Source organism: Streptomyces sp. NPDC021012 (assembly GCF_044333355.1).
Taxonomy (GTDB): Bacteria; Actinomycetota; Actinomycetes; order Streptomycetales; family Streptomycetaceae; genus Streptomyces.
This window is the reverse complement of record NZ_JBIRQU010000002.1, coordinates 225,216-450,935: the sequence shown is the minus strand read 5'-3', so window position 1 is coordinate 450,935 and position 225,720 is coordinate 225,216. Positions and strand designations below refer to the sequence as shown.

At 72.1% G+C, this 225,720-nt stretch carries 203 protein-coding genes, 11 pseudogenes and 1 riboswitch (2 of these 215 running past the window's edge); of the genes and pseudogenes, 105 read left to right on the top strand and 109 right to left on the bottom strand.

The annotated features are described in order from the left end of the window. The 8 genes from ACH4TP_RS07410 to hypE form a co-directional block, all read left to right on the top strand. Positions 1-143, top strand: the 3' portion of a protein-coding gene (locus ACH4TP_RS07410; RefSeq protein WP_398436298.1) for a hydrogenase maturation protease. Its footprint begins 388 nt before the window's first position; only the last 143 of its 531 coding nucleotides appear in the window; its start codon lies beyond the left edge, outside the window; its stop codon occupies positions 141-143. Continuing rightward, on the top strand, positions 140-280 hold the full coding sequence (locus ACH4TP_RS07405; protein ID WP_398179554.1) for a DUF6893 family small protein: 141 nt from the start codon (positions 140-142) through the stop codon (positions 278-280). Before ACH4TP_RS07410 ends, ACH4TP_RS07405 begins: the two co-directional genes overlap by 4 nt. Positions 281-416: 136 nt before the next feature. Further along, entirely contained in the window at positions 417-812 is a 396-nt protein-coding gene (locus ACH4TP_RS07400; RefSeq protein WP_398436296.1) for a hydrogenase maturation nickel metallochaperone HypA, read from the top strand. A 2-nt stretch (positions 813-814) separates the two neighbouring features. Further along, positions 815-1,510, top strand: coding sequence for a hydrogenase nickel incorporation protein HypB (gene hypB, locus ACH4TP_RS07395; RefSeq protein ID WP_389237093.1), 696 nt, complete (start codon positions 815-817; stop codon positions 1,508-1,510). After that, positions 1,507-3,945 (top strand): carbamoyltransferase HypF, encoded by a 2,439-nt coding sequence (hypF, locus tag ACH4TP_RS07390; RefSeq protein WP_398436294.1) that lies wholly within the window; start codon positions 1,507-1,509, stop codon positions 3,943-3,945. The genes hypB and hypF overlap by 4 nt, the downstream gene beginning before the upstream one ends. Positions 3,946-3,955: 10 nt before the next feature. After that, positions 3,956-4,273: a HypC/HybG/HupF family hydrogenase formation chaperone gene (locus ACH4TP_RS07385; RefSeq protein ID WP_398436292.1), complete on the top strand. Its 318-nt coding sequence runs from the start codon at positions 3,956-3,958 to the stop codon at positions 4,271-4,273. Further along, positions 4,270-5,454, top strand: a complete 1,185-nt coding sequence (gene hypD, locus ACH4TP_RS07380; RefSeq protein ID WP_398436291.1) for a hydrogenase formation protein HypD — start codon at positions 4,270-4,272, stop codon at positions 5,452-5,454. Before ACH4TP_RS07385 ends, hypD begins: the two co-directional genes overlap by 4 nt. Positions 5,455-5,503: 49 nt before the next feature. Then, positions 5,504-6,544: a hydrogenase expression/formation protein HypE gene (hypE, locus tag ACH4TP_RS07375; protein ID WP_389237222.1), complete on the top strand. Its 1,041-nt coding sequence runs from the start codon at positions 5,504-5,506 to the stop codon at positions 6,542-6,544. A gap of 2 nt (positions 6,545-6,546) precedes the next feature. Here the strand turns inward: hypE and ACH4TP_RS07370 are convergent, their stop codons facing one another. From ACH4TP_RS07370 to ACH4TP_RS07340, 7 genes are all read right to left on the bottom strand, one after another. Further along, positions 6,547-6,777 carry a hypothetical protein gene (locus tag ACH4TP_RS07370; RefSeq protein ID WP_389237087.1) on the bottom strand — a complete coding sequence of 77 codons (231 nt, stop codon included), beginning with the start codon at positions 6,775-6,777 and terminating at the stop codon, positions 6,547-6,549. Beyond that, positions 6,761-7,018 carry a DUF6400 family protein gene (locus tag ACH4TP_RS07365; RefSeq protein WP_398436289.1) on the bottom strand — a complete coding sequence of 86 codons (258 nt, stop codon included), beginning with the start codon at positions 7,016-7,018 and terminating at the stop codon, positions 6,761-6,763. The genes ACH4TP_RS07370 and ACH4TP_RS07365 overlap by 17 nt, the downstream gene beginning before the upstream one ends. 955 nt (positions 7,019-7,973) lie before the next feature. Then, complete coding sequence (locus tag ACH4TP_RS07360) at positions 7,974-9,008, bottom strand: MASE1 domain-containing protein (protein ID WP_389237081.1); 1,035 nt, start codon at positions 9,006-9,008, stop codon at positions 7,974-7,976. 164 nt (positions 9,009-9,172) lie between these two features. Further along, positions 9,173-10,015, bottom strand: a complete 843-nt coding sequence (locus ACH4TP_RS07355; RefSeq protein WP_389237079.1) for a PP2C family protein-serine/threonine phosphatase — start codon at positions 10,013-10,015, stop codon at positions 9,173-9,175. Between the two features lie 299 nt (positions 10,016-10,314). After that, the gene (locus ACH4TP_RS07350; RefSeq protein ID WP_398436286.1) at positions 10,315-12,438 is read right to left on the bottom strand and encodes a xanthine dehydrogenase family protein molybdopterin-binding subunit; all 2,124 of its coding nucleotides are present in this window, start codon (positions 12,436-12,438) and stop codon (positions 10,315-10,317) included. Positions 12,439-12,579: 141 nt separating this feature from the next. Further along, the gene (locus tag ACH4TP_RS07345) at positions 12,580-13,581 is read right to left on the bottom strand and encodes an FAD binding domain-containing protein (protein ID WP_398436285.1); all 1,002 of its coding nucleotides are present in this window, start codon (positions 13,579-13,581) and stop codon (positions 12,580-12,582) included. After that, positions 13,578-14,111 (bottom strand): 2Fe-2S iron-sulfur cluster-binding protein, encoded by a 534-nt coding sequence (locus ACH4TP_RS07340; RefSeq protein WP_389237073.1) that lies wholly within the window; start codon positions 14,109-14,111, stop codon positions 13,578-13,580. The genes ACH4TP_RS07345 and ACH4TP_RS07340 overlap by 4 nt, the downstream gene beginning before the upstream one ends. Before the next feature lie 441 nt (positions 14,112-14,552). Here ACH4TP_RS07340 and ACH4TP_RS07335 point away from each other — a divergent pair, with 441 nt between their 5' ends. Further along, positions 14,553-15,137: a DUF1345 domain-containing protein gene (locus ACH4TP_RS07335; protein ID WP_398436284.1), complete on the top strand. Its 585-nt coding sequence runs from the start codon at positions 14,553-14,555 to the stop codon at positions 15,135-15,137. 488 nt (positions 15,138-15,625) lie between these two features. Then, positions 15,626-17,425 (top strand): SpoIIE family protein phosphatase, encoded by a 1,800-nt coding sequence (locus tag ACH4TP_RS07330; RefSeq protein ID WP_398436283.1) that lies wholly within the window; start codon positions 15,626-15,628, stop codon positions 17,423-17,425. 147 nt (positions 17,426-17,572) lie between these two features. Here ACH4TP_RS07330 and ACH4TP_RS07325 read toward each other — a convergent pair whose 3' ends face one another. Continuing rightward, positions 17,573-17,914 (bottom strand): YkvA family protein, encoded by a 342-nt coding sequence (locus tag ACH4TP_RS07325; protein WP_398179585.1) that lies wholly within the window; start codon positions 17,912-17,914, stop codon positions 17,573-17,575. A gap of 333 nt (positions 17,915-18,247) precedes the next feature. On the opposite strand from ACH4TP_RS07325, the gene ACH4TP_RS07320 reads away from it, so the two are divergent. Beyond that, positions 18,248-20,644: a SpoIIE family protein phosphatase gene (locus ACH4TP_RS07320; protein ID WP_398436281.1), complete on the top strand. Its 2,397-nt coding sequence runs from the start codon at positions 18,248-18,250 to the stop codon at positions 20,642-20,644. Here the strand turns inward: ACH4TP_RS07320 and ACH4TP_RS07315 are convergent. The 15 genes and pseudogenes from ACH4TP_RS07315 to ACH4TP_RS07245 all read right to left on the bottom strand — a co-directional run bounded on the left by ACH4TP_RS07315 (position 20,590) and on the right by ACH4TP_RS07245 (position 37,921). Continuing rightward, on the bottom strand, positions 20,590-21,159 hold the full coding sequence (locus tag ACH4TP_RS07315; protein ID WP_398436279.1) for a hypothetical protein: 570 nt from the start codon (positions 21,157-21,159) through the stop codon (positions 20,590-20,592). The two genes, ACH4TP_RS07320 and ACH4TP_RS07315, sit on opposite strands and share 55 nt — an antisense overlap. Positions 21,160-21,852: 693 nt before the next feature. Then, positions 21,853-22,821: pseudogene (locus tag ACH4TP_RS07310) on the bottom strand (extracellular solute-binding protein); the annotation flags it as partial. Continuing rightward, positions 22,818-24,237, bottom strand: a pseudogene (locus tag ACH4TP_RS07305) (glycoside hydrolase); the annotation flags it as partial. The pseudogenes ACH4TP_RS07310 and ACH4TP_RS07305, both read right to left, overlap by 4 nt. A gap of 564 nt (positions 24,238-24,801) precedes the next feature. Then, positions 24,802-25,108 (bottom strand): annotated as a pseudogene (locus tag ACH4TP_RS07300) (sugar ABC transporter substrate-binding protein); the annotation flags it as partial. A 428-nt stretch (positions 25,109-25,536) separates the two neighbouring features. Then, the gene (locus ACH4TP_RS07295; protein ID WP_398436278.1) at positions 25,537-28,743 is read right to left on the bottom strand and encodes a glycosyl hydrolase family 95 catalytic domain-containing protein; all 3,207 of its coding nucleotides are present in this window, start codon (positions 28,741-28,743) and stop codon (positions 25,537-25,539) included. Between the two features lie 450 nt (positions 28,744-29,193). Beyond that, the gene (locus tag ACH4TP_RS07290) at positions 29,194-29,889 is read right to left on the bottom strand and encodes a FadR/GntR family transcriptional regulator (protein ID WP_398436276.1); all 696 of its coding nucleotides are present in this window, start codon (positions 29,887-29,889) and stop codon (positions 29,194-29,196) included. Between the two features lie 39 nt (positions 29,890-29,928). Continuing rightward, the gene (locus ACH4TP_RS07285; RefSeq protein ID WP_398436274.1) at positions 29,929-30,798 is read right to left on the bottom strand and encodes an amidohydrolase family protein; all 870 of its coding nucleotides are present in this window, start codon (positions 30,796-30,798) and stop codon (positions 29,929-29,931) included. After that, complete coding sequence (locus tag ACH4TP_RS07280; protein ID WP_398436272.1) at positions 30,795-31,106, bottom strand: L-rhamnose mutarotase; 312 nt, start codon at positions 31,104-31,106, stop codon at positions 30,795-30,797. Before ACH4TP_RS07280 ends, ACH4TP_RS07285 begins: the two co-directional genes overlap by 4 nt. Then, positions 31,103-31,756 (bottom strand): lactate utilization protein C, encoded by a 654-nt coding sequence (locus ACH4TP_RS07275; protein WP_398436271.1) that lies wholly within the window; start codon positions 31,754-31,756, stop codon positions 31,103-31,105. Before ACH4TP_RS07275 ends, ACH4TP_RS07280 begins: the two co-directional genes overlap by 4 nt. Continuing rightward, entirely contained in the window at positions 31,753-33,231 is a 1,479-nt protein-coding gene (locus ACH4TP_RS07270) for a LutB/LldF family L-lactate oxidation iron-sulfur protein (RefSeq protein WP_398436269.1), read from the bottom strand. Before ACH4TP_RS07270 ends, ACH4TP_RS07275 begins: the two co-directional genes overlap by 4 nt. Next, entirely contained in the window at positions 33,228-33,968 is a 741-nt protein-coding gene (locus ACH4TP_RS07265; protein WP_398436267.1) for a (Fe-S)-binding protein, read from the bottom strand. The genes ACH4TP_RS07270 and ACH4TP_RS07265 overlap by 4 nt, the downstream gene beginning before the upstream one ends. Beyond that, positions 33,968-34,966, bottom strand: coding sequence for an aldo/keto reductase (locus ACH4TP_RS07260; RefSeq protein WP_398436265.1), 999 nt, complete (start codon positions 34,964-34,966; stop codon positions 33,968-33,970). Before ACH4TP_RS07260 ends, ACH4TP_RS07265 begins: the two co-directional genes overlap by 1 nt. Continuing rightward, a complete protein-coding gene (locus tag ACH4TP_RS07255) occupies positions 34,963-35,724 on the bottom strand; it encodes an SDR family NAD(P)-dependent oxidoreductase (RefSeq protein WP_398436263.1) in 762 nt (253 codons plus the stop codon). Before ACH4TP_RS07255 ends, ACH4TP_RS07260 begins: the two co-directional genes overlap by 4 nt. Beyond that, a complete protein-coding gene (locus tag ACH4TP_RS07250) occupies positions 35,721-37,058 on the bottom strand; it encodes an L-fuconate dehydratase (RefSeq protein WP_398179644.1) in 1,338 nt (445 codons plus the stop codon). Before ACH4TP_RS07250 ends, ACH4TP_RS07255 begins: the two co-directional genes overlap by 4 nt. Positions 37,059-37,069: 11 nt before the next feature. Further along, positions 37,070-37,921, bottom strand: coding sequence for a fumarylacetoacetate hydrolase family protein (locus ACH4TP_RS07245; protein ID WP_398179647.1), 852 nt, complete (start codon positions 37,919-37,921; stop codon positions 37,070-37,072). Positions 37,922-38,305: 384 nt separating this feature from the next. On the opposite strand from ACH4TP_RS07245, the gene ACH4TP_RS07240 reads away from it, so the two are divergent. The 5 genes from ACH4TP_RS07240 to ACH4TP_RS07220 all read left to right on the top strand — a co-directional run bounded on the left by ACH4TP_RS07240 (position 38,306) and on the right by ACH4TP_RS07220 (position 43,363). Further along, entirely contained in the window at positions 38,306-39,349 is a 1,044-nt protein-coding gene (locus tag ACH4TP_RS07240) for a sugar ABC transporter substrate-binding protein (RefSeq protein WP_398179650.1), read from the top strand. Between the two features lie 98 nt (positions 39,350-39,447). Beyond that, a complete protein-coding gene (locus ACH4TP_RS07235; protein WP_398436259.1) occupies positions 39,448-41,004 on the top strand; it encodes a sugar ABC transporter ATP-binding protein in 1,557 nt (518 codons plus the stop codon). Then, on the top strand, positions 40,988-42,019 hold the full coding sequence (locus ACH4TP_RS07230; RefSeq protein WP_398436257.1) for an ABC transporter permease: 1,032 nt from the start codon (positions 40,988-40,990) through the stop codon (positions 42,017-42,019). The genes ACH4TP_RS07235 and ACH4TP_RS07230 overlap by 17 nt, the downstream gene beginning before the upstream one ends. A gap of 87 nt (positions 42,020-42,106) precedes the next feature. After that, entirely contained in the window at positions 42,107-42,790 is a 684-nt protein-coding gene (locus tag ACH4TP_RS07225) for a FadR/GntR family transcriptional regulator (RefSeq protein WP_398436255.1), read from the top strand. A 120-nt stretch (positions 42,791-42,910) separates the two neighbouring features. Beyond that, positions 42,911-43,363 carry a YbhB/YbcL family Raf kinase inhibitor-like protein gene (locus ACH4TP_RS07220; RefSeq protein WP_398179662.1) on the top strand — a complete coding sequence of 151 codons (453 nt, stop codon included), beginning with the start codon at positions 42,911-42,913 and terminating at the stop codon, positions 43,361-43,363. Between the two features lie 297 nt (positions 43,364-43,660). Here the strand turns inward: ACH4TP_RS07220 and ACH4TP_RS07215 are convergent, their stop codons facing one another. The 4 genes from ACH4TP_RS07215 to ACH4TP_RS07200 all read right to left on the bottom strand — a co-directional run bounded on the left by ACH4TP_RS07215 (position 43,661) and on the right by ACH4TP_RS07200 (position 50,558). Then, positions 43,661-44,758, bottom strand: a complete 1,098-nt coding sequence (locus ACH4TP_RS07215) for a hypothetical protein (protein WP_398436253.1) — start codon at positions 44,756-44,758, stop codon at positions 43,661-43,663. A 712-nt stretch (positions 44,759-45,470) separates the two neighbouring features. Beyond that, positions 45,471-47,309, bottom strand: a complete 1,839-nt coding sequence (locus tag ACH4TP_RS07210) for a hypothetical protein (RefSeq protein WP_398436252.1) — start codon at positions 47,307-47,309, stop codon at positions 45,471-45,473. A 16-nt stretch (positions 47,310-47,325) separates the two neighbouring features. Further along, entirely contained in the window at positions 47,326-48,873 is a 1,548-nt protein-coding gene (locus ACH4TP_RS07205; RefSeq protein WP_398179671.1) for a patatin-like phospholipase family protein, read from the bottom strand. Then, positions 48,870-50,558 carry a GMC oxidoreductase gene (locus ACH4TP_RS07200; protein ID WP_398436250.1) on the bottom strand — a complete coding sequence of 563 codons (1,689 nt, stop codon included), beginning with the start codon at positions 50,556-50,558 and terminating at the stop codon, positions 48,870-48,872. The genes ACH4TP_RS07205 and ACH4TP_RS07200 overlap by 4 nt, the downstream gene beginning before the upstream one ends. A gap of 306 nt (positions 50,559-50,864) precedes the next feature. Between ACH4TP_RS07200 and ACH4TP_RS07195 the strand changes: the two are divergent. Continuing rightward, positions 50,865-51,182: pseudogene (locus tag ACH4TP_RS07195) on the top strand (integrase core domain-containing protein); the annotation flags it as partial. Here the strand turns inward: ACH4TP_RS07195 and ACH4TP_RS07190 are convergent. From ACH4TP_RS07190 to ACH4TP_RS07180, 3 genes are read right to left on the bottom strand one after another with little or no spacing between them, the layout of a single operon-like run. Next, positions 51,176-51,373, bottom strand: a complete 198-nt coding sequence (locus ACH4TP_RS07190; protein ID WP_398436248.1) for a transposase — start codon at positions 51,371-51,373, stop codon at positions 51,176-51,178. The pseudogene ACH4TP_RS07195 and the gene ACH4TP_RS07190 overlap by 7 nt on opposite strands. Before the next feature lie 30 nt (positions 51,374-51,403). Then, complete coding sequence (locus ACH4TP_RS07185; protein WP_398436246.1) at positions 51,404-51,766, bottom strand: transposase; 363 nt, start codon at positions 51,764-51,766, stop codon at positions 51,404-51,406. Next, entirely contained in the window at positions 51,763-52,263 is a 501-nt protein-coding gene (locus ACH4TP_RS07180) for a winged helix-turn-helix domain-containing protein (protein WP_398436244.1), read from the bottom strand. Before ACH4TP_RS07180 ends, ACH4TP_RS07185 begins: the two co-directional genes overlap by 4 nt. A gap of 132 nt (positions 52,264-52,395) precedes the next feature. Between ACH4TP_RS07180 and ACH4TP_RS07175 the strand changes: the two genes are divergently transcribed. Then, complete coding sequence (locus ACH4TP_RS07175) at positions 52,396-52,731, top strand: hypothetical protein (RefSeq protein ID WP_398436242.1); 336 nt, start codon at positions 52,396-52,398, stop codon at positions 52,729-52,731. Here ACH4TP_RS07175 and ACH4TP_RS07170 read toward each other — a convergent pair. Together ACH4TP_RS07170 and ACH4TP_RS07165 are read right to left on the bottom strand one after the other, a co-directional pair. Then, complete coding sequence (locus ACH4TP_RS07170; protein WP_398436241.1) at positions 52,726-53,523, bottom strand: hypothetical protein; 798 nt, start codon at positions 53,521-53,523, stop codon at positions 52,726-52,728. The genes ACH4TP_RS07175 and ACH4TP_RS07170 overlap by 6 nt on opposite strands. A 53-nt stretch (positions 53,524-53,576) precedes the next feature. Continuing rightward, on the bottom strand, positions 53,577-54,599 hold the full coding sequence (locus tag ACH4TP_RS07165; RefSeq protein WP_398179688.1) for an Lrp/AsnC family transcriptional regulator: 1,023 nt from the start codon (positions 54,597-54,599) through the stop codon (positions 53,577-53,579). A gap of 127 nt (positions 54,600-54,726) precedes the next feature. Here ACH4TP_RS07165 and ACH4TP_RS07160 point away from each other — a divergent pair, with 127 nt between their 5' ends. From ACH4TP_RS07160 to ACH4TP_RS07125, 8 genes are all read left to right on the top strand, one after another. After that, complete coding sequence (locus ACH4TP_RS07160; RefSeq protein WP_398436239.1) at positions 54,727-55,962, top strand: M20 family metallopeptidase; 1,236 nt, start codon at positions 54,727-54,729, stop codon at positions 55,960-55,962. A 112-nt stretch (positions 55,963-56,074) separates the two neighbouring features. Next, complete coding sequence (locus ACH4TP_RS07155; protein WP_398179694.1) at positions 56,075-57,499, top strand: purine-cytosine permease family protein; 1,425 nt, start codon at positions 56,075-56,077, stop codon at positions 57,497-57,499. Between the two features lie 997 nt (positions 57,500-58,496). Further along, positions 58,497-59,021, top strand: coding sequence for a hypothetical protein (locus ACH4TP_RS07150; RefSeq protein WP_398436238.1), 525 nt, complete (start codon positions 58,497-58,499; stop codon positions 59,019-59,021). Between the two features lie 116 nt (positions 59,022-59,137). Continuing rightward, entirely contained in the window at positions 59,138-59,299 is a 162-nt protein-coding gene (locus ACH4TP_RS07145) for a hypothetical protein (protein WP_398179700.1), read from the top strand. A gap of 546 nt (positions 59,300-59,845) precedes the next feature. Continuing rightward, positions 59,846-60,784, top strand: a complete 939-nt coding sequence (locus ACH4TP_RS07140; protein ID WP_398179703.1) for a MurR/RpiR family transcriptional regulator — start codon at positions 59,846-59,848, stop codon at positions 60,782-60,784. Between the two features lie 551 nt (positions 60,785-61,335). Continuing rightward, complete coding sequence (locus tag ACH4TP_RS07135; protein WP_398179706.1) at positions 61,336-62,001, top strand: glyoxalase; 666 nt, start codon at positions 61,336-61,338, stop codon at positions 61,999-62,001. Positions 62,002-62,081: 80 nt separating this feature from the next. Then, positions 62,082-62,516, top strand: coding sequence for a YdeI/OmpD-associated family protein (locus tag ACH4TP_RS07130; protein ID WP_398179709.1), 435 nt, complete (start codon positions 62,082-62,084; stop codon positions 62,514-62,516). Positions 62,517-62,596: 80 nt separating this feature from the next. Then, positions 62,597-63,058 carry a DoxX family protein gene (locus tag ACH4TP_RS07125; RefSeq protein ID WP_398179712.1) on the top strand — a complete coding sequence of 154 codons (462 nt, stop codon included), beginning with the start codon at positions 62,597-62,599 and terminating at the stop codon, positions 63,056-63,058. A 257-nt stretch (positions 63,059-63,315) separates the two neighbouring features. On the opposite strand, the pseudogene ACH4TP_RS07120 reads toward ACH4TP_RS07125, so the two are convergent. Beyond that, a pseudogene (locus ACH4TP_RS07120) lies at positions 63,316-63,423 on the bottom strand (IS5/IS1182 family transposase); the annotation flags it as partial. Between the two features lie 253 nt (positions 63,424-63,676). Continuing rightward, positions 63,677-64,174, bottom strand: coding sequence for a hypothetical protein (locus ACH4TP_RS07115; protein ID WP_398436235.1), 498 nt, complete (start codon positions 64,172-64,174; stop codon positions 63,677-63,679). Positions 64,175-64,444: 270 nt separating this feature from the next. Between ACH4TP_RS07115 and ACH4TP_RS07110 the strand changes: the two genes are divergently transcribed. After that, the gene (locus tag ACH4TP_RS07110; RefSeq protein WP_398436234.1) at positions 64,445-65,404 is read left to right on the top strand and encodes a peptidoglycan-binding protein; all 960 of its coding nucleotides are present in this window, start codon (positions 64,445-64,447) and stop codon (positions 65,402-65,404) included. A gap of 1,291 nt (positions 65,405-66,695) precedes the next feature. Next, positions 66,696-67,184, top strand: coding sequence for a hypothetical protein (locus tag ACH4TP_RS07105; RefSeq protein WP_398436233.1), 489 nt, complete (start codon positions 66,696-66,698; stop codon positions 67,182-67,184). A gap of 113 nt (positions 67,185-67,297) precedes the next feature. On the opposite strand, the pseudogene ACH4TP_RS07100 reads toward ACH4TP_RS07105, so the two are convergent. Next, positions 67,298-67,510: pseudogene (locus ACH4TP_RS07100) on the bottom strand (helix-turn-helix domain-containing protein); the annotation flags it as partial. A 259-nt stretch (positions 67,511-67,769) separates the two neighbouring features. On the opposite strand from ACH4TP_RS07100, the gene ACH4TP_RS07095 reads away from it, so the two are divergent. The 5 genes from ACH4TP_RS07095 to ACH4TP_RS07075 all read left to right on the top strand — a co-directional run bounded on the left by ACH4TP_RS07095 (position 67,770) and on the right by ACH4TP_RS07075 (position 72,794). Then, the gene (locus ACH4TP_RS07095) at positions 67,770-68,021 is read left to right on the top strand and encodes a hypothetical protein (protein WP_398436231.1); all 252 of its coding nucleotides are present in this window, start codon (positions 67,770-67,772) and stop codon (positions 68,019-68,021) included. Positions 68,022-68,297: 276 nt separating this feature from the next. Beyond that, positions 68,298-69,632, top strand: a complete 1,335-nt coding sequence (locus ACH4TP_RS07090) for a geranylgeranyl reductase family protein (protein WP_398436230.1) — start codon at positions 68,298-68,300, stop codon at positions 69,630-69,632. A gap of 866 nt (positions 69,633-70,498) precedes the next feature. After that, on the top strand, positions 70,499-71,593 hold the full coding sequence (locus tag ACH4TP_RS07085) for a chemotaxis protein (RefSeq protein ID WP_398436228.1): 1,095 nt from the start codon (positions 70,499-70,501) through the stop codon (positions 71,591-71,593). A gap of 51 nt (positions 71,594-71,644) precedes the next feature. Continuing rightward, positions 71,645-72,286, top strand: a complete 642-nt coding sequence (locus tag ACH4TP_RS07080; RefSeq protein WP_398436226.1) for an FxLYD domain-containing protein — start codon at positions 71,645-71,647, stop codon at positions 72,284-72,286. A gap of 13 nt (positions 72,287-72,299) precedes the next feature. Next, positions 72,300-72,794 (top strand): DUF1269 domain-containing protein, encoded by a 495-nt coding sequence (locus ACH4TP_RS07075; RefSeq protein ID WP_398436224.1) that lies wholly within the window; start codon positions 72,300-72,302, stop codon positions 72,792-72,794. 129 nt (positions 72,795-72,923) lie between these two features. Here ACH4TP_RS07075 and ACH4TP_RS07070 read toward each other — a convergent pair whose 3' ends face one another. The 3 genes from ACH4TP_RS07070 to ACH4TP_RS07060 form a co-directional block, all read right to left on the bottom strand. Then, on the bottom strand, positions 72,924-74,189 hold the full coding sequence (locus ACH4TP_RS07070; RefSeq protein ID WP_398436222.1) for an arginine deiminase: 1,266 nt from the start codon (positions 74,187-74,189) through the stop codon (positions 72,924-72,926). Between the two features lie 43 nt (positions 74,190-74,232). Beyond that, entirely contained in the window at positions 74,233-75,693 is a 1,461-nt protein-coding gene (locus ACH4TP_RS07065) for a basic amino acid/polyamine antiporter (protein ID WP_398436220.1), read from the bottom strand. 516 nt (positions 75,694-76,209) lie between these two features. Further along, complete coding sequence (locus ACH4TP_RS07060) at positions 76,210-76,446, bottom strand: hypothetical protein (RefSeq protein ID WP_398436875.1); 237 nt, start codon at positions 76,444-76,446, stop codon at positions 76,210-76,212. Between ACH4TP_RS07060 and ACH4TP_RS07055 the strand changes: the two are divergent. Then, a pseudogene (locus ACH4TP_RS07055) lies at positions 76,423-76,698 on the top strand (transposase); the annotation flags it as partial. The gene ACH4TP_RS07060 and the pseudogene ACH4TP_RS07055 sit on opposite strands and share 24 nt — an antisense overlap. A gap of 67 nt (positions 76,699-76,765) precedes the next feature. Continuing rightward, on the top strand, positions 76,766-77,416 hold the full coding sequence (locus tag ACH4TP_RS07050) for a transposase (RefSeq protein WP_398436218.1): 651 nt from the start codon (positions 76,766-76,768) through the stop codon (positions 77,414-77,416). 16 nt (positions 77,417-77,432) lie between these two features. Here ACH4TP_RS07050 and ACH4TP_RS07045 read toward each other — a convergent pair whose 3' ends face one another. From ACH4TP_RS07045 to ACH4TP_RS07025, 5 genes are all read right to left on the bottom strand, one after another. Continuing rightward, on the bottom strand, positions 77,433-78,236 hold the full coding sequence (locus ACH4TP_RS07045) for an SGNH/GDSL hydrolase family protein (protein WP_398436217.1): 804 nt from the start codon (positions 78,234-78,236) through the stop codon (positions 77,433-77,435). A 62-nt stretch (positions 78,237-78,298) separates the two neighbouring features. Next, positions 78,299-79,138 (bottom strand): formylglycine-generating enzyme family protein, encoded by an 840-nt coding sequence (locus tag ACH4TP_RS07040; protein WP_398436856.1) that lies wholly within the window; start codon positions 79,136-79,138, stop codon positions 78,299-78,301. A 176-nt stretch (positions 79,139-79,314) separates the two neighbouring features. Next, on the bottom strand, positions 79,315-80,655 hold the full coding sequence (locus ACH4TP_RS07035; protein ID WP_398436216.1) for an MFS transporter: 1,341 nt from the start codon (positions 80,653-80,655) through the stop codon (positions 79,315-79,317). A gap of 113 nt (positions 80,656-80,768) precedes the next feature. Further along, on the bottom strand, positions 80,769-82,535 hold the full coding sequence (locus tag ACH4TP_RS07030; RefSeq protein WP_398436214.1) for a sulfatase-like hydrolase/transferase: 1,767 nt from the start codon (positions 82,533-82,535) through the stop codon (positions 80,769-80,771). Continuing rightward, a complete protein-coding gene (locus ACH4TP_RS07025) occupies positions 82,532-83,128 on the bottom strand; it encodes a PadR family transcriptional regulator (protein WP_398436213.1) in 597 nt (198 codons plus the stop codon). The genes ACH4TP_RS07030 and ACH4TP_RS07025 overlap by 4 nt, the downstream gene beginning before the upstream one ends. A gap of 677 nt (positions 83,129-83,805) precedes the next feature. On the opposite strand from ACH4TP_RS07025, the gene ACH4TP_RS07020 reads away from it, so the two are divergent. Beyond that, positions 83,806-84,915, top strand: coding sequence for a hypothetical protein (locus ACH4TP_RS07020; RefSeq protein ID WP_398436211.1), 1,110 nt, complete (start codon positions 83,806-83,808; stop codon positions 84,913-84,915). An 89-nt stretch (positions 84,916-85,004) separates the two neighbouring features. On the opposite strand, the gene ACH4TP_RS07015 is transcribed toward ACH4TP_RS07020, so the two are convergent. Together ACH4TP_RS07015 and ACH4TP_RS07010 are read right to left on the bottom strand one after the other, a co-directional pair. After that, positions 85,005-85,241, bottom strand: a complete 237-nt coding sequence (locus tag ACH4TP_RS07015; protein WP_398436209.1) for a hypothetical protein — start codon at positions 85,239-85,241, stop codon at positions 85,005-85,007. Positions 85,242-85,676: 435 nt separating this feature from the next. Further along, a complete protein-coding gene (locus ACH4TP_RS07010; RefSeq protein WP_398436207.1) occupies positions 85,677-87,194 on the bottom strand; it encodes an ISL3 family transposase in 1,518 nt (505 codons plus the stop codon). Positions 87,195-87,542: 348 nt separating this feature from the next. Here ACH4TP_RS07010 and ACH4TP_RS07005 point away from each other — a divergent pair, with 348 nt between their 5' ends. Both ACH4TP_RS07005 and ACH4TP_RS07000 read left to right on the top strand, forming a co-directional pair. Beyond that, positions 87,543-88,142, top strand: coding sequence for a hypothetical protein (locus tag ACH4TP_RS07005; protein ID WP_398436205.1), 600 nt, complete (start codon positions 87,543-87,545; stop codon positions 88,140-88,142). Positions 88,143-88,444: 302 nt separating this feature from the next. Then, entirely contained in the window at positions 88,445-89,650 is a 1,206-nt protein-coding gene (locus ACH4TP_RS07000; RefSeq protein ID WP_398436203.1) for an IS110 family transposase, read from the top strand. A 44-nt stretch (positions 89,651-89,694) separates the two neighbouring features. On the opposite strand, the gene ACH4TP_RS06995 is transcribed toward ACH4TP_RS07000, so the two are convergent. Next, positions 89,695-90,219 (bottom strand): hypothetical protein, encoded by a 525-nt coding sequence (locus ACH4TP_RS06995; RefSeq protein WP_398436202.1) that lies wholly within the window; start codon positions 90,217-90,219, stop codon positions 89,695-89,697. A gap of 136 nt (positions 90,220-90,355) precedes the next feature. On the opposite strand from ACH4TP_RS06995, the pseudogene ACH4TP_RS06990 reads away from it, so the two are divergent. Further along, a pseudogene (locus ACH4TP_RS06990) lies at positions 90,356-91,111 on the top strand (transposase family protein); the annotation flags it as partial. Positions 91,112-91,997: 886 nt separating this feature from the next. Here ACH4TP_RS06990 and ACH4TP_RS06985 read toward each other — a convergent pair. From ACH4TP_RS06985 to ACH4TP_RS06975, 3 genes are all read right to left on the bottom strand, one after another. After that, a complete protein-coding gene (locus tag ACH4TP_RS06985) occupies positions 91,998-92,285 on the bottom strand; it encodes an aldehyde dehydrogenase family protein (RefSeq protein ID WP_398436200.1) in 288 nt (95 codons plus the stop codon). Between the two features lie 174 nt (positions 92,286-92,459). Beyond that, on the bottom strand, positions 92,460-92,912 hold the full coding sequence (locus tag ACH4TP_RS06980) for an SRPBCC family protein (RefSeq protein ID WP_398436198.1): 453 nt from the start codon (positions 92,910-92,912) through the stop codon (positions 92,460-92,462). A 451-nt stretch (positions 92,913-93,363) separates the two neighbouring features. Further along, entirely contained in the window at positions 93,364-94,317 is a 954-nt protein-coding gene (locus ACH4TP_RS06975) for a helix-turn-helix domain-containing protein (protein WP_229842445.1), read from the bottom strand. A gap of 91 nt (positions 94,318-94,408) precedes the next feature. Between ACH4TP_RS06975 and ACH4TP_RS06970 the strand changes: the two genes are divergently transcribed. Both ACH4TP_RS06970 and ACH4TP_RS06965 read left to right on the top strand, forming a co-directional pair. Beyond that, complete coding sequence (locus ACH4TP_RS06970; protein WP_398436196.1) at positions 94,409-98,632, top strand: S8 family serine peptidase; 4,224 nt, start codon at positions 94,409-94,411, stop codon at positions 98,630-98,632. A gap of 247 nt (positions 98,633-98,879) precedes the next feature. Beyond that, on the top strand, positions 98,880-99,209 hold the full coding sequence (locus ACH4TP_RS06965; RefSeq protein WP_398436872.1) for a hypothetical protein: 330 nt from the start codon (positions 98,880-98,882) through the stop codon (positions 99,207-99,209). Here the strand turns inward: ACH4TP_RS06965 and ACH4TP_RS06960 are convergent. Then, a complete protein-coding gene (locus tag ACH4TP_RS06960) occupies positions 99,173-99,460 on the bottom strand; it encodes a WhiB family transcriptional regulator (protein ID WP_398436194.1) in 288 nt (95 codons plus the stop codon). The two genes, ACH4TP_RS06965 and ACH4TP_RS06960, sit on opposite strands and share 37 nt — an antisense overlap. A gap of 125 nt (positions 99,461-99,585) precedes the next feature. Next, a complete protein-coding gene (locus ACH4TP_RS06955) occupies positions 99,586-100,302 on the bottom strand; it encodes a GvpL/GvpF family gas vesicle protein (RefSeq protein WP_398436192.1) in 717 nt (238 codons plus the stop codon). Positions 100,303-100,655: 353 nt separating this feature from the next. Here ACH4TP_RS06955 and ACH4TP_RS06950 point away from each other — a divergent pair, with 353 nt between their 5' ends. The 8 genes and pseudogenes from ACH4TP_RS06950 (at position 100,656) to ACH4TP_RS06915 (ending at position 108,717) form a co-directional block, all read left to right on the top strand. Then, entirely contained in the window at positions 100,656-101,669 is a 1,014-nt protein-coding gene (locus ACH4TP_RS06950; RefSeq protein ID WP_398436190.1) for a PI-PLC domain-containing protein, read from the top strand. A gap of 347 nt (positions 101,670-102,016) precedes the next feature. Next, positions 102,017-102,490, top strand: a complete 474-nt coding sequence (locus ACH4TP_RS06945; protein WP_398436189.1) for an SRPBCC family protein — start codon at positions 102,017-102,019, stop codon at positions 102,488-102,490. A gap of 751 nt (positions 102,491-103,241) precedes the next feature. Next, positions 103,242-104,195 carry an ABC transporter substrate-binding protein gene (locus ACH4TP_RS06940; RefSeq protein WP_398436187.1) on the top strand — a complete coding sequence of 318 codons (954 nt, stop codon included), beginning with the start codon at positions 103,242-103,244 and terminating at the stop codon, positions 104,193-104,195. A gap of 2 nt (positions 104,196-104,197) precedes the next feature. Further along, a pseudogene (locus ACH4TP_RS06935) lies at positions 104,198-104,998 on the top strand (amino acid ABC transporter permease); the annotation flags it as partial. A 172-nt stretch (positions 104,999-105,170) separates the two neighbouring features. Then, positions 105,171-105,923, top strand: coding sequence for an amino acid ABC transporter ATP-binding protein (locus ACH4TP_RS06930; RefSeq protein WP_398436854.1), 753 nt, complete (start codon positions 105,171-105,173; stop codon positions 105,921-105,923). Beyond that, positions 105,920-107,134, top strand: coding sequence for a M20 family metallopeptidase (locus ACH4TP_RS06925; protein ID WP_398436185.1), 1,215 nt, complete (start codon positions 105,920-105,922; stop codon positions 107,132-107,134). The genes ACH4TP_RS06930 and ACH4TP_RS06925 overlap by 4 nt, the downstream gene beginning before the upstream one ends. A 160-nt stretch (positions 107,135-107,294) precedes the next feature. Next, complete coding sequence (locus ACH4TP_RS06920) at positions 107,295-108,167, top strand: MurR/RpiR family transcriptional regulator (protein WP_398436184.1); 873 nt, start codon at positions 107,295-107,297, stop codon at positions 108,165-108,167. A 283-nt stretch (positions 108,168-108,450) separates the two neighbouring features. After that, positions 108,451-108,717, top strand: a complete 267-nt coding sequence (locus tag ACH4TP_RS06915; RefSeq protein ID WP_398436870.1) for a hypothetical protein — start codon at positions 108,451-108,453, stop codon at positions 108,715-108,717. On the opposite strand, the pseudogene ACH4TP_RS06910 reads toward ACH4TP_RS06915, so the two are convergent. Next, positions 108,695-108,850 (bottom strand): annotated as a pseudogene (locus tag ACH4TP_RS06910) (diacylglycerol kinase family lipid kinase); the annotation flags it as partial. The gene ACH4TP_RS06915 and the pseudogene ACH4TP_RS06910 overlap by 23 nt on opposite strands. 276 nt (positions 108,851-109,126) lie before the next feature. Here ACH4TP_RS06910 and ACH4TP_RS06905 point away from each other — a divergent pair. Continuing rightward, on the top strand, positions 109,127-109,978 hold the full coding sequence (locus tag ACH4TP_RS06905) for a universal stress protein (protein ID WP_398436182.1): 852 nt from the start codon (positions 109,127-109,129) through the stop codon (positions 109,976-109,978). Positions 109,979-109,991: 13 nt separating this feature from the next. Continuing rightward, positions 109,992-110,294: a hypothetical protein gene (locus tag ACH4TP_RS06900; RefSeq protein ID WP_398436180.1), complete on the top strand. Its 303-nt coding sequence runs from the start codon at positions 109,992-109,994 to the stop codon at positions 110,292-110,294. Between the two features lie 52 nt (positions 110,295-110,346). Here ACH4TP_RS06900 and ACH4TP_RS06895 read toward each other — a convergent pair whose 3' ends face one another. From ACH4TP_RS06895 to ACH4TP_RS06880, 4 genes and pseudogenes are all read right to left on the bottom strand, one after another. Then, positions 110,347-111,033, bottom strand: coding sequence for a hypothetical protein (locus ACH4TP_RS06895; protein ID WP_398436178.1), 687 nt, complete (start codon positions 111,031-111,033; stop codon positions 110,347-110,349). Positions 111,034-111,279: 246 nt separating this feature from the next. After that, the gene (locus tag ACH4TP_RS06890; protein ID WP_398436176.1) at positions 111,280-111,924 is read right to left on the bottom strand and encodes a GAP family protein; all 645 of its coding nucleotides are present in this window, start codon (positions 111,922-111,924) and stop codon (positions 111,280-111,282) included. Between the two features lie 1,186 nt (positions 111,925-113,110). Next, the gene (locus tag ACH4TP_RS06885) at positions 113,111-113,557 is read right to left on the bottom strand and encodes a hypothetical protein (RefSeq protein ID WP_398436175.1); all 447 of its coding nucleotides are present in this window, start codon (positions 113,555-113,557) and stop codon (positions 113,111-113,113) included. A 152-nt stretch (positions 113,558-113,709) separates the two neighbouring features. Further along, positions 113,710-114,531: pseudogene (locus ACH4TP_RS06880) on the bottom strand (IS5 family transposase). Between the two features lie 255 nt (positions 114,532-114,786). Between ACH4TP_RS06880 and ACH4TP_RS06875 the strand changes: the two are divergent. Together ACH4TP_RS06875 and ACH4TP_RS06870 are read left to right on the top strand one after the other, a co-directional pair. After that, positions 114,787-115,626: an IS5 family transposase gene (locus ACH4TP_RS06875; protein WP_398436173.1), complete on the top strand. Its 840-nt coding sequence runs from the start codon at positions 114,787-114,789 to the stop codon at positions 115,624-115,626. Continuing rightward, positions 115,616-115,939: a hypothetical protein gene (locus ACH4TP_RS06870; RefSeq protein WP_398436171.1), complete on the top strand. Its 324-nt coding sequence runs from the start codon at positions 115,616-115,618 to the stop codon at positions 115,937-115,939. The genes ACH4TP_RS06875 and ACH4TP_RS06870 overlap by 11 nt, the downstream gene beginning before the upstream one ends. A gap of 172 nt (positions 115,940-116,111) precedes the next feature. On the opposite strand, the gene adh is transcribed toward ACH4TP_RS06870, so the two are convergent. Both adh and ACH4TP_RS06860 read right to left on the bottom strand, forming a co-directional pair. After that, positions 116,112-117,635 carry an aldehyde dehydrogenase gene (adh, locus tag ACH4TP_RS06865; RefSeq protein WP_398179765.1) on the bottom strand — a complete coding sequence of 508 codons (1,524 nt, stop codon included), beginning with the start codon at positions 117,633-117,635 and terminating at the stop codon, positions 116,112-116,114. A 44-nt stretch (positions 117,636-117,679) separates the two neighbouring features. Continuing rightward, positions 117,680-119,143 carry a GAF domain-containing protein gene (locus ACH4TP_RS06860; protein ID WP_398436169.1) on the bottom strand — a complete coding sequence of 488 codons (1,464 nt, stop codon included), beginning with the start codon at positions 119,141-119,143 and terminating at the stop codon, positions 117,680-117,682. Positions 119,144-119,371: 228 nt separating this feature from the next. Between ACH4TP_RS06860 and ACH4TP_RS06855 the strand changes: the two genes are divergently transcribed. Both ACH4TP_RS06855 and ACH4TP_RS06850 read left to right on the top strand, forming a co-directional pair. Further along, positions 119,372-120,226, top strand: a complete 855-nt coding sequence (locus ACH4TP_RS06855) for a bifunctional 5,10-methylenetetrahydrofolate dehydrogenase/5,10-methenyltetrahydrofolate cyclohydrolase (protein ID WP_041133111.1) — start codon at positions 119,372-119,374, stop codon at positions 120,224-120,226. Positions 120,227-120,516: 290 nt separating this feature from the next. Next, positions 120,517-121,461 (top strand): hypothetical protein, encoded by a 945-nt coding sequence (locus ACH4TP_RS06850; RefSeq protein WP_398436167.1) that lies wholly within the window; start codon positions 120,517-120,519, stop codon positions 121,459-121,461. Here ACH4TP_RS06850 and ACH4TP_RS06845 read toward each other — a convergent pair. Next, positions 121,442-122,860 carry an SWF or SNF family helicase gene (locus ACH4TP_RS06845; protein WP_398436165.1) on the bottom strand — a complete coding sequence of 473 codons (1,419 nt, stop codon included), beginning with the start codon at positions 122,858-122,860 and terminating at the stop codon, positions 121,442-121,444. The two genes, ACH4TP_RS06850 and ACH4TP_RS06845, sit on opposite strands and share 20 nt — an antisense overlap. Further along, positions 122,857-125,847 carry a DEAD/DEAH box helicase gene (locus ACH4TP_RS06840; protein ID WP_398436163.1) on the bottom strand — a complete coding sequence of 997 codons (2,991 nt, stop codon included), beginning with the start codon at positions 125,845-125,847 and terminating at the stop codon, positions 122,857-122,859. Before ACH4TP_RS06840 ends, ACH4TP_RS06845 begins: the two co-directional genes overlap by 4 nt. Before the next feature lie 259 nt (positions 125,848-126,106). Here ACH4TP_RS06840 and ACH4TP_RS06835 point away from each other — a divergent pair, with 259 nt between their 5' ends. Further along, entirely contained in the window at positions 126,107-127,195 is a 1,089-nt protein-coding gene (locus ACH4TP_RS06835) for a fatty acid desaturase family protein (RefSeq protein ID WP_398436161.1), read from the top strand. 85 nt (positions 127,196-127,280) lie between these two features. Beyond that, entirely contained in the window at positions 127,281-127,826 is a 546-nt protein-coding gene (locus tag ACH4TP_RS06830) for an MOSC domain-containing protein (RefSeq protein ID WP_398436159.1), read from the top strand. Positions 127,827-127,839: 13 nt separating this feature from the next. On the opposite strand, the gene ACH4TP_RS06825 is transcribed toward ACH4TP_RS06830, so the two are convergent. From ACH4TP_RS06825 to ACH4TP_RS06805, 5 genes are all read right to left on the bottom strand, one after another. Continuing rightward, entirely contained in the window at positions 127,840-129,210 is a 1,371-nt protein-coding gene (locus tag ACH4TP_RS06825; RefSeq protein WP_398436157.1) for a tannase/feruloyl esterase family alpha/beta hydrolase, read from the bottom strand. Between the two features lie 139 nt (positions 129,211-129,349). Further along, entirely contained in the window at positions 129,350-130,198 is an 849-nt protein-coding gene (locus ACH4TP_RS06820; protein WP_389234004.1) for a hypothetical protein, read from the bottom strand. Positions 130,199-130,297: 99 nt separating this feature from the next. Continuing rightward, positions 130,298-130,633, bottom strand: coding sequence for a hypothetical protein (locus ACH4TP_RS06815; protein ID WP_398436155.1), 336 nt, complete (start codon positions 130,631-130,633; stop codon positions 130,298-130,300). Between the two features lie 117 nt (positions 130,634-130,750). Next, positions 130,751-132,547, bottom strand: coding sequence for a bifunctional serine/threonine-protein kinase/glutamate ABC transporter substrate-binding protein (locus ACH4TP_RS06810; RefSeq protein ID WP_398436852.1), 1,797 nt, complete (start codon positions 132,545-132,547; stop codon positions 130,751-130,753). Between the two features lie 179 nt (positions 132,548-132,726). After that, positions 132,727-133,332: a class I SAM-dependent methyltransferase gene (locus ACH4TP_RS06805; RefSeq protein WP_398436154.1), complete on the bottom strand. Its 606-nt coding sequence runs from the start codon at positions 133,330-133,332 to the stop codon at positions 132,727-132,729. A 161-nt stretch (positions 133,333-133,493) separates the two neighbouring features. On the opposite strand from ACH4TP_RS06805, the gene ACH4TP_RS06800 reads away from it, so the two are divergent. The 9 genes from ACH4TP_RS06800 (at position 133,494) to ACH4TP_RS06760 (ending at position 142,138) form a co-directional block, all read left to right on the top strand. Continuing rightward, the gene (locus ACH4TP_RS06800; protein ID WP_398179799.1) at positions 133,494-134,327 is read left to right on the top strand and encodes an MHYT domain-containing protein; all 834 of its coding nucleotides are present in this window, start codon (positions 133,494-133,496) and stop codon (positions 134,325-134,327) included. A gap of 58 nt (positions 134,328-134,385) precedes the next feature. Next, positions 134,386-137,388, top strand: a complete 3,003-nt coding sequence (locus ACH4TP_RS06795; protein WP_398436151.1) for a nitrate- and nitrite sensing domain-containing protein — start codon at positions 134,386-134,388, stop codon at positions 137,386-137,388. Continuing rightward, positions 137,385-137,819, top strand: coding sequence for a roadblock/LC7 domain-containing protein (locus ACH4TP_RS06790; RefSeq protein WP_389234019.1), 435 nt, complete (start codon positions 137,385-137,387; stop codon positions 137,817-137,819). The genes ACH4TP_RS06795 and ACH4TP_RS06790 overlap by 4 nt, the downstream gene beginning before the upstream one ends. A 13-nt stretch (positions 137,820-137,832) precedes the next feature. After that, a complete protein-coding gene (locus ACH4TP_RS06785; protein WP_398179805.1) occupies positions 137,833-138,249 on the top strand; it encodes a DUF742 domain-containing protein in 417 nt (138 codons plus the stop codon). Next, positions 138,230-138,847 carry a GTP-binding protein gene (locus tag ACH4TP_RS06780; RefSeq protein WP_398436148.1) on the top strand — a complete coding sequence of 206 codons (618 nt, stop codon included), beginning with the start codon at positions 138,230-138,232 and terminating at the stop codon, positions 138,845-138,847. The genes ACH4TP_RS06785 and ACH4TP_RS06780 overlap by 20 nt, the downstream gene beginning before the upstream one ends. 173 nt (positions 138,848-139,020) lie before the next feature. Beyond that, on the top strand, positions 139,021-139,434 hold the full coding sequence (locus ACH4TP_RS06775; RefSeq protein ID WP_388862042.1) for a roadblock/LC7 domain-containing protein: 414 nt from the start codon (positions 139,021-139,023) through the stop codon (positions 139,432-139,434). 135 nt (positions 139,435-139,569) lie between these two features. Continuing rightward, on the top strand, positions 139,570-140,625 hold the full coding sequence (locus tag ACH4TP_RS06770; protein WP_398436145.1) for a DUF6397 family protein: 1,056 nt from the start codon (positions 139,570-139,572) through the stop codon (positions 140,623-140,625). An 86-nt stretch (positions 140,626-140,711) separates the two neighbouring features. Next, complete coding sequence (locus tag ACH4TP_RS06765) at positions 140,712-141,155, top strand: hypothetical protein (protein ID WP_389234031.1); 444 nt, start codon at positions 140,712-140,714, stop codon at positions 141,153-141,155. A 197-nt stretch (positions 141,156-141,352) separates the two neighbouring features. Beyond that, the gene (locus tag ACH4TP_RS06760; protein ID WP_389234034.1) at positions 141,353-142,138 is read left to right on the top strand and encodes a polysaccharide deacetylase family protein; all 786 of its coding nucleotides are present in this window, start codon (positions 141,353-141,355) and stop codon (positions 142,136-142,138) included. A 371-nt stretch (positions 142,139-142,509) separates the two neighbouring features. Here the strand turns inward: ACH4TP_RS06760 and ACH4TP_RS06755 are convergent, their stop codons facing one another. The 4 genes from ACH4TP_RS06755 to ACH4TP_RS06740 form a co-directional block, all read right to left on the bottom strand. Beyond that, positions 142,510-143,697, bottom strand: coding sequence for a globin domain-containing protein (locus tag ACH4TP_RS06755; protein ID WP_398436143.1), 1,188 nt, complete (start codon positions 143,695-143,697; stop codon positions 142,510-142,512). 71 nt (positions 143,698-143,768) lie between these two features. Then, positions 143,769-144,218, bottom strand: a complete 450-nt coding sequence (locus tag ACH4TP_RS06750; RefSeq protein ID WP_398179819.1) for an RrF2 family transcriptional regulator — start codon at positions 144,216-144,218, stop codon at positions 143,769-143,771. 36 nt (positions 144,219-144,254) lie between these two features. Beyond that, positions 144,255-145,133 carry a hypothetical protein gene (locus ACH4TP_RS06745; protein ID WP_398436142.1) on the bottom strand — a complete coding sequence of 293 codons (879 nt, stop codon included), beginning with the start codon at positions 145,131-145,133 and terminating at the stop codon, positions 144,255-144,257. A 92-nt stretch (positions 145,134-145,225) separates the two neighbouring features. Next, the gene (locus ACH4TP_RS06740) at positions 145,226-145,627 is read right to left on the bottom strand and encodes an SHOCT domain-containing protein (protein WP_389234048.1); all 402 of its coding nucleotides are present in this window, start codon (positions 145,625-145,627) and stop codon (positions 145,226-145,228) included. 158 nt (positions 145,628-145,785) lie between these two features. Here ACH4TP_RS06740 and ACH4TP_RS06735 point away from each other — a divergent pair, with 158 nt between their 5' ends. After that, positions 145,786-146,226, top strand: coding sequence for a DUF6325 family protein (locus tag ACH4TP_RS06735; protein ID WP_398436141.1), 441 nt, complete (start codon positions 145,786-145,788; stop codon positions 146,224-146,226). Between the two features lie 2 nt (positions 146,227-146,228). Then, positions 146,229-146,582 carry an SHOCT domain-containing protein gene (locus tag ACH4TP_RS06730; RefSeq protein ID WP_398179828.1) on the top strand — a complete coding sequence of 118 codons (354 nt, stop codon included), beginning with the start codon at positions 146,229-146,231 and terminating at the stop codon, positions 146,580-146,582. Positions 146,583-146,592: 10 nt separating this feature from the next. Here ACH4TP_RS06730 and ACH4TP_RS06725 read toward each other — a convergent pair whose 3' ends face one another. Continuing rightward, positions 146,593-147,042 carry a peroxiredoxin gene (locus ACH4TP_RS06725; protein WP_398179831.1) on the bottom strand — a complete coding sequence of 150 codons (450 nt, stop codon included), beginning with the start codon at positions 147,040-147,042 and terminating at the stop codon, positions 146,593-146,595. Positions 147,043-147,127: 85 nt separating this feature from the next. Beyond that, positions 147,128-147,739, bottom strand: coding sequence for a PadR family transcriptional regulator (locus ACH4TP_RS06720; protein ID WP_398436140.1), 612 nt, complete (start codon positions 147,737-147,739; stop codon positions 147,128-147,130). A gap of 161 nt (positions 147,740-147,900) precedes the next feature. Here ACH4TP_RS06720 and ACH4TP_RS06715 point away from each other — a divergent pair, with 161 nt between their 5' ends. From ACH4TP_RS06715 to ACH4TP_RS06705, 3 genes are all read left to right on the top strand, one after another. After that, complete coding sequence (locus tag ACH4TP_RS06715) at positions 147,901-148,386, top strand: SRPBCC family protein (protein ID WP_389234062.1); 486 nt, start codon at positions 147,901-147,903, stop codon at positions 148,384-148,386. Between the two features lie 200 nt (positions 148,387-148,586). Then, a complete protein-coding gene (locus tag ACH4TP_RS06710) occupies positions 148,587-149,942 on the top strand; it encodes an Ig-like domain-containing protein (RefSeq protein ID WP_398436139.1) in 1,356 nt (451 codons plus the stop codon). Between the two features lie 22 nt (positions 149,943-149,964). Further along, positions 149,965-150,273: a CU044_2847 family protein gene (locus tag ACH4TP_RS06705; protein WP_389234068.1), complete on the top strand. Its 309-nt coding sequence runs from the start codon at positions 149,965-149,967 to the stop codon at positions 150,271-150,273. Positions 150,274-150,277: 4 nt separating this feature from the next. On the opposite strand, the gene ACH4TP_RS06700 is transcribed toward ACH4TP_RS06705, so the two are convergent. From ACH4TP_RS06700 to ACH4TP_RS06680, 5 genes are all read right to left on the bottom strand, one after another. After that, a complete protein-coding gene (locus ACH4TP_RS06700) occupies positions 150,278-151,672 on the bottom strand; it encodes a threonine/serine exporter ThrE family protein (RefSeq protein ID WP_398436137.1) in 1,395 nt (464 codons plus the stop codon). A gap of 78 nt (positions 151,673-151,750) precedes the next feature. Beyond that, positions 151,751-152,566, bottom strand: a complete 816-nt coding sequence (locus ACH4TP_RS06695; protein ID WP_389234074.1) for an ABC transporter permease — start codon at positions 152,564-152,566, stop codon at positions 151,751-151,753. 22 nt (positions 152,567-152,588) lie between these two features. Next, complete coding sequence (locus ACH4TP_RS06690) at positions 152,589-153,512, bottom strand: ABC transporter permease (protein ID WP_398179845.1); 924 nt, start codon at positions 153,510-153,512, stop codon at positions 152,589-152,591. A 10-nt stretch (positions 153,513-153,522) separates the two neighbouring features. Continuing rightward, entirely contained in the window at positions 153,523-154,722 is a 1,200-nt protein-coding gene (locus ACH4TP_RS06685) for an ABC transporter substrate-binding protein (protein WP_389234079.1), read from the bottom strand. 52 nt (positions 154,723-154,774) lie between these two features. Continuing rightward, the gene (locus ACH4TP_RS06680; protein ID WP_389234081.1) at positions 154,775-155,812 is read right to left on the bottom strand and encodes an ABC transporter ATP-binding protein; all 1,038 of its coding nucleotides are present in this window, start codon (positions 155,810-155,812) and stop codon (positions 154,775-154,777) included. Between the two features lie 131 nt (positions 155,813-155,943). On the opposite strand from ACH4TP_RS06680, the gene ACH4TP_RS06675 reads away from it, so the two are divergent. Continuing rightward, positions 155,944-156,795, top strand: coding sequence for a FadR/GntR family transcriptional regulator (locus tag ACH4TP_RS06675; protein ID WP_398436134.1), 852 nt, complete (start codon positions 155,944-155,946; stop codon positions 156,793-156,795). Then, positions 156,749-157,612, top strand: coding sequence for a cache domain-containing protein (locus tag ACH4TP_RS06670; RefSeq protein WP_398436132.1), 864 nt, complete (start codon positions 156,749-156,751; stop codon positions 157,610-157,612). The genes ACH4TP_RS06675 and ACH4TP_RS06670 overlap by 47 nt, the downstream gene beginning before the upstream one ends. Before the next feature lie 48 nt (positions 157,613-157,660). Here the strand turns inward: ACH4TP_RS06670 and ACH4TP_RS06665 are convergent, their stop codons facing one another. From ACH4TP_RS06665 to ACH4TP_RS06655, 3 genes are read right to left on the bottom strand one after another with little or no spacing between them, the layout of a single operon-like run. Beyond that, entirely contained in the window at positions 157,661-158,281 is a 621-nt protein-coding gene (locus tag ACH4TP_RS06665) for a TOPRIM nucleotidyl transferase/hydrolase domain-containing protein (RefSeq protein WP_398436130.1), read from the bottom strand. Positions 158,282-158,332: 51 nt separating this feature from the next. Next, complete coding sequence (locus ACH4TP_RS06660; protein WP_398180756.1) at positions 158,333-158,650, bottom strand: cupin; 318 nt, start codon at positions 158,648-158,650, stop codon at positions 158,333-158,335. Then, entirely contained in the window at positions 158,650-159,909 is a 1,260-nt protein-coding gene (locus ACH4TP_RS06655; protein ID WP_398179865.1) for an MFS transporter, read from the bottom strand. Before ACH4TP_RS06655 ends, ACH4TP_RS06660 begins: the two co-directional genes overlap by 1 nt. Positions 159,910-160,041: 132 nt before the next feature. Here ACH4TP_RS06655 and ACH4TP_RS06650 point away from each other — a divergent pair, with 132 nt between their 5' ends. Continuing rightward, positions 160,042-160,989 carry a LysR family transcriptional regulator gene (locus ACH4TP_RS06650; protein WP_398179868.1) on the top strand — a complete coding sequence of 316 codons (948 nt, stop codon included), beginning with the start codon at positions 160,042-160,044 and terminating at the stop codon, positions 160,987-160,989. Here the strand turns inward: ACH4TP_RS06650 and ACH4TP_RS06645 are convergent. From ACH4TP_RS06645 to ACH4TP_RS06620, 6 genes are all read right to left on the bottom strand, one after another. Continuing rightward, entirely contained in the window at positions 160,922-162,211 is a 1,290-nt protein-coding gene (locus ACH4TP_RS06645; protein WP_398436127.1) for a M20 family metallopeptidase, read from the bottom strand. The two genes, ACH4TP_RS06650 and ACH4TP_RS06645, sit on opposite strands and share 68 nt — an antisense overlap. 91 nt (positions 162,212-162,302) lie before the next feature. Next, complete coding sequence (locus ACH4TP_RS06640; protein ID WP_398436125.1) at positions 162,303-162,836, bottom strand: VOC family protein; 534 nt, start codon at positions 162,834-162,836, stop codon at positions 162,303-162,305. An 88-nt stretch (positions 162,837-162,924) separates the two neighbouring features. After that, on the bottom strand, positions 162,925-164,583 hold the full coding sequence (locus ACH4TP_RS06635; RefSeq protein ID WP_398436123.1) for an acyl-CoA dehydrogenase family protein: 1,659 nt from the start codon (positions 164,581-164,583) through the stop codon (positions 162,925-162,927). Continuing rightward, entirely contained in the window at positions 164,567-165,184 is a 618-nt protein-coding gene (locus ACH4TP_RS06630) for a TetR/AcrR family transcriptional regulator (RefSeq protein WP_389234108.1), read from the bottom strand. The genes ACH4TP_RS06635 and ACH4TP_RS06630 overlap by 17 nt, the downstream gene beginning before the upstream one ends. 179 nt (positions 165,185-165,363) lie before the next feature. Beyond that, on the bottom strand, positions 165,364-165,879 hold the full coding sequence (locus tag ACH4TP_RS06625; RefSeq protein WP_398436122.1) for a hemerythrin domain-containing protein: 516 nt from the start codon (positions 165,877-165,879) through the stop codon (positions 165,364-165,366). Between the two features lie 111 nt (positions 165,880-165,990). Continuing rightward, positions 165,991-166,575, bottom strand: a complete 585-nt coding sequence (locus ACH4TP_RS06620) for a TMEM165/GDT1 family protein (protein ID WP_389234114.1) — start codon at positions 166,573-166,575, stop codon at positions 165,991-165,993. Positions 166,576-166,873: 298 nt separating this feature from the next. Between ACH4TP_RS06620 and ACH4TP_RS06615 the strand changes: the two genes are divergently transcribed. From ACH4TP_RS06615 to ACH4TP_RS06605, 3 genes are read left to right on the top strand one after another with little or no spacing between them, the layout of a single operon-like run. Next, positions 166,874-167,503 (top strand): TetR/AcrR family transcriptional regulator, encoded by a 630-nt coding sequence (locus ACH4TP_RS06615; protein WP_389234117.1) that lies wholly within the window; start codon positions 166,874-166,876, stop codon positions 167,501-167,503. Then, positions 167,500-168,951: an MFS transporter gene (locus tag ACH4TP_RS06610; RefSeq protein WP_398436119.1), complete on the top strand. Its 1,452-nt coding sequence runs from the start codon at positions 167,500-167,502 to the stop codon at positions 168,949-168,951. The genes ACH4TP_RS06615 and ACH4TP_RS06610 overlap by 4 nt, the downstream gene beginning before the upstream one ends. Before the next feature lies 1 nt (position 168,952). Then, positions 168,953-170,065: a PP2C family protein-serine/threonine phosphatase gene (locus tag ACH4TP_RS06605; protein ID WP_398436117.1), complete on the top strand. Its 1,113-nt coding sequence runs from the start codon at positions 168,953-168,955 to the stop codon at positions 170,063-170,065. Between the two features lie 24 nt (positions 170,066-170,089). On the opposite strand, the gene ACH4TP_RS06600 is transcribed toward ACH4TP_RS06605, so the two are convergent. Then, complete coding sequence (locus ACH4TP_RS06600) at positions 170,090-171,583, bottom strand: APC family permease (RefSeq protein ID WP_398179893.1); 1,494 nt, start codon at positions 171,581-171,583, stop codon at positions 170,090-170,092. A gap of 317 nt (positions 171,584-171,900) precedes the next feature. Between ACH4TP_RS06600 and ACH4TP_RS06595 the strand changes: the two genes are divergently transcribed. Beyond that, positions 171,901-173,784, top strand: a complete 1,884-nt coding sequence (locus tag ACH4TP_RS06595; protein ID WP_398179896.1) for a CocE/NonD family hydrolase — start codon at positions 171,901-171,903, stop codon at positions 173,782-173,784. 56 nt (positions 173,785-173,840) lie between these two features. Here ACH4TP_RS06595 and ACH4TP_RS06590 read toward each other — a convergent pair whose 3' ends face one another. The 3 genes from ACH4TP_RS06590 to ACH4TP_RS06580 form a co-directional block, all read right to left on the bottom strand. Beyond that, positions 173,841-175,205 carry an NtaA/DmoA family FMN-dependent monooxygenase gene (locus ACH4TP_RS06590; protein ID WP_398179899.1) on the bottom strand — a complete coding sequence of 455 codons (1,365 nt, stop codon included), beginning with the start codon at positions 175,203-175,205 and terminating at the stop codon, positions 173,841-173,843. After that, positions 175,202-176,317, bottom strand: coding sequence for an LLM class flavin-dependent oxidoreductase (locus tag ACH4TP_RS06585; protein WP_398436115.1), 1,116 nt, complete (start codon positions 176,315-176,317; stop codon positions 175,202-175,204). Before ACH4TP_RS06585 ends, ACH4TP_RS06590 begins: the two co-directional genes overlap by 4 nt. A gap of 117 nt (positions 176,318-176,434) precedes the next feature. Beyond that, complete coding sequence (locus ACH4TP_RS06580) at positions 176,435-176,554, bottom strand: putative leader peptide (protein ID WP_389234138.1); 120 nt, start codon at positions 176,552-176,554, stop codon at positions 176,435-176,437. Positions 176,555-176,905: 351 nt separating this feature from the next. On the opposite strand from ACH4TP_RS06580, the gene ACH4TP_RS06575 reads away from it, so the two are divergent. Then, the gene (locus ACH4TP_RS06575; protein WP_398436113.1) at positions 176,906-178,078 is read left to right on the top strand and encodes an alpha/beta hydrolase family protein; all 1,173 of its coding nucleotides are present in this window, start codon (positions 176,906-176,908) and stop codon (positions 178,076-178,078) included. An 18-nt stretch (positions 178,079-178,096) separates the two neighbouring features. Here the strand turns inward: ACH4TP_RS06575 and ACH4TP_RS06570 are convergent, their stop codons facing one another. The 3 genes from ACH4TP_RS06570 to ACH4TP_RS06560 are packed head-to-tail and all read right to left on the bottom strand — an operon-like array spanning position 178,097 to position 181,000. Beyond that, a complete protein-coding gene (locus ACH4TP_RS06570) occupies positions 178,097-178,681 on the bottom strand; it encodes a nucleosidase (RefSeq protein ID WP_389234144.1) in 585 nt (194 codons plus the stop codon). A gap of 49 nt (positions 178,682-178,730) precedes the next feature. After that, complete coding sequence (locus tag ACH4TP_RS06565) at positions 178,731-180,107, bottom strand: VWA domain-containing protein (RefSeq protein ID WP_398436848.1); 1,377 nt, start codon at positions 180,105-180,107, stop codon at positions 178,731-178,733. 5 nt (positions 180,108-180,112) lie between these two features. Beyond that, positions 180,113-181,000, bottom strand: coding sequence for an AAA family ATPase (locus ACH4TP_RS06560; RefSeq protein ID WP_398436111.1), 888 nt, complete (start codon positions 180,998-181,000; stop codon positions 180,113-180,115). Between the two features lie 170 nt (positions 181,001-181,170). Between ACH4TP_RS06560 and ACH4TP_RS06555 the strand changes: the two genes are divergently transcribed. Together ACH4TP_RS06555 and ACH4TP_RS06550 are read left to right on the top strand one after the other, a co-directional pair. Then, on the top strand, positions 181,171-182,280 hold the full coding sequence (locus ACH4TP_RS06555; protein WP_398436109.1) for a PP2C family protein-serine/threonine phosphatase: 1,110 nt from the start codon (positions 181,171-181,173) through the stop codon (positions 182,278-182,280). Positions 182,281-182,415: 135 nt separating this feature from the next. After that, a complete protein-coding gene (locus tag ACH4TP_RS06550) occupies positions 182,416-182,781 on the top strand; it encodes a luciferase family protein (RefSeq protein ID WP_389234153.1) in 366 nt (121 codons plus the stop codon). Positions 182,782-182,790: 9 nt separating this feature from the next. On the opposite strand, the gene ACH4TP_RS06545 is transcribed toward ACH4TP_RS06550, so the two are convergent. Further along, positions 182,791-183,282 (bottom strand): PaaI family thioesterase, encoded by a 492-nt coding sequence (locus tag ACH4TP_RS06545; RefSeq protein WP_398179913.1) that lies wholly within the window; start codon positions 183,280-183,282, stop codon positions 182,791-182,793. Between the two features lie 98 nt (positions 183,283-183,380). On the opposite strand from ACH4TP_RS06545, the gene ACH4TP_RS06540 reads away from it, so the two are divergent. Both ACH4TP_RS06540 and ACH4TP_RS06535 read left to right on the top strand, forming a co-directional pair. Beyond that, entirely contained in the window at positions 183,381-183,857 is a 477-nt protein-coding gene (locus ACH4TP_RS06540) for a winged helix-turn-helix transcriptional regulator (protein ID WP_398436107.1), read from the top strand. Positions 183,858-183,936: 79 nt separating this feature from the next. Then, positions 183,937-184,794, top strand: coding sequence for a YhjD/YihY/BrkB family envelope integrity protein (locus ACH4TP_RS06535; protein ID WP_398436105.1), 858 nt, complete (start codon positions 183,937-183,939; stop codon positions 184,792-184,794). 3 nt (positions 184,795-184,797) lie between these two features. Here ACH4TP_RS06535 and ACH4TP_RS06530 read toward each other — a convergent pair whose 3' ends face one another. Next, a complete protein-coding gene (locus ACH4TP_RS06530) occupies positions 184,798-185,658 on the bottom strand; it encodes an ABC transporter permease (RefSeq protein WP_398436104.1) in 861 nt (286 codons plus the stop codon). After that, positions 185,655-186,563: an ABC transporter ATP-binding protein gene (locus ACH4TP_RS06525; protein ID WP_398179925.1), complete on the bottom strand. Its 909-nt coding sequence runs from the start codon at positions 186,561-186,563 to the stop codon at positions 185,655-185,657. Before ACH4TP_RS06525 ends, ACH4TP_RS06530 begins: the two co-directional genes overlap by 4 nt. Before the next feature lie 134 nt (positions 186,564-186,697). Between ACH4TP_RS06525 and ACH4TP_RS06520 the strand changes: the two genes are divergently transcribed. The 3 genes from ACH4TP_RS06520 to ACH4TP_RS06510 all read left to right on the top strand — a co-directional run bounded on the left by ACH4TP_RS06520 (position 186,698) and on the right by ACH4TP_RS06510 (position 189,239). After that, positions 186,698-187,945: a sensor histidine kinase gene (locus ACH4TP_RS06520; protein ID WP_398179928.1), complete on the top strand. Its 1,248-nt coding sequence runs from the start codon at positions 186,698-186,700 to the stop codon at positions 187,943-187,945. Continuing rightward, positions 187,942-188,622, top strand: a complete 681-nt coding sequence (locus ACH4TP_RS06515; protein WP_398436102.1) for a response regulator — start codon at positions 187,942-187,944, stop codon at positions 188,620-188,622. Before ACH4TP_RS06520 ends, ACH4TP_RS06515 begins: the two co-directional genes overlap by 4 nt. Positions 188,623-188,735: 113 nt before the next feature. Further along, positions 188,736-189,239 carry an NUDIX domain-containing protein gene (locus ACH4TP_RS06510; protein ID WP_389234175.1) on the top strand — a complete coding sequence of 168 codons (504 nt, stop codon included), beginning with the start codon at positions 188,736-188,738 and terminating at the stop codon, positions 189,237-189,239. A gap of 44 nt (positions 189,240-189,283) precedes the next feature. Here ACH4TP_RS06510 and ACH4TP_RS06505 read toward each other — a convergent pair whose 3' ends face one another. Continuing rightward, positions 189,284-189,808, bottom strand: a complete 525-nt coding sequence (locus ACH4TP_RS06505) for a hypothetical protein (protein WP_389234178.1) — start codon at positions 189,806-189,808, stop codon at positions 189,284-189,286. A gap of 109 nt (positions 189,809-189,917) precedes the next feature. Here ACH4TP_RS06505 and ACH4TP_RS06500 point away from each other — a divergent pair, with 109 nt between their 5' ends. From ACH4TP_RS06500 to ACH4TP_RS06490, 3 genes are all read left to right on the top strand, one after another. Next, positions 189,918-190,571 (top strand): DUF6629 family protein, encoded by a 654-nt coding sequence (locus tag ACH4TP_RS06500; protein WP_398436100.1) that lies wholly within the window; start codon positions 189,918-189,920, stop codon positions 190,569-190,571. 7 nt (positions 190,572-190,578) lie between these two features. Continuing rightward, a complete protein-coding gene (locus ACH4TP_RS06495; RefSeq protein ID WP_389234183.1) occupies positions 190,579-190,791 on the top strand; it encodes a hypothetical protein in 213 nt (70 codons plus the stop codon). Between the two features lie 125 nt (positions 190,792-190,916). Next, positions 190,917-191,411 (top strand): peptidylprolyl isomerase, encoded by a 495-nt coding sequence (locus tag ACH4TP_RS06490; protein ID WP_389234186.1) that lies wholly within the window; start codon positions 190,917-190,919, stop codon positions 191,409-191,411. Positions 191,412-191,765: 354 nt separating this feature from the next. Here ACH4TP_RS06490 and ACH4TP_RS06485 read toward each other — a convergent pair whose 3' ends face one another. Continuing rightward, the gene (locus ACH4TP_RS06485) at positions 191,766-192,014 is read right to left on the bottom strand and encodes a type B 50S ribosomal protein L31 (RefSeq protein WP_041133175.1); all 249 of its coding nucleotides are present in this window, start codon (positions 192,012-192,014) and stop codon (positions 191,766-191,768) included. 124 nt (positions 192,015-192,138) lie between these two features. Beyond that, positions 192,139-194,670: a SpoIIE family protein phosphatase gene (locus tag ACH4TP_RS06480; RefSeq protein ID WP_398436098.1), complete on the bottom strand. Its 2,532-nt coding sequence runs from the start codon at positions 194,668-194,670 to the stop codon at positions 192,139-192,141. 188 nt (positions 194,671-194,858) lie between these two features. Between ACH4TP_RS06480 and ACH4TP_RS06475 the strand changes: the two genes are divergently transcribed. The 3 genes from ACH4TP_RS06475 to ACH4TP_RS06465 all read left to right on the top strand — a co-directional run bounded on the left by ACH4TP_RS06475 (position 194,859) and on the right by ACH4TP_RS06465 (position 197,816). Beyond that, positions 194,859-195,623, top strand: coding sequence for an alpha/beta fold hydrolase (locus ACH4TP_RS06475; protein ID WP_389234192.1), 765 nt, complete (start codon positions 194,859-194,861; stop codon positions 195,621-195,623). Positions 195,624-195,772: 149 nt separating this feature from the next. After that, complete coding sequence (locus ACH4TP_RS06470; protein ID WP_398436096.1) at positions 195,773-196,366, top strand: hypothetical protein; 594 nt, start codon at positions 195,773-195,775, stop codon at positions 196,364-196,366. A 145-nt stretch (positions 196,367-196,511) separates the two neighbouring features. Further along, a complete protein-coding gene (locus tag ACH4TP_RS06465; protein WP_398436094.1) occupies positions 196,512-197,816 on the top strand; it encodes a phosphoribosyltransferase family protein in 1,305 nt (434 codons plus the stop codon). Here ACH4TP_RS06465 and ACH4TP_RS06460 read toward each other — a convergent pair. Further along, positions 197,800-198,681, bottom strand: coding sequence for a transglycosylase SLT domain-containing protein (locus ACH4TP_RS06460; protein WP_398436092.1), 882 nt, complete (start codon positions 198,679-198,681; stop codon positions 197,800-197,802). The two genes, ACH4TP_RS06465 and ACH4TP_RS06460, sit on opposite strands and share 17 nt — an antisense overlap. 5 nt (positions 198,682-198,686) lie before the next feature. After that, a riboswitch (cyclic di-AMP (ydaO/yuaA leader) is annotated at positions 198,687-198,870 on the bottom strand. 353 nt (positions 198,871-199,223) lie between these two features. Between ACH4TP_RS06460 and ACH4TP_RS06455 the strand changes: the two genes are divergently transcribed. Further along, positions 199,224-199,850, top strand: coding sequence for a hypothetical protein (locus tag ACH4TP_RS06455; RefSeq protein WP_398179953.1), 627 nt, complete (start codon positions 199,224-199,226; stop codon positions 199,848-199,850). A 60-nt stretch (positions 199,851-199,910) separates the two neighbouring features. On the opposite strand, the gene ACH4TP_RS06450 is transcribed toward ACH4TP_RS06455, so the two are convergent. Together ACH4TP_RS06450 and ACH4TP_RS06445 are read right to left on the bottom strand one after the other, a co-directional pair. Then, entirely contained in the window at positions 199,911-201,935 is a 2,025-nt protein-coding gene (locus ACH4TP_RS06450) for a phosphocholine-specific phospholipase C (protein ID WP_398179956.1), read from the bottom strand. Positions 201,936-202,104: 169 nt separating this feature from the next. Beyond that, on the bottom strand, positions 202,105-202,911 hold the full coding sequence (locus ACH4TP_RS06445; protein ID WP_398436090.1) for a DeoR/GlpR family DNA-binding transcription regulator: 807 nt from the start codon (positions 202,909-202,911) through the stop codon (positions 202,105-202,107). Positions 202,912-203,086: 175 nt separating this feature from the next. Between ACH4TP_RS06445 and ACH4TP_RS06440 the strand changes: the two genes are divergently transcribed. Together ACH4TP_RS06440 and ACH4TP_RS06435 are read left to right on the top strand one after the other, a co-directional pair. Beyond that, positions 203,087-204,010 carry an SIS domain-containing protein gene (locus ACH4TP_RS06440; protein WP_398436088.1) on the top strand — a complete coding sequence of 308 codons (924 nt, stop codon included), beginning with the start codon at positions 203,087-203,089 and terminating at the stop codon, positions 204,008-204,010. Positions 204,011-204,049: 39 nt separating this feature from the next. Continuing rightward, complete coding sequence (locus ACH4TP_RS06435; RefSeq protein WP_389234216.1) at positions 204,050-204,883, top strand: ketose-bisphosphate aldolase; 834 nt, start codon at positions 204,050-204,052, stop codon at positions 204,881-204,883. 56 nt (positions 204,884-204,939) lie between these two features. Here the strand turns inward: ACH4TP_RS06435 and ACH4TP_RS06430 are convergent, their stop codons facing one another. Beyond that, positions 204,940-205,386: a nitroreductase family deazaflavin-dependent oxidoreductase gene (locus ACH4TP_RS06430; protein ID WP_389234219.1), complete on the bottom strand. Its 447-nt coding sequence runs from the start codon at positions 205,384-205,386 to the stop codon at positions 204,940-204,942. Between the two features lie 172 nt (positions 205,387-205,558). On the opposite strand from ACH4TP_RS06430, the gene ACH4TP_RS06425 reads away from it, so the two are divergent. From ACH4TP_RS06425 to ACH4TP_RS06415, 3 genes are all read left to right on the top strand, one after another. Beyond that, a complete protein-coding gene (locus ACH4TP_RS06425) occupies positions 205,559-206,353 on the top strand; it encodes an alpha/beta fold hydrolase (RefSeq protein WP_398436085.1) in 795 nt (264 codons plus the stop codon). Positions 206,354-206,581: 228 nt separating this feature from the next. Then, the gene (locus tag ACH4TP_RS06420; protein ID WP_398179969.1) at positions 206,582-207,796 is read left to right on the top strand and encodes a S8 family peptidase; all 1,215 of its coding nucleotides are present in this window, start codon (positions 206,582-206,584) and stop codon (positions 207,794-207,796) included. Between the two features lie 150 nt (positions 207,797-207,946). Beyond that, a complete protein-coding gene (locus ACH4TP_RS06415) occupies positions 207,947-208,480 on the top strand; it encodes a GNAT family N-acetyltransferase (RefSeq protein WP_389234228.1) in 534 nt (177 codons plus the stop codon). Positions 208,481-208,505: 25 nt separating this feature from the next. Here ACH4TP_RS06415 and ACH4TP_RS06410 read toward each other — a convergent pair whose 3' ends face one another. Then, entirely contained in the window at positions 208,506-209,768 is a 1,263-nt protein-coding gene (locus ACH4TP_RS06410; protein ID WP_398436083.1) for a serine hydrolase domain-containing protein, read from the bottom strand. A 237-nt stretch (positions 209,769-210,005) separates the two neighbouring features. On the opposite strand from ACH4TP_RS06410, the gene ACH4TP_RS06405 reads away from it, so the two are divergent. The 3 genes from ACH4TP_RS06405 (at position 210,006) to ACH4TP_RS06395 (ending at position 212,861) form a co-directional block, all read left to right on the top strand. Beyond that, positions 210,006-210,962 carry a GlxA family transcriptional regulator gene (locus ACH4TP_RS06405; protein ID WP_389234234.1) on the top strand — a complete coding sequence of 319 codons (957 nt, stop codon included), beginning with the start codon at positions 210,006-210,008 and terminating at the stop codon, positions 210,960-210,962. 133 nt (positions 210,963-211,095) lie between these two features. Continuing rightward, the gene (gene gap, locus ACH4TP_RS06400; protein ID WP_398436081.1) at positions 211,096-212,091 is read left to right on the top strand and encodes a type I glyceraldehyde-3-phosphate dehydrogenase; all 996 of its coding nucleotides are present in this window, start codon (positions 211,096-211,098) and stop codon (positions 212,089-212,091) included. Between the two features lie 200 nt (positions 212,092-212,291). Then, positions 212,292-212,861, top strand: coding sequence for a DUF4291 domain-containing protein (locus tag ACH4TP_RS06395; RefSeq protein WP_398436079.1), 570 nt, complete (start codon positions 212,292-212,294; stop codon positions 212,859-212,861). A gap of 50 nt (positions 212,862-212,911) precedes the next feature. Here ACH4TP_RS06395 and ACH4TP_RS06390 read toward each other — a convergent pair whose 3' ends face one another. The 3 genes from ACH4TP_RS06390 to ACH4TP_RS06380 all read right to left on the bottom strand — a co-directional run bounded on the left by ACH4TP_RS06390 (position 212,912) and on the right by ACH4TP_RS06380 (position 216,975). Next, entirely contained in the window at positions 212,912-213,742 is an 831-nt protein-coding gene (locus ACH4TP_RS06390; RefSeq protein ID WP_389234243.1) for an aldo/keto reductase, read from the bottom strand. Positions 213,743-214,139: 397 nt separating this feature from the next. Then, the gene (locus tag ACH4TP_RS06385; protein WP_389234249.1) at positions 214,140-215,354 is read right to left on the bottom strand and encodes an MFS transporter; all 1,215 of its coding nucleotides are present in this window, start codon (positions 215,352-215,354) and stop codon (positions 214,140-214,142) included. A 217-nt stretch (positions 215,355-215,571) separates the two neighbouring features. After that, positions 215,572-216,975 (bottom strand): hypothetical protein, encoded by a 1,404-nt coding sequence (locus ACH4TP_RS06380; protein WP_398436077.1) that lies wholly within the window; start codon positions 216,973-216,975, stop codon positions 215,572-215,574. 474 nt (positions 216,976-217,449) lie between these two features. Here ACH4TP_RS06380 and ACH4TP_RS06375 point away from each other — a divergent pair, with 474 nt between their 5' ends. Next, positions 217,450-218,280 (top strand): DUF4232 domain-containing protein, encoded by an 831-nt coding sequence (locus ACH4TP_RS06375; RefSeq protein WP_398436075.1) that lies wholly within the window; start codon positions 217,450-217,452, stop codon positions 218,278-218,280. Positions 218,281-218,426: 146 nt separating this feature from the next. Next, entirely contained in the window at positions 218,427-218,789 is a 363-nt protein-coding gene (locus ACH4TP_RS06370; RefSeq protein ID WP_398179992.1) for a DUF1304 domain-containing protein, read from the top strand. Between the two features lie 39 nt (positions 218,790-218,828). Here ACH4TP_RS06370 and mmsB read toward each other — a convergent pair whose 3' ends face one another. The 3 genes from mmsB to chvE form a co-directional block, all read right to left on the bottom strand. Next, positions 218,829-220,064: a multiple monosaccharide ABC transporter permease gene (gene mmsB / locus ACH4TP_RS06365; protein ID WP_389234258.1), complete on the bottom strand. Its 1,236-nt coding sequence runs from the start codon at positions 220,062-220,064 to the stop codon at positions 218,829-218,831. Positions 220,065-220,067: 3 nt separating this feature from the next. Continuing rightward, a complete protein-coding gene (mmsA, locus tag ACH4TP_RS06360; RefSeq protein WP_389234261.1) occupies positions 220,068-221,615 on the bottom strand; it encodes a multiple monosaccharide ABC transporter ATP-binding protein in 1,548 nt (515 codons plus the stop codon). A gap of 149 nt (positions 221,616-221,764) precedes the next feature. Then, positions 221,765-222,859 carry a multiple monosaccharide ABC transporter substrate-binding protein gene (chvE, locus tag ACH4TP_RS06355; RefSeq protein ID WP_389234264.1) on the bottom strand — a complete coding sequence of 365 codons (1,095 nt, stop codon included), beginning with the start codon at positions 222,857-222,859 and terminating at the stop codon, positions 221,765-221,767. A 285-nt stretch (positions 222,860-223,144) separates the two neighbouring features. Between chvE and ACH4TP_RS06350 the strand changes: the two genes are divergently transcribed. Together ACH4TP_RS06350 and ACH4TP_RS06345 are read left to right on the top strand one after the other, a co-directional pair. Then, positions 223,145-224,137: a LacI family DNA-binding transcriptional regulator gene (locus ACH4TP_RS06350; protein ID WP_398436847.1), complete on the top strand. Its 993-nt coding sequence runs from the start codon at positions 223,145-223,147 to the stop codon at positions 224,135-224,137. A gap of 123 nt (positions 224,138-224,260) precedes the next feature. Beyond that, positions 224,261-225,720, top strand: partial view of a ribulokinase gene (locus ACH4TP_RS06345; protein WP_398436073.1) — the 5' portion only. Its footprint extends 238 nt past the window's final position; 1,460 of the gene's 1,698 nt are visible here — the first part of the coding sequence; its start codon is at positions 224,261-224,263; its stop codon lies off the right edge, out of view.

The following is a 225,720-nucleotide window of genomic DNA, read 5'->3' as shown; positions in this document are numbered from 1 at the left end:
CGCCGCCACGGCGGATCCTCGTCGTCGGCTGCGAACCGGCCTGCCTCGACGAGGGCATCGGGCTCAGCCCGCAGGTCGCCGCGGCCGTGCCCGAGGCGGTGCGCATGGTGACCGAACTGGTCCGCCAGGAAGCCGTCGTATGAAGAGCGAAACGGAGAGCACCATGCGCAAGAACGTCCTCGGCGCCGCAGTCGCCGCCACCGCCGCCCTGGCCGTCGCGGCCGTCGTCGTCGGAGTCCTCCCCGACCTCCGGCGCTATCTGCGCATCAGCAGGATGTGACGCCCCCGCGGGTCGGTGGCGGCGGCTGCACCGAACGGACGACACCGCCGTGCGGTCCCGGCGTGCCGGGCGGGACTCCGCCGCCGCCCGGCCTCTAATGGCGCCCGAGACCCACCCGCGCCCAGGACGGAGACCGATGCACGAGATGTCCCTCGCGGTCGCCGTCGTCGACCAGGTCGAGGCCGCGGCGAAGTCCCGCGGGGCCGTCGGCGTCAGCAGCATCGAGCTGGACGTGGGCGAGCTGGCCGGCGTCGTCGCCGACGCCCTCGCCTTCTGCTTCGAACTCGCCTGCGCCGGAACCGTCGTCGAGGGCGCCGAGCTGATCACCCGTACCGTCCCGGGCACCGCGCGCTGCGAACCCTGCGCCGACGTCTGGGCGGTCGGCATGCCGCCGCGACTGCTCTGCCCCGGCTGCGGCGCCGCAGCCGGGGAACTCGTCTCCGGCCGCGAACTGCGGATCCGCGAGGTCCGCTGGGCCGGCCCCGAGGCTGCGCGCGGAGAACGCCGTCACCCGATCACCGAGGAGAGCTGAGCATGTGCCGAGCAGTCGATCTCCAGCGTGCCGTCCTCGCCAAGAACGAGGCCGCGGCACAGATCCTGCGTACCGAACTGACCTCCCGCGGCACCACGGTGGTCAACCTGCTCTCCAGCCCCGGAAGCGGCAAGACCGCCCTGCTGGAGCGTGAACTGCGCCTCGCCGGCGAACGGGGCGTCGCCGCCGCCGCGCTCACCGCCGACCTGGCCACGGAGAACGACGCCCGTCGCCTGGCCCGCTCGGGCGCCCCCGTCAAGCAGGTGCTCACCGACGGCCTCTGCCATCTGGAGGCCGACATGGTCGCCCGGCACCTGCACGACTGGCTGCCCGAGTCCACCCGGCTGCTGTTCGTCGAGAACGTCGGCAACCTCGTCTGCCCCGCCGGCTACGACCTGGGCGAGTCGCTCCGCGTCGTACTCGCCTCGGTGACCGAGGGGGAGGACAAGCCGCTCAAGTACCCCACCGCGTTCGGCCTCGCCCAGTTGGTGATCGTCACCAAGACCGACATGGCCGACGCGGCGGAGTTCGACGAGACGGCCTTCCGCGCCCACGTGGAGCAGGTCAACCCCGGAGTCGAGGTCGTCCTCAGCTCGGCGCGTGACGGCCGGGGCGCCGGAGTGCTCCTCGACCGGGCCCTCGCCGCGACCGAGGGGAACCACGTCCATACCCCGGTGATGGCCCGGGCCGGCGCGTGAGCACGGCGCGACCCGGACCCGCACCCGCCACGGCCCCGCTGCGCAGCCGTGTCGTCGTCCGCGGCGTCGTGCAGGGCGTGGGCTTCCGGCCCTTCGTCTACGCCCTCGCCACCGGGCTGCGTCTGTCCGGTCACGTCACCAACACGGCGGACGGCGTCGTCGCGGAGGTCGAGGGAGACCCCGCGGACGTCGCCTCCTTCTGTGCCCGCCTCGCGCCCGACGCCCCGCCCCTGGCCCGGGTGGAGTCGGTCGAGACGGCCGAGGTGACCGCGAGCGGCGGCAGCGGATTCACGATCGTGCCCTCCCGCCAGGGCGGCGCCGTCCGCACCCTCGTCCCGCCGGACACGGCCACCTGCGACGACTGCCTCGCGGAGCTCGCCGACCCGGCCGACCGGCGGTATCTGCACCCCTTCATCACCTGCACCAACTGCGGCCCGCGGTTCACGATCGTCACGGGACTGCCCTACGACCGGGCCCACACCACCATGGCCGGCTTCCCGATGTGTCCGGACTGCGCCCGGGAGTACGCGGACCCGGCCGACCGGCGCTTCCACGCGCAGCCCGTCGCCTGCCCCCGCTGTGGCCCCCGGCTGCGGCTGGTCACGGCGCCGGACGGTCCGGCCCCCTCCGGCCCCGATCCGGACGCCTGCCCCACCTCCGACCCCCGCGACGCCCCGGTCGCCACCGCGCGCAGGATGCTCACATCCGGCGCGATCCTCGCCGTCAAAGGCCTCGGCGGCTACCACCTGGCCTGCGACGCGACGAACCCCGACGCGGTGGCCGAACTGCGCCGCCGCAAGGCGCGCGGTGACAAACCGTTCGCGATGATGGCCGCGGACCTCGCCGACATCGAGCCCCTCGTCCACCTCGGCACGCTCGAACGCGAACTCCTCACCGGCTGCGTCCGGCCCGTCGTCCTGCTGCGCCGCCGCGACGACGCCCGGCCGCGCCACGGGGCCGCGCCGGCGCGGGCGGTGGCACCGGGCAGCCCGGACCTCGGCTTCATGCTCCCCTACACCCCGGTGCACCACCTCCTCCTCGGCCTCGGCGCGGCGGACCGGGAAGGGCCCCGCCTGCTGGTGATGACCAGCGGCAACCTCGCCGGCGAACCCATCGTCACGGACGACGCGGAGGCGCTGACCAGGCTCGCCGGTCTCGCGGACGCCTGGCTGCTGCACGACCGACCGATCCACGTGCCCTGCGACGACTCCGTCGTCCGCGTCTGCGACGGCGAACAGCTGACGCTGCGCCGCTCCCGGGGCTACGTACCGCTGCCGGTCACGCTGCCCGTCGACGTCGCCCCCGCCCTCGCCGCCGGAGGCGACCTGAAGAACACCTTCTGTCTCGGGGCCGGACGTCAGGCATGGCTCTCCGCCCACATCGGGGACATGGACGACCTCGCCACCCGGCTCGCCCTCGCCTCCGCCGAGCGCCGGCTCGAGTCCGTGACGGGCGTACGGCCCGGACTGCTCGCCGTCGACCGCCACCCCGCCTACCGGTCCACCCGCTGGGCCCGCGAACACGCGGCGGGACGGCCCGTCGTCCCCGTACAACACCACCACGCGCACGTCGCGGCGGCGATGGCCGAGAACGGTCTCGACGGTACGCGTCCCGTGATCGGCGTTGCCTTCGACGGCACCGGCTACGGCCTCGACGGCGCCGTGTGGGGCGGCGAGTTCCTCCTCGCGGACTACGCCGGGTTCCGACGGTTCGCGCACCTGGCCTGCGTACCCCTGCCGGGCGGTGACGCGGCCGTACGACGGCCGTACCGCATGGCTCTGTCCCACCTGCGGGCCGCGGGCCTCGCCGCCGACCGGGCACTGCCCTGCGCGCGAGCCTGTGCGCCGGGAGAACTGCCCCTACTGGAAAGGCAGTTGGAGCGCGAGCTGAACTGCGTGCCCACGTCCAGCATGGGGCGCCTCTTCGACGCCGTCTCCTCGATCGCGGGGGTCTGCCAGCACGCGGGATACGAGGCGCAGGCCGCGATCGAACTGGAGGCCGCGGCACTGCGCGCACCCGCCGTGGCCGAGGACGCACGCTACGCCTTCCGGCTCGGTTCGCCGCGGACCGGTGCCCCGCTCACCGCCGACCCCGCCCCCCTTCTGGAGGCGGTGGTCGCCGACGTGCTGGACGGGACCCCCGCAGCCGTCGTCGCGGCCCGGTTCCACCGGGCCGTGGCCCGACTGGTGCGTGTGATCTGCGCCGCGGCCCGCGGCGAGACCGGCGTGGGGACCGTCGCCCTGACCGGGGGAGTGTTCGCCAACACGGTGCTCTCCTCGGCCTGCGCCGAAGGACTGCGGGAGGACGGCTTCACCGTCCTGCGTCACCGTCGGATCCCCCCGAACGACGGCGGGCTGGCTCTGGGCCAGCTCGTCGTGGCCGCCCGGATCGCGGACGGGGCGGCCGCCGGCACACCACGACGAGAGCGAATGTGAGGAGGCACCCATGTGCCTGGCGGTACCCGGAAAAGTACTGGACGTCGAGGTCCGGGACGGCACCCGGATGGCCACGGTCGACTTCGGCGGCGTGGTCAAGGAGGTGTGCCTGGAGTACCTGCCGGACCTGAAGCCCGGTGAGTACGCCATCGTGCACGTGGGCTTCGCCCTCCAGAAGCTCGACGAGGAGTCGGCCCGGCGGACGCTGGAGCTGTTCGAGACCCTCGGCCTGCTCCAGGAGGAGTTCGGAGACCCGTGGGAGGCCGCCGAGGCCGCGGGCGGCGAGTGGCGGGCGCAGGACGGCGTCGGCGGGGAGGTACGGCCGTGAAGTACATCGACGAGTTCCAGAACCCGGACCTGGCGGGCCGACTGCTCGACGAGATCCGCGCGACGGTGACGCGCCCCTGGGCCCTGATGGAAGTCTGCGGCGGCCAGACCCACAGCATCATCCGGCACGGCATCGACCAGCTCCTGCCGCCCGAGATCGAGCTGATCCACGGCCCGGGCTGTCCGGTCTGCGTCACTCCGCTGGAGATGATCGACAAGGCCCTGGAGATCGCTTCACGGCCAGGGGTGGTCTTCTGCTCCTTCGGCGACATGCTCCGCGTCCCCGGCACGGGCCGCGACCTCTTCCAGGTCCGCGGGCAGGGCGGCGACGTCAGGGTGGTCTACTCCCCTCTGGACGCGCTGCGGATCGCCGAGCAGAACCCCGACCGGGAGGTGGTCTTCTTCGGCATCGGCTTCGAGACCACGGCGCCGCCCAACGCGATGACGGTCCATCAGGCGCGCAAGCGGAACATCCGCAACTTCAGCCTGCTCGTGTCCCACGTCCGCGTTCCCCCGGCGATCGACGCGATCATGCGGTCCCCGGACTGCCGCGTCCAGGGTTTTCTCGCCGCCGGCCACGTCTGCAGCGTGATGGGCACGGCCGAGTACCCGGAGCTCGCGCGACGCCACCAGGTGCCGATCGTGGTCACCGGCTTCGAGCCGCTGGACATCCTGGAAGGCGTACGCAGGACCCTGCTCCAGCTGGAGCGGGGCGAGCACAGGGTCGAGAACGCCTATCAGCGCGCCGTGACGGCCGAGGGCAATCCGGCGGCACAGGCGATGCTGAGCGATGTCTTCGAGGTCACCGACCGGGCCTGGCGCGGCATCGGCGTCATCCCGGACAGCGGCTGGCGCCTGTCCGAACGCTACCGTGACCACGATGCCGAACACCGCTTCTCCGTCGAGGGGATCGACACCCGCGAGCCCGCCGAGTGCCGCAGCGGCGAAGTCCTCCAGGGCCTGCTGAAACCGAACGAGTGCGAGGCGTTCGGCACCACCTGCACGCCCCGCTCCCCGCTCGGCGCCACGATGGTGTCCAGCGAGGGCGCCTGCGCCGCCTATTACCTCTACCGGCGGCTCGACGCGGGAACTCCGGGACAGCGGCCTCCCGCGTCGGCCCCCACGGCCTCCGGCACCCCGTCCCTGCTCACCCCTTCCCTGGAGGGCAGCCCCCTTGCCTGACACCGTCAGCACCACCCCGGAGCTCGACGCCGCGCAGCCGGCCCCCGACATGCTCGCCTGGACCTGCCCGGCGCCACTGCGCGACCGACCACGCATCGTCATGGGCCACGGTGGCGGAGGGACACTGTCCGCCGAACTGATCGAGCACGTCTTCGCGCCCGCCTACGGCGGACCGGCCCTCGCCCACACCGCGGACGCGGCCGAGATCCGGATCGGCGGCGCCCGCCTGGCGTTCTCCACGGACTCCTTCGTGGTGCGCCCCCTGTTCTTCCCCGGCGGCAGCATCGGCGACCTCGCCGTCAACGGCACCGTGAACGACCTCGCCATGAGCGGTGCCCGGGCGAGCCACCTCTCCTGCGGGTTCATCCTGGAGGAAGGCGTCGAGACCGACGTGGTCGCCCGCGTCGCGCAAGCCCTCGGCGAGGCGGCGCGCGTGGCCGGCGTCCAGGTCGTCACCGGTGACACCAAGGTCGTGGAGGCCGGTCACGGCGACGGCGTCTACATCAACACCTCGGGGCTCGGGCTGATCCCCGACGGAGTCGACCTGCGCCCGCAACGGGTGGTGCCCGGAGACGTGGTGATCGTGAGCGGCCCGATCGGTATGCACGGCGTGGCGATCATGAGCGTGCGGGAGGGCCTCGAATTCGGTGTCGAGATCAACAGCGACTGCGCACCGCTCGGCGGCCTCGTCGAGGCGATGCTCGCCGTCACGCGGGACCTGCACGTGCTGCGCGACCCCACGCGAGGCGGCCTGGCCGCCTCGCTGAACGAGATCGCGGCGGCGTCGGGCACGGGCGTCGTCGTCCAGGAGCGCGCCGTCCCGGTCCCCGAAGCGGTCGGCAACGCCTGCGCGGTGCTCGGCCTCGACCCCATGTACGTGGCGAACGAGGGCAAGCTCGTCGCCTTCGTCCCGCGTGACCAGGCCGACGCCGTGCTGGCCGCGATGCGTGCCCACCCCATGGGCGCCGGAGCGGCGGTGATCGGCGAGGCGGTCGAGACCCACCCGGGCATGGTGGTGGCGCGTACCGGACTCGGCGGCACCCGCGTCGTGGACATGCCGCTCGGAGAGCAGTTGCCGCGGATCTGCTGAGCTCAGGCCCGGCGGCCGCGTCGCTCACGGGAGGTGTCGAGGGTCCACGTGTGGGTGCAGTTCGGGCACTGCAGGTGGACCCGGAGCCCGTTGTTCCCGATCAGATAGCGCCAGTGGCTCCGGCAGTTCCGGCGGTCCAGACAGGTCGCGCAGTCACGGGCGTCGTCGCAGCCGGGACACGCGACCCAGGCCCGCCGAGCCGGGTCGGCGTGGGGGTCAAGCGGAAGACGCACGGCCCGGCACCTCCCCGGGCAGCACACCGGCCTCGACCAGCATCGCGTGAATCCTCTGCTGCTCCTCGTCCAAGCCCGAGTACAGCAGGGCGTGCGCCGCCTCCTCCTCACGCAGAACGGCCACGGGGTCCCAGTCGGGCCCCAGGGCCGCCACGACTTCGGCACGCCGACGTGCCTCCTCGACGGTGAGGTCGATGCCGAAGCCGACCAGGTCGGAACGAGGACCGGGGTCGTGGTTCATGGGGGTGCTTTCGGGATGAATCGAACAAGTACGCCACCACGTCTACCAGAGCGCACGGCGCCCGCGGAAGCACCCGAGCCGCCTTCGACGGTCCCTGTGGCGCACCTCATGCCGTATGCCACGTGCTGGGCCCTGTTCGCGGCTGCCGCCTGGTCCCCGCGCAGGCTGCCCGCCCGGCACGCCACCGCCCTGGTCCTCCTCGGCGGCATCGCGGTCGCCGCCACGGGCCTGGCGGCCGCGCCCCGCACCAGCACCGATTCGTACCGCTGCGCCCGGGACGGCCGAGTACAGGCGGCGGGCATCCCCCGTACGACCGCGCCCCGGCCGATACCGCCCTCGTGCCGTACCGGGACGTCTGGCTGTTCCCCACCGGGCCGGAGTGCGGCAAGCCCGGCCCGGCGGCCGTCTCCGAGGGCGTCTGCACGCGGATCAACCGCCCCCAGCCGCACGCGATCCACCCTCCGGCCGGCGAGCCGTCCTCCTCCTCGTCCACGTCCTCTCTCCGGGAGGCGTCCGCCACAAAGCCCTCCAGGTGGGCGGCGCCCTCCTCTCCGCGGCCACCACGCCGGTGCTGCTGCGGATCCCGCGGCGCGGAAGGGACCCGCGGACGGCCGCCCACCGGGCCTGCTGCCCGGCCGTTCCCGTCGAGGCGGTCGACGACGCCCACGCCGACGTCCTCGGCCGTCCTGCTGCCCGCCGCCGCTGTCCTTGCGGCCCCGTACGTGCCGTACATCCTGCTCTCCCGCCCCTCCGTCCTGGGCCACCCGGGCGGATGCGCCGACGGGTAGGGTTTCGCTGCTACACCAGGAACAAGACGTACGGCGGTGACGGCGGCGGCAGACATGGCCCAGGGCGAAGCGGTCCCCCTGCCCGCGTCCGCCGGCCCCCCCGGACCAACGGCCGGACCGTGAGCGCCGCAGCAACCGTCGAGCGGATCCGTCGCGGACGCGGAGGGTCACGGATCCCGGTGTCCGCCGGGTGGGGCTGCCCGGCTCTCGGTGGGCTCGGGCGGAGACCCGGCGGGCGGACCCGGCGAGGGCTCGCCCGCCGCTAGGTGCTCCAGGACCTCCGCCAGTTCCTCGCAGGCGCGGCGCACCGAACGGCGGGTCGCACGCTGCTCGGTGATGACGGAGGCGAGGAGGAGGGCGGTCAGGGCGGCGGAACCGTTGAACGTCTGGAGCTTGACCATGATCTCGACGTCCGACAGGTGGAAGAACGCGCCCCGGTCGGAGATCGCCTGGATGGTGGCGAATACGGACGCGAAGAGCGCGCACAGCATGCTGCCGGCGAGCTGGAAGCTGAGCGCTGCCCAGACGAGCAGGGGGAAGACGAGGAAGAGCAGGCTCATCGGGCTGAGCACGGCCAGGGGGACGACAACCAGGGTCGTCAGCCCCAGCAGGGCCGCCTCCTTCCAGCGCCGTACCCGGAACCGTCCGGCCGACCCCGCGAGTACGAGCAGGAGCGGAGCGACGAGCAGGACCCCCATCGTGTCGCCCGCCCACCAGGCCAGCCACACGGCCCAGAACTCGCTCCTGGCCAGGGAACCTGTCACCACCTGTAGTCCGACCCCCGCGGTCGCGCTGACCAACATGGCGCCGAACCCGCCGAGGAAGACCAGCGAGAGTCCGTCCCGCAGTCGCGCCATGTCGAGCCGGAAGCCGACCCGTCCGAGGAGCAGGAAGGCGCAGAGCGGCGCGACGGTGTTGCTCATCACGGTGACCACCGTGGTGGGCCCTGGGGTGGTGAGGGAGGCGATGACAAGGAAGGAGCCGAGGGCGATCCCTGGCCAGACCCGCGCCCCGAACAGCAGCAGGGCGGCGACGGCGACGCCGGTGGGCGGCCAGATGGGGGTGGCCACCACGTCTTCGACGACGAGGCGGCCCAGCAGGCCGAGGCGTCCGGCCGCGTAGTAGCAGAGCGCCACGGCCAGCGAAATCAGCGCCGCCTCGGTAAGGGGCCGGAACTGCCGAATAACCAACACGCCAGCCATCAGACACCGGCCGGGCCGTCAGGACCGCACAAGGACCCCTGCGTGTCGGGCGCCGCCGTACGGCACGAGTCCGGACCGGCTGGAGACCGGACCGGCCGGTGGAGTCCGGACCGGCCCGAGGCCTGGCCCGAACCGGACCGGCCCGACCCGGGGCGAGCCCCCCTTCACCCCTCGACCGTCGACCGGGCCGGGCCGCCGTCATGGCCGACGACCAGGACGGCCGCGTCGTCCTCGTGCCCCACCGTGGCCGCCAGCTTCATGACGGCGGTGGCGAGCGCGTCGACGTCCATCCCGGCGACGGCGGTGATCCCGGCGAGCCGCGTCACCCGGTCCAGACCCTCCTCGACGTGGAGCGAGGGCCCCTCCACCACCCCGTCGGTCAGGAGGACGAAGACGCCGTCGGCCGTGAGCCGGTGGCGCGTGGCCGGGTAGTCGACGCCGCGGAGCACACCGAGCGGAGGCCCGCCCTCGCTGTCGTCGATGCCGGAGCGACCGTCGGCGGTGGCCCAGATGTAGGGGATGTGACCGGCCCGGGCGCACTCCAGGGTGCCGGCAGCCGGGTCGAGCCGCAGGAAGGTGCAGGTGGCGAAGAGGTCGGCGCCCAGAGAGATCAGCAGGTCGTTGGTACGACCGAGCAGCTCTCCCGGGTCTCCGGTGACGGAGGCCAGCGCGCGCAGTGCCACTCGGACCTGTCCCATGAAGGCCGCGGCCTCGATGTTGTGCCCCTGCACGTCACCGATGGACATGCCGATCCGCCCGCCCGGCAGGGAGAAGGCGTCGTACCAGTCACCGCCGACGTTGAGCCCGTGGTTGGCGGGCTCATAGCGGACGGCCAGCCGGGCGCCCGGAAAACCGGGCAGGTCGGAGGGCAGCATGCCGCGCTGCAGGGCCACGGCGAGCTCGACACGGGAACGCTGCGTCTCGGCCAACTCCCGAGCCCTGGCGGTCAGCGACCCGAGCCGGACCAGAAGGTCCTCGCTGTTGTCGGCCGGCCGTCTGCGGAACATCGATCACTCCGACGTCACGACAATCCTCGCATCACTCTGTCCCGTCTCCAGCACGCGGGACCACAGGGGACCACCTCGGTACGAACAGGTCCTTCCCCACTCTGCCCGGAGGAGACGACGCCCGCATCTCATCGCCCCCGCACCCCGGCCCGAAGGCCGGTCGGCTCGCGCCCTTCGGTGTGCGGGCCAAGACGGTCGGGCCGGGCGCCGGCCTGACGACGAACTTCGCGATCGACACGACGAAGGGCGCCTTGCCGGACGAACCGGTCCCGGCGCCCTGCGCACCATACGGACACGGTCTAGGGGGCGGGCGCCCGGGCGGTGAGCAGCGGGAGGAGGTGGTCGGGGGTCAGGGGGAGGGCGCGGAGGCGGACGCCGCATGCGTGGTGGACGGCGTTGGCGATCGCCGCCGCTGTGCCGACGATGCCGATCTCCCCGATGCCCTTGCTGCCCATCGGGTTGAGGTGGGGATCGTGCTCGTCCACCCAGTGCGCCTCGATGTCCGGCACGTCGGCGCAGACAGGGACGTGGTAGGAGGCCAGGTCGTGTTCGCGGAAGTCGCCGAAGACGAGGTCCATGGTGCTGTGTTCGGTGAGCGCCATCCCGAGCCCCATCGTCATGCCGCCGATGAACTGGGAGCGGGCGGTGCGCGCGTTGAGGACCCGGCCCACGGCATAGACGCCGAGCAGCCGGCTCACCCTGACCTCGCCGGTGACGGTGTCGACGCGGACCTCCGCGAAGTGGGCGCCGAAGGCGTGGCGGGTGTACGGGGACGTCCGCTTCGCCTCCTCCTCCGTGTCCGCCTCGACCGTGACGCCCTCGGGCGGCAGCGGACGACCTGGGTCGGTGGCCAGGGTCGCGCGCAGCGCGGCACAGGCCTTGTGCACGGCCCAGCCCCAGGACGCGGTCCCGGAGGAACCGCCGGCGACAGGGGCGTCGGGCAGTCGGCTGCTGCCGAGTTCGACGCGTACGGAGTCGAGCGGGGCGCCGAGGGCCTCGGCGGCGATCTGGGCGAGGACGGTCCGCGCCCCGGTGCCGATGTCGGTGGCGTCGACGCGGACGACGAAGCGGCCGTCCGGGGCGGCGTGGGCGGAGGCGCGGGACGGGCTCAGGAGTACGGGGTAGGTGGCGGCGGCGACCCCCGTACCGGCCAGCACGTCCCCGTCCCGCCGGACGCCGGGGCGCGGGTCCCGGTCCGCCCAGCCGAACCGGCGCGCGCCGTCCCGCAGGCAGGCGGCGAGGCCCCGGCTGCTGAACGGCTTGCCGCTGTCGGGCTCGGTGTCGGGTTCGTTGCGCAGCCGGAGCTCCACCGGGTCGACGCCGACCGCCTGGGCGAGTTCGTCCATGGCCGCTTCGAGGGCGTACATCCCGGAGGCCTCGCCGGGGGCGCGCATCCACGACGGGGTGGGCACGTCCAGGGCGACCACCCGGTGGGTGGTGCGGCTGTGGGGAGAGGTGTACATGGTGCGGGCCGGGACGGCGGCCTGTTCGACGAACTCCTTCACCGTGGACGTCTGGGTGACCACGTCGTGGGCGAGGGCCGCGATCGTTCCGTCGGCGGCGGCGCCGATGCGGACGCGTTGGATGGTGGGTGCGCGGTGCCCCACGGTGGCGGGCAGGTCACGGCGGGGCAGGGCGAGCCTGACGGGCCGGCCGGTGTGCCGGGCGGCCATCGCCGCGAGGACGGCCGGCGGCCGGGGGGTGCCCTTGGAGCCGAAGCCGCCGCCCACGTAGGCGGAGACGACCGTGACCTTCTGCCGGGGCAGCCGGAACAGGCGCGCGAGGACGTCCCGTACGGTCGTCGCGCCCTGGCTGGAGTCGTACACGGTCAGGCCCTCGTCGTCCCACCAGGCCGTGGCGGCGTGCGGTTCCATCGGGTGGTTGTGCAGGGCGCCCATGGTGTAGGTGGCGTCGAGGCGGACCGGGGACGCGGCGAAGGCGGTGTCGAAGTCGCCCCGCTCGCGTACGGCAGGGTGGCCGCCGTTGGCCTTCTCGGGCGTGTAGAGACGCGGATGGTCGGCGCTCAGCCGGACGTCGTGCTCGCTCGGTGCGTAGTCGATCCGCAGCACGTCGGCTGCGGCGCGGGCGTTCTCGGGGGTGTCGGCGACCACGACGGCGACGAGCCAGCCCCGGTGGGGGACCCGGTCCTCCTGGAGCAGCGCGAGCGTCGGGTCGTCGGCGTCCCCGAGGCGCGGGGCGTTCTCGTGGGTGAGGACGGCGTGTACGCCGGGGCGCCGCAGGATCTCGTCGGAGTGGACGGCGGTGACCCGCCCGCGGGCGACGGCGGCGGGCACCGCGCAGGCGTGGAGGCAGCCGGGCGGCGTCCGGTCGACGGCGTAGCGGGCCTCGCCCGTCACCTTCTGGCGGGCGTCACGCCGGACGGCCGCCGGGGGCGGCGCGGTCGCGGGCTCGTGGCGGGTCATGGCGTGGTGCCTCCTCCGGTCGGCGTACGGCGGGGTGTGCGCGGTCGGACGTTCGGCGGCGGACGGATGCCGGGCGAGCGGGGCGACGCCGGGCAGGTCCTCAGGGGGGCGGGGCAGACGGTTGCGGTCGAGTCGCGGTCGTCACGGGGCGGCCGCGGCGGCGCGGGACGAGAGGTCACCCAGGAGGCTCACGGCGAGGTTGCGGGCCAGCGGCACCTTGAAGCCGTTGTCGCGGAGGGGCTCGGCGGCGGCGAGTTCGGCGTCGGCGGCCCGCCGGAAGGTCTCGTCGGTGGCCGGCGCGCCCCGCAACACCTCCTCCGCCGCCCGCGCCCGCCAGGGCTTGTGGGCGAGACCGCCGAAAGCGAGGGCGGCGTGCCCTACCTGGCCGTCCTCGACGGTCAGGACGAGGGCTACGGAGACGAGCGCGAAGGCGTACGAGGTGCGGTCGCGGGCCTTGCGGTAGGCGCTGAGCGCGCCGGGCGGCGGCGGGGGGAGCGTCACGCCCGTGATGAGTTCGCCGGGCGCGACGACGGTGTCCAGGTCCGGGCGGTCGCCGGGCAGCCGGTGGAACGCGGCGACGGGCACCGTCCGCTCGCCGTCCGCCCCGCGCAGCCGGACCTCTGCGTCGAGGGCGGCGAGGGCGACGGCCATGTCCGAGGGGTGTGTGGCGACACAGTGGGCGGAGTGGCCGAGGACCGCGAGGTCCCGGTGGACGCCCTCCCGGGCGGGACAGCCGGAACCGGGCAGACGCTTGTTGCACGGCGTGGACGTGTCCTGGAAGTAGGGGCAGCGGGTGCGCTGGAGGAGGTTTCCTCCGGTGGTGGCCGCGTTGCGGAGCTGGGGCGAGGCGCCGGCCAGCAGGGCCTGGGACAGCACGGGGTAGCGGGTGCGCACGTCGGGGTGGGCGGCGACGTCGCTGTTGCGCGCGGTCGCGCCGATCAGCAGGCCGCCGTCGGGGGTCTCCGCGACGCCGTCGAGGGGCAGGGCGCCGAGGTCGACGAGCAGCGGCGGACCAGTGACGCCCAGCTTCATCAGGTCGACCAGGTTGGTGCCGCCCGCCAGGAAGCGGGCGCCGGGGTGGGCCGCGAGGTGCGCGATGGCCTCCTCGGTGCGTTCGGGGCGCACGTACGCGAAGGGCTTCACCGTGTGACCTCCTCGATCGCGGCCACGATGTTCGGGTAGGCCCCGCAGCGGCAGATGTTCCCGCTCATGCGTTCCCGGATCTCGTCCGGTGTGAGGGCGACGGGCTCACCCGGCAGTCGTTCCGGCGGTGTCACGTGCGAGGGTTCGCCGCGCGCCGCCTCGTCCAGCAGGGCCACGGCCGAGCAGATCTGGCCCGGTGTGCAGTAGCCGCACTGCAGGGCGTCCCGGGCGACGAAGGCCTCCTGGACCGGATGGAGGCGCTCGCCGTCCGCGAGGCCCTCGACGGTGGTGACGGAACGGCCCGCGCATGCGACGGCGAACAGCAGACAGCTGTTCACGCGCCGGTCGTCGAGGAGGACGGTGCAGGCACCGCACTGCCCGTGGTCGCAGCCCTTCTTGGTGCCGGTGAGGTCGAGGTGGTCGCGCAGCGCGTCGAGCAGGGTCGTGCGGTGGTCCAGGGTGAGCGAGCGGTCCGTTCCGTTGACGCGCAGCGCCACCGTGGACGCGCGCTCCGGCAGGGTCTCGTTCACCGGTCTTCCTCCTCACCTCGGGGTCTTTGCCGACGCGCGCTCGAACGTCCGCCGCGTGGCGGTACGTGGGCGGGCCCGACCGACCGGGCCGCCGCTCGACACGCCCGCCGACCGGTCCCCGCGCGGGTGCGGAATCGTGTCGGTCGGCGTGTCCATCCGTACGCGCCTGCGTCGACGCTATGCGACGACCGCCTCCCCCGCCTCCCGCGAGCCGAGCGTCCGATCAGGGGGTGTCCGGAAGCCATGGCAGCCGGAACCGGAGGCAGGCGGGAGTGACCATGGCCTGGTAGTGCCGGGCGCGTTTGTCGTGGCGGGGCCTGGACCGCGGAGCGGGCACTCCACCGGCTGAAGAACCTCCATGCTTTCGCGACCGGCCACCAGGCGTTGCGCGAGCTGGGCATGCTGGAGGACGCCGAGCCCTCGAAGACGACGAAGAGGTCCGTGACGGACTCACCCGCCGCGTGGGCAGGGACGCCCCGGCTTCTTGGACCTCGGCAGCGGCCCTTCGACGGGATCGGTTCGGCCGCCTTCTCGACCGCGTCCCCGGAGCGGGTACGGGCCCGGGCCCGGCGCGCCGAGCGCGGGACCATGCTCCAGCGGTACGTCCTCGGCACGGCACCGGGGCCGGGAGTCTCCCCCTTCATCGCGGCCGGCGCCCTCGTGGTGGCGGTGGTGTGGTTCCCCGGACACATCGGGTCGGCGCTGCCCACGGTGGCACGCCGAGCGACGGCGCTCGTCCTGGTGGTCGTCGCATGGATCTGCGTGGTGGTGGCCTTCGCGGTGGCCTTCCACGCGGACGATCTCGTAGAGGACGAACAGGCGTTGGAGTTTCCCGGCAGTGAGGAACCCGTCCGGGGCGACTACCTGTACTTCGCCCTGTCGGTCATGACGACGTTCGGGACCACCGACGTCACCGTGTTGTCCAGGGAGATGCGTCGGACAGTGGCGGCCGACGCCGTCATCGCGTTCGTCTTCAACACGATCACGGTGGCCAGTGTCGTCTCCGCGCTGAACACGGCCGGTTGATCCTCGCCGCCCGACCGCTGACCGCGCCACCGACCGTGTGGGGAATGTGCACCACGCGCCGGGGGCGGTGCACGCCGTGCTCGCTCGTCGCGCATGGCGCCGACCACCGTTGACCAGGCCGTTCCAGCGAGCGACCGTCCAGATCATGCGTGCGCCCGGTCGTCCCGGCAGAGGCTTCGTCGCCATCGAGATCGAGGGAGGGAACCCCCTTCTCGACACATGTCTCCATGACCGGCTCCGCCGTGCGGATGTACGGCCAGGCACCCCGCACGACGAGTGCGGCCCCCTCGATCGCCACGCGGAGGGCGACGCCGTCGAACAGGTCGGAGGCCCCGGAGCTCGCCGACTCCGGGGGCACGCCTCGTCGAAGACGCTCAGATCTCCGCGCCGTCCTGGACAAGCTCTCGGCCCGGAGCCAGCCGATCGGCCGGAAAAAGGTGCATGCTGGGCACGAGCAGCGACCGAGTACCTGCCTGGAGGTCGAAAGAGTGAACGGCGGCGAGGGGAGACGACGCGTGCCCGGCCGCGCCTCGGCCGGCAAGGGCGCTGCGGCGCACGGCCCGGCCGGTGCCCGCAGGCGGCTCGCCCGGAGCGGCGGCGAGGTCCCCCTCGACCGGCTCACCACACGCGATCGGCTCGCCTGGTTGAACTCCGCCGGTTCCAGGATCGGCACCACCCTCGACCTGGAGCGTACTGCCCAGGAGCTGGCCGAGTTCACCGTGCCACGCTTCGCCGACGGTGCCGCCGTCGACATCCTGGAGAGCGTCCTGCGGGGCGAGGAGGGCGCACGGTGGACGGGTACGGGCGCCCCGCTCATGCGGGCCACCGCGCTGTGCGCCGTCGAGGAGCTGTCCTCCCTCGAGCCGACCCCGGTGGGCGAGACCACCGCTCGCGCCGAAGAGACGCACGAGACGCTGCTCCACCGCTACTGTCTGCGACAGGGCAGGCCGGTGCTGGTGAGCCGCATGAGGAGGGACGACTTCCTCAAGGTCGCGCCGACGGAGAGCGCCGCGGCGAAGATGCGAGCCGCCGGAGTGCACAGCTACCTCGCCGTACCGTTGATCGCCCGCGGGCTGCTGCTCGGCAGCGCGGACTTCGTCCGCGGCCCCGGAACACCACCGTTCTCCTCCACCGACCTCGCACTGGCGGAACAGCTGGCCTCCCAGGCCGCCGTCTACATCGACAACGCCCGGCTGTACGGACGCGAGCGCGAGCACGTCGTCTCGTTGCAACGCGCTTTGCTGCCGCGCGTGACCCCGGTGACGCCCGGGCTGCGCGTCCAGGCGGAGTACGCGCCCTCGACGGCCCACCACGGCGTGGGCGGGGACTGGTACGACGTCATGGCCCTGCCCGGCGGACGTACGGCCCTCATGGTGGGCGACGTCATGGGCCACGGGTTGCCCGCAGCCGCCACCATGGGGCGTCTGCGGACGGTGGCCCGCACCCTGATGACCCTGGACATGGCCCCGGAGCGCGTTCTCGCCCGGCTCGACCTCGCCACCCGTGACCTGGAGGACGAGCAGGTCGCCACCTTCCTCTGCGCCGTGTTCGACCCGGCCGACTCCACGTACACGCTGGCCAGTGCCGGACACCTGCCGCCGCTGTTCCTCGACGGACGGGGCTCCGCCGAGTTCGTGGACGTACCGGTCGGCGCGCCGCTCGGTGCGGGAGTGATCCCGTACGACCCGATCCGTCTGAAGGTACCGAGGGGCGGCAACCTGGTCATGTACACGGACGGTTTCGTCAAGTCCCGCCACGCGGACATCGACCACCAGCTGGACTGCCTGCGCTCTGCGGCGCGCGGCCTGGCCCCCGAGGCCCTCGAAGGCGGCGGCCTGATCGGGTGCGCCCCTGCCGACGCCGCCCGCTTCGACGAGGCCGTGCTCCTCGTCGCGACGGCCCCCGTGGAAGACCCGGCCGATGTGCGCGAGTGGCAGTTGCCGCAAGAGGGGCGAGCGGCGTCCGTGGCCCGGAGCCTGGTCACGGACCAGCTTGCCGCATGGGATCTGACGGAGCTCGGCGACGTCTTCGAACTCGTCGTCTCCGAACTCGTCGGCAACGCCCTGCGCTACGGCAACGGCCCGGGCAGACTCCGGCTGCTCCGTGGCGACCGCCTCGTCGTGGAGGTCTCGGACACAGGCCCCGACCTGCCCCAGATCCAGCACGCGGATCTCAGCGACGAGGGCGGCCGGGGCCTCCAGCTCATCAACATGCTGTGCCGCCGATGGGGCTCCTGCCGCACCGTGAACGGCAAGGTGGTCTGGGCGGAACAGAACCTCCCCTCCTGAGGACGGACACCGACGCCGGCGCGACGAGAGCGACGACGCCGCTCGTCGGCCACCGGATGGAGCCGTACCGGACGGAGCCGCACTGGATGGAGCCGCACCGGGTGGCGCACCGCGCGATCCGGTGCAGACCTCCACCGGAATCCGCCCTCACCGAGGCGGCCGCAGCCTCGACGGACCGCTGCTCATGTCCTTCGAACCCTCGGGCAGCCCGTCGGGTCCCGCCCCGTGGCCGGCGGCAGCCGCGTGCAACGCCCGCAGGGCGACCAGGAGCACGCCGATGTCGTCCAAGTAGACCGGGTCCGGGATCAGGTCGATCGGTGAGACCGTGTAGAGCACCGACGCCCAGAACAGGGCCTTGGACTGCAAAGGGACACCGGCGTCCAGCAGCAACCTCCGAGCCCGGAGGACGCGGATGAGCAGAACGGCCGCGTATCCCGCCACCACGAGCACGAGAACGACGGCCACGATGAGCCAGAGGGAGCTGTCCATGCTGCTCTCCTGCCGGGGAACGTCCAGGCCGCGCCGGTCGTCCGCGGCGGTCACAAGGCTACGACGCCGGCCCCGCTGTCCGGCCTCGCCGGCCGCTCGCGTCGCCGGCTCCTCGCCCCTCCGCGGGGCCTGGACGTACGCGGTTGCGTACGGCGGCCGACAGGCCGAGTCCGGACCGATGGCACCGGTCCCGCGCGACGACGCGCAGGTCTGCCTCCCGAGTACCCGGAGGAGGGCGGCGAGGCGGTGCCGCCCCGGTTCGCGCTGTGCGGTGGCCGTCCGGACTGGACCGAGCGCACTGCGGTCGCGACCGCTCGGAAGGATGATGGGACCATGGAAGGGCTGCCTTTCACTCCTCCCGCCGGAACGGACGAAGGCGGGCACCTCGGTCCGCCCCCGGCCGCTTTCGCCCTGCTTGCCGCAGACGGAGTGCTCGTCGGGTGGAGCCGTGAGGCCGAGGCCCTCCTGGGATATACCGCTTCGCAGGTACTGGGACGCCGGGCGGCGGACCTGCTCGTCACCCCGCATGCCGATCGCGGCAGATCGGAAGGGCGGCGGCCGGATCAGCGGCTGCGGCTCGGTGGGACACGCGGTGCCGTCGTGGACGTGCGCCACCGCAGCGGACACCCCGTGCGTGTGGCGGTGACTCTGCGTCCCCTGACCCCCGCTTCCGACGGGGACTCCACCGGCCGGGTCCCCTCCGCCGTCCTCATGGCGGCCGAGCTGGACGAGCTCCGCTGGTGGGAGACCCGACAGGCGATGCTGCAGGGGCTCGTCACCCAGTCGCCGGTGACACTCACCATCTACGGTCCCGGCGCGCGCCTCTTGTGGGCCAACGCGGCCAGTGTCCGGGAGCTCGGCGGCGACCTCACGGCATCGCTGGGCCGCTCCATGACCGAACTCTTTCCCGGCGATGTTCTCAGCACCCAGCATCTGGTGTCGCCCGAGGACTTCGTCCAACAGATCCTCGACACAGGTGAGCCGGTCATCGACGTGCATTTCCGAGGGCGCGCCCCGGCCGACCCGCGGCGTGAGCGCGTCTGGTCCTCGTCCTATTTCCGCCTCCTCGACGGCCGGGGAGAACCGGTGGGCGTGTGCGAACAGTCCATCGACGTCACCGACCACTACCGTGCGCAGCAGCGCCTCGCGCTCCTCGCGGAGGCCGGTGCACGGATCGGGGCGACGCTCGACCCGTCCCGAACGGCAGCGGAGCTCGCCAGGATCGCCGTGTCGCGGTACGCCGACGCCGTGCTGGTCGACGTGGCGGCAGAGGTGCTCGAGGGAGAGGAACCGAAGCCCGTCACGGCATGGGACCTGGTACGCGTGGCCGATTCCGACGGAGGACCCTCCCGGGTGGGCGAGCGGGTCGCGTACGCCGCCGGATCGTCGCAGGCCGAGAGCCTGGCCGGGGGCCGCGCGACCGCGGACGCCGTGGTCGCGCCGACGCGACTGCACGTCCCGCTGATCGTGCGGGGGACGCCATTGGGCCTTGTCACCTTCGTGCGGGGTGAGGACTCGGAACCCTTCGACGACGGCGATCGGGCGGTGGCGGAGGAGCTGGCGTCGCGGACCGCTGTGTGCATCGACAACGCCCGGCGGTACCGCCGGGAGCGCACCGCCGCGCTCATGCTCCAGCGCAGTCTGCTGCCACGGTCGCTGCCCGAGCTGAGCGCGGTCGAGGCGGCGAGTCGCTATCTGCCCGCCGACAGCCACCTCGGTGCCGGCGGCGACTGGTTCGACGTCATTCCGCTGTCCGGCGCACGTGTCGGACTCGTCGTGGGGGACGTCGTCGGCCACGGGCTGGGAGCCGCTGCCACCATGGGGCGCTTGCGTGCGATGGTGCGCACCCTGGCCGAGCTGGACCTCGCGCCCGACGAACTCCTGGCCCGGCTGAACGATCAGGTCGGCAAGGACGCGTCGGACCAGAACGTGGAAGGCTCGGACGGCAGTGGCGCCGTCGGGGCGACGTGCGTCTACGGGATCTACGATCCGGCTTCCCGGACGAGCACCTGGGCGGCGGCGGGACATATGCCGCCGGCTGTGGTGCAGCCGCACGGCCCCGTCAGCTTCCTCCGTCTGCCACCGGGGCCTCCGCTGGGTGTGGGACGGCTCCCGTACGAGGGTGCGGAAGTGGCGCTCGCCGAGGGAAGCCTGGTCGTCCTGTTCACCGACGGCCTCGTGGAGGCCCGGGGGCAGGGCATCGACGTGGGTCTGGGCCGCCTGGCGGCTGTACTCGGGGAGCAGCGAGGATCGTCGTCGGATCTGTTGTGCGCCCGGATCGTCGCGGATCTGGTGTCCGGCCACGTGCGGGACGACGCGACGCTCCTTGTCGTGCGTACCCGTGCACTGGACGCACGCCAGGTGGCGGCCTGGGAGCTGCCCTCGGACCCCGCGCTCGTCGCACGCGCACGTTCGATGGCCGCGGAACAGCTCGGGCGGTGGGGGCTGGACGAGCTGGCCTTCACCACGGAACTGGTGGTCAGTGAACTGGTCACCAACGCGATCCGTCACGCCTCCGGTCCGATCGTGCTGCGCCTGATCCGGGACCGTTCCCTCATCTGTGAGGTCTCCGACTCGCAGCACACCTCACCGCACGCCCGTTACGCCGGCAACGACGAGGAGGGCGGACGCGGATTGTTCATGGTCGCCCAGCTCACCGAGCACTGGGGCACGCGCTACATGCCGACAGGCAAGACGATCTGGGCGGAACAGGCCCTGCCCGTGCCTTGACGGCCACGCGCCGCCCGCCGTGGGCGGAGGAGTTCGAGGCATGCCGGGCCGTCGTCCCGGAAGGCGTTGACGATCGCCGCGGCCGCCCCCACTGCCGGCAGGCCTTTGCCCCGCCCGTCGCCGATGAGCAGCCGCACCCCGTACGGAGTGTCGACCACCTCGTAGAAGTCCCCGCCGATGCGGGCCTCTGCGGCGGCCGCCAGGTACAGCGACTCGATCTCGACGTTCCGGAAACGGTCCGGCAGGGGCCGCGGCACCACCTGCTGGGCCGCGTCGGCGACGAGCCGTACCCGAAGATCATCAGGAAGAGGCAGGCGGTCCCGAGCAGGACGGTCGGGAGGGCCGGCCGTATGGCGGCGGCGAGAGCCGGCGCCGCGGGCAGGAGGCGGCTGAAGGCCATCTCCGGCGGGGTAGGCCAGGCCGGCGATCACGGTGGTCGGAATCACCGGCGACAGCCGCACGAGCCTGCCGTAGCCGTGGCTCCGACGGAGCCGCGGCCGTCCGGACTCGATCATGAATCCCGGAGTATCCGCGAGGGGTCCGCCCAGCGATGTGACGAGCGAGCCCCGCGTGCGCCAGAGCACACCTGCCGGCTTGCGAGGGCGCGACCGCGTGATGCGTCACTGAGTCGTAGGCACAGGAAGGTCACGGACGGTGTCATCGACTGCCGGGAGCGTCCTTTCTGCCGCGTCAGGCTCGCGGACGCCCGGCGGATCAGGCGGCAGCTCGGCGAACGACCCCATCCCTTCATCCAGCAGTCGATGGACGAAGGGGACCGCATCCACCGAGGCGGGGTCCTGTCGGTGGACCGGGCCTGGACCGGAAACGGACCGGAACGGCTGGTCAGGAGCGGGACACGGGTGGGATGAACCGGGGGTGCCGACGCAAGGGGCTGCTGCGATGGATGAGGCTGTCGAGAGGCGCCTGACGGGTAAAAGCCCAGTTCAGGCGCCTCTCTTTGTGTCCCTGGAAGAAGCCGAGCCGCTTCGGCGAGTAGGACACCAGCAGATTCTTCGTCTGCTGGTGGCACCGACAGTCTGGCCGGCTTGACCTGCGAAAACGGGTGCAGGGGTGCTCCGCCGACGTAGTGGTCCGGGAACGGCCCGGGTCCGTGCCGGTCGGCGCGCCAGGGATCGGTGCGGGCGTTCCCCATGCGTACGGTGCTCCGTGGTGCTGGAGGGACGCCCGCTCACCCTGTGTGGCGTGTGCTACTTGTTGACGGTGAAGCCCTGGTCGTTGCCGTACTTGACGCTGGCGTCCTGCCAGGCCTTCAGGCCGTCGGTGAGCTTGGTCGGGGAGACGTAGGCCTTGCCGACGGTGTCGTTGAAGATCGAGTTGGCGTACACCTGGTAGGGCAGGTAGGACCAGTCGGTGCGGACGTTCTTCGCGGATTCGGCGAAGATCTGGTTGGCCTTCTGGCCGCCGAAGTACGGGAAGGCGGTGTCGAGGAAGGTCTTGGACTCGAGGTCGGCGCGGGTCGCGGGGAACGCGCCCTGGGCGACGCGGGAGCTGGCTCCGGCGCCGGTGGTGGCGAACTCGGTGAAGGCGTAGGCGAGTTCCTTGTTCTTCGCGGCCTTCGGGACGGCGAGGGAGCTGCCGCCGTTCTCGGCGCTGGCCTTGTCGCCCTTCGTCCACTGCGGGAGCGGGGCGACGCGCCAGTCGCCGGAGGCGGAGGCGACGCCGGAGGCGAGGTTCGCGGGCATCCAGGCGCCGGTGGAGAGGGTGGCGATGGAGCCGTCGGCCAGGCCCTTGTACCAGGCGTCGCTCCAGGAGGAGACGGGCGCGACAAGCTTCTCGTCGAGGAGCTTCTGCCAGGTGGCGGTGTACTTCTTGGTGCCCGCGTCACCGAAGTCGACGGTGACGTTCGTGCCGTCGGTCTTGTACGGGTGGCCGCCGGCCTGCCAGATCAGGCTGGTGGTGGCACCGGCGTCGCCCGTGTCGTTGGTGATGAAGACCTTCGGGTCGGCCTTGTGGAGGGCGCGGGCGGCGTCCACGTACTCGTCCCACGTGGTGGGGACCTTGATGCCGTGCTTGTCGAAGACCTTCTTGTTGTAGAAGAACGCCATCGGGCCCGAGTCCATCGGCAGGGCGTAGACGGACTTGTCCTGGTGGACGGCGTTCCACGGGCCACCGGTGAAGTCCATGGCGTGGCTCTGCGCGCCGTACGGGGCGAGTTCGTGCCGTTTTCCCCGACGGTCACTGCCTTGCCGCTCTGGACACCGGTCAGCGAGTACGACTTGCCCGTGCTGAACAGGCTCGCGTTCTTCGCGACGCCGGAGACACCCTTGATGGCGAACGAGGTCACCGACTGCGCGGGGACCGTGAAGGTCGCCCTGCCGTCGACGACCTTGACCGGGGCCTGCTCCACAGGTGTCGGCCGACGTGCAGCTGAACGGAATCTGGACGGAGCCCCAGTTGCCGCCCTTGGCCGACTCGCCGCCCGGCTTCATGTTGTCGTAGTCCTCGACCGGCTGCCAGAACACCCAAGCCCTGGGCTCGAGCTCACGCAGGTCGTTCACGATGTGCTGTGCCAGACCCAGCCCCGGGCGCATGTCGGTGAAGCTCTGCCCGTCGCCCCAGTCGCCCTCGACCTCGCTCATCCACAGCGGTTTGTTCGCTGCCTTGGCCAGGTCGCGGACCGTCGTGCGCTGTTGGGTGTTGTACGTGTGGACGTTCATCTGGCCGACGAGGTCCTCGGACGTCTGCGAGTAGGAGTTCCAGGTCGCCGCGAACCCCCAGGGAGTGGACTCGTCCATCGCCGAGATGTCGGCCCCGACCTTCGCCTTCTTCAGGGCGGGCGCCAGCGCCGCGAGCACCTTCTGCTGCAGCTGCGACCCGATGTCCGCACCCTCCTGACGGCCCACCGGGTTGCCGTCGGCGTCCAGACGGGTGCCCCAGTGACCGGCGGGCTCGTTGAACGGGTCGACCGTGTCGACCTTGATGCCCTCGGATCTCTCCAGCCGCTTCGACGCCCCCGAGAGGTAGGCGGCGAAGTCGTCGACCGAACTCTCCTTCAACTGGTCGACACCGGCGTTGAAACCACCGGAGACGTACCCGTTGGCAGTCATGAACCAGGGCGGGGAGTTGGAGAACGTCTCCCAGTGGTCGATGTCGTTCCTGATCCGCTTGACCCACCAGCGTTGGGTGCCGTCCGCCTGGTCGTTCCAGTGGGCCGGGTTGTCGGGGTTCCACCAGTCGGTGTCCGCACGGGTCGTCCCTGCCGGCGCCTTCCACCAGCCTTCCACCGCACCACCGGCACGCAGATAGTCCTTCACGTCGGGCGCGTTGCCGCCGCCGATGTTGTAACGCGCGATGTTCAGCGCCAGGCCGTCGTCGTCGAAGAGCAGATCGGCGAGCTTCTCGCGGATCTCCTTCGGGTAGTCGCCGGTGGCGTTCGCGAACCAGGCCAGGCTGGTGCCCCAGCCCTCGAACCTGTCCTGCTTGTACGACGGGTCTGGCTGGACGGTGACCGACGCGACGGCCGTGTCGGCCTGCGCGGGCGGCGCCGGGACGGAAAGCAGTGCTGCTCCGGTCACCAGCGCGGTCAGCGACGCGGCTCCGAGGAAACGTCCGCTGCGGGTAGGGCGTGGCATCGTGTGCTCCCAACTGAGGATGTGGAAACGCTGCGGTGGCCAGGGGCGGCAACGTGCCGCCCCTGGGAGTTCATGTGTGGAGGGAAGGGGGGAGTGGATCAGATCGGTGGCCGGCGCGCCGCGGCGACCTCGCACGGCCCGAGGACGAGCCCGCCGTCACCGGCCGTACCGCACGGCACGCCACCGGCGAACCCGGGGAGCGCCACAGCGTCGTCGGTCCGGTTCACCAGGAACAGGAACCCTTCCTCCGCTTTCCTGCGGGCGGTCGGCTCGATACGCCCGCCTGCCTCTCCGGGGAGTTCGCTCTCGGCACCCGCCGGCTCCAGCAGGTGCGGCAGCAGGGCGGTGAGGCCTTCGACGCCGGTTCGACGTCGAGACGTACGACGCCGAACCGGCGTCCGTCGTACGACGGGTCGCGGCCGGCCGCCCGGCCTTGTTGCCGGAATCGCGGCGGGCGAGGACCTCGGTCCGCTCGCCGACCAGGGTGATGCGGTCGGTCCGCAGGGGGCCGGGCGGGCCGTCGTCCAGGTGCACCGCCTCATCGGCGAGCAGCGGACCGAACTCCCGGAACGAGGCCGACCCGAGCTCCGCCCTGGTGGAGGGAAAGGCGCCCTGGGTGACCCGGATGGCGACGCCGGCACCACGTCGGGGTACTTCGCGAAGGCGTAGGCGAGTTCCTTGTTCTTGCTCGGCGCCGGGACCGCCGGCGAGCTGCCGTCGTTCTCCGCGCTCGCCTTGTCGCCCTTGGCCCAGGCCCGCATTGCCGCTGCGCGCCACTGGCCTTGGGTGTCGGGACGCCGCTGACGAAGCCGGCGGGCATCCAAGCGGCGGTGGCCAGGGTGGCGATGGCGCCGTCGCCGAGACCCTTATACCGTTCGGGAGCGGTGGTCGCGTTTCGCCGGAGGCGGGGCCGGCCGCCGCTCGGCGGCCCACGGTTGCAGCGTCGTCATACTCTTCCTCGCTCCTCCGTTCACAGAACCTGCGGCACCGCACGGTTCGCCAGTACCCGTACGAAGGGCTCCTCGGTGCGCGCTGGTCCGCACATGGTCCGGATCTTGGTGCGAGTGCGCCTGTGGTGCCGGGAGCACCTGGGCGGCGAGGCGGGCCCGCGCACCTCGGTTTCCCCCGCACGGACCGTGATGGTCATGCCCTCACCACGGGGTCCCTGCGCACGGGCTGGCGTTCCACGTCTCGTACCGTCCGTGCCGTGCCGCGGAACCGAGCATCGGGTCCGGCGCTCCCGCGACGTGCGCCCTTCCTCGGGAGGCGGTCGTCGGAGGAGCACCGGTCCGATCGGTGTCACCTGGAGGGCTTCAGCGGCTTCACCTTCTGGTCTGTGCCGTTCAGTCGCACCGTGACATTCCTCCGGTTCCGCGCCCGGTCGGCCACGATGCTGTACGACGTCACCTTCCCGTCCCGCCACTCGCAGCTGACTTCGTATCCGCCGCGCGCGCGGAGCCCGGTGAACGAGCCCTCGGCCTTCCAGGCGTCCGGCAGGGCGGCCAGCAGGTGGATGACGTTGTCGTGGCTCTGCAGCAGCATCTCCGCCACCGCACCCGTGATGCCGAAGTTGCCGTCCATCTGGAAGGGCGGGTGGTTGCAGAACAGGTTGGGCAGCGTGTTGTAGGTCAGGAGTCCGCGCAGCATGATCTGGGCGCGCTGCCCGTCACCGAGCCGGGCGAAGAGGGCTGCCCGCCAGGGCCAGGTCCACGAGCGGCGGCTGTCGCCCGACACGGTCGCGGCCGTGAAAGGGACGCCGTCCCGCTCGCCGCAGCGTGCTTTGAGCGAGACGAGGGCCGCGGCGGCGAAGTCGGGCGTCTTCGGGGTGATCTGGCGTCCCGGGTAGACCGCGAAGAGGTGCGAGGTGTGGCGGTGGATGTCGGTGGGGCTGTCGATGTCCTCCTGCCACTCCTGCAGTTGGCCCCACCGGCCGATCTTGTTCGGCGCGAGCCGCGCCTGCATGTCCGCGACCTTGGCCCGGTAGACGGGATCCGCGTCGAGCACCGCCTCGCAGTCGAGGTAGTTCTGGAACAGGTCCCAGATGAGCTGCTGGTCGTACATGACGCCGTCCTCGCGCGGACCGTGCTCGGGAGACCAGCCGTCCGGCGCGACGAGGAGCCCGTCCTCGCGCTCCTTGAGACGGTCCTCCCAGAACTCGCAGATCTCCTTGATCATGGGGTAGGCGACGGTACGCAGGTAGCCGAGGTCCTGGGTGAACGCCCAGTGCTCGTACAGGTGCTGCGCGTACCAGGCGCTCGCGACGGTGTTCCACTCCCACGCGTTGCCGCCGAAGATGCTCTGGCTGGTGCGGGCGGTCCAGCCGCGCGTGTTCTGGCCGAAGGCGTTGCGGGTCGCCACCCGGCTGGGCACCGCCACCTGCCGGACGAACCCGACGAGCGCCTCGTGGCACTCCGGCAGGTTCGTCGTCTCGGCTCCCCAGTAGTTCATCTGGACGTTGATGTTGGTGTGGTAGTCGGAGGCCCAGGCGGGCTGGTTGCTGTTGTTCCAGAGGCCCTGGAGGTTGGCGGGCAGGCCGTTCGGGCGAGAGGAGCTGATCAGCAGGTACCGGCCGTAGTCGAACATCGTCTGTTCGAGTTCCGGGTCCGTCCCGCCCGCCGCGTACCGCACCAGCCGGGACTTGGCCGGCAGGGCGACGACGGCGGCGTCGGATGTGCCCCAGGACACCGAGACGCGGTTCATCAGGGCCCGTGTCTCGGCGGTGTGCTCGTCGCGCAGCTCGTCGTAGGAACGGGCCGCCGCCCTGTCGAGGGTTCTCCTCACGACCGGGTCCGGATCGGCTCCGCGCCACCCGGCGGCGGCGTCGAGCTTGTAGTCCGTGCGGGCGTCGAGGAGCAGGGTCAGGGTCGTGCAGCCGCTGAACCGGAGCACCGGGCCGTCGGCGTGGAAGGTGCCGTCGGTGTGTACGGCCTGGACGGCGCACGCGTGCTTGAGGCCGTTGCCCATGACCCCGGTGAAGGCGAGCCGCCGGGCGTCGGCGTCGACGGTCGTCGGGGCGTTGTCCTGTGCCGACGTCAGCGAGATCGCTCCGGAGAGTCCGCCGACGCTGTCCGACGTGTACCGGAAGACCATGACGTCCGAGGATCGGCCGGCGAAGGCCTCCCGCAGCATGCGCCGTCCCGGCGCGCCGAAGCGGGTGACGTGGACGCCGTCCACGAAATCGAGGGCACGCTGGTAGTCGACGACCGCGCGCTGCGTGCGCGTGTCGAAGCCCGGGCCCTCCAGCGCGATCTCCGCGATCTGCAGGCCGGTGGAGGCGGCGCCGGGAGTCAGGGTGAGCCGGTAGCTGCGGTAGGCCGTGGTGTTGGTGATCCGGAAGGTCCGGGTCTCGCCGCGGCCGGCGAAGGGAGCTCCTGGGTTCTGCGTATCGAGGGTCACCCAGGCATCACCGTCCTTCGACGCCTCGAGCGCCCATCGTCCGGGGTCGTCCTGCGGACGGTCGCGGGCCGCCGTCAGGGCGTACGAGGCGACAACGACCGCGCGTGCCAGGTCGATCTGCCAGACGACTGCCGGCGCGGCCGCGTCGACCCGCCAGACGGTGCCCGGGTCGCGGTCCACCGAGCACGACAGGTCCGTGGCCGGGGAGCCGGTCCCCGCGCCGGATCCCTCGGCGTGCCCGCTCGGCGACGAGACGTACATCGCATCGCCTCCGAGGTCGACACCGGTCAGCCCGATCTCACTCACCTGGAAGTGGCTGACGCCTGCCTTGGGGACGAAGTCGAACCGGTAGAAGCGGTAGGCCCCGGCGCCGGCGCAGGTGAACTCCTTCGTCTGGAAGCGGTTCTCGAAGGGCGTTGCCGGAGTGCGGCTGTCCAGCGTGATCCAGTCGGCGCCGTCGGCGGATCCGGAGAACGTCCATTCCTGCGGGTCGCGCTGGGGCACGTCGTTGGCACTCGTCAGGCGGTAGGACGGGACCGGGACGGGCTCGGGAAGCTCCACCTGCCACTGCACCCTCGAACCGGGTGTCTCGATGCACCACTTGGTGCCCGAGTTGCCGTCGTAGGTCTTGTCGACTCCCTCCGACGAAGAGGTCCGGTACGGTCCCCCCGGGGCCGTGATCTTGGGAGCGGGAGTGAAGGCGACGACGACGTCACCGAAGCTCCGGTACGAGCCGAAGCCGGTCATGCCGGTGTCGAAGGCACTGTCCGGCTTGCCCGCGAGGGCGTTGTCGTAGTCGTTGAGGCCGCCCCACAGACTCTGCTCGTTGAACTGGACGCGCTCCACGTGAGGATCGGCGAAAAGCATGGCGCCGAGCCGGCCGTTGCCGATCGGCAGGGCCTGCGACTGCCAGTCCGTGGCGGGGGCGGTGTACCTCAGCGCCCTGCGCGACAGGGTCGGCCACTGGACGGGGAGCCGGGCGTCGGTGCCTGCGGCGGACGCCTGGGGGACCGGGGTGCCGCCGGTCAGCTGAGTGACCAAGGGGGCGAGGGCGAGGGCGCCGCTGAACTTGAGAAGGCTTCTTCGCGTGGGTTCGGTGTCATGGATCACGAGAGGTCTCCCGGTGAATTCATCGGTTCTTTCACGGACGAGGTGGCAGGCCTTCGTCATTTATCGAGGGCGCGGTCATCATTCCCAGTGAATAGATCGGATGTCTAGGGGTGTGCAGTGCCGACTCACCGAACACGGGCGGACGTAGAACGTGATCTGTCGGGGGATGGGGAGAGCGGCCTCCTGGCACGAGCCGGCCGCGACTCCCGAAGGGGTCTGCGTTCTGGAGGGCCACGAGCTGACCCATGGGGAACGCGGGATCGACGCCCGCGAGGTCCACTCCGCCGACGGCCCCTGTCGTACGGCAAGCACTCCGATGACCGAGTGGCGTACCCGTACGCCCCAGGGGGCGTACGGCTGCGCCGGCTGTTCCGCGCCGCTGCCCAAGCACAGTCCTCGGCCGGAATCCGGCACAGGGATCGCCGTCCCGGCCCCGGCTCCTCGGCTGGGTCAGGCGTGTGTGGAACCGTCCACGCCGAGGGTCTCGCGCAGCCACTGCTCGACTTCTCCGACGTGCACCGTCGCCCACGCCTGCGCGAGTTCGGGCCTGCGGGCGGCGACGGCCTCGTAGATCGCCCGGTGCTGCTGCTGGGTTCGCTCCACGGCGCCGTCGTCCACGCGACCACGCCACAGGCGGGCGCGGGCGGTGGGCCCGGACAGGCCCTCGATCAACGACGCGAGCACCGCGTTGCCCGAGCCCGCTGCCAGCCGGCGGTGGAACTCGAGGTCGTTCTCGATCAGGGCGTCCAGCGACGGTGTGCCGTCGAGCCGGTCGAGGACCTCGCCGAGCGCGGCGACCTCCTCGTCCGGCATCGCGCGGGCGGCCATCGCGGCGGCGGCCGGTTCGAGGATCCGCCGGACCTCCAGGAACTGCACGACGGTGTCGTCCTGCTGGAGGTCCGCGACGAAGGTGAGCGCGTCGAGGAGCAGGTCGGGTTCCAGGCTCGTCACGTAGGTGCCGTCGCCCTGGCGGACGTCGAGGACCCGCATGAGCGAGAGGGCCTTCACCGCCTCGCGGAGCGAGTTGCGGGAGAGGCCGAGGCGCTCGGCGAGATCGGCCTCGCGCGGGAGCCTGGAGCCCGGGCCGAGTTCACCGCTGACGATCATGGCCTTGATCTTCTCGATCGCCTCATCGGTGACTGGCACGACCTCGCCCCTCTCGAGTTCTGGTCCGTGCAGGATAGGTCACTCCCGTGGGTGGGGCCCAAAGCCGTAGACCTCGATCGCGTTGTCATGGAAGACCGCGTCCCGCTCCGCCGGGCTCAGCCGGTCGGTGAGGCGTTCGGCGGTCCGGACGACCTCTCCGTAGGAGGCCTGGAGCGTGCAGACCGGCCAGTCCGAGCCGAAGAGCAGCCGCCGCGGGCCGAAGGCCTCCAGGACGGTGTCGGCGTACGGGGCGAGGTCCTCGGCCCGCCATGTGCCGGGGGTGGCCTCGGTGACCATGCCGGAGAGCTTGCACACGGTGTTCGGCAGGGCCGCCAGACGGCGTACGGCTGCTGCCCACGGTTCGAGGGCCCCGCTGCTGATGGGCGGTTTGCCGAGGTGATCGAGGACGAAGGTCAGCCCGTCGAGCCGTGCCGCCGCCTTCTCGCAGGCGGCCAGTTGATCCGGCGTGACGACGAGGTCGTAGGCGAGCCCGGTGGCGGCGACGGCGGCCAGTCCGCGTTGTACGTCGGGCCGCAGCAGCCAGTCGGGGTCCGGTTCTTCCTGGACCTGGTGGCGGACGCCCACCAGCCGGTCACCGCCCGGTCCTTCGCGCAGGGCGGCGAGGGCGTCGGTGATGTCGGGGGCGGTCAGGTCGGTCCAGCCGACGACGCCGGCGATCAGGTCGTCGGCGGCGGCCAGGGCCAGGAGCTCCGGGGTCTCGTCGGGGACGCAGACGGTTTGGACGACGACGGTGGCGGTCACGCCAGCCTCCTTCGCCTCGGGGGCCAGGTCGGCCGCCGAGAAGGAACGGGCCAGCGGGGCGAGGGAGTCGCCGGTGATCCAGGGCTGGGGGCGTACGTCCAGGTCCCAGACGTGGTGGTGGGCGTCGATGATCCGTCGGCCGGTCACAGCTGCCACACCACCGGGAGCCCGGCCGTGGCACCGGCCTCGGAGTAGTCGTGGGCGACGTCGAGGAGCTCGGCCATGCGTGCCTGCCAGCCGATGTTGACCGGGAGGTGCTCCAGCTCGGCGAGCAGGCGGGCGTAGTCCTCGCATTCGAGGAGGTGGAAGAGCTCGCGGTCGCTGCGCCAGATCGTCCAGGAGGTGACACCGGCGGCCCGGATGGCGGCCGTGAGCTCCTCGGGCACCTCTCGGTGCGCCGTCTCGTACTCCTCGATCCGGTCCGCGCGGACGCGGGTGTGGAGGGCGATTCTCATGAGTTCTTCTCCGGGTGGGTGGGGGCGACGACGATGACGTCGAGGGTGCGGGGGCCGTGGACGCCTTCGACGCGGTCGAGTTCGATGTCGCTGGTGGCGGAGGGGCCGGAGACGAAGGTGAGCGGCCGGGTCGGGTCGAGGCGGGCGAGGGCGTCGGGGACGTCGGCGGCGATCTGCTCGGCGTACACGACGCACAGGTGGTGGTCGGGGACGAGGGTCAGGGCGCGCCGACCCTGACCCGGACCCGTGTCGAGGACGATGGTGCCGGTGACGGCGATCCCGGCGGCCGCGAGGGTGAGCGTCCCGTCCAGCGCGTCCAGGTCGGACACGCCCAGGGGTTCCCTGTGCCAGGTCCAGGGGTCGGGAAGCAGCAGCTCGACGGGAAATCCGCTCGGCAGGGCCAGATTCTGGACGCCGCGGGAGGTGAGGGCGGCGGAGATCGCGGCGGGGAGCCCGGCCTCGTCGGTGTGGTGGACGGTGGCGCGGTAATCGGTGACCCGTTCGGCGAACAGGGCGACGAGGTCCTCGCCGGGCGCGGTGTGGCTGCGGCGGTAGGCACGGGGTACGGGCACGTCGTCCGGTGTCTCGTCGGGCGGGACGTCGGTGAGTGCGGCACGGATGCGGCCGAGTACGGCGTCGCGGCTGCTCATCGCTCCCCTTCCTTGTTCTTGTGCCACCAGGTGCGGAAGGACTCGGCGGGCGGGGCCGGGGTGTCGCGGGTGTCGGACCAGCCGTGCAGCGGGCCGGGCAGCGGGCCGGGCAGCCGGCCGATGCGCCCGTTCCTGGCCAGGGCCCGGCCGCCGAGGCTCGCGGCCTTCTGCGCGGCGGTGAGCAGCTTCGGCGAGCCGAGGACGGTGGCGGCGGCCTTCATCGCCAGGGCCTCCGCGGTGGGGGTACGCCGGTCCGCCCGCTTGGCCTCGACGACCTGGGCCCGCAGGTGGGCCAGTACCTCCGGGATGTCGATCTTCACGGGGCAGGCGTCGTAGCAGGCGCCGCACAGGGTGGAGGCGAACGGCAGGGAGGCCGCGTTCTCCACACCGACGAGCTGCGGGGTGAGGACGGCGCCGATCGGGCCGGGGTAGACCGATCCGTAGGCGTGGCCGCCGGTGCGCTCGAAGACCGGGCACACGTTGAGGCAGGCGGAGCAGCGGATGCAGGCGAGGGCCTGGCGGCCGACGGTGTCGGCGAGGGTGTCGGTGCGCCCGTTGTCGAGAAGGACCAGGTGGAACGCGGACGGTCCGTCGCCGTCGGTGGTGCCGGTCCAGGTGGAGGTGTACGGGTTCATCCGCTCTCCGGTCGACGAGCGGGGCAGCAGCTGGAGGAAGACCTCCAGGTCGGTCCAGGTGGGGACGACCTTCTCGATGCCCATCACGGTGATCAGGGTCTCGGGCAGGGTCAGGCACATCCGGCCGTTGCCCTCGGACTCGACCACGACGACGGTTCCGGTGTCGGCGACGGCGAAGTTGGCGCCGGAGACGGCGACCTTGGCGGTGAGGAACTTCTCGCGGAGGTGGCGGCGGGCGGCATCGGCGAGTTCGGCCGGGTCGTCGGTGAGACCGTCGGGCGCCGGGCGCCCCCAGTGGCCCATCTGGGCGGTGAACAGGTCGCGGATCTCGGTGCGGTTCTTGTGGATGGCGGGGACGAGGATGTGGGAGGGGCGGTCGTCGCCGAGCTGGACGATGAGTTCGGCGAGGTCGGTCTCGTACGCGGTGATCCCCTCGTCGGCGAGGTGCTCGTTGAGGCCGATCTCCTGGGTCGCCATCGACTTGATCTTCACGACCTCGCGCTCGCCGGTGGCCCGCACGAGCTCGGTGACGATGCGGTTGGCCTCGGCGGCGTCCGAGGCCCAGTGCACGGTGCCGCCCGCCGCGGTGACCGACTCCTCCAACTGGACCAGGTAGTGGTCGAGGTGGCGGGCGGTGCGCTTCTTGATCGCGGCGGCCGAGGTGCGCAGCTCCTCCCAGTCGTCCAGCTCGGAGGCGACCGCGAGGCGTTTGTCGCGGATGGTGGAGGTGGCGCGCTTCAGGTTGGCTCGGAGCTGGGTGTCCTTCAGCGCGTCGCGGGCGGCGTCGGGGAAGGACGGGGAGCCGAGCCAGACGACGCCCCGACCTGCGGGATCGCTCATGGGGTGGCTCCTTCCGTGTGCGCGAGGATCTCGGCCAGGTGCAGGGTGCGTACGGCACTGCCCTGGCGGGACAGGCCTCCTCCGATGTGCATCAGGCAGGAGTTGTCGGCGGCGCACAGCACGTCGGCGCCGCTGTCGAGGACGCCCCTGGTCTTGTCGGCGAGCATGGCGCTCGATGTCTCCGCGTTCTTTACCGCGAAGGTGCCGCCGAAGCCGCAGCAGGAGTCGGCGGCGGGCAGGTCGACGAGTTCGATGTCCTTCACCGCGCTCAGGAGCCGGTGCGGCCGGTCGCCCAGCCGGAGCCCGCGCAGGGAGTGGCAGGTGGGGTGGTACGCGACCCGGTGCGGGAAGCATGCGCCGACATCCGTCACGCCGAGGACGTCGGTGAGGAACTCGGTGAACTCGTGGACGCGGGGCGCGAGTTGGGTGACCGCGTCGTGGAGCGTGGCGGAACCGTGGTCCCGGGCGAGGGTCGGATGGTGGTCGCGGATCATGCCGGCGCAGGAGGCCGAGGGAGTGACCACCGCGTCGTACTCCTCGAAGGTCCGGGCGAAGCGCTCCACCAGGGGGACGGTCTCCGGGCGGTATCCGGTGTTGAAGTGCATCTGCCCGCAGCAGGTCTGCTCCTGCGGGAAGTCCACGGTGTGGCCGAGGCGTTCGAGGACGGTGACCACGGCGCGGCCGGTGTCCGGGAACATGGTGTCGTTGAAGCAGGTGAGGAAGAGGGCGACGCGCATCAGCCGGCCTCCCCGGGGGTCGGGACGTCCGCGGGCAGCAGTCCGCGTTCCATGAGTTCCGCCCACAGCGCGTCGGGGACGGGGTGGGCGAGCATGGCGGCGGCGTCGCGGGCCTCGGCGGCGCTGCGGGTGCCGACCAGCACGCTCGCGACGGCCGGATGCCCGAACGGGAAGCGGAGTGCGGCGGCGCGCAGCGGGACACCGTGCCGCTCGCAGACGGACTTCAACCGCAAGGCCCGGTCGAGGAGTTCGACAGGGGCGGTGGTGTAGTCGAAGGTGGCGCCGGGCTTCGGGTCGGCGAGCAGGCCGGAGTTGAAGGCGCCGCCGACGACGACACCGACGCCGCGCTCGGCGGCGAGCGGCAGCAGTTCGGTGAGACCGCTCTGGTCGAGGAGGGTGTAGCGGCCCGCCAGCAGGACGGCGTCGATGTCGGTCTCGCGGACGAAGCGGGCGAGCAGCTCGGCCTGGTTCATGCCGACGCCGATCGCTCCGACGGTTCCCTCCTGGCGCATCCGCGCGAGCTCCGGGTACGCCTGGTCGAGGGCCGACCCGGCGTGGTCGTCCGGGTCGTGGAGATAGACGATGTCGATCCGGTCGAGGCCGAGCCGCTCCAGGCTCTCCTCGATCGACCGTCGTACACCCCGTGCGCTGAAGTCCCAGCGACGGCGGTGGGTGGCGGGCACCGCGAAGCCGTTCGCGAGGTCGTCGCCCGGGGCTCCCGGCGTCGGCTCCAGGACGCGGCCGACCTTGGTGGACACGACGTACTCGTTCCGGGGGCGGGAGCGCAGGGCGGCGCCCAGGCGCCGTTCGGACAGGCCGAGGCCGTAGTGCGGGGCGGTGTCGAAGTACCGTACGCCCGCGTCCCAGGCGGCGTGGACGGCCTGTTCGGCCTCGGCGTCGGAGACGGCGGTGAAGAGGTTGCCGATGCCGGCGGCGCCGAACGCGAGCTCGGTGACCTGGACGGCGCTGTGACCGAGCGCATTCCGGTGCGGGGTCACGGCGTGGGCTCCGGTCGCAGCCGCAGGCCGGCCATGCCGCCGTCGACGGCGAGGGCGGTACCGGTCACGGAGGCGGCGGCCGGGGAGGCGAGGTAGGCGATGGCGGCGGCCACCTCCTGGGTGGTGACCAGGCGGCCGGTGGGCTGGCGGGCGTTGAGTGCGGCGCGTTCGGTGGCCGGGTCGGGGGCTGCGTCGAGCAGGCGGCCGACCCAGGGGGTGTCGACGGTGCCGGGGTTGACGCAGTTGACCCGGATGCCCTCGCGGACGTGGTCGGCGGCCATGGCCAGGGTGAGGGACAGCACCGCGCCCTTGCTGGCCGAGTACAGCGCGCGCTGCGGCAGCCCGGCGGTCGCGGCGATGGAGCAGGTGTTGACCACCGCCGCATGATCCGAGGCGCGCAGGTGCGGCAGGGCGGCGCGGGTGGTGCGGACGATGCCGAGGACGTTGACGTCGAGGACGCGGTGCCACTGCTCGTCGGAGTTGTCCTCGACGGTCCCGGCGGCCCCGATCCCGGCGTTGTTCACCAGGATGTCGATGCCACCGAAGGTCTCGACTGCCGCCTCCACGGCGCGGCGGACCGACTCGTCGTCGGAGACGTCGGCGGTGAAGCCCCGCAGCGGGGCGGGGACGCCGCTCGGGTCGAGGTCGAGGACGGCGACGTCCGCTCCGCGCTCGGCGAGCAGCGTGGCGGTGGCCAGGCCGATGCCGGAGGCGCCGCCGGTGACCAGGGCGGTGAGCCCCGCGAGTTCGGCCGTCATGCCGGTCCCTCCGTGTCGTCGGCCGCGTCGGCGACCCAGAAGGCACCGTGCGGGAACGTGTACGTGTCGATGCTGGCCTGCTTCATGGTGGCGGAGAAGCCGGGCGTGGTGGGGGCCCGGTAGTGGCCTCGGTCGATCACCACCGGGTCGAGGAAGTGCTGGTGGAGGTGGTCGACGAACTCGACGACCCGGTCCTCGGTGGTGCCGGAGAGGGCCACGTAGTCGAACATCGACAGGTGCTGGACGAGCTCGCACAGTCCGACGCCGCCGGCGTGCGGGCAGACGGGGATGCCGAACTTGGCGGCGAGCAGCAGGATCGCGAGGTTCTCGTTGACTCCGGCGACACGGGCGGAGTCCAGTTGGAGGAAGTCGATGGCTTCGGCCTGGAGGAGCTGCTTGAAGACGATGCGGTTCTGGACGTGCTCGCCGGTGGCGACCTTGACCGGGTGGACGCCGCGTCGGACGGCGGCGTGGCCGAGGACGTCGTCCGGGCTGGTGGGTTCCTCGATCCAGTACGGGTCGAACTCGGCGAGCGCGTTCGTCCACTCGATCGCCTGGTCGACGTCCCAGCGCTGGTTGGCGTCGATCGCCATGCGGATGTCCGGCCCGACGGCTTCCCGGGCGGCGCGGCAGCGGCGGATGTCGTCGGTGAGGTCGGCGCCGACCTTGAGCTTGATCTGGGTGAAGCCGTCCGCGACGGCCTTCTTGGCGAGGCGGGTGAGCTTCTCGTCGGAGTAGCCGAGCCAGCCGGGGGAGGTGGTGTACGCGGGGTAGCCCTGCCGCAGCAGGGCGGCGGCGCGGTGGTCCGCACCCTGCCTGCCCTTGGTCAGCAGCTCCAGGGCCTCGTCCCGGGTGAGCGCGTCGCTGATGTACCGGAAGTCGATCTGGCTCACCAGCCACTCCGGGTCGGAGTCGGCGAGGAACTGCCAGACCGGCTTGCCCGCGCGCTTGGCCGCGAGGTCCCAGACCGCGTTGACGACGGCGCCGATCGCCATGTGCATCACCCCCTTCTCCGGCCCGAGCCAGCGCAGTTGGCTGTCACCGACGAGGGCGCGGTAGAGGTCTCCGGGGTCGGCGCACAGTTCGTCGACGCTCCTGCCGACGACGTGCTCGCGCAGGGCGTCGATGGCGGCGACCTGGACGTCGTTGCCGCGGCCGATGGTGAAGGTGAAGCCGTGGCCTTCGTGGTCGCCCGCGGTCGTGCGCAGGACGAGGTAGGCGGCGGAATAGTCGGGGTCGGGGTTCATGGCGTCGGACCCGTCCAGCTCCCGTGAGGTGGGGAAGCGGATGTCGTAGGTGTCGACTGCAGTGATCCGCGCTGCGGTTGCGGACAACTCGGTGCCTTTCACGCGTTGTTGAAGGTCTGGCGCTGGGTGCCGAGGCCGTCGATCGAGAGCTCGACGGTGTCGCCCGCGCGCAGGTAGGGGGTGCCGGGCAGGCCGAGGGCCACGCCGGCCGGGGTGCCGGTGTTGATGACGTCGCCGGGGCGCAGCACCATGTACTGGCTCAGGTACCAGACGAGGTACGCGACGTCGAAGACCATGTTCTTGGTGTGACCGTCCTGGCGCGCCTCGCCGTTGACGGCCAGCCTCAGCCCCAGGGCCTGGGGGTCGCCCGCCTCGTCGGGGGTGACCAGCCAGGGGCCGAGCGGGTTGAAGGTCTCGCAGGACTTGCCGAGGTCCCACTGGGCGGAGAACTCCAGCTGGAACTCGCGCTCGGACACGTCGTTGCTGACGGCGTAGCCGGCGATGTGGCCGGGGGCGTCGGCGGGGTTCGCGAGGTAGCGGGCCTCCCGACCGATCACGACCGCGAGTTCGACCTCCCAGTCGGTCTTGACCGACCCGCGCGGGATCAGCACGTCGTCGTACGGGCCCACGACGGTGGAGGGGTCCTTCATGAACACCACCGGCCGCTCGGGGACGGGGGCGCCGGTCTCCTCGGCGTGGTCGCGGTAGTTGAGGCCGACGCAGACCACCTTGCCGGGCCGGGCCACCGGGGCCCCCGTCCGCCGGCCGGTGACGTCGAGGCGCGGCAGCTCGCCTCCAGCGAGCGCCCGCCGGACGCGGTCGATCCCGCCGGAGGCGAGGAACGGCCCGTCGATGTCCGTGGTGAGGGTGCTGAGGTCGAACGCGGCGCCGTCCTCGTCCAGGACCACCGGGGTCTCGTCCCCGGGCATGCCGATACGCATCAGCTTCATGTCTCGTCTCCTGTCGTCGCTTCGGGGACCACGCCCCTCAAGCCGACACATCTGATGAATCCGCGGCGGCATGACCATACGAGCCTTGCTCGCCTCACCGCAAGGAGTCATCCGATGTTTATCGGCCGTGCGGGTTCCCAACCGCTCCCGCGCAGGTCAGCATCCCTGCTTCCCCCGGCGGTGACCGTGCCGAGGAGGCCTGGAACTGGGTTCGTAATTCATCCGAGGTCTCCTCTTGTCAGTGGGGTTTCCGACTCGTAAGGTCCTCGTTGCCCGGAGCCATCCGATGACTCGGGAGTCTCCGGCCGTTCCTCATCGCCGGATCACGCCCCGGCCCCCCACCCCCTCAGGGGCGCCCGCATTCCAGCCAAGGAGATCAGCACCATGAAGCCTCGCTCCTCCAGAATCGCGGCCACGGCCGCCGCCGTGGCCGTCCTGGCGGGGTTCGCCACCGCCTGCAACCGCGCGAGCGACACGGCCTCCTCCGGCGGCAAGCCGGCGCTCGGCATCGATCTGCCGCGCGCGGACTCCGACTTCTGGAACTCCTATGCGCAGTACATCGAGCGGGACGCCAAGGACAAGGGCCTCAACACCCTGCCGGTGAGCAACTCCCAGAACGACGTGACGAAGCTCGTGGCCAACGTCCAGGTCTTCCAGAACACCGGCGCGAAGGCCGTCGTGATGGCCCCGCAGGACACCGGCGCGATCGCCTCCACCCTGGAGACGCTCGCCTCGAAGAAGATCCCGGTGGTCAGCGTCGACACGCGTCCCGACAAGGGGGACGTCTTCATGGTGGTGCGCGCCGACAACAAGGCGTACGGCACCAAGGCCTGCGAGTTCCTCGGCAAGCAGCTCGGGGGCAAGGGCAAGGTCGCGGAGCTCCAGGGCGCGCTGAGCTCCATCAACGGCCGGGACCGTTCCGAGGCCTTCGCCGCCTGCATGAAGGAGGAATTCCCCGGCATCAAGGTGATCGAGCTCGCCACCGACTGGAAGGGGGACGTCGCCTCGGCCAAGCTCCAGTCCACCCTGGCCGCCCATCCGGACCTCGGCGGCATCTACATGCAGGCCGGCGGCGTCTTCCTCCAGCCCACCCTCGCACTGCTCCAGCAGAAGGGCCTGCTCAAGCCCGCCGGACAGCCGGGACACATCAGCATCGTCTCCAACGACGGCATCCCGGCGGAGCTCAAGGCGATCCGCGAGGGCCAGATCGACGCGACCGTCTCGCAGCCCGCGGACCTCTACGCCAAGTACGCCCTCCACTACGCGCAGGCCGCCGCCGAAGGCAAGACGTTCAAGCCCGGCCCGACCGACCACCAGTCGACGATCGTCGCCCTGCCCAACGGCCTCGAGGACCAGCTCCCCGCCCCCCTGATCACCAAGGAGAACGTCGACGACAAGGCCCTGTGGGGCAACAACGTCGGCAAGTAGTCCCTCTCAGCCCCTGAGCGGCGGCGTGCCGACCGACTTCCTCCGCCGCCGCTCACGGCCCTGACCGCACGCCGCTCCAGCCGAAAGGACTCCCCGCCATGGCGGACCCCAGCCCCGACCGGGGCCCCGTCGTCGAGGCCGACGGGATCAGCAAGCGCTTCGGCGCCACGGTCGCCCTCAGCGACGCACGCATCTCCGTCGCACCGGGCGAATCCCACGCCCTCGTCGGCCGCAACGGCGCGGGCAAGTCCACGCTCGTGTCGATCCTCACCGGCCTGCAGCAGCCCGACACCGGCACCCTGCACTTCCAGGGAGAGCCGGCCCCCGCACCCGGTGACACCGACGCGTGGCGCTCCAAGGTGGCCTGCGTCTACCAGCGCTCCACCATCATCCCGGGCCTGACCGTCGCGGAGAACCTCTTCCTCGACCGGCAGAGCTCCGGTGCGCTGCGCCCGATCAGCTGGAAGCGCCTGCGGCACCGCGCGAGCGACCTGCTCGCCGAGTACGGCGTGGACGTCGACCCGACCGCACGCGCCGAGGACCTCACCGTCGAGCAGCGCCAGTTCGTGGAGATCGCCCGGGCCCTCTCCTTCGGCGCCCGGTTCATCATCCTCGACGAGCCCACGGCCAAACTCGACGCCCGCGGCATCGAGAGGCTCTTCGACAAGCTTCGCGCTCTCCAGCGGCAGGGCGTCGCCTTCCTCTTCATCTCCCACCACCTGCAGGAGGTGTACGAGCTCTGCTCCACGGTGACGGTCTACCGGGACGCCCGGCACATCACCACCGCCCCGGTCGCCGAGCTCGACCAGCAGGCCCTGGTGGAGGCGATGACCGGTGAGAGCGTCCGGGGCACCGAGCCCGCCTGGTCGGTGACCGGCCGTACGTCCGCGTCCGGCACTCCGCTCCTCGACGTCTCGGGCCTGAGCCTGACCGGGATCTATCACGACGTCACCCTGACCGCACGTGCGGGGGAGGTCGTGGGGCTCGCCGGAGCGGCGGCCAGCGGCAACGTCCAGCTCGGCGAGACCCTGGCCGGACTGCGACGGCCCCGGTCCGGCACGGTCACGGTCGACGGCCGTCCCGTCCGCACCGGACGCGTCCCCGACGCCCTCGCGGCCGGCATCGGCTTCGTACCCGAGGACCGGCACATCCAGGGACTCGTCCCGGAGCGCAGCGTCGCCGAGAACGCCACCCTCACCGTCACCGATCAGCTCGGCCCCTTCGGCATGGTGCTGCCCTCACGGACCAGGGCCTTCGCCGAGCGGATGATCGCCGACCTCGACATCAAGACGCCAGGGGCCTCCGCCTCCGTCTCCGACCTGTCCGGTGGCAACCAGCAGAAGGTCGTCATCGCCCGCGCCCTCGCCACCGAGCCGCACGTCCTGGTCGCCGTCCGCCCGACCAACGGGGTGGACGTCAAGTCCAAGGAGTCCCTGCTCGGCACGGTCCGCGAGGTCGCCGACGGCGGAAAGAGCGCCCTGATCGTCTCCGACGAGCTCGACGACCTCCGGGTGTGCGACCGCGTCCTGGTCATGTTCCACGGACGCGTCGTCGCCGAGTTCCCGCACGGCTGGAGCGACGAACAACTCGTCGCCGCCATGGAGGGCATGACCGGCCTGAACCACACGAAGGAATCCGATGTCTCCCACCACTGAGATCCGCACGGTCCCGACCGCCGTCGTTCCCGCGCCCGCGGAGCGCCGCTTCACCCTGGCCCGCTACCGCGACCTGTCCCTCGTGCCGGTCCTGCTCGTCCTGTGCGTCATCGGGTTCGCCGTGTCACCGGCCTTCCTCACGTCCGACAACCTCCTCGGCGTCGCACAGCAGGCCACCGAGCTCAGCCTGCTCGTCCTGGCCCAGACCCTCATCCTGATCTCCGGCCGGATGGACCTCTCCCTGGAGTCCACCATCGGCGTCGCCCCGGTCATCGCCGTGTGGCTGGTGCTGCCCGACCACGGCGCCCGGTTCAACGGCCTCGGGCTCTTCCCCGACTGGGCCGCCATCCCCCTGTGCCTTCTGGTCGGCGCGGTCATCGGAGCGGTCAACGGATTCCTCATCCTCAAGCTGCGCCTCAACGGCTTCATCGTCACCCTCGGCGCCCTCACCCTGCTGCGCGGCCTCCAGGTCGCCGTCTCCGAGGGACAGTCGATCGTCAACGTGCCCGGCTCCTTCACGTACCTCGGCCGCGCGAGCTGGCTCGGCGTGCCCGCTGCCATCTGGATCTGCGCGCTTCTGTTCCTCGTCACCGGCAGCGCGCTCGCCTGGCTGCGCCACGGCCGTGCCCTGTACGCGATCGGCGGCAACTCGGAGGCCGCGCGCGCCGCGGGCATCCGGGTCGACCGCGTCGTGTGGACCGTTCTGATCCTCGGCAGTCTGATCGCCGCGTTCGCCGGCATCCTCTACACCGGTCACTACGGGTCCATCTCCGCCGACCAGGGCAACGGCTGGATCTTCCAGGTCTTCGCCGCCACCGTCATCGGCGGTGTCAGCCTCAACGGCGGCCGGGGCACCCTCTTCGGTGCGCTCACCGGCGTGCTCACCCTCCAGCTCGTGGTCAACGTCATGACCCTCGCCGGAGTGCCACCTCTGTGGAACCAGTTCCTCAACGGCGCGATCATCATCATCGCGCTGATCATCTCCCGCTTCGCCTCCGGCGAGAAGCAGGAATAGACATCCGCCCTCACCGTCGAAGCGGCGCTGACCGTCCCTCGGGAACGGACAGCGCCGCCTCGGCGCACACCCCAGGAGAACCACGGCATGGCCGTCACCGACCTGGCCATCGAGAAGATCAAGGAAATGATCGTCTCCGGCGCTCTGCAACCGGGCGCCCGCCTTCCCAACGAGGCCGATCTGGCCGACCAACTGGGCCTCTCCCGCAGCTCCTTGCGCGAGGCCGTCCGGGCCCTCACCGCGATGCGGATCCTCGTTCCCCGGCAGGGCGACGGCACGTACGTGTCCGGCCTGGAGCCCCATCTGCTCCTGGAGTCGCTCGCCTTCGCGGCGGACGTCTCCCACGGACACACCGCAGGCCAACTTCTTGAGGTACGGAGGCTGCTGGAGCCGCAGGTCACGGCTCTGGCGGCCGGTTGCCTCACGGACGAACAGCTGAAGGAGCTGCGCGGCATCCTCGACCGGAGCGCCGAGGAGGGCATCGGCATCGAGGCGTTCGTCGCCCTCGACATCGAGTTCCACCGCGCGATCGCCGATTCCGTGGGCAATCCGGTGCTCTCGACCCTCCTCGGCATCCTCTCGACGCACACGCAGCGCCTGCGCATCGTCCGCGGCACCCACCACGCCCCGGCCCGCGAACAGGCCCACCGCGACCACGAGGCCATCTGGCGGGCGTTGTCCGCGGGCGACGCCCAACTGGCGGCCGCCGCCAGCATGGTGCACGTCGCCGCCGTCGAGGACTGGCTGGCATCCGGCCTCCCGGTCGAGTGACCGCTGGGGAGCCGCCGTTTTCGCCCGGCCTCCCGCGGTGGGCCGGGTGGGGTGGGTCGAACGAGGGGTTTCGGGTGCGGACCGGTGCCGACGCCGCCACCCGCGGGTATGGCGGGGCGCATGAGCGGAATTGAACTCAGCAGCACCGCGTTCGACGACAGAACGGTGATCCCCCGTCGCCACAGCGGGGAAGGAGAGAACATTTCACCGCCCCTGACCTGGTCGGGGGTGCCCCGGGAGGCCACGGAGCTGGTGCTCCTGTGCGAGGACCCGGATGCGCCGGGGACGACGTTCCTGCACTGGCTGGTGACCGGCATCGATCCGGGGACCGCCGGCGTGGCGGAGGGCCAGAAACCCCAGGGCGGACTGCCGTGGCCCAACGGATTCGGGCGCGTCGGCTGGGGAGGGCCGATGCCCCCGCCGGGGCACGGGCAGCACCGCTACTTCTTCCGTCTGTATGCCCTGTCCGAGCCGCTGCCGCTGCACGGTCACCCAGGCGCCGAGGACGTGCACCGTGCCTTGAAGGGCAGGGAGCTGGCTTCGGGCACCCTGGTCGGGACCTATCAGCGCTGAACGTGGCATCGCCGATCGGCCGGATGAGCCGGTCACCGGCGCGGAGCTGTTCCCGGGGCCTGCGGGAACGAGGCGCGGCCGTAAGCGGCACGGCGTGACATCCGAGGATCCTGTTGCCGAGTACGCCCTCGGTCTTGCCGACGTCCTGTCCGGCCGGCCGTGGGCGGGCCCCGTCGAGCAGGTCGTGCAGAAGCCCGACGCCGACGACGCGCATGGCCGAGCGCCGAGACCGTCATCGCGATCAGGGAGGGTTGGGTGCTCATCTGCCGGGGGAGTGGAACGGGCAGCGTGCCGGTGTCAGGACGGGGTCCCAAGGTCGGTGTACCGCAGCAGGGCGCCCACGCCCTCGTACAGTCCCAGCTCGCTCTCCGGTACGACCACCAGTTCGGCACCAGTGCCGACGACGGCCCTGACAAGGGCCTCGTCGGCGCGCTCCTCACGTGGGGCCCGCACGCCGAAGGACATCAGCTCCGCCTCGCTCAGGGCGAGCTGAGTGGGCTGCGAGCCTGCCCAGAGCAGCAGCGACGACGCGGGTGGGCGGTTCAGCAACAGTGCCGCCACCTGGCCGCGCTGGAGAGCGGCCACAGTGGCGGCCAGCCCTTCCGCCATGGGTCCGTCCAGGGCACGCCGGCCGATGAAGACGTCCACGAGTTCCCGGTCGTGCGCGGCCATGCGCCCGCGGAAGACGCCGTCGAGCTGGGGCTCAAGGAGGGCGCGTCGGGTGTCGGTGGGAGTCCGGCCGCCCACGCGTACGACCTTGTCCCGAAGGGTGTGCGGCAGGCGGCGGATCAGTACGTTGCACGCCCACTCGTCGCCGCCGACGACGACGGCGTCGGCATGGGCGCGCCGCGCCCGTTCGTCCAGCCGATGGCCGAGCCGGAGGGCGGTGCGGTGCCAGGTCGCCACCGAGACCCTGCGGTGCAGCCGCTCACCCGGGGCGACGGTGGACGTGGGCCAGGTGCCGGTCTCCGCCTCCAGCGTCACCCACCCGCGGGCTTCGGCGGTCGGCAGGCCGCCGTAGTGGACGACCACGGCCATGTAGGGGATCTCCGGAACGTGCTGGGTGACGAGGGGCATCGCGTCCGGCAGGGTGCTGTAGCGCGCGGAGTCGTGCTCGGGCGGCCAGGGCAGCTCCCCGTTCAGCACGAGCATGCCGTGTGCGGCGAAGAGGGTCTGCCCGTGCACCCCGGGCACCTCGGTGTCGGTGCCGACCACCTTCTCCAGCACGTTCAGCAGCCCCTGATCCGCGCCCTGACGGGACAGGCTCTCGCGCAGCTGCCGCCAGCGAAGCGCGATCGCCCGCTCGGGATCCTCTGTGTTCCGGGAGGTATCCAGGTACACGGAGGCGTACGGACCCGGCTCCGCGTAGAGGGGCTCAAGGAACGACAACCTCATCGCCACTCCTCGTCGATGGTGCCGATGGTCTCCCCACATTCGATGATGCATGTCCCCGAGGGTGACGGAGCCCGACGAGCGCAGAAGAGCGGTGGCGGCACAGCGGCCGCCGATCTCCTCTTCCCGGCCCTTGGCACGTGCGGGAGCGGGTGGCGCCCGGCGTCAGGGGGGCCGGGGCGTGCAGAACTCGGCCGAGACGACCTTCTTGCCGCCGCCCCGCCTACTGCGGCTCCTTCGCCTCTCCCAACCTCTTCGGAGGACGCGAGAGGGCGCGCCACGGCTCACCGGCGCCATCGGGGAAGGCGCCGGCCCCCTGATGGTTCGGCCAGTCCTCCCTCGCCGCGCACGCGCTCGTCCCGGCCCGCAACGCCGTCCGGGGCGGCCCCGCTCATCAACAACGCGCTCCAAACACTGTGCCCCACCGGGACCCCCGGCTTCGTGGCACGCCTGCGCACCCCGCTGCCGCTCGGACCGGGCACGCTCGACCGGGGCCGCAGCCTCCGCCACATCTGAGAAGGCGGCGCGGTACCCGGACTGCTGGTACCCCGGCTGACCGGCCTGTGGCGGGCCGGACGGTTCCCCTTCGACCGGCTGATCCGCGCCTACCCGCCGACCGACCGTAACCGTGCTGGGGAGAGCCGTGACGGTGAGGCGGTCGCCGTCAGCCGGAAGGAGTGGGTTCGCAGACAATCGGTCCGGTGCCTCCTCGCGGTCACCCCTGACCGTGCCGTGCGATCACGACGGGTTCCTCGATGAGCCGTACGGTCGGCGCAGGCTCGGGTACCGGCCGCTTCCACACGCCCTCTGCGTCCGCGACCTCGTCGATCTTCCAGTTCCGGCAGGTCCCGTCGAGTGCCAGCGGGTAGAGGGTGAGCGTGCCGTCCTGTGCGAGGTGCATCCGGAGGAAGCCCTTGTGGTCGTCGATGGACTGCCCGGACATCTGCCAGTCGGCGACCAGGCCCCGGTTCGTCCACAGCACCCACAGGGCGAAGAGCTGGGAGCCGAGGGAAGCGCCCAGCACCGCGGCGACGACCAGCAGGATCGCCAGGAACGCGAAGCCGTTCCAGGAGGACGGGACCGACCGGGCGATGGCGACGGTGACGGTCAGGGACGCTGCGGCGACCGCCGCCTGGAACAGCACGGCCACGACCGGACCGGACGGCGCCCTGGGGCGCCGTTCGCGCAGCAGCCCACTCCACCAGCCGATCACGAAGGGCAGGACGAAGAGGACGACACTCGTGCAGAGCAGGCCGAGCACATCGTCGACGCCGGCGCTCCGCAAGGCCCCGACGGGATTGTGCCGGCCTTCGGCCAGCGCGAACGCGCCGCTCATGATCAGGACGAGCACCACCTGTACCGCCCCGGCCAGGACGGCGAATCCGGGGTTGCGCCGAGGGAGCCAGTACCGCGACCACGGCTCGGCGATGGCGCGGGCGAGCGAGCGGGACTCCGCCGCGTCCGGGTACGTGTGCTGGGCGAGGGCGAGCACAGTCGGCGGCTGGTCCTTCTTCTGCATGCGCGAGGCGGCCGGCGGCAGGAGCAGGGCCTTCGGGAGCCTGTGGGTGGACGAGAGGTACGCCCCACCGAGGCCGCACGTCACCATCTGGCGCCGCCGGGGGTCCGGGGGCAGGGCATCGCCGGCCCCGGCCCGGTCGTCGGGCAGCCGCTCCGCGTAGCGGGCGTAGTGGTGCTTGTCGCCGGTCAGCCACAACCGGATCGAGGCGCCCGTCTCCTCGCGCTCCCGGGTCGTCCGGTCGAAGCGGGACCGCACGATGTTGCGGTCGAACCAGTGCAGGGAGTTGAAGGCGTCGGGCCTCTCGTCGCTCCTCACCCAGGTGGGCTCGGCCGAGCAGACGATCACGCTGTCACCCGGACGCAGCCGCGGCGAGAGGTGGGTCTCGAAGTAGCGCCGCTGCGGATCGTCGAAGTAGGTGCCGAGCTGGCTGTCCAGACCGACGAGCCACCAGTGCTGCGGCAGTTCCACGGCGAAGTAACTCCGGGTCTGCCGGGTCTGCCAGCCGCCGATCGCGCTTTCCTGGGCGAACATCCTTAGGAACGCGGTGAGTCCGTCGTACCAGTCGTGGTTGCCCGGCAGCGCGACCATGAGCGGCTCGTCCGGCGCCGACGGGAGCGCCGCGCGGTAGGGCCCTTTCATCCGGTCCTCGTACCCGGTCGCCGACGCCACCGGGTACACCTGGTCCCCGCCGAGGACGAGCAGCGCGCCACGGGGGAGCGGGTCGGCCCCGTCGACGGCGAGTCGGTCCGCCCCCAGGACGGATGCCACCGAGGCCGTCGCCTCGAATCCGTCGCCGAGGTCCGCGACGAAATCGATCCAGATCTCCTCGGCGCCGGGATCCGCCAACGGCGCCCGCAGGAGACCGGCCTTCAGGGCGCCCTGGATCTCTCGCTTGTCCGAGTAGTCGGCGAAGACGGCGGCCAGCAGGACCTTGACCGCCGTACGCGCCAGCTCCTTCGGCGCGAGCCAGCGGACCTGCTCCTGAGGAGTGAATCGGAGCGCCTCCGCGTGTCTGCGCAGTTCATGGAAGTCCATGTCGACTCCTCCTCGGTCACAGCGGGGACCAGGGCAGGACGTTCTGCGCGTACACGTCCCACAGCTTGCCGAGGAAGAACTGACCGAACCGTCCCAGGGCGGTGACCCTGCCGGGCAGCGTCGGCGCCTCGACCCGGAAGGTGGTGAGTTGCTTCAGGAAGTCGGTGGGGCGGATGTGAACGGTTCCCGAGGCCACCGACTCGGCTCCGGACTCCTCGTCGGCAGCGACGTGACCACGGAGGATGTGCGTGTACAGGACGGACGTGTCCTTCCAGATCCCCCGACGGGAGTCCTCGCTGACCTCCTTGTACCCGCTGAGAGTGAGCCGGTGACCGGCCCGGTCGGTGAAGAACAGGCGGTAGCGCATCCGCAGGTGCTCCGGGTCGGAGTGCTCCACGAACAGCTGGAAGGTTCCGCGTTCGACCGGCAGGCGCCCGCCCAGCTCTTGGCAGAGGATCTCTCCGCGCAGCTCGGCCTCGTGCTCCGGGTCGGCGAGGAAGCGGTCCATTCCCCGGATGTCCACGGTCACGTGCAAGGTGATGTCAGCGGCGGCTCCGCCCGCCGACGAGGCCGCCTTCCGGGGGTCGTCCTCCCCGAAGACGACACGGCCGACCATGCGCTCGGTGAAGCGCAGGCGGGTCGGGTCGTCGGGGCGGTCCGGAGGCTCGCCGGGCTTGCAGGGGATCCCGTGGTCCGTGCACCAGCGGCGCGCATGCTGGACTCCGAGTTCCACGGCCTGGGCGAATCGGTCCCGGCTGAAGTTGATGAGGTAGTTCAGGGGGACCTCGCCGTCCAGCAGCCGGACTTCGATCGGGCGCCCGAACTCTCCCTCCTCCCCGTCGCGGATGGCGGCGTTGCTGGCCTCGATCCGGCGCAGCCATTCCTGGAGCCGGCCGTTGGCCGTCGTCTCGATGATGTGGAAGTAGTTGGCCACGAAGCCGTTGCGCCAGCGGTGCCTTCGGCTGACCGTCCAGATGATCCACAGTTCGTCGCAGCCCCGCCGGATCGCCTCCTCGACGTTCGCGTCGGTCAGATAGACCGGGTCGATGTACGTCTGCCCGTCGATGACGACCGGAGGGAACCACATGGGAAGCGCCACCCCGGCACAGAGCCGGTCCTCGTCCATGCGGTCGGCGGTCACCGGCTCCAGTTCGTTGGCACTGAAGTTGTAGAGGTTGAAGGTGGCTTCACGGTCGGTGGCCCGGATCCGCTCCCAGTCGAGACCCCAGTCCGGGAAGACGTGACGCCGGTAGCCGTCCAGGGTGAAGAGGGAACGGGCGTAGGGCCCCTTCGGCAGTTCGCGCCAGTTCGGGCTGACGCCTTTCAGCGGAGAGAGCGTGCGCCAGTTGTCGGCGATCTCGCGCCCGGACATCCCCTGGCAGTACATCGCGAGGTTGAACACGCCTCCGCTGGCGCCGTCGGAGTGGTCGAACGTCAGCTCGGCCTCGTCGAGCAGGACCTGGAGGACGCCGGCCTGGTAGGCCACCTTCAGCCCGCCGCCGGCGAGGAGGAGGGATCTGCGCGGGGATCCGCCGTGGGGCGTGGTGCCCGGTCCGGTCGTCATGAGGGGTCCTCGGAGTTCTGCCGGTGGTCCTCGATGATGCGGGTGGCCGACCGGTCGGCGAGCGCTGCGATGGTGAGCGACGGGTTCGGGCCGACGGGGCCGGGCAGCACCGAGCCGTCGGCGATCGACAGTCCCGGGTAGCCGTACACGCGGCCGAAGGGGTCCACGACGCCTTCCCGTGCGCTGCTCCCCATCGGAGCGCCGCCCACGGGATGCACGGTGATGAGGCGGTTGAGCAGCCACAGGGGATTCGCCGCGTAGCGTCCGCCGAGACTGCGGGACACCCGCTCCATGGTCTCGTTCATCTGCTCGAAGTACCGATCGGACGCGGCCGGTTTCCAGTCGAGGTCCAGATTCCCGTCCCGGAGGAACATCCGGCCGTCGGGCACGTCCCTTCCCATGCCGAGCAGCGGCAGGGACGTCGCGGTGAACAGCCCCTTGCCCAGGGCGTCACCGAGCTGTCGTCCCACACGGCTTCGTGCGGTCCCGGTCAGCCGCGACCACCCTCGGCGCAGCAGGAACCTCGCGACCCTGTCGGACATCGTGAGGACGTTGTCCTCGACGAGCCAGTTGAGGAATTCCGGGTACCCGGCGTCCTCGATGTAGAACCCCCGGTCCCTCTCGCCGCTCCCCTTGCGGTCCACCCGCATCGCACTCGTGATGACCGGCCCGAAACTCGGCTCCATCAGGCGCGGCACGGTCTCCCCGGGCCGGTCCCGACGCCGCTCCTTGGCCTTGAACACCAGCCCGAGGAAGTCCCCGTTCCCGGAGAAACGCGTTCCGAGGGCCGGGCTGAGCGCGGGGAAGGCGCTGCGGTTCCGCAACAGCAGATAGGTCGTGCCGAGCGTGCCGGCGGAGAGGATCAGCCGCCTGGCCCTGACGGTTCGCCGTACGGGAGGGGCCGACGGATCCTCGTCCCCGGCGGCGCGGTGCTCGATGTACGAGACCTGGAAGCCCTCTCGGACCGGTTCGAACGAGCGGACCTCGCAGAGGGTCCGGATGTCCGCCCCGAGCCGGTGCGCTGCGCTGAGGTAGGTGAAGTCCAGACTGTTCTTGCTGCCGAGGTTGCAGCCCAGGTCGCATTCGCCGACGAGCCTGCACGCATAGCGCGGGCTGTGGTGCAGATTGTCCTCGCCGCCGGCGAGGGGGGCGCCGGGCACCGGAGGGTCTCCGAAGGAGACGGCCAGCAGCGGAAGTTCCCACGGAAGCCCCAGCCGCTCGGCAGCCTGGCGCATGGCGAGGGTCTTGGGCGTGCTCCGATAGGGCTCCACGTCGAAGGGGTATCTCCGCGCGCCCAGCATGGTCTCGACCGACTGGTAGTGCGGATCGAGGTCCTCACGGGTGACGGGCCAGTTCTCGTAGCCGCCATCGAAGGACTCGTGCACGAACCAGCTTTCCGGCTTGCGGATCAGCACGTTCGCGTAGATCAACGACCCTCCGCCCAGCCCGCTGGACACGAGCGCGTCCATCCCTGAGAAGCTCCACATGTCGTACATCCCGTACAACCGGGAATCCGGGTCCCAGAAGTTCTTGGCCGTCTCGTGGGGGCTGCGGGGGAAGGACCCGGGCGGGAACGGCTTCCCTCTTTCGAGGACGCATACACGGAGGTCGGCGTCGGCCAGGCGATACGCCGTCACGGACCCGCCGAAACCCGACCCGACGACGACGGCATCGAAAACGTCCACGCTCGCCACCTCTGGAAGCCGGAGCCGGAACAGCTGCCTTGACTCCCCCGTCTGCGGCTGCCGCACGCACGACCTCTCTCCATGGTTCACCCGCGTGCGGTGAATCGCATGTCGAAGTCGGGCGGAGGCCAGGTGTACGTCGTGGACTCAGCCCTGGCACAGGGCGTCGAGGCCGAAGGCGTCGACGTGCTCCCCGAGCCGGACGGTCCGAAGAGGGCGGCCTGGTGTATTGATCACGAGCGTTGTCAACGCTGACTGGTCTTCGTCTCCCACCGTGATGCCCGGCTGACCGTTCACGGCAGGCGGATCCTGGTCGAACGCGTCCTGACCGACAACGGCTCCTGCTGCAGGTCCAAGCTCTTCACCCAGAGCCTCACCGCGGCCGGCATCGCGCACAAGAAGATCCGCCCCTACCGGCCGCAGACCAACGGAAAGGCCGAACGCTTCAACCGGACGCTCCTGGACGAGTGGGCCTACCTGCGGCCCTGCACCTCGCACCACGAGCGGACAGCGGCTCTGTCGGATTTCCTCCACACCTACCACCACCACCGCTGCCACACCGCACTCGGCGGGCCCCCGCCCATCAACTGCGTCAACAACGCTGCGGGTCAATACACCTACTGATCTTTTCGTAAGTTCGGTGGGTGTGGTGGGTGGAGGGTCAGGCCGGTGTGGGCGAGGAAGGACCAGGGCAGGCGGGGGTTGTCGTTGATCCGGCGGATGCCCTGTTCGGTGGCGTCGGCGACATCGGCGAGATGGTCGCCGGCGAGGTTGGCGAGTTCACGCTTCTTGAGCGAGGACCACAGCAGTTCCACCGGGTTGAGCTCGGGTGCATAGGCGGGTAATCACTCCAGGGCGAGCCAGTCCTGCTCGGCGACCCAGGCCCGCATCGCTCGGCTCCGATGAGCGGACAGCCCGTCCCAGACCAGCACCACCCGCTCGCCGCGGTAGAACACCTTCATCTGCTCCAGGACCTCGATGAGTCCGGCGGTGTCGTAACTGCCGGGCTTGAGGTGGAAGCACAACCGAGGACCCCGATCGGGGTCGGTAGCGTGATAGCCCAGGGCCCCGGCCATCGACGCGCGTTTCCAGTTCAGCCGGTGCCGCAGGAGCGGGGTGCGGCCGCGGGGCGCGTAGGTGCGGCGGACCTGCGGCAGCAGCGACACACCTGATTCGTCGAGGAACACGATCCAGGCACGTGTGTTCACGGCCCCTTTTTGATGCGCGGCCACTCATGGGCGATCCAACGGGCGATCTCAGATTCGTCCCGCTCGACCGCCCGCCGTTCGGGCCGCTGCAGGCTCCATCCGAGCCGGCCGGTCAGCAGCCGCCACATCGACGCCTTCGACAGCGCTACTCCGGTCACCCGCTCGATCACCAGGCCGACTCGTTCCAGGGTCCACAGATCGGCCTCGAAGCCATGCGTCTGGGCGCCCCGCTCCAGCGCGGCCCGCACCCGCTCGACCTGGGCATCGTCCAGCTTGGGCGGGCGCCCGGTGGCCGGGCGCCGACGCAGAGCATCGGCGCCGTCCATCTCCCAGACCCGTTTCCACCGCCGCACACTCTCGTCACTGACGCCCAGCATCCGCGCGATCTCGGCACCCGAACACCCCTGGTCGAACAACTCGGCCGCCCGCACACGCCGGGCCTCGGCCAACTGCGGCCGCGTCAAAGGAGGAACAACAGACGAAGGCTTGAAGGACACCACATCAGGATCCCACCAACGACATCACCACACCCACAGAACTTACGAAAAGATCAGTACGAGGGAACAGGGATCCACGACACTACGACGGCCGAAGTCGCTGGGGGCTGGGAAAACGTCGAGGAGACCCGCGTGGTGCTCCGCAAAGACGGAACGGCTCTTCTCGAAAAGCTCGACGGGCAAGACTTCGACTTCGAGGACGGATGGCGCCTCTCCGGTACGGGAACCTGGCAACTGACCGACGACGATGGCGGACAGGTCGTCCGACTCGCACTGACGGCCCGGACCCGACTGGAGAGCCGTTCCCCCGCAACGGCCACTGACGCCTCGACTCCCGAACCCCCATCGATAGACTCGTGGTCCTTCTGTGTGGACCGCGATCAGCACGACGAGTTGAAGCTGTTCTTCTTCTACGGCGATCCCGACATCGGGAACACATACGTGATGAAGCGCGAGACGGGTTCATAGCCATTCGTTGATCGCTGCGACCAGTGCAGTCGCCTCGTAGCGGACCGTGAGCTTGCCGTAATGCGTGGCGACCGCACGGTTCCGCCCGGTGGCCACTGAAAGATCGTTCACGGAAGTGCGGACAGAACCGAATTCGACGAGCCCCATCATCACCAGCCGCTGCTCGGCGCGGGCGAGGCGGCGGGGGGTCGCGACCAGGACGCTGGTTGGGTCGGCGGGGTCGAGTGACGGGGAAAGGACAGTGAGGGTCTTCACGCCGAGGTCGACGCCGGCGGTCCCACGCCGGCGCTGCCGCTGTGACGGCTGCTCGGGGACAGTCATGGCGACCTTGCACAACACGGAGGCGTACCAGCGGTGGCCGGTCCGGGAGACAGTCGCGGACTGCACGACCGCCTGGCCGCGTTCGACGAGGCGGCCCAGGCGCTTGCCGGAGTCGTGCAGGCGGACCTCACCGATCATCGGCAGCCGCAGCCTCCGGTACGTCGCCAACCGGATCGACGGCTTCTTCACGTGGTGGTGAAGACGGAAGGAATCCCGGGCCCGGCCCTTCTTCTTGAACCGCAGGTAGTCGACCCTCGGCCCCGCCCGCACACCGCGCAGCGAATCGAGCCAGTTCCTCCACGCCCGGTCCACGTCCGCGAACGCCGACTGAAACGCGTACGTGCTGACCTCGTGCCACCACGGACACGGCCGCTCCGGACCGGCGTCCGCGTCTGGAAGGCTCTTCTCCGGCGGACAGTCACTCTTGTCGGTGCGTTTTCCCTGTTCGAGGGCAGTGTTGTCGGCGTACACGTAAGAAGAGGTCCGTACGCCAACACGCGGCTACTGGTGTGCCGGAAACACCGTCAGGCCGGGATCGCCCAGGGCCCCATCGGAACGGTGCGGCTGCTGTGTCCGGCCGCGTCGAAGACGCGGCCCATGCGCTTGGCGGTGTGCAGGGCGATGGTCCGGTCCAGCACCGCGAGGGTCGGGCAGCGTGCGGCCAGGTCGACCTCCAGATGGTGCACCTCGTCGACCGAGCGCAGCCACAGGATCACCAGCAGGTTGTGGGTGCCCGCGGTGGTGGCGATGAAGCGGACGCTGGGAACGGCGGCCAGAGAACGGGCGACGCCGCTCAGGTCGGCGGCGGGCACCCGTGTCCACAGCGAGACCGTCACCGGGCGTTCGATCAGGGGCGCGGCCACGTCACAGCGCAGGGCGGCCTCCCCGGTGGCCAGCAGCCGTTCGCAGCGGCGTCGCGCGGTGGCCGCGCTGGTGCCCGTGCGTTCGGCGAGCTGCTGCCACGGCATCCTGCCGTCCCGGCTCAGCTCCGCGAGCAGCCTGCGGTCCAGCTCGGACAAGTGTCTGGCGGCCGGCCGTGCGGCCGCTGCCCCGAAGGAGCGGGGGAGCGCCCCGTGCGCGAGGGCCTGGGACTGGCCCGGGTCGAGCGCGTCGAGTCGCCACCGGCTCGCCTCGGTGACCACGGTGGTGGCGATGGTCACCGTGGACCCGACCACCCCGGGAAGCCGTTCGACCCGGTCCAGCAGATAGCGCGTGAACGCGCCGGGCCCTGGCGTGATCACTTCGACAAGCAGGTCGTGACTGCCCGCGGTGATCTCGACGGTGACGGCGGCCGGGTCGTCGACCAGCGCGGCGGCCACGTCCTCACGTCGCCCGGGCGCGCACCGGAGCGCGACGAACGCGACGAAGGCGTCGGCCCGCGGGCCCGGCACAGCGGTCACCCAGGCCGTGCCGCTCGCCTGGAGCTGTTCCCAGCGCCGTGAGGCGGTCGCGGCGGTGCAGCCCAGCACGGCGGCCAGCTCGGACCAGGTGGCGCGCGGCTGTACCTGGAGCGCGTGCACCATTGCCAGTTCTTCCTCGCTGATCATGCTCGTTCCTTGCGTTTGTCCGGTCATTTATGACTGATTCGGTCTGTGTGGGTCGTAGATGTGTCGTCACCCACATCATCGTCCCAACCGCCGAGCCCCTCCCCAGGGGAATGCCCGAGGGAACACGATGAACCTTCTTGACGACCTTCTCGACGACACCGGAGACATGGCCGGCGATCTGATCAGGCTGCGCCGGAGTCTGCACCGGGAACCCGAGGTCGGGCTCGCCCTGCCCCGGACTCAGGAGAAGGTCCTGGCCGCCCTGGACTCCCTGCCCGTGGCCGTCGCCCAGGGCCGGTCACTGTCCTCGGTGACCGCGGTGCTGAAGGGCGCCAGGCCCGGACCGACCGTCCTGCTGCGCGCCGACATGGACGCGCTGCCGATCGCCGAGCAGACCGGCCTGCCCTTCGAGTCGCGTTTCACCGACCGCATGCACGCCTGCGGGCACGACCTCCACACCGCGATGCTGGTCGGTGCGGCGCAGCTGCTCGCCCAACGGACGGACCGGATGGCCGGTCAGGTGGTGCTGATGTTCCAACCCGGCGAGGAAGGAGGCCACGACGGCGCCGCTCTGATGCTCCAGGAAGGCGTGCTCGAGGCCGCCGGGGACCGGCCGGTGGCCGCCTACGCCCTCCACGTCAGCGCGCGGCACTACCCGCGCGGCCGCTTCGCGACCAGGCCCGGGCCGCTGATGGCCGCCTGCGCGCGGCTGGACGTCACCGTCCACGGCAGCGGTGGCCACGGGTCGGCCCCCCACCATGCCCGCAACCCCATCCCCGCGGCCTGCGCCATGGTCGGCGAGCTTCACGCCTACCTCTCCCGTGGCGTCGACCCGCTGCAGCCGGTCGCCCTGAGCGTGGGCACCATCCACGCCGGAACCGCGGCCAACGTCGTCCCGGCGACCGCGCACTTCCAGGCGACCGTCCGCACCTTCGACCCCGCCGTCAGCGACCAGCTGGCCCGCGCTCTACCGAGGCTGTGCGAAGCCGTCGCGGCCGCGCACGGCGTCCGCGCCGAGGCCCGCTACCTCGTCGAGTACCCGGCGACCATCCCCGCCCCCGAGGAGTCGCTCTTCGCCGCGGACGTCACCCGCGAACTGTTCGGGGAGCGGCGCTACCAGGACATGACCCAGCCGCTCACCGCGTCGGAGGACTTCTCCCGCGTCCTCGACCAGGTGCCGGGCACCATCGTGCAACTCGGTGCCGCACCGGCCGGGCAGAGCCTCGAACACGGGCCCGGCAACCACTCCCCGCACGTCGTCTTCGACGACCACCTGGTCGCCGACGGCGCCGCACTGTACGCCGGGCTGGCCCTGGCCCGGCTCCTCCGGGAGCCCGGCCCCGCCGACCGCCCGCTCGGCTGACCCGAACCGCGCCAACCCCGCCCCGTCACCCCGCCCCGCCACTCCCACCCCGGTGTCGCCCGGTCGGCCGGCTCCCGGCCGCCCTGTGACACCCTTACCGCTGGAGACATTCATGGAAAGACAGCCCGGCCGAACCACCTCGGTCGAACAGCGCTCGATCGACCACGTCCCCGCCGAGGAACGCCACGGCAAGCCATGGCACCTCTTCACACTCTGGTTCGCCTCCAATGTGCAGATCACCGGGCTGGTCAACGGAGCCCTCGCCGTCATGGTCGGCCTCGACCTGCCCTGGGCGATCTTCGCGATCCTGATCGGCAACCTGCTCGGCGGCGTCTTCATGGCCTGCCACTCGGTCCAGGGACCGAGGCTGGGCATCCCCCAGATGATCCAGAGCCGCGCCCAGTTCGGCTTCTACGGCGCGATCCTGCCGGTGGCCATCGTGCTGGCCATGTACTTCGGCTTCGCGCTCGAAGGCGCTGTCATCAACGGCCACGCCGTCGCCGGCTGGCTGCACATCCCGTACGCGGCCGCCGTCGTGCTGTCCAATCTGGTCACACTCGCCGTCGCCGCCGCGGGCTACAAGTTGATCCACGCCGTCAGCAGGTACCTGTCCGTCGTCTCGGGTCTCGTCTTCGTCGCCCTCTTCGTCGAGCTGGGCACCCACCTACCCGCGCACTACCACGGCACTTCGGTCAACGCGGGAACGGTCCTGCTGGCCGTCTCCATCTTCGCCTCCTGGCAGATCACCTGGGCGCCCTACGTCTCGGACTACTCCCGCTACCTGCCCGAGGACACCTCACCCCGGAAGACCTTCTGGTGGACCTACCTCGGCGCGGCCGTCGGCGGCTCCTGGGTCATGATCATCGGCGCCATGGCCGCCGTCATCGGGGCCGACGCGCTCGGGCAGGACGCCATCGGGTTCCTGGCCCACCAGTTCCCGGCCGTCTCCTGGCTGCTGGCCGCCGCCCTGATCATCGGCGGTGTGCCCGGCTCCGCCCAGAGCCCCTACGGCGCCTTCCTCACCGCCCTGAGCGCGGTGTCCCCCCGCGGGCGGACCAACGCCGGCCCGCGCGCCCGGATGGTCTTCACGGTCGTGTTCACCGCCGTCACCACCGTGCTCGCGATCCTGGTCGGCTCGGACACCATGACCCTGTTCGAGAACATCATCCTGACCCTGCTCTATCTGCTGATCCCGTGGACCGCGATCAACTTGACCGACTACTACCTGGTGCGCCGCGGCGACTACGACATCGAGTCCTTCTTCCTCAAGGACGGCCCCTACGGCAGGTGCGACTGGGGAGCCGTGGTGATCTTCCTCCTGGCGATCGCGGTCGAGTTCCCGTTCATCAACAGCACCGTCTACGAGGGCCCGCTCGCAAGCAGCATGGGCGGCGCCGACCTCTCCTGGCTCGTCGGCCTCGTCTTCGGCACAGCCGCCTACTACCTCTACGCGGTACGGATCCGCCGGGCAGCGCCCCTCACCACGGCCGCTCAGGCGGGATCGGCGGCGCCCGAAGCCGTCGGCCCCGCCGCCTGACCCTTCGACAACCTCCATCGCGGCAGGTCAGGGGCGCGCCGGAACGGCGGGATGCACACTCCACCGGTGAGGGTGAGCACCACGGCGAGGAGGAACAGCGCCTGGCCGACGGAGAGGCGGGAGCCGTAGGCCAGGCCAGCGGTCCGGCGACCGCGATCACTGCGGCCGCCACAAGCGCCACCACACGCCGGACAGCGTCCGACGGAGGCTGAGTGACGCACCGTGGAACGCTCCCGCCAACCGCGCTGCCGCCGCGCTTGGCGCCACCTTTCCACCGCGCAACCCGCGGCCCCGGCCGGAGGCCGTCTCGCGAGCAATGCTCGGAACCTGTGGATCGCTGCCGGGAGGGGCGCGTCCGATGCGCGGCGTTCCCCAGCCCGCCGGCTACACGGCGAACACGGTGACGATCTCCGCACTGCCTTCGGGCCCGCGCGCCAAGAGCAGCGCGCTCACGTCTTGGTCGAATGGGGCGAGGGACTCCTCGTGGCCCAGGAGCCGGCCGGCCTGGTCGGCTTGTTACCGAGGGATGAGCCGGTGCAACAGCGCAGCCCGGCGGTCCAGGTAGTCCAGACATACGACCAGTGGGAGTGACGGTCGATCGGTTGCCCCGACGACCAAGTGCGACGGCTCGCGGCGTGATCTCCGATTGTTGCGCTTGTCCGGAAGGGTTGATCAGAGAGTGTGGTGAGCACGGTCCAGTGTGGTTCACCGGGACCGCGGTTGCTCACCACCGCGCTTACCAGGGCAGCTTCCCGTGCCCGCGGGGATGGTCCCTACGACGACAGGCCCGCGTCGGCATGGCGGTGCTGCTCCCCGCCTGCGCGGGGATGGCCCCCTGGCCGCGCAGGTTTTGAGCACGCTCTGGCACAGTTCCTGGGCACCGGTCGCGGAGTGCCACCGGGACAACAGCATGAGTTGGGGCAGCCCGCAGGACGGTTTGCCGGGGCAGCCCGAATTTCCGGGCACTCTCGCGAGCCGTGGTGGCATCGTATGAACCATGGCAGCGATAGACGACACATCCGAACCCGACAGCCCTGTCCGCAGCGCCTATCCGCCCCTGGTGGAGGCAGCGTGGCTGTATCGGGTGGACCAGGTGTCTCCGGAAGACCTGCCGATGACCGCCGCCCAGGCACTCGCAATGGGAGTGGACACACCGGCCCTGTGCGAGCTCGCCGGTCTGCCGCGCCATGCGGCCCCACGGGACATCCGTGACACGTTCGAGCAGGCTCTCGATGAACTGGGGATCACTCTGCCCGATCACCGCCTGGCCCGGCGATACGCGCTGCGCAGGCTGGCCACGCGATTCACCGCGGGGGAGGTGGATCTCGCCGAGTTGGCATCGGACGAGTGGTCGGAGACGGAGGTCGAGACCGCTGAGGAGCAAGCGTTCGTGGCGCTACTCCCGCCATGTGCGTGCTGCATCGAGTACACGCTGGGGCTCGACGCGGCGGCATGGGAAGCACAACTGCAGGTCGCGGCCTGTGCCTTGGTTTCGCATCCCACTGTCGGGCCGCGCTTCTGACGAGGGGGATCAGCCACTCGCGAACAAAGCCGGGGGATGGCCCCGGCAGGGGTGACCACCCCAGCGGACGTCCTGCTGCTCCCTGTCTGCGTCGGGATGGTCCCGGCGTACTGAGCATGCGCATCGCCGACGTCGTCCTCTGGGGTCTGAGCCCCACTTACGACCTGCGTGACCACCTCGACCGGACGGCCTGTCTGGTCGCCGGAGGCGGCCTGGAGCACGGCGAATGGGGCCGCTATCTGTCCACCCCCGGCTACCGGAACACCTGCCCCGACTGACGACCTCTCCAGGGGGCGCCCACCCGTCGCCCGCAGATCGCCGAGGGGACCCCGGGACGCCGGTGCGGTGTGGTGTGGTGGGGTGGAGGCAGTACGCGTGACGTACGACCGGATCCGGACGTACGACCGGATCCGCCGGAGAGATCGACTTCCTCGCCCATGCCCTCGCCAACGGCGCGACCTGCATGGAGGAGGCGGTCCGCGTGGCTGCCGAGACCACGCCCCGCTTCCGGCCGCTCGGGGCCGCCGACGTCGTCGAGAAGAACGGGCCGCACGACCCCGTCACCGTCGCCGACCGGGCCGCCGAAGGCGCACCTCACCGGCTCTGCCCCCTGCTCCCGCACCCGCGGGGACGGTCCCTTGCTCCCGCATGCGGGAGGTCTCTCCGGGAGGTCTCTCGCCCTCCGCGTTGATGCGCAGTCAGACGGTTCTGCGCCTGCATGGTGGTGTCACGGCGCGGTGCCGGCGGGCCTTTGCCTCGGGTTCATGGGGGCCAGGCCCGGGTGAACTATCTTGGGCGGCAGTGAGATGAGAAGGAGACACTCCGTGGCATCCGGGCAGCAGGCGCGTGCACAGGCGGCAGCGATCACGCCGGGCAGGCGCTCGTCCGAGGCGAAGGAGGAGGCCGGGGCGGCCTCTCCCGCCGAGCGGGTGCGGGCGCTGTTCGGCGGGCACCGACTGTCTCCCGCGCAGCGGCGTATCGCCCAGTTCCTGACCGATCACCTCACCGAGGCCGCGTTCCTGTCCATCACCGAACTCGCGGAGCGCGTGGGGGTCAGTCAGCCGTCCGTGACCCGGTTCGCCTCCTCGCTGGGATTCAGCGGCTACCCCGCGCTCCGGGAGGCGCTCCAGCCCCTCGCGCTCAGCGCGGTCGCCGGTGCACCGGGCGAGGGGGAGGAGCGGCATCGTAACGAGCTCCAGTCGGCGATCGACGCCGAGATCGAGAACCTGGCCTCCCTGCGGCGTGCCCTCGCCGACCCCGACCGGATCGTCGGCATCGGCCGTGAGCTGGCCCGGTCCGTCCCCCTGACGGTCGTCGGCCTGCGGATCTCGGTCTCCCTCGCCGAGTACTTCGCGTACGCCGCGCGGCGCATCCACCCCGATGTCCGGGTGGTGACACGGGGGGGCAGCGTCGCCTACGACGGGCTGCTCCAGGCGCGTGAGGCGGGCGGCACGTGGGTGCTGGCCTTCGCGATGCCTCGGCACGCCAAGGAGACCCTCGCCGTCGTGCGTGCCGCCCGTGGTGTCGGGCTGCGCGTCGCGCTGATCACGGACCTGGCGCTCGGGCCGCTGGCCGACGAGGCCGACGAGGTGTTCACCGCGGGCACGGGCTCGCGACTCGTCTTCGACTCGTACGCGGCGCCGGGGGTGCTGTCCGCGGGCATCCTCCAGGCCATGGCGGACGCGGACCCGGAGCGTACGCAGACCCGGCTCGAGAAGTACGAGCACGCGGCGGAACAGCACGATTTCTTCCTGAACGACTGAGACCGACCGAAACGACCGAAACAACCGAAACGGCTGGGCCGGGGTTCGGGTCTCTGCACGATCATTTGGCATGAAAATTTTCATGCACTTGCTTACTTGGCGGTATATATATTTACTGCAAGGGCCCCAGGGACCGAACGGAACATCGAAGGCCACCCCCTCCTCCTCAGATGGCCCCGATGTTCCGACGGTCCGCGCCGCGTCATCGCGGATGCTCTGTGGCGGCTCCGACCAACCCCTGGGTCGGAGCCGCCATACAGAGCCACACCCAGGCGGCCCCGCTCTCGGGGTGCATGCTGCAGACCAAGGCCGGCGCCCTCCCATCGCCGCCCCCAGGGGCGTGATCACCATCCCTGACGATGTTCAGGCCCTCGTCGAGACCTTCCACGACGCGTCGCATCGAGCGGACGACGGCGCTGTTGCGGCGGGGCGAGCGGCCCGCGATGCGGGTCCGGCGATCAAGGTGAGGGGGCGCCGCGGTGCCTGACGAAGCAGGTCTCCAGACCGGTCAGGAATCGAGAAGCCCCGGCCGCCGCGCAGCTCCTAGTGTGATGTTCATGGCAACCACCACTTCCTCCGCAGCCCACCCGTCCCTCGCGTCCATCACCCTCGAGGTGGCCGACCTCGACTCCGCCCGCCGCTTCTACAGCGCCTTCGGGGTGGACGAGCACGTACGCCTGCGGGCGTCCGAGGCGCACTCCACCGGGTTCCGCGGCTTCACCCTGGCGCTCACGGTGTCCGGCCCGGCCACCGTCGATGGCTTCGTCGGCGCCGCCGTGGACGCGGGCGCCACGGTGCTGAAGCCCGCCGCGAAGTCGCTGTGGGGCTACGGCGGCGTCGTCCAGGCCCCGGACGGGACGATCTGGAAGATCGCGACCTCGGCGAAGAAGGACACCGGCCCCGACACCCGCGAGATCGACGAGGTCGTCCTGCTGATCGGTGTCGAGGACGTGAAGGCCACCAAGGAGTTCTACGTCGGCCGGGGCCTGAGCGTGGCCAAGAGCTTCGGCGGCAAGTACGCCGAGTTCGCCGCCGGCCAGGCCGGTCCCGTCAAGCTGGCGCTGTACAAGCGCCGCGCCCTGGCCAAGGACCTCGGCGTCCCCGCCGACGGCACCGGCTCGCACCGCGTCGTCCTCGGCGGCACCGCCGACGCCTTCAGCGACCCGGACGGCTTCGCCTGGGAGGCCGTCGCACCGATCGCCCCCACGGCATCCTGACTCCCGGCGGAGCCGGGCGGGCCGGATCCGCGATGAACCGCCGGCACAACAGATGAACCACCAGAACGACAGGAGAGATCATGAAGTTCCGGTCCCACGTCGAGCCGCCCGAGCCCATGCGGGGCCTGGAGGTTCCGCCCGAGGTGGTGGCGGCGCTCGGCGGGGGCGCGCGCCCGCCGGTGACCATCACGGTCAACGGGCACTCCTGGAGGAGCCGGGTCGCCATCCTGCGCGGCCGCCACCTGCTCGGCCTGAGCAACGCCAACCGGCACGCCGCCGGTGTGGAGATCGGCGAAGAGGTCGAGGTCGAGCTGGAGCTCGACACCGAGCCGCGCGTCGTCGAGGAGCCCGCGGACTTCGCCCAGGCCCTGGACGCAGACCCGGCCGCCCGCGCCGCGTACGACAACCTCACCCACAGCCGCAAGCGCGAGCACGTCCGCGCCATCGAGAGCGCGAAGAAGCCCGACACGCGCCAGCGACGCATCGAGAAGGCCATCGCCACCCTGCGGGGCTGACCTCCGAAGACAAAGTCCGCACGGCACCGCAACCGCCGCGCGGAGGCCTGACCCTGCCCGACTCCCCTGAAGGAACAAGCATGTCGAAGCGACTCATGACCGGTCTGTACTGGTTTTTGGCCTTCGAGTTCGCGCTGGGCGCCGTGACCAAGTACTGGCCGGGCGACACGATATTCAGCTCCGCGTACTCCGCGAAGTTCGTCGAGTGGGGCTACCCCTCCTGGATGCGCTTCGTGGTCGGTGCCCTGGAAGGTGTCGCAGCCGTCCTGCTGGTGATCCCCCACAAGCGAGCCCGCTTCCTGGGCGCCGCGACGCTGCTGTTCGTACTCACCGGCGCGGCCACCACCCACATCGTCAACCACGACCCAGCGTCGGAGAGCTGGGCCGCGCCCACCCACCTCCTCGTCATGGGCATCCTCGCGCTGGCCAATTGGCCCGCCGACTGGCGGGACCTCCTGCGGGCTCCCACCGCGCCGACAGCCCGAGCGCCACGGCCGTCCGGCGAAATGACAAGGGTGCGGCACCTTGGAGGGAATCCCTGACCTGCACCGACCCGCGGCGCGCCCTCGCCGGACTGCCGCCGCACCGGCGCCACCGGTCGCCGGCGAACCGCTTCCCGCACCTGTGGGGATGACCCTTTGGTCCACGGCTGTGTGCCATGCGAACTGCTGTGTTCTCCGTGGTCGGGGGTGCCACCGCGTGCCGTCCATACGCGTGCTCCTTACTTGCCGAGCGGTTGGTGCCGGATGAGTTGTGGGAGTTGTTCCGCAGGGTGGTGTCGGAGGCAGTGGTGATACGTCCACAAGGAGGGGGCCGCCGGCGTGCCGGGGATCGCGGCCAGCACTTCGCGGTCCCCGTACCGGCGTCGGCCGCCGCCCTGTGGTCGTGCCGGAGTGGGCGGGACCACCCGCCTTGCCCTTCTTGACGACCTGGGTCTGGTCGGAGGCGGCGGCGATGTATTTCGGTCCGATGAGCGGTCCTCGCTCGAGCCTGAGCTCTCGTTCCCTGCCGTTCCAGGGATGGATCGGGTCGGACTCGGCAAGTTCGGCCGGGCGAGGTTCAGTTCTGTTGTGCACGAGCGGTCAACTACGCGCACCGGATTGGCGTCGTCCTACGGCCGGGGCTGGGACCGGTCCGGTCCCAGCCCCGGTAGCGGCTGGTCAGACCTTGCCGTTGTAGTACGTGATGTCCCAGTGGTGCTTCTCGCGGGCGTACACGTTGCCGTTCGGGGACTTGTAGAGCCGGGCCCCGTCGCCGCGCGTGCCGGCCTTCTTGTAGTGCTTCATGACGTACGTGTCGAGACAGGATGTCTGTACCGACATGTCGACCTTGTAGCCGCTGCGGTGAGTGTACGTGCCCCGGGTGCTGTGACCGACCTCGGTGCCGCCGGTGATGACCACTGTGCAGCGGCTGGCCTTCTTGAAGGCGATGGCCCCGGCGACGGTCGCCCGGTTGATGTTCGTGAAGGACGTACAGCCCCTCCGGTTCCAGTCCGAGCAGTTCTTGCTCGACGTCCAGGAGACACCCGCCGCGCGGAACTGCTGGGAGGCGGCCGAGTGGGTGTACTTGGCGGGGGCCGCGTCGGCGGATGGCGCGACCACGAGGAGTGGGGCGGCGACCGCGGCGGCGAGGAGGGTGGGGCTGGTCCACTTGCGCATGACTGTGTGTCCTTTCGTCAACAGACCACCTCACCCGTTCAGGTGAGGTGCGGAGATGAAGTCGTCCCCCGCACCGGAACGGCGGCATGCGGACGTACCGCGGCGGGAGCGGTCGGGACGCCGGGAGTGGTGGCACCCTCCCGGCCCGCACACCGTGCCGCCCGAAGGCCCCGCGCCGCTAGCCTCGGCACCCGCCAGCGCTCATGCATCCATGCACGCATGGATGCACCCGGCTGGCCTGCGACGATGCACATGCATAGGGGATGCGACATGGACCGCACACGGGCCGGCGCGGAGGAACCCGCCCTGATCGATCCGGCCGCGGCGCTCACCGCCGTACTCCGGGCGTGGTGGGAGGGGTGCCCCGGGGTGCGTCCCACGCAGAAGGCCCTGGCTCGCCGGGCCGGGGTCGATCAGGCGACCATGTCCCGCTATCTGAACCCGGGACGGCCGACGGCCGCCCCGCCGCCGGTCGTCGAGGCCCTGCACGAGGCCCTCGCAGCACCGGACGGCGAGCTGGGTGAGGCGCTGCTGCTCGCCCGCGCGGCCCAGGAGGCGCGACGCGTGCCACGCGTGCGCGTGCCGCAGGCGCCAGGCGAGGCGATGCGCTCCGGTGCCCCGGGCGCGGTTGTGGTCCGGAGTCCGGCCGCCGTCGCCGTACCAGTAGCCGTCCCGGTGTGGGTGCCCCGGATCCTGTGCTTCCTGTTCGCCTGCGGGGCTTTCGCGGCGGGCCTCTGGCTGAGGCCGTTGATCGTTCCGCCCGGTACCGGCCCGGACACCGGCGGCGCCGACATGGTGGCCTCGCGCGACGAGTGGCCGGTCGTGCGCCTCGGCGACGTGCTGTGGGAGGCGCGTACGGTGCAGTACCTGCTCCGGGCGAAGGGCCACGAGGTAGAGGTGACCGGCACCGTCGACCACACCACCGTCACCGCGATCACCGAGTTCCAGAAGTCCCTCGGCCTCGTCCGGGACGGCCGCGTCGGCCCCCAGACCTGGCCGAGGCTCGTCGTCCCGCTCGACGGAGGTGACTACGGTCCGGCGGTCGAGGCACTCCAGTCGCTCCTCACCGGTGCCGGCTATCCGACCGTGGTGAGCGGCACCTTCACCGCCGAGACGGAGGACGTGCTGCGCATCTACCAGGCCGAACGGGGACTCCCCGTCACCGGCAGGGCGACCAACCGCGACTGGCTGTCCCTGGTGAGCCACCAGGGCCCGCGCCTGCACGGCTGAGACAACCGAGGGCCCGGGGGCAGGACCGTCTCGACAGCTGACACGGGCCCCTCCGGATTCCCCGGTGCAACAGGCAGGTTCGGTCAGAGGAACGGGGCGGCGGGGTGGCGGGGTATGAGCCGGCCCCTTCCTCCATCGCCCGCAGAGCCGGCGCGGTCCGCTCGGCGCGGCGGCGTCGGCGACGGCGGTGAACAGTTCGATGGCGTGCCGGTACGCCGCGGCTGCCTCGGCCTGCCGGCCGAACCCCTCCAAGGCGCGGCCGATGAGCTGGTGGGCGCCGGCCGGTCCCCAGGCGTCCTCGCATGCGTGGAACACTCCGAGCGCCGCCCGCGTGGCGGCCGGTGCCTCCTGATGGTGCTCGACAGCCCGCGCGTACCGCCCTTGTTCCAGGCGGGCCGGGCCGAGCGCGTCGAGTCCGGCGGCCCGCTCCACGTCGCGCTCGGCACGGGAAGCCGCGGCCCGGCCCACCGCGGCCATGGCCTCCCGGCTGCAGCGCCGATCGAAGTACCAGCTGAGCGAGGGCACGAGAGTGCCGAGCGCGACGGGCCATCCCCGGGTGCCGGCGGCGGCCGTCACCAGGCCGAGGACGCTGGTGTGTTCGCTGTCGCGCCAGGCCGACGCGGCCGGTTCACCTCCGGGAAACGCGGTACGGGCGGGTGACAGCGCACCGGCGGCCCGGTGCGCGGTGTCCACGAGCCAGTGGTGCAGCCGCTGCGCTGCCGCGGCCCGAGTGGCGGGCCGGTCCTGCGCGGCGGACTGCTCGGTGGCGTACAGCCGCAGCAGATCGTGGGTCTGCCGGCGGCCGGGCGCGGAGGCGGGGGTGAGCAGCCCGGCCTCGGCCGGGTCGTCGAGCACCGTGGCGGCATGCCGCCCGTCGCGGCCGAGGAGGGCCGCGGCGGCCTCCGTCCCGGTGCGCCGGGCCGGTACGAGAGGGAGGAGGCGGAAGAGCCGCGCCTGCAGGGGTGTCAGATGCCGGTAGGTGCAGGCGAAGACCTGCCGGACGTCGTTGTCCCCGGCCTTGAGCAGGGGCAGCCGGGGGCGCTCGTCCCGCAGCTGCGCCGACAGGTGCGCCAGGCTCCAGGTCGGGGAGATGGCCGGCCGGCTTGCCGCGATGCGTACGGCCAGAGGCAGCCCGCCGCAGGTGGCGACGATGTCAGCGGCCGCGTCGGGTTCGCGTGCGATCCGGCCGGGACCGGCGATGGCGGCGAGCAGGGTTCGTGCGTCCTGCTCGGGCAGAGGGTCAAGGGCGAGGCGGTGGACCCCGGCGAGCCCCGAGAGACGCGAGCGGCTGGTGACCAGCGCCCGGGAGCCGCCGCTGCCCGGCGGGAGCGGTCTGACCTGGGCCTCGCTCGCGGCGTCGTCGAGGACGAGCGTCGTCGAGGACGAGGCGCACGTGCCGCTCGGCGAGGACGGTGCGCAGGAGTCCGGAGCGCACCCCGATGGCGGCCGGGATCCGCTGGTCCGGGACGCCGAGTCCGGACAGCAGGGTGTGGAGCGCGGCGGCGGGGCCGGCGTCGGCCCGGGTGCCACGCAGATCGGTGAAGAGACGACCGTCGGGGAACCGGTCGGCCGCCGCGTGCCCCACCCACAGAGCCAGGGTGGTCTTGCCGACGCCGGGTGGCCCGGATACCAGGACGGGCGTAGATGCCGGGCCGTCAGCAGGGTGCGGAGTTCGGCCACGTCGTCGGCGCGTCCGCTGAAGTCGCTCGGCGCGGGCGGCAGGTCGGCGGTCGTCGGGCGGACCGGCGCGGTGCGAGGCGCTGTCGATGCTGCCGGCTGAGTGGATGCCCGAGCGACAGCGGCTGTCTCTGCGGCTGCCGAAGCGACGGCACTGGCGACGTTTCGCACGGCCTCGGCAGCCAGCAGCTCGCGCCGGGCGACCCGTAACTCCCCTTCCGGTAACCCCAGGCGGCGCTCATAGCGGCCCAGGATGTCGTCGGAGGGTACGCGTCGGGCGTGCTCCCCGTCTCCGACGGACGTGTGCGAACTGAGATGCAGGAGCCGTGCCAAGGCGCGCTGCGACAGTCCGCGCTCCTGCCGGACGCGGCGCAGGGTGAGGGCGAGGCGCCGGCGCTGCGGGCGGGCGTCGGTCAAGGTCGTGGGCATGGTCGGAGTCCGGTGGGGGAGTGACCGATCCGCTGGTGGCCGACCGGTCCGGCCGGATTCACTTCAAGGCATTCGCCGGCAGGCGGGGGCGAGGACGTGAGTACGGAGAGGAGAACGCTGATGGGTCGGCGTGTACGAGCGGCCGGAGCCATGGCTGTGGTGGCGGCGTCCCTGGCTTTATCCGGAGTTCCGGCCGCCCAGGGCAACCGAGAACACGACGAACGACGAAGGCTGTTACCGGGGGAACGCCACTGACGGGGTGTTCAAGCGTGAATGGGTGGACTACGGTGCCCGCGTCACCGGATCCGCGGACTACGGATCTATGGTGTACGTGGTCTGCCAGGCGGACAACGGCGGTTGGGACGGGGTCCACACCCGGTACGGCAGGCCGTTCACCCCCTGGGGCAGGCTCAGCGACGGCAGCTACGTCTACGACGGGTGGATCGGCGCCCCGACCGTCGCCGAGGACGGCTACTCGCCCGGGACGCCGGCCTGCGTCTTCGGCCCGTGAGCCGGAGGGCGAGCCGGGCCTGAACCAGAGGACACGACATGGACTCTGCCCGGTCCTGCTCCGCCGGACAGGCCCTGTCCCTCCGCCCGGGGACCGCGGCCCCCGCGGACTCCTACCCGCTCCTCATGCTCCAGACGTTTCGCCAGAGGTTGTCCGGGATCACCCGACGTACACCACCACCGGGGAGACCCCTCGCGCGAAGCCCTTCCCGGACAGGCGGCCGCCTCCGCCGCGCCGAACGGACTGCCGGTGCCCGGCGGCGGGCATAGTAGGGGAGTGATCACCAAAAGTGACGGGATCGACGGCGGCCGTGGGGGATCCGAAGGCGCCGGTGACGAGGAGGCGCAGGTCATCGTGGTGGGGGCGGGACCGGCTGGTTCCGCTGCCGCGGTACACCTGGCGCGAGCCGGTGTGGACGTGCTGCTCCTGGAGAAGAGCGGTTTCCCCCGGGAGAAGGTGTGCGGTGACGGGCTGACCCCGCGCGGCGTGCACCAGTTGGTGCGGCTGGGCATCGACATCGACGCGCCGGGCTGGATGCGCAACAAAGGAATGCGCTGGGTCTGCGACGGACACCAGGCGGAGCTGGACTGGCCCCGCCTGGGCGCCCTTCCCGACTTCGGGCTCACCCGCAGCCGGCACGACTTCGACGACCTGCTCGCCGCCCGAGCGAGCGCCACCGGAGCGCGCCTGCGCACCCACGTGAAGGTGACGGGCACCCTGACCGACCGGGCGGGGCACGTCATCGGCGTGACGGCCTCCCGCGGGCCGGACGCGGAACCGGTGCGCTACCGGGCCCCGTTGGTGGTCGCGGCCGACGGCGCCTCGGCGCGTACGGCTCTCGGCCTCGGGTTCGAACGTGATGTGAAGCGACCCGTCGCGGCGGCCGCCCGCCGGTACTACCGCAGCGAGGCCCGCACCCACGACCCCTACCTGGAGCTGTGGGCCGACCTTCGCTGTCCCCGCACCGGACTCGACCTGCCCGGATACGGATGGGTGTTCCCCATGGGGGACGGCCGCGTCAACGTGGGCCTGGGAGCCCTGCCGCAGCAGCGGCGGCGCCGGCCCGTGGACCTGCGGGCGGCACTGGAACACTGGCTGCCCCGCCTGCCCGAGGAGTGGGGCCTGCACGAAGGGAACGCCGATTCCCCCTTGCGCAGCGCGCCGCTGCCGATGGGCCTGAACCGGCGACCGCAGTACCGCCGGGGCCTGCTGCTCGTGGGTGACAGCGCCGGCATGGTCAGCCCGTGGAGCGGTGAGGGCATCGCCCAGGCGATGGAGGCCGCCGAGGTGGCGGCGGAGACCATCGCCCTGGCGCTGGCCCGGCCGGCCGGGCCGCGCCGGGAACACGCGCTGCATCAGTACCCGGCCGAGATCCAGCGCCGATGGGCGCGCTACTACCGGCTGGGGAACCTCGCGGGCGATCTGCTCTTCTCCCGGTTCGGCTACCGGCCGATCCTCCACCCCCGGGTGATGGCGTCGCCGCATCTCTTGCGGGTCCTGGCACGCCTGCTGACCCATGTCAGCGACGAGCCCGCGCAGGACACCACCGACGCCGTCCTCCACGCACTCCTGCGCCTCGTCCCCGTACCGCGGCGACAGCCCGTGCAGTGAGCGAGCGGTCCCTTCTCCAACTCCCGCTCCAGCTGAACGAACTGCCGCTCCCCGAGCCTGGGCGGCGACTGCGGCCGGCCGAACCGCCCTGCCGCCAGGCCTGACGCCACCGCTCCACCGACCGCACGGTGACCCGAAGGCCGGTCGGAACGTTCTGGCTGGACAAGCTGGTCAGCCCGCTGTCCGTGGGCCTCGACCGGTTGCGGCAGGACCGCATCCCGGAGAAGGCTCTCGCCAGGGGTGCGGATCCTCGTCCACCTCGCGTACGTCTTCTCGCTCGGGGCCAAGGCCGGCCTCCGCTACACAACCGCCGTCGCCGCCTCGGCTGCCGAGTACGAGACGCCCATGAGCTGAGCTGACGGACCGCTTCCCGTGAGACGTCGGAAGGCATGAGCGGAGCGTCGGGCGATGAGGCTTTCCGAAGGTTTCTGGCTGCGTTCCAGGTCGGTGACCTCTGCAGCGGGATCGCGGCAGAGCCCCTCGTCGTCGGCGTGGTGACTCACTCATCACACCGGCGATGGGTCCGGTCGTTCTGACGCCGTACCGCGACAGCGTCCTGGCCGCTCCGACGACGGGTTCGTAGCCGGCACCGGCGAACCCGTCCGTCAACCACCCGCGATCGCCCCGTTCGTGCACCCTCAGAGGGCGCGCGAACGGGGTTGCGTGTCGGGCAGGCCTCATGCGGCGGCCGGCCCATCAACTCGCGAAAAGCTCGATTTCGGGCAAATATGTCAAATACGGGCCAAACTTCGGCGCGCCCAGACCTCGGACGCCCCGCCCGCGCCGGCAGCCGACGGCGGGACCATCTCGACCCGTCGAACCGTTTCGTCGACGTCCGCGGGGAACGACCTTCGGAAGGTGTATTCATGTACCCCGCACTCAGCACCGGCGCGCTGGCCGAGCTGCGCCGGCCCCGCCCGTACCCCGCCGTGTCGCTCGTGATGCCGACCCACCGCCGAGAACCGGACAATGCGCAGGACCCTGTACGGCTGCGCAACCTCCTGGCCCGGGCGGAGAAGGAGCTCGAGGACGACCCGGGCGTGACGCGGGAGCGGCGCGCGGACGTGCTGAGCCAGCTGGAACGGGCGGTCGCCGAGATCGACCTCGTCCACGCGGAGGACGGCCTGGTGATCTACGTGGCGCCGGGCGAGCACCAGGTGTGGACGGTGGCCCGGACGGTCCCGGAGCGGGTGGTGATCGCCGACACGTTCCTCACGCGCAACCTCGTCGCCGCCCGGTCGGCCGAGTGGCCCTACTGGGCGCTGACCGTGGCGGCGGACCGCATCGCCCTGTGGAACGGAGCGCCGGAGCGGGCCGTCGAGCACACGGCCGACGGCTTCCCGCTGACCCGGAGCCTGGAGGACCCGGACGCCGAACGCAAGGAACGTATCGGAGATCTCCCGAGCACCTTCCGGGACGAGGACACGCGCACCTTCTTCCGGGAGGCGCACGACGCCCTGCGGACCGTCCTCGCCTCCGAACCCCGCCCGCTGTACGTGATCGGCGAGGCCCCCGCGGTCTCGCTCCTGGAAGAGACCGGATCGCTGCCGCAGGGTACGGCCACCCTCCATCAGGGCGGCCTCGGACGAGGGCCCGAGGAGGCCGTACGCAAGGCGGTGTCCCCGCTGCTCACCGCCCACGCGGAGGCCGTGACGGCCACCGTACTGGCCGAGCTGGACGCGGCACGGGGCCGACACGAGTACGCCGGCGGTCTCGACGAGGTGCACCAGGCCGCGCAGGAGGGCCGGATCCGTCTGCTCGCCGTCGAGGAGCACTACCGGACCGTCGTGCGCGACTACGGCGACCACCTCGAACCCGCGGACGCCTCCGACCTCGACTCCCGCGACGACATCGTGGACGAGATCGTCGAACAGGCCCTGGAGAAGGGCGCCGAGGTGCGATTCGTCCCCGACGGCTCCCTGGCCGACGCGAACCGCATCGCCGCCGTACTGCGCTTCTGACGACGAGGCAACGGCCATCGCCCACGACCGCGCGCCACGGAGGAACGCAACGTGAACACCCCACTGCCCCGCCCGAGCCGGCCGGTCCGCGCCCGGGCGGCGAGCGCCGTCGTCGCCGTCGTCGCGAGCACGCTCGCAGCAGCCGGCCTCGTGTCCTGCGGCTCGGACGGGGACAAGGCCGGGAGACCCGCGTTCAGCGAGCACCCCACGGCGCCCGACACCGCCTCGTTCTCCGGCGAGCACCCCTCCTCGGTCGCCTCGGCGGCAGAGTCGCGGATCGCATCCGCGCAGGCCTCGGCCTCGTCCGCGGCAGCCTCGGCCTCTGCCCGGGAGGCGTCGCGCCAGGCGTCGATCGGCGCCGAGCTCGAACGCTCCCGGCAGGCGGCGGAGGACGCTCTGAAGGGCGTCGAGGGCAGGGGGAACGCTTTGAACGAGGTCGGGATGACCGGCAAGCCCCGGGCCGACACGAACGGCCTGCTCACCGTGGTCGTCACCATCACCAACAAGACGAACGCGAAGGCGTCCTACGCCGCCCGGGTCGACTTCCTCGACCCGTCGGGCAAGGTCGTCGAGACCCAGTTCGTCGGCGCCGAGGACCTCGCCCCGGGCGAGCGGAAGCAGTCCGTGGTCATCAGCCGACAGCCCCCCGAGCCGGTGCTCACGCCACGGCTCACCGCAGCGCAGAGGTACTGAGGAGGATCAGCGCATGTCCGAACTCATCGTCATCGGCTACGACGACCACGAGGCCGCGGTCAAGGCCTTCGCGACGGTTCAAAAGCTCCGTGACGAACACGTCGTCACACTGACCGGTCTCGCCGTCGTCAAGGTCGACGACGACGGAGAGACCCATGTCGACACCCCCGCGAGACGCGAGGAGATCGCCGTCTCGGCCACGGCCGGCGCCCTCTGGGGGCTGGTCTTCGGCATTCTGATCCTCACTCCGGGGATCGGAGTGGTGGGCGCGGCCCTCGGAGGTCTCATCGGCAAGCTGACCCAGATGGGCGTCGACAACGGCTTCCGGAAGAAGGTGAGTGATCTCCTCGAGCCGGGTTCGGCGGCCGTCGTGATCATGGCCTCCAAGATCACCGAGGACCGGTTCGCCGCGGCCATGGAACCCTTCGGCGGAACCGTCCTCAAGACCTCCCTCCCGGAGGAGAGCGAGCGGGAGCTCGCCGAGCAGCTCGCCGGTCCCGCCGCCTAGAAGGCGGGCCGACCCCAGGGGCCGTGCGACGTACCGCCGGCGGGACCCGATCGACGCCCGCGGTCCGCCGGCTCCCCGGAAGGGAGCCGGCGGACCGCGGGCGTCGGTACGCGGTGCGTCGTGGTCGGCTCAGAAGTCGACGGCGTCGCGGATCAGCGGGCAGGTCATGCAGTGGCCGCCGCCGCGCCCGCGGCCGAGCTCGGCGCCGACGATGGTGATGACCTCCACCCCGGCTTTGCGCAGCAGGGTGTTGGTCTGCGTGTTGCGGTCGTACGTGAAGACGACACCGGGTTCGAGCGCGACGGCGTTGTTTCCGCTGTCCCACTGCTGGCGCTCGGAGGCGTAGACGTCTCCGCCGGTCTCGATCACCCGGAGTTGCGGCAGACCGAGGCCCTTGGCGACGACGTCGACGAACGGGGTGGTGCCCTCGTCGATGATCTCGACGCCCGGCGCCTTGTCGCTCGGCCGCAGCGAGAAGGTATGGACGGCGTCCATGATCCTCGGATAGAGCGTGACGATGTCACGGTCCGCGAAGGTGAAAACGGTGTCGAGGTGCATGGCAGCGCGCAGTTTGGGCATGCCCGCCACGATCACGTGCTCGGCGGCGCCGTTCCTGAACAGGGCGGCGGCGACCTGGGTGATGGCCTGGCGCGAGGTGCGCTCGCTCATGCCCATGAGGACGACCCCGTTGCCCACCGGCATGATGTCGCCGCCCTCGAAGGTGGCCTGGCCCCAGTCCTGTTCGGGGTCGCCCCACCAGACGGTGGAGCCCTTGAAGTCGGGGTGGAAGGTGTAGACGGCCTTCATGAGGAGGGTCTCGCCGTGGCGGGCGGGCCAGTACAGCGGGTTGAGGGTGAGTCCGCCGTACAGCCAGCAGGTGGTGTCGCGGGTGTAGAGCGTGTTCGGCAGCGGCGGCATGAGGTACTCGCGTGCACCGACACCTTCCCGGGCCAAGGACACGTACCCGGAGCGGAACTCCTCGGGCAGATCGGCTGTGGACAGTCCGCCGATGAGGAACTCGGCCAGCTCGCGCGGGGCAAGGGAGTCGAGGAACGCGCGGGTGTCGTCGACCAGTCCCAGGCCGACTTCGTTCGGCACGACCTGCCGGTCGAGGAGCCAGGCCTTCGCCTCGGGGATCGCCACGGTCTCGGCGAGCAGTTGGTGCAGCTCGACGACGTCGACGCCGCGCTCGGTGAGCTTGTTGACGAAGTCGGCGTGGTCCCGCTGGGCGTTCTCCACCCACATGACGTCGTCGAAGAGCAGGCCGTCGGAGTTGGTCGGGGTCAGACGGCGGTGCGCGAGCCCGGGGGCGCAGACCAGGACCTTGCGCAGCCGTCCGACTTCGGAATGGACGCCGAGCGCGGACGGGGCGGAGCTGGTCTCGGTGCTTGTCATGGTCAACCTTTCCGAGGGAAGCCGGACATGTGTCCTGACGGGTTCAGAGCTCGATCCAGCCGGCGGCGAGGGCGACGACACCGACGACGGCCCCGACGACGGAGACCGCGCAGATGACGGCCTCGGCCGGGGAGAACAGATGCCGGTTCTGCTCCCTCCTGGCCTTGACGAACAGGAAGGTGGCCGGGGCGTAGAGGATGAAGGAGACGAGGACGAACTTGAGTCCGGCCGCGTAGAGGAGGAACGCGGTGTAGAGGGTGGCGAGAACGGCGACGACGAGTTCGCCGCGCGTGCCGTTCCCGGCGGCCTGCTCCGCCCGCGGCCGCAGCGCGATCTTCACGGCGAAGGCGGCGGCCAGAAGGAAGGGGATGAGACTCAGGGAACTCGTCAGGTCGAGGGCGAAGTTGAACGCGTCGTCGGAGAAGGCCGTGACGACCAGGACGATCTGACTGAGGGACGTCGTCATCAGCAGGGCCGGGACCGGGACGTCGTCGCCGCTGGACCGCCCGAGGAAGCGGGGCATGTCCTTGTCCTTGGCCGCGACGAAGAGCACTTCGGCGGCCATCAGCGTCCAGGCGAGATAGGCGCCGAGGACGGACACGATCAGGCCGACGCTGACGAAGACCTTGCCCCAGGTACCGACGGCGGCCTCCAGGACGCCCGCCATGGAGGGCTGCCGGAGTTCGGCGATCTCGCTCATGGGCAGGATGCCGTACGACACGATGGTCACCGAGGCGAAGATCGCGAAGACGCTGAGGAAACCCAGGATCGTGGCCCGTCCCACGTCCTCCCGGCGCTTGGCGTGCCGCGAGTAGACGCTCGCACCCTCGACGCCGAGGAAGACGAAGACGGTGGCGAGCATCGTGCCGCGGACCTGGTTGAACAGCGAGCCCGCGTAGTCCGCGCCGCCGAAGTTGTCCGCGAAGACGGACGGCTCGAAGTAGAAGAGCGCCAGGATGATGAAGACGATGATGGGGACGATCTTGGCGACGGTGACGATCCGGTTGATCGCGGCCGCCTCCTTCACTCCGCGGCGGACGAGCAGGAAGAAGCACCAGAGTCCGGCGGAGGACAGGATGATGGCAAGGGCGGTGTCACCGTCGCCGAGTGCCGGGGCGATGGCACCGATCGTCGACATGATCAGGACCCAGTAGGTCACGTTGCCGACGCAGGCGCTGGCCCAGTAGCCGAAGGCGGAGAAGAAGCCGAGGTACTCGCCGAACCCGGCCTTGGCGTACGCGTAGACGCCGGCGTCCAGGTCGGGGCGCCGGATTGCGAGGGTCTGGAAGACGAAGGCGAGCATCAGCATGCCCAGGCCGGCGACCGTCCAGGCGATCAGCGCGCCGGCGACGCCGGTCTCCTGTGCGAACCGCCGCGGCAGGGAGAAGACACCGGCTCCGACCATGGAGCCCACGACCATGGCGGTGAGTGTCAGAAGGGTCAGCTTGGCCGCGGGCGGGGAATCGCCGGAGAAGGCCTCGGTCTTGCTTTCCGCATGGGTCATGGCGTACCTCGTCGACGGGGTCTGTCGGTTGTTGGAGCGACTCCCGACCGGCCGGGGACCTGCTGCGGGCCGGGAGTCGACGGCGCCACCAGCCGGCCAGGACGACACGAACCCCGCAGGCGCTGCCCTGCTCGTCGGACTCCACCGATGCCCCCTGCCCAAGGAAGTGACGGTCGTCGATGCCGACCGCCCCACTGGAAGAGGAATCTAATGCCAAGGGTGTTATTTTGTCCTGATTTGTTCATCCATTCACTCGGGAAGGCCGGGACGGACGGCACGTGCCGGTTCGGTGTCGCTCGCGCCCGGGCGCCTGGGGGATCTGTGGCGTCCGTGGAGTGCCGCTCCTCGGCTGCGACTCCTCCCTCGCCAAGGTCGCCCTCGCTGCCTTCCTTGAGAGGGCCACTGCCTGCGCGCCGCCTCCCCTCACCCGGACCGGCGGCATCGCCCAGACTGAATTTTGGCGAATTGCGCCCGGACCTCCGGCAGGGAGGTTTCAAGTTCCGTGGGCGACAAGGGCTACAGGGCCACGCCGAGCGAGCCGAGGCCCGCCGCGGCACCGAGAACGGGCAGCGGCCGGCGATTCCGCTTCAACACCTCGACGTCATGCTTCAGCTCACCGATGTCCTTGTCGGTCTGGTCGCCGCGTTGGACGAAGAGCGCGAGCGCGCCGCCGACCTCCGCGAACCCCGTACGGATCTCACCGCACAACTCGGCCGGCTGTTCGCTGACGTGCGTCGCCCCGGTCGGCGTCACGAGCGGCTCCGGGGCACCCGCCCGACGATCGAGGATGTGTCGTTCCCCAAGTGCGGCACCGCGTCGGTGGGAGTGGCCCGGCAGTACTGCGGAGCGTTGGGCAAGCGGGCGAACTGCCAGGTCGCAGTCAGCGTCCACGCGGCGACCGACACCGCCTCATGCCCGTTGAACTGACAGCTTCACCTGCCCCGGGAGTGGACGGACGAGCCGGCCCGCTGCCGGACCGCCAGAGTCCCCGCCGACGTCAGCCACCGGAAGAAGTGGCGGTTGGCCCTGGGCCTGCTCGACGCGCTCGCCGACTGGGAAGCTCACACCTCCCGTGGTGGTGGCGGACGCGGGATACGGAGCGAGCACGCCCTTCCGTCCGGCCCTGGAGGACCGGGGCCTGTCCTATGCGGTCGCGCTGACGGGCAAGGAGGTCGCCCATCACGAGGCCGCGGAGCCGGACCGGCCGGCCTATGGCGGGCTCGGACCACCGACGCTGCCGCGTGACCGCACCCCGCCACAAGCCTTGCCCAGGCTGGCTGCCGACGCGCCTGTCTCCGATTTCCGTGAGGTCACCTGGTGTGAAGGCAGCAAGGGCCCGATGACCTCACGGTTCGCGGCACTGCGGGTGCGACCGGCGGGCAAGCAGGCCCCACGGGCCGCCCAGGACGCCGGCGGAGGGCCCTACCAGCGGGACGGGGTGCTGCCGGCACGGACCGTGCTGGTCGAGTGGCCCGCCGAGGAGACCGTCCCGGCCGGGTACTGGATCTCCAACCTGCCGCCGGACACGCCCGTCGAGGACGTGGTGCGGTGGGCGAGGATGCGGTGGCGCATCGAGCACGACTACCGCGAACTCAAACACGGCCTGGTCCTGGACCACTTCGAGGGCCGGACCTGGCGCGGCCGACGGACACGTCGAGGACGATGTCGTTGTCGGCGCCGGAACTGCCCATCAGCAGCGCCGGTTGGGTGGCGCGGTCGGTGAGGACGGCCGTTTCGGGTCAGGCAGCGGTCTGCAGGGCGGGCAGGTAGGCGCCCGACTGGCCGGCCGCGTTGGGGTGGAAGGACTGGCCGAGGGGCCAGTTCAGGGCATGGAGCCAGGGGGTGGCGTCGCACAGTTGGTGGCCTGTGAAGCGATCGGCGACGTTCTGGTAGGTGAAGCCGTTGTGCTGAGCGACCTCGTCGCGGATCACGCTGTTGAGGGCGTCGGCTCCGTTGTTGAGGGCGGTGCGCTTGGTGGTGCTGATGCCGGGGCAGGCGGGGACGGTGAGGTCGTAGAACCTCGGGTAGCCGAGGATCACGACGCGAGACTGCGGGGCGCGGGCGCGGATGGCGTCGTAAAGGGTGTCGAGCTTGCCGGGAAGCTCGGCGCGCGCGGTGGTTTCGGCGGTGGTCACGGCGTCCAGGCAAGCGCTGTCGCTGCCGAACAGGCAGGTCGACATGACCGTGTCGAGACCGATGTCGTTGCCGCCGATCGTCATGCTGACCAGTGTGGTGGTGCCGTCCAGCGGACTCAGCTGGTTGGTGAGGACGTCGGTGGTCTTCGCGCCGCCGCAGGCCTGGAAGTCGAAGGTGTCGGGGGTGGTGAGCTGGTTGTAGAGGTAGGGGTAGGAGTTGACGCTCTGGTTGCAGGCGTTGAGGTACGTGGTGGAGGATCCGCCTCCGGCGGAGTAGGAGTCACCGAGGGCCACGTAGCGCATCCCCGTGGTGGTGGCGAGGGCGGAGCCGGTGGTGGCGACGCTGAGGACCGTCGTCGTCAGCGCGGCGAGGACGGCGGTGAGGGCACGGACGCGGGTTCTGGGCATGCCGAGGGTACGGCTCTTGCGCATGAGGGCCTCCGGGTGGGTGCGTGCGGGTGAAGGGGTGTTCAGGCGCTGCGGGCGCAGCGGAATCCGGCGTGGCCGCTGGTGCTGTCGGGGGTGTTCGCGGTGCGGGCGGCGACGCGGTAACGGTTGCAGTACGAGCGGTGGCACAGGTGGGAGCCGCCGCGGATGACCTTCGCGGCTCCGGTGGCGGGGCCTGCCGGGTCGAGCAGGGGACCCTGAGGATGTTCGGTGGTCCACCAGTCGGCGCACCACTCCCACACGTTGCCCGAGGTGTTGTACAGGCCGTGGCCGTTCGGTTCGAAGGCGTCGACCGGGGCGGTGCCGCGGAAGCCGTCGGCGGCGGTGTTCTTCGCGGGGAAGGTGCCCCGCCAGATGTTGCAGCGGTAGGTGCCGTCCGGGTCGAGCTCGTCGCCCCAGGGGTAGCGCTTCTGCTCCAGTCCGCCGCGGGCCGCGTACTCCCACTCGGCCTCGGTGGGCAGGCGCTTGCCGGCCCAGGCCGCGTAGGCGGCGGCGTCGTTCCACGACACGTGGACGACGGGGTGGTCTCCGCGCCCTTCCAGTGTGCTGCCGGGTCCCTCGGGCCGGTTCCAGGTGGCGCCGGTCACCCCACACCACCACGGCGTACGCGGCGGGCGGGGGGCGCCCCGGCGCAGGGTCGCGGGCAGAAATCCGGCGAACACGTAGGACCAGCCGAAGCGTTCCGCCTCGGTCACGTGCCCGGTGTCGGCGACGAACCGCGCGAAGGCGTCGTTGGTGACGGCGCAGACGTCGATCAGGAACGGCCTCAGCCGAACCGTCCTGACCGGCCCCTCACCGTCCCCGGGAAAGCCCTCCGCGTCGTCCGTGCCCATGAGGAACGTGCCGCCGGGCAGCAGCACCATGCCGTCGGCCGGGGTGTCATGGCGGGGTCGTGGTGAGGAGAGCAGCGGCAGGGGGGCGGCGGACGGCCCGCTGATCCGGGGCTGGGTCGCCCGGGCCGGCGTACAGCAGGCGGCGGGCGCCCCGGCGGTGTGTCCCGTCCCCTCGTCGCCCCGCTCGCGCGCGAGGGAGCCCGGCTTCACGACAGAGCCTGTTCGCGTCGCTGGTCGAGCTCGTGCTGCATGCGGGCGGTGTCGCGGGCGTACGTGCGGTGCAGCAGCGTCAGGAACGCCCCGTTGACCAGCATCAGGACGACCAGGACCCACAGGAAGACGGGGCGCAGCCCGATCGCGTCGCCGAGGAAGCCGGCGCCGAGTCCGAACAGGGCCCAGGCGATCGCTTCGAACACGGAGACGTAGAGGGTGAAGGCCGCGGGCCGCAGCTCGGGCGGGACCACAGCCATGATCATCGGCCGGTTGATGCCCGGGTTGACGCCCTGGGCCACACCCATGAGCCCGAAGAACAGCGCGTACAGGCCGATGCCGTCGTAGTGGAACTGGGTGCCGAGGAAGGCGAGCGCGGCGAAGAGGACCTGGGCGGCCTGGAGCACGGCGGGCAGGCCGTGGCGCGGGCTGAGGCGGGCGGCCCGGTCGGCGGCGAGACCGCCGAGGACCGTTCCGGCGAAGTAGCCGATGCCGAGGGGCATGAGGACGACCGACGCGGTCTGGGTGGTGAAGCCGTAGACCTCGACGAGGAAGACCACGGCGAAGGAGAAGATGAGCAGGTGCCCGGAGAGCAGCCGGGAGACGAGCAGGACCACCAGCGTGGGGATCTTCAGGAGCGAGGCGACCTGGCGTCGGTTCACCAGGCCGGAGGCCTCCCGGGCGGTGCGGTCGAGGCCGGCGAGCTGCGGCTCGGCAGCGCCCTGGCCGGGGTCGCGCAGGTACCGCCGGAGCACGAGGCCGAAGAGGATGCTGAACGCGCCGATCGCCCACAGGCCCCAGCGCCAGCCGTCCTCGACGCCTGCCAGCTGGCCCTTGAGTGTGGCGAAGACCGAGGAGGCGAGCGCGGTCGCCCCGAACAGCATCCCTATGGCCCGGCCCCGGGACGGGCTGTCGAAGAGGTCGCCGACGAAGGTGGTGATGATCGGGTGGGCTCCGGCGTATCCCGCGGCGAGCAGGGTGGAGAGGAGGAGGAGCTGGGTGAAGTTCTGGGCGAAGCCCGCGGCCACGCCCCATATGCCCCACATGCCTGTGCAGACGACGAGTACCGTCTTGCGGGACCAGCGGTGGGCGGCCCACACCCACAGCGGTGTGGTGATCACGCCGATCAGTTTGCCGGCGGCGGTCAGGATGCCCAGGGCGCCGAGCGAGAGCCCGAGGGCCTGCCGGATCACCGGGAAGAGGCCGCCGATCATGCCGGCCTCGGTGTTGTCGACGAGCATGGCGCCGCCCAGGAGCGACAGCTGCCTCCATCGGCCGGGAACGTGGGTGGTCGGGGTCTGTCTCTGTGTGTCGGGATCGTGGATAAGCTCGGACATGACGCTTCGCTTCCTCTGTGCGTGTGGTCTCTTTTGCGGGAGATACCGGGGGAAAGGGATGTGTCGGCCGGTGACGGGGCGGCAACCCCGTCACCGGCCATTCCGGAGGTCTGTCAGAGCGCGGCGAGTTCCTCGGCGACCGCCAGAAGCGCGTCACGGGGCATGGCCCCGGCCGCCACCGCCGCGACGTCGATCAGCGGCATGGGTCCCAGGAGCTGGAGGAGCTCGGAGTCGAAGAGGCCGGGCAGATGCCGCCGCAGTACGACGGAGGCGACCGGGTCGGACATCAGCGTCCGCATCGGTGTCCGCACCGACACCCGCCCCACGGGGAACTCGTCGAGGCGCGGCAGCGGTTCCATGGCCAGCTCGGCCTGTTCCCGCTGGGCGCGCACCAGCAGGTGCTTCTCTGTCACCGGCCCGTCGGCAGGCAGCCCGAGCCGCTCGTACTGGCTCGGGGGTGCCTCGTTCGCCCGCAGCTGCTCCACCAGCAGGCCCGCCATCCGCAGCTCGGCCTCGTCGTCGACGAGCGGGGCCAGCTGCTCCGGATCGCTCTCCAGGTCGAAGAGGAGTGTGCCGTGGAGGGCGGGGTTGAGGAGACTGCGTCCGGGGGTGCGGAGAGTCGGCACTCCCTTGGTGAAGCCGAAGGGCTCGGCCAGTTCCGCGTCGACGAGTTCGGCCGGGCTGAAGCGGCCGCGCATGTGGGTGGGCATCAGCGTGTGCTCGAACAGCGGCTCGTTGTCCGGGGAGACGGGTGCCCTCATGTACACGTACCGCCCGTCGGTGACGTTGACGTGACCGCCGTGCGCACCGAACAGTCCCGCCTCGCGCACGGGCGTGTCCTCGGCGACCGGCAGCGGCACGCCTTGCATGTCGGCCGGGCGCTCGACGCCGAAGTACTCCAGGATCGTCGGCGCGAGGTCGATCGTCTGCACGAGCGCCTCGCGCCGCTCACCGGCCGCCTCCGGACGGCGCGGATCCCACGCGAACAGCGGGAGATGGACCAGCTCGCTGTACCAGGGCTGCACCCACTTCGCCCACCAGCCCTTCTCGCCGAGCAGGAATCCGTGGTCGGTGTTGACGATGAGGAGGGTGTCGTCCCAGAGCTCCAGCTCGTCCATGGCGTCCAGGACGCGGCCGAGCGAGCGGTCGCACATGGACAGCAGCGCCGCGTACTCGTAGCGGGCGTGGGCGACCTGGTCGTCGGTCTCGGTCACCCGCTTGTAGTCGGGCCAGTCGAAGTGCGGCCCGTCGTACTCGTGCGGGTAGAGGTCCTTGTACCGCTGGTGGGAGAAGAACGGCTCGTGCGGGTCGAAGGTCTCGATCTGCACGAACCACCGGTCCGCGTCCTTGTTGGTACGGATGAACTCCAGGCCGGCGTCGAAGGTCAGCGTCTGCGGGTGCCGGTCCTCCATCGCCATGTAGGAGCGGTTGATCCAGTCCTGTCGGTACGCGGGGGTGCGCATCCGCTTCAGCCCCTCGGGCATCTCGGGGTCCGCGACGTGGCCCTTCCACGCGTCGCCCTCCTGCCCGCGGAAGAACTCCCAGGTGTTGTAGCGGCCGTGGTAGGTGGAGCCGCCGTCCTCCCAGTAGTGCGGGTGGTCGCTCGCGAGGTGGGTGTAGACGCCGTTCTGTGTGAGCAGCTCCGGCATCGAGTCGTCGAACGGCTCAAGGGGTCCCCAGCTGCGGTGCAGGAAGTTGTAGCGGCCGGTGTGCAGTTCGCGGCGGGCCGGCATGCAGGGCAGCGAGCCTGCGTACGCGTTGTCGAAGGTGACCGCCCGTTCGGCGAGCCGTGCGAAGTTCGGCGCGTGCGTCCAGTCGGAGCCGTACGACGGCAGCATGCGCCTGTTGAGACTGTCGAACATGACCATGATGGCCTTCATGCGGAGGAGTCCCCTCTCTCGGTGTCCGGCGTTCGGTGGTGTTCCAGGCGGTGCCGCATGCCTTCCAGCCAGGCCACCCAGGTGTCGACCGCCGACGCCCCGTACGCGTGCAGCTCGTCGAACACCTCCTGGGCCAGACCCCTGTCCAGCTGGGGCGGCGGATCCTCGAACTGCAGGGCGCGGTCACGGTCACGGTTGCGGGCGATCTGGGCGCGCCGGTAGGACAGTTCGGTGTCGATCAGACGGATCGCGGCCTGCCGGTCGAGCGGGGCGGTGAAGGCGAACCTGGCGACGAAGTCCGGGTCCTGGAACCGGCTGGTCGGCTCGTACGGCGAACGCACCCACTCCCAGAGGACGTCCCGGCCACGCGAGGTGAGCCGGTAGACCTTCGCGTCCGGCCGCCCCTCCCGAGGGTCGACCTCGAACGCCACCCAGCCGTCGTCCGTCATCCGAGCCAGCAGCCGGTAGATCTGGCTGTGGTGGGCCCGCGACCGCAGGAACTGACCCTCCGTCTCCACCCATCGCCCCAGGTCGAAACCGCTCCGGGGACGCCCGGCGAGCAACGCGAGCAGCACGTACTCGAACTTCACCATCCGCCGCCCTCTCCCTATGTGCACTTTCACCTATGTGATGAGTGTTGTAGGTCCTGCGGAGAGGTCGGTCAATGGATTCGGCAGGCGCTTATCAAGGCTGTATCAAGCCGTTCATGATGTACGTGACCGAACCGGAGGGGTGTCGGGCGCGGTTTCGCAGGTCGCCGTACAGGGCCATGAGCTCCGTGCCCCTGTCGCGGTCCGAAACGGTCAGACCACTACGGAACAGGAACCACGGCGGGGCTTCGATCGTCGTGCTTCTTGCCGCTGTCCCGTCGAGGGGATCGTTCGATGGATGACGCACTACTCGTTTTAGCCCAAGCCGGTGCCGGTGCCGTTGTGGCGGCCATGGCTACCGATGCCTGGAGCCGTTTTCATCCTGCCTGTCAGCAGGGCTGGCTCCGTCCGGTTGAGAGTTCGGGCCATGGTGGCCAGCTGTGGATCTGCTGACCAGGGGCCTGTCGCCGACTCTCGTAGCCAGCTGTCCACATACCCTTGACCAGTACAGATACGAGGTTGGAAAAGGCTCAGGGCATTCGCCGGATCAACGACAGCCCCCGACTGCCCTGGTCCTTCCTCGCCCGCACCGGCCTCACCCTCCACCCACCACACCCACTGAACCAACGAAAAGATCAGTAGTCAGCGAGAGGATCCACAGCGGCGGTAAGGTCCGTTGCGTGCCCGTGAACCCGAATGCTCTTCTCTCTGAGGGCGCTGCGATACGCCTGGCCGGCGACAACGTCGTCGGTTGCGAGACCGACGGCGCCTCCATCCTGCTCGGCGACGCCGCAACGGTGATCATCGCGGACCCTCGGGACGGGCTCGAGGTGAGCGGCGTATGGAACGGCCGCCGGTTCCACCTTCACGGCCCACTCGTTGACAACGTCGGCGTCCGCCTGTTCGGACATCCCCCGGACTCTCCCGAATGGAGCTGGACCCAGCGCCCGGACGCCCGGCCGGTCCACCTGCTGACCCGACTGGCGGAAGGCTGCGTATACCTGGGAGTCGGCAAGCCGGGGCAGGCCAGATACACGGACGGATGCCTGGACTACGCGGCCCTGACGATAGAGCCGGAACTGACCCCGGAGCTCCTGAATCGGGTCAGGCCGCCTGCCGAACCCGAGACATTGCCGAACCTGGACTGGCTCACGTATATGACCGCCAGCCCGCTCGAAGCGCTGACGCGGTTCGTCGAAGGCTGGATCCCCGAGAGCTACCAGGACCTCGGCACGTTTGCCGGAGCCCCATGGGAAGTTCCTGAACCGCTTGCCGTCTTCTACCGGCTGGCCCGATACCGGCCCGCCCTGCAAGGCGTTCAGAACCGTCTGCGACCCCCACATGCGTGGCGGGAGGAGCACGACGGCCTGGTCGCCTTCGGAGACGAGAACCAGGGCGGATTCACCTGGCTGTTCGATCCGTCGCGCCCCGACCCTGACGTATGGATCGACCAGGACGGGTACGAGCTGCGCCGGGAGCACCAGCCGCTGAGCGGCTTCCTGCTCCAGTTCGCCCTGTATGAGGCCATGATGAACGCCCCCTACAACGCCCTGCGTACCGACCTGGCCGCCGAGCACGTCGACACGCTGACAGCCGCACTGACTCCGGTGCCGTGGGAGCCCTGGCGCTGGCCGAACGACTCCACACGCTTCTACGTCGCACCCGGCGTGATCGCCAAGACGACGAACCAAGGGCACGGGAACACCTCGGTGTGGGTTGGCGCGGTACATCGCAGCGTTCTGCGGCCGCTGGGGCGACTCGGAATCCCCTGGACCAACTTCGACGGCTGAGCCACCGACGACCCAAGCACCGTGTCCGGATCACCGCCCACGGACCGTCAGCTCCGAGTCGGATCCGCGAGCCCGCTCTGGGGCCTTGATCAGACTCGGAGTCCTGCGCGCTCGGCGATGTTTGTGTTGAAGATGACGAGCACATCGTCGGTGCACGGGTGGAACGGCCCGTCAGGCTCATAGGCGGCCGAGCGGCCGGCGGCGATCCACACCTGACCGGCGACGGTCCGCACGTGGATGGCCTCCGGCACCGGAGTCGGAGAGCCGTGCTCCTCGCCGCACCACTGGACGCGGCAGGACTCGATCGGGACGGTGTCGGCGTACACGTGAACGGGGCTCTGGCAAGAATTTCGTAGCCGGAGGTCATCCGAAGGTGCCATCGTCGCGGACGGAGAAGTGTTCGCAGCCGTCGTGCTCAAAACGCATGCGCCCGTCGAACCGGGAGTCGGCACGGGTGTAGGCCCCCAGTCAAGGCCCAGATCTCCGCTCAGCGCGATCCAGAACCGGCATCCGCCGCACTGCTCGTCGAACCATTCGTCCCGGTAGTCGGGGTTTCCCGTGGAGCGATTGAGCAGCAGCAACCAGCGCCCGTGGACGTCGTTGCCGTCTCCCCCTCCGTTGCCGTCCGTCTGCGGCCTGCCCGATGCCATCCGTTCCCTGCCCTCTCGCCGAATCCGCAAGGTCAATCTGCACGGAACCAGTGCCCAGCCGCCGGTTGATTCCTGCGACCCGCAGGCCATCGGCCCAGCGCGTCGTAGACATCACCTGCAAGGGCCGGTCGGCCGGTCCGCGTAGCGGCGGCGGAGGTGGGCGATCAGAACGACGCGATGGCGGAGGAGAGGGACGCCGGCGCGGCCGGCCATCAGTCGTTTCTGCAGCTTGACGTCGGTGATACGGCCGTCGTTGACGCCGGAGTTGTAGGGGGTGGTGATGCCCTGGGCGACGGCGTGCTGATCTTCACGAAAGGCTCCGGCGAGGCCGGCAAGAGGGGTCAGGCCGCTGAGTGAGAGGTCGTTCAGCCAGCCAGTGAGGGGTGTTGCGTCATGGTGGTCGAGCATGGCGGCGAACCGGCGGACCAGGTCGTGAGTCCGCCTGAGTTCCGGGCAGTGGTCGAGGAGTCGGGGCAGGCGGTCGTTGACGCGGAGGCTGCGGCGGTGCGGGTGGGTGGTGATCCAGCGTGCAACTTCGCGCGGGGAGGGCGGCCGCTCGCGTGGTTCGTCCAGGGGCAGGCCCCGCCGGAGGGGTGCGACGGCCATCTTCACGCGCTGGTAGTGGCCGAGGTATCCCTTCGTCTGGAGTTCCTCGTGCAGGATCTTCGCGCTGTGCTGTCCCTCATCCCAGCGTTGCTGCAGGTAGTCGAGGTAGGGGTCCAGGACGGAGGGCTTGCGGGGCGGGCGGCGCATCACCTCCTGCCAGGTGCCGGCCCGGGCGTATTTGCCGACCGTGCGGCGGTCCAGGCCGAGCTCGCGGGCCACGGAGCTGTGGCTCCGGCCGGTGCGGGTCAGGGCCTGAACGGCCTCGAACAGTCTGCGGGCATGCCGTGCGGCCCGACTGTCCTCCGTGTTGTTCCCGGCGGTCGCCTCGGCCGGTGCGGGATCGCTCTCGCCGGCCGGGGGCAGTGCTGCGGGCAGGCAGCCGCGGTGGGCGGAGGCGATGTCCTGGACGCGGCGGGAGAGGCCCTGCCAGAGGTCGAAGCGGTCGCTGACCTGCACCGCATCGGGGGCTCCGCCCGCGATGCCCTGCCGATAGGTGAGAGAACCATCGCGGCAGGCGACCTCGACACCGGGGTGCTCGCGGAGCCAGCGACTGAGCTGGTCGGCATCGCGGCCTTCCCAGAGAGTGAGCGGGAGTCGGGTGGTGGCGTCGACCAGGAGGGTGCCGTAGGTGTCGCCGTAGAGCGCGAAGTCGTCCACACCCAGCACCCGGGGCGTCACCAGCGGCGGAAGAGGTACCCGCATCAGCTGGGACAGGACGGTGCACCGCGAGAGCCTGATGTTCAAGATCCGCAGCATCCGGGCACCTCCCCGGCCCGCCAGCACCACGCCGACGTCCTCCACCAGACGCTGCAACTGAGGTGTCCGCCGCTGGTAGCGCACGGTCAGCCCCGCCACCTGCTCGGCGAAGGCCACCTTCGGGCACGCCGCGTTCTCGCAGTACAGACGGCGTACGGACAAGCCGATGCGCACAGACCGGCCTGCGAGAGTAACGTCGGCCAGGCGCCGTATGTAGCGGCTGTGGCACCACTCGCTGAGCCGGCCGCACCCCGTACATGGAGCCATTTCCAACCTGACGGCGGTGGCCGCGTGTGATGACTGAGCCCTTCAGGCGGCCGGTGAGCGGTTGATCTGGCCACCTGAGCGTTCGGCTCCTGGTAGTGCCTCCGTCAGTCAGGTCGCACTTTGGAACGGCAGGTGGAGCCGAGTCAGATCGGCGTCTTCATCCGCTGCGGGGTCCCCGTGAGCAGTGGGCGGCAGCCCGTTCGCTCGGAGCTGACCTCCTCGGAGACGAGCCGATGTTCACATACGTTGCCGACCGCGTCCGGACGAAGCCAGCGGCGTTGGAATCAACTGGGCGATCGATCCTGATCATGACAGGATGACGGTTCAGGACTGGGGAGGCGGGCCGGTATGGGGCTGGACTACAGCTATGAGATCTTCATGCCCCCTCGGAACGTTGCGAGAGCACTGACCCGGCTGGCCGAGCTCGCGCCCCGAGGTCGCGAGACGCCGCCGCTCCCAGTGACCCTGCCGGGCGGAGAGCAGTTGCTTGTACCGTTCACCTCGAAGTTCAAAAGCGAACCGGTCGACTGTTCATCAGGCGACTCGCTCGAACTGGACACCTCGATTGCCGTCGGCGTCGACGACGCGGTGCGCGAGTTCTTCCTCCGCGATTCCGACGGGGTCGACGAGCAGGGACGCGTCTCGGTCGGGTACATCTACCTGACGGTCAGGTTCTCCCCTGCACGGCACCCGAACTTTGCGTCGCTGCAGTTCACAGCCGCTTCCTCGAGCATGAGCCGAATGTTCGTGCAGTCCGCGAGCGTCAGGAAGGTGTTCACCGACCTCACCGCCACCACCGGTGGTGTGTGCTGCCTTCTTGACACCGAGACCGACATCTTCGACATCTGCTGGCTCAACGGCGAGACGTTCAGTGGCGAGACTGTTCCCGGCACTCGTTTCCCGCACCTCCACGATCTCGTCGCTGCCTGGCGCGAGCCGGTGGAGTAGAACGGGGACGACGCCCGCACGGGATACGACCCACCTGCCCGGTCAACGCTCAACCGGCCGGCTGAAGCGCTCCTTACCTTGTTGGCGGGTTAATTCCGGTCCTTCGTACGATCGGGAGCCCCAGGGGCCTGGGTGCGGCTGGAAGCGCTCATGCCGTATGTGTGGCTTTGACTGATAGGACGCCCAGCGCCCCGCGACGACACGGCCACTCATTGGGATGAGAGAACAGAGATCGCTTCGTAAGGACACGTCGGCGTGGTCGTCTGCAGGGACCAGTCAACCGATCGACGAGGGAGGCTCGGGTGCCCGAGCTGTGGGCGGGGACGGATGCCGGTAAGGCCGCGCATCATTGCACGGTGATCGACACGGACGGGACGAAGGTGCTATCGCGACGGGTGCTCAACAACGAGCCCGAGCTCCTGGAGCTGATAGGCGACGTTCTCGCACTGGCCGAGGACAGCCCGGTGACCTGGGCCATCGACCTGAACGCCGGCGGCGGCGCTCTGCTGATTGCTCTGCTGACCAGCCATGGCCAGCGGCTCCTCTACATCCCTGGCCGAACCGTCCACCATGCCTCCCGTGGCTACCGAGGGGACGGCAAGACGGATGCGAAGGACGCCTACGTCATCGCCGATCAGGCACGGATGCGCCGAGACCTACAGCCTCTGCAGGGCTGGGACGAGATCGCGGTGGACCTGAAGATCCTCACCGCCCGCCGCTACGATCTCGCCGCCGACCGCACTCGCGCGATCAACCGGATGCGAGCCCAACTGCTGGAGTACTTCCCGGCGCTGGAGCGGGCCTTCGACTACGCCGCCTCCAAAGCGGCACTTATCCTGCTGACCGGCTACCAGACACCGGCCGGCCTGCGCCGGGTCGGCCCGAGCCGGCTCGCGACCTGGCTGAAGAACCGCAAGGTCCGTGGCGCCCAGGCGATGGCGGATGCGGCTGTCGCTGCGGCGCAGGCCCAGCACACCGCCGTGGCCGGGGAGAGAACTGCCGCGGCCGTGGTCAACACCCTGGCCAGGGCGGTGTTGGCTCTGGACGAAGAGATTGCTGACATCGACGCACAGATCGCGGTCCGTTTCCGAGAGCACCGTCACGCGGAAGTGGTCCTCAGCGTGCCCGGCATGGGCCCGTTGCTGGGGGCGGAGTTCATCGCCTGCACCGGCGGTGACATGGACGCCTTCGGCAGCTCGGGGCGACTTGCCGGGGTCGCCGGCCTCGCTCCGGTCCCACGGGATTCAGGTCGCATCAGCGGCAACATGCGCCGACCACACCGCTACCACCGCCGGCTCCTACGCGTCTTCTACCTCTCCGCTCAAATCGCCGCCCGCTTCTGTCCCACCTCGAAGACCTTCTACGACCGCAAACGGTCCGAGGGCAAGAGCCACAAGCAGGCGATCCTCGCGCTCGCCCGCCGACGCCTCGACGTTCTGTGGGCCCTCATCCGCGACCAGCGAACCTTCGACGTCCTACCACCTCAGCGCGGTCTCGCCGTGGGCTGATCCCTGTTGCCTGGGACGGCGCGTGCTTGCTGCCGCGGTGCGTCTCAGTTCCTGATGAGAGGCTCGTAAGGGTGGCCCTCCTGCGTGAAGATGAGGACGAAGTTCTCTCCGATCCCAACAGCTACCTCCCGCAAGCGGGCCAAAACGTCTGCCTGGGCCGGAAGGTCGAGGCCCAGGGCTGCTGCGGCACGGTCTCTCCGGGCCACTAGATCCGGCATGTCCTCCAGGTACTCGGCCGCGAGCTCGCGACTCTCCTCATCCGTGAACGCTTGACAGTCGCGCCACCACGGGGCGACCAGCAGCAGCCTCAGGAGCTCGGGAAGGCCAATCGCGACCAGAGCCGCGCCTCCTTCGGAGTCGGCATAGAGGATGGGACGCTCCTCGCCACCTTCACCGCAGAAGAAGTACGTGCCCCCGGCGCCGTCGCCGGCGAAACCTTCGAGCGCGGCGCTCGAGGCGAGGTGGACTTCTTCGACATGGTCGCCCCTGTCCAGGTCGAAGTCACCCGGCCAAGCGAGAAAACGGGCAGCTTCGTCCTGTTCGCGGACGGCAGCGATCAACGATTCCATGGGCCGCACCCTAAGGCTCACTGGGTTGACAAGAATCATTGGGAATCAGTCACGTGTGGGAAGGAACTGCAGAACGACGAAGCTCCTGGTAGACGGGTTCTCGACCAAGATCGCCCGCAGCCACCAGGAGCTTCGTGTGCTTGCCTACCCGTCGTCGATCGACCTGTCCAGTCGCACCCTGCGGTATCTGACCGGGCGACTTGCTGCTCGGCGAGGGGAGATCGGGACCCGGTGGAGGCGTTTGACCGCAGGCCGTCAGGCTCTGCTCGCCCTGGCCCATCTGCGCTGTGGTGACACCTACACCCAACTCGCCGCCGGGTTCGGTGTCGGCGTCGCGACCGTGTACCGGTACATACGCGAGGCCGCCGAAGTGCTGGCCGCACTCGCACCCACCCTGGCCGAAGCGATGAGCATCGCCGGGACCAAGGCGTTCGTGATCCTGGACGGCACCCTGCTGCCGATCGACAGGATCGCCGCCGACACCCCGTACTACTCGGGCAAACACAAACGCCACGGCATGAACGTCCAAGTCTTCACCGACCCGTTCGGCCGCCTGCTGTGGGCCTCGCCCGCGCTGCCCGGCTCCACCCACGACCTGACCGCCGCCCGCACCCACGGCATCGTCGAAGCACTCACCCACGCCGACCTCAAGTGCTGGGCCGACAAGGCATACCAGGGTGCCGGCGGCTCCATCCGGGTGCCCTTCCGCGGCCGTCGCCTCAAGCGGTGGCCGCGTCGCCACAACAGCGCACACGCCAAAATCCGCTGCCTCGGCGAGCAAGCCATGGCCACCCTGAAGGGTTGGCGTCTCCTACGGAAGCTCCGCTGCGGCACCAACCGCATCACGCCGATCGTCCAGGCCGTCCTCGTCCTTCACCACGCGTCAGCGTCAGGTTGGAAAAGGCTCAATGCGCACGCCGGGCCGGCCAGAGCATCCAAGTGCTCTTCCAGTACTACGCCAAGTTCCTGAACGGTCTTCAGGAGCATTCCAACCGGCTCATCGAGGAGTCGATGCAGGCGTGGAGCCGGCGCAGCGAGGACGGCAGCCCCAAGGGCTGAGCCGCGATCTGGCCCGCGTATGACCCGGAACTGCTGGTCAGGACTGGGACACGGGTGGGATGAACTGGAAGAAGAGGAGTATTTCGACGCTTCCCCCATGGGAAGGGTCGGGCGCTCCCAGCAGGCGCCTGACCCGGGGAAAACCCAGGTCAGGCGCCTGATTTCGTGTCGTTAGAAGAAGCCGAGCTTCTTCGGGGAGTAGCTCACCAGCAGATTCTTCGTCTGCTGGTGGTGGTACAGCAGTTGCATCCACGCGGACCAGGGAAAACAGTCGATCGCGAAGCTTGTTGGAGGGGCGTGGTCCGGAAATGGCCCGGATCATCATCCGGTTGTGGGCGTCGACCGGCACCGGGCGAGCCGAGCCGGCACCTGTTCGACGTCGTGGTCGTCGGCCGACCCCACGAGCACGTGGTCTTGGGGGTCGGCGTGCGCAGGGGCGGTCGGGGAGGCATCCGACGTGGTGGAGGTGTCCGGGCCCCACGCCACACCCGGAGGTGTTCGTGTCCCGCCGGGGGCAGCGATGCCTCGATCACCTCGTGCAAGAACTCGGTACAGCGGTCTGCGGCCGTCCTCCGGGACGACCGCAGACCGGGGCAGCCCGGTTGGCCTGCGAGTTGTCGCGGGCGGGGGCGTGGTGGGGGACCGGCCTCACGCGATCCGGCAGATCAGTGCACTGCGGCAGCATTCCGCGTCGAGCGCGTGCCGGTTGTGCGCGCCCGCTATAGCAGCGATGGCCATCGCGTGTCGTGACACCGACATCTGCGGTATGAAGCGATGCTGCCCTCGTTGCCGAGGCCGTAGGGGGTGTAGTTGGCGATGCGCAGCGCGTCGTCCTCGTCGATCGCCGGGAAGATCATGGCAACCGGACCGAAGAACTCCTCACGTGCCGCGACGTGATCGGTGGTGAGCCCGGTGAGCACGCCGGCCGGGAAGTAGGCGCCGTTCCGCTCGCCCTCGGGTCGGCCTGGAGCTCGAATCGGTGGTGAAGAAGCGCTCAACGGCGACATCCGATCGATCCCGGTGAACGTGTTGACCGGCCCATCTCGTGAACGCAGACGGCACGATTGCGTACCGTCGGACTGCGACGCTTCCGCCGTGCAGCTTCTCTCGTCAGGAACCGCTGAGCGCCCTGGACGAATGAGGGCGGCCCCTGGTCCGACAGGCCCTGACCTCTCGCCGATCTAGGACACGTCCGCTTCTACGGCTGCCTTGATGCGCTTCCCGAAGGCCGGCGCGTCCTTGCGCGCCGCGGCCAGGGCCAGGCCGACGATGAGCTTGCCGAGGCCGTGGCCCTCCAGCTCGTTGTGGATGCGGACCCGCGTCCCACCGTCCGGCAGCGGTTCCAGGTCGTAGCCGCCCTCGCTCACCGTCACGAGGTTCTTCGACACCTCTGCCCAGCGCATCGACCGCGGCGGGTCGAAGGCGGTGACGCGGAACTCCCGCGAGGTCTTCATCCCCGCGTCCTTCACCGTGCTGCGGAACACCGTACCGACGGCCGTCGGCGACTCGGGGACCCGGTCGATCCGGAGCACCCGCGGGCTGAACCGCGGATCGTTCCGCCCGTCGGCGAGATATCCGAACACCTCGTCGATGTCCCGGCCCACGTCGACCCTCGCCTCGAACTGTCTGGACATGCCACTCCTCGTCGGGGCCGCACCCGCCCGGCGCAAGGGGCAGGCTCCCTCCAGAGTGGAGGACCCGCCCGCCCCACGCACCTCGAACCGGTCGGACGGAGCGGCTCGGCGGGAGGGATTGCGAGCGCGCGGCGGCCGACAACGGCAGATCCCCGAGACGAGTGTCGGCATCCCGCGGATGCTTGCCGAAGCGTGCGGTCCGGACCGCGCATGGTCCGGGAAGCGCGCCTGGAGCCGGCTACGCGCTACACGTGGCAGCCGGGTGATGTCGCGACGTGTCCAAGCGCAGGAGTGCCTGGTGGGACGATCTTCCCTCCAGGCACCCGACTTCCCTTCCCAGAAGAGCTCAAGCGCCTTGGGGGAGTAGCTGCAACAAAGGTTCTTCGTCCGCTGGTGGTGCAGCCGGTGAACCCGTGCTGACCCGCGTGATCGGCCCCGGCTCGGCGGCGGGTCAGATCCAGCCGCGGCGTGCCGCGACGACACCGGCCTGGAAGCGGTTCACCGCGCCCAGAAGGTCGTGGAGGCGGCTCATGCGGCGGCGCATGGTGCGGACCGACCAGCCGAGCTGGCGGGCTATGGCCTCGTCCTTGAGGCCGCTGACCAGCAGGGTGAGCACCAGACGGTCCTCCTCGCCGAGCGGGTCCTGGGCGGGGGCGTCGAGCGGCAGGGCCTGTTTCCAGCACAGTTCCCAGTAGTCGGTGAGCGCGTCCAGCAGCGTGGAGGGGCGGATGACCGCAGCGCGCACGCCATCGAGGTCCAGGGAGAGCGGCATCAGCGCCAGCCGGCGGTCCGCGATGGCCAGTTTGATCCGCAGGCCCGGCATCACCCGGGCCTGCTCGCCACGGCTCACGAGTCCTCGGATGTCCTCGAGCACCCCCGGCCACTCCAGCGCCTCGGGGGCGTAGACCGCGCGGTAGCGCACCCCGCGCCCCAACGCGTTGCTCTCCACCGGGTTGGACGTGGTCAGCGCGTACGGCGGCCGATCCAGTGTCATGACGTCCTCGCGCGCCTCCTGTTGGAGGCGGACGAACCAGCGGCCGAGCGCCTCGCGGCCGGTGGTGATCTCCACCTCGTCCTCCCCGGCGGTGCCGGCCTGGGCCGCCGCGAAGAGGCGGGACAGCTCGCCCGCCGCCGAACGGACCCGGTCCAACTCCGCGGTCCTCGTTCGCACAAGTGACTCGACCGCGGCTCCCGGCTCGATCGCCGCGTACCGGCGTCGGACGCCCGCGAGCCGCCCGACCAGGCCGTGGTCGTGCAGTCGGTCCAGTGCCCTGGCGACGCGGAGAGGGGAGCAGCCGAGGTCGGCGGCGAGCTCGGCCGGGGCCGCCGTACGCCGGGTCAACACAGCCCGGTAGACGCTCTCGTCGAACGGATCGATGCCTGCCGCGGTGAGCTCGTTCGTCATGTGCGGATCCTGGCCCACTTGTGCCAAGTGCAGCAATGGGCCGCCAAGATCCGTTGTACGGAGCGTGACTTCGGCGCTAGGACTTCTGCCCATGGCCAAGAACCCACGAAGAAGCCGACGCCTGGCGGCGGCCACGGTCACCACCGTCGCGCTGGCCGGGACGCTCACCGCGACACCCGGCACCGCGACCGCGAAGTCACCCGACCCGAACCAGCGGGTCATCGTCGAGCTGTCCGGAGACGCAGCCGTGGCTGCCGCCCCAGGCGGCTCGCTCACCTCACTGACCGCCGGCACCGCCTCCGCCGTCGGCGATGCCCGACGGGCCCTGGCGGCACGGCAGGACGCCTTCGTGAGGACGGTGGGGAAAGCCGGACTGCACCCCGCCTCGCCCCGCAGACTCGGCCTGCTCGTCAACGCCGTGGCGATGACGGTGCCCGCCTCCGAGACGGCGCGGCTGGCCGCGTTGCCGGGCGTCGTCGCCGTCCGGCCCGACACCCGGATACAGGTGCGCACGGACATCAGCGTTCCGCTGACCGGTGCGCCCGAGGTCTGGAAGCGCGAGGACCCGGCCGGTGTGAAGGCCACCGGCAAGGGCACCGTGGTGGCGGTCCTGGACAGTGGCGTGGACTACGGCCACCCCGACCTGGGCGGTGGCTTCGGCAAGGGGCACAAGGTCGTCGGCGGCTTCGACTTCGCCAACGGCGACGACGACCCGATGGACGACAACGGTCACGGCACCCACGTCGCGGGCATCATCGCGGGCAAGGCGGTCAGGAAGGGAGGTGTCACCGGCATGGCGCCCGACGCGCGCCTGCTGGCCTACAAGGTCGTCGGCGCCGACGGCAGCGGCTACACCTCCGACATCATCGCCGGCATCGAGGCGGCGGCCGACCCGGCCAACCCCCAGCGGGCCGACGTCATCAACATGAGCCTCGGCGGCCCCGGTGACGGCACCGACCCGCTGGGCCGCGCGGCGACCGCCGCGGTGCGGGCCGGAGTGGTCGTCGTCGCCGCGGCCGGCAACGAAGGTCCCGGCAGCGGCACCGTCAACACTCCGGCGTCGGCCGACGGCGTCATCGCGGTCGGCGCCTCCACCAGCGGGCTGCGGATACCCAGCGCGTACCTGGCGGGCAAGGAGCCCGAGCTGATCCAGACGTACCGGGGCGTCCTGTCCGCGAACCCGCCTCGGGAGCCGGTCACCGCGCCGCTCGTGGACGTCGGCGCGGGCACGGCCGAGGACTGGAAGCGGGTCGGTGACGTACGGGGCAAGATCCTGCGGGCCGACATCCTCGTCGCGCCCAGTACGGATGTCCTGAGCCAGAGCGACATCGACTGGGCGCGCGAAGCCGAAGAGCGCGGCGCGCTCGCGGTGCTCGGCGGGCTCCCGGCCGGGGGCGGACCCGTGCTCGCCGTCACCCCGGGAACGATCGGCGCCACGACCACCCCCGCCCGCCCCGAGCTCACCCGGACCGCCGCCTCCGGCGACTCGCTGCGCATGGACCGCCTGGTCGTCATGGGCATCGACACGACCCAGTACGCCCAGCTGAGCCGCGAGCTGGCCGCCGGGAAGGTGTCCGTCACCCTGCGCGGCACCGACTCCACCGACCAGATCGCCTCGTTCTCGGCGCGCGGACCCGGCACCGGCTTCGGCCTCAAGCCGGACCTGGTCGCACCCGGCGTGGAGATCCGCTCCACCGTCCCCACCTCGATGTACGCACCCGGTGTCTACCGCATGTCGGGCACCTCGATGGCGAGCCCGCACGTCGCCGGAGCCGCCGCCCTGCTGCGCCAACTGCGCCCGGACCAGGACCCCGACGAGATCAGGTCCGCACTGGTCGGCACCGCGAAGCAGCTCGCCGGCACCGGTCCCACCGCCCAGGGCAACGGACGGCTCGACGTGGCCGCCGCGGCGTCGGCCACCCTCAGCGCCTCGCCGGCGACCGTGTCGTTCGGCCTCGCCGACCTGTCGGACAGGACCGTCGGCGGCACGGCGCAGGTACGCCTGGACAACCCCGGCAGGACACCGCTGACCGTCACCCTCAGCAGTACCGGGCCCACCGCCGTGTCTCCGCCGCGTGTGACCGTCCCTGCCGAGGGGTCGGCCGCCGTCGACGTCACCCTGCGTGCAGACCGCCCGGCCACCGACACGGAGATCAGCGGCCGGATCACGGCCACCCCCGTGCGAGGCCCGGCCCTCCGGGTGCCGTACCTGCTCGTCGTCCGGCACCTGGCCGTCCAGGCGTCCCCCGACCCGAGCGACGGCCGCTCCACCGTGCACATCGCCGCCCCGGCCGCCCTGAACGCGCCGCCGGAGATCAGGGTCACGCCGCCGCACGGCAAGGCCTTCACCCTGCCCACCACCATGAACGGCGCCGGCTACTACCAGGCCGACGTGACCGGGAAGGCGGCCGGCGCCTACCAGTTGGCCGTGCGGGCCACGACCACCGACGGCCGGCGGATCACCGGAACCGGCGCCTTCGAGGTCACCCCCGCCGACAGCCGTGGCAACCGCTGGGAGCCCATCGGCCCGAACAGCGAGGCCGGTCACGTCGCGCTCTCGCCCGCCCGGCCGAAGCAGGCCGTCGTGACCCAGTTCCGGAAGGCCGCCCCCTGGCTGACCACCGACGGCGGCGCCAACTGGCGCCAGGTGGGCAGGCTGCCGATCGCCGACGGCAACGGCACCGGAGCGGTTGTCGTCGACGCCCGCCGCCCCGATCGCTGGTGGTACGCCGTGAACACGGCCGCCGACCCCACCCGCCGGGGCACGATCCTGCGTACCGACGACAACGGCCGAACCTGGCGCAAGCTCGACGTGCCCGACGCGCACATCGACGAGTTCGTCGCGGACGAGCAGACCCGTACCCTCGCCGCGATCGTCGACGGCACACTGCTGGTCAGCACGGACGCGGGCGACAGCTGGGCGACGTACCCCACCGGCGTGACCGGTGACGTCCGCGAGGCGACCCTCGTCGGCGACACCCTCTACCTGGCGACCTTCGAAGGCGTCTGGCGGATCGACGGCGTCGGCAAGGGCGACCCCGGTACGGCGCACCTCGTTCTCGACGAGCCCGTGAGCACCATCCGCGGCATGGCGGCCGACTCCACCGTGGTGGCGGCCTACGTCCCCGGTACGGGCGTCCGCGGCTCCTACGACAAGGGCCGCACCTGGTCCACCCTGCTGCCCTTGACGGAGGGCGGCAACGGACTGTCCGCCTCCGGCGGCGACCTGTACCTGCGCGCGCTGTTCGGCGCCGGGCAGGTGAGCCACGACCACGGCAAGACCTGGAAGGCCGTGCCCGCCCCCTCGAAGGCCGCCATCGCGATGGACTACGACCGCTGGGCCGACGGCTCGGTGACCGTCTCCAGCGAACAGGACGGCCTGTACCGCGGCTCCGCCGACGGCACCGGATACCGGAGGATCGGCGTCCAGGGCCTGACCACCTTCGCCCTCGCGGCCTCCGGCGACCAGCTGCTCGCCGGAACGGTGAGCGGCACCTACCGCACCGCGATCCCTGTCGCCGACCCAGAGTGGGGCCAGTCCGGGGCGGAGGGCAGGACCGGTCGCCTCACCTCGCACATCGCCGTCTCGCCCGAGGACACCAAGGTGGTGTGGCAGGTCCGGCGCACCGCGACCGGCCTCTTCGAGGTCTCCCGCAGCGGTGACGCCGGCCGGACCTGGCAGGTGAAGGGCACGTCGTCGGAGATACCGACCTCGATCCTGGTCCACCCGGCCGACCCGGACCGGGTGGCGATCAGCTTCAGGAGCATTTTCGGCGACGGGCTGTTCGCGACGTCCGACGGCGGCGGGACGTGGAAGAACCTCTTCCACGAGAGGTCCTTCGATGCCATGGCCGGTGACCCCCGCGACCCGCGGCGCCTCTGGCTCGGCAACGCTTCGGGCCTCTACCGCTCGGACGACGGCGGCGTCACCAAGACCAAGGTCGCCGAGGGCCCCGTCTCCGCGATCGTGATGGATGGCCGACGCCTGGTCGTCGGCGGATCGTCCGTCCGGGTCAGCACCGATGACGGCAGGACCTTCCGCACCGCCGACACCGGCCCGCTCGCGCTCCACGTCTCGGACCTGCTGCGGGTGAACGGAGCGCTCTACGCGGCCACCGCCGGCTCCGGGGAGTCCGGACTCGTCCAGGGCGGCCGGGGTGTACTGCGCAGCACCGACAACGGCCTCACCTGGGAGAACATCTCAAGCGGCCTGCAGAACACCGACACCACGAGGCTGGCGGCCGCCCCCGACGGCCGCACGCTCTACGTCGGCACGGTCGACGGCGGCGTGCACCGCCTGAAGCTGCGCCGCTGACCCACCGCGCGCATGACGCGTGTGACCGCAATACCGGCGCGAGTGTCGACAGGCCCGGAACTCCCGGGTCCGGTCGACACTCGCGCGCGTGGCCGAGCGGGAGAATCTCCCGCAGGCATGGTCCGGATCTTCGTGAGAGGCGGTCAAGGTGCGGACGGCGTCGACGCCGGTCGGGCTCCCAGCCTCCATCAGCACCTCGACCAGTGCCTCTCTCAGTTCCTCGGGGGACGCCGTCGAGGAGCCCCCAGTGCGGCGTATCGCGTGCCGCCCCCCCCGCATGGTCGGGATGGTGTCCGGAGAGGACGGCGAGCTGCATTGCGCGGTGCGCGGACTCGGTGTCGCCGCCGTGCCGGGCGAGCGTGCGCTCGTACTCGAGGCCGAAGCGTCGTTCGAGTGGGCTCGCGCCTCTGTCCGTGCCCAGGAGGGCTCGGACCAGGAATCCGGCCGCCACCAGTACGGCGACCGCCGCCGCGAGGATGAGAAGTGCGTTCTGGGTCGACATGACTGCCTTCCTTTCCGTCTCGCGCCCGCCGGGTCCGGCTATGCCGCAGCCGCCTCGGTCTCCGTGGGCGGCTGACGCTCGCTCACCGTGCGGCCGCCCCAGACTCCGTACGGCTCGGCCACGCTGACTGCATGCTGCAGGCACTGGGCCCGTACGGGGCACCGGTCGCAGACCGCTTTGGCGGCCTCCTCGCGTTTCACCCGGCTTTTGCCGCGCTCACCCTCCGGGTGGAAGAACACCTCGGTGCCCAGACCGCGGCACGCGGCCGCCCTCTGCCAGGCCCACTGATACTCCGCCCGCCCTGGGAGGTGTGATGTCTTCGACATGTCAGCCCACTCCTTCGCTCCGGTGGCCGAACGGTTCTCTTCTCCCGTCTGGCCGTGAAGCCCCGCGCGAAACGTGCCGGGGGCTCGTCCGCCTCGTCGGAGTGACGTCGGGCGGGGCCACGTGGTCAATCGGTTTCGACGAAGCTGTACGGCGGCAGCGGCCCGATCGCCTGGGTCCGGAGGTGCGCGTGCTCCTGGTGGAGGCCGCGCAGCGCTTCCTCGAACTCGTGGCGGCGTTCTCGTTCCACGAGGAACGACAGGTCGGCCAGTCGGCCGACGGCCCTCGGTCCGCGGACCATCGCCGCCGCATGGGCGCCGAGGACGCGCTCGACGAGCGCCGCGTCGGACCTTCCCCGCTCGGACACGGCCCGGTCGACCAGTTCGCCGAAGGTGGCCGTGTCGTGGCTGTCGACGCCCGCCGCGCGGTCGGCCGGACGCCGGTTCATCAGGTTGGGTTCGTCGGCCAGTACCACCTGCCGTGCGGCGTCCTCGTCGTGATGCACCTTCACGTTGAACTCGTCCTTGCCGGCGAGCTCCTCCAGCCGCGCCAGGTAGCGGTCGTGGCGTTCCTCCAGGACGGCGGCGACGGTCTCGTCGTCGGGAGAGATCCCTCCGAACCTCAGCGGCAGGACCGTGCCGTCCTTGCCGGCCTCGATCACGACGTGCAGATGCGCCAGCAGATCGCTTCGCCGCGGAACGAGTTCGGCCGGGGCGTCGCTGCACAGGGCCACCAGGTCGCCGCTGCGTACGGCGCGCACGGGCCTGGGCGGGTCGCCCACGCCCTCGATGTCGCGGGACAGCTTCCGGTCGGCCGGGGCTATGCCGTAGACGTACGTGGTCATCGTTTCCCCTTTCGTCCGGTGCGTGTCGTCTCCCTCCCGTCGTTACGGTTCCTGGCGGAGGGCCTCGGGAACGCCCGGGGCCCCGATCAGGCGCCGGGGGCTGGGGGCACGCGTGGGACCGGGTGATGTCGTGGGGGCGGTTCGGTGTCGTGGTCCTCTTCCGTGTTACCGGCCGTCCTGCCCTCAAACCGGCAGGGTTCTCGGTCACGGGCGGAGTCTTGCGCCGCGCCGGTGGGAGCGAGTACATGTCGAACATGGACATGTCAATCCAGAAGATCCGCCTCGGTAGGGGCCCACGGTTACGAGTGCGCTCGGTCGGGACTGCTTCCTCTCTGAGGGCCGGACCGCTTGCCGTGGTCCTGCTCCTCCTGGTGAGCCTCGTCGGAATACCCGCCGTGGCCAGTGCCGCGCCACCCGACGCCCCCGTCCGCGCGTCCGTTGCGACGTCGAACGCGCGGGGCGCGGCCGTGGCCCAGGCCCGCGAGCGCTGGGGCGACCGGCGGCTCGACGAGGTCTCCTTCCTCGGCACCCACAATGCGTTCACCAACTACGAGGATTCCCGATGGAGTTCGGTGTCGCAGTCCGAGTCCCTGCGCCATCAGCTCGACAACGGGGTACGAGGCCTCAGCCTGGACACCCATTGGTACGAGCGCAGCACCTGGCTCTGCGTCGTCAGCTTCGGCAGCGACTGCTACCCGAGCGACGTCTACCTCTGCCACGGCGACTGCAAGACCTTCGCAGGGGCCACGTACGCGCTGCCCCGGCAGTCCTTCCAGAGCAGCATGCAGACCGTGGTGGACTTCCTCGCGGCGAACCCCCAGGAGGTCGTGACCGTCTTCCTGGAGGACTACGTCAGCGCCCAGCAGCTGGGCGACTCGCTCGGCCGGGTACGCGGCCTCGACCAGCTGCTCTTCCGGCCCGACGCGTGGAACGTGCGCCGGCAGGGGTGGCCGAGGATGACCGAACTCGTCGGCGCGGGGAAGCGCCTGCTGATCTTCAGCGACGCACCCGACCGTGAGTATCTCGGTGTGATGTACGACAAGGCCTGGACCGTCAGCAACTTCTGGAGCCTCGGCGACCTCGGCAACGACCTCTCCTGCGTCAGCCGGTGGTCCGACGTGCCGCTGGACCGTCAGGAGCCCGGCTTCCGGCGGCTCTTCACCATGAGCCACCACCGGAACGTACCCACGGTCATCAACGCGGCCCTCGACAACGGGACCAAGCTGCGGGACCGCGTCACCCAGCAGTGCCGCGCGGCGGCCGGCGGCCGCGACCCGAACTTCGTCTCGGTCGACTTCCACCGGGTGTCCGACAGCAGCGGCCACACGCCGGCCTCGATCGTCGCGGAACTGAACGCCCGGAACTGAGGCCCCGACCACCTGCCGCGGGCTGAAGTGCGGCGGGCCCGTGGGTGCTTCTGGGGGTCGCCCACTGGCCCTGGCTGCACGAGAGACCGGCCACGCGCCGTACCGAGTGGTGCGCTGCTCCGACGTGACCTCTCCCCGTGCGGTGGAACGCGCCCTGCGGATGTCGGTCGGATCCCGCTGCGGATGCTCGCGGCGCGCGATGCGGATAGTGTCGATGGGCGCGCCGCGACCGAGGAGGTGTTCCGTGCGCGACGCGGCGACGGCAGCGCCGGTTCGCCGTGGAGTGGCCCCCAGACGATGACTCGCTGTGCTGCGGCATCCTCACCTGGTCAAGGAGCGTGGTCGATGTGGCTCGCAACCGCCGTCTGATCCTCAGCTCACCGTCCGAGGTCTGGAACCTGCTGTCCGACGGCCATCGCTACGGAGAATGGGTGACGGGTACCCAGCAGGTCCTCGCGGCGGACACGCACTGGCCCCAGGTCGGCGCACGCCTGCGCGTCCGGGTCGGCGTGGGTCCCCTCACCCTCGATGACACGTGCGTCGTCCGCATCTGCGATCCGGGACACCGGCTGGAGCTGGAGGCCAGGGCCCATCCGTTCGGCGCGGCACGCATCGCCATGAACCTGGTCCCCTGGGGCGACAGCACACTGTTCATCCTGGACTGGCACCCGCTCCGCGGTCCTGGTACTCGGATGCACGGGCTGCCGGTGGACTACGTCGTCGCGGTCCGCAACGGCATGATGCTGACCAAGCTGGCGCGGATCGCGGTGCGCGAGCACGGCGAAGTGGACAGCCGCCTCGCGCAGGACGCGCGCAGCTGAGAGACGCCGGGACGACGGCAGAGTTCCGTGCCGGGGAGTCGTCGGCGGGCGACGGTCAGCTTCCCCGGCGTAACCTCCGCCGGTGACGGTGGCGCCGTCACACACGAGTGCGGCGGCCACGCCGGTGTCGATCGCGACGAACAGGGCGTTGCGCGTGCCGCGGCAGCCCCGCGAGATGTGCCGCCCGCCCGGACGTCGCGCCCGAGGGTCACGCCCGGTCCCGTGCGCCGGGCGAGGTCGCCGGCGAGCGGCAGGTCTCGCCGGCCGAGGTCGGCCCCTACCGCCTTCGCCCCTGTGATGGCCCGCCTGCGCGTTCCTCGTCGACGCGGACGGCCCCGCACCAGGCCGGGACGTGGTCCTGGCCGACAAGGCGTACTGGTCACGCGTCATCCGCGGGCGCCTGCACAAGCGCGGTATCCGGGCGCTGGTTCCCGTCCCGGCACACCAGCGGGGCCACCGGCTGCGTCGAGGCGGCCGGGGGCGTCCCTTGCCGCCATCGTGGCGGAGCACACGGGCTTCTGCGCGCCGGTGGGTTCGTGGATCCGCCCGCGTACCGAGGTCCAGCCCGGGACGGGACGGCCTCGCACCGCCTCGGTCATCCGGTGTGGTGGCGGCGGCACGGCTCGGCGCGTCGCGCGGCGGACATCCGTGCGTAATGAGCATTACATCTAGCCATTATTGGCCTTGATATGTAACTTCTGCAACACCGGCGAAGGTGATTCCGCTAGCTTCGGACGTCCGAGAGGGAACGATGTTGATGTACATCTCTGTGCCCCGCCGCGGGGCGGCTGCCGTGCTGGCCTGCACGGCTCTGGTGGTGGTCTCCGGCTGCGGCGCGAGCGATACCGGTGGTGGTGAGCCGACGGCCGGGGCAGGGGCGCCGGGGTCACGATCACGCGGGACGCGGCCCTCCACGAGGCCCTGCCCGAGCAGATCAAGAAGGCAGGTGCCGTGCGCGTGGCCACGGACGTCCCCTACCCCCCGTTCGCGATGTTCGTCACCGAGGGGAAGGGGGGAGCTGACCGGCCTGGACTACGACCTCGGCCAGGCCCTGGGTGCAAAGCTCGGCGTCAGGTTCACCTTCACCCCGACGAAGTTCGACGGCATCGTGCCCGCCCTCCAGGCCGGCAAGTTCGACGCCGCGATGTCGGCGCTGACCGACAACCAGGAGCGGCAGAAGGTCGTCGACTTCGTCGACTACTCACGCTCCGGCTCGGGCATCTCGGTGGCCGAGGGCAACCCGGCGAAGATCAGCACGCTGGACGACCTCTGCGGCCGGAAGGTCGGCGTCCAGGCGGCGACCAACCAGTACAAGCTGCTCGAGGCCCACCAGGCCACATGCCGGGCCGTCGGCCGGAAGGTGGCCGACATCCAGACCTTCCCCAAGGACTCCGACGCCCAACTCGCCCTGCGCTCCGGAAAGGTGATCGCGGAGGTCGTCACCAAGCCCGCCGCCTGCTGGTCAGCCAAGACCGCCGACGGCGGCAAGGCCTTCGACCTGGCCGAGGACCCCGAGGCGCCGGCCGGCTACCGAGCCTCGCCCAACGGCATCGCTGTCAGCAAACGGCTCCCGCAACTGACCGACGCCATCAGGCGGGCGCTCCAGGCGCTGATCGACGACGGCACCCTCACCAGGATCTGTGACAAGTACGGCGTCGCCTCCATCGCCATGAAGGAAGCCACCAAGAACGCGGCGGTGGACTAGAGATGACCACCACCACCCCCGTGGGCACACCGCACACCGGCGACTCCCTCGCACCCGACACCTTCGAGATCGTCCCCGTCCACCACTGGGGTCGCCGGCTCTCCGCGGTGGCCGCCGTCGCCGCGCTGGCCGGCCTCATCGGCTCGCTCGCGAAGAACGGCAACCTGCACTGGGACGTCGTCGGCCACTACCTGTTCGCCGGGCTCATCTTCGACGGCCTGGCCACCACCCTGTGGTTGACCGCCGCCGCGATGACCCTCGGGCTCGGCCTCGGCACCCTCGTGGCCGTCATGCGTCTCTCCGACAACCCGGTTCTGTACGCCCTCTCGTCGCTGTTCGTGTGGGTCTTCCGCGGCACCCCGCTGCTCGTACAGATCATCTTCTGGGGCTACGCCGGTGCCCTCTACCAGCACGTGATGATCGGCGTCCCGTTCACCGGCGTCACCTTCCTCCAGGCCGACACCAACACCCTGCTCACCCCGGCCGTCGCGGCCCTGCTCGCGCTCGGCCTGAACGAGGCCGCGTACACCTCCGAGATCGTCCGCGCCGGGATCCGGTCCGTCGACGCGGGGCAGACCGAGGCGGCGCACTCGCTCGGCATACGTCCGGCACTCACCATGCGGCGGATCGTGCTGCCCCAGGCGATGCGGGTGATCATCCCGCCGCTGGGCAACGAGACGATCAACATGCTCAAGATGACCGCCCTCGTGTCGGTGATCGCAGCGCACGACCTGATGTCCAACATCCAGGACGTGTACGGGCAGAACTACCAGGTCATCCCGATGCTCGTGGTGGCGTCGCTCTGGTACCTGGCTCTCGTCAGCGCCCTGAGCGTCCCGCAGGCGTGGCTCGAACGCCGCTACGGGCGCGGCACGGCCCGCGGCGCCGAGGCCTCCCCCTTCGACGCCTGTGCGCCGGACCCCTCACCGCCCTGCGCGGCCGCACACACAAGGAGGAGGGCCGTTGAACACGCCCATGGTGCACGCCGAGGGCGTGCGCAAACACTTCGGGAAGCTCCAGGTCCTCAAAGGCATCGACCTGACGGTCGAACGCGGCCAGGTGTGCTGTCTCCTTGGACCCTCCGGCTCCGGCAAGTCCACGTTCCTGCGGTGCATCAACCATCTGGAGAAGATCGACGGAGGACGGCTCTCCGTCGACGGCGAACCGGTCGGCTACCGGCCGCAGGGCACCCGCCTCCACGAGTTGCGCGAGCGCGAGGTCGCCGCCCGACGGCGCGACATCGGCATGGTGTTCCAGCGGTTCAACCTCTTCCCGCACATGACCGCCCTCCAGAACGTCATGGAGGCCCCCGTCAAGGTCGCCGGCACCGCCAGGGACCGGGCCCGCGACGAGGCGAGGGCCCTCCTCGACCAGGTGGGGCTCGCCGACCGGGAGGGCCACTACCCGGCCGAGCTCTCGGGCGGCCAGCAGCAGCGAGTCGCCATCGCCCGCGCCCTCGCCATGAAACCGAAACTGATGCTGTTCGACGAACCGACGTCGGCGCTCGACCCCGAACTCGTCGGTGACGTACTCGACGTCATGCGCCGGCTCGCGGACGACGGCATGACGATGGTCGTCGTCACGCACGAGATCGGCTTCGCCCGCGAAGCCGGTGACCTGGCCGTCTTCATGGACGAAGGCGTCGTCGTCGAATCCGGTGACCCCCGACAGGTCCTGGCCGACCCGGAGCAGGAACGCACACGCGCCTTCCTCTCGAAGGTCCTGTGAGCGCCCCGCCCCGGCAGCAGCCCCTCGAAGAAGCGCTGCTGTCCCTGTCCCGCGCACACCAGGCGCGGTACCTGGAAGACCTGGCCGAACTCGTCGCGATCGACTCCGGCTCGTACAGCGCCGACGGCGTCAACCGGGTCGCAGACCTGGTCCAGGCCCACCTGGAGCGTCTGGACTTCTCCGTGGAACGCGTCGCGCTGCCACCGGCCCAGGGACACCGCACCGGAGATGTACTCATCGGCCGCAGACAAGGTCGCCTCGCCGTCGCCGACGGAGGCCGCAGAATCCTTCTCGCCGCGCACATGGACACCGTCTTCGACGATGGGGCCGCCGCCGAACGCCCCTTCTCCCTCAGGGGGCCCCTCGCCCACGGGCCCGGCGTCAGCGACGACAAGGGAGGCCTGGTCGCAGGCCTCGCAGCCCTCGAGATCCTCGCCTCGGCAGGCATCGAGGACTACGCGGAACTCGTCTTCCTCGCCACGCCCGACGAGGAGATCGGCTCACCCGCCAGCAGGCCGGTCATCCGGCGGGCGGCCGAAGGGGCGCACTACGCCCTCGCCCTCGAATGCGCCCGGGAGAACGGCGACCTGGTCATCGCGCGCAAGGGTGTGGCCGACTTCAGGCTAACCGTCACCGGCCGCGCCGCACACGCGGGCATCGAACCCGAACGCGGAGCGAACGCGGCGCTGGCCGCGGCCCACCTCGTCATCGCCCTCCAAGCGCTGAACGGCACATGGGAGGGCGTCACCCTCAACGTCGGCGTCGTGCGCGCGGGCAGCCGCTTCAACATCGTCTGCCCCGAGGCGGAACTCCTCGTCGAGATCCGCTCGGCCACGGACAGCGGCCTGCGCGCGGCCGCCGTCGCCCTCGAGGAGGCCGCCTCGCGGCCCGTCGTTCCCGGCACCTGCGTCACCGTCGAGGAACTCGCGTCCTGCCCGCCGATGGAGGACACGGCCGCCTCCCGCCGGATGCTCGACCGGGCCCAGGACATCGGCGAACGCCTGGGCCTGACCTTCGGCGCCGCGGCGACGGGCGGCGTCGGGGACGCCAACACCATCGCCGGCGCAGGGGTCCCGACACTGGACGGCCTGGGACCGGTCGGCGGCGCCGACCACACCCCCGAGGAATGGCTCGACGTCCGTACGGTCCCGGTCCGGGTCGCCCTGCTCGCCTCCCTCATCGCCGACCTCGGCGACAGCCGCAGCGACTGACGCTGCCCCCCGACGCTCCCGCACCGGTTCATCGCGCCGTTGCCCGGTGCGGGAGCACCCGTCGCCGCCCCTGATGTGGCCTGGAACGCGGCTCAGATGATCGGCATTAGGCGCGGCACGCGGGCCGCACGCCCGCCGACGACCGAGAAAGGAACCCGCGATGGCCTCTGGCGCACTCGCCGACGTGATCCGGCACAAGCTGGGCGACCTCAGCCCGGCCGAGCGCAAGGTCGCCCGCGTCCTCCTGGCCAACTACCCCTCCGCCGGATTCGAGACCGTCGCCGTCCTCGCCGAACGGGCGGGCGTCAGCGCCCCCACCGTCATCCGCTTCGTCAACCGGATCGGCTACCGTGGCTTCCCCGACTTCCAGACCGCCCTGCGCGAGGAACTCGACGAACGCAACGCCTCGCCCCTGTCCCTGTACGAGTCCGCCGACCGCGCCCGTACCGACGAGGCGGCGGACGGCGAAGCGTCCCTTCTCGGGCAGGGCAGCAGGCGGTTCAGCTCGGCCGTCGCGCAGACCCTCACCGAACTCCCGCCGCACGACCTGGAACACGCCGTCTCGCTCCTGGCCGACGGCAGAAGGCGCGTCACCCTGGCCGGCGGCCGCTTCACCCATCTCCTCGCCCAGTACCTCGGACTGCACCTCATGCAGTTGCGAGGCGACATCCGCCTCCTGCCCGCGGGCGACGTCGAACGGACCGCGGCGCTCGGTGCGCTCACCCGCCGCGACGTCCTGGTCGTCTTCGACTACCGCCGCTACGAGCAGGACAAGGTCACCATGGCCCAACTCGCCCTGGAACAGGGCGCGAAGGTCGTCCTGTTCACCTACCGATGGCTGTCCCCGGTCTCCGCGCACGCCGAGGTCGTGCTGCCCAGCCTGGTCACGACGCCGTCGCCGTACGACAGTTTGGTGCCCACCCTCGCCGTGGTCGAGACCGTCGTCGCCGGAGTCGTCGCGGCGCTCGGCGAGGAAGCGCCCGCGCGTCTGCGGCACACCGAAGAGATCGCGCGGCGCATCGGTCTGCAGTGACCCGGGGCATCGGCTCGCGGTGAACGGACGGCGCCGGCAGACGCACACGAGCCTGCCCGGTGCGAGGCCCGCCGGCGAGGGACCCCGCCGCGGAAGGCGGCGGCTATCCGCCCGTGCTTCCAGCGGTCCCGGCAGCGGGACATCCCCTGCCCGGAGGCAGCCAGGACCACGCCGGTCGTGGCCGGCGCTACATCGTCGCGCCGGTCGGTGACCACACTGGAACCTTGCCCCCGGAACTCGTGGACGACCACCACGATGCCGGGCTGCCCAGGCGGAGTCCGTCGTGGACTGGCGGACCTGCGTCCTCGGACGTGTCTACGCGCGCGTCGACACGGCGGTGGCCAACCGCCAGGCCCGCGTCTCCCGCATGCTGCGCGGAGCCGCGTCGAACTACGCGGGCGGCCTTCGATCCTTCGTCCCCTCACAGCCCGCCACGCGCCGCATCACCACATCCGCAGGACTCGGCACCCGACGTCCGGCCATGTCCCCGACGTATCGACGGACGACCTGGGCAGGCCAGGACGTGGAAGAGCGGCAGGCCGCATCCTGAGAGTCACCGGCAGGGGCGCGTCGACCTCGCCGCCCACACCGTCCGGGAGGGGGCGGTCCGCTTCGATGAGGATCTCCTTGCCGCGCAGGATCTCGACCTCAGGTCTGTTCCCGTGCACGCCTGTCCTGAGCTCACCACGACCCCGTGCAGCCGGTGCGCTCGTGCCGAAGGATCCCCGTCCTGCTCCTGGCCGGCCTGACGGATCTGACCGCCGCGACACAACGCGGTCCGCGAAAGGGCGGCCATCCCGGTGCCTGCGCCGGACGGGGTACTTCGGCAGCGTCGTCGAACACTGCGCACACCATTGCTTCGGCGACTCGGCAGCTTCTCGACCGGTGTTCTCGCACAAGGATGCCCAGCGGCGCCCCTTGAGGGCCTGTCGGCGATGGCCCGAGGTGAGGAGAGCAGCATGTCCCGACCTGTCACTGTGGGAGTGGACGGCTCTGAAGGAAGCGTGGCGGCGGTGGACTGGGCCGCCGACGAGGCGGCGCTGCGCGGCGAGGATCTGCGGCTGGTGTACGCCACGCGGTGGGCGGAGCATCAGTTGGGGGCGATGAAGGTGTCGCACGAAGATCGTGCCGGCGCGGCGGAAGGCGTGCTGGCTGAGACCGAGCGGCGTGTCGGGTCCCGGCAGCCGGGCCTTGCCATGACCGCTGACGAGGTCGAAGACGCGCCCGTCAGCGTGCTGCTCGCCGCCGCTGCCAAGGCGGAGCTGCTCGTCGTTGGCTCTCATGGGTTGGGTAGCGTCCGCGGGTTCATCGTCGGTTCGGTAGGGCAGGAGGTCATCGCGGAAGCCGAGCGTCCAGTGGTTCTCGTTCGCCCCGGATACGAGAAGGACAGCTCCGGTGCGTCCGAGAGGAGCAGCCGCCGGAAGGTGGTGCTCGGTCTGGATGTGAACGAAGTCAAGGACGAGCTCCTGTCCTTTGCGTTCGATTTCGCCGGGCGGCACCACGTCCCGCTGGAGATCGTGCACACATGGCATGAATCCTTCGTTCACCACTCCAGCGCGGCCGCGAAGGACGAGAGGACGGCAGCGCTTGCCGATGCGGTTCGACCGTTCCGGGACAGGTTTCCGGCGACGGAGGTGGCGGAGGTGTCCGCTTCGGGACGGCCGGCCGAGCATCTCATCGAAGCCGCGTCGGACGCTCGCCTCGTGATCGTCGGCCGGCGGAGGGCAGCCAGGGGCGCTCACGTCGGATCGGTCACCCACGCCGTCATCCACCACGCCTCCTGTCCTGTCGCAGTCGTACCGCACACCTGACGAATGGGGATCCGTGGCCGTCGGCCGAGGCGTGCAGTTCCGGGCGGTACTGGACCGGGCCGTGCTGACAGAGCCGGGCATCCTCGACGACGCGATCGATTCCCTGCGCAAGGATGTGCAACTGCGTGTCGCCGACCAGCTGCCGATGAAACTCGTGCTGGCCGACGCCGACCTCGGCCTCGTTCCCCTCGCGGTCACACCGGACGGGGAGCCCGGATCTCATGGACCTGGCCGGTGTCCGGACCTGGATGCAGCTCGGGGCCTGCGCGGTGCGGAACGGCTGGGCGGAGCCTCTTCGGGCGTGATGGGCAAGTGACGGCGCGCGCCGCGGGCGCCGTGCGGGTCGACGCGGTTGTCCCGGCGGCTTGTCAGGCGAGGACGTTGACGGCACGGGCGACCACGAGTCCGAGGATGAGCAGGGAGACGAGGGACTGAACGCCCATGGTGATCTTGGTCCAGGGTGCCAGGGGCATGACGTCGGTGGGGCTGAAGGCGGTGGCGTTGGTGAGCGCGAGGTAGAGGTAGTCGATGTAGTGGGGTCGCCAGTCGGCGTTTGCCAGTTCGGGGTTGAGCTGTTGGGGGAAGGCGAGTGCGGGGGTGGAGGGCATGCGGTGGGCTCGGGCGGCGGGTCCGCCGCTGTCGAGTTCGAAGTAGAGCAGGGAGAAGGCGAGGACGGTGCAGGCCCATACCGTGCCGCCGGTCTGCAGCAGGCTGATGGCGGAGCTTGTCTCCTTCCCGGCATGGAGGATGTCGTCGATTAGTTGAGCGGTGGACCAGACGGCGCTGAGGGCCAGGACTCCCACCAGGGCGACCGACATGCTCCGCAGGGCGGCCGTGCGCCGGTCGATCCGGCCCGGGTCGCCGGCGATGAGCGCCAGCAGGAGCAGTCCCTCGACGGCAGGGATGACCCAGCGAGGTGCCAGACGGAGGTCGTCGGGGAGCAGGAGGGTCAGCACCATGGCGGCGGCGACGGCCGCGGCCATCGGCCATCGCGGCTCGCCGAAGGTCTCGTCCGGTCTCGGGCTCTCGGTCGTCTCTGGGGTGCGTCCGGTCACGGTGGCGGCCCTTACGGTCGAGTGTGGAGTGAGGGTGCTGTCCTGCCCTCGGACGGTATAGCCGTCGGGCGGGCGGGCGTCGGATCCCACGCGTGGTGCACGACAGCCCCGTACCCGACCGTGGGATCCACTGGCCCCCGCGCACGCAGGCTGCTGCAACGTCTTCCCGCGCCCGCACTGGCTCACAGCCCGCCCTCACCGGCGACCGGCCATCCAGCCGACGCCGCGACGCACCAGCTGCCTGCGTCAGGCGACCAGCTCGTAAACACTCCGGGCCGTCAGCCACAGGCCGACCAGCAGGGAGAGCGTGACCACCAACTGTTCCTGGTGCCGCTCCAGCCAGCTCCGTAGGGCGTTCAAGCGGGCGTGCGCGGCCGCGGGCGCCCAGACCGTGTACATCTCCATGACGATGAGGCTGAGTGTGGCCAGCAGGCAGTAGCCGGTCAGTACGAGCCAGTCGGTCAAGGTGGAGAGGTCCGCGTCGATGGCGGTCGCGGCGCCGGCGCCGACCAGGCCCCAGGGCTGCAACAGCCACGCCAGACCGGCTGCCGCGACCGGGGAAGCGTTGTCGATCCGGGCGGCCCAGCGCGGCGGGCCGTGCGGGCGGGGCGGTCGGCGGTGCCGGTACGCGCCGAACACCACCAGTGCCAGGCCGATGGCGAGTTTCGCGGCGATCGCGGCGGTCGAGGGCGTGCTGTGACGGGCCGGGGGCTGACCGCCGGTCAGCAGCACGACGAGGGCGATCACCGCGACCAGGTTGGCCAGCCACGACAACAGGAACGCCAGACCCTGACGAACGCCGCGCCGCGAGGAGAGCAGCAGGATGAAGGCGCTGTTGTGCAAGGGCCCGAGGGTGATGGCCGTACCGATCACAATCAGGTCGAGGACCATCAGACCAGTCGCTCCTGGGTCTTGGCGCTGTTCGCCACGTAGGGACAGAGAGCCGCTCGGTAGGGGTGAGGCGTTGCTACGGGACCGCGTTCCGACTCTGCATGCGGCTGCCCGGCCGGTCAAGCAGGCCACGCCCGTGAAGCCTTGTCGGTCCATTCGAAGGCCCACCGCCGCTCACGTCTGTATCGGCTTCACCGAGGCGACGGCGAGGCGAATGCCCGGGTGCCGCCGGACATCTCTTCAGTCCGGCCGCGTCTGCCCGGTCTGCAGCCCGGTCAGAACCACGGTCCAGAGCAGTACACGGAGCGATCCCCGCTGCCGTCGCCGGCGCATGCAGGACCACCTCGACCACCGGATCGTCCAAGCACAGGTCGTCCAGGTGGCGCTCCGGCGGTCCACGAGGAGACTGACTCGGCTGCCGTTCCCGATCCGGCGCAGGTTGCGCGGCTCCCCGCGGCAGTTGCTCAGCAACGCGGGTGGGACCCCCTCATCTGGAGGCGTTCTTCGGCTGCATGTACTACGCGGTGACGGGGCCTGCTCAGCCGCGGTGTAACGGTCCTCGTCCCAGCCGGCCGCGTCCCGGAGCTGGCCCATCGCCTTTGCGCGGTCCATAGAGGCGTCCCCGCCGACGGCGGCCTGGACCACCGGGGCGAGAGCGGCTGGGAGGACGAACATGGTGCGCCTCATGCACCGTATCCGCGCCGGCGTCCGCTCCTCGTACAGCGCTCGTGCCAGCGCTGGGACGCCCGGGCCGGCCATGCGGGGCGGCGGACAGGAACACGGTGGCCGGGTCGGTCGCGTGCAGCCCAGTGAGGGCTGCGGCGACCTCCTCCGGAGTCAGTGCCCGGGTCGATCCCGCCCAGCAGGTGCCTGCGCCCCTGGTGGGCAGCGGGGTGGTCGGGAGGCCGAGATCACCCTTCCCGGCCGCCCTACCGGCTGTGGTCAGGAGTGGTCACCGGCCGGTTCCTGATCCTGGCGGTGGGGCTGGAGGAGCTCGTGCACGGCTTCGGAGCCGTCGCGCAAGGTCGCGGAGATGCCCCACGGCCTGGGCTCGAGCTCCTAGAGGAAGGCCACGCCCCGCACGGACAGACCGGCGAAGGCTCCGTGGCAGTCCTCGACGGTGAACGTGCAGCCTCTATGACGTCGTTTCTTGTGGCGTCTGGATTGGTGGGGTCCGTTGTTGAGGTCAGTGCGGATGCGTGGTGCCGCGCACGTACCACTGGTCGGCGTTGTGAGGGAGAAACCCCTTGGTCCCGTACTCATCAGAGATCGAGATGGAGAGGTACACACTGCACGTCTGGCCGGTGGCGACACCGGGATAGTCGAGTCTGATCCCCGGCGACTCGTCAGGGAATGTGTCGAACACCCAGTTTGCCGGACCGGTGTGAACCCTGCTGTCAGCCTCCCCGCAACCCGGCCCGGGATCTGGCACCTTCTCCAGCTCTGCAGAGCCGTCCGCCCTGGCCGTCAGCCGCCCACCGTCCGAGGCCGACCAGACCCCTTGCACGTCACTGACGGTGAGCGAAGGGTCGTCAGGAGCCTCGGTCAGGCCTATGAGAACGCTGGCCAGTGCCGCAATGACGAACGCTCCGGCGGCAACAGACAACCAGACGAATACCCCTTGGCCGATCATTCACTGAGACCCTCCCCCAGGGCAGGTGACCTGGGAATCTCCCAGTTCCCGCTTGCGCCTCAATCATGATCCCGACACGGACCAGAGGGAGCCCGGCTTGAAACCTTGGCAACTGTTGATGGGCCGCGAGGCGAGCGATCGGGCTTTCCGGCTCAGGCCTTGCCTCCGGAGGTCAGCCGACGGTAGCCGATGAGTGTCGCGGCTATGCCGACAAAGGCGAGGAAGTGCTCGGCCTTGCGTTCGTAGCGTCGGTGGAGCCGGCGGCAGCCGGCCAGCCAGGACACGGTTCTCTCGACCACCCACCGATGCCGGCCCAGCCGCTGTGAGGACTCGACGCCCCTGCGGGCGATGCGGTGGCGGATCCCGCGCTCGCGGAGCCATCGGCGCAGGTGGTCGTAGTCGTAGCCCTTGTCGGCGTGCAGTTTCGCCGGCTTCCGGCGTCGGGGTCCGCGGCGGGACCGGACGGGCGGGATGCCGCGGACGAGCGGCTCCAGACCCTGACTGTCGTGCATGTTCGCGCCGGAGATGCCCAGCGACAGCGGCAGTCCGTTCTGGTCACAGATCAGATGAATCTTCGATCCCAACTTGCCGCGGTCGGTCGGATTCGGTCCCGTCAGCGGCCCCCTTTTGCCGCCCGCAGACTGACCGAGTCGATCGCGCACCGCGACCAGTCCAACTCGCCCCGCGCTCCGAGCTCGTCGAGGACCACGCGGTAGAGCCTCGCCCAGACCCGGTCCCGGCTCCACTGAGCGAACCGACGGTAGATCGTGGGCCAGGTCGGGCCGAACACCGGCGGCAGCTGCCGCCGGTGTTCGGCCCGACGTCGCCACGAAGATGATCGCCGCCAGAGCCTCACGGTCACCGGCCCGGCGCCGGCCACCGCCCTGCGGACGTATCACCTCCGTCGGGGGCACCACCCGCCGGAACAGCACCCACAACTCGTCCGGCACCAGACGCTCAACGAGATCCGTCATGCACGGATCAACGAACGATCACGCCATAAGAAACGATGTCAAGAGGGTGTTTAGCTCATCATTGCGTTCTCTTGCACCGATATGGGCTTGTGATCGGCTGGGAGTGATGAGGTTGGTGTGGTTGATGATGCGGAAGTGGCTGTCAGGCGGGCGTCTTGGCCTGGCTGCTCCTGTTTCGTCCCAAGGCGCCGGTCTTCGCGCTGTTTGCTTCGAGCGCCGGTCCGCGCGCCGGGGCCGGCTGGGTGGTTCGGGTTCATGCCTGAACGCCGTCGATATCCCAGTGATCTGTCCGATGCCCGGTGGGAGTTGGTCGAGCCGGTCCTGACTGCCTGGCGGTCCGAGCGCCGCGGCCGCGGCCTGGACATCGGCCGACCACCGGACCACGACCTGCGGAGCCTGCTGGACGCGGTCCTCTATGTGAACCGGACGGGCATCCCATGGCGCTATCTGCCGCACGACTACCCGCACTGGAACACCGTCTACGCATACTTCGCCCGCTGGCAGGAAGAAGGCGTCTTCGACCAGCTCAACACGCTCCTCCGCCGCCAAGTCCGCAGGCAGGAAGGCCGCGAGGAGGAACCGACCGCCTGCGTCATCGACTCCCAGAGCATCAAGACCTCTGTCAACGTCCCCACCTCTGAGCAGGGCATCGACGCCGGCAAGAAGATCGTGGGCCGCAAGCGGGGCATCGTCATCGACACCGTCGGGCTCCTCCTCGGAGTCCTGGTCACCGCGGCCAGCGTGCAGGACTCGATCGCCGGTCAGACCCTCATCGAACGGGTCGCCGCCGAGCATCCGACCGTCCGCAAGACCTGGGTCGACGGCGGCTACCGCCAGCACCTCGTCGAGCATGCCGCCACCCTCGGCATCGACATGCACATCGTCCGCCGCGACCCCACGACCAGGGGATTCGCCGTCCTGCCCCGTCGATGGACCGTCGAGAGAACGCTGGGCTGGCTCATGAACCACCGCCGCCTCGCCCGCGACTACGAAGCCCACCCACACCGCTCCGAAGCCATGATCCACCTCGCGATGATCAACCTCATGACCCGCAGACTCACCGCCGAATCCACCCCGAGCTGGCGTGGCACATGAACCGCGTTCAATCCGGCAATCCGGGATGAAACAACGGGACGAAACGCCCTCCAAGAAGGTCCTGACTCCCAATGAGCAGCCGACGCTGCTCGCCAAGGGGCCCTATGACCTCCGGCACGCCGGGATCTCGTTCTGGCTGCACTCCGGCGTGGATCCTGCCGAATGCGCACGCCGGGCCGGCCAGAGCATCCAAGTGCTCTTCCAGTACTACGCCAAGTTCCTGGACGGTCTTCAGGAGCATTCCAACCGGCTCATCGAGGAGTCGATGCAGGCGTGGAGCCGGCGCAGCGAAGACAGCAGCCCCAAGGGCTGAGCCGCAATCTGGCCCGTGTATGGCCCGGAACTGCTGGTCAGGACTGGGATACCGGTGGGATGAAATGGAAGAAGGGGGGTATTTCGACACCTCCCCTATGGGAGGGGACGTGCACTCCAAGAGGGCGCCTGACCCGGAGAAAACCCCAGGTCAGGCGCCTTCTTTCGTGCCGCTAGAAGAACCCGAGCTTCTTCGGTGAGTAGCTGACCAGCAGATTCTTCGTCTGCTGGTAGTGCTCCAGCATCATCTTGTGGGTCTCGCGGCCGATGCCCGACTGCTTGTAGCCGCCGAAGGCGGCGTGGGCCGGGTAGGCGTGGTAGCAGTTCGTCCAGACGCGGCCCGCCTGGATCGCGCGGCCCGCGCGGTAGGCGGTGTTGGTGTCGCGGGTCCAGACGCCGGCGCCGAGGCCGTAGAGGGTGTCGTTGGCGGTGCGGATGGCGTCGTCGAAGTCGGTGAAGGAGGTGACGGCGACGACGGGGCCGAAGATCTCCTCCTGGAAGATGCGCATGCGGTTGTCGCCCTCGAAGATGGTGGGTTGGACGTAGTAGCCGCCTGCCAACTCGCCGCCGTGCTCGACGATCTGGCCGCCGGTGAGGATCTTGGCGCCCTCCTGCTGGCCGATCTCCAGGTAGGAGAGGATCTTGCGGAGCTGGTCGGCGGAGGCCTGGGCGCCGATCATGGTGTCGGTGTCGAGGGGGTGGCCGGGGACGATCTTCTCGGTGCGGGTGACGGCCGCTTCCAGGAACTCGGCGTAGTGGCCGCGCTGGACGAGGGCGCGTGAGGGGCAGGTGCAGACCTCGCCCTGGTTGAGGGCGAACATGGTGAAGCCTTCGAGGGCCTTGTCGCGGAAGTCGTCGTCCGCCGCCCACACGTCGTCGAAGAAGATGTTGGGGGATTTGCCGCCGAGTTCGAGGGTGACCGGCTTCAGGTTCTCGGAGGCGTATCCCATGATGAGGCGACCTGTCGTCGTCTCGCCGGTGAAGGCGATCTTCGCGACGCGCGGGCTGGACGCCAGCGGCTTGCCGGCCTCCTCGCCGAAGCCGTTGACGATGTTCAGGACGCCCGGGGGCAGGAGGTCGGCGATCAGGCTCAGCCAGAAGTGGACGGAGGCCGGGGTCTGTTCGGCCGGCTTGAGGATCACCGCGTTGCCGGCGGCCAGTGCCGGGGCCAGCTTCCAGACCGCCATGAGGATCGGGAAGTTCCACGGGATGATCTGCGCGACGACGCCCAGCGGCTCGTGGAAGTGGTACGCGACCGTGTCGTCGTCGATCTCGCTCAGCGCGCCCTCCTGGGCCCGCAGCGCTCCCGCGAAGTAGCGGAAGTGGTCGATGGCGAGCGGGATGTCCGCGGCGAGGGTCTCCCGGACCGGCTTGCCGTTGTCCCACGTTTCGGCGACCGCCAGTGCCTCGAGGCTGTTCTCCATGCGGTCCGCGATCTTCAGCAGGACGGCCGCCCGCTCCGCCGGCGCCGTCCGCCCCCACGCCGGGGCGGCCGCATGCGCCGCGTCGAGGGCGCGTTCCACGTCCTCGGCGGTGCCGCGCGCGACCTCCGTGAAGGGGCGGCCGTCGACCGGACTGGGGTTCTCGAAGTAGCGGCCGGACGCCGGGGCGACGTACTCGCCGCCGATCCAGTGGTCGTAGCGGGCCTGGTACGACATGAGCGCGCCCTCGGTACCGGGTGCGGCGTAACGGGTCATGGGCATGGCCTCCCTGGGACGCGCCGGCCGTCCCTGGCCGGCGCTCACGCCCGAGTGTGGTGCCCCGTACGTTGCAAGCCCGTTGCACCGGCGGACAGTTCCGCCTCCAGGGAGTCGAGCCTCGCCCGTACGGGAGGGAGCTGGGGCGCCGGAACCGCGGCGCACAGCGCCCGCCACACGACCACGTCGTCCTCGCCCCACGCGCTGTACGCCCAGTCCGCGAGCAGCCCCGGATCGCGCCGGTCCACCAGGGCCGCCCGCAGCCGGTCCGCGAGCCGCTCCCGCAGCCGTACGACCCCGGGCGCGGTCGACGCGGGCAGCAGCGGGCCCGCGTACTCCCCGGCCGCCGCCGCGACGGCCCCCGAGGCCAGTCGTCTGTCGACCGTCGTGAAGTCCGCGTCCACCACCCCCGCGAGCCGGTACGGCCGCGACCCCAGCACGTCGGGGCCCAGCAGCGCGCGCAGCCGGGACAGCTCCGCCCGCAGCGTCACCGGGGTGACCGACTCGTCCTCGTAGAGGAGAGTGAGGAGTTCGTCGCCGCCCACGCCGTCCGGGCGGTGCGCGAGGATCACCAGGATCTCGCTGTGGCGGCGGCTCAGCCGCAGCCGCCGCCCGCCCACCGAGAGCACCGCCTCGTCCCGGCCCAGCGCCGACAGCCGCAGCCGTCCCGGCTCCGGTGCCGGCCCGAGCAGCGCCAGCTGGGACTCGGCCGCGCGCGCCACCGCCTGCACGAAGCCGAGGCTGTGCGGGTGTGCGAGCCGTTCGCCGCCGGTGATGTCGACCGCACCGAGCACCCGGCCGCTGTGCGGGTCGTGCACGGGGGCCGCGGCGCAGGTCCACGCCCGCACCGGACGCCGGAAGTGCTCCGCGGCGACCACCTGGACGGGACGGTCGACGGCCAGGGCGGTGCCCGGCGCGTTCGTCCCCGCCGCCGCCTCCGACCAGCGGGCCCCGGCCACGAAGTTCATCGCACGGGCCTTGCGCAGGGTGCCCGGATGCCCCTCGACCCAGAGCATCCGCCCGGCGGCGTCGCAGACCGCGAGGAGATGCTCCCCGTCCGTCGCGTACGCCCCCATCAGCTCCCGGATCACCGGCATCGCCGCGGAGAGGGGATGGGCCTCCCGGTACGCGGCGAGCTCGGCCTCGTCCAGTTCCACCCGCGCCGCCCCGTCGGGGCTCACGCGCGCGCGTACCGAACGGTGCCAGGACGCGGCCACCAGCGGGCGGGCCGGTCGGGCGCGCGGGCCGCTTTCCCCGTCCAGGTCGATCTCCGTGCTGCCCGGGTCGATCTTGGTGTTCCCTGGATCCGGCTCCGTGTTCCCCGGGGCGACCCTCGCGCTCCCCGAGCCGGCCTCCGCGCCCCGGCCCGTCCCCGCCGCGTGAGGGTGGGCCTTCCCGTACGGATCGACTTTCGCCGCCGGTTCCCGTTCCCTCCGTGGCTCCCCGACCACCCACGCATTGCTCAACTCGGCCTCCTCGTCGAGGTCGTCCCGGCCCGTCGCGCTCATCGTGGTGCGCCCGGGGGCCGCCGACAAGCCACCTCGCACCCCGGCATATGCACCCTGTCCGGGACCGGCCCCCGCCCCCTCACGTAGAGTGGCCCTCGGGCCGTGACTGGCGCTTGAGGTGGATCACCACCGGGGAGCGGCCCGGCGGAGCGCGCCCCGGCGGCGCGACCGTGCCGATGCCGTGCGCCTGGGCGAGAAACCGGTCAGAGACGACGCCCAGGAGTTGCCATGTCCACCAGCACCGCCACCCTCATGGACGGTACGGCCCTCGCCCGCCGCACGGTCGAGGAGACCGCCGCCCGAGCCGCCGAGATCACCCGCCGCACCGGCGTCACCCCGTGTCTCGCGACCGTCCTGGTCGGCGCGGACCCGGCCTCCGTCACGTACGTGAAGATGAAGCAGAACCGCTGCGCGAAGGCCGGAATCCGCTCCAAGCACGTCGAGCTGCCCGCCGAGACGACGACCGAGGAGCTCGTCGCCGCCATCACCGCCCTGTCCGAGGACCCCGAGGTCCACGGCATCCTGCTCCAGCACCCGGTCGGCCCGCACATCGACGAGCGCGCCGCCTTCGAGGCCATCGCCCCCGAGAAGGACGTCGACGGCGTCACCATGGCCTCCTTCGCCGCCATGGGCTTCGGGCTGCCCGGCTTCGTCTCCTGCACGCCCGGCGGCATCATGCGTCTCCTCGACGCGTACGACGTCGAGCTCAGCGGCAAGCGCGCGGTCGTCGTCGGCCGCAGCGCCATCCTGGGCAAGCCGGCCGGCCTGCTGCTCCTCGGCCGCGACGCCACCGTCACCTACTGCCACTCCCGCACCCAGGACCTCTCCTCGGTCGTCCGCGAGGCCGACGTCCTCGTCGCCGCCGTCGGCAAGCCCAACTTCATCAAGGGCGAGGACATCAAGCCGGGCGCCGTCGTCATCGACGCCGGCTACAACCCGGGCAACATCGGCGACGTCGACTTCGCGTCGGCCGCCGAGCGCGCCTCCCTCATCACCCCCGTCCCCGGCGGTGTCGGCCCCATGACCATCGCCGTGCTCCTCGCCCAGACGGTCGAGGGCGCGGAGCGTCAGCTCGGCCTGTAGGCAGCTGTGGCGGGGCGGTGGTGGTGACGGGGCGGGGGCCGTGGCGGGGGAGTAGGCGGTCGACGATCGTCACGATTCTGTACAGGTCGCGTCCGGTGGCCGGTAATCGCTGGCAGCGCCGCCGCCGAGCGGTGAACCTGGTCCCTGTGCCCCACCCGTCGACCGTCACTCCTCCGCCCGACCCGGACCGCCCGGGCGCGTCCGACAAGCCCGACACGCCCGGAGAGCCGGGAGCGTCCGGCCCCACCGGCGCGGACTCCTCGCCGAGCCCGACAGCACCTGGTGCGACCGTGCCCAGGAGGTCAACGCTCAGCACGTCAGCGCCCGATGCGGCCGCGCCCGGCCCGGGCGCGGCCGGCGCGATCCGGTCCCGTCCGGTTGAACCCCTCGCGGTCGAGCCCGACGCGCCCGACGCCGAGTCCGGCTGGTCGGCCCGCTTCGTGCGTCTCGGCGCGCCCCGGCCCGGACCGGAGGCGCGCCGCGCCCGCTGGTTCGGCGTGCCGCTCGTGCCGCTACTGACGGCCGCCCTGGTGGCCGGCGCCTTCCTGGGCGCCCAAGGCGGCGCGGAGGGCGGCGGACTGGCCGACGGGCGGCCGGGCGGGGACCCGGTCGGCGTACCGTCCCCCGTCGTCACCAGCGGTACGGGACCGGCCGCCCCCGCTCCGACGGCCGGAGTCGGGACGGCCGACACGCCGAGCGCGGGAACACCGACGGGCACCACGACCACGGGCACCACGACCACGGGCACCACGGCCACGGGCGGCACGCCGACGCGCGCCGTGCCCGAGGACCGTGCGGGGCAGCCCCGGGAGAGCACTTCTCCCGTCCCGTCCCGGTCTGGGAGCACCGCCCCCGCGCACACCGGCCCCTCGACCGGCGCCACCCCCTCCGGGCGGCACGTCCCCTTCGACGCGCTGCGCGTCGGCGACTGCTTCGACATCGACCGCGACGCGCCGGGCACCGCCCTCCGACGCGACTGCGACACGCCGCACCGCGCCGAACTCGTCGCCCGGCCCCGCCTGGTCGGCACCTTCGCCACCGATGAGGCGGTACGCGAGGCGGCCACCCTGCTCTGCCGCGAACCGCTCCGCCGCAAGGCCGCCCGGCAGCCGCTCGGCACGCGCTGGACGACCTTCGTCCAGTACCCGTACCGGACGAGTCAGCTCCTCGGCGCGGACACCGCCGCCTGCAGCCTGGCCACCACCAGCGGCACGCTCAACCACCGGCTCCTGTAGCACCGGCTCCTGTAGTGCCGACGGCGAACGCCGTCGTCAGGGCCGCCGCCGGGTCGTTGTCCGGCGGGCCGGCCGGGGCCCAGCGGGCCCCGGCCTTCAGATACGGCCACCAACGCCCGTCCTCGCCGAGCCGCAGTTGCGCCTCCGCGCCCACGACCGTCCACCGCGCGCCGCCCGTACGCCGCAGCGCCGGCCGCTCGTCGTCGGCCCAGGCCCCGGCGAGCCGGACCCCGGCCCGCTCCAGCGCCTCGGCGTCCGGCGTCCACTCCTCGTCCAGTACGGAGAGGGCGGCGGCGCCCCCGAACCGCCACGCGCGCGTGGCCAGGTCCAGCTCCGCCCGGGACCGGCCCGAACCGGAGGCGAGCCGCGCCGCGATCCAGGGAACGGGATCGCCCATCGCGAGCCGGACCGCGTCCTGAGCGACCGTCAGACGTGGAGGGTGAGGAAGGCATGCCTCGGCCGGAACCGTCGCGCCGCCATGCGTGCCGCCTTCTCCGCCCGGCAGAGCGCCGCCCTCCCCGCCCGACAGCTCGCCGAGCAGCCGGTACGCGCGCGTGGCGGCGTCCGCCGCCAGGAACTCCAGCGCGGCGGGGTCGACCCCCGGCTCCGGCGGGGTGTCCGTGTCCAGGGAGGGCGACCGGCCCGGCGCGGACGGGGCGACCGGTGGGGCGGGCAGCGGCGGCACGAGGAAGGCCGCCGCGAACGCCTCCTCGGCCGACACGCCGGGCATCCCGCCGGCCCCCTCGGGCCCGTCACCCGCCGCCTCCCCGCCCCGCGCGGACGGCGCGGCGGCCCGGGAGGCACTGCGCGCCTGCAGCTGGTCCAGGAGGGTGCGCTCGCCGCGCCCCCGCATCAGGAGCAGGACGAAGGGGTCCTCGTCGAGGAGCCGGGCGACCTGGTAGCAGAGCGCCGCCGTGTGCGGACAGTGGTCCCAGGCCTCGCAGCCGCACTCCGCCTCCAGATCCCCGATGCCCGGCAGCAGGTCGAGCCCCGCCGCCGAGGCGTCCTCCACCAGGTGCGGCGGCATCTCGCGGTCGAGGAGCGCCGCGATGTGGCCCGCGCTGTCCACGGCGAGGTCGAGGAGCCGCTCCCACTGCTCCTCGGAGAACTCCCGCACCAGCACGTCGCTCCGGTACGCCGTTCCGTCGCGGTCCTTGACCATCGCCGTGATCCGGCCGGGCCGCACCGAGACGGCGCCCACGGCTCCCGCGCGCGCGTGGCGCCGTCCCGCCTTGAGCTGCTGCCCGTCGAGCGCGGAGTCCTCCAGGGCCTTCAGCCACGCCCGTCCCCACCAGGTGCGGGTGAACGCACCGCCCTGTGCCGGCGGCAGCGCCTCGAACGTCCGCTCCTCGTCCCCGTACCCGTATCCCGGCCCGAGCCCCTGTCCGTACCCGCTCATCGTCCGTCCCCTCGCAGTCGCACCAGCTCCGCCAGTTCGGCATCGGTCAGTTCGGTCAGCTCCGGCGGCGCGTCCCCGCCGGTCCCGAGGACGGTGTCCGCCAGCTCGCGCTTGCGGTCGAGCATCGCGGCGATCCGGTCCTCGATCGTGCCCTCGGCGATCAGGCGGTGGACCTGCACCGGCCGGTCCTGCCCGATCCGGTACGCGCGGTCGGTGGCCTGTGCCTCCACGGCCGGGTTCCACCAGCGGTCGTAGTGCACGACGTGTTCGGCGCGGGTCAGGTTGAGCCCCGTCCCGGCGGCCTTCAGGGAGAGCAGGAAGACCGGGACGTCCCCGCTCTGGAAGCGGGCGACCATCGCCTCGCGCTCGGCGACCGGCGTGCCGCCGTGCAGGAACTGCGTCCGCACGCCCCGCGCCGCGAGATGCGCCTCCAGGAGCCGGGCCATCCCCACGTACTGGGTGAAGACCAGGGTGCACGCGCCCTCGGCGAGGATCGTGTCGAGGAGCTCGTCGAGCAGCTCCAGCTTGCCCGAGCGGCCCTCGATCCTCGGCCGCTCCTCCTTGAGGTACTGGGCGGGGTGGTTGCAGATCTGCTTGAGGCCCGTCAGGAGCTTCACGACGAGGCCCCGGCGCTCCATGCCGTCGGCCTCGGAGATCGCCGCGAGCGTCTCCCGTACCACCGCCTCGTACAGGCCGGTCTGCTCGGGCGTCAGGGAGACGGTCCGGTCGGTCTCGGTCTTCGGCGGCAGCTCGGGGGCGATGCCGGGATCGGACTTGCGCCGCCGCAGCAGGAAGGGGCGCACGAGCGCGGCGAGCCGCTCGGCGGCGGCCGGGTCCCTCCCTCCCTCGACGGCCGCGGCGAAGCGGGTCCGGAAGGCGCCCAGGCTGCCGAGGAGCCCCGGCGTGGTCCAGTCGAGGATCGCCCACAGCTCGGAGAGGTTGTTCTCCACCGGCGTGCCGGACAGCGCCACGCGCGCGCGTGCCCCGATGGTCCGCAGTTGACGCGCCGTCGCCGAGTACGGGTTCTTGACGTGCTGGGCCTCGTCCGCGACGACGAGCCCCCAGTTCCGGGCGGCGAGCCGCTCGGCGTCGAGTCGCATGGTGCCGTACGTGGTGAGCACGAAGCCGCCGTCGGCGAGCTCCTCCAGGTCACGGTCCGCGCCGTGGAAGCGGTGCACCGGGGTGCCGGGCGCGAACTTCTCGATCTCCCGCTGCCAGTTGCCCATGAGCGAGGTCGGGCAGACGACGAGGGTCGGTCCGGCGGAGGCGGGGTCGTCCTGCCGGTGCAGATGCAGGGCGATGACCGTGATCGTCTTGCCGAGGCCCATGTCGTCGGCGAGGCAGCCGCCGAGGCCGAGCGAGGTCATCCGGTGGAGCCAGTCCAGTCCGCGCAGCTGGTAGTCGCGCAGGGTCGCGGCGAGCGCCGGCGGCTGTTCGATCTCCGGCCGGTCGCCCTCGGGTGCCGCGAGCCGCTCCCGCAGCCGCTCCAGCCAGCCCGTCGCCGCCACCTCGACGGGGCGGCCGTCGACCTCGGTCGTGCCGGTGAGCACCGCCGAGAGGGCGTCCACCGGCGTGACCTTGCGGTCCTGTTGGGTGCGGGCCCGGCGCACCTCGGCCGGATCGACGAGGACCCAGTGGTCGCGCAGCCGTACGAGCGGTCGTCCGGCCTCGGCGAGCCGGTCCAGCTCGGCGCGGGTGAGCTCGTGGTCGCCGACGGCGAAGCGCCAGTTGAAGGCGAGCAGGGAGTCCGCGGCGAGGAAGGAGGGCAGCGCGGAGGCGCGGGCGGCATCGCTGGAGTCCGTCGCGTCCGCGACATCGCCGGCGGGTCCGAGGGCCCTGGCGGGTCCGAAGCCTCCGGCAGGTCCGAAGCCCCCGGTGGGTCCGAAGTCCCCGGCAGGGCCTCCGGCTTCCTGCGGGCCGATGACCGCGCGGGCGGTCAGTCGGTCGGCGAGCTCGCGCGGCCAGTGGACCTGGACGCCCGACGCCGCGAGGGCCTCGGCCGCGGGGCCCAGGAGCTCCGTGACCTCCTCGTCGGCGAGTTCGACGGTGTCGGGTACGGCCGCCGACAGGAGCGGGGACAGCGGGGGCCAGGCACGTGCGGCGCGCCGGAGGGCGAGGAGGGTGTCCATCCGGGCCCGGGGGCCGAAGGCGGTCCCGGCCCGGCCGGAGCCCGCCCACACCTCCGCCGCGTCCGCGACCAGGGTCGGGTCGGCCACCCCGTGCAGTTGGAGCACCGCCCGGAAGCCGGGCGCCTCCCGCGCCTCCGCGGTGAAGCCGGGCAGTTCGAGCCGGAGCGAGAGCCGCACGCCCGCGTCGTGGACCGCCGCCACGTCGGCGGCCCACGCCCGCTGTTCGGGGACGGTCTGCGGCGCGTCGGCCGCGAAGGCGGACCCGCCGGCCGCGAGCGGCGCCGCCGGGGTACGGGGCAGGGTGTCGGCCACCGCGTCGGCGAAGGCGCGGAGCAGCGCCTCGGGCTCGGGCAGCAGCAACGGCCCGTCGCCGGAACCGGGCAGCGGGACGGCGTGCGCGGCGGGCGGCATCGACGCGGCGAGCGTGCGGAGTTCGGCCAGCTCCCCGGGGCCGAGGGGCCCGACGCGCCACGCGTCGTGGTCGCCGGGCGTGACGCCGGGGAGCAGCAGGCCGCGCGCGACCAGGTCGAGGGCGAGGAGGGCGGCGGCACCCCAGAAGGCGGTCGAGGCGGGGGCGGCGTCCGAGAACCGGCCACGGGCGAGCAACGGCAGGGCGTCCCGTACGGACAGGCTCCGGGCGGGGACGGCCACGGTCCGGAGGCCGTCGTCCTCGACGACGGTGATCGTCGTGTCGCCCGGCAGCGGCTCGCCGTCCGGTGACCAGAAGGCGATCCGGCCGGCGCGCGGCGGGTCGGCGGGCAGGAAGACGGCGGAGTGACGGAGGAGTTCGAGCGAGGGGGAGGGGTCCTGGGGGGCGGGTTCGCGGGCCGAATCATCGAGTCCGTGCGAGAGCGACAACGCATTCCTCAAATTTGACTACCTGGAGACCGAGTCGCCGAGGATACCCCACGCATCCGCCGGAAGCGCTCCCGCTCGATGTGATCCACGTCATGCCCGCCGAGGGGTGGGGCTCGCCCCACCCCCGCCCCCCGGTGCGCCCCCGGCGGTGGACGGGTGGTGACGCCATGGCCCGGGACGATCACCGATCCGTACGTTCTCCACAGGCGCCCAGCGAACGAGAACCCGCCCCACCGACCCACAGAATCCGGAGCCCGCCATGTCCCAGGCCACCGTCCTGCCCCCGGCCGCCGCACCCGTCGCGGCGCCCGCCCGCGCCAGGGGCGGCAGCGAGTTCAGCCCGCTCCTGCGGACGGTCAGGGAACAGGGTCTCCTCGACCACCGCCCCGGCTGGTACGCCCGGGGGATCGTCGTCAACCTCCTCGGCATCGCCGCCGTGGTGGCCGGGCTCGCGCTGATCGGGCCCTCCTGGTGGGCGCTGCCGCTCGCGCTGCCCCTCGCCCTGTTCTCCGCGCGCGCCGCCTTCGTCGGTCACGACGCCGGTCACGCCCAGATCACCGCGAACCGCAAGGCGAGCCGGATCCTCCAGCTCGTCCACGCCAACCTCCTCCTCGGCATGAGCCGGGAGTGGTGGAACGACAAGCACAACCGCCACCACGCCAACCCCAACCACCTCGACAAGGACCCGGACGTCGCCGCCGACATCCTCGTCTTCGCCGAGCACCAGACGACGGGCCGCACGGGCCTGCGCGGCTTCCTCACCCGCCACCAGGCCTGGCTGTTCTTCCCGCTGACCACCCTGGAGGGCATCGCGCTCAAGGCGTACGGGGTCCAGGCGCTGCTCGCGAAGGACGGCCCGTGCCGCACCCGGCGCGAGCGGCTCGTCGAAGGCGCCCTCCTCCTCGCTCACTTCGCCGGATACGCGGCGCTGCTCCTCGCGTTCCTGACGCCCGCCCAGGCCCTCGTCTTCGCCCTCGTCCACCAGATGCTCCTGGGCGTGCACCTCGGCATGGCCTTCGCCCCCAACCACAAGGGCATGGAACGGCCCGACGAGCACGCGGACGGCGACAGCTGGGGGCATCTGCGGCGCCAGGTGCTCACCTCGCGCAACATCCGGGGCGGCGCGCTGACCGACTGGTTCCTCGGCGGGCTCAACTACCAGGTCGAGCACCACCTCTTCCCGAGCATGCCGCGCCCCAACCTCCGCCTGGCGCAGCCCGCCGTCCGGGCCCACTGCGCGGCGCTTGCCGTCCCGTACACGGAGACCGGTTTCGTGGACTCGTACCGCCAGGCCCTCGGCCACCTGCACGAGGTGGGCGCGCCGCTCCGCTCCGAGAGCGCCCAGTAGGGTCGTACACCGAGGCGCGATGTGATCATCGGTCCGGGTGGCGACGGGTCGCCACCCGGACCGGCAGAGAAGGGGAGCTCCCACCATGAGCGGCGCTACCGTGACCACGGTCAGCAGCAACGGCACGTACTCGTTCACCAAGCCCAACAGGGAGAGCATCACCCTCCTCGCCGGGCTCGGCGTGGAGGGCGACGTCCACGCGGGCGTGACGGTCAAGCACCGGTCCCGCGTCGCGCAGGACCCCACCCAGCCCAATCTGCGGCAGGTCCACCTCATCCAGGCCGAGCTCTTCGACGACGTCGCCGGCGCCGGGTTCGAGGTCGCCCCCGGCGACCTCGGCGAGAACGTCACGACCCGGGGCATCGACCTCCTCGCCCTGCCCACCGGCACCCTCCTGCGCCTCGGCGCGGAGGCCGTCGTCGAGGTCACCGGGCTGCGCAACCCCTGCGCCCAGATCGACGACTTCCGGCACGGCCTGCTCAAGCAGGTCGTCGGCCGCGACGAGAACGGCGAGATCGTGCGCAAGGCGGGCATCATGGGCGTCGTGCTCACCGGCGGGGAGGTGCGGCCCGGCGACCCGGTCCGGGCCGAACTGCCGGCCGGGCCGCACCGCCCGCTGGAGCGGGTCTGACCACCCGAAGGGCCTACAGAGCGCAGGAGTTGACCACGTCACCGCCCGCGGGCCGCGCGATCGTGCGGTCCGCGGGCGGCGCCGTGCCCTCCTCGACCCAGCGCGTCAGGGCGTCGAACGCGGAGCGGTAGCACGGCAGGATCGGCCGCAGCCGGTCCGGATACGCGTCGTAGAGGCCGTCCGTGTGGGTCCCGTCCTGCACCGTGTAGAAGCGGTGCAGACCGCCCCGGCCCCGCGCGTCGATCATCCGCGCGTACACGTGGGAGTCCGTGGCGATCGGCAGCAGGGTGTCGAGGTCGCCGTGGAGCGTGATGAGCGGCTTGCCGATCCGCCCGGTGAGCGCGACCTTCGCGACCGCGCGGTGCACGGACGCCGGCCGGGAGGCGTAGTCGTAGACCGCGTCCGAGGCACAGGGCGCGAAGATCTGCTCCACGGTCCCGCCGGCCGTGGAGCCGGGGCAGGCCGGGTCGTACGAGGGGTCGAACTCGGCCCGGAAGAGCTTCTGCGTCAGACCCCAGTAGGCCTTCTCGTGGTACGGCCACAGGAAGCGCGAACCGGGCGCGAAGCCCGCCGCGATCAGGTCCTCGTCGGTGGCGAGTCCCTGGGTCCTGGCCACCGTCACGGGCAGGCTCGTCAGGAGGTTCGGGCCGCGTGTCGTCCACAGCACGCCCTCCCAGTCGACCCCGCCGTCGTACAGCTCGGGCCGGTTCTCCAGCTGCCAGCGCGTGAGGTAGCCGCCGTTGGAGATGCCGGTCATGTACGTGTGCTCCGGTGCGTGGCCGTAGCGCTGCCGCACGACCTTCCTGGCGGCCCGGGTCAGCTCGGTCACCCGGCGGTTCCACTCGGCGACCGCGTCGCCCGGCTCCTTCCCGTCGGTGAAGAAGTCCGGGCCGGTGTTGCCCTTGTCGGTGGCGGCGTAGGCGAAGCCCCGGGCGAGCACCTGGTCGGAGATCAGCGCGTCCGTGGAGTACTGGCGCCGGGAGCCCGGCGCGCCGGTGACGACGAGCCCGCCGTTCCAGTGGTCGGGCAGCCGGATGACGAACTGGGCGTCATGGGCCCAGCCGTGGGTGGTGTTGAGGCGGGAGTCGTCGGGGAAGTAGCCGTCGATCTGGATGCCCGGCACCCCCGAGGGGTTGCGGGTCGCCTTGGCGGCGAGGCCGGCCTGGTCCGCTATGTCGGTGTACGGGGTGCCGGCGAGCGCGCCGGTCGTCAGGTCGTCCAGGCAGGCGGACTGCTGACGCTCGGCGCCGGGCACGTCGACCCGGTCCTGACGGGCGCAGTGCGCGGCGGCCGGAACCTGCGCCCCGGCGGGGCCCGCCGGAGCGAGGACGGTGACCCCGGTGAGGAGCGCGGCGAGCAGGGGGACGCCTGGGAACAGGCGCATGACGGGCCTCCGGTGGGACGACGGGAATGAGGTGCGGCGCACATCGTGCGGGGCACCGCCACCGCCGGGCCATGGTGCGGAACCACACCGTGGGCGGTCGCCCTATGGGGAGGGGAGACGGGGTGAAACGGCCGGGCCCTCAGGAGGGGCGTACGGCCATCGCGTCGAGCGCTGCGAGGAGGGCGGGCAGTCGCGGTCCCCGGGTCACGGGCAGCACCCTGCGCGGGAAGTCGTCGAGGAGGAGGAACGCCATGTCGTCCGGCCTGGCGACGAGCGACCAGCCGGGGCCGTCGGCGCGCAGCGTCCCGGAGGACGAACGCACCCGGCCCACCGGCGGGGGCTCCTCCAGATAGCCGCGCAACTCGTCCAGGGCCTTCCTGACGCCGGCGGACGGGCCGGGGGCCTGGTCCTGGGCCCGAGGAGGCGCCTCGGCGCGGGGGGACGTCCGGCTGTCCGCCCCCGGGGCCGTCGCCGGCCCGCCCTCCGCGTCGTCCTCCTCGTCGAACCGGGCCCGCCAGGTGGCCCAATGGAGCGCCACCTCGTCGGCGCCGAGGCGTCGCTGCGCCGGGCCCCACTCCTCGCCGGAGGGCGGTGCCAGCGGCGCCGGATCGCCCTCCTCGGGCTCCGGGTCGTGGGGGGCCGGGACGCCGGGGGCGGCGGTCGCCACGGCCAGCGGCCAGCCCGGCAGCCCGGCCACCACCGAGTTCTCGTCGGGGGAGAGGTCGTAGGCCATGCCGCAGTCCCAGGAGGAGATGGCCACCGCGACGAGCGACACGTCGTCGACGACGACCGTCCAGCGGGCCCCGTGCCCGTCCTGGCCGAACACGAGCCCGTACCCCTCGGCGTACGGCAGCAGGCCCAGAGCGGCGCAGGCGGCCGGGTAGTCGTCGCCGAGCACGCCGGGGAAGCGCCCGGGCGTCAGCAGTGCCGCGGTCAGCACAAGGAGCGCGTCGGCATCGGCCTCGGCGATCGGGTCCGTACCGGCCACGGCATCCTCCCCATCTGGTCGTCGGCGCACCTTAACCAGTGGGTAACCCGCGCGTCGAGGGTCTCCGCGAGGGAACCTCGTGACTTCGCGGCGCGTCCGTCAGGCGTCACCGGCCTGCCGGACCGGCGAGGGGTCCCGCAGGCCGAGCAGGGACCGGGCCACGGTCCTCGGGGACTGGCCGCGTTCCCGGGCGAGGGTGAGCAGGGCGCGGCAGGCCAGTTCGTTGATGCCGAAGGTGAGCATGCCGGGCGAGACCCGGCTCGCCGCCTCCTCCGCGCGGGCCGGGTCGTCCTCGGCGCAGGCGGCCACGTACTCGGCGGCCGCCTCGAAGAGGTTGTGCCCCTGCCGGGGGCGCGGTGGCGCCGGCACGGCGGCCTCGGGTGTCTTCCGGCCGGAGGGGAGGAGTCTGCGCAGTCTGTCCGGAACTCGTGCCACGGCCCGCCGCCTTTCCCGGGCGCGACTGCCCGGCACCTCCACGGTAGACAGTGAAGTGCCGGTAAAGAAGGGTGCGTTGGCATCCGTGACGAGCCCGCTGCCGCGTTTCCGGCGGCCTCAGTCGGTGATCGGGGGCCGGTCCGCGTGCAGAAGGGGGAGGTTCTTCTCGACGGCCCTGTCCCAGGAACCGTCGGTGATCATCCGTGTGATCGCCGTCTGGACCCGCGCCCGAAGGGGGCTGCCCTTGCGGAGGCCGACGCCGTAGCGCTCCTCGGTGAGGCGGAAGCCCGCGAGCTTGAACCCGCCCTGGGGGCCCTCCTGCGCCGCGTATCCGGCGAGCAGCGCGTCGTCGGTGGTGATGGCGTCGACCAGGCCCGCGTTCAGCGCCACGATGCACTGCCTGTAGGTGTCGTACGTCTGGACCCGGGCCCGCGGTGCGATCAGCGTCGGGATGGTGAGCGCGGAGGTGGTGCCGGTGGCCGCGCAGACCTTCCGGTCGTTGAGGTCGGCCGGTTTGACGACGGGGGAGTCCTCCGGCAGCAGGACGTCCTGATGGGCCACGAGGTAGGGGCCGGCGAAGTCGACCTGCTTCTTCCGCTTGTCGTTGATCGCGTACGTCGCCACGACGAGGTCGACGTCGCCATGGGTGAGGGCCGACTCCCGGAGCGCGCCGGAGACCTGCTTCCAGGTCACGTCGGCGGGCTTGTACCCGAGCGAGCCGGCGATGTACGTCGCCACGTCCACGTCGAGACCCGTGTACGTGCCGTCCGGTTGCTTCAGACCCAGGCCGGGCTGGTCGAACTTGATCCCGATGGTGATGCCGGAACCGGGTTTCGCGGCCGTGCCCGTCGAGGTGGCGGCCCCGCCCGGCCGGCCGCCGCTCCGTCCCGCGGTGCGGTCCTCGTCCGAACCGCCGCCGCTGTCGGGCAGGAGGCTCCAGACGAGTACGCCGCTCAGGGCCACCACTGCCGCGGCGCCCGCGTACACCGCGCCGCGGCGCTTCCGCGGAGCGGACGGGGCCGGGGGTGCGAGGCGGTAGGAGGTGGCGGCATCGGGTGGGATGGGCGTCTCGTCCGTTGCCCCGTCTCTCGCCTCGCTTCTCGCCCCGTCTCCCGGCTCGGCGGCCGCGCCGGCGGTTCCCCCGGGACGTCCGGACTCCGCCGCGGCGAGCAGCCGGTCCAGCGTCTCGCCGTCCGGGCGTGCCTCCGGGTCCCGTACGAGCACCTCCGTCAGCGCCCGTGCCAGCGGCCCCGCCCGGTGGGGCGGCGGGACGTCCTCGCCGAGCACGGCGGCGAGGGTGGCGAGCGTGTTGGCGCGCCGCAGCGGATGGCGGCCCTCCACGGCGACGTACAGCGTCATCGCCAGCGACCAGAGGTCGGCGGCCGGCCCGCCCTCCTCGCCGCTGACGCGCTCGGGCGCCATGTAGTCGGGCGTGCCGATGATGGAGCCGGCCGCGGTCAGGGCGGTCGCGCCGTGGACGGCCGCGATGCCGAAGTCGGTGAGGACCGGCCGGCCGTCCGGCCGGAGCAGGACGTTCGCGGGCTTGATGTCCCGGTGCTGGATGCCCGCCGCGTGAGCGGCCCGCAGGCCCGAGAGGATCCCGCGCCCCAGCGCGGCCGCCTCGCCGGGCGTGAGGGTGCCGCGGTCGAGCCGGTCCTGGAGCGAACCGCCGTCGACCAGTTCCATCACGAGCCAGGGGTACGTGCCCTCCCCGCCGTCCACGATGTGATGGATGGTCACCACCTGGGGGTGCGCCACGCGCGCGAGTGCCCTCGCCTCGCGCAGCACCCGGACGCGGAGCTCCCGGGCGGCCTCGGGGTCGTACTCGGCGAGCCCCGGGTCCGGCGGACGGACCTCCTTGAGCGCCACCTCCCGGTGCAGGGCCAGGTCCCTGGCCCGCCACACGGTCCCCATTCCGCCCCCGCCGAGCCGCGCCACCAGCTCGAACCGGCCGTCCACCACCCGTGCCACCCGCTGCTCCCCTCCCGGGGGCCCTCAGGGCCCGACCACCCACCCCGCCCCGACTCTGCCACATCAGGGCCCGGGGTCCGACAGCTGTCCCCGGCACCCGATGTCCGGCCCCGGGGCCCGCTTCAGCCCTCGCGGACGGCGAGGGCCAGGTAGCGCGCGTCCTCGTCGACGTAGCTGACGAGCCGCCAGCCGGCCTCGGCGAGCAGGGGGCGGAGCCGGGGCTCGGCGCGCAGGTCGTCCGGTGTGATCTGCCGGCCGTGGCGGGCCGCGAGGGCGGCCCGGCCGATCGGGTGGAACAGCGCGAGGCGGCCCCCGGGCCGTACGACCCGGGCGAGTTCCCGCAGGCCGGCGAGGGGCTCCGCGAGGTGCGAGACGAGCCCCGCCCCGAAGACGGCGTCGAGCGCGCCGTCGCGCACCGGCAGTCGGCCGACATCGGCGAGCAGCAGCGTCCCGCCGGCGGCGCCGCCGCGTCCGGCGGCGACGGCCCGGTCGAGCATCTCGGGGGTGAGGTCGGCCCCGAGCACCGTGCCGGAGGGGCCGACGGCGGTACGGAGCGGGGGAAGCGCGCGGCCGGTCCCACAGCCGGCGTCGAGCACGGCGTCGCCGGGGCGCAGGCCGAGCTCGCTCACGGCGGCGGCGTACGCGGGGCCGTCGTCGGGGAACCGGCTGTCCCAGTCGGCGGCGCGGGCGCCGAAGAACTCTCGGACACGTGTGGGGTCATCGCTCATGAACTCATGATCGCGCACGATTCCTCACACGGAGGGGTGAACCTTCTGTGTGCACGTTCGAGTCGGGCCTGATCGTTCGGGACCATCTCTCTGTCATATTCCAGCAGCTTTCGAAATGCGCCCCCGGTGCGCCCCCCGATGCGCACTAGCGTCCCTGAGCCATGGGACACCTGGACCACGCCGCCTTCGGCTGGCTGACACCCGTGCTGTCGTACGCGATGGCCTGCATCGGCGCCGCCCTCGGGCTGCGCTGCACCGTACGAGCGCTCGACGCGACCGGCCGGTCGCGGCGCAACTGGCTGCTCACCGCCGCCTCCGCGATCGGCACCGGCATCTGGACGATGCACTTCGTCGCGATGCTCGGATTCGGGGTGACGGGCACCGACATCCGGTACGACGTTCCGCTCACCCTCCTCAGCCTCGTCGGCGCGATGGCCGTCGTCGGCATCGGCGTCTTCGTCGTCGGCCACGGACGCGACCGGGTCCGGTCGCTCCTGATCGGCGGACTGACCACGGGCATCGGCGTGGCGTGCATGCACTACCTGGGCATGGCCGCCCTCCGACTGCACGGCCAGGTGCGGTACGACCCGCTGTTCGTCGGGCTCTCGGTGCTGATCGCCGTCGTCGCCGCCACGGCCGCGCTCTGGGCGGCGCTCAACATCCACCGGCCCGCGGCCGTGGCCGTCGCCTCGCTGGTGATGGGCGCGGCCGTCAGCAGCATGCACTACACCGGCATGTTCGCCGTGCGGGTCGAGGTCGTTCCCTCCAGCGCCCCCCTCCCGGGAGCGTCGCTCATGCAGTTCATCTTCCCGCTCGCCGTCGGCCTCGGCTCGTACCTCTTCATCACCTCCGCCTTCGTCGCCCTCTCCCCGACGGCCGGGGAACGCGCCGCGTACGCCTCCGCCGGACGCCTCACCGAACCGGACGAACACGCGGTCGACGTCGCACCGCCCGGCTTCCGCACCGCGGAGGCGGTGCATGCGCCCATGCCCTGACCCCCGACGCACTGACGCACCCCGCACCAGAGACAGACACAGCCGGAACGAGGAGGCCATGCGAACTCCCCGCAAGACCAAGGACGCCGAGGCGGCCGCGCCGCCACCGGCGGCCGCGCGCGGGCGGCGCGCACACGCGGGCCCGCCCGCCGACGAGCCCGGGGAGCGGACCCCCGAGGCCTCCCCGCCCCCGGGCCACGAGGAGGCCGCCGTACGGCGGCCCGAGGGATCCGCCGGGTCGCAGGCGTCCGACGCGCGCCGGTTCCGTCCCGCGCTCCAGGGACTGCGGCCGCGCACCGTCCGCGCCAAGATCGTCTCGCTCCTGATGGTCCCGGTCGTCTCGCTCCTCGCCCTCTGGGGCTTCGCCACCGTCACCACCGCGCAGGACGTCGCCGGACTCCGCCGGCTCCAGCGCGTCGACGCCGAGATCCGCATGCCCGTGACGGTGGCCCTCACCGCCCTCCAGGACGAACGGCGCGCCGCCGTACGGCAGGTCGCGGCGCCCGGAGCCGCCCGGGCGGCCGAGCTCAAGGACCGGATCCGCCGGACGGACGAGGCCGTCGACCGCCTCCGCCTGGACGGCACGCACACCGTCGGCGACACCGGAGACCTGCCCGGCGACGTCGCCGGCCGGGTCGGCGCCTTCGTCGGCAGGGTCGAGGGCCTCGCCCGGCTCCGTACGGCCGCGGCCGACGGACGCGCCGACTGGGACCAGGTGTACGCGGAGTACACGGACACCATCTCCGCCGCCTTCGCCGTCGGCGGCGCCCTCACCGGCATCCAGAACGCCGAGCAGGGGTCCGACGCGCGCGTACTCCTCGAATTCGGCCGGGCTGGCGAGATGCTGTCCCGCGAGGACGCCCTCCTGGGCTCCGCCCACCTCACCGGTCGGCTCACCGCGGACCGGCTCCGCGAGTTCTCCGGGGCCGTCGAGACCCGGCGTACCCTCACCGCCTCGGCCACCGCCGACCTGCCCGCCGCCGAACGCGCCGAGTGGGCCCGGCTCTCCACCGGCGGGGACCACGCCCGGCTCACGCGCGCGGAGGACCGGGTCGGCGCCGCCGCCCCCGGCCGCCCCGCCGCCCAGGCGGTCACCTCCACCGAGTGGGACGGCACCTTCGCCGCCGTACGCGCCGGACTCACCGCGATCGAGACCCACGCGCGCGTGGCCGCCGCCGACCGCACCGACCCCTTCGCCGGCGGCGCCCTCACTGCGGGCGGCGCGGCGGTCGTCCTCGGCCTCGCGGCCGTCGCCGCCTCGCTCGCCATCTCCGTACGCATCGGCCGCGGCCTCGTCGTCGAACTCGTCAGCCTCCGCAACACCGCCCTCGGCATCGCCCGCCGCAAACTCCCCGCCGCCATGCGCCGGCTCCGCGCGGGCGAGGAGATCGACGTCCAGGCCGAAGCCCCGCCCGGACCCGTCTCCCAGGACGAGATCGGACAGGTCGGCGAGGCCCTCACCACCGTCCACCGCGCCGCGCTCTCCGCCGCCGTCGAACGCGCCGAACTCGCCAGCGGCATCTCCGGGGTCTTCGTCAACCTCGCCCGCCGCAGCCAGGTCCTCGTCCACCGCCAGCTCAACCTCCTGGACAGCATGGAGCGACGCGCCGACGACCCCAACGAGCTCGGCGACCTCTTCCGGCTCGACCACCTCACCACCCGCATGCGGCGCCACGCGGAGAGCCTGATCATCCTCTCCGGAGCCGCCCCCGGCCGCGCCTGGCGCATGCCCGTCCCCCTCACCAACGTCGTCCGCGCCGCCGTCTCCGAGATCGAGGACTACGCGCGCGTGGAGGTGCGCCGACTGCCCGAGACGGCCGTCGTCGGCGGAGCCGTCGCCGACCTCACCCACCTCCTGGCCGAACTCATCGAGAACGCCACCCAGTTCTCCCCGCCCCACACCAAGGTGCGGGTCAGCGGCGAACCCGTCGGCAACGGCTACGCCCTGGAGATCGAGGACCGGGGACTCGGCATGGGCAAGGAGACCCTCGCCGAGGCCAACGCCCGCATCGACCGGTCCGAGGCCCTCGACCTCTTCGACAGCGACCGGCTCGGCCTCTTCGTGGTCAACCGCCTCTCCTCCCGCCACGACATCAAGGTCCACCTGCGGACCTCCCCCTACGGCGGGACGACCGCCGTCGTCCTGCTCCCGACCGACCTGCTCCAGGGCGCGCTCCCACCCGGCCGCGGCGACCTGGCGGGCGGCCCCGACACGCCCCCCGCCGGAACCCCGCGCGCGGGGAACCCCCGTACGCGCGCCCAGGGCGGACCGGGAACGGGCAGCGGGCGGCCCGGCGAGGCGCCGGGCACCGACCCCGCGCGCGCCGCGCGGGAGCGCGAGGAGGCGCACCGCGCCGAGGCCCGCCGCTTCGGCCACCCCCAGGTCCCGCCGCCCGCCCCGCCGGGCCCCGCGCTCCCCGGCGGACCGACCTCGCCCGTCGCGTCCGGCCGCCGGACCGCCCCACCGCCGCCGGCCGGAGCACGGCCCGGGTTCGTCCCCCAGCAGACGGGCGGAACGCGCCCCCCGGCCCCGCCGCAGTCGCCTCCGGCCCCCCGCCCGCAGCCCCTGGCGCGCCCGACCGCCGTGCCCGCGCTCGCGGCACGACCGGAAGGGCCGTCAGGAGCCGGCCCGGAGCCCGGAGCCGGGCCGGGACCGCTGGGTGCCGGGCCGGGATCCGCCGCCGCGGGAGTCACCGAACTGCGCCGCCGCGGTCCCTCCGTACCGACGCCTTCGCGGGAGGAGCCGCCCGCCGCACCCGACGACCGGACCGGGCACGGTGACTCCGAGGGCGAACTGCCCCGCCGCGTACGGCAGGCGAGCCTCGTCCCGCAGCTGCGCGAGGCACCGGACCCGGCACCGGTGTCCGTGCCCGTCGCACCCGGCACGGACACGCGGACCCCGGAACAGGTCAGGGACCGCATGGCGGCGTACCGGGACGGCTGGCAGCGCGGCGGTGGCGCCGCCCCCGGCACCAGACGCCCCCTCGGCACCGGCTTCGGAACCGACCCCGGCCACGGCACAGCCCCCCTCGACCCTCGCTCCGAAGGAGACGACGCATGATCGACCACGAGCGGATCTCGCACCACCGGTCCGGCGAACTGGACTGGCTCCTCGACGACCTCGTCATGCGGGTCCGGGAGGTCCGCCACACCGTGGTGCTCTCCAACGACGGCCTCGCCGTGGGCTCCTCCAGCGGACTCAGCCGCGAGGACGCCGAGCACCTGGCCGCCATCGCCTCCGGCTTCCACAGCCTCGCCAAGGGGGCCGGACGCCAGTTCCACACCGGCGGAGTCCGCCAGACGATGGTCGAGATGGACGACGGCTTCCTCTTCGTCGCCGCGGCCGGAGACGGCTCCTGCCTCGCCGTCCTCAGCTCCGTGAGCGCCGACATCGGCCTCATCGCCTACGAGATGGCCCGCCTCGTCAAGCGCGTGGGCGAGCACCTGCACACCCCGCCGCGGCTCACGGCGACCCCGCCGGCCGCCGGCTGACCCGGAGAAGCCCATGAACGACGACAGCACCGGCGACGGCCCGTCCGCGCCGGGCAGTCAGTGGTACGACGCCGAAGCGGGACCGCTCGTACGCCCGTACGCGATGACCGGGGGACGGACCAAACCGGGTCCCAGCAACGTGCGGTTCGACCTCATCGCCCTCGTCGTCGTGGACGACGAACCGCCCGGACCGGCCGAGGAGGCGCTCCTCGGCCCCGAACACCGCTCCCTGCTCGGCCTGTGCCGGGCCGAGACCCAGTCGGTGGCCGAACTCGCCGCCGACGCCGACCTGCCCGTCGGCGTCGTCCGGGTCCTCCTCGGCGACCTCCTCGAATCGGGCTTCGTACGGGTCAGCCGGCCCGTACCGCCCGCACAGCTCCCCGACGAAAGAATCCTGAGGGAAGTAATCGATGGCCTACGAGCGCTCTGAGAGCACCGGCGCCGGCGACGAACCGGACACCTCCGCCCTCGCCCTGAAGATCCTGGTCGCCGGCGGATTCGGCGTGGGCAAGACCACCCTCGTCGGCGCCGTCAGCGAGATCCGGCCCCTGCGCACCGAGGAACAGCTCAGCAAGGCAGGCGAACTCGTCGACGACACCGGGGGAGTCGACCAGAAGACCACCACGACCGTCGCGATGGACTTCGGCCGCATCACGATCCGCTCAGGGCTCTCCCTCTACCTGTTCGGCACGCCCGGCCAGGACCGGTTCTGGTTCCTCTGGGACGAACTGTCGCAGGGCGCCCTCGGGGCCGTCGTCCTCGCCGACACCCGGCGCCTGGAGGACTGCTTCCCCGCGGTCGACTACTTCGAACACCGGAAGATCCCGTTCGTGGTCGCGGTCAACTGCTTCACGGGCGCGCGCACGTACGGGGCGCACGACGTGTCCCGGGCCCTCGACCTGGACCGCGGCACGCCCGTCGTGCTGTGCGACGCGCGCGACCGCGATTCGGGGAAGGAGGTGCTGATCCGCCTCGTCGAGCACGCCGGCCGGATGCACACCGCCCGGCTCCTGGACACGGTCGGCTGAGGGTCGGCGAGGGCCCGCGGCACGCGCGGGCGTGGTGGAGTGCTTGCCCTGTTCACGACAGTGCGTAAGGCTTGCGGCGATACGCGGACCACGACGGTACGCACCACGAGGCTTCGCGGACCACCAGGGTCCGGGCCGAGAGGGACGCATCGGTACAAGGGGGAGGATCGCTGATGGCGTTGGACAAGGAACTGGACTGGCTCCTGGACGACCTGACGCAGCGGGTCGGATACATACGGCACGCGCTGGTGCTGTCGAACGACGGTCTGGTGACGGGCGCGAGCAGCGGACTCGTCCGCGAGGACGCCGAGCACCTGGCGGCCGTCTCCTCGGGCCTGCACAGCCTGGCGCGGGGCTCGGGCCGGCACTTCCGGGCGGGCCGGGCACGGCAGACGATGGTGGAGTTCGACGACGCGCTGCTCTTCGTGACGGCGGCGGGAGAAGGCAGCTGCCTGTGCGTCCTGAGCGCGGCGGAGGCGGACGTCGGCCAGGTGGCGTACGAGATGACGCTGCTGGTCAACCGCGTCGGAGAGCACCTCGGCGTGGCGGCCCGGCAGCCGGGGATCCCGGGCGGCGGCGTGCTCTGACACCGCTGCCGGGGCGGTTGCCCACAGGCGGTTGTCCACAGGTCGTGCGACTGTCGTCACTCTGCGTTACTTTTTCTCCGTGGGTCCAAGAGGCCCGCGACCGGAGAGAACACGGACGCAGGGGGAGGTCGCGCAATGACGGTGGACGAAGGAGCACGCACGGTGACGCCGGGGCGGGCCGCGCAGGAACTGGAACTGAGGCGGGACGAGTTCCGGCTCGCGGTGCAGCTCGGTCTGGTGAGGACGGTGCGGGCCGGCGAGGGGGAGCGGCGACGGGTCGAGCGGTGCGAGGTCGACCGGCTCAGGGCGGCCCCGGACTTCCCCGCCGGCCTGCGCGAGCGGGTGCGCGCGGTCGGTACGGCGGAGGCCGCCGCCCTTCTCGGGATCACCGCCGACCGCTTCACCCGGCTGGCCCGCACGGGGCACTTCAGTCCCGTGCGGTTCTCGCTGAACCGCTACCGGGCCGTGGTGTGGATGTATCTGGCGCAGGAGGTGGTCGAGTTCGGCCTCGCGTGTCCGGCCCTGCTGACGGGGCGGCTGCCGCTGGAGCTGCGCGAGCGCCTCGCCGCGCACGAGGACCGGCGGCCCAGGAACTGGCGGACGCGGCGGCTCGGCCTGCTGCTCCGTGCCACCGAGGACCCGTGGGCGCGCGCCGCCGCCGTCGCCTCCCTGCTCGACCCGGTCCAGGTGGCCGAGGTCGTCGACGATCCGTACGAGCGCAGCCACCTCGACCGGCTGCGCCCGCCTTTGCCGCCCGGGACGCCTGTGGGAGCGGTCGCGCGCGAGATCGCCGAACGGCTGACGCGGGCCGACGAGCCGGACGAGATCCTCTGGCACCGGCTGAGCCTGGCCCTGGCCCTGGACGAAGCCCGTGCGCAGAGGCAGGCCCCCCATCCCGGCGAGGCGCCCGAGACGAGAGTCGCCTCGCAGGTGCCGGCGATCCCACTGATCCCGCCGATCTCATCGATGCCGCCGATGCCGCCGATGCCTCCGGGGGCTTCGAGGGCTTCGGCGCCGCCGCCGACGACGGATCGGGCCGTGGTGGCCGACCGTCCGCCGGGCCGGCCTGCGGTGAGCGACCGCCCGCAGGGTCGGCCGGTGCGGAGCAGGTTTCTGGAGCGGTTCCGCAGGGGGAGGGCGGCGGGTTCGGAGCGGCCCCGGCGGCGGAGGAAGCCGGTGGACTGGCCCTGATGCGAGGGTCGTCGAGCGGATCGCCGGGGCTGCCGGGCCGATCGGCGGCCCTCGCGGGGCGGCCTCCCGAGAGGGATGCTGGAGAGGTGGCACGACGAGCGCCCGGCACGAGGAGCGCGTGGCACCACGAGCGGCCGGCGGGCCGCGAGGAGATGAGCGACGTGTACGACTTGCACATCGACACCGACGTCACCGTGCAGCTCAGCGACTGCTGCAAGGAGGACGCCCAGGCCGTGTTCGACGTCCTCGACCGGGTCTACCAGCTGGAGGACATGACGACACCGAGCCCGCAGGCGGCCACGGGGCCGGCACCCACCGTCTGGACCGCCACGTTCGACACGGCCGACGGGCGGCACGAAGAGGTGGGCCCCACCCATCTGTCCGCCCCGGTCGGAGCCACGCTCAACGGCGGCTACCGAGCCGTCGACGAGGTCGAGAAGGTGCTCGCCATCGGCTTCGACATCCAGTCCCTGCAGTCCGTCTCCGGCGACCAGGAGACGGAGGCCCGACTGCTGCTCGCCTCCCGCTGACAGGACACCGGGACACCGGGACGCTCCGAGTGGCGCGGACGGTCGCCGCCCGGGGCTCTCGTGTGCCCGGGAACGGTCGACGGACCCCGCCGACACCCCCGCTATACACCATGTGTAGAGTGCCTTCCGGCCTTGCGTACCGCCCTGACCAGCGGTGACGGCCGTACCGAAGACATCACGGGGAAAGCGGGTCCACCATGTTCCGATCCAGGCCTGGCCGCGGCAGGGCAGCGACCACCGCCCTGCTCGCCGCGGCGACGCTGATGCTGACGCTGAGCGCCTGCGGAGTCGACCCGATGACTCCGCAGGACGCCCGCGCGGAGGCGGGGGCGGACGGCAAGGCGGGAGGCGCGGCCCGCCGCGTCGACTGCGCGGAGGTCAAGTGCATAGCCCTGACCTTCGACGCGGGACCGGGCGAGGACACCCCCCACCTCCTCGACGTCCTCAAGGAGAAGCAGGTCCCCGCCACCTTCTTCCTCCTCGGCAGCAAGCACGTCGACCGCTATCCCGAGGTGGTCAAGCGCATCGCCGACGAGGGCCACGAGGTCGCCAACCACACCTGGTCGCACCGGATCCTGACCGACCTCGACGAGTCCGAGGTCCGCGAGGAGCTGTCGCGCACCCAGGACGCCATCGAGAAGATCACCGGCCGGAAGCCCACGCTCATGCGTCCGCCGCAGGGCCGCACCGACGGCACGGTGGCCGACGTCAGCCGCGAGCTCGGACTCGCCCAGGTCCTGTGGAGCATCACGGCCAAGGACTACTCGACCACCGACTCGGCGCTCATACGGCAGCGGGTCCTGGAGCAGGCGCACCGCGACGGGATCATCCTGCTCCACGACATCTACGCCGGGACGGTGCCGGCCGTGCCGTCGATCATCGACGAGCTCAAGCGGCGGGGCTTCACGTTCGTGACGGTGCCGGAGCTGCTCGCCCCCGGCAAGGCCGAGCCCGGCGAGGTCTACCGCCCCGAGAAGGACTGACGAGACTGGTCGCGAACTGCCGAAACCGGGTGAGGTGACTCACATCGCCCACCCGGGATTCCCCGGAACAATCGGGAAGGGCCCGTCGTTCCTACGTATGTGACTGCGAAGGGGCCCGGTCCCCAAGGTCCCCCCCGAGAGGTGACCGCTCTTCGCCGGTCACGGCGATCGGCCCCGGTTGGAATCCCCCGTCCAACCGGGGCTTTGTCGTTCTCTCCCCCTTGTCGGCCGCGCCGCACCGGTCCGCTCGGGACGTCCGCGAAGACGCCCGCCCCCGGAGCCCGCGCGCGGGTCCGGGAGGAGCCGGTGTCGAGGGCGATTCCGCGCACCGGCCTCCTCGCGCCCCTGCCGTCGACTGCTGCCAGGGGGCGTCAGCCCTCGGCGCCGAGCCACAGATCGGGGCCGAACACCTCGTAGTGGATGTCGGCCGCGGCGGTGCCCCGGCCGAGGAGGTCGCCGCGCACCGCGCGCAGGAAGGGCAGGGGCCCGCACAGGTAGGCGGTGGTGCCCGCCGGCAGGTCGACGAGCGTGACGTCCGCGCGGCCCGGCCGGGCGCCGGACTCGCCCGGCTCCTCGTACCAGAGGTGCAGCGTGCCCTGCGGCAGCGCGGCCACGAGGCGCCGCAGCTCCTCGGCGTGCGCGTGGGCGGCGGGGGAGCGGTCGGCGTGCGCCACGACGACCGGGCGGGTCGAGCCCGTGGTGACCAGGTGGTCGAGCATCGCCAGCATCGGGGTGCTGCCGATCCCGGCGGAGGCGAGCAGCAGGGGGCTCTCGCCCTCGGGCAGGACCAGGTCGCCGAACGGGACCGAGACCTCCACGGTGTCGCCCGCGGCGGCATGCGCGTGCAGCCAGGAGGAGACCTCGCCCGCCGGGTCGCCGTCGACCCGCTTGACCGTGATCCGCCACTGCGGGCGTCCGGGAGCGGCGGACAGGCTGTACTGGCGGATCTGCCGGGCGCCGTCGGGCAGCGCGACCCGGACGCTCACGTACTGGCCCGGCCGGAACGGGACCGTGGGGGACCCGTCGGCGGGACGCAGGACGAACGACACCGTGTCGGCCGTCTCCTCGCGCCGCTCGGCGATCTCCATGCTCCGCCAGACCTGGCCCTCGGTGACCCCCGCCTCCTGGTAGAGCCGGGCCTCCACGGCGATGAGGGCGTTGGCCATCAGCCAGTACACCTCGTCCCAGGCCTGCGCGACCTCGGGCGTCACCGCGTCGCCGAGGACCTCCACGATCGCGGCGAAGAGGTGCTCGTGCACGGTCTTGTACTGCTCGGAGCTGACGCCGAGCGAGGCGTGCTTGTGCGCGATCCGGGACAGCATGGCGTCGGGGCGGCTGTCGGGGTTGTCGAGCAGGGCGACGGCGAAGGCGGCTATGGAGCCGGCGAGTGCCTTCCGCTGCTCGCCGTTGGCCTGGTTGCCCCGGTTGAACAGGTCGCGCAGGAGCTCGGGGTGGGCGGCGAAGAGACGCGCGTAGAAGCGCTCGGTGATCTTGTCGAGTGCGCCGCCGACGGCGGGCAGGGTGGCGCGGACGACCGGAACGGCCTGCTCGGACAGCATGAGAACTCGCAATCTGGTAAATGATCTGCGTATTAAAAGGTGTGCGAATGCTCCCCGGGGAGCAGGCGCGGTCAGGGGGATCGCGTGGGGCGTGGGCTGAGGGTGAGGAGCAGTGGACCCGTCGGCGAGTCCACGAGCTCCGCCACGGTCAGGGGATCGAGTGCGCGATAGAAGGCCTCCTGCGCCTCGCGCAGCGCCCCGCGCAGCCGGCAGGCGGTGCGCAGCGGGCACGGTGGATCACCCTCACAGGCGACGACTTCTTCCTCGCCCTCCAGGGTCCTGGTCAGCCAGCCCACCGACGAGCGCCGTCCCAGCTCCGTCAGGGCCAGACCGCCGCCACGGCCGCGCCGTGCCTCGATCACGCCCAGGTGTTGGAGTCGTGTGACCACCTTCGCCATGTGGGCGTAGGGCACGTCCATCGACTCCGCCACCTCTCGGGTGGTGACGGACTCCTCCGGTGCGGTGACCGCCAGGCGCATCACGGCACGGAGCGCCAGGTCGGTGAACTTCGTCAGCCTCACGACCCGACCGTATCAAACAGGCATCTCGCGTACTTATTAAGGGGGTGGCTCTCGCCGCCGACGGTGGCGGCGCCACAGCCACCAGCCGCCCGTGAGCAGGCAGCCGGCCACCACGACGATCGCGGCCACGGGCCACTGCTCGCCCGCCAGCCGGGTGTCCGTGCCGACGACAAACAGGAGCCCGATCAGCGGGAGCAGCAGCGATCCCAGCGCCCGCAGCCCCGCCATGGCCATGGTCGGGTCGACCCGGACGCGGCGCGGCGGGCGCAGGTCGCGCGAGCCGACGTAGAAGACGGTGGCCCGGTCCATCAGCTGGTTCGTGGCGCGGTTGTACGAGACGGCCATGTACGGCAGCCAGACGAGCGGGGCCACCTGGCCGAGCAGGAACACACAGGCCAGGAGCACCCACTGACCGAACCGCGCGAGCCGGCCGGGGCCTTCGTCGGAGGGCGTGAGCAGTCCCAGGAGCCGAGCCATCCGCATCACCAGGTCCCAGAGGACGGCTGTGCGCCCTCGTCCGTCGCGTGCGCGGGGCTCGGCCGCGTGGGCTTCTAGGGCGGCAAGGGCCGTCACGGTGTCTCCGTACACCCCTTGCAGGACGAGCAGTTCGGCAGCCCGCTCCGGATCCGTGGGATCCCGCCCCTCGCTGGCGGCGAGTTCGAGCACCGTACGCGCCTGGGAGAGGAGGGCGCCGCAGAACGCGACGGGGATGAAGAGGAGGAACGGGCCGCCGACGAAGGCGCCTTCCGCCACGACCCGTCGGCGTCCGCGGCCGACGACGAGGGACCGCAGAGCCGCAGCGTCGGCTTCCGGATGGGCGGCGCGGAGGCGTTCGACCGCGGGCCCGGCCCCCGGCCCGAGGTGGCGCAGGGCGAAGGAGGCGAGCGTCTCCGGGAGCCTCCCGGGCTCCGCCACGATCTCCCGCAGCAGGGAACCCGGGAGCCCGGCCTCGCGCCTGCCTCCCTCCGCACCCGCGTCACGGCGCCTCGCGCGCCGACTCCAGAGCCTCAGGACAGGACCTTGGCCTTGGCCTTCTCGAACTCCTCGGCCGTGATGGCCCCCTTGTTCTTGAGGTCGGCGAGCCGGGCCAGTTCGTCGGTGGCGCTGGCGCCGCCACCGCCCTGCGTTCCGGCGGCCTTGCGGATGTACTCCTGGAACGCGGCCTCACTCTCCTTGGCCTGTTCGATGTCCCGCCGGCCCATGCTCTTGCCGCGGGCGATGACGTAGACCAGCACGCCGAGGTACGGCAGCAGGATGCAGAAGACCAGCCAGCCGGCCTTGCCCCAGCCGCTGAGGGAGTGGTCCCGGAAGATGTCCGTGATCACCTTGAACAGCAGGAACAGCCACATGATCCAGAGGAAGAACCACAGCATCGTCAAGAAGAGGTCGAGGAGGGGGTAGTCGTCCATTCCTGCACGCTCCGTTCCCGCACAGGCCAGGGGAGGCCCGGCGATGCAGAGAGTCTCACCCGGCATCCACGCGCCCGCACGTCGTGACGGCTCCGCGTGCGGGCCGGGCACCGCCGTGTTCGGATGGAGGCCGCGAACCGTACGAGGAACGGAGCAGCATGGGCCCGGTGGAATGTGTCGTGCTCGCCTTCCCGGGGGAGCGGCTGAAAGTGGCGGCGGTGACGGCCGTCGCGGAGCTCCGCAGGGCGGGCCAGGTACGGCTGATCGACTCGCTCGTCGTCGTCAAGTCCGCCACCGGCGAGGTGTCCACCTCCGAACTCGTCGAGTACGAGGAGTACGGCGAGGCCACCGCCGAGATCGGCCCCGAGGCCAATCTGCTCGGCCCCGAGGACGCGGCCGAGGCCGCCGAGACGCTCGAACCGGGCTCGTGCGCGCTGATGCTGCTCGTCGAACACGTCTGGGCCGCGCGCGCGGCGGACGCGATCCGCGAGGCCGGCGGGCGGATCGCCGGGACCGTGCGCGTACCGCCCGAGGTCGTCGAGGAGGCGCGGGCGGCCCGTCGCGAGGCCGTGGCCGCCGCGGCGGTCGGAAGGAGCTGAGCATGTTCCTGCGACGACGCCCTCTCCTGCGACCGGTCGTCCGGCCCGCGGGCGCGCCCCTGTTGCGCGGCGCCCTCGTGGGCGGCGCGGCGTACGCGGCGGGCCGCAGCTCCGCGCGTGCCGCGCGCCGCGAGGAGGACCAGGAACAGGCCATCGCCGAACTCCAGGCCCGACAGCAGCCCCCGGTGGCCCCGCCGTCGCCGCCGAGCGCACCCCCGGCCCCCGCCGCGCCGCCCGCCTCCGGCGGGGCACCGACGATCACCGACCAGCTGGCACGCCTCGGCGAGCTCGCCCAGCAGGGCCTGCTCACGCCCGAGGAGTTCGCGGCCGCCAAGGCGAAGCTGCTCGGCGTCTGAACGGTCGGGCTCAGGCGCGGCGCAGGGCCGCCAGCGCGCGGTCCGCGTGGGCGCTCATCCGCAGTTCGCTGCGGACGACCTCCCGGACCCGCCGGTCCTGGCCGATCACGAAGGTGACGCGCTTCGTCGGCGCGAGCGAGAACCCGCGCTTCACGCCGAACCGTTCCCGTATGGCGCCGTCCGGGTCGGACAGCAGGGGGTAGCCGAGCGAGTGCCGCTCGGCGAACTCCTGCTGCCGCTCCACCTCGTCGGAGCTGATCCCGACGGGCAGGGCGCCCACGGCACGGAACTCGGTCGCGAGGTCGCGGAAGTGGCAGGCCTCGGCGGTGCAGCCGGGGGTGAGGGCCGCCGGGTAGAAGAAGAGGACGACCGGGCCTTCCGCGAGCAGGCCGGTCAGCGAGCGCGGGGCGCCCGTCTCGTCCGGAAGGGTGAAGTCCTCGACGAGGTCACCGACGTTCATCTCAGGCCGTCCTCGATCCGTCCTTGTGGTGCCACCGGCGCCTCCGGTGGCCGGCCGGTGACGTTACCGCACGGTAGGGCCCGCGTCACCCCTGGTGTGCCGCCTCCGGAGTCCGGTGCGCCGCCTCCGGACCGGCGTTCCGCGCGGCGGCGCGCCGGTCGAGCACGGCGAGGACCCGCTCGCCCCAGCGCAGGTTCTCCTCCTCGAAGAACCGGCCCCGCATCAGCGTGAGATACGGCCCGACGCGCTCCACCTCGCCGAGGTACGTGTCCTCGTCCCGGCCGTCGAGCATCCGCTCCCGCAACCGGTCGTAACGGGCCAGTTTGGCCCGGGCCGTCTCCATCCGCTGGGCCACGAACGCGCGGACGGCCGCGGTGTCGCCCTCGTCGCAGGCCTGCACCTGCACCATCAGTTCGTCGCGGACGGCGCTCGGGCGCGGCGGTGTCGTCGTGCAGGCGATCAGATCCTTCCGGCCCGGCTCCGTGAGGCTGAACATCCGCTTGTTGGGGCGCCGTTCCTGCTCCACCACCCGGGCCGTGATGAGACCGGCCTCGGCGAGCCGCTCCAGCTCGCGGTAGAGCTGCTGCGGGGTGGCGGCCCAGAAGTTGGCGACGGACACGTCGAAGATCTTGGCCAGGTCGTATCCGGAGGCCTCGCCCTCCAGGAGAGCTGCGAGGACGGCGTGCTTGAGCGACATCCGGACACGCTAGCAGCACGTTGAATAGTTTCCTCCGCACCTATTCAACCGGCGGGGCATCCCGGCCGGACGGGTGCCCTTCGCTGGCACGTCCGTCCGGCGCCTGCCTAGGCTGGGGAGGAGGGCAGGCCGCGGGGGAGCAGAATCCGAGGGGCAGCGCGATGGACAGCGACACGTTCGTGTACACCACCTACATCCGGACCACCCCCGAGGAGCTCTGGCAGGCGCTCACCGAGCCGGAGCTCACCCGCCGCTACTGGGGCGTGTCCTTCGAGTCGGCGTGGACCCCGGGCGCGTCCATGGTCTGGGACGAGAACGGCCGCAGGACCGAGGACCCCGAGCAGGTCGTCCTCGCCTCCGAACCGGGCCGCCTCCTCTCGTACACCTGGCACACCTTCACCCCGGACTGGGCCGAGGCCGTACGCCTCGAACAGGAGGCGTACGAGCGCCTCGTCCGGGAACGCCGGTCCAAGGTGACCTTCGTGATCGAGCCGTCGGGCGACATGGTCAAGCTCACGGTCACCCATGGCGACCTGGAGCCCGGCGGCACCATCAAGGGGCTCATCGGCGAGGGCTGGCCCGCGCTGATCTCCAGCCTCAAGTCCCTCCTCGAGACCGGCGAGGAACTTCCGGAGCCGGCCCGCTGACCCGCTCGCCCCCTCCGCTGACCCGTTCGTCCCGCCCACCGGCCTGCTCGGCCCGCTCGCTGGCCCATTCGAGTCGTCTCGCCCTCGACTCCACCGCCACGCCCGGTGCTGTGATCATCTTTTTCTCCTTCCATCCGTTTTGATGCTGGGGTCGGCACTGCCCGCCGACCTCGCCGCCGGGAATGGGGAGGACGTCCGACGTGTCGTCACGCAGATACGCACGGGGGTGGGGGGCGCTCTCCCTGGCCGTCGGTGCCGTCCTCGTCAGCACGGCGGCCCAGTCGCCGGGCCGGGACTCCGAAGACGAGCACCGGGCCCCCGCGGCCCGGGGCTCCACCGCCGTCGTCTCGGTCGACGGCTGTGCCGGCGGCGGCCTCTGCACCGCGCCGCGCCACGCGGTCGTGCTCGGCGGCGACCGCGTCCTCACGGGACGGCCGTTCACGCTCGGCCCGGAGGCCTCCGGGCGCGTCGAGCTCGCCCTCCGCACCCCCGGAGCGCTCGCCGACGTCAACGTCACCGACCGGCGGGGCCACCGGATCGCCGGAACGCAGAGCGCGGACCGCACCCGCTGGACCAGCGCGGCCCCCCTGCCGGCCGGGGCCCGCTACGCGGCCCGGCTCGTCGTCGACGGGGCGGCGGGCGGCCCGCACCGCGCCCGCCTCGACTTCCGTACGGCCCCGGCCCCCGCCGGGGAGCGGCTCACCGTCGCCTTCGGACCCGAGCACGGCGGCACGTACGGCGTCGGGATGCCGGTCACCGCCGAGCTCAGCCACCCCGTACCGGCGGACGATCCCGCCGCCCGCCGCGTCGTGGAACGGGCCCTCGACGTGCGGGCCGAACCCCACGTCGAGGGCGCCTGGCACTGGGTCGACCCCACCACCCTCCACTACCGGCCGCGCTCGTACTGGCCCGCCCGCGCCACGGTCCACGTCCGCAGCGGCCTCGACGGGGCCCACATCGCGGGCGGCCTCTACGGCGGCCCCTCACGCCCCCTCAGTTTCACCACCGGACCGGTGATCGAGGTCGTCACCGACGTCTCCGCCCACGAGATGACCGTGTTCCGCGACGGGGAGCTCCTGCGCACCCTCCCGGTCACCACCGGCAAGGCCGGCTACCGCACCCGGGGCGGCATCAAGGTCGTCCTCGGCAAGGAACCCCTCGTCCGCATGCGCGGCGACTCCATCGGCATCACCCGCGCCAGCAAGGAGTTCTACGACCTCAAGGTCCGCTGGGCCACCCGGGTGACCTGGAGCGGCGAATACCTGCACGCCGCGCCCTGGTCGCTCGACTCCCAGGGCAGCGAGGACGTCAGCCACGGCTGCACGGGGATGAGCACCGAGGACGCCGCCTGGCTGTTCCGCACCGTGCGCGAGGGGGACCTCGTACGGGTCGTCAACGGGTACGGACAGCCCATGACGCCCTTCGACAACGGCTTCGGCGACTGGAACCTCAGCTGGCCCGAGTGGCTCCGGGGCAGCGCCCTCGCCACGGAGACGGCCGGCACCGCGGACGTCGACTCCGGCCCCGCCGCGGGCGCCCTGAGCCCGACCCTCTGACCCCCGACAACAGGGAGCTTCGATGCAGGACATCACCGAGGTCGAGGTCGGGGACGCGACCCTCTTCGTGGAGACGCGCGACATCGGCCCCGATGCCGGTCTCGAAGGGATCCGCGACCGCCTCCCCGACCTCTCCGGCGTCACCGAGGCGCTCTCCTCCTTCGCCGGGCAGATCGGTGAGTCGCTGCACCGGGCGGCCCCGGACCGCGCGACCGTCGAGTTCGGCTGCCAGCTCGGTCTGGACGGGGGCAAGCTCACCGCGCTGGTCGTCCAGGGCCACGCGAACGCGAGCCTGCGCGTGACCCTCGAATGGGTGCGGAAGGCCGACTGACCGGTCAGCGGCCGGGCTCCGTCTCCGTGGGCTCGGCCGTGTCCTCCGGAGCGGCCGGGACGGGTTCGCCGAGGCTCAGCCGGGGCCGCCGCTGGAGCCCGGCGCCCACCAGGACGCCCAGGGCGATCGAGGCCACCGTGATGATCATCGTCACCAGGCTGTCCAGACCGCCGGCCGTGTCGCCCTGCACGATGATCTCCGAGACGCTGGTGAGGCCCACCGCGCCCGGCACGAGGAGCCAGAAGCAGGGCAGGAACACCACCTGGTCCGGGGTGTGCGAGCGCCGCTCGACCCAGGTCGCCATCGGCGGCAGGAGCATGCCCGCCGCGAAGGCGCCGAAGGTCGGCCCGGCGAACTCCGTGGCCACCGACTGCACCAGGCGTTCGGCGAGCAGCGCGCCCAGGAGCCAGCCGGTGACCCGGGGCGGGGCGGAGAAGTACAGCAGGAAGCCGAAGCCGAGGAGCAGCACCCCGATCCACGGGGCCCAGGGGCCCAGCGGCTCGGACGCGGCCCCGCCCGCCGGGCGGGCCCGCAGGAGTTCGGTGCCGACCAGGATGCCGAGGGCCAGGAGCAGCAGGACGTTCACGGCTCCGGCGAGCCGCGCGATGCCCGACAGGGCGGCCCCGGTGGCGAGTTCGATGGCACCGAGGGTCAGCGCGGCGCCCGGCAGGAACGCGATCAGCGGCGGGATGTACAGGACGGTGGGGACCTCGTGCAGGAGCGGTCCCGCCCAGCGCAGCGAGACCGCCGTGACCAGGATCGCGGCGGTCACCGGCAGGGCCGTGCGGCCCGCCGGCAGCCGGTCCCCGAAGAGCCGCAGCAGACCGACGCCCAGGCCGAGCACCGCGTACCCGACGACGGCCGGTACGGTCGCGTGCCGCATCGCGCCGAGGCCGACGGTGAGGAGCACGTACCCGAGGACGGTGGTGGCGGGGCTGAACCGCTCGGGCCGCTCCCGGACCGCGCGCAGCGCGCGCCGCGCCTCCTCGAACGGCACCTCCTCCGCCTGCATCCGCTCGACCAGCGACTGCAGCGCCTCCACCTGGTCGAGGCGGAGGTCCGGGCCCTCGACCGGGGTGAAGTCCAGCTCGCCTCCCCGTCCGTCGGGGCCGCCCCCGACCCGTACGAAGAGCCCCGTGGGGACCACGAAGGAGCGCACCCGCAGGCCGTAGCGCGCGGCCACGTCGTGCAGCACCCGCTCCACCTCGGCGGTGCGCTCCCCGGCGCGCAGCAGCGCGGCCCCGAGCTCGCACAGCAGCGAGGCCAGGTCCCGCAGCCGCTCGCGGTCGGCGCTCTCGGCCTCCGGCACGGTGACGGTGTCCCCGCCGCGTCGCCGTGGCCGCAGCGCGGCGGCCCGCCGGGCGAGGACACGCACATCAAGGCGGGACAAAGGGCGCATTCGGGAAAACTAGCAGGACAGGGACGCCACCGCCGTCCCGGCGGCCCCCCTGGACCCGCCCGCCGTCCCGGCGGGCCCTCAGACCCGCCCGCCGCCCGGTGTGTCCGAGGAGAGTCGCTGCGCCGCGTAGATCGGTATCACCGAGAGGAGCACGAGCGCCGCTGCCACCACGTTCACCACCGGCGCCTGCTGAGGGCGGGTCATGTTGTTGAAGATCCACACCGGCAGGGTCTGCACCCCGGGGCCGGCCGTGAACGTCGTCACCACGATCTCGTCGAAGGACAGCGCGAAGGCGAGCAGTCCGCCCGCGAGCAGCGCCGAGCGAAGCAGCGGGAAGGTGATGTCCCAGAAGACGCGGAAGGTGTGCGCCCCCAGGTCCATCGCCGCCTCCTCGTACGAGCCGGGCAGCCGTCGCAGCCGCGCCACCACGTTGTTGAAGACGACCACGATGCAGAAGGTGGCGTGGCCCACGACCACCGTGAACATCCCGAGGCCCACGCCGAGGGGTTCCAGGACCGTGGAGAAGGCCGAGTTGAGCGCGATGCCCGTGACGATGCCGGGCAGCGCGATCGGCAGCACCACCGCGAACGAGACGGCCTCCCGTCCGAAGAAGGAGTACCGCTGCACCGCGAAGGCGATGAGCGTGCCGAGCACGAGGGCCACCGCGGTCGCCGCCAGACCGGCCTGGACCGAGGTCCACAGCGCCGCGCGGGCGCCCGCGTTGTCCCAGGCCGCCGCCCACCAGTCGAGCGTGAGTCCGGGCGGCGGCCAGCTCGCCGAGCGGTCCGGGTTGAGCGAGCCGAGCAGGACGAGCAGCAGCGGCAGGTAGATCGCCGCGAAGCCGAGGCCGGCCGCGGTGCGCAGCGCGATCCGCGCGGGACGGGAGAGGTTCATCGGTCGCGGTCCTTCCGGCCGGTCACAGGCTGCGCAGCGCGCCGGAGCGCCGCACCGCGAGCAGGTACAGCACGATGACGGCGACCGGCACGGTGCCGAGCGCGGCCGCCAGCGGCAGGTTCAGGGTGACGTTGGAGTAGACGAGGTTGCCGATCAGCTGGGTCTTCCCGCCGACGATCTGCACCGTGATGTAGTCGCCGAGGCTCAGCGAGAAGGTGAAGACGGACCCGGCGGCCACCGCCGGCCACACCAGCGGCAGCACCACCGAGACGAACGTCCGCCAGGTCCTCGCCCCGAGGTCGGCCGAGGCGTTCAGGAGGTTGTCGGGGAGCTGGGCGAGCGCGGTGTGGATCGGCAGCACCATGTACGGCAGCCAGAGGTAGGTCAGGACGATCACCGTCGCCGTGAGCCCGTACCCCGGCCCGCTCAGGCCGAGCGGCCGCAGCGCCCAGTCCAGCGGTCCGCCCTCGGAGAGGATCAGCCGCCAGGCGTACACCTTCACGAGATAGCCGGCCCACAGCGGCATGAGCAGCGCCACCACGAAGAGCGGCCGGCGGCGCGGGTGCGCGACCCGGGCCGTGTAGAAGGCGAGCGGGAAGGCGATGACGACGCAGAGCGCGGTCACGGCGAGCGCGACGCCGACGGTGCGCAGGGCGACCGTGCGGTAGACGGGCGAGCTGACGAGTTCCTCGAAGTTCTGCGTGGTCCAGATCCGGACGACCTCGGAGGTGAAGGTGTCGGTCGACCAGAACGCGGAGAGGAACAGGGCCGCGAGGGAGCCGAGGTAGGCGAGGACCAGCCAGAGCAGCGGCGCGGTGAGCAGGGCCGCGAGCCGCAGCCGGGGCCGCCGGTGCAGGGCCCCGGCGAACCGCCGGACGGCACTGCGGCCGGGGCCGGCGGTTCGCGTCGCGGACTCGGGGGAGAGCCCGGGGGAGAGTGCGGTCATGGCGCCGGGGTCAGCCCTTGATCTCGGTCCAGGCCTGGACCCACTTGGCGTACGGCACGCAACGCGTGTCCGTCCGGCCGTCCAGGCACTGCTCGATGGGCGTGGTCCAGAAGTGGACCTGCTTCCAGTAGGCCTCGTCGGTGGCGTGGAAGACGGCGCAGTGGTTCTTGTCGGCGGTCTCCGCGCACGACTTCGCGTTGGCCGGGGCCTCGCCGAAGTACTCGGCGACCTGCGCGTTGACCTTCGGCGAGACGATCCAGTCGAGCCACTTGTAGGCGCAGGTGGGGTGCTTGGCCTTGGCCGAGACCATCCAGGTGTCGGACCAGCCGGTGGAGCCCTCCTTCGGCAGGACCGCGTCGACCTTCGCGCCCTCGCCCTTCGCGAGGTTGGCGATCACCTGCCAGCTGGTGCCGACGACCGAGTCACCGCTCTTGAAGGCGGAGATCTCCTTGAGGTAGTCGCTCCAGTACTCGCCGACGTGCGCGTTCTGCTCCTTGAGCAGGGCCACGGCGGCGTCGAACTGCTTCTGGTCGAGGGCGTAGGGGTTCTTGATGCCCAGCTCCGGCTTGGTCGCCTCGAGGTACAGGGCGGCGTCCGCGAGGTAGATGGGGGAGTCGTAGGCGGTGACCTTGCCGCTGTGCGCCGAGGCCTTGTCGAAGACGGCGGACCAGGAGTCGGGGGCCGGCTTCACCTTCTCCTTGTCGTACATGAGGAGGTTGGCGCCGCGACCGTGCGGGATGCCGTAGGCGACGCCCTTGACGGAGTTCCACTCCTTGTTCTTGAGCCCGGCGAAGACGTCGGCGTAGTTCGGCACGAGCGCCGTGTTCACGGGGGCCGCGTCGCCGGAGGCGATCAGGCGGAGGGAGGCGTCGCCGGATGCGGAGACGGCGTCGTACGCGCCGGTCTTCATCAGCGAGACCATCTCGTCGGAGGTCGCGGCCGTCTTGGCGTTGACCTGACAGCCGGTCTGCTTCTCGAAGGGGGTGACCCAGTCGACCTTCGGGTCGTTGCTGCCGTCCTCGACGTATCCGGCCCAGGCGATCAGGTTGACCTCGCCCTCGGCCTTGCCGAGAGCCGTCGGCGCCTTCAGGTCGGGCGGGTTGAGACCGCCGGACTTCCCGGAACCCGCCGGGTCGGCCGATCCGCAGGCGGTGACGAGGAGCAGCCCGGAGAGGGCGGCTGCGGTCAGGAGGGAGCGGTGCGGACGCACGTGGATCTCCGTTGCGTGAGGGGACGGTGTGCCTGACGAGAGGTAGGGGGACCTACGGGGTTTCCGGGACGCGTACGGCGTGGCTCGGGTGCCACTGGAGGCCGATCCGGGCGCCCCGGAAGGCGGCGAGGTCGGCGGAGGAGCTCTCCAGGTTCTGCCGGAGGGCGGTGAGGCGGCCGCCTCCGTCGAGGTCGACCAGGAAGCGGGTCGCGTCGCCGAGGTAGACGACCTCCGCGACCGTGCCGGCGGCGGTGGCGTGCCCGGGGTCGCCGGCCGCCTCGTGGTCGTCGAGGATCCGGATCTTCTCCGGCCGGATGCTGTACGTGCCCGGCGCCCCGACCACCCGCCGGGCGGTGTCCCCGCTCAGCAGGTTGGAGGTGCCGACGAAACCGGCGACGAACGGGGTCGCGGGTCGCTCGTAGATCTCGGCGGGGGTGGCGACCTGTTCGATCCGGCCCTCGTGGAAGACGGCGATCCGGTCGCTCATCGTGAGGGCCTCCTCCTGGTCGTGGGTGACGAACACGAAGGTGATGCCGACCTCCCGCTGGATCGCCTTGAGTTCGACCTGCATCCGCTCGCGGAGCTTGAGGTCGAGCGCGCCCAGCGGCTCGTCGAGCAGCAGCACGCGGGGGCGGCCGACGAGCGCGCGGGCCAGGGCGACCCGCTGGCGCTGGCCGCCGGAGAGCTCGGAGGGCCGGCGCCGGCCCGTCCCGTCGAGGCCGACCTGCGCGAGGGCGGCCCGGGCGCGCACCAGGCGTTCGGCGCGGGGCACGCGGCGGACCTTGAGGCCGTAGGCGATGTTCTGCTCGACCGTCATGTGCGGGAAGAGCGCGTAGTCCTGGAAGACGGTGTGCACGTCCCGCTCGAAGGGGGCGAGCCGGGTGACGTCGCGGCCGGCGAGTTCGACGGTGCCGGCGCTCGGCGTCTCGAAGCCGGCGATCATCCGCAGCACCGTCGTCTTGCCGGAACCGGAAGGGCCGAGCATCGAGAAGAACTCGCCGTCCGCGATCTCCAGGTCCACCCCGGCCACGGCCTCGGTCCGGCCGTAGGTCTTGCGCAGTCCCGTCAGCCGGATCGCCATTCCCTCCATGGGCGGGAACCTTTCTGGTGCGGTGGAGCGTTGCTCGGGCGTGGGTGTAAACATATGAAGTCATAGTTCAGATCTCAAGACCCCTTTAAGGTAAAGCCTGAGTCAACGCTCGACGCGCGAGGTGGTTAACCGTGAGACCGAACGGCAGGCCGGACGACCGCGGCGGCGCGGCCGGGACGGGCGCCGCCCGCAGGGCCGTCTTCACCCCCGTCGACACCCGGGCCCGGGTCGACACCGTCGTCCGCCGCATCGGCGACGCCATAGAGCTCGGACTCCTCGCCGACGGCGAGCAGCTGCCCGGCGAGACCGAGCTCGCCGGACAGCTCGGCGTCTCCACCGTCACCCTCCGCGAAGCCCTCATGGCCCTCCGGCAGCAGGGCCTCGTCACCACCCGAAGGGGTCGCGGCGGCGGCAGCTTCGTCACCCTGCCCGACACCCCGCCCGAGGAGCGGCTGCGCGCCCGCCTCGCCGACTGGTCCACCGAGGAGCTCCGCGACCTCGGCGACCACTGGGCCGCCGTCTCCGGCGCCGCCGCCCTGCTCGCCGCCCACCGCACCCAGCCCGGCGACCTGCGCCCCCTCACCCGTACGGTCGACGAACTCGCCGCCGCCGAGGACCCGGCGACCCGCAGCAGGCTCTACGGCCGTTTCCACGTCGAGTTGGCCGCCGCCGCCCAGTCCGCCCGCCTCACCCGCGAGGAGATCGACCTCCAGACGGACCTGGGCCCGCTGCTCTGCCTCGTCCTCGACGACCCGGTCCGTCTCGGCAATGTGTCGGATCGTCACCGCGCCGTGATCTCCGCCGTGCAGGATGAGGCCGACGAGCGGGCCAGAACGCTCGCCGAGACGTGCGTACGGGAGTCAGTGGGGCGGCTGATCGCGCTGCGCCTCGGCACCCCCGACCACGCAACCGAGCCGCGTCCCGAGGAGGACACGCATGGGCAGGAGCACCGGGCTCGCGGGTCCCGCGGAAGCCGTCACTGACCCGGACCGGGTCGACGGGGCCGTCAGCCGGGTACGGGACTCGGACCCGGTCGGCGAAGCCGTCCGCCGCGCGCGGGACTCGGACCCCGTCGCCGAGGTCGTCCGCCGCGTCCGGGACGCCCTCGAAGAGGTGTTCACCGCCGTGGCCGCGACCGGCGCCGACACCGGCACCCTGCTCGCGGAGGTGTCCGGCTCCGGCCGCGAGCCCGTCGCCGCCGACCTGGCGGCCCTGCGGCCCGGGCTGCATGCCCGGCTCGCCGCGCACCCGCTCGTCTCGGGCGTGGGCTTCGTCGCCGCACCGGGCCTCCTGAGCGACGTGCCGGGCTGGCTGGAGTGGTGGCAGCGGGGCCCCGACGGAGCCGTGCGCCCGCTCCTGCTCGACCTCGACCCGGAGCACTCGGCCTACTCCGACTACACGCACTGGGACTGGTACACGCTGCCCCGCGAGACCGGCCGCAGGGCCGTCGCCGGGCCCTACGTGGACTACCTGTGCTCCGACGAGTACAGCCTCACCCTCTCCGCGCCGGTCGGCCTCGGCGGCCGGTTCACGGGCGTGGCCGCCGCCGACGTCTACCTGCGGCACTTCGAGGCGGCCGTGCTGCCCGTGCTCCAGCGGCTGCCCGGACCCGCCCGGCTCGTCAACGCCCGGGGAAGGGTCGCCGCCTCCACCGACCCGGCCCACCTCGCCGGATCCCTCACCAAGGGCCCCGACTTCGCCGCCGTCCTCGCCGGTCCGCCGGCCGAACACCGCGCCGACGGCCTGCGCCTGCTGCCCTGCGGGACCACCCCGCTCGTCCTGGTCACCACCGACGACTGAGACCGCCGACGGTCGCCACGCCCGTCGCCCGCACGGAGTGCGGGACGGTCAGAGGCTCGCCAGGAGCGCGTCGAGCGGTTCCGGCACCCCGTCGGTGCCGAGGGCCTCCACCAGGAGGGTGCCGTAGCGGATCTTGCGGCCCTTCTTCGTGCCGAGGAAGCGCCGCAGCTGCTGCTGCCGGGGCCGGCCGTGCTGGGCGGGCTGGCTCAGGAAGGTCTCCCAGGGGCGCAGGTCGCCCTCCGCCGCGATGGTCTCCTCGACCCTCGCCGGGCCGAGCGCGCGGATGAGCTCGTCCTCCAGGTCCGCCACACAGACGAAGAAGTCCCGGTCGGGCGCTCCGGCCCGGCGCAGGCCGCGCTCGTAGAAGCCCCGTTCGCGCTTGTCGCACAGGCCGGTCAGGCGCAGGCCGAGGCCGGGCGGTCCGAGCAGTTCGGCATAGCGGGCGATGCTCATCGCCCCGCCCATCGACACCACGCACACGCCCTCCGCGGCCAGGTCCCGGCCGCGCCGCGCGGCCAGCGTCTCGACGGCCGCGAGATCGCTCGGCCCCTCCACGAGCACCGCCGTCCGCAGCCCCAGGTCCACGGCCAGCTCCCTCGCCGTGTCTCCGCCGTGGTCGTCGACCACCCAGCGGTCCATCTCGTCGTGGAACGCCCTCATGTCCGTCATGGGCCGAGTCTGCACGGACACGCACCCGCACGGCACCGCAATATCGGGCGCTCAGTCGTTCACGGCGGTCAGCAGCACCACCGCGTCCTCCAGGGCCGTCAGCCCGTGCCGCTCCTTGGGGAGCATCCGCAGCGTGCCCGTCGGCAGCTCCTCCGCCCACCCGGCCGCCGTCAGGTTCACCCGGCCCCGCAGCACCTGGAGGCTCGCGGCCGGCGGCGCGTTGTGCTCGTCCAGGGAGGTGCCCGAGGTCAGGGCGATGACGGTCTGCCGCAGCACCCCGTCGTGCATGATCCGGTGCGCGCTGCGGCCGTGCGGTGCCGTACGGGCCGCGGCCAGGTGTTCGTCGGCGAGGGCGGTGAGGTCCAGCATCATGACTCTCCCTGCGGGATGCGCGGGCGGATACCCCCAGCCTCCCGTGTGACGTCCCCGGCGCAACTCGGGGCCGCCGGTCGCGCCGCGAGGAGCACCACCAGCCCGGCGACGCCCACGCACGCCCCGGCGGCGAGCAGCGCCGCGGGCCAGCCGCGGGCCGCGTACAGCCAGGACCCGGCGAGGGAGCCGAGCGCCCCGCCGGCGAACGTGGCCAGCATGAAGACCGTGTTCACCCGGGCCGCCACCGCCCGGCCGATCGCGAAGATCCGCGCCTGATTGGCCACCTGGCACGAGCTGACCCCCACCACCAGCAGGTTCGCCCCGGACACCAGGGCCGCCGGGGAGTACGGGGCGAGCCCCGCCACCGCGAGGCCGAGCCCCGCGCACACCAGGCCTCCGACGCTCACCGCGGACGCCCCGTACCGGTCGGCCAGCGGCCCGGCCGCCGCCGAGAGCAGCGCCGCCGGCAGCGTCAGCACCCCGAAGAGCCCCGCGGCCCCCGGACCGTACCCGAGCGGCGGCGCCGCCAGATGGAAGGCGAGCACCGACCAGAAGACGCTGAACGCGGCGAAGACGCACGCCCCGAGCAGCGCCGAGATCCGCAGCTCCCGGTGGGCCGCGAGGAGCCGGGGGAGCCCGGTCAGGAGCCCGGCGTACGAGGTGGGGCCCCGTGAGCCGAGGCGTTCGGGCAGCCGGCGGGGCAGGACGAGGAGCAGCGCCGCCGTCGCCACGGCCGCCACCACGTACGCGACCCGCCAGCTGCCGCTCGCGTCGGTCACGGCGCCCGAGACCGTACGGGACAGGGTCGAGCCCAGCGTCAGGCCGAGGCCCACCAGGCCCACGACCCGGCCCTGCCGTCCGGGGCCCGCGAGCACCGCCGCCACCGGGGTGAGGATCTGCGGCAGCACCGTCGTGGTGGAGAGCGCGAGCGTCGCGAGGCCGAGGGTGACGACGTCGGGCGCCGCCGCGGCGACGAGCAGGGCGGTGCTGGTCAGGGCGAGCAGCACCGAGGTGAGGCGGCGCAACCGCGCGGAGTCGGCGAGCGGCACGAGCAGCAGGATGCCGAGCGCGTACCCGATCTGGGCGGCCGAGGCGACCAGCCCCGCCGTCCGCTCCGACACGTCCAGACCGCGCGCCACGGCGGCGAGCAGCGGCTGCGGGAAGTAGATGTTGGCGACGGTGACGGCCCCCGCGACGGCGAGGAGCAGGACGTTCACGGGCCGGGCGGGGGCATCGGGGGCGAGGCGTGGGGCCATGGAGGCTCTTCCCTGAGGGGGAGGGGGACGCTCCCCAGGTTCCTCGCCGCCACCCCGGCGCATCAAGGTGTCATCATGAAACCGGCGTTGAGCCACACTCAACGATCAGTGGACGGCGAAGGGGTGGGGACGGTGCTCGAACGGTACGAACTGGAGGCCTTCCTCACGCTCGCCGAAGAACTCCACTTCGGGCGCACCGCCGAACGCCTCGGCGTCTCCACCGGCCGGATCAGCCAGACCGTCAAGAAACTGGAACGCCGCTTCGGCACCCCGCTCTTCGCCCGCACCAGCCGCAGCGTCCGGCTCACCCCCGTCGGCCACGCCCTGTACGAGGACCTCCTGCCCGCGTACCGGCAGATGCATGCCGCGCTCGCACGCGCCACCGCCGCCGGGCGCGGCGTCCACGGCAGGCTGCGCGTCGGCTTCGGCGCCCCCTGGAGCGGTGAGCTGCTCACGGCCGCCGCCGCCGACGTGGCCGCGCTCCACCCCGGCTGCGAGATCACCGTCCACGAGGTCCCCCTCGACGGCGGGGTCCGCGCCCTCCGGGACGGGACGCTCGACGTCCAGTGCGCCACCTTCCCCGTCCGCGAGCCCGACCTCACCACGGGCCCCGTCGTCGCCACCGACGAGCGGGTCCTGCTCCTGCCCGTCGGCCACCCGCTGGCCGGCCGCGCCTCCCTCGGCCCGGAGGACCTCGCGGGCCTCGACCTGATCGCCCCCGGCGGCGACGCCCCCCGCCACTGGGTCGACCACCACTACCCGCGCAGCACCCCGTCCGGCGCCACCGTCGGCCGGGGGCCGACCGCCGCCACCTGGCAGGAGGTCCTCTCCCACGTGACCGCCGGCCGGGGCGCCTCACCCGGTGCGGCCCGGGGCGCCCGGTACCACCCGCGCCCCGGCATCGCCTACGTCCCCCTGCGCGGCACCCCGCCCCTCGTCTACGGCCTCGTGTGGCCCACGGCCTCGGAATCCGCCCTGCTCAGGGCCTTCGTGGCGGCGGTCGAAGGGCGCCCTACGGGACGACCAGGTCACCCGCCAGATGGTCGTACGCCACGTGGGCGTGGAGGCGGACACCCGTGACGAGGGTGTCGTCGTCGGCGTAGAAGCGCGGGTTGTGGTTGGTGGCCAGGCCCCGGCCGCCCGCCAGGGGCACCGGCCGGCCGGCGGCGTCCAGCTCGGCGTCCTGGACACCGAGCATCACGTACAGGCCGCCGAACCGGCGCACGAACTCGGAGACGTCGTCGTACCCGAGCGTCGCGCCCGTCTCCACCACGCGCTCCGCGCCGGCCACCCGGCGGAAGGTCGGCAGCCCGGCCTCCACCCACGGCCCGCTGTTGTGCACGGGCGGCACGGACTGGAGGCACTCCACCGAGGCCGTCGCCCCGTACGCCGCCGCGGAGTGCTCGGCCAGCGTCGTCAGACGCCGCTGGACCTCGGCCATGTCGGACTCCACGGCGCAGCGGACCGTACCCCACAGGGTCACCGTCTCGCCGATGATGTTGAAGCGGCCCACGTCCTCGACGTGCCCGATCGTCACGGTGACCGGGTCGAAGGCCGAGACCTGCCGGTACAGCTGGCCGATGCCGGTGAGGACCGCGCCGGCCGCCGGCATCGGGTCGACCCCGTCCCACGGCGTGGAGCCGTGGACCTGCTTCCCGGTGAGGACGATACGGACCAGGGTGGACGCGCCGTACTGGTTGCCGACCCTGTACCCCACGTACCCCTTCGGATACGGCGTCACATGCATCCCGAAGACCATCGTCGGCACCGGGTCCGCGAAGGCGCCCGCCTCCACCATCGCCCGCGCCCCGCCCTCCTCCGTCACCGGCGGGCCCTCCTCGGCGGGCTGGAAGACGAAGAGGACCGTGCCGGGAAGCCGGTCGCGGACACCCGCGAGCACCGTCGCCGCACCCATCAGCATCGCGGTGTGGCAGTCGTGCCCGCAGGCATGCGACACGGGGAACGGGCCGCCCGGGTAGTCGGCGTCCACCACGGAGGAGGCGAAGTCCGTCCCGCAGAGGTCGCGCACCGGCAGCGCGTCCATGTCCGCCCGCAGCGCCACGACCCGCCCGTCGCCCGGCGCCGCCCCGCGCAGGACGCCCACGACCCCGTGCCCGACGATGCCCGTACGGACCTCGTCGAGACCCAGCGCGCGCAGCTGGTCCGCCACCAGACGGGCCGTGTTCACCTCGCGGTTGGGCAGCTCGGGATGCCGGTGCAGATGGCGCCGCCAGGCCACCACCCGCTCCGCCGCCTCCGCGGCCCGCCCGTCCAGTTCTTCGTGGATCGCCTCGCTGCCCAACGGGGACTCCCTCTCGTACCGGCTGACGCCGCGGCCCGGGAACCGTGCCTGACCAGACTGCCACCCGGGGCGGCCCACGGCACCGGCCCGGTCAGCCGGTCGGGTCCATCGGGGCACTGCTGCGCCCCTGGTCCCTCCCGCTGAGCTCGGCGTCGAGCGTCGCCTGGGCCACCCGCATGGTCTCGGCGTACACCGGATCCCCGAGCCGCCGCCACATCTCGTCCTCGGCGACCTCCTCGACGAGGGCGGTCACCCACCAGATGTTGCCGAAGGGGTCCCGGACCCGCCCGCCGCGCCGCCCGAAGGCGTCGTCGGCGAGCGGGGTGACGACACGGGCCCCGGCGGCGGTGGCCCTGGCGAACGCCTCGTCCGCGTCGGCGACGAACACCCGCAGCAGGCTCGGCAGCACGGGCCAGTCCGCGCGCCGGTCGAAGGCAAGGACGACGGTGTCGCCGACCCGGATCTCACCGTGACCGATCGCCCCGTCCTCGGTGGCCACCCGGGCGAGCTCCTCACCCCCGAACACCCGGGCGACGAAGTCGAGGAAGGCCCCCGTGTCGTCGGTGACGACCCAGGGCGCCACGGTCGTGCAGCCCTTCGGAACGGTGCCGCTGTGCTCGGACATCTTCCTGATCCCTTCGCCGGTGTGCCCCCGCTGCCGTACGGGAGTCACGCTAGGCGCCAACTAGGCCAGATCCTGTCCGACATGACGGTCAGGCCGGCGCGCTCACCGCGTCCGGGCCGCTCCGCGCGATGATCGACTCCGTGTCCACGCCCGCCGGGAGCGTGCCGAAGGCCAGGCCCCGGTCGCCGTCGAGACGGGAGGCGCAGAAGGCGTCGGCGATCGCCGGGTGGCCGTGCCGGACCAGCAGCGAACCCTGGAGGACCAGGGCCAGGCGCTCGACGAGCCGCCGCGCCCCGTACGCCACCGCGTCCGGGTCGCCGAGCCCCGCGAGCTCCTTGCGGAGGCCCGCGACCGCCGCGTCGAGCCGCCGGTCGGCGCCCGCGCCCCGGTCGACCTCCGCGAAGTACGCCTCCACCGCCTCCGGCTGACGGGCCATCGCCCGCAGCACGTCGAGCGCGGCGACGTTCCCGGAACCCTCCCAGATGGACGGCAGCGGCGACTCCCGGTAGAGCCTCGGCAGGCCCGAGTCCTCGACGTAGCCGTTGCCGCCCAGGCACTCCAGGGCCTCCGCCGCATGCGCGGGCGCCCGCTTGCAGACCCAGTACTTGGTGACCGCGAGCCCGAGCCGCCGCAGCTGCTCCTCCTCGGCGTCCCCGCGCGCCGCCCGGTCCACCGCGCCCGCCAGGCGCAGCGCCGCCACGGTGGCGGCCTCCGCCTCCACGGCCAGGTCGGCGAGCACGTTCCGCATCAGCGGCTGGTCCACGAGCCGCGCCCCGAACGCCTCGCGGTGCGTGGCGTGGTGCACCGCCTGCACGAGCCCGAGGCGCATCCCGGAGGCCGAGCTGATGGCGCAGTCGAGCCGCGTCATGTTGACCATCCGGATGATGGTGGCCACCCCGCGCCCCTCCTCGCCGACCAGCGTGCCGAGGGCGCCCTCGTACTCGATCTCGGAGGAGGCGTTGGACCGGTTGCCCAGCTTGTCCTTGAGGCGCTGAAGCCGGATCGCGTTGCGCGTGCCGTCGGGCAGCACCCGGGGCACCAGGAAGCAGGACAGGCCGCCGGGCGCCTGCGCCAGGGTGAGGAAGACGTCCGACATCGGCGCCGAGGTGAACCACTTGTGGCCGGTCAGCGCGTACGTCCCGGGCTCGCCCGTGGGCACGGCCCGGGTCGTGTTCGCCCGGACGTCCGAACCGCCCTGCTTCTCGGTCATCGACATCCCGGCGATGATCCCGCGCTTCTCCGTCGGCACCCGGAGCCCGAAGTCGTACGAGGAGGAGGTCAGCAGCGGCTCGTACACCTCGGCGAGCTCCGGCTGCGCGCGCAGCGCCGGCACCGCCGCGTACGTCATCGAGACCGGGCACAGGTGCCCCGCGTCGGCCTGCCCCCACACGAACACCTTCGCCGCGCGCGCCACATGGGCGCCCGGCCGCTCGTCGCGCCAGGGGGCGCCGTGCAGCCCGTGCCGGACGGCCGTGTCCATCAGCTCGTGCCAGTACGGGTGGAACTCGACCTCGTCGATCCGGTGCCCGTACCGGTCGTGGGTGTGCAGGACGGGGGAGTGGCGCTCGGCGAGCCGCCCCCACTCCTGGGCCTCCTCGCCTCCCGCCTTCGCCCCGAGCTCGCGGACCTCGGCCTCGGCCCAGCCCGCGCCCTCCCGGCGCAGCGCCTCCAGGAGCGCGGGGTCGGCGGAGACGTCGTAACCGGTCAGCGGCGGTACCTGGTTGGTGACCTCATGCGTGGTCGGCATCGGGAACTCCCAGTGCTCGCAGGGTGAAGGTGACGAGTGCGGGTACGGTCCCGGGCCCGACGGACCCCTCCGCCAGCGGCCCGACGAGCGCCTCGGCGCCCGCCCCGACCAGCGCCGAGGCCGTCAGGACCGGGTCCTGGGGAGGCAGCTCGCCCGAGCGCACGCCCTCCTGGACGCGCGCGGCGAACACGTCGCGGAACGCGCGGCGGAAGACGAGCCGCTCCGCGTCCACGGCCGGGTCGACCGGTTCGGCGAGCAGCGCGTAGGCCAGGCGCGGCGACTTGAGGGCCCGCAGGGCGAAGGTCTCGATGACGGCGACCACCCGCTCGGCCGCCGAACCGTGCCCCGGGTGCCCGGCCGCCTCGGAGACGGCCGCGACCTCCCGCCCCACCACGGTCCTGAACAGCTCGACGGCGAGCTCGGCCTTGCTCGGGAAGTGGCGGTACACGCTGCCCGTGGCGATGCCGGCGCGCGCGGCGACGGCGGCCATCGTGCAGCCCGCGTACCCCTGCTCGGCCAGCAGCCCGAGGGCCGCGTCGACGACCGAGGCGCGCTGGGCGTCGAGCCGGGCCTGGACGGCGGGGGTGCGTCGGTAGGGCATGGAAGGAGTGAAGCAATGATTCACTGCTTCATCAAGGGGACCGCTTCATCAAGGGGACCGTTCCATCAAGAGGACTGCTTCATCAAGAGGACTGCTTCATCAAGAGGACTGCTTCATCAAGAGGACTGCTTCGTCGAGGGGCCGGGCGAGGGCGTTCCCGCGACACGGAGTTCCGGCCGTCAGCGGTCGGTCAGGTCGCGGAGCGCGAAGTCGTCCGGCAGCGGGGTGCCGAGCTCGTTGAGGGCCGTGACGAGCTTCTTCTCCTCGTACGTGAAGTGCGACTCCACAAGCGCGACGAGACCGTCCAGCTCGCCGCGGACCCGTCGTGCCTCCGCCGGGTCCAGGTCGGTCCCCGGCTCGGCCGGGAGACTGTCGAGGAGGCCCTGGAGACGGACCAGGATCTCCTCCACCTGCACGTGGTCGCGGGCCAGTTCGTCGAGCACGGGCCGCAGCGCCGGGTACGCCTCGGCGAGGACGGGGAAGACGCCCCGGTCCTCGGCGGTGTGGTGGCGGGTGAGCGCGGAGCAGAAGGCGAGGCAGTGCGCCCGCAGGGTGCGGGGGCGGGCGCCGCCGGAGAGGTGGGAGCCCAGTTCCTCGCGGAGGCGGGTGAGCTCCTCGCGGAGCCAGAGGTGCACGTCGACGAGCTGGTTCCCGAACGCCGCGAGGCGGTCGGCCGGTTCGGAGGTGGTGGCCATGCACCGCATGATTCCACCGGGCGGGGGGCCGCGCACGCCCTCGCTCGGCTCGGGACGGCGTACGCCCCTTCCCGGGGCGGGAAGGGGCGTACGCGGGGAAGGGTGGTGCGCTCAGCCGGTGAAGACCTCGGTCAGGGACCAGATCGCGAGGCCCGCCATGCAGACGCCGCCGATGCGCTGCACGACCTTGAGGGGGACGCGCTTGGCGATGAACCGGCCCGCGATCAGGGCGAGGGCGGAGACCGTCGTCAGGGCGGCGAAGGAACCGATCGCCGTCGACCAGGTGCCGTTGGTGGCGGCCAGGTTGGCGGTGGTGATCTGGGTCAGGTCGCCCCACTCGCTGATGAAGACGGCCATGAACGCGGTCGAGAAGACGGGCCAGAAGCCGCTGACCGTCTTGCCGCCCTCGTCGCCCTCGTCGTCGTCGCCCCCGCCGCGCAGCAGCATGAACGCGCCGAAGCCGAACATCAGGGCCGAGACCAGCTTGACGGACCAGCCGGGGAGCAGCCCGAGGAGGCTGCCGGCGCCCACCGCGATGGCGACGTGGGCCGCGAAGGCGGTGGAGGTGCCGATCCACACGTACAGCGGACGCATGCGCGTGCCCATGGCGAGGGACGCGAACATCGTCTTGTCGGGAAGCTCGGCGAGGAAGATCAGCCCGAAGGCGGTGAGGATCGCCAAGGGGTCGAGGTGCATACCGGGGCTCTCTGCTCGGTCCGGGCTCCGTGACTCCGGGCGCCACCTCGGTGGGCGACGGGAGGACCACTCGGCCCGGCATGACGGACCGCGCCCACGGGAACGCGGACGCGGTTGTTGCCTGGCCGAAGGTCTCGCCCGTCCGCGTCGTGCGCGGACCCGGTCACCGGGAACCCGGGGGTTCCAGTGTGTCGACGACCGGTTCGCAGGGCTACTCCCCTTCGCTGTGGCCCAGTGTAACGGATTGGGGCGCGAAGGTGAGTAGACACTGTCTACTCGATCTTGGTAGACAGTGTCTATGCCCCTGAGTGAGAACGACCAAGAGAACGACCACGAGAGCGACCGTGGGCACGACGGCGCGGACGGGCTGCGCGCCCGGCTCGTCCGGGTCGGCGTCGAGCTGGTGAACGGCGAGGGCGCCCAGGCCCTCTCCCTGCGCGAGATCGCCCGCCGCGCGGGCGTCTCCCACGGAGCCCCGCGCCGCTACTTCCCCACCCACCTGGACCTGCTGTCCGCCATCGCCCGCCAGGGCTTCGCCGAACTGGCCGCGCGCGTCTCCGGGGAGGACCCCGAGGGGGCCGCGCCGCGCGAGCGGATCGAGGCGCTCGCCCGCGTCTACCTGGACTTCGCCGACGAACGGCGCGGCATGTACGAGCTGATGTTCCGGCACGACCTCCTGGAGAGCGGCCGGCTCGGGCTGCGCGAGACCAGCCTGCCGCTCTTCGCCCACCTCACCGCCCTCGTCGCCCGCGTCCGCCCCGAGGCCGACGCCACCCTCCTCGCCGGCGCCCTCTGGGCCAACCTCCACGGCATCGCCCAGCTCTGGCACTGGGGCAGCCTCCGCCTCGCCACCAGCCACGACGACCCCGGCCCCCTCCTGACGGCCGCACTCGACGCCCACCTCGGCCCCTTGGAGCCCGCCCCGTGAACCGCACCCTCGTCTGCAGCGTCGTCGGCGCGGCCGTCGTCGCCCTCGACGGCACGGTCCTGACCGTCGCCCAGCCCGCGCTCCAGCGGGACCTGCATGCCCAGGTCGGCCAGGTGCAGTGGACCAGCACCGGCTACCTCGTCGCCGTCGCGAGCCTGCTCGTCCTCGCGGGGCGGCTCGGTGACCGCTACGGTCACCGCCGGGTGTTCGCCGTCGGCGCCCTCGGCTTCGCCGCCGCCTCCACCGGCATCGCCCTCGCCCCCGGCATCGGCACCGTGATCGCGCTGCGCGTGCTCCAGGGCGTGTGCGGGGCGCTCCTCCAGCCCGCCACCCTCGGCATGTTGCGCACCGCCTTCCCGCCCGAGCGGCTCGCGACCCCGATCGCCGTGCGCACCGCCGCCATCGGCCTCGCCGCGGCGACCGGCCCCCTCGTCGGCGGCGCGCTGGTCTCCTCGTACGGCTGGCGCGCGGTCTTCCTCCTCGGCGTGCCCCCGACCCTCGCGATCGGCCTGCTGGCCCTGACGGCGCCGGACCACGCGGCCTCGCCGGACCACGCGGCCTCCCCGCCCCGCCCGGCTCCCCCCGGCCGTCCCGCGTCCGGCCGCCTCGCCGCGCTCGACCCGCTCGGCGCCCTCCTCCTCGCCGCCGCGCTCGGGCTGCTGGTGCACGGCCTCGACGAGGCGTCCCGTCCAGGGGCCGCCGGGGCGGCCGTCCTCGGCTGCGGCGCGGCTCTCGGCGCGGGTGCCGCCTTCGCCCGGCACGAGCGCCGGGCCGCGTACCCCCTGCTGCCCCCGGAGCTGCTCCGGAGCAGGCCGGTCGTCGCGGGGCTCGCCGGGCTCCTCGCGGCCTCGGCGGCCCTCTCGGGCTCGCTGTTCGTGGTGACGTACTTCCTCCAGGACGTCCAGGGCCTCGACCCCCTCGACTGCGCGCTGCGCGTGCTGCCCCTCGCCGTCCTCATGGTCCTCGGCGCGCCGTTCTGCCCGCCGCTCCAGCGCCGCTTCGGTCCTCGGCGCACCGCGACCGCGGGGGCCGCGCTGCTCACGCTCGGGGTCCTGGGGCTCTCCCGGCTCGACGCGACGGCGGGCGCGGCCTCCGTCGGCGTCGCCTCCGCGCTCCTCGGCGCCGGGTTCGTCACTCTGATGGTCACCGCGACCTCCGTCGTGGTGCGCCGCGCCCCCGAGGCCCACGCCGGGGTCGCCGGCGGCCTCCAGCAGACCGCGATGAACGTCGGGCCGGCCCTCGGCGTCGCCACCGCGGCCCTCCTCCTCGCCCTCGTCCCGGACGGCGGCTTCGTACCGGCCGGGGGCGCCGCCCTCCCGGCCCTGGCGGCGCTCGCCGCCCTCTCCCTCCCCGCCGCCCTCGCCCTGCCCCGCCGCGCGGACCGGCGGGGGACACGCCAGGGGACCGCGGCACCCCGGCCCGGCCGGAAGCCGTGCGTACGATCATGAGATGCCCGCTGCCGGTCCCCGCCGCCCTCCCGGCCCGGCGGCGCGCACCCAGTTCAACCTGGGGCGCGCCCTGCCGTTCCTGGTCCTGGTCCTGACCGTCGTCGTCGACCTGGCCACCCCGGACCGGGAGCGTTTCGACCGCCTCCTCGTCGCCGCGCCCGCGCTCGCCGCCGTCACCTGGAGCGTGCGCGGGACCGTCGGCATCGGGCTGCTCGCCATGGCCGTCCGGGTCCTCCTCAGCCCCGCCCGGGAGACGACCACCGCCCACGAACTCCTCGCCAGCGAGACCGTGCTCGCGATGGTGACCGCCACCGCTGCCTGGGCCAGCCGGGTCAGGTCCCGCTACGAGCGGGACCTCCGGGAGGTCACCGCCGTGGCCGAGGTCGTCCAGCGGGTCGTCCTGCGTCCGCTGCCCGAACGCCTCGGACGGTTCGAACTGCACCTGCTGTACGTCGCGGCCGCGGCCAAGGCGAGGATCGGCGGCGACTTCTACGAGGCCGTCAGGATCCCCGGCGCGGTGCGCGTCATGCTCGGCGACGTCCAGGGCAAGGGCCTCGGCGCGGTCGAGACGGCCTCGGTCCTGCTGGGCTCCTTCCGCGCCGCCGTCAACGAGGCCCGCGACCTCGCGGCCCTCGCGGACCGGCTCGACGAGGGCCTCGCCCGGTACGGCGCCTGGGACCCGGACTCCGACGCCGCCGAACGCTTCGCCACCGTCGTCCTGGTGGAGTTCCCCGACGGCCGCGACGTCGTACGGCTCCTCAGCTGCGGCCACCCCGCCCCGCTGCTCCAGCGCGCGACCGGCGTCGAGCCCGTCCACTTCGCCGACCCCTCGCTGCCCGTCAACCTCGCGGGCCTCGCCGACAACCACCACCGGATCGAGGAGGTGTCCTTCGGCCCGGGGGACCGGCTGCTCCTCTACACCGACGGCGTCAGCGAGACCCGCGACCGGGCCGGCACCTTCTACCCGCTGGAGCCGCGCCTTCGTGGCTGGGCCGGGGAACCCGCCGCAGAGCTCCCCGAACTGCTCCACCGCGACCTCGCCGCCTACGGGGCGGACGGCCTCGACGACGACGTCGCGGCCGTCGTCGTGGTCCGCCCGCCCGAAGCCCCCTAGGCTCCTTCACTCCACGGCTGGGGCTCAGTCCTCCGTGACGGACAGGGTGGTGACGGCCGTGCGGCCGTCCTGGAAGAAGCGGCGGTGGCGGGTGCGGACGAGGAGCATCACAAGGCCTCCGAGGACGATCGAGCCGACGCCGAGGAGGAAGACCCCGCCGACTCCGCCGAGCGACGTGGAGCCGTAGTCGGGGTCGGCCATGTCGTAGGCGCTGCGGGCGAACGCCGCCAGCATCATCAGGCCGCCGCTCGCCGGGAGGACGCCCTTGACCAGCAGGTCGCGCGGGGAGTTCCGCAGCTGGTCGCGGAAGTACCAGGCGCAGGCGAAGGCGGTGACGCCGTAGTAGAAGGCGATCAGGAGGCCGATGGAAAGGATCGCGTCGCCGAGGAAGTCGGCGGAGACCAGGGTGAGCAGGACCAGGGCGACGGCCGCGGCGGCACCGCAGAACACCGTTCCGAAGGCGGGGGTGCGGAAGCGCGGGTGCATGCGTGCGAAGGCGGCGGGCAGGGCGCCGTGCGCGCTCATCGAGAGCGTGCTCCGGGGGCTGGAGCCCGCGCAGGTCAGCAGGGCGCCCACGGCGGAGACCGCGATGGCGAGCGTGACGGCCTTGCTCGCGGCGCCGCCGAGGACGGCGGGCGCGAGGCGGGTGAGGACGTCGGCGGCGTTCTCCGCGTTGCCGAGTCCGAGGCCTCCGGTGCCGGTTCCGGCGAAGGAGATCGCGGCGAACGCGGTGAAGAGGTAGGCGACGAGCAGGATCAGGGTGGAGGCGACCGCGGCCCTGCCGGGGGTGCGGTCGCTGTCGACGGTCTCCTCGTTGAAGGTGATCAGGGCGTCCCAGCCCCAGTAGATGAAGAGGCAGAGGAGCACCGCCTCGGCGAAGGAGCCGAAGTCGTCGAAGGCGAAGGGGGAGGCCCAGCTCAGGGACGGGGCGGCGGCACCGTCCCGGGCGAAGGCGGCGATGCCGAAGGCGAGCATCGCGAGGAGCTGGAGGCCGAGCATCGCGTACTGCACGTGGGCGGCGAGCTGGACGCCCCGGTAGGCGACGGTGGTGACCAGGGCGATCAGGGCCACGGCGAGGGCCGTCACGGCGAAGGTGTCGCCGGCCGCCGCGTCCAGCCCGAGGAAGGCGAGGGCGGCGGAGGCGCCGACCTGGGCGAGCGCGGTCATCGCGAGGACGGTGGCGACCAGCACCGTCCAGCCGCCCGCCACCCAGCCGACGGCCGGGCCGAACGCCCGCGTGTTCCACACGAAGGTCGTGCCGCAGTCCGGCATCCGCCGGTTGAGCTCCCGGAAGGCGAAGGCCGTGAGGAGGATCGGTACGAAGCCGAGGAGCAGGGCGGCGGGGGCCAGGTCGCCGACCACGAGGGTCACCAGGCCCAGGGTGACCGCGATGCTGTACGCGGGGGCGACGGAGGCGAGGCCGAGGGCGATCGTGGCGAGGAGGCCGACGGAGTCGCCCCGCAGACCCTTCCCGACCGGCGGTGTCGCAGGGGGCGGGGTGTCGGACGCGCTGTTCATGAGGGCCTCCCGGGGAAAGCGTACGGACGTGCCGTACTTGTTAAACGGAGATTTAAGGAACAGCGTGTGGTGCGGTCAAGACCTTGATCTGTATCTTTTGGTTTCGATTCAGTTCATGAAGGGAGCGCGCTTCCGACAGGCCCTGGTCGCGGTCCGGGCCGTCAAACATCGCTCCCGGGGCGGCTTGTGTCGTTGACGCCCGGTTGCGCGTCCCGTGCGCCGTTCGTGCGCTCTGGTCGCTCCGTTCCCGGTACGTGAGGCTTGCGACCGTCCGCAGCGCGGACAGCCAGCAGCCCAGTCGAGAGGAACGGGTGCACGTGCCCCAGGACAACCCCTTCGCCAACGGAACGTCCGAAGAATTCCCCGGCTTCCCGGGCGTCACGGCGCGCCTCACCGCCGCCGAGGTCTCCCGCGTCGCAGGCCGCGGCCTGTGGGCCGCCGACGGAACCGTCGACCCCGACGCCGTCCGGCTCGGCCAGACCCTCACCACCGCCCTCCTGAACGGAAGCACCGACGGACTCCCCGCCGAACTCGCCGGGCGCATCGAGGAGGTACGGGGCCTCGCCCTGCCCGGGTACCACCGCGTCGAGGCCACGGACGGCATCCGGCTCTCCGCCTTCAGCCTCCGGCAGCTCGGCCCCGGCCCGCACCCCCTGGTCGTCGTCCCGGCCGGCTGGACCCCCTTCGGCTGGCCCCTGTTCCTCTGGTCGTACCTCGCCCTCGCCCGCCGGGGCTACCACGTCCTCGCCTACACGCCCCGCGGCCTCGGCATCCCCGGACTGCCCTCCACCTCCGAGGGCTTCGTCGACGTCGCCGGACCCCACGACTGGGCGGACGGCTCAGCCGTCATCGACTTCGCGACCGAGCACCTCGCCCCGAGCGTGATCGGCTTCCTCGGCGAGTCCTACGGCTCCGGCATCAGCCAGCTCGTCGCCGCCCACGACGACCGCGTCGCCGCCGTCGTCGCGCTCAGCACCTGGGGCAACCTCGCCACCAGCCTCTACGACCACGGCACCCGCCACCTCGCGGCCGTGAAGGCCCTCCTCGCCCTCACCGGCGGCCCGGTGGAGACCAAGTTCGACGAGGCGAACCGGGAGATCCTGGCCGACTTCCTCGCCGACCGGAACCTGGACCGGGTCGTCGAGTGGGGCCGGCTGCGCGCCCCCGAGTCGTACCTCCACCTCACCAACGAGAACGAGACCCCCACCTTCTTCTCGAACACCTGGCACGAGGGCCTCTTCGCCGTCAACCAGCTCCTGGAGACCTTCGAAGGCCTCGACGTCCCCAAGCGGCTCAACCTCTGGATCGGCGACCACGCCGCCCCCGAGGGCCCGGCGCTCCTCGGCACGGAACCCGGCAGGGCCAACGTCCCCATGGCCGAGGCGTACGCCTGGCTCGACCACCACCTCAAGGGCGAGCGCAACGGCGTGGAGGAGTGGGAACGGGTCTGCAGCCAGGTGATGTTCACGTACGTCACCGAACCCGTCCCGGACCCCGGCACCGGCGAGCCGACCGGCGAGAACCGGATCGTCGAGGAGGCGGTCAGGGAGAGCCGTGCCGACTGGAGCCGGGTCACCACCGGCGTCGAGGTCCTCGGCCTCACCGGCGACGGCGCGCGCGGCACCGACGGCCGGCTCCTCCCCGCGGGCGAGACCACGGACCCCTCGGAGGTCACCGGCTGGCGCCGCGCGTTCCTCGCGGGCGTCGACACCGAGGCCACCGTCATGGACGCGCTCATGAAGACCGGCCAGGCGGAACGGGCCGGCAACCCCAAGACCTACGACACCCGCAAGATCGACCGCCGGCACGCCCTCGTCTGGACCACCGCGCCGCTCAGCGCCCCGGAGGGCGGGGACGCGGCCGGCCGCCGGATCCGGGGCGTCCCGAAACTGCGCCTCACCGTCCGCTCCACGGCCGCCTCCGCGAGCCTCGTCGCCCACCTCTTCGACGTCGCCGAGGACGACACGGCCCGGATCGTCACCCACGAGCCGCTCAACGTGTACGGGCTGACGCCCGAGGAGGACCGCACCGTGACCTGGCGGCTCCAGGCCGCCGCGTACGACATCGCCGCGGGCCACCGGCTGATGCTGGTCGTCGACAGCAAGGACCCGCTGTACGGGGACGCCTCCGTCACCTGGACGCAGACCGTCGTCACCTCCCCGGAGGGCGCGCCGGCCTTCCTGGAACTGCCGCTGGGCTGACGGCCGTACGACGGACGCGGGCGCCCGGGGATCCGGGCACCCGCGCCCGCGGGGCGTCACGCCACCGGCGCGAGCCCCAGGTGCTCCCGGAGCGTCGTCCCCGTGTACGCCGTCCGGTACACGCCCCGCTCCTGGAGCTCCGGCACGAGCAGCTCGACGATGTCGTCGAGTCCGTCGGGAACCAGGTACGGCGAGATGTTGAAGCCGTCGATGGCGCCGTACCGGGCGAACCGGGCGAACTTCTCCGCGAGCCCGGCCGGGGTGCCGACGTGACCGCGCTGTGGACCGAGCTCGATGACCGTCTCGCGCAGCGACCAGCCGTTGGCCTCGGCCTTCGCCCGCCACTCGGCCACCGTGTCCAGGGTCTCGCCCAGCTGACGGGTGCCGAACTTCCCGTCGTACGCGGCGACCACCGGGTCCTCGGCGGGCAGCGGCCCGTCCGCGTCCCGCCCGGACAGGTCGAAGCCCCACAGCCGGCTCGCGATGCCCAGCGCGACCTCGGGCGTGACCTGTCCGAGGCGGACCCAGCGGGCCTTCTCCTCCGCCTCCTTCTCGGTGGCCCCGATGATGATCTCCGTGCCGGGCAGGATCCGCAGGGCGTCCTCCGGTCGGCCGACCGCCCGCAGCCGGCGCCGGATGTCCTCGGCGAAGGCGAGCGCGTCGTCGAAGTCCGTACCGTGCGCGGAGAAGATCACGTCCGCGTTGCGGGCCGCGAAGTCCCGGCCCTCGCCGGAGTCGCCCGCCTGGAAGATCACCGGATGCCCCTGCGCGCTGCGCGGCAGCGTCGGCGCCAGATCGACGTCGAACAGGTCGGTCCGCGACCGTACGCGCCCCACCGCGCCCGGCACCGACCAGGAGCGGGCGTCGACGGAACCGGCGACCGCGCCCTCCGCCCAGCCGTTCCACACGGCGCGCGCCAGGGAGAGGAACTCCTCGGCGCGCCGGTAGCGGTCTGCGTGGTCGAGGAAGCCGCCCCGCCGGAAGTTCTCGCCGGTCCAGGCGTTGTGGGTGGTCACCATGTTCCAGCCGGCCCGGCCGCCCGACAGCAGGTCGAGGCCGGCGAGCCGCCGGGCGAGGTCGCCGGGCTCGTTGAAGGTGGTGTTGGAGGTGGAGACGAGACCGATCCGCTCGGTCGCGGCGGCGAGCGCCGACAGCTGGACGATCGAGTCCGGGCGCCCGGCGACGTCCAGCTCGTGGATGCCGCCCTCCGACTCGCGCAGCCGCAGCCCGTCCCCGAGGAAGAACGCGTCGAACAGCCCGCGTTCGGCGGTCCTGGCCACCCGCAGGAAGGTCGCCGGATCCATCTGGGAGCCGCTGGACGGGTCCGACCAGATCGTCCAGTGGTTGACGCCCTGGAAGAACACCCCGAAGTGCAGCCGCGCGTCCGGGCGCGGGACGTCGTTCGCATCGGCGCGGGTCATCGGGTCTCCTCCTCGACGCGCGCGGCGGCGGCGTCGGTCGTGAAGCGGCTGAGGGGCCGGGGGAGGCCCAGGGAGGTGCGCAGGGTGGTGCCCGGCAGCGGGCGGGCGGCGATCCGCCGGACGAACAGCTCGGGCAGGACGAGACGGGAGAGCACCGCCAGGTCCTCGTCGAGGACGAGCGGCCGCAGCCGCACCCCGTCGACGTGGCCGGAGAGCTCCGTCAGGAGGTCCACCAGACCGGCGGCGGAACCGGTGTACCGCAGCCGGTCAGGGCCGCCCTCCCAGGGGGCGTACCGCTCCAGGTCGGCGATCCGCTCCCGCGCCGGCTCGCCCGGGGTGTCGAGGGCGACCTCGACCTCCGCGAAGGCGAGCGGCGCGCCGGCGGCCGCGGCCGCCTCGCCCGCCTCGGCGGGCGTGGCCCCGCCGACCAGCGCCACATCGGCGAGCCCGGCCGGGACGAGCCCGGGGCGGGCGAGGACCACGGGCCGGCCCTGCGGCGGGCGCGGCACGATCGACGGCCCCTTCACGGAGTACGTCTCGCCGGTGAAGTCGACGGCGTGGAGCCGCGAGCGGTCCAGATAGCGGCTGGTGGCCACCGACCGGATCACCGCGTCGTCCTCCCACGAGTCCCACAGGTCCCGTACGACACGGAGGCCGTCGCGGGCCTCGCGGGCGAACGCCTCGGCGCCCTCGACGACCGGGCGCCCCCAGGCGCGGGCGGCCGCCGGATCCTCCTCGACCCCCACCACCCAGGCCGCCCGGCCGGACGAGACGTGGTCGAGCGAGGCGAGCTGCGAGGAGATGTGGAACGGCTCGGCGTACGTGGTCGCCACGACCGGCGCCACGCCGAGGACGCTCGTCGACGCGGCCACGAACGCGGCCCGCTCCACCGCGCCGATCCGCCCCACGGGCCCGCTCCCGGGGCCGGGCGGCAGGATCGAGTCCTCCAGGGTGACCAGGGTGAAACCGGCGTTCTCGGCGGCGGCCGCGACACGGGCGAGCCGACGCGGGGTCAGCAGCTCGCCGGGAGCATGCGCGGCACGGCGCCACGCGGCCGGATGCGCACCGTCGCCGTCGATCTCGACGGCCAGGTGCAGGGCAGGGCGGGGCATGGAAGTCCTTCCGAACGACAAGGAACGCGCGACGGCACGGCAGCGGTGCGGGGCACGACTGCACGGGGCCGGGCGGTACGGGACGTCACGGGACGCGCGGACCCACGCGGGGCGTGGTCAGGCGCGGGAGGAAGGACAGATGGCCGAGGAGGTGCGGCAGTAGTCGACGTGCCGGCGGGAGACCAGGCGGGCACGCTCACGGACGGGGACGCGCACCGCGACGCTCACTGCGAGCACGTGCGCCTCCCCCCGGAATCCAGATCCCGCCCAGGTGTGCGGACGGGGACACCTCACCATAGGCAGGCCGCCTTCCGCGCTGTCAAGGTCGTCCCGGTCAGCGGGACGTCAGGCCGGTTACGGGGCCGGGGAGTTGGGGCGCGCCCCCACGGACGACGGGTCGAACGGCGCGCCCCGCAGACCGGTTTCCGCCGCCCCGTGAGCCGAATCCCGCGCTCCCGGGCCGGATCCCGTGCCTCAGGCCGGATCGCGTGTACGACCCCGGGGGGACCTGAGGTCGGACCCTGGAAGGACCGGAGGTCGGCCCCTGGACGGACGCGTCGGCCCGGGGCCCGGGCCTAGCGTGCCCGCATGATCCGATTCACCAGGGCGGCCGCGGCCGCCGTACTCGTCTGCTCCCTCGCCTTACCGGCCGGCGTCGCCACGGCGGCCGTCCCGGACACGCCGAGCGCGGGAGCCGGGGCCCAGGTGGTACGGCCCGCCGTGCTGCCGGCCCCCACCGGACCGTACGCCGTCGGCAGCACGGTCCTGCCGCTCGTCGACCGCTCCCGTACCGACCCCTGGGTGCCCGCCGCCGACGGACGCGCGCTCATGGTCACGCTGCACTACCCGGCGGCCCGCCGGGGCGGCGGCAGCCCCGCCCCGTACGCCACCCGGGAGGAGGCGCGGCTGCTCGCCGAACAGCTCGGGTCCGGGGTCTCCGGGGACGTCCTCGCCCGTACGCGCACCCACAGCAGGACCGACGTCCGGCCCGCGCCCGGCCGCCACCCCCTGGTGCTGCTCTCGCCGGGCTTCAGCGTCTCCCGCTGGACGCTCACGAACCTCGCCGAGGACCTCGCCTCGCGGGGCTATGTCGTCGCCTCCGTCGACCACGCCTACGAGTCCTACGGCATCAGCCTCCCCGACGGCCGCACGCTCACCTGCGTCGCCTGCGCGGCCCTCGACGGAGGCGGGGTGCACGGCAGTGTCGTCACCTCGACCCGCGCCGCCGACATGCGCCACGTCCTGGACCGGCTCATCGGGCCGAAGCCGGTGTGGCGGTACGCCGACGTGATCGACGCGCGGCACGTCGGCATGGCCGGCCACTCCATCGGCGGGGCGAGCGCGGCCACCGCCATGGCGGCCGATCCGCGCATCGACGCCGGGATCAACATGGACGGCGCGTTCTGGGAGGACCTCCCGGCGGAGGGCCTGCGGGGCCGGCCGTTCCTGATGCTCGGGACGCACGACTCCACGCACCTGCCCGGCGGGCAGGACACCAGCTGGGACCGGACGTGGAGCGCGCTCGACGGCTGGAAGCGCTGGATCACGGTCGCCGGGGCCGAGCACTTCACCTTCTCCGACGGCCCCGTGATCGAACGCCACTTCGGGCTGCCCCAGCCGGAGCTGCCCGCCGACCGGGCCGTCGCCGTCACCCGGACCTACGTCGCGGCCTTCTTCGACCAGCACCTGCGCGGGATCCCGCGCCCGGTCCTCGACGGCCCGACGGCCGCGAACCCGGAAGTCCACTTCCAGCACCGCTGAGACGCGCCCGGGCGGGGGTCAGGAGCGGTACGGGGTGTTCGCCTCCGCCCAGTCGGCCAGCGCCCGCGCGCACTCGGCGACCGATTCGCGCCAGGTGCGCGCGGCACCGTCACCGGCCTCGTCGCTGACGTGCTTCACGATGCGCAGCGGCACCCCGGCGAGCTCCGCCGCCGCGGCGAGCGCGTACCCCTCCATGTCGACCAGGGGCGCCCGCTCCGCGAGCCGCGCGCGGGCCGCCTCGTCGGAGATGAACGCGTCCCCGGTGGCCAGGACCACCTCACCGCCGTCCGGCAGCGTCAGCGGCGCGCCGTACGTCTCGCCGGTCAGGGTGGCGAGCAGCTGGCCGTCGAGGTCGTGCTGCACCACCGTGCCGACGACGTGCGTCCCGGTCCAGCCCGGCCGCAGCGCCCCGGCCGTCCCCAGGTTCACGATCCCGGACGGCCGCGGGCCCCGGCCGAGCACGGTCGCGAGCGCGATGCCCGCGTTCACCTTGCCCATGCCGGTGAGCAGGACGGGCAGCTCCGTGTCGAGGAACTGCGCCTCCTCCTTGACGGCGAGCACGAGCAGCGGACGGTCGGCCGTGATCTCTCCCAAGAGTTCCATGGGGGTCACGCTAGTTCGAGGGCCCGCCCCTCGTACAACCGGGCGTGACTCACACCGGCAGCAGCCGGCCGATCAGGGCCCCCAGCTGGCGGGCGTTGCGGCACGGGCGCATCTCCACGAGCTCCGCGTAGGCCGGGGCCACCGAGTCGCCCGTGCCCCACAGCGAGGGCTGTTCGGGGTTGAGCCAGTGGACCCGGCGCGCGCGGTCCGCGACGAGCCGGAGCGCGGCGAGGTTGGGGTCGGCGCCGTTGGTGCGGGCGTCGCCGAGGACGAAGACCACCGTGCGCGGGCCGATCGCCTCCGCGTACCGCTCGGCGAACTCCCCGAGCGCCGTCCCGTAGTCGCTCTGCCCGTGCCACCCCGTGAGCTCCGCTTCCGCGAGGATGCGGTCCCCGAGCCCCGCCGGGTCCGCGGCGCCCCGCGCGATCAGCCCGGTCACCTCGTCGACCCGGTTGACGAAGGCGAAGACCCGCACCCGGCTGAACTGGTCGTGCAAGGCCTGCACGAGCAGCATCGTGAACTGGGCGAAACCGGCCACCGACCCCGACACGTCGCACAGCAGGACCAGCTCGGGGCGCCGGGGGCGGCGCCGTCGCAGGACCGGGCGCACCGGCACGCCGCCGGTCGACAGCGAGCCGCGCAGCGTCCGCCGCAGGTCGATCTCCCCGCGTGCCGCCCGGCGCCGCCGGGCCGCGAGCCGGGTGGCCAGTTTCCGCGCCAGCGGCCGTACCGTACGCCGCAGCTCGTCCAGCTGGGCCCGCCCGGCGAGCAGGAAGTCCACGCTGTCCGCCGTGCCCGCGACCGCCCGCCGCGCGACCCGGTCACGGCCCTGCCGCTCGGCGACACGCCGCCGGGCCTCGGTCCGCACCCGCTCCCGGAAGGCCTCGATCCGCCGCCGGATCTCGTCGTCGAGCAGCCGGTCGGTGAACTCGGGGTCCCCGGCCGTGTCCGCCGCCCGCAGTCGCTCGCGCACCCGGGCGAGCAGCGTCTCGGGGCGGAGCCGGGAGAGCGTCTGGTACGAGGACCAGCCGTCCGAGTCCGGGCCGGAGCCGTAGCCGCCGAAACCGCCGACCGCCTCGGCGGCCAGCCGGTCGAGCGCGGCGCCGTCCCCGGCGGTCAGGGCCTCGGCGAGCCGCTCCCGGAGGGCGGCGAGGTCCGCGGGGGCCTCCTCGCGCGCCCCGGCCGGCCCGGGAGCGCCGCCGAGGGGGAAGTACAGGTCGAAGACCTGGTCGAACACCGTGCGCTGGCCCTCCCCGTGGAGCAGCGTCGCGGCCAGGGCCTCCCGGACCCGCGCCCGGTCGGTGAAGCCGACGGCTTCGAGCGCGAGCCCCGCGTCCACGGTCTCGCCGGTCCCGATCCCGAACCCGTGCGCGCGCAGCGCCCCGACGAGCCCGGTGAGCCGCACGACGACCCCGGCCGGGTCCACGGGGGTCACACCGCGTCCAGGTCGAGCTTGGCCGCCGCCTTCACGATGTCGTCCTGGTGCTTGAGGAGGACGCCGAGGGTCTCCCGTACGACCCGCTCGTCCAGCCGGTCCGCGCCGAGCGCGAGCAGCGTGCGGGCCCAGTCGATCGTCTCCGACACGGACGGCACCTTGCGCAGGTCCATCGCCCGCAGCGCCCCCACGACCCGGACGACGGACGTGGCGAGCGCGGCGTCGAGGCCGGGCACCTTGAGGGTGACGATCCGGCGCTCCAGCTCCTCCTCGGGGAAGCCGATGTGCAGGAAGAGGCAGCGCCGGCGCAGCGCCTCGGACAGCTCGCGGCCGGCGTTCGAGGTGAGCACGGTGAACGGCCGCCGCGTCGCCGTGATCGTGCCGAGCTCGGGCACGGTCACCTGGAAGTCGCCGAGCACCTCCAGGAGCAGCCCCTCCACCTCGACGTCGGCCTTGTCGGTCTCGTCGATCAGGAGCACCGTCGGCTCCTCGGACCGGATGGCGGTGAGCAGCGGCCGGGGGAGCAGGAACTCCTCGCCGAAGATGTCCGTGCGCGTCTCGTCCCAGGACTCGCCCCGCCCGGCCGTGATCCGCAGCAGCTGCTTGGCGTGGTTCCACTCGTACAGCGCGCGGGACTCGTCGACGCCCTCGTAGCACTGCAGCCGGACCAGGCGCGCCCCCGTGACCTCGGTGACGGCCTTGGCGAGCTCGGTCTTGCCGACGCCGGCCGGGCCCTCGACGAGCAGCGGCTTGCCCAGCCGGTCGGCGAGGAAGACGGTGGTGGCGACGGCCGGCGACGCCAGGTAGCCGGTCGTGGCGAGCCGTTCGGCGACGTCGTCGACGGAGGTGAAGAACCCGGTCGTCACGGCTGGTCCGGTCGTCATGCTGTCCCCCCGGGAGCGGAATCTCGTACTGGCCAGTAGCCTCAGCTGTACTTGATCAGATCAGGCACCGCCGCACAACCGTCCCGCACGAGCTCCGTACCGTGCGCGGGGCGGCGGCCGCTGGTGCAATGGGGGTACCGGGCGGTGCACCGCACGGCGGTGGAGGTGTCGTGGCGGAACGGGACGAGGCCCTCCTGGGCAGGGCACGGGCCATGGAGCAGGCGATCGGCGAGATCGGCACGACGCTCGACGAGACGACCACCTGCCGTGAACTCTCGGCCTTCCTCGCCCGCCATCTGCACGCCTCCGTCACGATCGACCTGCTCGACGAACCGGGGGGCCCGGTCCGGCGCGCGGCCTCGGCGGGAGCGGCGGACACCGGCGGCCACGACGGCGCCCCCAGCCTCGCCGTACCCCTCGCCGTCCGTGGCGGGGACTCCCTCGGGACCGTGATCGTCACGCGCGCCGGAGGCCCCGGCTTCGCCGCCGACGAGGTCGCGGTCCTGCGGCACGCGGTCCGGCTCGCCGCCCGGCACCTCGGCCACGCCCACCGGCTCGCCGCCACCGAGGACACCGCCCTGCACCTCCAGCGCGCCCTCGTCGCCGAGCCCGGCCGACCGCACCCCAACCTGGAGATCGCGGGCGGCTACCTCCCGGTGGGCCCGCGCGCCCTCGTGGGCGGCGACTGGTTCGAGACCGTACGGCTCCACTACGGCCGCAGCCTCCTCGTCGTCGGTGACGTGATGGGCCACGGGCTCGACGCGGCCGTCGACATGAGCGCCTACCGCACGGCGCTCCGCGAGGTCGCCGCGACCGATCTGCCGCCGCACCGGGTCCTGCGCCACCTCGACTCCGTGGTCGCCGAGGACGACGCCCGCCGCCCCGCCACCTGTCTGCTCGTCCGGGTCGACCCGGCCCGTGGCACCGCCACCTTCGCCAACGCCGGGCACCTGCCACCCGCCGTGTTCGGCGCGGACGGTTCCGTGGAGATCGTCGACCTCCCGGTGGGGCCGCCGCTGGGCACCGGCGTCGGCGGCTACGAACCCACCACGCGCCCGCTCGCCACCGGCGAGACCCTGCTGATGTTCACCGACGGCCTCATCGAACGGCGCGACGAGGACATCGACGTCTCGCTCGCCCGCCTCGCCGCCCTCCGGCTCCCGGCGGACTCCGGCCCCGAGCGGGTCGTCGAGGAGGTGCTCGCCCGCCTCGACGCCCATCACGCGGAGGACGACGTGGCCGTCCTCGCGGCCCGCGTCCGCGCCCGCCCGGGACCGTGACACGAGGTCACATCCTCCCCACGCGCCGCCGTGACGCACGGTCACACCACCTCGTGGGCCGTCTGTTTCACGCCTCGGCGGGATTCTTGCGGCAGGACGCTTGTGCGCGGCCCCCGGGCCGGGCACGCTCCTCGTATGAACACGGCCAGGCATGCCAGTGAACGTCTGATGAGCTGGCCCTCGCTGACCCCTGGCCGCACCCATTGCGGCGACGGGCTCGGACTGGGCACCGGGACGCAGGAGATCGTCCACTTCCACGGCGAGCACGAGGCGGACGTCCATCTCACCCGGGCCATGATCGCGAAGCTGCGCCCGGCGCTCCTCGGGTCGAGCGCGGTCCGGCTGCGGGCCGGATCCGGCTGGGTGACGGTCCGTCTGGACATGGGCTCCGACATCGACCTGCTCGCCACCCTGGTGAGCGCCGCGCTCCAGGCCAACGGCGTCCCCGACGCCGTCCCGGACGGCTGCACCCGCATCCGTCCGGTCCCCGGCATCCGCTGAACCGGCCGCCTACGAAGGGGCCGGGAACAGCATGCACGTGCTGGTCGCGTGACCGAGGAGCCGGTCCTCCGCGTCGTACAGGCCCGCCTCGGCGAGCGCCGTGCGGCGCCCCCGCGACAGCACCGTGCCGACGGCGCGGATCCTGCCCGTGTCCATCGTGATCGGGCGCAGGAAGCGGGTCGACAGGTCGAGCGAGGTGTACGCCGTGCCCTGCGGGAGCGTCGAGTGCACCGCGCAGCCGACGGCCGAGTCGAGCAGCGTCGCGTACACGCCGCCGTGCACGCTCCCGATCGGGTTGTAGTGCTCCTCGCCCGGTTCGAGCGCGAACACCGCGCGCCCCGGCTCGACCTCCTCCAGGACGAATCCGAGCAGTGCGGCGATCGGCGGTCCGGGCAGCCGGCCCGCCACGATCTCCCGCAGGAAGTCGATGCCCGCCATGGACGCCGCGGCGCGCGCGGTGGCCCCGGCGTCCTCCCACTCGACCGTGCGTGACCGCCCCATCACCACTCCACTCCATCGACCGGCTGACTTTCTCCAGCGAAGCTAGCTTTCGCGTCAGCTGACTGTCAACGACAGAGCCAGGTAGCTACAGTGGGCGCATGAACTGGCTGGACACGGATACCGAGAACTGCCCGGTCGGTCGTGCCCTGGACGTCGTGGGCGAGAAATGGAGCCTGCTCATCCTGCGCGACGCCTTCAACGGCGTCCGCCGCTACGACGAGTTCCGCCGGCACCTCGGCCTCTCGGAGGCCGTCCTCGCCGACCGCCTCCGCAAGCTCGTCGCCGCCGGCGTCCTGCGCAGCGAGCCCTACCGGGAGCCCGGCGCCCGCACCCGCCACGAGTACCGCCTCACCCGCAAGGGCGTCGACCTCTGGCCCGTGCTCCTCGCCCTCAAGCAGTGGGGCGACACCCACGCAGCCGAGCCCGAGGGCCCCGTCCTCGACGTCCGGCATGCCGACTGCGGCGCCCCCGTCCGCGTCGTCGTCCAGTGCGAGGGCGAGGAGCGGGCCGTCCTCGCGCCCCGCGACGTCACCGCCCGCCCGGGCCCCGCCGCCCGCCCCCGCCGCACCGGCTGACGGTCCGTCACCCCCGCCGCCCACCCGTTCGGCCCCACCCCTGCGATGTCCGGGCGCCCGGCCGGGTACCTCACCAGGCATGCCCTCCACACCCGGTCCGCCGCGCGACGGTGCCCCCGCCGAACACGGCCACTGGTTCGCGCGGCTCCACGCCCGCGTCCTCGCCTCGTCCGTCGGTCTCGCCTGGAGCCGGGGCCGGGCCATGGAACTGATGCACCGCGCCATGGGCTTCGCGGCGCTCAGCCTGCTCACCCTCGTCCCGCTGCTCATCGTCGTCGCCGCGGCCGACCTCGCCAGCGGCCAGGGCTTCGCCCGCTGGCTGGTGCAGGGCCTCGGTGTCTCCGACGTCTCGCAGGAGCAGGTCGAGCACCTCTTCGGCCAGCCGGGACAGGCCCTGCAACGCACCACGGCCTTCGGCCTCGCCGCCCTCGCCGCCTTCGGCGTCACCTTCGGATCGGCCGTACAGACCGGTTACGAGCGGGTCTGGGACCTCCCCACCGCCCGCTGGCACACCATGTGGCGGCACGTCGTCTGGCTCGCCGTCCTCGTCGCGTCCCTGCTGCTCTTCGTCGCCTTCCCCGCGCCCGACAACGCCCCGGCGGGCGTCACCACCGTCGTCGCCCTCGGTGACGTCCTCGGCACCTTCGTCTTCTTCTGGTGGTCGCAGCGCTTCCTGCTCTGCGGCCGCATCCGCTGGCGCGCCCTCGCTCCCGGCGCCGTCCTCACCGCGCTCGGCCTCCTCGGGCTGCGGATCTTCTCGCAGCTGGTCTTCTCCCCGCTGATCGCCTCGAACGCGGTGACGTACGGACAGTTCGGCACCGTCCTCGTCCTCCAGTCCTGGCTCGTCGGCGTCGGCTTCGTCGTGTACGGAGGCGCCCTCGTCGGGCGCCTCGTCCACGAACACCTCGTCCGCCGCCGACTCCGGCGCTCCCCGTGACCCCTACTGGTCCCGGCGCCGCACCGCCAGCACCGTCACCACCGCCCCGCCCAGCGCCCACAGCGCGTACACCAGCCACGCGCCGCCCGCCGACCACGGGAACAGCTGCTCGGCGCGGGGTCCCGCGTCCGCGAGCCGCTGCCAGGCGTGCAGCGGCGTCGCGTGCGCGAGCACCGCCGACAGGTGACGCCGCTCGGTGAGCACCGCGGGCAGCAGCAGGAGCAGGACGAACGCGCCGACGATCGAGACCGCGCTCTTCCGCAGCAGCGCGCCTACCGCCATCCCGACCACCGCGCACACCGGCGCGAGGAGAGCCGAGGCCACGACGATGCGCAGAGCCCCCGGATGGGTGATCGGCAGCCCGATGCCCCGGGCCGACAGCACCGCCTGGGTCGACCAGAACGACCCGCCCGCGACCACCGCCCCGAACAGGACCTGCACCACCGTCAGGACGAGGACCTTCGCCGCCATGAGCGCGCCCCGGGCCGGCACCGCCGTGAACGTCGTACGGATCAGCCCGCTGCCGTACTCGCCGACCACGGCCACCACACCCATCGCGGCCGAGGAGAGGATCAGCACCAGCGCCGCGTTGTACGTGAAGGCGTCCCACAGCGCCATGCCGTTGGCGACGAACTCGGCCCGGCTCCCCTCGTCGTACTGGAGCCAGTAGCGGTAGTGGTCCCAAGCGGTGCCGACGTTGAACGCGACCACGGCGAGCGCCCCGAGCAGCAGCGACCAGCCCGTCGACCGCAGCGACCACAGCTTCAGCCACTCCGACCCCACCAGGTCGCGGAAACGGGCACGGGGCTCCACCACGGAGGCCACGGGAAGACCGGGAAGCCCGGGAAGATCGAGGGTCGTCATCGGGCGTCTCCTGCCAGGTACTCGACGCTGTCGGCGGTCAGTTCCATGAACGCCTCCTCCAGGGAGGCCGTACGGGTGGTCAGCTGGTCGAGCGGCACGCGGTGCTCAAGCGCCAGTTCGCCGATGCGGGCCGCCGGAAGACCGGTCACCGTCAGCACACCGGCCTCCTCCTCGACCTCCGCACCTTCCCGGAGCAGCAGCGCCGTCAGGCCGGCCCGGTCCGGCGTGCCGACCGTCACGCTCAGCCGTCTGCCCCGCGCCGCGAACTCGGACAGGGTCTCCGCCGCGATCAGCGCGCCCCGCCCGATGACCACCAGCTCGTCCGCCGTGTGCTCCATCTCCGTCATCAGATGACTCGACACGAAGACCGTGCGGCCCTCCGCGGCGAGCCGCCGGAACAGCCCCCGCACCCACTTCACGCCCTCCGGGTCGAGGCCGTTCAGCGGCTCGTCGAACAGCAGCACCGGCGGGTCGCCGAGCAGCGCGCCGGCGATGCCGAGCCGCTGCCTCATGCCCAGCGAGTACCCGCCGATCCGGCGCTTGGCCGCCCCCGCCAACCCGACCTCCTCCAGGACCTCGTCGACCCGGGAGAGCGGGATGCGGTTGCTGCGCGCCAGGACCGCCAGATGCGCCCGGGCGGTCCTGCCGCCGTGCACGTCCCCGGCGTCGAGGAGCGCGCCGACGTGCCGCAGTCCGCGCGGCCGGTCCGCGAACGGCCGGCCGTCGACCGTCACCGAACCGCTCGTCGGCGTGTGCAGGCCCAGGACCATCCGCAAGGTGGTGCTCTTGCCCGAGCCGTTGGGGCCGAGGAATCCGGTGACCCGGCCCGGCCGGACGGTGAAGGTGAGCGCGTCGACGGCGGTCGTGGCGCCGTAGCGCTTGGTGAGTTCCCTGACTTCGATCATGGGCACCACGGTGCCGCCCGGGCCCCGCACCGGGCATCGGACCAGCACGGACAATCGGCGGCGGCCCCTGTCACCCCAGGTCGTACACCCGCGGTCCGATGCCCGCGGCAGGGGCCGCCGTTTACGATCACCGCATGTCCGCCACCCCGTCAGCACGGTTCTTCAAGAGGGTCACACCCGGAGGGTGGGCCGTCGTCGCCTGGGGCGCGGGCATGGTCTTCACCGCCCTCCTCCGGATCCGCGTGCCCGGCCAGGATGCGCCGGAGGTCTTGCCCGGCTTCGTCATACTGCGCTGGGACGGCCTCCTCATGCTGGCCGTCGGCACTCTCCTCACCCTGCGCGGCAGCGCCCTCCTGGCCCGGCGCCCGACCGCCGCCTTCAACTACTTCCTCGTCGCCCCGGTCATCGCCTCCACCCCCCTCGGCGTCGACGCCATCCCCTTCGCCCAGTACCTCGCGGTCGACGTCGCTCTCTACGCCATCGCCGCTGCCCGCCCAAGCCGCGAAGCATGGCGGGCGCTCCTGCTCGCCCAGGGTCTGCTCGTCGTCTACCTGGGCGTCCGTGTGCTCGCCGGCTGGCCCGCCGGCACCACGGGCACCCTGGCCGTCGCCCTCACCGCCCTCGTGGCCTGGCTCCTCGGCCGCTCGGAAGGGCAGGCCCGGGAGTACGCGGAACGCAGCCGCACGCAGGCCGCCGAGCAGGCCGTCGCCGTCGAACGCCTCCGGATCGCCCGCGAGATGCACGACACCGTCGCCCACAGCATCGGCATCGTCGCCCTCCAGGCCGGCGCCGCCCGCCGGGTCATCGACACCCAGCCCGAAGGGGCCCGGCAGGCCCTCGCCGAGATCGAGACGGCGAGCCGCGAGACCCTCGCGGGCCTGCGCCGCATGGTCGGCGCCCTGCGCACGACGGACACGGAGCCGGAGGCGGAGCCCCTGCCCGGGGCGGAGCACCGGGGACTCCCCGAGATGCCCGGTCTCTCCGCCCTCGACCAGCTCGCCGAACTCACCGGCAACGCCGGCGTCCGGGTCGCCGTCCGCCGGATCGGAGCCCCGGGCCCGCTGCCCCCGGACATCGACCTCTCCGCCTTCCGGATCGTCCAGGAGTCCGTCACCAACGTCGTACGGCACTCGGGCGCCGACTCCTGCACGGTCACCGTCGACCGCCGCGACCCCGAGCACCTCGCCGTCACCGTCGAGGACCGAGGCCCCGTCCCCGGCCACGCGCGCGTGAGCACCGGTCCGGGCTCCGGATACGGACTGACCGGGATGCGGGAGCGCGTCGCCGTGCTGCACGGAGAGTTCACCGCGGGACCCCGCCCCGGCGGCGGCTTCCGCGTCACCGCCCGCCTTCCCCTGCCCACAGGAGTCATGCCCCGATGAGCCAGGCCACCGCCGAGCAGCCGGTCCGCGTCGTCCTCGCCGACGACCAGCCCCTGGTGCGCACCGCGCTCCGGATGGTCATCACCGACACCACGGACCTCGTCGTGGCCGGCGAGGCCGCGAACGGGGCCGAGGCCGTCCGTCTCGTCGAGGAGACCGGCGCCGACGTCGTCGTGATGGACCTGAGGATGCCCGGCACGGACGGCATCGAGGCCACCCGGATCATCACCGAGGGCCCCAGCGGCGCCCGCGTCGTCGTCCTCACCACCTTCGACGACGACGACCACGTGTACGGGGCGCTCCACGCGGGCGCGTCCGGATTCCTCGTCAAGGACATGGCCCTGGACGACATCCTCGCCGCCGTCCGCGTCGTCGCCTCCGGCGACGCCCTCATCGCGCCCAGCGTCACCCGGCGCCTCATCAAGGAGTTCACCGACCGCCCCAGGACCGCGCCCGCCGCACCGCCCCGCCGCGTCGAGGGGATCACCGACCGCGAGCGCGAGGTCCTCACCCTCGTCGGACGCGGCCTGTCCAACGCCGAGATCGCCGCCGAGCTCCACATCAGCATCGCCACCGCGAAGACCTACGTCACCCGGCTGCTCGCCAAGCTGGACGCCCGCGACCGCGTACAGCTCGTGATCATCGCGTACGAGACGGGCCTGGTCGCGACCCCCTGACCGCTCCGGCGGCGCTCACACGATCCGGTGATCCACTCGCGAGCCGCCGGACGGACCGCCCCGGACCGCTTGGATGGAGGAGACCCATCCGGTCCGTCGAGAGAGAGCCGCCCATGGCGAACACCTGGCTGCCGCCCGCCGAGTACGTCGACACCCTGCCGAGAGCGACGGCGTACGCCTGCCTCTACTTCACCGACACCGCCGGCCGCCCCTTCCAGCTCCGGGCCACCTACAGGACCGAGCTGTGGCAGTGGCCCGGCGGCAACATGGACCCGGGGGAGACCCCCTGGGAGACCGCCGTGCGCGAGTGCCGCGAGGAGACCGGGCTCGTCTTCACCGGCGAGCCGCGCCTCCTCGCCACCCACTTCGTCACCGACCGGGGCGAGGACTGGCCGGCCAACCACATCGGCTTCATCTTCGACGGCGGCGAGCTGACGGACGAGCAGATCGCCGCCGTCGTCCTCGACCCGGAGGAGCACAGCGAGTACCGCCTGCGCACCCTGGACGAGTGGGAACGGGAGATGCACCCGCGCGAGTTCGCCCGCCTCGCCGAGATCGACCGGGCACGGAGGACCGGGTCGACCGTGTACGTGGAGACCGGCGCCACCGGAGCGTGACGGTGGGGCCCGTCCGCCGGGACGGGCCCCACCCGGGAGTGCGCTCAGCCCCCGCAGCCCACCATCGGGTGGGCGATGTCGACGACGAACCGCTCCGGCGAGTGCAGCTGGAAGGTCTTGTACGCGGGCTTGTGGTCGAAGGCGGCTCCGATGGTGACCACGCCCTCGAAGTCGCCGGTCAGCGCGACCCCCTTGAGCGCGGGCAGATTGATCTTCACGAGCCGGGGGCCGTGATAGACGGACCGGCCGGCGTCGTCGTGGGCGGCGGCGGGGGAGAGCTTGATCTCCAGGAAGAACCTGCCCGCCAGCGGGACCCTCTTCCCCGATCCGTCGTAGTGCAGGGAACGGACCTGATGGACGGTGACCGGGGGCATCTTCCCCCGGACGTCGATCACGAGCCGGTCGAAGGTGGCGTGGCCGCCCCAGCGGGTGTTGACGACCAGGGCCGTGGCCGGGGTCGAGGTGCTCCGGGTGGGGGCGTTGGCCGCGCCTGCCGGGACCGTGGCGCCGATCCCGGCGGTCAGCAGGATGCCCGCGGCGACGGCCGCGAGGGTGTGACGGTGATGCATGACGTCCCCCAATTTCTGCTGTTCCGGGGACAGTGGTGTCACTGGCAGAGACAACCACCACAACCATACGGTTCCCACCGATATGAGGGATATGGGGTAAAAGTTCCCCATGTGCTGGAGCGCGACCGCCGACCTCTGGGCGGGCCTGGGAATCGGCGCCGTCGGCGCGGCCTCCCTCGCCTCCGTACGCCGCCCCGGGGACGCGCCGCTCGCCGCCCTGCCCCTGCTCCTCGGCGCCCACCAGGTCGTGGAGGCCGCCGTCTGGCACGCCGGGGGCGGCACCGGGCCCGCCACCCTCGCCTGGGCCGTGATCGCCCTCCCCCTGCTGCCCCTCTGGGTGCCCCTCGGCGTCCTGGCCGCCGCCCGCCCCGCCGACCGGCCGCGCCTGTCCGTGCCGCTCGCCACGGGCCTGGCGACCGCCGCCGTCCTCGCGCACCGCCTCGCCACCCGCCCCGTCTCGGCCGAGATCCGCGGCCACACCCTCGGCTACGCCGTCGACCTGCCGTACGCGCCGCTGGTGCTCGCCGGATACCTGCTCGCCACCGTCGGCGCCCTGCTCCTCGCCCGCGACCGGCTCCTGCGGGTGCTCGGGCTCCTGACCGGTCTCGGAGCCGGCGTCTGCGCCCTCCTGTGGCGCACGGAGTTCGTCTCCACCTGGTGCGCCCTCGCGGCGGCCGCCTCGCTGCTGCTGCTCGCCTGGGTCCGCGGGCGTCCGAAGCCGGATCCGGGCCCGACCGTAACCCCACGGCCTCTCAGTAGTTGACCAGGGCATGAAGAAGCGCAGCATGCTCGCCATCGCCTCCCTCGCCGCAGGCGTCGTCACCGCCATCGTCACGCCGCCGCCGCAGGCCAACGCCACCGAGAACCCCCTCGCCGGCACCACGGGGCTCCTCCAGGAGGACCAGACCTCGACCGTCCTCCACGAGACCGTCCAGGGCGCCGAGGGCGCCCTCCAGAACCAGCAGGGCGGCGGGCTGCTCTGACCCCCCGTCCCAGGTGGGGGCCGGTGCCCCGCGTTCCCCGGCGGAACGCGGGGCACCGGCACGCCGTGACCCGGTAGGAGGCGGCCCGTGCGCGTGCCGTGCGCGACTAATGACAGGATGTCCCCATGAGCGACAACGTTTACTTCGACATCACCATCAACGACGAGCCCGCGGGCCGCATCGTCTTCAAGCTGTTCGACGAGACCGTCCCGAAGACGGCCACGAACTTCCGCGAGCTCGCGACCGGCGTGCACGGCTTCGGCTACGCCGGTTCCTCGTTCCACCGCGTCATCCCGGCCTTCATGCTGCAGGGCGGCGACTTCACCCGGGGCAACGGCACCGGCGGCAAGAGCATCTACGGCGAGAAGTTCGAGGACGAGAACTTCAAGCTGAAGCACGACCGCCCGTTCCTGCTCTCGATGGCCAACGCCGGCAAGAACACCAACGGCTCGCAGTTCTTCATCACCACGATCGTCACCGACTGGCTCGACGGCAAGCACGTCGTCTTCGGCGAGGTCGTCGAGGGCCAGGACCTGGTCAAGAAGATCGAGGGCCTGGGCTCCGCCTCCGGCGCCACCAAGGCGAAGATCACGATCGCCGAGTCCGGCATCGTGAAGTAAGGCACCTGATCGCCTCAGCGATCCGAGCGAGGGCCCGGTGTCCTCGCTCGCCCGGCCGGGGCGGGGAGCGCGGTCCCTCGGACCCGCGCCCCCGCCTCCGCCGTGTGCTCCCGCGGGCGGCCGTGCGCCCCCTCAGATTCCGCTCCACCCACGCCGAGAACGGCCGGGGCGCCCGCCCGAGCACCCGCTCCACGTCGGCGCTCACCGGCAGCGCCACATCGGCGAACGGCGCCGTGACGGTACCTCACACCGGCGGGCAGGCCCTCGGCCGGACGGCGGCTCACCGCCGTGACCTCATCCTGGAAGGCGGGCCGACCCCTCCTGTCCGGTTTCAGGAGCCGGTGCTCCCGGGGGTCACTCCTCCTCGCCGAAGCGCCGCTGGAACTTGGCGATCCGGCCCTCGGAGTCCACGGTCCGCGCCGTGCCCGTGTAGAACGGGTGGCTCTCGGAGGAGATCTCGACGTCGATCACGGGATACGTGTTGCCGTCGTCCCACTCGATGGTCCGGTCGCTGGTCGCGGTGGACCGGGTCAGGAACGCGTACCCCGCGGAGCGGTCACGGAACACCACGGGGCCGTACTCGGGCTGCTTGTCCTTCTGCACGTGTCCTCCTCGGGCTGCCGCCCTGACTCGTCCGGCCGCCTGATCGGCACGGCACCACCCAGCCTCCCCGCGCCCCCGACCCCCGACCAGCGCCACGCACCCGACCGGGTGACACCCGGACTGCTCAGCCGGCGTCCGCCCAGCGTGCCGCCAGCAGCAGCGCGATGTCGTCCGGCCGGGACGTGGCGGCCCGGGCCTCCCGGATCAGCCGGTCGGCGGTCTCCGCGAGCGGCAGCGATCCCGTCGCGGCGAAAGCGTGGCTCAGCCGCCCGATCCCCTCGTCGATGTCACGGCCCGGCCGCTCCACCAGGCCGTCAGTGAACAGCGCCAGGACGGCACCGGGCTCCAGCCGCAGCCGCGTCAGCGGGTACGAGGCACGGGCGTCGACCCCCAGGACCATGCCGCCCGCCAGGTCCACCTGCCGCGTCGTCCCGTCCGGCATCCGCACCAGCGGCTGCGGATGCCCCGCCCGCACCGCCCGCGCCTCGCCCGTCTCCGGGTCCAGCAGGACGTAGCAGCAGCTCGCGAACTGCCCCGGGTCCAGGTCGATCAGGAGCCGGTTGGTGCCCCGCATCACGTCCTGCGGACGGTGGCCCCCCAGCGCGAACGCCCGGACGGCGCTGCGCAGCTGCCCCATGGTGGCCGCGGCCGCCACGCCGTGCCCCTGCACGTCACCGATCACCAGGGCGAGCCGCCCCCGGTCCGTCTCGATCACGTCGTACCAGTCGCCGCCCACGTCCATGCCCTGCGTGCCCGGCAGATAGCGGCCCACCGTCTCCACCCCCTCCCGCACCGGCAGCCGGTGCGGGAGCAGCGCGTCCTGGAGCCCCCGCGCGACCGCCGACTCCGTGTCGTACCGCTGTGCCCGCTCCAGGGCCTGCGCGATCAGCCCCGCGAGCGCCGTGAGGACGGTCCGCTCCTCCGGGCTGAAGCCGCGCGGCTCGTCGAAGCCGAGGATGCAGGAGCCCACCGGCCGCCCCGAGGCGATCAGGGGCAGGAAGGCCCGCGCGCCCGAGTGCGCGTCCACCGGGAGGTCGGGATACGCCCGGCTCAGCTGCTCCATGGACTCGAAGAAGAGCGGCCTGCCGGTCGTCAGGGTCTCCACGCCCGGCACCCGGGTGTCCAGGGCCACCCCGTCGAAGGGTTCGAGGAAGCCCGGCGGGAAACCCGTCTCCCAGGCCAGGTAGAGGCGCCGGTCGCTCAGCAGGTAGATCGCCAGCTGCCGCCCGCCGAACGCCGGCAGCAGCTCCTCCGTCACCACCGCCGACACCTGGCGCGCCGTCACCGCCTCGGAGAGCGCGATCGCCAGGGCCACCGGCCGGTACAGGGTCGCCGCCCGGTCGTCGGGCGCGGACAGGACGTCGTCGGTCCTGCGGGTGTGCACCGGATCCGGTGCGACCCGCGCCGGATCCTCCTCCGGGACCAGCACCATCGTCACCCCGTCCCGGCCCGGGTGGAGCGAGACCGACAGCCACCGGCCCCGCTCCGGCCGGGCCAGGAAGCGCACCGGCTCGCCGGAGAGGAGGGCGGCGCGCAGCTGCTCCTCGTGGAAGGGCTGGCCGAACCAGGGCAGCGCCTCCCACAGCGGCCGGCCCGCCAGCGCCCCGCGGGGCCGGCCCAGCAGGCTCTCGGTGCGTTCGTTGACGTACGTGACGCGGCCGAGCCGGTCGATCGCCAGGATGGCCCGCGGCAGCCGGTCCGTGGCGTCCGAGCCGACCAGACCCGTGCCGAGGTCCACGAGGGTGCCCTCCAGCCGCCCGCCGCCCGGGGGACCGGTCCCCGGCGCGGTCCGCCGGGCCCGCGCGGACACTTCGAGGAGGTGCAGGCCGCCGTCCGGGCCCTTCAGGCGGATCCTGCGGACCGACGGCCTCCCGTCCGTCCCCGTCGCCTGCCGGGCCGCCGCCCACAGCGCGTACCCGTCCTCGGGGTCGAGGAGGGAGGTCAGCTTCTCGATCGAGCAGGGCGAGGCGATGCCCGTACCGAGGATGGCGAGGAGTCCCTCGTCCAGCGTGACCGTGCCCGTGTCCAGGTCCCAGACGAAGGAACCGAACCGGACCGGTGGCCCCGAACCGGTGGGCAGCTGCATGCACACCGGGTCGCCGGGCCACTCGACCTCCGTCCCCTGCCGGACCAGGTCCGCGAGGGCCTCGCCGAGGCGGAGCCCGCCCCGCGTCATCCGGTTCCGGTCCCGGGCGTCCACCGGCACCCCCGGGGTCGGCGCCCGCAGGGCCACGAGCACGCCGAAGCGCTCACGGCCGGCGACCACCGGCGCGTACAGCGAGGCGAACGGGAAGGGGAGGCTCGCCACCAGCTGCGGGAACCGCCGCATGGCCTCCTCGACGTCGGCGAGGTGGACGGACTGCCCCGAGCGGTGCACCTCCGCGACGGGGAACGGCCGGTTCGCATGCATCCGCCACCACGGACGGAACAACGACCCCGGGAGCCCCACCAGGACCGCCATCCTCAACAGCCCCGGGGTACCGGAACGCAGGTACACCCCGCCCGCGTACCCGCCGACCTCCTCCACCACCGCGAGCGCCGCCTCCGCCAGGGCCCATGTCAGCGCGCCGGAAGGAGGCCCGTCGTCGGATCCGTTCCCGGACGGAAGCCCGTTGCCGCCCGCCGGGCCGGGGCCGGACGCGCCGTACGAGGTCACACAGCCAGCATGCGCCCGAGGCGAAAGCCGCCGCATCCCGGGCCGGACACGCCCGGCGGGGCGCGCGCTCGACACGCTTCCGCGCGCCCCACTGGACGGTGTTGACCCCACGCGCCCGCGCCGTCACACTCGGTCGTCGACCGCCGCCACCGGCGCGCGGCGGCACGACCTCGCGAGCAGGGGGCACGATGACGGGCCAGGTTCTTCCGTACGACGTTCACGGCGAGGGTCCCGGGAGGGCCCTCGTCCTCCACAACTGGTTCGGCGACCGCACCAGCTTCGCCCCGCTGCGCGCCCATCTGGACGGCGCCGTCGGCACGTACGCCTTCGTCGACTGCCGGGGCTACGGCGAAGCCCTCGACCACGCGGGCGCCTACACGATGGAAGAGGTCGCGGCCGACGCCCTCGCGGTCGCCGACGACCTCGGCTGGGACGAGTTCTCCGTCATCGGCCACTCGATGGGCGGCAAGGCGGCCCAGCTGATGCTCCTCGACGCCCCGGACCGGGTCCGCTCGATCATCGGCGTCTCGCCGGTCTCCGCGGCCGGCTTCCCGCTCGACGGGGAGACCTGGGAGCTCTTCGCCGGAGCCGCCGACGAACCGGCCAACCGGCGCGCGATCATCGACAACACCACGGGCGGACGCTACGACGACGCGTGGCTGAGCGCGCTCGTCGAGCGTTCCGTCACCCGTTCCTCCGCGACGGCCTTCCGCGCCTACCTGGACTCCTGGTCCCGCACCGACTTCCACGAGCGCGTCCGCGACAACCCCATCCCCGTGCTGCTCGTCGTCGGCGCCCACGACCCCGCGCTCGGCGCCGAGGCGATGGAGGCCACCTGGCTGCGCTGGTACCCCAACGCACGCCTCGAAGTCCTCAAGGACGCCGGTCACTACCCTCCCGAGGAGACCCCGCAGGCCCTCGCCGAGGCCATCGAGGCCTTCCTCGGCGCCTGAGAGGCCCCCGCCCCGGGTCTCATCCGAAGGTCGTCGGAACCGACGACTTTCGAGGACAGCGGCGGGGCCCCTCGGCAGTGGATCATCGTGCTCACGACCTCAAGGGGCGGTCTTCCCCGGACCGTCCACGACCGGCAGGAGCACGACCGATGGGCCTCGCACAGTCTCAGCACCGCTTTCTCGTCCGGCAGAAGGTGACGCTGATGGCCAACCGGTACCTGGTGCACACCATCGGCCCGGACGGCAAGGAGGACGAACTCGTCGCCTTCGCCCACCAGAAGAGGATGGCGCTCAAGGAGCACGTCACCTTCTACACGGACGAGTCCAAGCGCCAGGTCCTCTTCACCTTCAAGGCCCGCCAGGTCATCGACCTCGGCGCGACGTACGACGTGCTCGGCGCCAACGGCGCCCGACTGGGCGCCTTCCGGAAGGACTTCGGCGCGTCCCTGCTGCGCAGCACCTGGCACCTGAACCGGGAGGGCGAGCAGCGGGAGGCCACCGGACAGGAGCGGAACGAACTGGTGGCGCTGCTGCGGCGCGCCTGGGAGTTCCTGCCCCTGGACCTCGTTCCGTTCGTCGTGCCGTACCACTTCGACTTCACCGAGGGAGGGCGCTCCGTCATGTCGGTGGACAAGCTCTTCGGGATCCGGGACCGGTACGTGCTCGACATAGCCGACCCGGAGCTCGACCGGCGGCTCGCGATAGCCCAGACCGTGGCCCTCGACGCCCTGCAGTCCCGCTGACCCGGCCTCCGCGCTCCCGGACCACCCGCCCGACCGGGCCCCCCCGCCGACCGACCCGCCGCGTCTACCCTGGAGAGACGGGCGGGGAACGGGACACGGCGTTCCTCCCCGCGCCCGAGCCGCGTGGACGGAAGGGCGGCGGACCATGTTCTTCAGCGACCGCAGTGACGCGGGGCGGCAGCTCGCCGCCCGGCTCGACCGCCTCAAGGGCCATGACGTCGTGGTCCTGGGGCTCCCACGGGGTGGCGTGCCGGTGGCGGCTGAGGTCGCCGACGCCCTCGACGCGCCGCTCGACATCTGTCTCGTGCGGAAGCTGGGCGTGCCCCATCAGCCGGAGCTGGCGATGGGGGCGCTCGGGGAGGGCGGCGTGCGGGTGCTCAACGAGCGGGTGCTCCGGGAGGCCCGTGTGAGCGAGCGCGACCTCGCCGCCGTGGAGGAGAGGGAGCACGCCGAGCTCGACCACCGGGCCCAGCGCTACCGGGGCAGCCGGACCCCCGTTCCCCTGGAAGGGCGGACGGTCGTCGTGGTCGACGACGGGCTGGCCACGGGCGCCACGGCACTGGCGGCCTGCCGGGTGGTGCGGGCCCGGGGCGCGGCACGGATCGTCCTCGCGGTCCCGGTGGCGCCGAAGGGCTGGACGGCCCGCCTCGGCGGCGAGGCCGACGAGACCGTCAGCGTGCACACGCCGGAACTCTTCTTCGCGATCGGGCAGTTCTACCGGGACTTCTCACAGACCCCGGACGCCGAGGTCATCGACTGCCTGGACCGCAACAGGGCCGCGCGGGACCCCGTCGTGCAGGACACGGACGTGCGGATCCCGGTCGTCGGCGTCACCCTCGGCGGGCGGCTCGCGGTGCCCGAGGACGCACACGGGATCGTCCTGTTCGCGCACGGCAGCGGCAGCAGCCGCCACAGCCCGCGGAACCGGGCGGTCGCCGCGGCGCTCAACCGGGCGGGCCTGGGGACGCTGCTCTTCGACCTGCTGACCGAGGTGGAGGCGACCGACCGGGCCCATGTCTTCGACACCCCGCTGCTGGCCGGGCGGCTCGCCGGGGCCACGGAGTGGCTGGCCGGGCGGCCCGGGAGCAGGGGGCTCCCGCTCGGGTACTTCGGCGCGAGCACGGGCGCGGCCGCCGCGCTGTGGGCGGCGGGCGATCCCGCGTCCCCGGTGAGCGCCGTCGTCTCGCGCGGCGGTCGGCCGGACCTCGCGGCCGAGCGCCTGGCCCAGGTGCGCGCCCCGACGCTCCTGGTGGTGGGCGGCGCGGACGCGCTGGTCCTGGACCTCAACCGGCGGGCCCTGGCGCTGCTGCGCTGCGAGAACCGGCTCTCGGTCGTGGGCGGCGCCGGTCACCTCTTCGAGGAGCCGGGCGCCCTGGAGGAGGTGGCGGACCTCGCCACCTCCTGGTTCGCCGAGCACTTCCGGCGTGCGGGGATCAGTACGCCGAGTTGACGTTGTCGATGGAGCCGTAGCGGTCGGCCGCGTAGTTGCAGGCGGCGGTGATGTTGGCGACCGGGTCGAACAGGTCCAGGGACGTGCCGGGCACGTGGTAGGCGAGGAAGGTCGGCTCGATGACCTGGAGGAGGCCCTTCGAGGGGGTGCCGGCGGCGGCGTTGGAGTCCCAGAGGTTGATGGCCTGGGGGTTGCCGGAGGACTCGCGCATGACGTTGCGGTAGATGCCGTCGTAGGACCCGGGGATGCCCTGCTGGCCCATGATGGCCAGCGACTCGCGGATCCAGCCGTCGAGGTTGTCGGCGTAGTTCGTGGCGGCGATCGAGGCCGCCTGGACGGCGGCGGGAGCGGCGGCGGCCGGAGCGGCGGCCGCGGCGGAGGCGCCCGTCCCGGTGGCGACGGCGGGGGTGGCCGACCGGTGCTCCGAGCGGCTCGCCCGCTCGGTCGTGGCGGACTTCTCCGCCCGCGCGGGGGCGGCCTTCGCGGAATCCCGACGAATCGTCAGTTCGAGACCGGGATGAATGAGTGACGGGTTGTCACCTACGGCGCTCTTGTTCGCGCGGTAAAGGCTCTTCCAGCCACCCTGAATTCCCTTCTTGCGGGCGATCAGGGAAAGCGAGTCACCGCTCACGACGGTGTACGTGTGGGCCGCGGTCGGGGCGGCGGGCGCCTTGACCACGATCGGCGCGGCGGGCGCGGCGACCGACTGGGCGGCACTCGCCGGGGCCCCGGCCACGGGCGCGGCACCGGCGACGGCCGGGGCGATCAGCGGCAGGGTGAGTGCGGCGCCACCCGTGCCGACCAGGGCGAGGCCGCGGGAGACGCGGCCGGAACGGGGGCGACGGTGCTTACCGTGAGCAGGCATGACGGGTTTCCTCTCCGGCGCCTGCGAGGTGAGCTGTCGGGTTCGGACGGGAGATGTCCGGCCGCGCGCACGCGGCTTCACCCCGAGCCGTTCCGGATTCCGGACCGGCGTATTCGTGGGTCCCCCGCTCCTGCCGTCGGGTGAAAGGGAGGTTTACCGAGCGGCGGCAGGATTGGGCGTTCCGCTCGAATGGAGGTGACCGTAGGCCAGTAATGCGACGGATAACAAGACGGGTGGACCCCGGGAATCGGGAAATGGATCACGGAATTCGGCGAATTCAAGATCGATGCCGCATCGGGGATGTCGAACTTCCTTGTGCGGTATGGGTCGGGAGGAGGCGTCTCCGGGGTTCCGGTCCGAGTGAGTGAGTCGCGTCACGCGGAGAGTAATGTCCGAATATGGGCTTTAATTCCGCGGTGGGTAAGTGAGGGGGAAATACCCGTGATGGGGTGTCCGGGCGAGGTAACTCCCAGGGCGGGTCAAAAGTCGCAAAACCGACATTTGTCTTGAAGGATGGAGACAGTCGACCCAGGAGACACCCCATGCCCCCCTCCACCTCCCTGCTCAGCCCCGACAGCCTCGACCGCGAGGCGGCCGCCCTCTTCGAGAGCGCCGTCTGGCAGCGGATCGTCACGGACTGGACCGCCCCCGCGGTGCCGGGGCCGACGGCCCCCGAGGAGTCGCCGCCGGCGGAGGAGGGCTGGCGGGGACTGCTCAGCGTGCCGGTGGACCGGCTCGTGGCCGACGCGCTCGCCGCCCTGCCGCCGGAGCTCCCCGCCGAGCGCCGCATCCCGGGGCGGCTCGGAGCCGTACTGCCCGACCGGCTGCACACCTGGCGCCGCATCGGGCAGGCCGACCTGCGCCCCTCGGTCCACCTCGGCTACGCCCGCCTGGTGCTGACGGAGTGGGGCTGGCAGAACGCCCCGTACAAGCTGCGTGACACCCGTGGCGCCCGGTGTGTCTGCGGCGCCCTCCTCGCCGCCCACCGCCTCGGCTACGGCAGCGCGGACACCATGAACGAGGCGGCCGCGTGGATCATGACCGAGCTCCGGTCGAGGGGGTGGCGGGAACTGATCGGGCCGTGGAACCGGGCCCCCGGCCGTACGGCCGCCGACGCGGTGGCCCTCCTCGACGCCACGGTCCGCCGCGCCGCGCACGCCGGCCGCTGACGCCGTGCGCACAGCCGGGCAGCGACCGGAAGGCCGCCGCCCGGCTGTGCGGGGGAGTGGTCAGCCGCTGACGCTCGGGGCTCCGGTCTCGATGTGGCCGGTGTACCGGCGCGACCAGGTGCCGTCGATGTCGGCGAGGATCGTGAAGTCGTACCAGCCGCCGTTGTACGCCACCGCGTTGAAGAAGTCCTCGCGGCTGGAGTTCGCCGGCACCGTGTAGGTCCACGGGCCGTCCGAGCGGTAGGCGTTCGAGCGGATCGTGAAGGTGACCGGACCGGAGGAGGTGTTGGTCATCTTGAACCAGACGGCCGTCTTGCCCGTCCCGCTCTCCGGCGCGAACCGGGCGGCCACCTCGACGGCCTTGCCCGCCTTGGAGGCGTCCCCGATGAAGCGGCGCAGGAAGCGGTTCGGGCCCATCATCGAGATGTCGTACTTCCCGGACCCCGAGCCGAGGCCGATGTTGAAGTAGTCCGTGGCCGTGGTGCCGGGGTCGACGGTGTACTGCCAGGCGGCCGTGTCCCGGTACTGGTGCGGGTGGATCGAGAAGTGTGCCGACCGCTTGGCCTCCGAGCCCTGGTTCGTCATCGAGAACCAGGCCAGGATCTTGCCCGCGGCGCCGAACTCGAAGCGGTCGAGGTTGCCGTTCACCTGGTACGGCAGGGCGCGCGCAGGACGGGTGCCGGGCTCCTGCGCGGGCAGCGCGTTGTTCTGGGGCGCCGGGTTCGGCAGCGGGCCGCAGGTGGCCTGCCCGATCACCTTCGCCGTCGAGGGAAGGCCGGCGGGCACTCCGTACACCGGGTTGGCGAAGTCGAAGACCCCGGTCAGGTCGCCCGTCACCTTCCGCCGCCAGTCGCTGATGTTGGGGCAGGTCGCCGGGGTGCCGAGCGCCGCCGTCCAGGTCTCCATGAAGCGCAGCACCGAGGTGTGGTCGAAGACCTCGGAGCTCACCCAGCCGCCCCGGGTCCACGGGGACATGACAAGCATGGGGACGCGGAAGCCCAGGCCGATCGGCACGCCGTCGATGTACTCGCCCGCAGTGCCCGGAGGGGCGACCGGCGGCGGCACGTGGTCGAAGAAGCCGTCGTTCTCGTCGTAGTTGAGGAACAGCACCGTGGAGTCGAACACCTCGGCGTTCGCGGCCAGCGCGCGGTAGACCAGGTCGACGAAGTGGGCGCCGTCCCCCGGAGGGGCGTACGGGTGCTCGGAGAAGGCCTCGTTCGCCACCACCCACGACACCTGCGGCAGGGTGCCCGCGACGACGTCGGCGCGGATCGCCGCGGCGATGTCGTCCGGCGTCGAGCCGGTCACCTTCGGGACCGAGCCCATGCCCCGGTCGTACAGCGGGTCCCCGGGCTTCGCGTCGGTGAACTTCTTGAAGTACGCGAGGCCGTTGTCGCCGTAGTTGTCCTGGGCGTTCTGGTAGACCTTCCAGCTCACCCCGGCGCGCTGGAGGGCCTCGGCGTACGACTCCCAGGTGAGGCCCGACTCGTCGCCCCCGTCCTTGCTGGAGCCGTCGACCTTCCCGCTCCACAGGAAGGTGCGGTTGGGGCCCGTGGCGCTCAGCGTCGAGCAGAAGTACGCGTCGCAGATCGTGTAGTTGTCGGCGAGTGCGTAGTGGAACGGGATGTCGCCGCGGTCGAGGTGGCCGAGCGAGCGGGTGTTGCCCACGCCCGTGACCCAGTTGTCGAGGCGCCCCTTGTTCCAGGCGGCGTGCTGCGAGGTCCAGCTGTGCGGCAGGTCGCCGTTGCACTGCGCGAGGGTCTCGCCGTCGACGCCGCCGGCGGCCGGGGTGTCGCTGAGCTTCCAGGGGTACTGGCGGCCGCCCCAGTTGGGCTGGTTGAACATGCCCCAGCCGCCGGGGATGTTGCCGGCGGCGCGGTCGCCGAAGCCCCGCACGCCCTTCAGGGTGCCGAAGTAGTGGTCGAAGCTGCGGTTCTCCTGCATGAGGATGACCACGTGCTTCACGTCGGTGAGGGTGCCGGTCGCCGCGCTCGTGGCGGCGGACGCCTGGACCGGCGGCAGCGCGGCCCCCGCCATGAGCCCCGCGCCGATCCCGACGAATCCCCTGCGGCTGATGGGAATCATGCCCCGCCTCTCCTGTCACGGTGTGCCCCAGCGGCACGTCGGAGACATGATGGGGGAGGGGAGCGTAAAGGTATACGTCCGTGCGGTAATTACTGCATGAACACACAGAGGACCCGAGATACCGAGCCCTAGATTGGTCCGTATTCAGACCAATGGGTCGGGTCGTGGGTCAGACGGTGAGGACCTTCACCCCGGCTTCGGTGAGCTGCTCGACCGTCTCCGGGGCGATGCCGGTGTCGGTCACGAGCAGGTCGATCCGGTCCAGACCGCAGATCCGCGCGAACGCCCTGCGGCCCATCTTCGAGGAGTCGGTCACCACGACGACCCGGCTCGCCCGCTCCGCGAAGAGCCGGCTGATGCTCGCCTCGTCCTCCTGGTGCGCCATCACGCCGAGCTCGGGGTCGACCCCGTCGACGCCGAGCACCACCACGTCGAGCACCACCTCGTTGAGCACCCCGACCGTCAGCGGGCCCACCAGCTCGTAGGTCTGGGGCCGGGCGACCCCGCCCGTGGTGACGATCTTGATCTGCGGACGCACCGCCAGCTCGCCCGCGATGTTCAGCGCGTTGGTGACCACCGTCAGCGCGGGGCCGGTCGGCACCGACGTCCCCGGGGCCTCGGCGCGACCGCTCGCGAACCGCAGCGCGAGCGCCCGCGCGACCTCCGTCGTCGTCGTGCCCCCGTTGAGCCCGACGACCTCGCCGGGCGCGACCAGATCCGCCACCGCCTCCGCGATCCGCCGCTTCTCCGGTGCGTGCCGCGTCGACTTGTACCGCAGGGGCAGCTCGTACGAGACGCCGTGCGCGACCGCCCCGCCCCGCGTCCGTACGAGCAGCTGCTGCTCGGCGAGCTCGTCCAGGTCCCGGCGGATCGTGGCGGCGGAGACGTCGAGCGCGGTCGCCGCCTCCTCGACCTCCAGCTTCCCCGAGGCCGCGAGCAGCTCCAGAAGCGTGTTCCACCGCTCGTGCTTGGACATGGGTCCCTCCCTCCGGCGGGGCCGTTCCCACATGGCCGCCCCGCTCGTGCGCGCGTCCGATTCTAGCCGCCACGGGCCGTGAGATCTGGAAAGGAGATGCACTTTTCTGCTTGAATGAGCGCGTCTTCAAGCATCTTCCATCATCATCGCGCATTCTTCTTGCAAGGAGATCGGCATGACCACCACCCGCACCGCCGTGGAGATCGCCTCCCAGCCGGCGACCTGGCGCCAGGCGGCCCGCACCCTGTCCCAGCACGTCGCGGCCCTGCCCCGACGCGGCGAGCGGGTCGCGGTGATCGGCTGCGGCACCTCCTGGTTCATGGCCCTGGCCTACGCGGAGCTGCGCGAGTCCGGCGGCCACGGCGAGACCGACGCCTTCGCGGCCTCCGAGTTCCCCTACGGCCGCCACTACGACCGGGTCGTGGCCATCACCCGCTCCGGCACCACCAGCGAGGTCCTCGCCGTCCTGTCCCGGCTGCGCGGCACGGTCCCCACCGGCGCGATCACCGCGGACCCCACGACCCCGGTGATGGACCTCGCCGACGAGGTCGCCGTCCTCGACTTCGCCGACGAGGAGTCCGTCGTCCAGACCCGCTTCGCGACCACCGTGCTCGCCCTCTTCCGCGCCCACCTGGAGTCCGAGGAAGCCCTCCCCGAGGGCCTCGGCACCGTCGAGGACGCCGCACGCGACGCCGAGCAGGCCGTCACCTCCCCGCTCGACGAGAGCGTGCGCACGGCCGAGCAGTTCACCTTCCTCGGCACCGGCTGGACCTACGGACTCGCCCTGGAGGCGGGCCTGAAGATGCGCGAGGCGGCCGGCGCCTGGACCGAGGCGTACCCGGCGATGGAGTACCGCCACGGCCCCATCAGCATCACCGGTCCCGGCCGCGTGACCTGGGGCTTCGGCGCCCTGCCCGCAGGGCTCGCGGACGAGGTGCGCAAGGTCGGCGGCACCCTCGTCGAGAGCGACCTCGACCCGCTCGCCGACCTCGTCCGCGCCCAGCGGCTCGCCGTCGCCGTCGCCGAGGCACAGGGGCTCAACCCGGACACCCCCCGGAACCTGACCCGCTCCGTCGTCCTCTCCGACGTCCATGCCTGACCGCCGCCCCGCCCGCGCCCACCACCCGGGAGAAGCACCATGCCGCTGACGCCCACCGACGAGATCGTCCGCCGCGCCCGCGCCGCGGGCACCGGGGTGGGGGCGTTCAACGTCCTCCAGCTCGAACACGCCCAGGCCATCGTGGCCGGCGCCGAGAACGCCGACCGGCCGGTCGTCCTCCAGATCAGCGAGAACACCGTCCGCTACCACGGCGCCCTGGAACCGGTCGCGCTCGCCTCCCTGGCCGTCGCCCGCGCCGCCAAGACGCCCGTCGCCGTCCACCTCGACCACGCCGAGAACCCCGACCTCGTCCGCGAGGCCGTCGCCCTCGGCCTGGGCTCGGTCATGTTCGACGCCTCGAAGCTCCCCTACGCGGAGAACGTCGCCGCGACCCGCGAGGTCGTGGAGCACTGCCACCGCCACGGCGTCTGGGTCGAGGCCGAACTCGGCGAGGTCGGCGGCAAGGGCGGCGCCCACACCCCGGGCGTGCGCACGGACCCCGAGGAGGCCCGCGCCTACGTCGCCGCCACCGGCGTCGACGCCCTCGCGGTCGCGGTCGGCAGCTCGCACCAGATGACCACCCGGGACGCCGTCCTCGACCTCGACCTGATCGCCCGGCTGCGCGCGGCGGTGGACGTCCCGCTCGTCCTGCACGGCTCCTCGGGCGTCTCCGACCCGCACCTCGCCGAGGCGGTCACGGCGGGCATGACCAAGGTGAACGTCTCCACCCACCTGAACAAGGCCTTCACCGAGGCCGTCCGGGCCCACCTCTCCGAACACCCCACCACGGTCGACCCGCGCCACTACCTGACCCCGGCCCGCGCGGCCGTGGCCCGCGAGGTCGCCCACCTCCTGGCGGTCCTGACCCCGTGACCCCGGTCGGCCGGGCCTCCTGAAGCGCGGTCAGGAGGCCCAGTACGGAGTGTGTCCTACAGGTCCTGGACGATCGGTTCGGCGACGAACAGCGGGATCTCGCGGTCGGTCCCGCGCTGGTAGTCGGCGTAGTCCGGGAACGCGGCGACGGCCCGCTCCCACCACGCCCGGCGCTCCTCGCCGGTCACCAGACGGGTCTTCATGTCCCACGCGCGCGTGCCGTCGCGCAGTTCGACCAGGGGCGCGGCGATCAGGTTGTGGTACCAGACGGGGTGCTTGGCCGAGCCGCCGTTGGACGCGACGAGCGCGTACGCGCCCTCGTGCTCGACCCGCATCAGCGGGGTCTTGCGGAGCTTGCCGCTCCTGGCGCCGAGGTTGGTGACCAGGACGACGGGGAGGCCCCGCATCGTCGTTCCCTCGGTGCCGCCGGACGACTCGTACAGCTCGACCTGCTCGCGCACCCACGCCGTCGTGCTGGGCTCGTACTCGCCTTCGAGGGGCATGGAATGGGCCTCCTTCGGGATGGCGGCCGGTGTCGCCGGCCTGCTCGCCCCGACGCTATCCGACACCGCGCGCTCCCGGTGGCGGACGCCGCCGTCGGGGCGTTGTCAGTGCCGGCCCGTAGGGTCGCCTCCGACGGTAGGACAGCGGCGCGGCACAGGGGGAGAGTTCGACATGCGGGAGTTGTTCCTGACGGAGGAGCGGGCGCACATCCGGTGGATCGACCTGCCGGGCGAGGGCCCCGTGCGGGTGTTCGTCCACGGACTCGGCTGCACGGCGGCCTCCGACTTCGCCCACATCGCGGCCCGTCCCGCGCTCGGCGGCGGCCGGGCGCTCCTGGTGGATCTGCTCGGGTACGGACTGAGCGACCGGCCCGTGGACTTCGACTACCGCATGGAGTCCCAGGCGGCCGCGGTGGCCGCCGTCCTCGACCACCTCGGTGTCGCGGGGGTGGACCTCGTCGGGCACTCGATGGGCGGCGCCGTGGCGATCCATCTGGCGGCGGCCCGTCCGGACCTGGTCGGCAGACTCGTGGTGGCCGAGCCGAACCTGTACGCGGGCGGAGGGGCGTTCAGTTCGCCGGTGGCCGCGCAGGAGGAGGACGCGTTCGTGGCGGAGGGCTTCGCCCGGATGCTCGCCGTCACCGACCGCCCGGACTACGCCGCCCGGCTGCGGCTCGCCGACCCGCGGGCCGTCCACCGCAGCGCGGTCGCCCTGGTGGAGGGCAGTGTTCCCGAGGCCGGGGACCTGCTGGCCGGGCTCCCGGCGCCCCGGACCTTCCTCGTCGGGGAGGCGAGCCTGCCGGACGCCGACGCGGAGAAGGCGGCCGCGCTCGGCATCCCGGTGATCGAGGTCTCCGGCGCGGGGCACAACCTGATGCTGGACAACCCGGACGGCTTCGCCACGGCCCTCGCGCTCGCCTTCGCCGACGATCCGGCAGCCCCGGTTCCCGGCCACCGGAGCGTCTGATCCAGCCAGGTGGGACCCCGTCCGAGGGGGTTCGATTGCAGGCGTATGGCGGATGCATGACAAGACGTCAACTCCCTTGAGCCGCGCCCCGGGAAGCGGCCAGGCTGCTGGTCACGCCGGGAACGGACACGCCGGTCCCGACCGTGTACGTGGCCCCACGTGCACCCCCCCCGCAGCCGTGCCGCCCCACCCGTCGGGCGCGGCGTCCATGAGGAGGACTCCCTCGTAATGGCACTCCCCAAGACCAAGAAGACCCGCCTCGCCGTGACGGCCTCGGCCGCGACCGCCGCCGCCCTGCTCGGCACCTTCGCCGCCGTCCCCGCCCACGCGGCCCCCGCCGAGGGCACCGTCCTCGCGGCGGACTCGGCCGACGCGGTCCCCGGCAGCTACATCGTCACCCTCAAGCAGGGCGCGGGCTTCAAGGCCGCCTCCGCCAAGGGGCGGAACCTGATAGCCGGCTACGGCGGCACGGTCCGCAAGACCTTCGGCTCCGCCCTCAACGGCTACACGGCCACCCTCGGCGCGGCCGAGGCCCGCCGCCTCGCCGCCGACCCGGCCGTCGCGTCCGTCGAGCAGAACCAGGTCGTCCGCGCCGACGCGACCCAGGCCAACGCGCCCTGGGGCCTGGACCGCATCGACCAGGCCGACCTGCCGCTCTCCGGCACGTACACGTACCCCGACAGCGCCGGCGGCGGCGTCACCGCCTATGTGATCGACACAGGCGTCCGGATCACCCACTCCGAGATCGCCGGGCGCGCCGTGAACGGCTACGACGCCGTCGACGGCGACTCGGTCGCCCAGGACGGCAACGGGCACGGCACCCACGTCGCCACCACCATCGCCGGCTCCACCTACGGCGTGGCCAAGGCGGCGAAGATCGTCGCCGTCCGCGTCCTCGACAACAACGGCTCCGGCACCACCGCCGGTGTCATCGCGGGCATCGACTGGGTCACCGCGAACCACGCGGCGGGCGCCCCCGCCGTGGCCAACCTCTCCCTCGGCGGCGGCGCCTCCACCGCCCTCGACAACGCGGTGAAGAACTCCATCGCCGACGGCGTCACCTACGCGGTCGCCGCCGGCAACTCCGGCACCAACGCCTCTTCCTCCTCGCCCGCCCGGGTCGCCGCCGCCCTCACGGTCGGCGCCACGAGCAACACCGACGCCAAGGCCAGCTGGTCCAACTACGGTTCGGTCCTCGACCTCTTCGCCCCGGGCGTCTCCATCACCGCGGGCTGGAACACCAGCGACACCGCCACCAACACCATCTCGGGCACCTCGATGGCCACCCCGCACGTGGCGGGCGCCGCCGCGGTCTACCTCGCCGGCCACCCCTCCGCCACCCCGGCCCAGGTCGCCACCGCCCTGGTCAACGGCGCCACGCCCAACAAGGTGACCAGCCCGGGCAGCGGCTCCCCGAACCGCCTCCTGAAGATCGTCCAGTAGCCGGGCGCGGAACCGCCCCGGAGGCAGCCGGCGCCTCCGGGGCGGTTCCCCCGCCGGAGTCGCCATCGCCTCCGGCGGCAACCTCTGCGGCGCCCACACCGACCCCACGGACCTCACCCGGCCGCCGGCGAAATGAGCCAGGATGGGGCCATGACCGAGATCCGCACCCCCCGACTCCTGCTCCGCCGCTGGAGCGACGACGACCTCGTCCCGATGGCGGAGATCAACGCCGACCCCGAGGTCATGCGGTGGATCGGCGACGGCTCGGTCCGGGACCCGGACCAGACCGCGGAGGCCATCGAGCGGTACGAGGAGGAGTGGGACGAGGAGGGCTTCGGGATCTTCGCCGTCGAGCTCCTCGGCTCCGGCGAACTGATCGGCTTCGCGGGGCTCTCCGTGCCGGAGTTCCTGCCGGAGGTGCTCCCCGCCGTGGAGATCGGCTGGCGTCTGGGGCGGCAGTTCTGGGGCCAGGGGTACGGCTCCGAGGCCGCCCACGCGGTCCTGGAGTTCGCGCTCCAGGACCGCGGGCTCGACCGGGTCGTCGCCATCACCCACACCGGCAACCGCGCCTCCGAGAACATCATGCGCAAGCTCGGCATGGTGCCGGAGCGGGAGACGAGCCACCCGGTCCACGGCCTTCCCCTGCGGGTCTACGCCATCGACCTCACCGAGTACCAGGCCTGATCCCCGGGACCCCGGCGGGGAGCCGTCAGTGGCGCTCCGGCAGGTCCCGCTCCGCCGGCAGCGACGAGAAGTCGGGCGACGGGAAGTCACGCGCAGAGGGCGACGAGGCCAGGGCCTTGCTCTTGCCGCAGAAGGCCGCCTCCAGGGTTCCGCCGAGCGCCGTGTTGGCGGCGCCGTGGTTCGAGGTGTTCGCCATGGCCGACAGGCTGCGCAGACCGTCGCGGGTCGAGAAGGCGTACGTGTAGAAACCCTGCACGGTACCGGTGTGCCCGTACACCCGGGTGCCGCAGGACAGGTCGTAACGACGCAGACCGAGACCGTAGAACCGGGTGCCCGTGGTGCCCACCGGGGTGACCTTCGTCATCGCCTCCAGCATCGCCGGGGACAGCAGCCGTCCGCGCATGAGCGCGCTGGTGAAGGTGTTCAGATCGGCCGGGCTGGAGATGACGGCACCGGCGGACTGCGCCCAGGACACGGTCTGCTCCGTGGAGTCCACGAGCGGGTCGCCGTCCGCGTCCGGGTGCAGATAACCCCGTACGTGCAGGCCCTCGATGCGCGTGTCGGGGTGGACGTACGAGGTGTCGCGCAGCTCCAGCGGCTCGAAGATCCGCTGCTCGTACGCCTCGGACACCGGGGCGCCCGTGAGCTTCTCGATGAGCATGCCGACGACCACGAAGTTCGTGTTGGAGTACGCGTACGCCGCCCCGGGCTGGTTGGTGCGGGGCTCGCTCAGGGAGAGGTCGACGAGCTTCTGGTAGCTGAACACCCGCTTCCGTACGGCCTCGAAGCCCGGCACGGTGTCGGCGAACATCGCGTTCGTGTAGTCGGCGAGCCCGCTGCGGTGGGTGAGGAGATGCCGGACCGTGACGCGGTCGTCGGGAAGCAGCCCCGGCAGGTACCGGTTGACGGACGCGTCGAGTTCCAGCCTGCCCTCCTCCACCAGTTGCAGCAGCACGACCGTGGAGAACGTCTTGCTGACGCTCCCGATCCGGAACCGCGCGCGCGTGTCCATCGGCGCCCCCGACACCCGGTCCCGGACCCCGACCGTCAGGCTCTCGACCCCCTCGGGGCCGGCGAACCGGGCCATCGCCCCCGGCGCGCCGTTCGCCACGGCCGAGTTCAGCGCGGCGACCACACCCCCCAGGTCGGGAGCGGGCACCGAGGGCGCGGCCGCGGCAGCGGGGGAGAGAGAGAGGGCGAACGCGCTGGTGGCAGGCACGACACCGGCCGCGAGCGCGGCGATCAGGGTGCTGCTCACGGCCAGACGGCGGTGCGACGACAGGGGCACGGTGACTCCTCGACTTCTTCCGGACCGGCCGGTACGGCACCCGGCGGGGCGGGGACCACGCGGCTGCCGCGCGGGACCCCTGTGCCCAAGATCATGAGGCCCGCCGTCCGCGAACCGCCTCTGACACGGGGACACGGTTCCGGATGGAGTAGTCCCGACCTGCCGTCGGGCGACCGCCCAGCCACTCCCGGACCGCCGCTGACCAGCGAGGACACCCGGCCGCGTACCCTCATGGACGTGTCTGCCTCACGTCTCCACCGCGTTGCCGTCCTCGTCCTCGAAGGCGCGAAACCCCTCGATGTCGGAATCCCCGCGCAGGTCTTCACGACCCGGGCGAGCATGCCGTACGAGGTACGGGTCTGCGGCGCCGAACCCGGCGTCGTGACCGGCGGCGACGGCCTCGCGTACCAGGTCGCCCACGGCCTGGAAGCGCTCGCGTGGGCCGACATCGTCTTCGTCCCCGGCTACCGCCATCCCGACCGCGAGGACCCGCCGCGGGCCGTCGTCGACGCGCTGATCGCCGCCCACGACCGCGGGGCGCGGCTCGCCGCCATCTCGACGGGGGCCTTCGCCCTCGCCGCCACCGGCCTCCTCGACGGCAAACGCGCCACGACGCACTGGCACTACGCGCGGGCGCTCGCGGCCAAGCGCCCCCTGATCCACGTCGACGAGAACGTCCTCTTCGTCGACGAGGGCAGCATGCTCACCTCCGCCGGCGCCGCCTCCGGCATCGACCTGTGCCTGCACATCCTGCGCCGGGACCTCGGCATCGCCGCCTCGAACCACGCGGCCCGGCGCCTCGTCGCCGCCCCCTACCGCAGCGGCGGCCAGGCGCAGTACGTGCCGCGCAGCGTGCCGGAGCCGCTCGGCGAGCGGTTCGCCGCCACCCGCGAATGGGCGCTGCACCGCCTCGGCGAGCCCCTCACCCTGGAGATACTCGCCCGGAACGCGGCGGTGTCGCCGCGCACCTTCTCGCGCCGGTTCGTCGAGGACACCGGCTACACGCCGATGCAGTGGGTCATGCGCGCCCGCATCGACATGGCCCGTGAACTGCTCGAACGCTCCGAGCGGGGCGTCGAGCAGATCGCCGCCGACGTCGGCCTGGGCACCGGGGCGAACCTGCGCCTGCACTTCCAGCACATCCTGGGCACCACACCGAGCGAGTACCGGCGCACGTTCGCGCAGGGGGAGTGAAACGGGCATACCGGAACCCTGGCGGGATCCTGGCGCGATACTTGCGGACCGTGGCGATCACGCCGCTGGTCGGGGGGTGCGTTCCGCGCGAGCCTTGGTGGCGAATCGGAAGGTCGGAAGGGACACCCCACTCATGACTCGCATCGCCATCAACGGTTTCGGTCGCATCGGACGCAACGTGCTTCGCGCGCTCCTGGAGCGCGACACCGACCTCGAGGTCGTCGCCGTCAACGACCTGACCGAGCCCACCGCCCTCGCGCGGCTCCTCGCCTTCGACTCCACCTCGGGCCGTCTCGGCCGTCCGGTCACCGTCGACGGGGACACCCTCGTCGTCGACGGCCGCCGCATCAAGGTGCTCGCCGAGCGCGAGCCGGCGCAGCTGCCCTGGGCCGAGCTCGGCGTGGACATCGTCCTGGAGTCGACCGGCCGCTTCACCTCGGCCAAGGCCGCCCGCCAGCACCTCGACGCCGGGGCCAAGAAGGTGCTCGTCAGCGCGCCCGCCGACGGCGCCGACGTCACCCTCGCGTACGGCGTGAACACCGACGCGTACGACGCCGATCTGCACACGATCGTCTCGAACGCCTCCTGCACGACCAACGCGCTCGCCCCCCTCGCGAAGGTCCTCGACGACCTCGCCGGCATCGAGCACGGCTTCATGACGACGGTCCACGCCTACACGCAGGAGCAGAACCTGCAGGACGGCCCGCACCGCGACCCGCGCCGCGCCCGCGCCGCCGGCGTCAACATCGTCCCGACCTCCACGGGCGCCGCGAAGGCCATCGGCCTCGTCCTGCCGAACCTGGACGGCAAGCTGTCCGGTGACTCGATCCGCGTGCCCGTCCCGGTGGGCTCGATCGTCGAGCTCAACACGACCGTCGCCCGCGACGTGACCGTCGAGGACGTCCTGGCGGCCTACCGCGCCGCCGCCGAGGGCCCGCTGGCCGGTGTCCTCGAGTACTCGGAGGACCCGCTGGTCTCCGCCGACATCGTGGGCAACCCGCACTCGTCGATCTTCGACTCGGCCCTCACCCGCGTCGAGGGACGCCACGTCAAGGTCGTCGCCTGGTACGACAACGAGTGGGGCTTCTCGAACCGCGTGATCGACACCCTCCAGCTCCTCGCGGGCTGACGACGGGACGAACGGCCGGCTTCCTCCGCGTGGGGAAGCCGGCACTGTCACACGCCGACTCACACCGCACGGAGTCGGCGTGTGACGCGTTTCGGAGGGAAAACCCTTCGGGGAAAACCGTTCGGGGGAAATCGTCCGGGGGAAATCGTCCGGGGAAAACCGTTCGCCCCGTTCTCCGGCCGGATGACAGGGTGCGGTGCATGGCAGCACCCCAGTACCAGATCCGTGCCGACCACGACGCCCGCACGATCGTGGTCTACCAGGCCTACTCGCCCGCCATCGCCGACGCGGCACTGCGCGCGGGGCGCTTCGTGGCGCCGTTCTCGTTCCAGCGGATGACGTGGATCAAGCCGTCGTTCCTGTGGCTGATGCACCGCAGCAACTGGGCCCGCAAACCCGGCCAGGAGCGGATCCTCGCGGTGCGGATCACCCGCGAGGGATGGGAAGAGGCCTTGTCCCGGGCCGTTCTGACGACCGCGGACCCGGCGGCCGTGGCGCAGGCGGCCGTGCACGTCCAGTGGGATCCGGAGCGTTCGGCCCGCGGGGCGGCCCTGAACCACTACAGCATCCAGGTCGGGATCAGCCGCCACCTGATCAGGGCGTTCACCGACGACTGGACCGTGGGCCTCACCGACGTCACCCCCCAGGTCCGCAAGGCCGCGACGCTGATGCAGAGCGGCCGCGCCGCCAGGGCCCAAACCCTGTTCCCCACCGAGCGGGTCTACCCGTTGCCCCGGACACTGGAAGGTCTCCTGAATCCGGGGCGGTGACGGGCGCTGCCGGGGGCACGGGCTGTCCGTGCCCCCGGCGGGCGGGTGGGTCAGTTCAGCTCGTCGGGGTGCGGGCCGGTCCGCAGGCCGCGGTCGAGGCCGCCGATCGCCGCCATCTCCTCGTCCGACAGGACGAAGTCGAACACGTCGAAGTTGGCGCGGATCCGGGCCGGGGTGACCGACTTGGGGATGACCACGTTGCCGAGCTGCAGGTGCCAGCGGATCACGACCTGGGCGGGCGACTTTCCGTGGGCGGCGGCGATCGCCACGATCGCCGGGTCGTCGAGGACCGCGCCCTGCGCCAGCGGGCTCCACGCCTCGGTCGCGATCCCGTGCTCGCCGTGGAAGGCGCGCAGCTCGGACTGCTGGAGCGCGGGGTGCAGCTCGATCTGGTTGACGGCCGGGGTCAGCGCGGCGCCGTCCATCAGCCGGCGCAGGTGCTCGGGCTGGAAGTTGGAGACGCCGGCGGCACGGATCCGGCCCTCCTCGGCGAGCCGCTCCAGGGCGCGCCAGGAGTCGCGGTACAGGTCACGGGCCGGGGTCGGCCAGTGGATCAGGTACAGATCGACGTAGTCCAGGCCCAGCTTGGCCAGGCCGGCGTCGAAGGCCCGCAGGGCGGCGTCGTAGCCCTGGTCGGCGTTCCACAGCTTGGTGGTGACGAACAGTTCCTCGCGCGGCAGGCCGGAGGCGGCCAGGGCGCGGCCGACGCCGGCCTCGTTGCCGTAGATCGCGGCGGTGTCGATGCTGCGGTAGCCGGCCTCCAGGGCGGCGCTGACGGCGGCGGTGGTCTCGTCGTCGGGGACCTGGAAGACGCCGAAGCCGAGCTGGGGGATCTCCACGCCGTTGTTGAGCTTGACGGTGGGGATGCGGGGGTCGTTCATGGTGCGCACTTTCAGAGGGGGCGGTCGGTGAGGGTGTAGCGGACGGTCTGGGCGCTGATGAGCCCGTCGCGGAAGACGAAGGTGTCCACGCCGTCGGTGACCTCGTGGTCGGCGCCGACGGCGGTCCACTCCAGGAGCAGGACCTCCCCGGCGAACCGCGGGGTCAGCCGCCACTCGGCCCCGGGAAGGTCGGCGAGCAGGCGGCCGATGCCCTCGCGGACTCCCGCGCGCCCGGTCAGGACGCCTTCGGGGGGTGAGGAAGACGGCGTCCTCCGTGTAGTTCTCGCTGATGAGGTCCAGGTCGCCGGTGCCGAGGCGCTCGCCGTGGTCGGCGAAGACCTCTTCCGGGGTCCGGGTGCGGGGGGTGCTCACGAGGGGGCTCCTGGGGTGGACGGGTTCAGTGGTGTACGAGGGTGGGGGCGGCCTCAGTGGCCCCGGCGGTCCGGTCCGCCTCGGCGCCCTCGGCGGGGGCCCGGCGCTCCAGCGCCGCCGACCAGAAGGCGAGGAGCAGCGCGGCGGCGGCCAGGGCGGCGCCGACCCAGTTCGGGGAGGTGAAGCCGAGGCCGGCGGAGATGACGAGCCCGCCGAGCCACGCGGCGAGCGCGTTGCCGAGGTTGAAGGCGCCGATGTTCACGGCGGAGGCCAGTGTCGGCGCGCCGTGCGCCTGGTCGAGCACGCGCTTCTGCAGCGGCGGCACGGTCGCGAAGCCGAGCGCCCCGACGAGCAGGATGGTGATCGCGGCGAGCACCTTGTGGTGGGCGGTCACGGTGAACAGGGCCAGCACGACCGCGAGGCCGCCGAGGGTGACGTACAGCAGGGGCATCAGCGCCCGGTCGGCGAAGCGTCCGCCGAGGAGGTTGCCGAGGAACATGCCGATGCCGAACAGTACGAGCAGCCAGGTGACCGCGCCCTCGGAGTAGCCGGCGGCGTGCGTCATCATCGGCGCGATGTAGGTGATCGCGGCGAAGACACCGCCGAAGCCGAGCACGGTCATCGCCATCGCGAGCAGTACCTGCGGGTTGCGGAAGGCGGTCAGCTCCCGGCGCAGGCGCGCGCCCTCGGGGCGTGGCATCGCGGGCACCAGGCGGGCGATGCCGAGCATCCCGACCAGGCCGAGCGCGGCGACGATCGCGAAGGTGGTGCGCCAGCCCACCGCCTGTCCGATGAAGGTGCCGAGCGGCACGCCGACGATGTTGGCGACGGTCAGTCCGGTGAACATGGTGGCGATGGCGCCGGCCTTCTTCTCCGGCGCGACGAGCCCGGCGGCGACGACGGAGCCGATGCCGAAGAACGAGCCGTGGGCGAGCGAGGCGACGATGCGGCCGGTCAGCATCAGTCCGAAGCTCGGGGCGAGCGCGGAGAGCAGGTTGCCGAGGACGAACAGGCCCATGAGCACCATCAGCATCCGCTTCCGGCTCACCTTGTTGCCGAGCACCGTGAGCAGCGGCGCGCCGATGACGACGCCGAGTGCGTAGCCGGTGACCAGGAGTCCCGCGGTCGGGATGGAGACGCCGTAGTCGCCGGCGATCTGGGGCAGCAGCCCCATGATCACGAACTCGGTCGTACCGATGCCGAAGGCGCCGACCGCGAGGGCGAGCAGAGCGAGCGGCATGGCTCGCCCCCTTCCGGAATTGCTTGAGTGGTCCCTTTGCATGTCTCGACAATAATTGCATACGCGCTATTCATGCAAGCGCGGGTAGGTGGCTTCGTTCTGGCTTGGTGTCCGGGGTGCGCGGATCGACCGGATCCTCCTCACGGGTGCCGGAGCCCACTCCAGTGGCTCCGGCACCCGATGCGGGGTCCCGGGCCCGTTCTTCCTTCCGCGTCGCTCAGCTACGGGGTACGCACGGGGTGCAGCAGGCCGGCGCGGGTTCGACGCAGATGGTGACGGAGTCGGTGTTGTCGGACGGGTCGGGGTCCTTCTCGACGGCGGTGACGGTGGCCGTGTTGGTGAGGCGCGCCGGCCTGGTGGCCTTCGCCCGCAGGGTGAGGGTCGCGCGGGCGCCGACGGCCAGTGCGCCGACGGTCCACTGCCCGGTCTCCGGGGCGTAGGCACCGGCGTCGGCGTCGGCGGACAGGAAGGCGAGCCCGCTCGGGAGCCGGTCGGCGACCGTGACGCCGGTCGCGGGGCTGGGACCGGCGTTGTGGACGGTCAGACGGTAGGTGACGGTCTGACCGACGGTCACGGTGGTGGCGTCGGCCGCCTTGGTCACGTCCAGGTCGGCGGCCGGCCTGACCACGGTCACGGCCTCGTCGGACGTGGACGTCAGCGGCTCCGGGGCGGAGCCGAGCCGGTTCTCGTACGTGGCGACGGCGGTGTTGGTCACCCGGGTGCCCGCCGTCTGCAGACCGAGGGCGACCCGGTACTCGACGGTGGTGCCCCGCGGCAGCGCGGCGGTGTTGGCCAGGCTGCCGCCCTGGGAGGCGGAGGCGCCGGTGCCGAGCCGGAAGGTGACCGTGTCGCTCCCGGGGTCGTACGAGGCCTGGTCGTCACCCGCCTGATCGGTCTTCACGCCCGCGTTCGGGCCGTCGATGATCCGCAGCGAACCGGGCACGTACGTCGTCCCCGGCGGCAGGACGTCGGTGAGGGTGAGCCGTTCGGCGGCCCCGCCGCCCTCGTTCCTGGCGGTGATCCGGTAGGTGACGACATCGCCGATGTCCAACGGACCTTCCGGCACCGCGCTCTTGGTGAGCACCACGTGCGGAGCGGTGCCGAAGAAGATGCCGTCGAGGAAGTTGCCGATCCCGCGGTTTCCGCCGGCCGCCGAGACGGACCGGAAGGCGAAACGGGTCGTGGTCTGCCCGGCCGGGACGGTGTAGGTGCCGGTGTAGTACCCCCACGCCGTGTTGCCGTCGGTGAAGGTGCGCTGCTCGACCGTGCTGCCCGGGGCGCCGATGTCCAGGGCCATGGTGTCCTGACCCTGCCTGCCGCGGTGGTAGAGCCGCCAGTACAGCTTGGTGCCGGGCGTGGTCGGCAGGTCCTGGTAGAGGGTGGAGACCTCGTTGGCGTTGAGCTCGGCGAACTGCTCGCCCTCCGCGGAGGGGACGCCGTTGAAGCCGGAGTGCCACAGCTCGATCATGTGGTCGGTGGCGGTGGTGAGCCAGCCCGGGACGTGCCGCGGGGCCTGGGTCTGGGAGGCGTCCGGCAGGAACGCCATGTCGGTGACGGACGGCTGCTCGAAGCTTCCGTTGACGAGGGCGACCCGGAGCGGGACGGAAGGAGGTGTGCTCATGGTGACTTCTCCGATCGGTCGGCGGTGCGCGAGGCCCCGCGCTCCGGACGCCGTGCTGCGCACGGGGAGGAGGAAGGGGCCGGAACGCTCCGTAGCTCAGCGCCCCCGCGTCGCCGCGTACAGCCGGGGAGGAGAGGTCCCGGCCAGCTCCGACCGGTGGGTTTACGCGCACTGACATCACGCGTCACGGCGCCGCCGCCCCTCGCAGGTGCCTCCCGGGGCTCCCGCCGGCCACCCCTGGATCACTGCCCGCGCGCGTCCCTGTCGTGCTGACCGGATGACAGTGCTCTCTGGCGCTCACACGCCACCGGAAAGGGTGAATCAAAGGCCCTTGAGTTGACGCATGTGCGTTCCAGGAGTGGTGAGTTCGGATGGCCGCTCCGGGCCGGTGGCAAGAGAGGGCGCGTACGCGCATGCCGCCCGGGTGGGGCCGAACCGTGGTGCCGCGTACGGGGGCGGGCGTACGGTGAGGGCATGGCCATGCCCAGTTCGAGCCTGCCCGGCAGGAAGAGCGAAGTGGACCCGCGTGGGCGGGGGCGACGCGGGAAGCCGCCGTGCACGGTCCGCGGGGAGTGGAGCGCGGCCGCCCCGGAGTCGCCGAGGCCGGGGACGTGGAAGCGCGGGACCGCGCTCCCGGTCGCTGCCCTCGCCGTCGCGTCGCTGGCGATGACGGCCTGTTCGTCCTCTCCCTCTCCGGCGCCGCCCCCGTCCGTGCCGGCGACCGCGCCCTCCAGCGCCGCCGGTTCCCCACCGGCCACGCCCGCGCCTTCCCGGACCTCCGGCCCGCCGTCGACCAGCACGCCCGCGCCCTCCAGTGGTGCCGGCTCCCCGTCGGCGACGCCGTCGCCGACGGGGAGCGTCCGGCCGACCGGGCCGGGCCGCCCGTCCCGGGAGTGCGCGACCGGCGGCCTCTCGGCCACCTTGACCAGGCCCGAACCCGCGGCGGGTTCGATCTACGCGACCCTGGTGTTCACCAACAGGTCCACCGTCACGTGCACGATGACCGGCTACCCGGGGGTCTCCTACGTGGCCCAGAAAGGCGTGCAGTCCGGCAACGCCGCCGTGCGCGAACCGGGGACGATCACCACCGTCACCCTTCCACCCGGCGGACGGGCCGAGGCCCGACTGCGCGATGCCAACGGCATCAGCGGCTACGACCCGGCGCAGTGCGAGCTCTCGCCCGCCGAGGGCCTGCGGATCTACCCGCCCGACCGGACGGCCGCGCTCTTCGTCCCGTGGAAGACCGAGCACTGCGCGGGCCCGACCGTGCACTCGCTGACCGTCGGACCGGTCCGACCGGGCTGACCGCACCCACGGCCCCGGCGAGTCGCCCAGCGGCTGCCGGTCGCCTTGACGATTGGGCAAGTGCCTGAACAAAATGCCGGTTCAATGGTCGACGGCAGTTCGCATGGCGGCCGGTCGGGCCGCGGCCACGGCGTAATATGCCTGTCATGTCCACAGTTGCCGTTATTGCGGTTGTCGCGCTCGCCCTCCTGCACGTCTACATCCTGGTTCTGGAAATGTTCCTGTGGACCACTCCCCGGGCCCGTGCCGCCTTCGGCACGTCCGGGGAGTTCGCCCTGGCGACGAAGGCGATGGCCGCCAACCAGGGCCTGTACAACGGCTTCCTGGCGGCCGGGCTCCTCTGGGGAGCTTTCGCCTCCGACCCGGTCGGGTTCCAGGTGCGGGTCTTCTTCGCGTCGTGCGTCGCCGTCGCCGGAGTGTTCGGCGCCGTGACGTCCTCCCGCAAGATCCTCTTCGTGCAGACCGTGCCGGCACTGATCGTGCTCGTCCTGGTGCTGCTGGCCCACTGAACCCCGACCGGCCGTCGGTCTCCCGTCCGGGAGGCCGGGTCAGGAACCGGCCCGGCGCTTGTTGTAGACGTCGAAGCCGACGGCCGCGAGCAGCACCAGGCCCTTGATGACCTGCTGGTAGTCGGTGCCGACGCCGACCAGCGACATGCCGTTGTTCAGCACGCCGAGCACCAGGCCGCCGATGATGGCGCCGAGGACGGTGCCCACGCCGCCGCTGGCGGAGGCGCCGCCGATGAAGGCGGCGGCGATCGCCTCCAGCTCGAAGTTGATCCCGGCCTGCGGGGTGCCGGCGTTGAGCCGCGCGGCGAAGACCAGTCCGGCCAGCGCCGCGAGGACGCCCATGTTGGTGAAGGCGAGGAACACGACCCGCTTGCTCTTCACCCCGGACAGCTTGGCGGCCGCCTCGTTGCCGCCGATGGCGTAGGTGTGCCGCCCGATGATCGAGTTGCGCATCAGGTAGCCGAAGCCGACCAGCAGCGCGCCGAGGATCAGCAGCACGATCGGCACGCCGTGGTAGCTGGCGAGCAGCAGGGTGAAGACGGCCACGGCCGCGGTGATCACGGCGAGCTTGGCCAGGAACAGCCCGAGCGGGAGCGGTTCGAGACCGTACGAGACGGTCTGCCGCCGGCCGCGCACCTCCTGCAGGATCGCGACGGCCAGCACCGCGAGGCCGAGCAGCAGGGTGAGGTTGTGGTAGTCGGTGTGCGGTCCGACCTCGGGGAGGAAGCCGCTGCTGATGCTCTGGAAGCCCGTGGGGAACGGCGCCACCGACTGCCCCTGGAGCAGGATCTGGGTGCCCCCGCGGAACAGCAGCATGCCCGCCAGGGTGACGATGAAGGACGGGATGCCGAGGTAGGCGATCCAGAAGCCCTGCCAGGCGCCCGCGAGGGCACCGATCACCAGCGCGGCCAGCGCCGCCACGGGCCACGGCAGGTGGTGCTCGACCATCATCACCGCGGCGGCGGCCCCGACGAAGGCGGCCAGCGAGCCGACCGAGAGGTCGATGTGCCCGGCGATGATGACGATCATCATCCCGATCGCCAGGATGAGGATGTAGCCGTTCTGCTGGATCAGATTGGTGATGTTGAGCGGCTGCAGCAGGATGCCGTCCGTCCAGATCTGGAACAGCAGCACGATCAGCGCGAGCGCGACCAGCATGCCGTACTGGCGCACGTTGCCGCGCAGTGCGCGGACCAGCACGCCGCCGGGGGAGGGGCTCGGGTCGGCCTGCGGTGCCTTCGGGGACGAATCCGGGATGATCTCGGTCTGGGCCATGCCTCACACCTGCTCGTTGCTGGATGCGGCGCTCATGGTCATGAGCCGCATGAGGGATTCCTGGGTGGCGTCGGCACGGGCCGTCTCGCCGGTGATACGGCCTTCGGCCATGGTGTAGATCCGGTCGCACAGCCCCAGGAGTTCGGGGAGTTCGGACGAGATGACGAGCACGGCCATGCCCTTGGCGGCCAGTTCGGCGATGACCGTGTAGATCTCCGCCTTCGCGCCGATGTCGATGCCGCGGGTGGGCTCGTCGAGGATCAGCACCTCCGGCTCGGCGAAGATCCACTTGCTGAGGACGACCTTCTGCTGGTTGCCGCCGCTGAGCTTGCCGGTCTCCGTGAACACCGTCGGAGCCTTGATGTTCATGGTCCGGCGGAAGGACTCGGCGACCCGGGTCTCCTCGTGCCGGTCGACCCGGCCGTTGCGGGCGACCTTGCCCAGCGCGCTCAGCGAGATGTTCCGGCTGATGTCGTCGATGAGGTTGAGGCCGAGCTGCTTGCGGTCCTCGGTGACGTACGCGATGCCGTGCCCGATCGCCTCGGGCACCGTCCGGGTGCGGATCTCCCGGCCGTGCAGCCGTACCCGGCCGGCGGCCCACCGCCCGTACGAGCGGCCGAAGACGCTCATCGCGAGTTCCGTGCGGCCGGCGCCCATCAGGCCGGCGATGCCGACGATCTCACCGCGCCGCACGTTCAGCGAGACGCCGTCCACCACCATGCGCTGCTGGTCGATCGGGTGCCGGACGCTCCAGTCCTCGACCTCGAAGGCGACCTCCCCGATGTCGGGGGTGCGCTCGGGGTAGCGGTGCTCCAGGTCGCGGCCGACCATGCCGCGGATGATCCGGTCCTCGGAGATGCCCTCGGAGCCGATCGCGATGGTCTCGATGGTCTGTCCGTCGCGCAGGATGGTCACGGCGTCCGCGACCCGGGCGATCTCGTTCAGCTTGTGCGAGATGATGACGCAGGCGATGCCCTGCGCCTTGAGTTCGAGGATCAGGTCGAGCAGCTTGCGGCTGTCCTCGTCGTTCAGCGCCGCGGTGGGCTCGTCCAGGATGAGCAGCCTGACCTTCTTGGCCAGCGCCTTGGCGATCTCGACGAGCTGCTGCTTGCCCACGCCGAGGTCGGCGATCCGGGTGTGCGGGCTCTCGTCGAGGCCGACCTGGCGGAGCAGTTCGGCGGCGTGGGTGAGCGTCCGGTGCCAGCTGATGATGCCGCGGGAGGCGTGCTCGTTGCCGAGGAAGATGTTCTCGGCGATGGACAGGTACGGCACCAGCGCCAGTTCCTGGTGGATGATGACGATGCCGCGCTGCTCGCTCGCCCGGATGTCCCGGAACCGGCAGGGCTCGCCCTCGAAGAGGATCTCGCCCTCGTAGGTGCCGTGCGGGTAAACGCCGCTGAGCACCTTCATCAGGGTGGACTTGCCGGCGCCGTTCTCGCCGCAGACGGCGTGCACCTCGCCGGCGGCGACGCTCAGGTTGACCTCGGAGAGCGCTTTGACGCCGGGGAACGACTTGCTGATCGACCGCATTTCGAGAACGGGTCCAGCCATGGTTGTGCGTCCGTATCGTTCGGGGCGGTGCGGTGGGGGAGCCCTCCCGGGCCGGGAGGCCCCGGGGCCGGGGGAGACCCCGGGGCCGGGGAGAGCCCGCGCTCCGCACCGCCGGTTCGGCACGGGGCCCGTCGACCGGGCCCCGCGGGCTACTTGAGCTGGTCCGCGGTGTACTGACCGCTGTCGACCAGGACCTTCCGGTAGTTGTCCTTGTCGACGCTGACCGGCTGGAGCAGCTGCGCCGGGACGGTCTTCACGCCGTTGTTGTACTGGCTGGTGTCGTTGACCTCGGGCTTTCCGCCGGTCAGCAGGGCGTCACCCATCTGGACGGCGGCCTTGGCCAGCAGACGGGTGTCCTTGTAGACGGTCTGGGTCTGCTCACCCGCGATGATCGACTTCACGGAGGCCAGCTCGCCGTCCTGACCCGTGACGACGGGCAGCGGCTTGGCGCTGCCGTAGCCGACGCCCTTGAGCGAGGACAGGATGCCGATCGAGATGCCGTCGTACGGCGAGAGCACGGCGTCGACGTGGGCGGAGGTGTAAGCCTTGCTCAGCAGGTTGTCCATCCGGGACTGGGCGACACCGCCGTCCCAGCGCAGCGTGGCGACCTGGTTGAAGCCGGTCTGGCCGCTGCGCACGACCAGCTTCTTCTTGTCGATGTACGGCTTGAGGACGCTCATCGCACCGTTGAAGAAGAAGCCGGCGTTGTTGTCGTCCGGCGAACCGGCGAACAGCTCGATGTTGAACGGCCCCTTGCCGTTCTTGAGGCCGAGCTTGTCGACGATGTAGCCGCCCTGGAGGACACCGACCTTGTAGTTGTCGAAGGTCGCGTAGTAGTCGACGTTGGCGGTGCCCCGGATCAGCCGGTCGTAGGAGATCACCGGGATGTGCGCGTCGGCGGCCTTCTGCAGCACGTTGGTGAGGGAGGAGCCGTCGATGGCGGCGATCACCAGGAGCTTGGCGCCCTTGGTGATCATGTTCTCCACCTGGGAGACCTGGTTCTCCACGACGTTGTCGCCGTACTGCAGGTCGGTCTTGTAGCCCTTGGCCTGGAACTCCTTGACCATGTTGTCGCCGTCGTTGATCCAGCGCTCCGACGACTTGGTCGGCATCGCGATGCCGATGAGCGCGCCCTTGGCGTCGCCCTTGGCCGCGCCGTCCCCGGCGCCGTTGGCACTCTGTCCGCAGGCCGCCAGCGAGAGTGCCAGGCCCGCGGCGACCAGACCCGCCGAAATCTTCCGCACAGTTCCTCCAGTGATGTTCCGCGACCGGGCACAGAGCACCCCTGCTGGGTGACTGGGAGCGGTCGAGCGGGGCCGGCCGGAGCGGTCCCGGCCACCGTGGAACGTCTCGGGGCGGGGACAGCTCTGTCCTGGCGTGGGAAGAGTGTTAACGCTCACAAGAGTGACGTCAAGGGGCCGGGATCATCATTGGATGGGCCCGGACCTGGTCGCGTACTGTGGTCCGCAGCCGAGGAGGGACTACACGTGGGAACCGAGAGCGCCGGGACGGAACAGCGTCAGCCCGTGATGGCGGACGTGGCGAAACTGGCAGGAGTGTCCCACCAGACGGTGTCCCGCGTGCTCAACGGCGCCCCGCACGTCCGGCCGGACACCCGGGACCGGGTGCTGGCCGCCATCCGGGAGCTGGACTACCGGCCCAACTCCGCCGCCCGTGCCCTGGTGACCCGCCGCTCGCAGACCCTCGGCGTGGTCAGCTTCGAATCGACGCTCTACGGGCCGGCCTCGATGCTGGAGGGCATCGAGCAGGCCGCGCGCAGCGCGGGGTACTTCGTCAGCGTGACCAGTCTGCGCTCGCTGGACGGCCGCTCGGTCCAGGAGGCCGTCGACCGGCTGCGCGACCAGGGGGTGGAGGGCGTCGTGGTGATCGCGCCGCAGACCTCCGCCGTCAGCGCGGTGACCCGGCTCTCCAGCTCGGTGCCGGTCGTCGCGGTCGGATCGGGCAACCAGAAGCAGGTGCCGATGGTGTCGGTGGGCAACCGCTCCGGTGCCGGAGAGGCCACCAGGCACCTGCTCGACCTGGGGCACCGCACGGTGCACCACCTGGCGGGGCCGGCCAACTGGCTGGAGAGCCAGGACCGCGAGGAGGGGTGGCGCCGCACGCTGCGGGCGGCCGGCGCTCCCGTACCGGACGTGGAACGCGGTGACTGGAGCGCCCGCTCGGGATACCGGGCGGGTCTGCGGATCGCGGAACTGCCCGACGTCACCGCGGTCTTCTGCGCCAACGACCACATGGCCCTCGGTCTGCTGCGCGCCCTGCACGAGGCCGGCCGCTCGGTCCCGGAGGAGATCAGCGTGGTCGGCTTCGACGACATCCCGGAGGCCGCCTACTTCACCCCGCCGCTGACCACCGTGCGGCAGGACTTCGGCGAACTCGGCAGACACGCCCTGGAGCTGCTCGTCGGGCAGCTCGAGGACGCCGCGCCCTCCCCGACCCATGTGGAGATCTCCCCGGAGATGGTGCTGCGCCGCAGCGTGGCGCCCTGTCGGCCACACCCCTGATCCCTTCCTCGTTCCGCGGGCCGGTGCGGGCCGGCACCTCCCTTGACGGGGACTTCGGCACCGCGTTGACAATCAATTGTGAGCGCTAACAAAATGCTCCCGACACGTCCGAAGGATGAGCACGTGACCGTCAATCCCGACGCCCCCGATCCGGACCGCTACGTGGTCGGCATCGACTTCGGTACTCTTTCCGGCCGCGCCGTGGTGGTCCGCGTACGGGACGGCGAGGAGCTGGGCACCGCCGTCCGCGACTACCCGCACGCCGTCATCGAGCGTGAACTGCCCGGCACCGGCCGGCAGCTCCCGCCCGACTGGGCGCTGCAGCACCCCGGAGACTGGCGCGAGGTGCTGCGCACCGCCGTACCGGCCGCCCTCGCCGTGGCGGGCGTCGACCCCGCGCACGTCATCGGGATCGCCACCGACTTCACGGCCTGCACCGTCCTGCCGGTGCTCGCCGACGGCACCCCGCTCGCCGAGACGCCCGCGTGGGCCGCCCGCCCGCACGCCTGGCCCAAGCTCTGGAAGCACCACGCCGCCCAGGGCCAGGCGGACCGGATCAACGCCCTGGCCCACGCCCGGAGCGAGAAGTGGATCGCACGGTACGGCGGCCGGATCTCCGCCGAGTGGCAGTACGCGAAGGCCCTTCAGGTCCTGGAGGAGGACCCGTCCGTCTACGCCGCGACCGCGCGCTGGATCGAGGCCGCCGACTGGATCGTCTGGCAGCTCACCGGCGCCGAGAGCCGCAACACCTGCACGGCCGGCTACAAGGGCATTCACCAGGACGGGAGTTACCCGAGCGAGGACTACCTCGGCGCGCTCCACCCGGACTTCGCCGACTTCGCCCGCACCCGCCTGGAGCACCCGCTCTCCCCGCTCGGCTCCCGGTTCGGCCCGCTCACCGCGCAGGCCGCCGAGTGGACCGGCCTGCCGGAGGGCATCGCGGTCGCCGCCGGGAACGTCGACGCCCATGTCGCCGCCCCGGCCGCCCGCGCCGTCGACAACGGCCGGCTCCTCGCCATCATGGGCACCTCCACCTGCCACGTCGTCAACGGCGCCACCCTCGCCGAGGTCCCCGGCATCTGCGGTGTGGTCGAGGACGGCATCGTCGAGGGCGCCTACGGCTACGAGGCCGGCCAGAGCGCCGTCGGCGACATCTTCGCCTGGTGGCTGCGCCAGGGCGTGCCCGCCGACTACCTGGCCGAGGCCGAGGCGTCCGGCGAGGACCTGCACGAGTTGCTCAGCCGCAAGGCCGCCGCCCAGCCCGTCGGCGCACACGGCCTGGTGGCGCTCGACTGGATGAACGGCAACCGCTCCACCCTGGTCGACCACCACCTGTCCGGCGTGATCGTCGGCCTCACCCTCGCCACCCGCCCCGAGGAGATCTACCGGGCCCTGCTGGAGGCCACCGCCTTCGGCACCAGGGTCATCGTCGAGGCCCTGGAGCGGGGCGGGGTCCCCGTCACCGAGTTCATCGTCACCGGCGGGCTCAAGAAGAACGCCCTGCTGATGCGGATCTACGCCGACGTGCTGCGCCGCCCGGTCTCGGTCGCCGAGTCGGAGCAGGGCCCGGCGCTCGGCTCGGC

Excerpts from the sequence above, each read along its gene's own strand:
- ACH4TP_RS07160 (WP_398436239.1), top strand. The coding sequence starts at position 54,727 with ATGAACCTTCTTGACGACCTTCTCGACGACACCGGAGACATGGCCGGC.
- ACH4TP_RS07385 (WP_398436292.1), top strand. The coding sequence starts at position 3,956 with ATGTGCCTGGCGGTACCCGGAAAAGTACTGGACGTCGAGGTCCGGGAC.
- ACH4TP_RS06905 (WP_398436182.1), top strand. The coding sequence starts at position 109,127 with ATGTCCCGACCTGTCACTGTGGGAGTGGACGGCTCTGAAGGAAGCGTG.
- ACH4TP_RS06640 (WP_398436125.1), bottom strand. The coding sequence starts at position 162,836 with ATGTCCGAGCACAGCGGCACCGTTCCGAAGGGCTGCACGACCGTGGCG.
- ACH4TP_RS07240 (WP_398179650.1), top strand. The coding sequence starts at position 38,306 with ATGAAGCCTCGCTCCTCCAGAATCGCGGCCACGGCCGCCGCCGTGGCC.
- ACH4TP_RS06465 (WP_398436094.1), top strand. The coding sequence starts at position 196,512 with ATGTTCTTCAGCGACCGCAGTGACGCGGGGCGGCAGCTCGCCGCCCGG.
- ACH4TP_RS06455 (WP_398179953.1), top strand. The coding sequence starts at position 199,224 with ATGCCCCCCTCCACCTCCCTGCTCAGCCCCGACAGCCTCGACCGCGAG.
- ACH4TP_RS06780 (WP_398436148.1), top strand. The coding sequence starts at position 138,230 with ATGGCCTACGAGCGCTCTGAGAGCACCGGCGCCGGCGACGAACCGGAC.
- ACH4TP_RS06425 (WP_398436085.1), top strand. The coding sequence starts at position 205,559 with ATGCGGGAGTTGTTCCTGACGGAGGAGCGGGCGCACATCCGGTGGATC.
- ACH4TP_RS07010 (WP_398436207.1), bottom strand. The coding sequence starts at position 87,194 with ATGGCTCCATGTACGGGGTGCGGCCGGCTCAGCGAGTGGTGCCACAGC.
- ACH4TP_RS06620 (WP_389234114.1), bottom strand. The coding sequence starts at position 166,575 with ATGCACCTCGACCCCTTGGCGATCCTCACCGCCTTCGGGCTGATCTTC.
- ACH4TP_RS07225 (WP_398436255.1), top strand. The coding sequence starts at position 42,107 with ATGGCCGTCACCGACCTGGCCATCGAGAAGATCAAGGAAATGATCGTC.
- ACH4TP_RS07230 (WP_398436257.1), top strand. The coding sequence starts at position 40,988 with ATGTCTCCCACCACTGAGATCCGCACGGTCCCGACCGCCGTCGTTCCC.
- ACH4TP_RS06550 (WP_389234153.1), top strand. The coding sequence starts at position 182,416 with ATGAACACGGCCAGGCATGCCAGTGAACGTCTGATGAGCTGGCCCTCG.
- ACH4TP_RS07265 (WP_398436267.1), bottom strand. The coding sequence starts at position 33,968 with ATGCGCGTCGCCCTCTTCCTCACCTGCTTCAACGACACCATGTTCCCG.
- ACH4TP_RS06450 (WP_398179956.1), bottom strand. The coding sequence starts at position 201,935 with ATGATTCCCATCAGCCGCAGGGGATTCGTCGGGATCGGCGCGGGGCTC.
- ACH4TP_RS06445 (WP_398436090.1), bottom strand. The coding sequence starts at position 202,911 with ATGTCCAAGCACGAGCGGTGGAACACGCTTCTGGAGCTGCTCGCGGCC.
- ACH4TP_RS06795 (WP_398436151.1), top strand. The coding sequence starts at position 134,386 with ATGCGAACTCCCCGCAAGACCAAGGACGCCGAGGCGGCCGCGCCGCCA.
- ACH4TP_RS06830 (WP_398436159.1), top strand. The coding sequence starts at position 127,281 with ATGAGCGGCGCTACCGTGACCACGGTCAGCAGCAACGGCACGTACTCG.
- ACH4TP_RS06475 (WP_389234192.1), top strand. The coding sequence starts at position 194,859 with ATGACGGGCCAGGTTCTTCCGTACGACGTTCACGGCGAGGGTCCCGGG.
- ACH4TP_RS06960 (WP_398436194.1), bottom strand. The coding sequence starts at position 99,460 with ATGTCGAAGACATCACACCTCCCAGGGCGGGCGGAGTATCAGTGGGCC.
- ACH4TP_RS06570 (WP_389234144.1), bottom strand. The coding sequence starts at position 178,681 with ATGGAACTCTTGGGAGAGATCACGGCCGACCGTCCGCTGCTCGTGCTC.
- ACH4TP_RS07350 (WP_398436286.1), bottom strand. The coding sequence starts at position 12,438 with ATGACCCGCCACGAGCCCGCGACCGCGCCGCCCCCGGCGGCCGTCCGG.
- ACH4TP_RS06420 (WP_398179969.1), top strand. The coding sequence starts at position 206,582 with ATGGCACTCCCCAAGACCAAGAAGACCCGCCTCGCCGTGACGGCCTCG.
- ACH4TP_RS07025 (WP_398436213.1), bottom strand. The coding sequence starts at position 83,128 with ATGGTGAAGTTCGAGTACGTGCTGCTCGCGTTGCTCGCCGGGCGTCCC.
- ACH4TP_RS06940 (WP_398436187.1), top strand. The coding sequence starts at position 103,242 with ATGTTGATGTACATCTCTGTGCCCCGCCGCGGGGCGGCTGCCGTGCTG.
- mmsA (WP_389234261.1), bottom strand. The coding sequence starts at position 221,615 with ATGGCTGGACCCGTTCTCGAAATGCGGTCGATCAGCAAGTCGTTCCCC.
- ACH4TP_RS06525 (WP_398179925.1), bottom strand. The coding sequence starts at position 186,563 with ATGATCGAAGTCAGGGAACTCACCAAGCGCTACGGCGCCACGACCGCC.
- ACH4TP_RS07065 (WP_398436220.1), bottom strand. The coding sequence starts at position 75,693 with ATGACCCATGCGGAAAGCAAGACCGAGGCCTTCTCCGGCGATTCCCCG.
- ACH4TP_RS06665 (WP_398436130.1), bottom strand. The coding sequence starts at position 158,281 with ATGACGGACATGAGGGCGTTCCACGACGAGATGGACCGCTGGGTGGTC.
- ACH4TP_RS06720 (WP_398436140.1), bottom strand. The coding sequence starts at position 147,739 with ATGTCGCTCAAGCACGCCGTCCTCGCAGCTCTCCTGGAGGGCGAGGCC.
- ACH4TP_RS06770 (WP_398436145.1), top strand. The coding sequence starts at position 139,570 with ATGACGGTGGACGAAGGAGCACGCACGGTGACGCCGGGGCGGGCCGCG.
- ACH4TP_RS07145 (WP_398179700.1), top strand. The coding sequence starts at position 59,138 with ATGCGCATCGCCGACGTCGTCCTCTGGGGTCTGAGCCCCACTTACGAC.
- ACH4TP_RS07075 (WP_398436224.1), top strand. The coding sequence starts at position 72,300 with ATGTCCGAACTCATCGTCATCGGCTACGACGACCACGAGGCCGCGGTC.
- ACH4TP_RS06740 (WP_389234048.1), bottom strand. The coding sequence starts at position 145,627 with ATGGACGACTACCCCCTCCTCGACCTCTTCTTGACGATGCTGTGGTTC.
- ACH4TP_RS06350 (WP_398436847.1), top strand. The coding sequence starts at position 223,145 with ATGGCGGACGTGGCGAAACTGGCAGGAGTGTCCCACCAGACGGTGTCC.
- ACH4TP_RS07220 (WP_398179662.1), top strand. The coding sequence starts at position 42,911 with ATGAGCGGAATTGAACTCAGCAGCACCGCGTTCGACGACAGAACGGTG.
- gap (WP_398436081.1), top strand. The coding sequence starts at position 211,096 with ATGACTCGCATCGCCATCAACGGTTTCGGTCGCATCGGACGCAACGTG.
- ACH4TP_RS07405 (WP_398179554.1), top strand. The coding sequence starts at position 140 with ATGAAGAGCGAAACGGAGAGCACCATGCGCAAGAACGTCCTCGGCGCC.
- ACH4TP_RS06845 (WP_398436165.1), bottom strand. The coding sequence starts at position 122,860 with ATGAGCGGGTACGGACAGGGGCTCGGGCCGGGATACGGGTACGGGGAC.
- ACH4TP_RS06800 (WP_398179799.1), top strand. The coding sequence starts at position 133,494 with ATGGGACACCTGGACCACGCCGCCTTCGGCTGGCTGACACCCGTGCTG.
- ACH4TP_RS07205 (WP_398179671.1), bottom strand. The coding sequence starts at position 48,873 with ATGACGACCGGACCGGGCACCACGCCCCACGGCGGATCCCCGCGCAGA.
- ACH4TP_RS07135 (WP_398179706.1), top strand. The coding sequence starts at position 61,336 with ATGTTCATGGCAACCACCACTTCCTCCGCAGCCCACCCGTCCCTCGCG.
- ACH4TP_RS06955 (WP_398436192.1), bottom strand. The coding sequence starts at position 100,302 with ATGACCACGTACGTCTACGGCATAGCCCCGGCCGACCGGAAGCTGTCC.
- ACH4TP_RS07130 (WP_398179709.1), top strand. The coding sequence starts at position 62,082 with ATGAAGTTCCGGTCCCACGTCGAGCCGCCCGAGCCCATGCGGGGCCTG.
- ACH4TP_RS06390 (WP_389234243.1), bottom strand. The coding sequence starts at position 213,742 with ATGAACGACCCCCGCATCCCCACCGTCAAGCTCAACAACGGCGTGGAG.
- ACH4TP_RS06930 (WP_398436854.1), top strand. The coding sequence starts at position 105,171 with ATGGTGCACGCCGAGGGCGTGCGCAAACACTTCGGGAAGCTCCAGGTC.
- hypE (WP_389237222.1), top strand. The coding sequence starts at position 5,504 with ATGCTCGCCTGGACCTGCCCGGCGCCACTGCGCGACCGACCACGCATC.
- ACH4TP_RS07125 (WP_398179712.1), top strand. The coding sequence starts at position 62,597 with ATGTCGAAGCGACTCATGACCGGTCTGTACTGGTTTTTGGCCTTCGAG.
- ACH4TP_RS06725 (WP_398179831.1), bottom strand. The coding sequence starts at position 147,042 with ATGAACGTCGGTGACCTCGTCGAGGACTTCACCCTTCCGGACGAGACG.
- ACH4TP_RS06510 (WP_389234175.1), top strand. The coding sequence starts at position 188,736 with ATGGCGAACACCTGGCTGCCGCCCGCCGAGTACGTCGACACCCTGCCG.
- ACH4TP_RS06435 (WP_389234216.1), top strand. The coding sequence starts at position 204,050 with ATGCCGCTGACGCCCACCGACGAGATCGTCCGCCGCGCCCGCGCCGCG.
- hypB (WP_389237093.1), top strand. The coding sequence starts at position 815 with ATGTGCCGAGCAGTCGATCTCCAGCGTGCCGTCCTCGCCAAGAACGAG.
- ACH4TP_RS06490 (WP_389234186.1), top strand. The coding sequence starts at position 190,917 with ATGAGCGACAACGTTTACTTCGACATCACCATCAACGACGAGCCCGCG.
- ACH4TP_RS06790 (WP_389234019.1), top strand. The coding sequence starts at position 137,385 with ATGATCGACCACGAGCGGATCTCGCACCACCGGTCCGGCGAACTGGAC.
- ACH4TP_RS06810 (WP_398436852.1), bottom strand. The coding sequence starts at position 132,547 with ATGGGGACCGTGTGGCGGGCCAGGGACCTGGCCCTGCACCGGGAGGTG.
- ACH4TP_RS06370 (WP_398179992.1), top strand. The coding sequence starts at position 218,427 with ATGTCCACAGTTGCCGTTATTGCGGTTGTCGCGCTCGCCCTCCTGCAC.
- ACH4TP_RS06630 (WP_389234108.1), bottom strand. The coding sequence starts at position 165,184 with ATGCCCTACCGACGCACCCCCGCCGTCCAGGCCCGGCTCGACGCCCAG.
- ACH4TP_RS07085 (WP_398436228.1), top strand. The coding sequence starts at position 70,499 with ATGTACCCCGCACTCAGCACCGGCGCGCTGGCCGAGCTGCGCCGGCCC.
- ACH4TP_RS06500 (WP_398436100.1), top strand. The coding sequence starts at position 189,918 with ATGTGCTGGAGCGCGACCGCCGACCTCTGGGCGGGCCTGGGAATCGGC.
- ACH4TP_RS06375 (WP_398436075.1), top strand. The coding sequence starts at position 217,450 with ATGGCCATGCCCAGTTCGAGCCTGCCCGGCAGGAAGAGCGAAGTGGAC.
- ACH4TP_RS06590 (WP_398179899.1), bottom strand. The coding sequence starts at position 175,205 with ATGACCCGCGCCGATGCGAACGACGTCCCGCGCCCGGACGCGCGGCTG.
- ACH4TP_RS06545 (WP_398179913.1), bottom strand. The coding sequence starts at position 183,282 with ATGGGGCGGTCACGCACGGTCGAGTGGGAGGACGCCGGGGCCACCGCG.
- ACH4TP_RS06575 (WP_398436113.1), top strand. The coding sequence starts at position 176,906 with ATGATCCGATTCACCAGGGCGGCCGCGGCCGCCGTACTCGTCTGCTCC.
- ACH4TP_RS06735 (WP_398436141.1), top strand. The coding sequence starts at position 145,786 with ATGGGCCCGGTGGAATGTGTCGTGCTCGCCTTCCCGGGGGAGCGGCTG.
- ACH4TP_RS06680 (WP_389234081.1), bottom strand. The coding sequence starts at position 155,812 with ATGGAGGGAATGGCGATCCGGCTGACGGGACTGCGCAAGACCTACGGC.
- ACH4TP_RS06980 (WP_398436198.1), bottom strand. The coding sequence starts at position 92,912 with ATGTCCAGACAGTTCGAGGCGAGGGTCGACGTGGGCCGGGACATCGAC.
- ACH4TP_RS07315 (WP_398436279.1), bottom strand. The coding sequence starts at position 21,159 with ATGATCGAGTCCGGACGGCCGCGGCTCCGTCGGAGCCACGGCTACGGC.
- ACH4TP_RS06690 (WP_398179845.1), bottom strand. The coding sequence starts at position 153,512 with ATGACCGCACTCTCCCCCGGGCTCTCCCCCGAGTCCGCGACGCGAACC.
- ACH4TP_RS07365 (WP_398436289.1), bottom strand. The coding sequence starts at position 7,018 with ATGAACCACGACCCCGGTCCTCGTTCCGACCTGGTCGGCTTCGGCATC.
- ACH4TP_RS07035 (WP_398436216.1), bottom strand. The coding sequence starts at position 80,655 with ATGTCCGAGCTTATCCACGATCCCGACACACAGAGACAGACCCCGACC.
- mmsB (WP_389234258.1), bottom strand. The coding sequence starts at position 220,064 with ATGGCCCAGACCGAGATCATCCCGGATTCGTCCCCGAAGGCACCGCAG.
- ACH4TP_RS06535 (WP_398436105.1), top strand. The coding sequence starts at position 183,937 with ATGCCCTCCACACCCGGTCCGCCGCGCGACGGTGCCCCCGCCGAACAC.
- ACH4TP_RS06605 (WP_398436117.1), top strand. The coding sequence starts at position 168,953 with ATGCCCGCTGCCGGTCCCCGCCGCCCTCCCGGCCCGGCGGCGCGCACC.
- ACH4TP_RS06760 (WP_389234034.1), top strand. The coding sequence starts at position 141,353 with ATGTTCCGATCCAGGCCTGGCCGCGGCAGGGCAGCGACCACCGCCCTG.
- ACH4TP_RS06395 (WP_398436079.1), top strand. The coding sequence starts at position 212,292 with ATGGCAGCACCCCAGTACCAGATCCGTGCCGACCACGACGCCCGCACG.
- ACH4TP_RS07245 (WP_398179647.1), bottom strand. The coding sequence starts at position 37,921 with ATGAAGCTGATGCGTATCGGCATGCCCGGGGACGAGACCCCGGTGGTC.
- ACH4TP_RS06530 (WP_398436104.1), bottom strand. The coding sequence starts at position 185,658 with ATGACGACCCTCGATCTTCCCGGGCTTCCCGGTCTTCCCGTGGCCTCC.
- ACH4TP_RS06825 (WP_398436157.1), bottom strand. The coding sequence starts at position 129,210 with ATGCGCCTGTTCCCAGGCGTCCCCCTGCTCGCCGCGCTCCTCACCGGG.
- ACH4TP_RS07355 (WP_389237079.1), bottom strand. The coding sequence starts at position 10,015 with ATGTTCCGCAGACGGCCGGCCGACAACAGCGAGGACCTTCTGGTCCGG.
- ACH4TP_RS06755 (WP_398436143.1), bottom strand. The coding sequence starts at position 143,697 with ATGCTGTCCGAGCAGGCCGTTCCGGTCGTCCGCGCCACCCTGCCCGCC.
- ACH4TP_RS06415 (WP_389234228.1), top strand. The coding sequence starts at position 207,947 with ATGACCGAGATCCGCACCCCCCGACTCCTGCTCCGCCGCTGGAGCGAC.
- ACH4TP_RS06505 (WP_389234178.1), bottom strand. The coding sequence starts at position 189,808 with ATGCATCACCGTCACACCCTCGCGGCCGTCGCCGCGGGCATCCTGCTG.
- ACH4TP_RS07280 (WP_398436272.1), bottom strand. The coding sequence starts at position 31,106 with ATGAGAATCGCCCTCCACACCCGCGTCCGCGCGGACCGGATCGAGGAG.
- ACH4TP_RS06860 (WP_398436169.1), bottom strand. The coding sequence starts at position 119,143 with ATGAGCGCGACGGGCCGGGACGACCTCGACGAGGAGGCCGAGTTGAGC.
- ACH4TP_RS07255 (WP_398436263.1), bottom strand. The coding sequence starts at position 35,724 with ATGACGGCCGAACTCGCGGGGCTCACCGCCCTGGTCACCGGCGGCGCC.
- ACH4TP_RS06775 (WP_388862042.1), top strand. The coding sequence starts at position 139,021 with ATGGCGTTGGACAAGGAACTGGACTGGCTCCTGGACGACCTGACGCAG.
- ACH4TP_RS07270 (WP_398436269.1), bottom strand. The coding sequence starts at position 33,231 with ATGAGCGATCCCGCAGGTCGGGGCGTCGTCTGGCTCGGCTCCCCGTCC.
- ACH4TP_RS06585 (WP_398436115.1), bottom strand. The coding sequence starts at position 176,317 with ATGCCCCGCCCTGCCCTGCACCTGGCCGTCGAGATCGACGGCGACGGT.
- ACH4TP_RS06660 (WP_398180756.1), bottom strand. The coding sequence starts at position 158,650 with ATGCTGGACCTCACCGCCCTCGCCGACGAACACCTGGCCGCGGCCCGT.
- ACH4TP_RS06715 (WP_389234062.1), top strand. The coding sequence starts at position 147,901 with ATGGACAGCGACACGTTCGTGTACACCACCTACATCCGGACCACCCCC.
- ACH4TP_RS06670 (WP_398436132.1), top strand. The coding sequence starts at position 156,749 with ATGGGCAGGAGCACCGGGCTCGCGGGTCCCGCGGAAGCCGTCACTGAC.
- ACH4TP_RS06495 (WP_389234183.1), top strand. The coding sequence starts at position 190,579 with ATGAAGAAGCGCAGCATGCTCGCCATCGCCTCCCTCGCCGCAGGCGTC.
- adh (WP_398179765.1), bottom strand. The coding sequence starts at position 117,635 with ATGACCCGTTACGCCGCACCCGGTACCGAGGGCGCGCTCATGTCGTAC.
- ACH4TP_RS06885 (WP_398436175.1), bottom strand. The coding sequence starts at position 113,557 with ATGATCGGCCAAGGGGTATTCGTCTGGTTGTCTGTTGCCGCCGGAGCG.
- ACH4TP_RS06855 (WP_041133111.1), top strand. The coding sequence starts at position 119,372 with ATGTCCACCAGCACCGCCACCCTCATGGACGGTACGGCCCTCGCCCGC.
- ACH4TP_RS06730 (WP_398179828.1), top strand. The coding sequence starts at position 146,229 with ATGTTCCTGCGACGACGCCCTCTCCTGCGACCGGTCGTCCGGCCCGCG.
- ACH4TP_RS07325 (WP_398179585.1), bottom strand. The coding sequence starts at position 17,914 with ATGGACAGCTCCCTCTGGCTCATCGTGGCCGTCGTTCTCGTGCTCGTG.
- ACH4TP_RS06430 (WP_389234219.1), bottom strand. The coding sequence starts at position 205,386 with ATGCCCCTCGAAGGCGAGTACGAGCCCAGCACGACGGCGTGGGTGCGC.
- ACH4TP_RS06515 (WP_398436102.1), top strand. The coding sequence starts at position 187,942 with ATGAGCCAGGCCACCGCCGAGCAGCCGGTCCGCGTCGTCCTCGCCGAC.
- ACH4TP_RS06875 (WP_398436173.1), top strand. The coding sequence starts at position 114,787 with ATGCCTGAACGCCGTCGATATCCCAGTGATCTGTCCGATGCCCGGTGG.
- ACH4TP_RS07210 (WP_398436252.1), bottom strand. The coding sequence starts at position 47,309 with ATGGACTTCCATGAACTGCGCAGACACGCGGAGGCGCTCCGATTCACT.
- ACH4TP_RS06920 (WP_398436184.1), top strand. The coding sequence starts at position 107,295 with ATGGCCTCTGGCGCACTCGCCGACGTGATCCGGCACAAGCTGGGCGAC.
- ACH4TP_RS06470 (WP_398436096.1), top strand. The coding sequence starts at position 195,773 with ATGGGCCTCGCACAGTCTCAGCACCGCTTTCTCGTCCGGCAGAAGGTG.
- ACH4TP_RS07030 (WP_398436214.1), bottom strand. The coding sequence starts at position 82,535 with ATGAAGGCCATCATGGTCATGTTCGACAGTCTCAACAGGCGCATGCTG.
- ACH4TP_RS06700 (WP_398436137.1), bottom strand. The coding sequence starts at position 151,672 with ATGCGCCCTTTGTCCCGCCTTGATGTGCGTGTCCTCGCCCGGCGGGCC.
- ACH4TP_RS06460 (WP_398436092.1), bottom strand. The coding sequence starts at position 198,681 with ATGCCTGCTCACGGTAAGCACCGTCGCCCCCGTTCCGGCCGCGTCTCC.
- ACH4TP_RS06385 (WP_389234249.1), bottom strand. The coding sequence starts at position 215,354 with ATGCCGCTCGCTCTGCTCGCCCTCGCGGTCGGCGCCTTCGGCATCGGT.
- ACH4TP_RS06995 (WP_398436202.1), bottom strand. The coding sequence starts at position 90,219 with ATGGAATCGTTGATCGCTGCCGTCCGCGAACAGGACGAAGCTGCCCGT.
- ACH4TP_RS06520 (WP_398179928.1), top strand. The coding sequence starts at position 186,698 with ATGTCCGCCACCCCGTCAGCACGGTTCTTCAAGAGGGTCACACCCGGA.
- ACH4TP_RS06705 (WP_389234068.1), top strand. The coding sequence starts at position 149,965 with ATGCAGGACATCACCGAGGTCGAGGTCGGGGACGCGACCCTCTTCGTG.
- ACH4TP_RS06540 (WP_398436107.1), top strand. The coding sequence starts at position 183,381 with ATGAACTGGCTGGACACGGATACCGAGAACTGCCCGGTCGGTCGTGCC.
- ACH4TP_RS06655 (WP_398179865.1), bottom strand. The coding sequence starts at position 159,909 with ATGGCCCCACGCCTCGCCCCCGATGCCCCCGCCCGGCCCGTGAACGTC.
- ACH4TP_RS06835 (WP_398436161.1), top strand. The coding sequence starts at position 126,107 with ATGTCCCAGGCCACCGTCCTGCCCCCGGCCGCCGCACCCGTCGCGGCG.
- ACH4TP_RS07040 (WP_398436856.1), bottom strand. The coding sequence starts at position 79,138 with ATGGTGCTGCTGCCCGGCGGCACGTTCCTCATGGGCACGGACGACGCG.
- ACH4TP_RS07005 (WP_398436205.1), top strand. The coding sequence starts at position 87,543 with ATGGGGCTGGACTACAGCTATGAGATCTTCATGCCCCCTCGGAACGTT.
- ACH4TP_RS06695 (WP_389234074.1), bottom strand. The coding sequence starts at position 152,566 with ATGAACCTCTCCCGTCCCGCGCGGATCGCGCTGCGCACCGCGGCCGGC.
- ACH4TP_RS07275 (WP_398436271.1), bottom strand. The coding sequence starts at position 31,756 with ATGAGCAGCCGCGACGCCGTACTCGGCCGCATCCGTGCCGCACTCACC.
- ACH4TP_RS06380 (WP_398436077.1), bottom strand. The coding sequence starts at position 216,975 with ATGAGCACACCTCCTTCCGTCCCGCTCCGGGTCGCCCTCGTCAACGGA.
- ACH4TP_RS07320 (WP_398436281.1), top strand. The coding sequence starts at position 18,248 with ATGGAAGGGCTGCCTTTCACTCCTCCCGCCGGAACGGACGAAGGCGGG.
- ACH4TP_RS06635 (WP_398436123.1), bottom strand. The coding sequence starts at position 164,583 with ATGCCGACCACGCATGAGGTCACCAACCAGGTACCGCCGCTGACCGGT.
- ACH4TP_RS07155 (WP_398179694.1), top strand. The coding sequence starts at position 56,075 with ATGGAAAGACAGCCCGGCCGAACCACCTCGGTCGAACAGCGCTCGATC.
- ACH4TP_RS07235 (WP_398436259.1), top strand. The coding sequence starts at position 39,448 with ATGGCGGACCCCAGCCCCGACCGGGGCCCCGTCGTCGAGGCCGACGGG.
- ACH4TP_RS06890 (WP_398436176.1), bottom strand. The coding sequence starts at position 111,924 with ATGGTCCTCGACCTGATTGTGATCGGTACGGCCATCACCCTCGGGCCC.
- ACH4TP_RS07215 (WP_398436253.1), bottom strand. The coding sequence starts at position 44,758 with ATGAGGTTGTCGTTCCTTGAGCCCCTCTACGCGGAGCCGGGTCCGTAC.
- ACH4TP_RS07360 (WP_389237081.1), bottom strand. The coding sequence starts at position 9,008 with ATGGCTGGCGTGTTGGTTATTCGGCAGTTCCGGCCCCTTACCGAGGCG.
- ACH4TP_RS06785 (WP_398179805.1), top strand. The coding sequence starts at position 137,833 with ATGAACGACGACAGCACCGGCGACGGCCCGTCCGCGCCGGGCAGTCAG.
- ACH4TP_RS07165 (WP_398179688.1), bottom strand. The coding sequence starts at position 54,599 with ATGATCAGCGAGGAAGAACTGGCAATGGTGCACGCGCTCCAGGTACAG.
- ACH4TP_RS07110 (WP_398436234.1), top strand. The coding sequence starts at position 64,445 with ATGGACCGCACACGGGCCGGCGCGGAGGAACCCGCCCTGATCGATCCG.
- ACH4TP_RS06615 (WP_389234117.1), top strand. The coding sequence starts at position 166,874 with ATGCCCCTGAGTGAGAACGACCAAGAGAACGACCACGAGAGCGACCGT.
- ACH4TP_RS07115 (WP_398436235.1), bottom strand. The coding sequence starts at position 64,174 with ATGCGCAAGTGGACCAGCCCCACCCTCCTCGCCGCCGCGGTCGCCGCC.
- ACH4TP_RS06970 (WP_398436196.1), top strand. The coding sequence starts at position 94,409 with ATGGCCAAGAACCCACGAAGAAGCCGACGCCTGGCGGCGGCCACGGTC.
- ACH4TP_RS06600 (WP_398179893.1), bottom strand. The coding sequence starts at position 171,583 with ATGAACAGCGCGTCCGACACCCCGCCCCCTGCGACACCGCCGGTCGGG.
- ACH4TP_RS07400 (WP_398436296.1), top strand. The coding sequence starts at position 417 with ATGCACGAGATGTCCCTCGCGGTCGCCGTCGTCGACCAGGTCGAGGCC.
- ACH4TP_RS06625 (WP_398436122.1), bottom strand. The coding sequence starts at position 165,879 with ATGGCCACCACCTCCGAACCGGCCGACCGCCTCGCGGCGTTCGGGAAC.
- ACH4TP_RS07045 (WP_398436217.1), bottom strand. The coding sequence starts at position 78,236 with ATGCCCAGAACCCGCGTCCGTGCCCTCACCGCCGTCCTCGCCGCGCTG.
- ACH4TP_RS06440 (WP_398436088.1), top strand. The coding sequence starts at position 203,087 with ATGACCACCACCCGCACCGCCGTGGAGATCGCCTCCCAGCCGGCGACC.
- ACH4TP_RS07150 (WP_398436238.1), top strand. The coding sequence starts at position 58,497 with ATGGCAGCGATAGACGACACATCCGAACCCGACAGCCCTGTCCGCAGC.
- ACH4TP_RS06805 (WP_398436154.1), bottom strand. The coding sequence starts at position 133,332 with ATGAGCGATGACCCCACACGTGTCCGAGAGTTCTTCGGCGCCCGCGCC.
- ACH4TP_RS06985 (WP_398436200.1), bottom strand. The coding sequence starts at position 92,285 with ATGTCGCCGTTGAGCGCTTCTTCACCACCGATTCGAGCTCCAGGCCGA.
- ACH4TP_RS06560 (WP_398436111.1), bottom strand. The coding sequence starts at position 181,000 with ATGACGACCGGACCAGCCGTGACGACCGGGTTCTTCACCTCCGTCGAC.
- ACH4TP_RS07070 (WP_398436222.1), bottom strand. The coding sequence starts at position 74,189 with ATGACAAGCACCGAGACCAGCTCCGCCCCGTCCGCGCTCGGCGTCCAT.
- ACH4TP_RS06975 (WP_229842445.1), bottom strand. The coding sequence starts at position 94,317 with ATGACGAACGAGCTCACCGCGGCAGGCATCGATCCGTTCGACGAGAGC.